The organism is Humiphilus diazotrophicus, from assembly GCF_059726315.1.
Map to the genome: position 1 here is coordinate 576,715 of NZ_AP040871.1, position 230,686 is coordinate 807,400.

Annotated in this window: 140 protein-coding genes and 1 pseudogene (1 of these 141 cut by a window edge); 87 read left to right on the top strand and 54 right to left on the bottom strand. The window is 49.6% G+C overall.

Annotated elements, in window-relative coordinates; all coding sequences use genetic code 11:
- From AC6I7T_RS32305 to AC6I7T_RS32315, 3 genes are all read right to left on the bottom strand, one after another.
- A protein-coding gene (locus AC6I7T_RS32305; RefSeq protein WP_497794780.1) for a CRTAC1 family protein crosses the window boundary here: on the bottom strand, window positions 1–1,222 show its 5' portion. The gene continues 506 nt to the left of window position 1, outside the view; the window shows 1,222 of its 1,728 coding nt (coding positions 1–1,222); it begins with the start codon at window positions 1,220–1,222; the stop codon falls past the left edge of the window.
- A 282-nt stretch (window positions 1,223–1,504) separates the two neighbouring features.
- Window positions 1,505–2,038: a hypothetical protein gene (locus AC6I7T_RS32310; protein WP_497794781.1), complete on the bottom strand. Its 534-nt coding sequence runs from the start codon at window positions 2,036–2,038 to the stop codon at window positions 1,505–1,507.
- 128 nt (window positions 2,039–2,166) lie between these two features.
- A complete protein-coding gene (locus AC6I7T_RS32315; protein WP_497794783.1) occupies window positions 2,167–3,792 on the bottom strand; it encodes a malectin domain-containing carbohydrate-binding protein in 1,626 nt (541 codons plus the stop codon).
- Between the two features lie 794 nt (window positions 3,793–4,586).
- Here AC6I7T_RS32315 and AC6I7T_RS32320 point away from each other — a divergent pair.
- The 6 genes from AC6I7T_RS32320 (at window position 4,587) to AC6I7T_RS32345 (ending at window position 15,300) form a co-directional block, all read left to right on the top strand.
- The gene (locus AC6I7T_RS32320) at window positions 4,587–8,261 is read left to right on the top strand and encodes a carboxypeptidase-like regulatory domain-containing protein (protein ID WP_497794784.1); all 3,675 of its coding nucleotides are present in this window, start codon (window positions 4,587–4,589) and stop codon (window positions 8,259–8,261) included.
- Between the two features lie 79 nt (window positions 8,262–8,340).
- Entirely contained in the window at window positions 8,341–9,492 is a 1,152-nt protein-coding gene (locus AC6I7T_RS32325; RefSeq protein WP_497794786.1) for a tetratricopeptide repeat protein, read from the top strand.
- Window positions 9,489–10,643, top strand: coding sequence for a tetratricopeptide repeat protein (locus AC6I7T_RS32330; protein WP_497794787.1), 1,155 nt, complete (start codon window positions 9,489–9,491; stop codon window positions 10,641–10,643). Before AC6I7T_RS32325 ends, AC6I7T_RS32330 begins: the two co-directional genes overlap by 4 nt.
- A 27-nt stretch (window positions 10,644–10,670) precedes the next feature.
- Complete coding sequence (locus AC6I7T_RS32335; RefSeq protein WP_497794789.1) at window positions 10,671–12,404, top strand: CRTAC1 family protein; 1,734 nt, start codon at window positions 10,671–10,673, stop codon at window positions 12,402–12,404.
- Between the two features lie 18 nt (window positions 12,405–12,422).
- Window positions 12,423–14,174 (top strand): CRTAC1 family protein, encoded by a 1,752-nt coding sequence (locus tag AC6I7T_RS32340; RefSeq protein ID WP_497794790.1) that lies wholly within the window; start codon window positions 12,423–12,425, stop codon window positions 14,172–14,174.
- 25 nt (window positions 14,175–14,199) lie between these two features.
- Complete coding sequence (locus AC6I7T_RS32345) at window positions 14,200–15,300, top strand: tetratricopeptide repeat protein (RefSeq protein WP_497794791.1); 1,101 nt, start codon at window positions 14,200–14,202, stop codon at window positions 15,298–15,300.
- A 121-nt stretch (window positions 15,301–15,421) separates the two neighbouring features.
- Here the strand turns inward: AC6I7T_RS32345 and AC6I7T_RS32350 are convergent, their stop codons facing one another.
- A complete protein-coding gene (locus AC6I7T_RS32350) occupies window positions 15,422–16,876 on the bottom strand; it encodes a glycoside hydrolase family 27 protein (protein WP_497794792.1) in 1,455 nt (484 codons plus the stop codon).
- Window positions 16,877–17,529: 653 nt separating this feature from the next.
- On the opposite strand from AC6I7T_RS32350, the gene AC6I7T_RS32355 reads away from it, so the two are divergent.
- From AC6I7T_RS32355 to AC6I7T_RS32365, 3 genes are all read left to right on the top strand, one after another.
- Complete coding sequence (locus AC6I7T_RS32355; protein ID WP_497794794.1) at window positions 17,530–19,083, top strand: tannase/feruloyl esterase family alpha/beta hydrolase; 1,554 nt, start codon at window positions 17,530–17,532, stop codon at window positions 19,081–19,083.
- 367 nt (window positions 19,084–19,450) lie between these two features.
- Complete coding sequence (locus AC6I7T_RS32360; protein ID WP_497794795.1) at window positions 19,451–21,682, top strand: alpha-L-arabinofuranosidase family protein; 2,232 nt, start codon at window positions 19,451–19,453, stop codon at window positions 21,680–21,682.
- A 150-nt stretch (window positions 21,683–21,832) separates the two neighbouring features.
- Entirely contained in the window at window positions 21,833–22,858 is a 1,026-nt protein-coding gene (locus AC6I7T_RS32365) for an alpha/beta hydrolase (protein ID WP_497795556.1), read from the top strand.
- A 153-nt stretch (window positions 22,859–23,011) separates the two neighbouring features.
- Here the strand turns inward: AC6I7T_RS32365 and AC6I7T_RS32370 are convergent, their stop codons facing one another.
- Together AC6I7T_RS32370 and AC6I7T_RS32375 are read right to left on the bottom strand one after the other, a co-directional pair.
- Window positions 23,012–25,510 (bottom strand): glycoside hydrolase family 31 protein, encoded by a 2,499-nt coding sequence (locus tag AC6I7T_RS32370; protein ID WP_497794796.1) that lies wholly within the window; start codon window positions 25,508–25,510, stop codon window positions 23,012–23,014.
- A 551-nt stretch (window positions 25,511–26,061) separates the two neighbouring features.
- Window positions 26,062–27,030, bottom strand: coding sequence for a helix-turn-helix domain-containing protein (locus tag AC6I7T_RS32375; protein ID WP_497794797.1), 969 nt, complete (start codon window positions 27,028–27,030; stop codon window positions 26,062–26,064).
- 347 nt (window positions 27,031–27,377) lie between these two features.
- On the opposite strand from AC6I7T_RS32375, the gene AC6I7T_RS32380 reads away from it, so the two are divergent.
- The 5 genes from AC6I7T_RS32380 to AC6I7T_RS32400 all read left to right on the top strand — a co-directional run bounded on the left by AC6I7T_RS32380 (window position 27,378) and on the right by AC6I7T_RS32400 (window position 35,233).
- Window positions 27,378–28,280, top strand: coding sequence for an alpha/beta fold hydrolase (locus AC6I7T_RS32380; protein WP_497794799.1), 903 nt, complete (start codon window positions 27,378–27,380; stop codon window positions 28,278–28,280).
- Window positions 28,281–28,330: 50 nt separating this feature from the next.
- Entirely contained in the window at window positions 28,331–28,987 is a 657-nt protein-coding gene (locus AC6I7T_RS32385) for a pyridoxamine 5'-phosphate oxidase family protein (protein WP_497794800.1), read from the top strand.
- Window positions 28,988–29,832: 845 nt separating this feature from the next.
- Window positions 29,833–33,291 (top strand): arabinofuranosidase catalytic domain-containing protein, encoded by a 3,459-nt coding sequence (locus tag AC6I7T_RS32390; RefSeq protein ID WP_497794802.1) that lies wholly within the window; start codon window positions 29,833–29,835, stop codon window positions 33,289–33,291.
- A 304-nt stretch (window positions 33,292–33,595) separates the two neighbouring features.
- The gene (locus tag AC6I7T_RS32395) at window positions 33,596–33,913 is read left to right on the top strand and encodes a hypothetical protein (RefSeq protein WP_497794803.1); all 318 of its coding nucleotides are present in this window, start codon (window positions 33,596–33,598) and stop codon (window positions 33,911–33,913) included.
- A gap of 210 nt (window positions 33,914–34,123) precedes the next feature.
- Window positions 34,124–35,233: a carbohydrate-binding module family 20 domain-containing protein gene (locus AC6I7T_RS32400; RefSeq protein ID WP_497794804.1), complete on the top strand. Its 1,110-nt coding sequence runs from the start codon at window positions 34,124–34,126 to the stop codon at window positions 35,231–35,233.
- A gap of 1,542 nt (window positions 35,234–36,775) precedes the next feature.
- Here AC6I7T_RS32400 and AC6I7T_RS32405 read toward each other — a convergent pair.
- The gene (locus tag AC6I7T_RS32405; RefSeq protein WP_497794805.1) at window positions 36,776–37,759 is read right to left on the bottom strand and encodes a glycoside hydrolase family 43 protein; all 984 of its coding nucleotides are present in this window, start codon (window positions 37,757–37,759) and stop codon (window positions 36,776–36,778) included.
- A gap of 509 nt (window positions 37,760–38,268) precedes the next feature.
- Here AC6I7T_RS32405 and AC6I7T_RS32410 point away from each other — a divergent pair.
- The 3 genes from AC6I7T_RS32410 (at window position 38,269) to fdhA (ending at window position 40,600) form a co-directional block, all read left to right on the top strand.
- Window positions 38,269–38,757, top strand: coding sequence for a YbhB/YbcL family Raf kinase inhibitor-like protein (locus AC6I7T_RS32410; protein WP_497794807.1), 489 nt, complete (start codon window positions 38,269–38,271; stop codon window positions 38,755–38,757).
- 168 nt (window positions 38,758–38,925) lie between these two features.
- Window positions 38,926–39,345 carry a GlcG/HbpS family heme-binding protein gene (locus AC6I7T_RS32415; RefSeq protein ID WP_497794808.1) on the top strand — a complete coding sequence of 140 codons (420 nt, stop codon included), beginning with the start codon at window positions 38,926–38,928 and terminating at the stop codon, window positions 39,343–39,345.
- A 55-nt stretch (window positions 39,346–39,400) separates the two neighbouring features.
- Window positions 39,401–40,600, top strand: coding sequence for a formaldehyde dehydrogenase, glutathione-independent (gene fdhA / locus AC6I7T_RS32420; protein ID WP_497794810.1), 1,200 nt, complete (start codon window positions 39,401–39,403; stop codon window positions 40,598–40,600).
- 160 nt (window positions 40,601–40,760) lie between these two features.
- Here the strand turns inward: fdhA and AC6I7T_RS32425 are convergent, their stop codons facing one another.
- From AC6I7T_RS32425 to AC6I7T_RS32450, 6 genes are read right to left on the bottom strand one after another with little or no spacing between them, the layout of a single operon-like run.
- Complete coding sequence (locus tag AC6I7T_RS32425) at window positions 40,761–41,369, bottom strand: RNA polymerase sigma factor (protein WP_497794811.1); 609 nt, start codon at window positions 41,367–41,369, stop codon at window positions 40,761–40,763.
- Between the two features lie 12 nt (window positions 41,370–41,381).
- Window positions 41,382–42,866, bottom strand: coding sequence for a TolC family protein (locus AC6I7T_RS32430; RefSeq protein ID WP_497794813.1), 1,485 nt, complete (start codon window positions 42,864–42,866; stop codon window positions 41,382–41,384).
- A gap of 31 nt (window positions 42,867–42,897) precedes the next feature.
- Window positions 42,898–44,541, bottom strand: a complete 1,644-nt coding sequence (locus tag AC6I7T_RS32435) for an MFS transporter (protein WP_497794814.1) — start codon at window positions 44,539–44,541, stop codon at window positions 42,898–42,900.
- Entirely contained in the window at window positions 44,538–45,683 is a 1,146-nt protein-coding gene (locus AC6I7T_RS32440) for an HlyD family secretion protein (protein ID WP_497794815.1), read from the bottom strand. The genes AC6I7T_RS32435 and AC6I7T_RS32440 overlap by 4 nt, the downstream gene beginning before the upstream one ends.
- Entirely contained in the window at window positions 45,683–46,117 is a 435-nt protein-coding gene (locus tag AC6I7T_RS32445) for a universal stress protein (protein ID WP_497794816.1), read from the bottom strand. The genes AC6I7T_RS32440 and AC6I7T_RS32445 overlap by 1 nt, the downstream gene beginning before the upstream one ends.
- Window positions 46,118–46,162: 45 nt before the next feature.
- Entirely contained in the window at window positions 46,163–46,570 is a 408-nt protein-coding gene (locus tag AC6I7T_RS32450; protein WP_497794817.1) for a hypothetical protein, read from the bottom strand.
- 177 nt (window positions 46,571–46,747) lie between these two features.
- Here AC6I7T_RS32450 and AC6I7T_RS32455 point away from each other — a divergent pair, with 177 nt between their 5' ends.
- The gene (locus AC6I7T_RS32455; RefSeq protein ID WP_497794818.1) at window positions 46,748–48,562 is read left to right on the top strand and encodes a hypothetical protein; all 1,815 of its coding nucleotides are present in this window, start codon (window positions 46,748–46,750) and stop codon (window positions 48,560–48,562) included.
- Between the two features lie 623 nt (window positions 48,563–49,185).
- A complete protein-coding gene (locus tag AC6I7T_RS32460) occupies window positions 49,186–50,490 on the top strand; it encodes a helix-turn-helix transcriptional regulator (protein ID WP_497794819.1) in 1,305 nt (434 codons plus the stop codon).
- Window positions 50,491–50,746: 256 nt separating this feature from the next.
- On the opposite strand, the gene AC6I7T_RS32465 is transcribed toward AC6I7T_RS32460, so the two are convergent.
- Complete coding sequence (locus AC6I7T_RS32465; protein WP_497794820.1) at window positions 50,747–52,978, bottom strand: DPP IV N-terminal domain-containing protein; 2,232 nt, start codon at window positions 52,976–52,978, stop codon at window positions 50,747–50,749.
- 284 nt (window positions 52,979–53,262) lie between these two features.
- Here AC6I7T_RS32465 and AC6I7T_RS32470 point away from each other — a divergent pair, with 284 nt between their 5' ends.
- From AC6I7T_RS32470 to AC6I7T_RS32490, 5 genes are all read left to right on the top strand, one after another.
- The gene (locus AC6I7T_RS32470; RefSeq protein WP_497794821.1) at window positions 53,263–56,877 is read left to right on the top strand and encodes a carboxypeptidase-like regulatory domain-containing protein; all 3,615 of its coding nucleotides are present in this window, start codon (window positions 53,263–53,265) and stop codon (window positions 56,875–56,877) included.
- An 84-nt stretch (window positions 56,878–56,961) separates the two neighbouring features.
- The gene (locus AC6I7T_RS32475) at window positions 56,962–58,386 is read left to right on the top strand and encodes a glycoside hydrolase family 30 protein (RefSeq protein WP_497794823.1); all 1,425 of its coding nucleotides are present in this window, start codon (window positions 56,962–56,964) and stop codon (window positions 58,384–58,386) included.
- Between the two features lie 131 nt (window positions 58,387–58,517).
- Window positions 58,518–60,926, top strand: a complete 2,409-nt coding sequence (locus tag AC6I7T_RS32480) for a beta-glucosidase (RefSeq protein ID WP_497794824.1) — start codon at window positions 58,518–58,520, stop codon at window positions 60,924–60,926.
- A 450-nt stretch (window positions 60,927–61,376) separates the two neighbouring features.
- The gene (locus AC6I7T_RS32485; protein ID WP_497794825.1) at window positions 61,377–62,186 is read left to right on the top strand and encodes a GAF domain-containing protein; all 810 of its coding nucleotides are present in this window, start codon (window positions 61,377–61,379) and stop codon (window positions 62,184–62,186) included.
- A 501-nt stretch (window positions 62,187–62,687) separates the two neighbouring features.
- Window positions 62,688–65,222 carry an ABC transporter permease gene (locus AC6I7T_RS32490; RefSeq protein WP_497794826.1) on the top strand — a complete coding sequence of 845 codons (2,535 nt, stop codon included), beginning with the start codon at window positions 62,688–62,690 and terminating at the stop codon, window positions 65,220–65,222.
- Between the two features lie 228 nt (window positions 65,223–65,450).
- Here the strand turns inward: AC6I7T_RS32490 and AC6I7T_RS32495 are convergent, their stop codons facing one another.
- Entirely contained in the window at window positions 65,451–66,353 is a 903-nt protein-coding gene (locus AC6I7T_RS32495) for an alpha/beta fold hydrolase (RefSeq protein WP_497794828.1), read from the bottom strand.
- Between the two features lie 192 nt (window positions 66,354–66,545).
- Here AC6I7T_RS32495 and AC6I7T_RS32500 point away from each other — a divergent pair, with 192 nt between their 5' ends.
- On the top strand, window positions 66,546–67,148 hold the full coding sequence (locus AC6I7T_RS32500; RefSeq protein ID WP_497794830.1) for a CGNR zinc finger domain-containing protein: 603 nt from the start codon (window positions 66,546–66,548) through the stop codon (window positions 67,146–67,148).
- 12 nt (window positions 67,149–67,160) lie between these two features.
- Here AC6I7T_RS32500 and AC6I7T_RS32505 read toward each other — a convergent pair whose 3' ends face one another.
- Both AC6I7T_RS32505 and AC6I7T_RS32510 read right to left on the bottom strand, forming a co-directional pair.
- Window positions 67,161–68,732 carry an MFS transporter gene (locus AC6I7T_RS32505; protein WP_497794831.1) on the bottom strand — a complete coding sequence of 524 codons (1,572 nt, stop codon included), beginning with the start codon at window positions 68,730–68,732 and terminating at the stop codon, window positions 67,161–67,163.
- Window positions 68,733–69,225: 493 nt separating this feature from the next.
- On the bottom strand, window positions 69,226–69,813 hold the full coding sequence (locus tag AC6I7T_RS32510; RefSeq protein WP_497794833.1) for a DUF4256 domain-containing protein: 588 nt from the start codon (window positions 69,811–69,813) through the stop codon (window positions 69,226–69,228).
- Window positions 69,814–70,853: 1,040 nt separating this feature from the next.
- On the opposite strand from AC6I7T_RS32510, the gene AC6I7T_RS32515 reads away from it, so the two are divergent.
- The 12 genes and pseudogenes from AC6I7T_RS32515 (at window position 70,854) to AC6I7T_RS32570 (ending at window position 97,735) form a co-directional block, all read left to right on the top strand.
- Window positions 70,854–71,453 carry an RNA polymerase sigma factor gene (locus tag AC6I7T_RS32515; RefSeq protein WP_497794834.1) on the top strand — a complete coding sequence of 200 codons (600 nt, stop codon included), beginning with the start codon at window positions 70,854–70,856 and terminating at the stop codon, window positions 71,451–71,453.
- 4 nt (window positions 71,454–71,457) lie between these two features.
- A pseudogene (locus AC6I7T_RS32520) lies at window positions 71,458–71,577 on the top strand (hypothetical protein); the annotation flags it as partial.
- Between the two features lie 150 nt (window positions 71,578–71,727).
- On the top strand, window positions 71,728–73,230 hold the full coding sequence (locus tag AC6I7T_RS32525; protein ID WP_497795563.1) for a hypothetical protein: 1,503 nt from the start codon (window positions 71,728–71,730) through the stop codon (window positions 73,228–73,230).
- A gap of 239 nt (window positions 73,231–73,469) precedes the next feature.
- Window positions 73,470–77,423, top strand: a complete 3,954-nt coding sequence (locus tag AC6I7T_RS32530; RefSeq protein ID WP_497794836.1) for a hypothetical protein — start codon at window positions 73,470–73,472, stop codon at window positions 77,421–77,423.
- Window positions 77,420–79,576, top strand: coding sequence for a transthyretin-like family protein (locus tag AC6I7T_RS32535; RefSeq protein WP_497794837.1), 2,157 nt, complete (start codon window positions 77,420–77,422; stop codon window positions 79,574–79,576). The genes AC6I7T_RS32530 and AC6I7T_RS32535 overlap by 4 nt, the downstream gene beginning before the upstream one ends.
- 160 nt (window positions 79,577–79,736) lie before the next feature.
- Window positions 79,737–81,608: a hypothetical protein gene (locus AC6I7T_RS32540; RefSeq protein ID WP_497794839.1), complete on the top strand. Its 1,872-nt coding sequence runs from the start codon at window positions 79,737–79,739 to the stop codon at window positions 81,606–81,608.
- Between the two features lie 114 nt (window positions 81,609–81,722).
- Window positions 81,723–85,838 (top strand): carboxypeptidase-like regulatory domain-containing protein, encoded by a 4,116-nt coding sequence (locus AC6I7T_RS32545; protein WP_497794840.1) that lies wholly within the window; start codon window positions 81,723–81,725, stop codon window positions 85,836–85,838.
- A gap of 65 nt (window positions 85,839–85,903) precedes the next feature.
- Window positions 85,904–87,334, top strand: coding sequence for a hypothetical protein (locus tag AC6I7T_RS32550; protein WP_497794841.1), 1,431 nt, complete (start codon window positions 85,904–85,906; stop codon window positions 87,332–87,334).
- 591 nt (window positions 87,335–87,925) lie between these two features.
- Window positions 87,926–91,933 (top strand): chitobiase/beta-hexosaminidase C-terminal domain-containing protein, encoded by a 4,008-nt coding sequence (locus AC6I7T_RS32555; RefSeq protein WP_497794843.1) that lies wholly within the window; start codon window positions 87,926–87,928, stop codon window positions 91,931–91,933.
- 978 nt (window positions 91,934–92,911) lie between these two features.
- Window positions 92,912–94,534, top strand: coding sequence for a hypothetical protein (locus AC6I7T_RS32560; RefSeq protein ID WP_497794844.1), 1,623 nt, complete (start codon window positions 92,912–92,914; stop codon window positions 94,532–94,534).
- Window positions 94,535–94,693: 159 nt separating this feature from the next.
- The gene (locus tag AC6I7T_RS32565) at window positions 94,694–95,716 is read left to right on the top strand and encodes a dienelactone hydrolase family protein (RefSeq protein ID WP_497794846.1); all 1,023 of its coding nucleotides are present in this window, start codon (window positions 94,694–94,696) and stop codon (window positions 95,714–95,716) included.
- 597 nt (window positions 95,717–96,313) lie between these two features.
- Entirely contained in the window at window positions 96,314–97,735 is a 1,422-nt protein-coding gene (locus tag AC6I7T_RS32570; RefSeq protein WP_497794847.1) for a family 43 glycosylhydrolase, read from the top strand.
- Between the two features lie 120 nt (window positions 97,736–97,855).
- On the opposite strand, the gene AC6I7T_RS32575 is transcribed toward AC6I7T_RS32570, so the two are convergent.
- The gene (locus AC6I7T_RS32575; protein WP_497794849.1) at window positions 97,856–98,515 is read right to left on the bottom strand and encodes an alpha/beta hydrolase family protein; all 660 of its coding nucleotides are present in this window, start codon (window positions 98,513–98,515) and stop codon (window positions 97,856–97,858) included.
- Between the two features lie 227 nt (window positions 98,516–98,742).
- Between AC6I7T_RS32575 and AC6I7T_RS32580 the strand changes: the two genes are divergently transcribed.
- The 4 genes from AC6I7T_RS32580 (at window position 98,743) to AC6I7T_RS32595 (ending at window position 103,202) form a co-directional block, all read left to right on the top strand.
- Entirely contained in the window at window positions 98,743–100,098 is a 1,356-nt protein-coding gene (locus AC6I7T_RS32580; protein WP_497794850.1) for a sensor histidine kinase, read from the top strand.
- Complete coding sequence (locus AC6I7T_RS32585) at window positions 100,095–100,745, top strand: response regulator (RefSeq protein ID WP_497794852.1); 651 nt, start codon at window positions 100,095–100,097, stop codon at window positions 100,743–100,745. The genes AC6I7T_RS32580 and AC6I7T_RS32585 overlap by 4 nt, the downstream gene beginning before the upstream one ends.
- Window positions 100,746–100,914: 169 nt before the next feature.
- On the top strand, window positions 100,915–101,724 hold the full coding sequence (otsB, locus tag AC6I7T_RS32590) for a trehalose-phosphatase (RefSeq protein ID WP_497794854.1): 810 nt from the start codon (window positions 100,915–100,917) through the stop codon (window positions 101,722–101,724).
- On the top strand, window positions 101,721–103,202 hold the full coding sequence (locus AC6I7T_RS32595) for an alpha,alpha-trehalose-phosphate synthase (UDP-forming) (RefSeq protein ID WP_497794855.1): 1,482 nt from the start codon (window positions 101,721–101,723) through the stop codon (window positions 103,200–103,202). Before otsB ends, AC6I7T_RS32595 begins: the two co-directional genes overlap by 4 nt.
- A gap of 87 nt (window positions 103,203–103,289) precedes the next feature.
- Here AC6I7T_RS32595 and AC6I7T_RS32600 read toward each other — a convergent pair whose 3' ends face one another.
- Window positions 103,290–106,607: a carboxypeptidase-like regulatory domain-containing protein gene (locus AC6I7T_RS32600; RefSeq protein WP_497794857.1), complete on the bottom strand. Its 3,318-nt coding sequence runs from the start codon at window positions 106,605–106,607 to the stop codon at window positions 103,290–103,292.
- Window positions 106,608–107,070: 463 nt separating this feature from the next.
- Window positions 107,071–107,862, bottom strand: a complete 792-nt coding sequence (locus AC6I7T_RS32605; protein ID WP_497794859.1) for a hypothetical protein — start codon at window positions 107,860–107,862, stop codon at window positions 107,071–107,073.
- A 399-nt stretch (window positions 107,863–108,261) separates the two neighbouring features.
- Between AC6I7T_RS32605 and AC6I7T_RS32610 the strand changes: the two genes are divergently transcribed.
- From AC6I7T_RS32610 to AC6I7T_RS32630, 5 genes are all read left to right on the top strand, one after another.
- Entirely contained in the window at window positions 108,262–109,419 is a 1,158-nt protein-coding gene (locus AC6I7T_RS32610; RefSeq protein WP_497794861.1) for an acyltransferase family protein, read from the top strand.
- Between the two features lie 415 nt (window positions 109,420–109,834).
- Complete coding sequence (locus AC6I7T_RS32615) at window positions 109,835–112,129, top strand: xanthine dehydrogenase family protein molybdopterin-binding subunit (RefSeq protein WP_497794862.1); 2,295 nt, start codon at window positions 109,835–109,837, stop codon at window positions 112,127–112,129.
- Window positions 112,126–112,692 (top strand): (2Fe-2S)-binding protein, encoded by a 567-nt coding sequence (locus AC6I7T_RS32620; RefSeq protein WP_497794864.1) that lies wholly within the window; start codon window positions 112,126–112,128, stop codon window positions 112,690–112,692. The genes AC6I7T_RS32615 and AC6I7T_RS32620 overlap by 4 nt, the downstream gene beginning before the upstream one ends.
- Window positions 112,692–113,687 (top strand): FAD binding domain-containing protein, encoded by a 996-nt coding sequence (locus AC6I7T_RS32625; RefSeq protein WP_497794865.1) that lies wholly within the window; start codon window positions 112,692–112,694, stop codon window positions 113,685–113,687. Before AC6I7T_RS32620 ends, AC6I7T_RS32625 begins: the two co-directional genes overlap by 1 nt.
- Window positions 113,688–113,714: 27 nt before the next feature.
- Window positions 113,715–114,728: an amidohydrolase family protein gene (locus tag AC6I7T_RS32630; RefSeq protein WP_497794866.1), complete on the top strand. Its 1,014-nt coding sequence runs from the start codon at window positions 113,715–113,717 to the stop codon at window positions 114,726–114,728.
- Between the two features lie 75 nt (window positions 114,729–114,803).
- Here AC6I7T_RS32630 and AC6I7T_RS32635 read toward each other — a convergent pair whose 3' ends face one another.
- From AC6I7T_RS32635 to AC6I7T_RS32660, 6 genes are all read right to left on the bottom strand, one after another.
- Window positions 114,804–115,439, bottom strand: coding sequence for a response regulator (locus tag AC6I7T_RS32635; protein WP_497794868.1), 636 nt, complete (start codon window positions 115,437–115,439; stop codon window positions 114,804–114,806).
- A 286-nt stretch (window positions 115,440–115,725) separates the two neighbouring features.
- Window positions 115,726–116,250, bottom strand: a complete 525-nt coding sequence (locus AC6I7T_RS32640) for a Dps family protein (protein ID WP_497794869.1) — start codon at window positions 116,248–116,250, stop codon at window positions 115,726–115,728.
- A gap of 148 nt (window positions 116,251–116,398) precedes the next feature.
- The gene (locus AC6I7T_RS32645) at window positions 116,399–117,229 is read right to left on the bottom strand and encodes an alpha/beta fold hydrolase (RefSeq protein WP_497794870.1); all 831 of its coding nucleotides are present in this window, start codon (window positions 117,227–117,229) and stop codon (window positions 116,399–116,401) included.
- Between the two features lie 114 nt (window positions 117,230–117,343).
- Complete coding sequence (locus AC6I7T_RS32650) at window positions 117,344–118,027, bottom strand: alpha/beta hydrolase (RefSeq protein WP_497794872.1); 684 nt, start codon at window positions 118,025–118,027, stop codon at window positions 117,344–117,346.
- Window positions 118,024–118,980, bottom strand: coding sequence for a ring-cleaving dioxygenase (locus AC6I7T_RS32655; protein ID WP_497794874.1), 957 nt, complete (start codon window positions 118,978–118,980; stop codon window positions 118,024–118,026). Before AC6I7T_RS32655 ends, AC6I7T_RS32650 begins: the two co-directional genes overlap by 4 nt.
- Before the next feature lie 746 nt (window positions 118,981–119,726).
- Window positions 119,727–120,737, bottom strand: coding sequence for a carboxypeptidase-like regulatory domain-containing protein (locus tag AC6I7T_RS32660; RefSeq protein WP_497794875.1), 1,011 nt, complete (start codon window positions 120,735–120,737; stop codon window positions 119,727–119,729).
- Between the two features lie 727 nt (window positions 120,738–121,464).
- Here AC6I7T_RS32660 and AC6I7T_RS32665 point away from each other — a divergent pair.
- Both AC6I7T_RS32665 and AC6I7T_RS32670 read left to right on the top strand, forming a co-directional pair.
- The gene (locus tag AC6I7T_RS32665) at window positions 121,465–122,088 is read left to right on the top strand and encodes a TetR/AcrR family transcriptional regulator (RefSeq protein WP_497794877.1); all 624 of its coding nucleotides are present in this window, start codon (window positions 121,465–121,467) and stop codon (window positions 122,086–122,088) included.
- Window positions 122,089–122,605: 517 nt separating this feature from the next.
- A complete protein-coding gene (locus tag AC6I7T_RS32670; RefSeq protein ID WP_497794879.1) occupies window positions 122,606–122,821 on the top strand; it encodes a hypothetical protein in 216 nt (71 codons plus the stop codon).
- Window positions 122,822–123,796: 975 nt separating this feature from the next.
- Here AC6I7T_RS32670 and AC6I7T_RS32675 read toward each other — a convergent pair.
- From AC6I7T_RS32675 to AC6I7T_RS32690, 4 genes are all read right to left on the bottom strand, one after another.
- Entirely contained in the window at window positions 123,797–127,000 is a 3,204-nt protein-coding gene (locus tag AC6I7T_RS32675; protein ID WP_497794881.1) for a TonB-dependent receptor, read from the bottom strand.
- Between the two features lie 30 nt (window positions 127,001–127,030).
- The gene (locus tag AC6I7T_RS32680) at window positions 127,031–127,957 is read right to left on the bottom strand and encodes an SAM hydrolase/SAM-dependent halogenase family protein (protein WP_497794883.1); all 927 of its coding nucleotides are present in this window, start codon (window positions 127,955–127,957) and stop codon (window positions 127,031–127,033) included.
- 337 nt (window positions 127,958–128,294) lie between these two features.
- Window positions 128,295–128,990: a response regulator transcription factor gene (locus tag AC6I7T_RS32685; RefSeq protein ID WP_497794885.1), complete on the bottom strand. Its 696-nt coding sequence runs from the start codon at window positions 128,988–128,990 to the stop codon at window positions 128,295–128,297.
- Between the two features lie 3 nt (window positions 128,991–128,993).
- On the bottom strand, window positions 128,994–130,439 hold the full coding sequence (locus AC6I7T_RS32690) for a sensor histidine kinase (protein ID WP_497794887.1): 1,446 nt from the start codon (window positions 130,437–130,439) through the stop codon (window positions 128,994–128,996).
- A 171-nt stretch (window positions 130,440–130,610) separates the two neighbouring features.
- Here AC6I7T_RS32690 and AC6I7T_RS32695 point away from each other — a divergent pair, with 171 nt between their 5' ends.
- Complete coding sequence (locus AC6I7T_RS32695) at window positions 130,611–134,096, top strand: carboxypeptidase-like regulatory domain-containing protein (RefSeq protein ID WP_497794889.1); 3,486 nt, start codon at window positions 130,611–130,613, stop codon at window positions 134,094–134,096.
- 150 nt (window positions 134,097–134,246) lie between these two features.
- On the opposite strand, the gene AC6I7T_RS32700 is transcribed toward AC6I7T_RS32695, so the two are convergent.
- Window positions 134,247–135,713 carry an outer membrane beta-barrel protein gene (locus tag AC6I7T_RS32700; protein WP_497794891.1) on the bottom strand — a complete coding sequence of 489 codons (1,467 nt, stop codon included), beginning with the start codon at window positions 135,711–135,713 and terminating at the stop codon, window positions 134,247–134,249.
- Window positions 135,714–136,182: 469 nt separating this feature from the next.
- Here AC6I7T_RS32700 and AC6I7T_RS32705 point away from each other — a divergent pair, with 469 nt between their 5' ends.
- Entirely contained in the window at window positions 136,183–136,593 is a 411-nt protein-coding gene (locus AC6I7T_RS32705; protein WP_497794893.1) for a hypothetical protein, read from the top strand.
- A gap of 133 nt (window positions 136,594–136,726) precedes the next feature.
- On the opposite strand, the gene AC6I7T_RS32710 is transcribed toward AC6I7T_RS32705, so the two are convergent.
- Both AC6I7T_RS32710 and AC6I7T_RS32715 read right to left on the bottom strand, forming a co-directional pair.
- The gene (locus AC6I7T_RS32710; protein ID WP_497794895.1) at window positions 136,727–137,278 is read right to left on the bottom strand and encodes a GNAT family N-acetyltransferase; all 552 of its coding nucleotides are present in this window, start codon (window positions 137,276–137,278) and stop codon (window positions 136,727–136,729) included.
- Window positions 137,279–137,603: 325 nt separating this feature from the next.
- The gene (locus tag AC6I7T_RS32715) at window positions 137,604–137,831 is read right to left on the bottom strand and encodes a hypothetical protein (RefSeq protein WP_497794896.1); all 228 of its coding nucleotides are present in this window, start codon (window positions 137,829–137,831) and stop codon (window positions 137,604–137,606) included.
- 464 nt (window positions 137,832–138,295) lie between these two features.
- Between AC6I7T_RS32715 and AC6I7T_RS32720 the strand changes: the two genes are divergently transcribed.
- The 3 genes from AC6I7T_RS32720 (at window position 138,296) to AC6I7T_RS32730 (ending at window position 145,477) form a co-directional block, all read left to right on the top strand.
- Window positions 138,296–139,918 carry a malectin domain-containing carbohydrate-binding protein gene (locus AC6I7T_RS32720; RefSeq protein WP_497794898.1) on the top strand — a complete coding sequence of 541 codons (1,623 nt, stop codon included), beginning with the start codon at window positions 138,296–138,298 and terminating at the stop codon, window positions 139,916–139,918.
- 631 nt (window positions 139,919–140,549) lie between these two features.
- A complete protein-coding gene (locus tag AC6I7T_RS32725) occupies window positions 140,550–144,104 on the top strand; it encodes a carboxypeptidase-like regulatory domain-containing protein (RefSeq protein ID WP_497794899.1) in 3,555 nt (1,184 codons plus the stop codon).
- A gap of 389 nt (window positions 144,105–144,493) precedes the next feature.
- A complete protein-coding gene (locus AC6I7T_RS32730; protein ID WP_497794900.1) occupies window positions 144,494–145,477 on the top strand; it encodes a DUF362 domain-containing protein in 984 nt (327 codons plus the stop codon).
- Window positions 145,478–145,660: 183 nt separating this feature from the next.
- Here the strand turns inward: AC6I7T_RS32730 and AC6I7T_RS32735 are convergent, their stop codons facing one another.
- The gene (locus AC6I7T_RS32735; RefSeq protein ID WP_497794902.1) at window positions 145,661–146,107 is read right to left on the bottom strand and encodes a DUF6010 family protein; all 447 of its coding nucleotides are present in this window, start codon (window positions 146,105–146,107) and stop codon (window positions 145,661–145,663) included.
- Between the two features lie 204 nt (window positions 146,108–146,311).
- Here AC6I7T_RS32735 and AC6I7T_RS32740 point away from each other — a divergent pair, with 204 nt between their 5' ends.
- The gene (locus AC6I7T_RS32740) at window positions 146,312–147,280 is read left to right on the top strand and encodes a GlxA family transcriptional regulator (protein ID WP_497794904.1); all 969 of its coding nucleotides are present in this window, start codon (window positions 146,312–146,314) and stop codon (window positions 147,278–147,280) included.
- A 65-nt stretch (window positions 147,281–147,345) separates the two neighbouring features.
- Here AC6I7T_RS32740 and AC6I7T_RS32745 read toward each other — a convergent pair whose 3' ends face one another.
- Complete coding sequence (locus tag AC6I7T_RS32745; protein ID WP_497794906.1) at window positions 147,346–148,200, bottom strand: SDR family oxidoreductase; 855 nt, start codon at window positions 148,198–148,200, stop codon at window positions 147,346–147,348.
- A 113-nt stretch (window positions 148,201–148,313) separates the two neighbouring features.
- Here AC6I7T_RS32745 and AC6I7T_RS32750 point away from each other — a divergent pair, with 113 nt between their 5' ends.
- The 4 genes from AC6I7T_RS32750 to AC6I7T_RS32765 all read left to right on the top strand — a co-directional run bounded on the left by AC6I7T_RS32750 (window position 148,314) and on the right by AC6I7T_RS32765 (window position 154,290).
- A complete protein-coding gene (locus tag AC6I7T_RS32750) occupies window positions 148,314–148,715 on the top strand; it encodes a winged helix-turn-helix transcriptional regulator (protein ID WP_497794908.1) in 402 nt (133 codons plus the stop codon).
- A 402-nt stretch (window positions 148,716–149,117) separates the two neighbouring features.
- A complete protein-coding gene (locus tag AC6I7T_RS32755) occupies window positions 149,118–151,109 on the top strand; it encodes an alpha-L-arabinofuranosidase family protein (RefSeq protein WP_497794910.1) in 1,992 nt (663 codons plus the stop codon).
- Between the two features lie 450 nt (window positions 151,110–151,559).
- Window positions 151,560–152,879 (top strand): xylose isomerase, encoded by a 1,320-nt coding sequence (gene xylA, locus AC6I7T_RS32760; protein WP_497794911.1) that lies wholly within the window; start codon window positions 151,560–151,562, stop codon window positions 152,877–152,879.
- Between the two features lie 355 nt (window positions 152,880–153,234).
- Window positions 153,235–154,290 carry a LacI family DNA-binding transcriptional regulator gene (locus AC6I7T_RS32765; protein ID WP_497794912.1) on the top strand — a complete coding sequence of 352 codons (1,056 nt, stop codon included), beginning with the start codon at window positions 153,235–153,237 and terminating at the stop codon, window positions 154,288–154,290.
- A gap of 107 nt (window positions 154,291–154,397) precedes the next feature.
- Here AC6I7T_RS32765 and AC6I7T_RS32770 read toward each other — a convergent pair whose 3' ends face one another.
- The gene (locus AC6I7T_RS32770) at window positions 154,398–156,479 is read right to left on the bottom strand and encodes a family 43 glycosylhydrolase (protein ID WP_497794914.1); all 2,082 of its coding nucleotides are present in this window, start codon (window positions 156,477–156,479) and stop codon (window positions 154,398–154,400) included.
- A 716-nt stretch (window positions 156,480–157,195) separates the two neighbouring features.
- Here AC6I7T_RS32770 and tkt point away from each other — a divergent pair.
- Both tkt and AC6I7T_RS32780 read left to right on the top strand, forming a co-directional pair.
- Window positions 157,196–159,217: a transketolase gene (gene tkt / locus AC6I7T_RS32775; protein ID WP_497794916.1), complete on the top strand. Its 2,022-nt coding sequence runs from the start codon at window positions 157,196–157,198 to the stop codon at window positions 159,215–159,217.
- A 404-nt stretch (window positions 159,218–159,621) separates the two neighbouring features.
- Complete coding sequence (locus AC6I7T_RS32780; RefSeq protein WP_497794918.1) at window positions 159,622–160,719, top strand: aldose epimerase family protein; 1,098 nt, start codon at window positions 159,622–159,624, stop codon at window positions 160,717–160,719.
- A 128-nt stretch (window positions 160,720–160,847) separates the two neighbouring features.
- Here the strand turns inward: AC6I7T_RS32780 and AC6I7T_RS32785 are convergent, their stop codons facing one another.
- Window positions 160,848–162,311 carry an alpha-L-fucosidase gene (locus AC6I7T_RS32785; RefSeq protein ID WP_497794920.1) on the bottom strand — a complete coding sequence of 488 codons (1,464 nt, stop codon included), beginning with the start codon at window positions 162,309–162,311 and terminating at the stop codon, window positions 160,848–160,850.
- Between the two features lie 266 nt (window positions 162,312–162,577).
- Here AC6I7T_RS32785 and AC6I7T_RS32790 point away from each other — a divergent pair, with 266 nt between their 5' ends.
- The 3 genes from AC6I7T_RS32790 to AC6I7T_RS32800 all read left to right on the top strand — a co-directional run bounded on the left by AC6I7T_RS32790 (window position 162,578) and on the right by AC6I7T_RS32800 (window position 166,975).
- Window positions 162,578–162,955: a VOC family protein gene (locus tag AC6I7T_RS32790; protein ID WP_497794922.1), complete on the top strand. Its 378-nt coding sequence runs from the start codon at window positions 162,578–162,580 to the stop codon at window positions 162,953–162,955.
- A 1,324-nt stretch (window positions 162,956–164,279) separates the two neighbouring features.
- The gene (locus AC6I7T_RS32795; RefSeq protein WP_497794923.1) at window positions 164,280–164,444 is read left to right on the top strand and encodes a helix-turn-helix domain-containing protein; all 165 of its coding nucleotides are present in this window, start codon (window positions 164,280–164,282) and stop codon (window positions 164,442–164,444) included.
- Between the two features lie 689 nt (window positions 164,445–165,133).
- Window positions 165,134–166,975, top strand: coding sequence for a flavin monoamine oxidase family protein (locus AC6I7T_RS32800; protein ID WP_497794925.1), 1,842 nt, complete (start codon window positions 165,134–165,136; stop codon window positions 166,973–166,975).
- A gap of 485 nt (window positions 166,976–167,460) precedes the next feature.
- Here AC6I7T_RS32800 and AC6I7T_RS32805 read toward each other — a convergent pair whose 3' ends face one another.
- The 7 genes from AC6I7T_RS32805 to AC6I7T_RS32835 all read right to left on the bottom strand — a co-directional run bounded on the left by AC6I7T_RS32805 (window position 167,461) and on the right by AC6I7T_RS32835 (window position 178,042).
- Complete coding sequence (locus AC6I7T_RS32805; protein WP_497794926.1) at window positions 167,461–169,152, bottom strand: alpha-keto acid decarboxylase family protein; 1,692 nt, start codon at window positions 169,150–169,152, stop codon at window positions 167,461–167,463.
- 172 nt (window positions 169,153–169,324) lie between these two features.
- Window positions 169,325–172,066: a TonB-dependent receptor gene (locus tag AC6I7T_RS32810; protein WP_497794928.1), complete on the bottom strand. Its 2,742-nt coding sequence runs from the start codon at window positions 172,064–172,066 to the stop codon at window positions 169,325–169,327.
- 200 nt (window positions 172,067–172,266) lie between these two features.
- Window positions 172,267–173,484, bottom strand: coding sequence for a PepSY-associated TM helix domain-containing protein (locus AC6I7T_RS32815; RefSeq protein ID WP_497794930.1), 1,218 nt, complete (start codon window positions 173,482–173,484; stop codon window positions 172,267–172,269).
- A 198-nt stretch (window positions 173,485–173,682) separates the two neighbouring features.
- Window positions 173,683–174,363 carry a Fe2+-dependent dioxygenase gene (locus AC6I7T_RS32820; protein ID WP_497794932.1) on the bottom strand — a complete coding sequence of 227 codons (681 nt, stop codon included), beginning with the start codon at window positions 174,361–174,363 and terminating at the stop codon, window positions 173,683–173,685.
- A gap of 107 nt (window positions 174,364–174,470) precedes the next feature.
- Window positions 174,471–176,912: a TonB-dependent siderophore receptor gene (locus AC6I7T_RS32825; protein ID WP_497794934.1), complete on the bottom strand. Its 2,442-nt coding sequence runs from the start codon at window positions 176,910–176,912 to the stop codon at window positions 174,471–174,473.
- Window positions 176,913–177,390: 478 nt separating this feature from the next.
- Complete coding sequence (locus tag AC6I7T_RS32830; RefSeq protein ID WP_497794936.1) at window positions 177,391–177,636, bottom strand: hypothetical protein; 246 nt, start codon at window positions 177,634–177,636, stop codon at window positions 177,391–177,393.
- Window positions 177,637–177,643: 7 nt separating this feature from the next.
- Window positions 177,644–178,042 carry a hypothetical protein gene (locus AC6I7T_RS32835; protein ID WP_497794937.1) on the bottom strand — a complete coding sequence of 133 codons (399 nt, stop codon included), beginning with the start codon at window positions 178,040–178,042 and terminating at the stop codon, window positions 177,644–177,646.
- Window positions 178,043–179,022: 980 nt separating this feature from the next.
- On the opposite strand from AC6I7T_RS32835, the gene AC6I7T_RS32840 reads away from it, so the two are divergent.
- Window positions 179,023–181,476 (top strand): TonB-dependent siderophore receptor, encoded by a 2,454-nt coding sequence (locus AC6I7T_RS32840; protein WP_497794939.1) that lies wholly within the window; start codon window positions 179,023–179,025, stop codon window positions 181,474–181,476.
- 172 nt (window positions 181,477–181,648) lie between these two features.
- Here the strand turns inward: AC6I7T_RS32840 and AC6I7T_RS32845 are convergent, their stop codons facing one another.
- Window positions 181,649–184,093 carry a hypothetical protein gene (locus tag AC6I7T_RS32845; RefSeq protein WP_497794940.1) on the bottom strand — a complete coding sequence of 815 codons (2,445 nt, stop codon included), beginning with the start codon at window positions 184,091–184,093 and terminating at the stop codon, window positions 181,649–181,651.
- A gap of 545 nt (window positions 184,094–184,638) precedes the next feature.
- Here AC6I7T_RS32845 and AC6I7T_RS32850 point away from each other — a divergent pair.
- The 13 genes from AC6I7T_RS32850 to AC6I7T_RS32910 all read left to right on the top strand — a co-directional run bounded on the left by AC6I7T_RS32850 (window position 184,639) and on the right by AC6I7T_RS32910 (window position 206,399).
- Window positions 184,639–186,543, top strand: a complete 1,905-nt coding sequence (locus AC6I7T_RS32850) for a GMC family oxidoreductase (protein WP_497794942.1) — start codon at window positions 184,639–184,641, stop codon at window positions 186,541–186,543.
- Window positions 186,544–186,827: 284 nt separating this feature from the next.
- Window positions 186,828–187,268, top strand: a complete 441-nt coding sequence (locus AC6I7T_RS32855; protein WP_497794944.1) for a hypothetical protein — start codon at window positions 186,828–186,830, stop codon at window positions 187,266–187,268.
- A 15-nt stretch (window positions 187,269–187,283) separates the two neighbouring features.
- Complete coding sequence (locus AC6I7T_RS32860; RefSeq protein ID WP_497794945.1) at window positions 187,284–188,561, top strand: catalase family protein; 1,278 nt, start codon at window positions 187,284–187,286, stop codon at window positions 188,559–188,561.
- Between the two features lie 6 nt (window positions 188,562–188,567).
- A complete protein-coding gene (locus tag AC6I7T_RS32865; RefSeq protein WP_497794947.1) occupies window positions 188,568–189,869 on the top strand; it encodes a hypothetical protein in 1,302 nt (433 codons plus the stop codon).
- The gene (locus AC6I7T_RS32870) at window positions 189,851–191,362 is read left to right on the top strand and encodes a Dyp-type peroxidase (protein ID WP_497794948.1); all 1,512 of its coding nucleotides are present in this window, start codon (window positions 189,851–189,853) and stop codon (window positions 191,360–191,362) included. Before AC6I7T_RS32865 ends, AC6I7T_RS32870 begins: the two co-directional genes overlap by 19 nt.
- Window positions 191,363–191,562: 200 nt before the next feature.
- Window positions 191,563–195,672, top strand: coding sequence for a patatin-like phospholipase family protein (locus AC6I7T_RS32875; RefSeq protein WP_497794950.1), 4,110 nt, complete (start codon window positions 191,563–191,565; stop codon window positions 195,670–195,672).
- A gap of 142 nt (window positions 195,673–195,814) precedes the next feature.
- Complete coding sequence (locus AC6I7T_RS32880; protein WP_497794951.1) at window positions 195,815–197,020, top strand: alkaline phosphatase family protein; 1,206 nt, start codon at window positions 195,815–195,817, stop codon at window positions 197,018–197,020.
- 368 nt (window positions 197,021–197,388) lie between these two features.
- Window positions 197,389–198,774: a hypothetical protein gene (locus tag AC6I7T_RS32885; protein WP_497794953.1), complete on the top strand. Its 1,386-nt coding sequence runs from the start codon at window positions 197,389–197,391 to the stop codon at window positions 198,772–198,774.
- A gap of 225 nt (window positions 198,775–198,999) precedes the next feature.
- Complete coding sequence (locus AC6I7T_RS32890; protein WP_497794954.1) at window positions 199,000–200,100, top strand: LacI family DNA-binding transcriptional regulator; 1,101 nt, start codon at window positions 199,000–199,002, stop codon at window positions 200,098–200,100.
- Window positions 200,101–200,420: 320 nt separating this feature from the next.
- Window positions 200,421–201,410 (top strand): GRP family sugar transporter, encoded by a 990-nt coding sequence (locus tag AC6I7T_RS32895; protein WP_497794956.1) that lies wholly within the window; start codon window positions 200,421–200,423, stop codon window positions 201,408–201,410.
- Window positions 201,411–201,489: 79 nt separating this feature from the next.
- Window positions 201,490–202,437: a ribokinase gene (rbsK, locus tag AC6I7T_RS32900; protein ID WP_497794957.1), complete on the top strand. Its 948-nt coding sequence runs from the start codon at window positions 201,490–201,492 to the stop codon at window positions 202,435–202,437.
- Window positions 202,438–202,762: 325 nt separating this feature from the next.
- Window positions 202,763–204,973, top strand: a complete 2,211-nt coding sequence (locus AC6I7T_RS32905; RefSeq protein WP_497794959.1) for a S9 family peptidase — start codon at window positions 202,763–202,765, stop codon at window positions 204,971–204,973.
- Window positions 204,974–205,841: 868 nt separating this feature from the next.
- Window positions 205,842–206,399, top strand: coding sequence for a UpxY family transcription antiterminator (locus tag AC6I7T_RS32910; RefSeq protein ID WP_497794960.1), 558 nt, complete (start codon window positions 205,842–205,844; stop codon window positions 206,397–206,399).
- A 234-nt stretch (window positions 206,400–206,633) separates the two neighbouring features.
- On the opposite strand, the gene AC6I7T_RS32915 is transcribed toward AC6I7T_RS32910, so the two are convergent.
- Window positions 206,634–208,970: a glycoside hydrolase family 3 N-terminal domain-containing protein gene (locus AC6I7T_RS32915; RefSeq protein WP_497794962.1), complete on the bottom strand. Its 2,337-nt coding sequence runs from the start codon at window positions 208,968–208,970 to the stop codon at window positions 206,634–206,636.
- A gap of 330 nt (window positions 208,971–209,300) precedes the next feature.
- Between AC6I7T_RS32915 and AC6I7T_RS32920 the strand changes: the two genes are divergently transcribed.
- The 4 genes from AC6I7T_RS32920 (at window position 209,301) to AC6I7T_RS32935 (ending at window position 214,386) form a co-directional block, all read left to right on the top strand.
- Window positions 209,301–210,884 carry a glycoside hydrolase family 43 protein gene (locus AC6I7T_RS32920; RefSeq protein WP_497794963.1) on the top strand — a complete coding sequence of 528 codons (1,584 nt, stop codon included), beginning with the start codon at window positions 209,301–209,303 and terminating at the stop codon, window positions 210,882–210,884.
- A gap of 115 nt (window positions 210,885–210,999) precedes the next feature.
- Entirely contained in the window at window positions 211,000–212,361 is a 1,362-nt protein-coding gene (locus AC6I7T_RS32925; RefSeq protein WP_497794965.1) for an MFS transporter, read from the top strand.
- A 25-nt stretch (window positions 212,362–212,386) separates the two neighbouring features.
- Complete coding sequence (locus AC6I7T_RS32930; protein WP_497794966.1) at window positions 212,387–213,505, top strand: endo-1,4-beta-xylanase; 1,119 nt, start codon at window positions 212,387–212,389, stop codon at window positions 213,503–213,505.
- Window positions 213,506–213,939: 434 nt separating this feature from the next.
- Window positions 213,940–214,386 (top strand): hypothetical protein, encoded by a 447-nt coding sequence (locus tag AC6I7T_RS32935; protein WP_497794968.1) that lies wholly within the window; start codon window positions 213,940–213,942, stop codon window positions 214,384–214,386.
- A gap of 250 nt (window positions 214,387–214,636) precedes the next feature.
- Here AC6I7T_RS32935 and AC6I7T_RS32940 read toward each other — a convergent pair whose 3' ends face one another.
- On the bottom strand, window positions 214,637–215,254 hold the full coding sequence (locus AC6I7T_RS32940; protein ID WP_497794969.1) for an RNA polymerase sigma factor: 618 nt from the start codon (window positions 215,252–215,254) through the stop codon (window positions 214,637–214,639).
- 264 nt (window positions 215,255–215,518) lie between these two features.
- Here AC6I7T_RS32940 and AC6I7T_RS32945 point away from each other — a divergent pair, with 264 nt between their 5' ends.
- Together AC6I7T_RS32945 and AC6I7T_RS32950 are read left to right on the top strand one after the other, a co-directional pair.
- On the top strand, window positions 215,519–215,884 hold the full coding sequence (locus tag AC6I7T_RS32945; protein ID WP_497794971.1) for a SnoaL-like domain-containing protein: 366 nt from the start codon (window positions 215,519–215,521) through the stop codon (window positions 215,882–215,884).
- 84 nt (window positions 215,885–215,968) lie between these two features.
- The gene (locus AC6I7T_RS32950) at window positions 215,969–216,649 is read left to right on the top strand and encodes a helix-turn-helix transcriptional regulator (RefSeq protein WP_497794972.1); all 681 of its coding nucleotides are present in this window, start codon (window positions 215,969–215,971) and stop codon (window positions 216,647–216,649) included.
- A gap of 62 nt (window positions 216,650–216,711) precedes the next feature.
- Here the strand turns inward: AC6I7T_RS32950 and AC6I7T_RS32955 are convergent, their stop codons facing one another.
- The 3 genes from AC6I7T_RS32955 to AC6I7T_RS32965 form a co-directional block, all read right to left on the bottom strand.
- Window positions 216,712–217,062 carry a sigma-70 family RNA polymerase sigma factor gene (locus AC6I7T_RS32955; protein WP_497795558.1) on the bottom strand — a complete coding sequence of 117 codons (351 nt, stop codon included), beginning with the start codon at window positions 217,060–217,062 and terminating at the stop codon, window positions 216,712–216,714.
- 266 nt (window positions 217,063–217,328) lie between these two features.
- On the bottom strand, window positions 217,329–218,234 hold the full coding sequence (locus tag AC6I7T_RS32960) for an anti-sigma factor family protein (protein WP_497794974.1): 906 nt from the start codon (window positions 218,232–218,234) through the stop codon (window positions 217,329–217,331).
- Window position 218,235: 1 nt separating this feature from the next.
- Window positions 218,236–218,793, bottom strand: a complete 558-nt coding sequence (locus tag AC6I7T_RS32965) for a sigma-70 family RNA polymerase sigma factor (RefSeq protein ID WP_497794975.1) — start codon at window positions 218,791–218,793, stop codon at window positions 218,236–218,238.
- A gap of 571 nt (window positions 218,794–219,364) precedes the next feature.
- Here AC6I7T_RS32965 and AC6I7T_RS32970 point away from each other — a divergent pair.
- The 4 genes from AC6I7T_RS32970 (at window position 219,365) to AC6I7T_RS32985 (ending at window position 226,902) form a co-directional block, all read left to right on the top strand.
- Window positions 219,365–220,390 carry a S1C family serine protease gene (locus AC6I7T_RS32970; RefSeq protein ID WP_497794977.1) on the top strand — a complete coding sequence of 342 codons (1,026 nt, stop codon included), beginning with the start codon at window positions 219,365–219,367 and terminating at the stop codon, window positions 220,388–220,390.
- Between the two features lie 289 nt (window positions 220,391–220,679).
- Window positions 220,680–221,747, top strand: coding sequence for a LacI family DNA-binding transcriptional regulator (locus AC6I7T_RS32975; RefSeq protein WP_497794978.1), 1,068 nt, complete (start codon window positions 220,680–220,682; stop codon window positions 221,745–221,747).
- Window positions 221,748–222,303: 556 nt separating this feature from the next.
- On the top strand, window positions 222,304–224,472 hold the full coding sequence (locus tag AC6I7T_RS32980; RefSeq protein ID WP_497795559.1) for an alpha-galactosidase: 2,169 nt from the start codon (window positions 222,304–222,306) through the stop codon (window positions 224,470–224,472).
- 81 nt (window positions 224,473–224,553) lie between these two features.
- Window positions 224,554–226,902 (top strand): glycoside hydrolase family 3 N-terminal domain-containing protein, encoded by a 2,349-nt coding sequence (locus AC6I7T_RS32985; RefSeq protein WP_497795560.1) that lies wholly within the window; start codon window positions 224,554–224,556, stop codon window positions 226,900–226,902.
- A 107-nt stretch (window positions 226,903–227,009) separates the two neighbouring features.
- On the opposite strand, the gene rfbD is transcribed toward AC6I7T_RS32985, so the two are convergent.
- Genes rfbD through rfbB form a run of 4 tightly spaced genes read right to left on the bottom strand, consistent with a single transcriptional unit; the run spans window position 227,010 to window position 230,434 of the window.
- The gene (gene rfbD / locus AC6I7T_RS32990) at window positions 227,010–227,915 is read right to left on the bottom strand and encodes a dTDP-4-dehydrorhamnose reductase (RefSeq protein ID WP_497794980.1); all 906 of its coding nucleotides are present in this window, start codon (window positions 227,913–227,915) and stop codon (window positions 227,010–227,012) included.
- Window positions 227,916–228,464, bottom strand: a complete 549-nt coding sequence (gene rfbC / locus AC6I7T_RS32995) for a dTDP-4-dehydrorhamnose 3,5-epimerase (RefSeq protein ID WP_497794981.1) — start codon at window positions 228,462–228,464, stop codon at window positions 227,916–227,918. It lies immediately after the preceding gene.
- Window positions 228,465–228,467: 3 nt separating this feature from the next.
- On the bottom strand, window positions 228,468–229,358 hold the full coding sequence (gene rfbA, locus AC6I7T_RS33000; RefSeq protein ID WP_497794983.1) for a glucose-1-phosphate thymidylyltransferase RfbA: 891 nt from the start codon (window positions 229,356–229,358) through the stop codon (window positions 228,468–228,470).
- Window positions 229,355–230,434 (bottom strand): dTDP-glucose 4,6-dehydratase, encoded by a 1,080-nt coding sequence (rfbB, locus tag AC6I7T_RS33005; protein ID WP_497794984.1) that lies wholly within the window; start codon window positions 230,432–230,434, stop codon window positions 229,355–229,357. The genes rfbA and rfbB overlap by 4 nt, the downstream gene beginning before the upstream one ends.
- Window positions 230,435–230,686 lie beyond the last annotated feature (252 nt).

A 230,686-nucleotide genomic window follows, 5' to 3' on the forward strand; every position in this document is an offset into this window, starting at 1 on the left:
AGGATACATCTCCTCGCGAGACGAAGATGTCTTTCCATCCGTCATTGTCAAAATCGGCAATGTTCGGACTGTATCCGGCCATCGGATTACTTTGTACAGTCATACCGCTTCGCGCTGTGACTTCAGTGAAGAGGCCCTTACCGTCGTTCTGGTAGACAGGGAAAGTTTCGTTTGCCAAGGCAACAACAACGATGTCCGGATGGCCATCATTATTCAAATCTCTGAAATCTACACCCATGCCAGAGATGAGATTTCCATGTTCAGGTAGGGCCGTGCCAGTTTCAAAGGCCACTTCTTCAAATTTGTTATTCCCTACATTATGAAAGAGGAAATTGAACATCTTGTCATTAGCAACAAAGATGTCAGGGCGACCATCGGCGTCGTAATCGGCCACGCCGATTCCCATCCCTTTCCCGGGATGGGCACGGATTCCCGATGTAGCGGAGATGTCCTCGAAAGCTCCATTCCCCTTATTCAGAAACAGTTGGTTAGGAGTTTCTTTGAAGAATTTAGGATGACAGTACTCTGCCTTTTCTCCAATCCTGCAGTCCGGTTCTTTATTACGATCCCACTTCAGATAGTTCACAATGAAGAGATCCAAAAGGCCATCATTGTTTATATCTACCCAGGCCGCGCCTACTGACCAGAGTGGGCCGTATTCCGCATCTATTTTGTCCAGACCGGCCTTTTCTGTAATGTCGGTAAAAGTTCCGTTTCCGTTGTTGTGGTAAAGAGTATTGCGATAAACTCCGGAGACAAAAATATCTTCGTATCCGTCGTTATCGTAATCGGCTACTGCCACGCCGCCATCGTATCCTGTACCTCTTAACCCTGCTTTTTCGGTGACATCGGTGAAGGTTCCATCTCCATTGTTATGGAAAAGACGGTTCCAGTATTTTGGAGAATCTTTTTTCAGGGTAGAGATATTGGCGCCGTTGGGGAAGAAAATGTCGAGATTTCCATCATTGTCATAATCGAAGATTGCTACTCCACCGGCCATTGTTTCCGGAACATGCCGTTGTGGCGTTTCGCAACTGTCCAGAAGAAAGGGAATAGGGTTCGAAATAAAATGAATGGGACTTTGCTGCGTCTGCGCATTAAGAGCAGACCATCTTGGCGTTCCCATTAGGGTAGAGCAAAGCAAAACGTAAATCGCACATTTTGTATAGGAGGGAAGATGGTTTGTGTCCTGGCGCAAAGCAGAAGTCCTATGTGGAAGCACGTGGCTTCAGAATAATGATGATCGATTCTGGAAATACCTGAGTATAAAGTGCAGAGGGTACTTCTGTTAACTGAATCCTGCTATGGATTTTTTGTACCTTCTGCCCATGAGAAAGCGTACGGTTCTCCTCGCCGTGTAGATAAAGATGGTGATGTAGACGACAGCCTTGCGAGAGAGCGAGAGTAGTTGCAGAGGAGACCAGGCCAACCTGGATTGAGGGTTTTCGATATTCCATGAAAGCAGCTCTGAGATGTGGCTATCGCCACGGAGGTTAGATCCTTCCTACGGATTTGTCTCCTTGCGCACTCGGCCGCGAGCATCTACATTGAACCACTGACCTCCCTTGAATACGCCATATTCCCCTACGCGTTCAACTCTGCAGCCGATGCAAACCCGCGGACCATCTTGATCTGTGTTACTTGCACCGTCATACCGAATGGGAACGATCACGCGTCCGTGGAAATCTGCAAAGCCGTACTTCCCACCACGTTCAAGTCGAACGACCCCTCGGTGGAACCAATCTGCTCCGTTGTCCATCATCGAGACGTCGCGGACGACTATCCGTCCCTTGCGATTCACATATACATAGCCGCCAGGGCGCAAGTGGACCCAGGTCAGGCCATACGTATTGAATTCGCAATCCTTCAGATATTTAGGAGAAATGTACTGCTCTCCGTGTGCTTTCGTCAGCGCACATGCCGGGAAGGATAATGGGATATCCTCATTGCTGACCATGCACTGCGGTTTTGATTGTCCCTCGATGCCTTCCGTCCAGACAATTGCCCATATCAGCATGACCGCCGCAATTCTGAACACACGCTACACTGGCTCACCTCACTCCGCATAATTCTATGCGGTCGTCAACCTCCTGGCTAAAGGGATGGAATCTCGTGTCTCGGAGGATGATAGCCATCGGGGAACAATTTCATGTCTGGCAGGCAACGCTAATTCGATTCGTCTAGGACTTCTATAGCCGAGAGAGTTGCGTAGTTTACGACTGGTTCAAATGTAAGATTCAGTTTCCCTTGCGCCGTGGGTTTGAGGTGATGGAAGGTTTTTGTAACCGTATGGAAGCTCCCAGCTTCTTTGAAAATATCGAAATCGTCAAGCAATGTAGTCCCATTACACAGGACTCGAAAAACTCTCTGTCCCGGACCGGAGATGTTAGCCGTTCCAAAATAAAGTTCGGCGAAATGGAGTACTACGGTATATCGATCTCGTGTGTCGACAGGAATTGCATAAGTAAAATGTCCATACCTCTCGGATAGAAGCAAATCAGGGTCAGGTGAAATACTCGGCGAGTTGTGGGCCAGGTGTCGGCCATCCAGATAATGATCGTCAGGATGCCACAGCTGACCCTTGTGGTCGGTGAAAGGGGCTGGTTGGGTAACGATCCGAATTGGAAGCTGTTTGTGTGGCGTTCCTTCCAGAATCTCAATGGCGCTGAGTGCCGGCGTTCCTATTTTGGTACTCAACCAAATATGCAACCTGCCATCGTTTGCTGGTGAGATATCGCGAAAAACGCGTTCGTCTGCAACATTGCGCCCCATTGCATCCGAGGCAATATCGAAGTCAGACAGAACAAGCTGCCCATTAATGGATACGTTAAAGCTGGTCTTATCTTCGGCGTCTTCAATTTGGAGAGCCGTAGAGGTTTTAATGAAGAAAAGATGGAGTTCGTAGGAGCCTGGTTTTAGGGGGATATCGTATTGGCAATCTCCGGATCTCGTATTGCGAAAGATAAAGGGATCACTTGTCCTTGCGACAAAAACCGAGGGTTGCTGAAGAGGCCACCCGCCATGGAAGTATTGATCAGGTTGCCAGATATCTCCTACACTGTCGCGTTGTGGAGGTCCGCTATAGCCGGCGAGTAGCCGGAGAGGCAAGGTTACGGAGGAAAGTTGGTTCCGATTGTCCGTTACGGGCTCCTGAGACCGAACGAAGTTTTGTGAGGTATTACCACCTTGTGCAATGGTTCGATGACGAAGGGTTAAGAAAACGATAAGTACAGCAGCAGCTGCGGCTATTGCGTAAAGCCGGAGTGGGGCTTTTTTAAAGGACCAGTCTTTTCTCTCTACAGGTTTTGACTCCTGTACAAGTTCTTCCGTTTCGCCGGGTACCTCCCATTGGGGAGAGGTAGCTATAGACGTATGTTCGGCTTGTGCACTGTCCGCAGGTATCTCCGGTTGAGCACAGGCGGAAATCTGTGGCGCTAGATGAATGAAGCATGGGACATAGGTTCCTGTGGGGAGGGCTATCTGGACCAAGTGGTCCTTTCCCTCTGTCTCGTAAAAGACCTTTAACCTTTTCCGCAGACGGTGAATCTCTGCTCGTGCAATGGCGTCTTCACTGGAATTGAAAACGGTTTTGCTTCGGCCAAACACCTCGGTCGCGATGTTGAACTCGGTTAGCTCATCGGTCTGTTCCTGGAAGTACTTGTCCGTAAGGTAACGGAGAAGCCGGGCAAGGCGGGGTGAGCGCACAAGAGTAGCCAGGACTACTTCAACTTCAGCACGCTCCGCTTCCTTTCCACTCAGCACTGACCCTTCCAGCACAACTTTTTCACTCATCCAACAACTCACTATTATTAAGGAAGACTCCGACGTGTTGCTACAGTTTTGTATAGCCTCTCGTCTTGGCGACCTATTCCCTTTAGATTCAGCTGCGTACGATTGTACTTGATGTAGATCAACATCTCCGTACAAGTTTAACCTTCACATTTTTTCTCTCCAGAAGTAGCGTGCCTCCGTTGATCAACGTGCAGATTATTCGTTGATTGCGTGCCCGGCAAGCTGGAGTCTGACGCTCGGTAAACTGCCGAATTGTTGGGACGACTTCGGTAGCGGAGCTCGAAAGAGACTGATTCAGGATCTTATGGCAACAGTGGATGGCACCGATATCCGCTTCCGGTCTGAGGGCTTTAGAAGAAGAAGTGAACTTGGTCGGTACGGGCATCGACCAAAGTCCTCGTTTCGGTCGGGATCTCTATTCGGGTATGGCTGTCCTTCCCCGAACTAAATTCACCGCTGGCTGAGACTTGATCCCGGTATTTTCAGGGTTGTCAAGACAACGTTACCTGGAGTCGATAGGCATGTCATTGATCAACAATCTAAATCGATTTAGATCGGAAAGATGTTCTGTTTTTGTCCTTGACAGTGTTGATTTGTGGGAATACCTTTTCTCCGTTCTTCCGGAGCCTTGCATACGTGAATCGAACTCGTTGCAAAGAGTCTCGGGAGAACTGTTGCTCTGATCCGGACGCTGTTGCTTTTAGTCTCGTCCGAGCAACGATGGGCTTGTTATTGACGTTTTAAAGGGCTCCGTAAAGGGGACCCTAACTTTACAGAGGGGGGCTTGTCTTGTAATGAGACGAATGATCTTGCTCTTGGGGCTTTTTGCCCTTGTTATGACAACGGCAATATCTTCCTGGGCTCAATCCACATCTACTCTGTCTGGCACTGTGCATGACGCGAGTGGAGCGGTTATTCCCGGGGTTGTCATTAAGGTTAAAAATCAAACTTCAGGCGATGAGCGCAAGACGCTCACTACGAAAGAAGGCGTGTTCTCGGTTCCTGCCTTACGTGCTGGGACCTACACTGTCACAGCTACTGCAAAAGGGTTTGCCAACTATACTGCTACCGATATTGATTTAACCAGCAACGATGCTAAATCGATCGATATCACATTGCCACTACAGGGTGTTGCTGAAACCGTTGTGGTGTCTGCCGTCACTAGCACAATTGTGATGGAAGACTCTGGAGCGAAAGGCGCGACTCTCTCCAGCGATGAACTTCAGAATATTGTTCTGAGCAGCCGAAACGCAGCTGAAGTAGTTAAGTTGATGAGTGGGGCTACGCTTACTGCTAACAACGGTTTGAATAGGGCGGCCACCAATAACGTCGTCGGTATTAACAGTTGGGCTCCTGGCGGCACTGCAGCCGGCATGGGAGGAACCCTAATCAACGGACAGAAACTTGACATGACTGTGGACGGCGGTCATGCATTTGATCCTGGATCAGCCGGTTCGAACACTGTAGTCAATGCGAATACGGATATGATCTCGGAAGTAAAAGTTCTTTCTTCCAGTTTCTCGGCCGAGAATGACTACGGACCTGTAGTCGTTAACGTCGCAACGAAGGGCGGCGGTGATCATTATCACGGTCAAATACATCTCTATGCCCAGCACGCTTCACTTAACGCCATGGACTGGGATACGAAATACAACAATCAACCCAAATTGAGTGGTGCCTACCAGTATTATCCGGGCGCTCAAATCGGTGGTCCCATTCCTTTGCCCGGTCACTACAACAAGAAGCACGACAAACTCTTCTTCTGGAACGGTTTTGAATCCTATCGTCAATCGATTGATGCCGGAGTAGCACGTGCGAGCGTACCAACAAAGGCAATGCGGAGCGGTGATTTCTCCGCCGCGCAAACGAGTCAAATGAAAAATGTCGGAATGCTGGCCAGCACACCGACATTCGATTCTACCCAGGCCTTTGCTCCGTATCGTGCGGGATGTTCGATCACCAGTGGAGTTTTGTCCTCAGCCTGTATCAACGCGCAAGGTCAGACACTGCTGAATGATCTCTATCCTTTACCGAATACCGATCCTGCAGCGCACGATGGGTATAACTACATTCATTCCACTCTTGCTGGATTGAATTCCTGGCAGAATGTCTCCAGAGTCGACTGGTCGATCAGCGAAAATACCAAACTCTTTGTTCGTTACAGCGCCCAAAGGGAAAACTCAGAGCAGCCAATGGGTGTTTGGTCTTCTATGTCCGGCGACAATGTCGTACCAAATCCAAGTGGAGCAGTCGGAAAAAACACTTCGGATGCTCTGGTTGTCAGTCTGACACATGTTTTTTCTCCGGTTTTAACGAGTGAATCGACCTTTAGCTGGACACATTCGGGAATGCCGAGTTACCCTGTCAATCCGAAGAAGATCAGCCGTACGGAACTCGGATTGCCAAAGAGTATCTTTGGAAGCGACGAGATTCCAAGCTATTCAAACTGGAGCTCTAACTTTCCTGGCATTGGGCCTGGTGGTTCTTTTACCGGCAATCCAATGCAACAGCACGCTTTCAAGGTGATGCCCAGTGCCAAAGAACAGATCACACGTGTCTTCAGATCTCATACCTTCAAAGCTGGCGGCTTCTGGGAGTACATCGAAAATAACCAGGACCCAACCGGTTCGTTTGGCGGTTTCATGTCTATGCCGACCGGGAACTGGGGAAATACCAGCAACAATAACTTCTCAGATATCCTGATGGGAATTGCTGCGACCGGATACTCGGAAGACCAGGCAACTCCTTCGATCGGTATCTACTCGCAACAATACCGCTTCTTTGTGACTGACCACTGGAAGCTCAATCGTCGCTTGACCGTTGATATCGGCATGCGCTTCGATCACTTCGGTCGGCCGGCTACGACCAGCAACCTCGGTATGGCAGTCTTCGACCCGAAGAAGTATGTTAATGATTACAGCCAAGTCGATAGCCATCCTGGTCTCCTATGGCACGGCATCGACAAGAGTGTTCCGCTTTCGGGCGTAGACTCCAGATTCCTCTTCTATTCTCCTCGTTTTGGACTTGCATGGGACGTATTCGGTGATGCCAAGACCGTTGTTCGTGGAGGATATGGGCGGTTCCGTGCTTACGATGGAATCGCCGGAGATAACCCAAGCGGCGCTGCTCGTGTTGGATGGGGTGCTGCATCCATTTCGTGCGGAAATGCCACGGTAGCCAACGGCGGTTGCCCTGTTTACGAGGCTATCAATACCACTCTGGGTGGATACAGTTCGCATACCCTGCCAAGTGGACAACCAGCGGGCAGGTTGGCAGAAACCACGGTGAATCCGAAAAACGACGAGCAACCGATGGTGACTACCTACAACCTCCAGATCGACCGGAAGTTGCCAGCCAATTTCCTTATCGAAGTCTCGTATGTTGGCAACTATGGCGACTATGCCCAATACCAGGCAGATATCAACGCCATTCCTCTCCACACAATCGATCGTAACTACCTGCTAACGTGCACTAATGCGACTGATTCGGCAAAGAAGTGTCCTACGTGGAATGACTCGGTGAGTCCATCGTATCGTCCGATGGTGAATTACAAGTCGTTGTACACCACTGAACTTGCCGGAAAGACGCAGTACGACGGACTTCAGGTGAGTTTGCATCGTAATTCGAGTTGGCTGTATTTGATGGCCAACTACACCTGGTCGAAGTCCTTCGGTAACGCTGTTGTCGGAAATGGCGGGGCATTTTCTTCTTTGCCCGATTGGGGAAGAGGTGAATACTGGGGCGTCTCGAAGGACAATCGTCCTCACACCCTCAATTTCGCTTATACCGTTATTGTTCCTCGTATAAACCTGAGTAATGCCACATTGCGCCAAGCCATCAATGGTTGGCAGATCTCCGGTGTTACTTCTCTGTCGAGTGGTGCAAACCTGACTGCTGCGGGAGGTAACAACCTGCAGTACTCATATGACGACACTACAATTCCTAATCCCAGTTTGGATCCCGCTGTTGTTAAAGCACAGCCATACATATCGACTGTACAGCACAGCGCCACGGCCCTCTTCGGTGCGGATAGTCTTACACTGTTCCCCACCCTTACCTGTAATCCGATGACGAAAAAGTCAGTGTTGATTTCGGATGGTAATGGTGGAACACGAAAGGCTATGCGCTTCCTCAATCCGGGTTGTTTCCAACCAACGACTTCTGGGATGGGGAGCAGCCACCTACCGTATCTTGGTGGGCCAGCATACTTCAATAGCGATCTTGCTCTTGTAAAGAATTTCAGGGTTCGTGATCATCAGAGCCTTGAGTTCAAGTTCCAGGCCTTCAACTTCCTGAATCATCCGCTCTGGTCGTTCCACAATAATGATGCTAACCTAGTTCTTCATTATTACGGGGACAGTGTTAATGGACATAAAGGAGATGGGACGCTTTACTCTCCAAACTTTGGTATAGCCCAGTACAAATTCGGGCACCGAAGTGTACAGCTTGAAGCGCGATATACCTTCTGATCCATTAACAATAATTACAAATCACAACCTGCTGGGGTGGCGGCTATAGGCCTCCACCCCAGCGTGAATATGCTTATTTATGATTTGGGTACTTTTCGCATGCCTGCTTTTGGGTTCGGCAGAGGCATCGGCTTCCGTCGCTTCGAATAGGTTTGCAGAAATCGCCCGCCAAGCAGAGCAAGCCCGCAAGTCCGATCATCTATCCGAAGCTCTTCAGTCCTATCGTCAAGCTCTACAATTACGTCCTACCTGGGGTGAGGGGTGGTGGTCGTTAGGGGGTATTTACTACGACCAGGATCGTTATGCCGAAGCTCAAGAGGCCTTCAGACGATATATTCAGCTGGGAAATAAGGTAGAGCCTGCCTATGCTTTTCTTGGACTTTGCGAATATGAGACGCGGGACTACGAACATGCAACCGAACACCTTCGTTACTGGATAGGTAAGGGGGGTACGGGAAGTAAAGAGCTTGTCGATGTTGCTGTGGTACGTTGGGCCGAGCTATTGACGCGCGAGGGGCGCTTTTTTGAATCACTCTATCTCCTGGATAAAGCGGTAGAAAGGAGAGGACCCGATCCGGTGCTTGTAGAGGCAATGGGACTTGCCTGGATGCACATGAAGAATGTGCCGGAAGATTATCCTCAAGAACGTCGTGAAATGGTGTGGCTGGCCGGTTCGGCGGGAGCTTGGATGTCGGCGCAAAAGCTCGATCGAGCGCATGAATTCCTTGATCAGCTGGCGACCTATTACGGCGAGGAACCAAATGTTCACTTTCTTCGTGGATTTGTTTTTGAGACGGAAAAAAGAGATGACGAAGCGAAGCAGGAATATCGCCAGGAGCTAAAGCTTTCTCCTCGCTATACCGTTGCTATGGCCAAGCTCGCCCTGCTCGATGTGCAGGCTGGAGAGCTGAATGAGGCCGAGGAGATTGCCAGAAAGGCAGTTGCTGTGGAGCCTGAAAATGCACAGGCACATTACGCTCTTGGGCGTGTGTTTCTCGCCCGCAATCAATGGGCAGAGGGAGCACGAGAGTTTGAGCTAGCCAAGCAAATTGCTCCGGCTTCTTCCAAGGTGCGCTTTCACCTGGCTAAGGCTTACCGCAAACTCGGACGAGCTGCTGAAGCTGAGCATGAGAGTGCTGAGTTCGAAACTTTAAAAAATAAGGAAGATGGTCTGGAACAAAAGCAGGGGAAACTGAGGATGGCTGTTGAAGGGAAGGAGCAGGCAAAATGATTGCTACCTCCATCATCCTTTGGTTTTCACTTGCTACTGCGATTCAGCCTAATGTAATGGCAGTTGATACGGTTCACCAGGCAAATCAGTCCAAGGCCACTGTTTCCTCGGCCACCAGCTTTGAAGAAATCTCGAAGGCGGCAATTCGGGCGCGAGACGAAGAGCGAGACGACGATGCGATCCGATTCTTTGAGCAAAGCCTTAAGCTGAAACCCGATTGGGATGATGGCCTCTGGTATCTTGCCACTCTCTTCTATGAGAAGGATCAATTTCGCGAGTCGCGCGATTTGTTGAGACACTACCTGGCCCAGAATCCAAAACAAGGTCCAGGATGGGCTCTGTTGGGAATCTGCGACTACAAGCTCCGAGAATACGAGCGTGCATTGGAACATCTGCAAATGTCTACTTCGCTGGGCCTGGAAGGGCGTAAACAGCTGGCGGACACTGTTTTTTACGATAAAGCCATACTGCTCATTCGAGAAGGCCAATTCGAAGCCGGTATCAAGTTGCTTTATATGATTCGCGGCGATGCAGGTGCTAGCAGGCAAGGACCTCTAGAAGTGCCTGCGGGACTGAGTGCTTTGAATTATCAGCTTCTACCGGACGAGGTTCCGAGCGCGCGGTTGGAATATGTGCGCATGCTGGGCAGGGCAGTTTTTGCCCGCTTGGATCAACAGCGCGAAAAGGCGAAAAGCATACTTGGCGATCTGGAGCGGGAGCACCCCAATGAAAAAGGTGTTCACTATCAATATGGCACATTACTCTTGGAGGAGAATTCACCGCAAGGCGTAGAGGAAATGCAGAAAGTGCTTGCAATTTCCCCTTCGAATACGGAGGCGCGCCTACAACTGGCCGAATACTATCTGGTTCAGTCGCAAGCAGAAAAGGGAAGACCGTACGTCGATGAGGTCCTGAATTTGGAGCCTTCTCACCCGATTGGGCATATGTTGAAAGGTGAGATTTTAGCCGCGACAGGAAATAATTCCGATGCTATTTCCGAACTGGAGCTGGCCTCCAAATTAGCTCCGGAGGATAGCAAGGTTCTCTGGGCCCTGATGCACGCCTATACTGCTGCTGGAAGGCGAGATGATGCCGCTCGCGTGAAGGCCGAAATTGAAAAAATGAATGTCAGGGGCAAAGCTGTTAAGTAATGGATACTTTTACGAAGGGCGGGTACAGTGGTCTTGATATTGCGCCTGACTCGTGAAGCTTCTGGTGGTCTCGACAAACTGCTATATGTTTTGTGCCTGCTGGTAGCCCTCCTTAGTTCCGGTAAATTTCTAGTTGCTGAAGAATTGCAAGGTTCGTCAGCCGTACAAAGTTCCGTCAAAAGACCGCACTTTGTAGATGTCGCTCCAAAGTCAAAGATCGGCTATATCACAAAGAATGATTTTACCGGCCGGAAGTATTTCCCGCAGGTAATGTGTGGTGGCGTTGCAATCTTCGATTTTGACAATGATGGATTGATGGACATCTTCTTTACCAATGGCGCTAGAATGTCCGATCTTAAGAAGGTCGATTCCTCCTTCTACAATCATTTATTGCGTAACAAGGGAGATGGCACCTTCGAAGACGTAACGGAAAAAGCCGGACTTTCCGGTGCCAATCTTGGATTCAGCTTTGGAGTCGCAGTTGGCGACTATGACAATGACGGGAACGAAGATCTCTTTATTGCTAACGCAGGTGCAAATACTCTTTATCACAACAACGGCAATGGTACCTTTGCTGACGTATCGGCCCAAGCCGGGTTTACCAAGCCCGCCGATCTCATCAGTGTGGGAGCTGCATGGTTCGATTATGACAAAGATGGCCTGGAAGATCTGATCGTAACTAACTACACACTCTGGAAACCCCAAACCGATATCGTTTGTAGCAATGGTAGCCGGGAAGTTTATTGCGATCCGTGGCGGTATTCAAGCGTATCGAGTCATCTGTACCGCAACTTGGGTAATGGCAAATTTAGAGACGTGACGGATGAATCAGGTGTCAAAAATGGATTGGGAAAAGGCATGGGGATATCCATTGCGGATTTCAACCAGGATGGTTGGCTGGATGTTTTTGTCTCCGGTGACACAACGCCCAATCTTCTGTTCATTAACAAAGGCAATGGCAAATTCGAAGAGGAAGCTCTTGCCCAAGGTGTGGCCTATGACGACGAGGGATCGCTGAGCTCGTCGATGGGAGCGGATGCCAATGACTTCGACAACGACGGAAAGATCGATATCTTTTACAACAACCTCAGGCGCGAGGTCTGGGCATTGTTCAAGAACAATGGGGAATCGTTCCGCTATGTTTCTCCATCCTCCCAAATTCACAAGCTAAGCTACAGTTATTCTGGATGGAGCGATGGCTTCATTGACTACAATAATGACGGGTGGAAGGACCTCTACTCGGCTAATGGCGATATCGATGATTTGACATCAGATAGTAAGCAGCATGACACCATGTTCGAAAACACGGATGGAAAGTCTTTTGTAGATGTTTCGGAGCAGATGGGGTTGGACTTTCTTCGTTGCGGATTTCAGCGTGGTTCTGCCTTTGGGGATCTAAACAACGACGGTTTTCAAGATATTGTTGTTACATCACTCAATGAGCCGCCTCGAATTTTGCTCAATTCGGCTGATAATGGTGGCCATTGGCTGGGGCTCAATCTTGTTGGTAGCTACAGCGACCGTGATGCCATCGGTGCCACTATCAAGTTGATAACCCAATCTGGCCGGGTTCTTTACAACCATGTCGCAATTAGTGTTGGTCTGATGAGTTCCAGCGATAAACGAGTACACTTCGGACTTGCGCGCGAGGACGTCGTTACATCTATCGAAATTCTCTGGCCTCGTGGAACCAAACAGACTATCAAGAATGTAAAAGCCGATCAGTATCTGACCATTCGGGAGCCCCTACCAGGGAAGTAAAGGTTTTAAGGGAAATACATGAGCTGGACCCGCCGTCATTTTTTGCGATCCTTGGGTACGATGCTTGCTGGCGTTGAAGGCAGCAAGAGAGCCTTCGGATTGATGGCTCCCTTTCAGAGTACGCCGCCTCTCAATTCGCCATCCATAGAATTTGAAGACGTTATTAAACAATCGGGGATTGACTTCGTTTTACGAAACAGCCTTAGCCCGCATCGTTATTCGATTGAAACTATGATCGGCGGTGTCGCTGCTTTCGACTACAACAACGATGGATTGCTAGATCTCTTTTTCCCTAATGGTGCAGCTATTCCGTCGCTAGAGAAAAATGATCCGCGCTATTACAACCGTCTATATCGTAACAATGGGAACGGCACATTCACCGATGTCACTTTGGCGGCTGGAGTTCAAGGCCGAGGGTATTGTATGGGAGTTGCTGCCGGAGATTACGATAATGACGGCTTTGTCGATCTTTACATCTGTGGCGTGAACTACAACCAGCTTTTGCATAACAACGGAGACGGGACATTCACCGATGTGACTGCCAAAGCCGGTATTACGGGCATCCATCACAAGCTGGGGAAGGTCTGGTCAGTTGCAGCTGGCTGGTTGGACTATAACAACGACGGTTTGCTTGATCTATTCATAACCAACTATCTCGATTACAACATTGCGACAGCACATCTTTGCGATCTGCAAGGGCAGCCTGCTTTTTGCGACCCCAAGGGGTTTCGCGGTTTGCCCAATATGCTGTATCGAAACAATGGCGATGGAACATTTACGGACGTGACCGAAGAGTCTGGAATTGGCAAGCATATTGGCAAAGGAATGGGAGCCGCTTTTGCTGACTATAACAATGACGGATGGATTGACATTTTCGTATCGAACGATAGCTTTCGTAATTTCCTTTTCCGTAATAACGGAGATGGCACTTTCTCTGAGGTGGGAATGGAGACCGGTACGGCCTATAACAGCAATGGTGGCGTGATCGCTGGAATGGGAGCGGAATTCCGCGATCTCGATAACGATGGTTTACCCGACCTTTTTCAGACCGCGATGTTTTCCGATACTTTCGTACTTCGTAAGAATACTGGGGATTCCTTCGAGGATATGACCAGTACATCCCATATGGCGATGTTTACTCCTCCTCTAACAGGTTGGGGGTTGGGAGCATTCGATTTCGATAATGATGGCCGTAAGGACCTCTTTACTGCGAATGCGGCCATCCTCGATAACGCGATGGAGCTTCAACATAGGCCTTTCCCGCTTCCCAATTCCGTTTTTCGGAACACCGGAGATATGAAGTTTGCAGATGTCAGCCGTGAGGCCGGCTCCAGTTTCTTGGAGCCAGCCGCCCATCGTGGAGCAGCTTTTGGCGACTTTAATAATGATGGCAAAATTGACATCGCAGTTACCGTACTAAACGGCCCACCACAGCTTTTGATGAATCGAACGAAGAATGCAAATCATTGGCTTGTCATCAAGTTGGTGGGAACACGCGACAATCGCGATGGTTTAGGCGCAAAGATAAAGATCACCACCAGCAAAGGCATCCAGCACAATCAGGCGACAACCGCAGTAGGCTACAACTCGTCCAGCGACAAGAGGGTTCATTTCGGGTTGGGTGAAGACTCGATGGTTCAGAGGATTGACGTACTGTGGCCTTCAGGACATACTCAGACATTGCAAAATGTCAAAGTCGATCAGATCTTGACGATTACACAAGACGAGGACAGAGGTGCTGGAAAGAGTACAAAGGCGAGAAGGCGTTAAGACCAGTTGCGCCAGAACAAGCTTATTGGTTCTGAGTCTCCTTTTAGGCGCCGGGTTACGGAGCTATGCTCAAACGTCCTCTCCCGATGAGCTCTATCGTGAAGCTGTTACGGCAAATGATCATGGCGATTTTGAGCGGGCCATCGGGCTGTATGAACAGCTGCTGAAACTACAGCCGGATTCTGTAGAGCTTCGTACGAACCTTGGGGTTGTCCTATCACACGCCGGGCGTTACAAAGAAGCCGTCGCCCAATATCAGGAGGCGCTCAAACACGCTCCGGATAATTCGGTGATTCAGATTAATTTAGCGCTTGCCTGGTACAAAGCGGCAGATTTCAAAGCCGCTGCGAGCGTTCTGGAAAAGTTACGGCAGGCTCAACCGGACAATAAACAGTCGATTTATCTTCTGAGTGATTGTTATCTGCGATTGGGAAGAAATAGGGAAGTCATTACTCTGTTGGACCCTGTTCATCGCATAGATCCAAGTGACAGGGCTGTAGACTATGTCCTCGGCATGGCTCTAATCGAAGATGGTCAAGTACAGCAAGGCTCTGCTGTTATCGATAGCATTCTGAAAGACGGGACCACTGCGGAGACGGAGATCCTGATTGGCGCGGCCCAGCTTGCCGCCGGTAATTTCAAAGCGGCGACAGAGAGATTGGGTAAGTCTGTCGAACGAAACCCGAATTTGTCGGGAGCATGGTCTTTGTACGGAAGGGCATTGTTGGACAACCAGGAATTTGAAAAGGCCAAAGATGCCTTCCATCGTGCTCTGGAAATAGATCCTAACGACTACGATGCCAATCTCTATCTGGGAGGGATGTTGAGGCACGATGGACAGCTTCAGGAGGCTAGATCTTATCTGGAAAGGGCCCTTCACCTGCGGCCGGATGACGTAAAAGCTTTGTATCAAATGGGAACTCTTAAGGTCGCGATGGGCGAGCCTGAAGATGCGCTAAAGTACCTTGAGCCAGTAGGGCAGCGATGGCCGGATTTCCAGCAAGTACACGTTCAACTTGCCTTGGCATATCAGCGTCTACACCGGGTGGAAGATAGTCAGCGCGAAAAGCAGATCGTTTTCAAACTTGATGAGAAGGAACGTCAGGAGCGAAAAACCAAACCCTAGACCCACATTCGCAGAACTGAGTTAGCGAACTTTGTAATCGAGCCTGTGCCAATCGCTGGCGGTACTTTCGAGAGCCAGCACTCGTGATATAGAGTGTTGGCTCTCTACTCCTAAGAATGTTTCAATGACTCCCCAGTATTAATACAAGGGAGCCATGGGGGACAATTGTGTCTTTAACGGAATCCGCAGATGCTTTAGCTGCTTCTTTCCATGCATTCTGAATTTTGAGTTTCCCTGCCGGCAATCCCAAATCTGAGAATTTCTTCTCAATATTCACTGCGGTGTCCCCTATGTTAAAGATCGCAAGGGCATGTGAGTTTCCGGGAAGATCTGCTGTCCAGGAAATGACATCGCCCTCGTGGGCTGCCTCGCGGCTGGCGATCGCTGTTTGATCGATTTTAAGAATACTGCTGTTGGTGAGCAGCTTGTAAGTCGCATCATCCAGCAGCGTGAGATTTGCACCAAGGATAAGAGGACTGCGGGCAAAGGCCCACAAACTCAGCATTGTTTGCTGTTCAGCTGGAGTGAGCGCAGTATGTCGCGGTCCTGGTCCCACATCTGGATAAGGGCGTAATTCTCCCAGAGGAAGCATGTCTGCATCGGGCCAGTTTCCGGGCTTGGCATATTGGGCCCAAGCAGCGGCCAAGGCAAACTGATTCTTAATGCTGTCGGGAAATGGGGCCTTGGTGTACCAGACATCCCAAATGTCATTGGAGATACGCCACATCTGAGCGAGTGAACCGACTTCTACAGCACGCTCCAGCTTAGTCGGTCCAGGCGAAAGGCTGAGGACTATATCTCGACCACTTCTTTGAATGGCAAGGCGTATTTGTTTGATCTCGCTTTGCTTGTAGGGGTGGTCGGAAATGCAATCGACTTTTAGAAAGTCCACGCCCCAAGTTGCATATTGGTGAAGAAGAGAGTCATACCAGGCTTGGCCTGCTTCATTATCCTTCACGCCCCAATTGGTGGGGTCCCACGGGCAGGCATCTGTCTGATCTGCGGCATCGATGACCTTATAGGAAGATCCTTCGATGGGGAGATCCCTCTTGACACTTTCGCGGGGAATGCCACGCACAATATGGATCCCGAATTTCAACCCTTGAGAATGGATCTGCTCAGCAATCTTTTGAAACCCAATATTCTTTTCTCCGGCCAGAGCGGATGGGAATCGAGACGGAACAGGTATATAGCGCCCGTTGGAGTCTATGGCATATTGGAGCTGCTCCGGATGCGGGCGTTCTTCGGGATTCTGCATGAACCAGCCTTCGTCGATAACCGCATAGGTGTAACCGAAAGGCTTAAGCTTCGAATTAAGAACATCTACATTATCCCGAAACTGTTGTTCGTTAATGCGTAGCCCGTAGGAGTCCCAGCTGTTCCACCCCATCGGAGGTTTGGCTGCAATAACAGAACCGTCCTTTATTGTCTGGGCGCCAGTAGCTTGTGCTATCGCAGTCTTTGACATGTTGCAGAGCATGGTGAGCAGTGCGATTCCAAACGCTCGCCGAAGATGGCCCCAGGCCAGTCCACTAGTGCATATACTTCTAGCACTCATTGTTAAAAAGAATTTCATAGCATGTTCCCATCATTAAAAGGGGTGAAGAGAGGAGCTGTACGAATTTGAGCAGCGAATCGCTCCTTCTTTCCGCATACTCACTCTTTCAGAGGCAATGATTCCAGATCCCAATGGGATCCGATCAAGCTCTTATTTTTGACTCTGCGGCTGTTCTTTATCAGTACTAGATCACCATTATTAAACCGCTTTACACGTAATGGCAATCTGTTAATGCTGGTCTTGCGTGTTTGATCGGTAATTGAAAAAACAGTAGCTCACTGGCTTCTTCCTCAAAACATCATATCTATAGATGAATTCGATAGAAACATATCGATTTCGTCTTCTTGTTTGTTTTTATTCCCAATCTGTATAGTCGAGGTTTCCGGAAGTTGGCTTCGCGGTGGCAGGCAGCCGTGTGTTTTGTTTACCAGGAGTGCCTGATCAAGAAGAAGCCTCGGGCATGGCTGAAGTAATGTCCTAGTACAGGCTGTAGTTGGCTCCTGATGTAGGAACTTCAGGAGCCAGCGTTGATGGCAGTTTTCCTGGAATCATGATTCCGTCCTGGAGAGGTTTATAGCTTTGATAGCAGGAAACAACTGCGTACCAGATCTTTATTTTTGTTGGCATTAAGTCGAAGGCGGTAAAGTGGTGGTTTATTTCGAAAGGCAAAAATGCAATTCAAATCTCTTCTTATCTTGATGGCAGTCTGGTCTTCCTCCGGCGCTCTTCAGGCTCAGGTATCAAGCTCTTGCGCGGCCCTTGAGAACCTCAAAATTCATGATGTTGAAATTACGCGGGCAGCTGCCATTTCGGCTGGTACTACGATTCCTGCGCCGTATCCCGGAGCTCCCAGTTACATCAAGCCTTTGCCGGCGCATTGTCATGTAGAAGGCGTCATTCATCGTCGGAAGGGCATCGGCGGAGAGGACTTTGGGATTCGTTTTGCGTTAGCCCTTCCTGAAAAGTCAACCTGGAATGGCGACTTCATGATGCAGGGTGGGGGCGGTAGCAATGGAGTGGTCTCCTATCCCATGGGAGATTCCTATTCCGGGGAGAAGCCGGCGCTGGTTCGCGGATTCGCGGTAGCCAGTACTGACACGGGACATAAGGCAAAGACACCGGGATTCGATTTTGCTTTTATGAATGATCAGCAGGCATACCTCGATTTCGCCTATCAGGCCAATGCCGAAGTTGCTGGAGTAGCCAAGCAGATCATCGCCAGCTATTACACCCGTCCGGTGGCATACTCCTATTTTGTTGGCTGTTCGACCGGTGGTCGAGAAGGAATGATTCTTTCCCAACGCTATCCCTCTGTTTTCAATGGCATTGTTTCGGGTGATCCTGCTATGCGGACAGGGCTCTCTAATCTGGCCATTGGAAAGTGGATCCCTGTGGCTTATAACCAGGCAGCTCCTAAGGATCAATCCGGCAAGCCACAAATTGAGAAACTATTTACCGATAGTGATCGCAAACTCTTTATGGATACGCTGATGAAGAGCTGCGACGCGAGGGATGGAGTTGCGGACGGGATGATCTTCGATCCAATCGGCTGCGCTTTTGATCCTGCGGTGCTGTCCTGTAAAAGCGGAGAAAGCGAGGGGTGCATTGCTCCCGAAAAGATCGCAGCTATAAAAAGAGCATTTGCCGGTCCTAAAAATGCGTATGGTACGCAGGTCTATCCAGGGTTTTTGTATGATGCAGGTATTGCCGTTCCGGGGCCGATCCCGGGATTGCTTATGCCGCGCGCAAACGGCCTCTTCGGCCCATATCCTACGGCTACCTCGATCGATGTGGATGAGGAAGCACTGCATGCTTCCGACCCACTCGTTGAACCGGCATCGACAAAAATGTCCACGTTTTCAGGTGCCGGGAACAAGCTTATCTTCTTCCACGGCAACAGCGATCCCTGGTTCTCACCGTTGGACACCCTCGAATATTACAAATCGTTGGCAGCAACGAATGGGGGCGCGGAAAAGGTCGCAGAGTGGAGCCGGATATTTCTGGTCCCAGGGATGGGCCATTGTGGTGGTGGCCCTGCTCTCGATCGTTTCGACATGCTGAGCGCAGTAGTGAGCTGGGTTGAAAAGGGTACTGCACCGGATTCGGTAACTGCGACAGGGCAAGCCTTTCCGGGGCGGAGCCGGCCTCTTTGCCCCTATCCGCAGCATGCCCAATTTACCGGGAAGGGCAATGCTGAAGACGCCAAAAATTTCGTTTGTCAGTAAACAGTCAATCCGGCACTTCCAGCATGTTCAGTTGAATATGCTGGAGGTGCCAATCCGGCTTGAACTGAACCTCCAGCCAGCGGAGGTCTACTAACTTGAAACCCGGAAAGAGAACTTTCATGCTATCGCGGAACTGCTGGATTCGAACTGCGACAGAGAAACTATCTAGGAAATCCTGTTCCGAGATTCCGAACCATCGAGAGATTCGAACGAATTAAAGCGATTTATTTCGCTTGTCCGCTACGATATCCGATCTGTATAGTCATGGTGCTTTGAAAAGGTTGGGTAGGCAGCGTTTCTGTCCAGAATCAGAATACGTTTGCTAATACAATCGCGCGTGTTCGTCCTGGCTACCTTCGGAAGAAGGGTGGGCCTGGTAGTTCATCGGTTGCAGTTGGAGTTAACCTCCATGTGCGGAATTGTTACTGTGCGGCCGATTGCCCGCAAAACACCTTTTGTCTTTCGAACGATGCGCGCTTGGATCATAAGGGGAATTGTGACGATGCAATCGGAAAAGAAAACTGTGTCATTGAACCGATGGAGCCCGTTGTTGTTGGTGTTTTTCACGACGTTTATCGCTGCGGCACAGTCGCATCCGGTAAACGTGACGATCAATGCCTCGAAGACGGAAGCGCCAATTTCGAAATATCTCTACGGACAGTTTCTAGAGCACGGTGGCAACATCGTGAATGAAGGCGTTTGGGCTGAGATGCTGGAAGATAGAAAATTCTATCATCCCATAAACTCCAAGCCGCCAGAGGTGAGTCACACTCCTTCATGGAGCCGTCATTCGTCACTACGCCGTTGGACCCCGATTGGTGGTGATGAGTTTGTCGTCATGGACGTCGAGCGTCCGTATACGGGAGACCATACACCACTAGTTAAATTGGACTCCCAAACCCCTCATGGATTTGAACAAGTGGGCTTGGCGGTGCGCAAGGGACGAGCATACACGGGGCGCATTGTGCTTTCCGGCAGCCAAGACGCGGTCGTAAAGGTGTCGCTGGTGTGGGGGAAACAAGAGAGTGACCGGCAGACGGTTACCATTCGTGACTTGGGCTCAGCATATCGAAAGATTCCGCTCCGCTTTGAAGCAAAAGACGACAGCGGAGATGCGCGACTCGAGATCACCGGCACAGGGAAGGGCTCGTTCCATGTCGGAGCCGTTTCATTGATGCCAGCAAACAATGTAGAAGGGTTTCGCGCGGAGGTGATCGCGGCGCTCAAACAACTGCATTCGGGGGTGTATCGGTTCCCGGGAGGCAATTTTGTCTCGTCTCATGAGTGGCGCTATGGCGTTGGGGATATCGATAAACGACCTCCGATCTACGATCCGGTGTGGCATGCCGTACAGCCTAACGACGTGGGAACGGATGAGTTCCTGACGTTGTGCCAGTTACTTGATGTAGATCCCTACATCACGGTCAATGCTGGTTTCGGCGATGCCTGGTCTGCCAGAGAATTGGTTGAATACACCAATGGCGATGAGACCACGCCCATGGGCAAATGGCGTGCAGCCAATGGACATCCCAAACCATACCATGTGAAGCTGTGGGGGATCGGAAATGAGCCCTGGGGCGATTATCAGATGGGCGCTATGTCGGTTGAGCAATTCGAGCTCAAGCATAATCTCTTTGCAAAAGAGATGCGGAAGATCGATCCCACGATCAAGTTCATCGCCGGCGGTGCGATGCCCGATGTGATGACAGGTGCGAATCAATCAAAGCGTATCAGCGGTAAGTTCGTTCCTGATTATCTTTCTACTGCAGACTGGAGCGGTCACATGCTTGCCCATTGTCTCGACAACATTGACATGCTCAGCGAGCACTATTACGCGGCAAGTGACATGCATACGGATCTGAAGCTCGAGAAAAAAGTTAATATCGGGCCTCAGCCGTTGATCGAATGGGAGCGTGCGCCCGCAACTCAGGTGCGGGTTAAATATGAACACTATCAGGAGTATTTAAAGCGCATTCCTTCACTCCAGTCGAAACCTGTTCCCATAGCGATTGACGAGTGGGCCTACATGGGAGGAGCGCCGAATTCCTATAAGGTGGTTCCGGCCTATGCCTGGGCCTTTCATGAGATGTTCCGGCATTCCGATCTGTATCAGCTGGGGGCTTTCACCTTTGCGACCGCTATGATGAGTGAAAACCAGACGGACGCGGTGCTGAATCCAACTGGACTGTTGTTCAAAATGTACCGCGAGCACTTCGGTTCGATTCCTGTTGAGGTTTCAGGAGATTCTCCGCAGCCGAAGCCAATCTATCCGGCTGGCGGCGATCAGCCGGCAGTCAACCCAGGAAGCGATACATATCCTCTAGACGTGAGTGCGGCCTTCAGCGAAGACCACAAGAATCTCACGGTCGCGGTGTTGAATCCGTCTGATTCGGAGCAGAGCATGAAACTCTTAATTCAGGGCGCAAAGCTCGGGAATGAGGGTTACCTGTGGCAGATGGCTCCCGGAACAGTGACTGCGACGATTGTTGTGGGCCAGAAGCCGGAAGTTGAAGTCCAGGAGAAGAAACTCGGTGAGATGCCAGAGATAATTGCTGTTCCACCATTCAGTGTGAATATCTATGTGTATCCCGTGAGATGATCTCCGGCATTAATAGGCGAGGAAAGCAAAACTGTATAAGGTTCAATGCGTTTTGCTTCCTTCTATGTTACGTGACAGCCAGGTTCGAATAGGAGAGCAATGAAAACGAAGAGATTGTTGGGAGTGGTTCTGCTGCAGATATCCGCTATTATGGTGCCGATGTTGGGAGCACAAGTGGAAACGATTGTTCCACCTCCTGTTCCTGGTGCAAAGCCGGTAACCGTCGAGCGCATCAAGGTGCATGGAGCATCTCTCGAAGGCAATTTAGAAGGCGACGCTGTAGATCGTGATGTAATCGTGTTTCTGCCTCCCAGTTATGCGAAGGATACACAGCGGCGGTATCCGGTGGTGTATGCGTTGCATGGATATTCGATTGGAGCAGAACAATGGACACATGAGATTCATGTTCCGGAGACAATCGAAGGAGCCTTTGCACAGGGTGCCAAAGAGATGATCGTGGTTCTTCCCGACTCCAAGACGGCACATAACGGCTCAATGTATTCCAGTTCGCCGACGACGGGCGATTTCGAGCGGTTTATCTCGCATGACCTTGTTGCCTATATCGATGCGCATTACCGGACAATCGCGAAGCGCGAAAGTCGTGGCTTAGTGGGGCATTCGATGGGGGGCTACGGTACAACGCGGATCGGGATGAAACATGCAGATGTCTTCGGCAGCTTATATATTATGAGTCCATGCTGCCTGTCGGCACGGCCAGCCGGGCCAGCGAACCCTGAGCTTGAGAAGACGCTTGAGTCTGTGAAGACTGTCGATGATTCTGCAAAGCTTCCTTTCTTTGCTCGGGCACAGCTTGCGACCGCGGCTGCATGGTCACCTGATCCAAAGAATCCACCGCTGTATTTGGATTTGCCAACGAAAAATGGCGAGCCGCAGCCAGAGGTATTGGCGAAATGGGCCGCGAATGCCCCCCTAGACTTTATCGACCAGTACATCGGCAATCTGCGCCTATACCGGGCTATTTCGATTGATGTAGGCGACCAGGATGGACTTCGAGCCGATACTGCGAAGCTTCATGATGTATTGGATAAGTATGGAATTGTGAACAGCTTCGAGGTATATCGGGGTACGCATACGAGTGCTGTGGCCGATCGCTTTCAGAATCATCTGATGCCATTCCTCAGTAAGAATCTGTGCTCGACGGATGACTGCAAATAGACGTAGGAGCGCTGGCTGAGAGAAAAGTAAGGTAGGCATTATCGCTTGATACAATTGGGGCAATTTGATCTAGGGACAATGGTACAAAGCACTTACGCTGACTTGCTGTAGCCGTTCGATCAACGAACGGCTGCAGTGAAGTGACCTAACCAATCATTTCTCGACTTGTATCGTTACAAGGTTTCCATCGTACAAAACACGATGGGCAGTATCTGAACCTGGTAGCTTGATGTTAAAAGATCGGGATTGCATCATCCCGGGATAACTCCCCTGCCGTTTTCCGATGGAGATCTCCCTTTTTTGCTGGTTCCAGTAGAAGGGAATCGTGCTGTATTCGCCTCTTTCATAACCGTAATTAATCCCTTCATCTTCATAGAGCGTAAACTTGCCATCCGCTCCAGGATAGATAACTATATCCAGGTCGGTTGGCTGCTTCTGTCCTGCGTACTGTTCCTTAGGCCCAATAGGAACAATACTGCCTGCGCGCACCAGGACAGGAATTCTGGTGATAGGTGCATCGAGAACGATATCTCTGCCGGGAGGTACGGCGACTCCTGTCCAGAAGTCATACCATCCTCCTGGCGTATCGGGCGTATACACCTTCCATTTCGTTGCTCCTGGTTCGATTACCGGTGCTACCAAAAAGGAGGGGCCGAACATGTATTCGTACTTTTGATTGAGAGCCCTCTCATCTTTGGGAAAATCGAATACCAATGGACGCATCATTGTTGAACCGTGAAAGGTAACTGTTGCGGCTTGAGAGTAGATATAAGGCAATAGTTGTTCTCTGAGATTGAGGTAACGTCGCATCTCTCCTTCCACCTGATCGCCATACTTCCATGGTTCCGTATCGGTCTGGTATCCGTGAACTCGCAGTAGAGGGCTGAATGTAGAGAATTGGAACCATCTTAAGAACAATTCATGATAAGCCGGATCTGTATACTGGCTTATTCCGGGACGGAAGAAACCCCCGGTGTCAGTTGTCCAATATGGCAGTCCGCTGGCCATGTAACCGAGACCGCCGGTGATCTGCCGTTGTAAGGTTGCCCAATTACTCCCTATATCGCCGGACCAGGTTGCTGAGGCATAACGCTGCTGGCCAAGAAATGCGCTCCGGGTCAACAGGAACACCCGTTTATTCGGCGCGTCATGTCGCAGTCCTTCGTAGACCGTCTTATTTACGAATAGTGGGAAGAGAAGCCGAACCTTTTCCCCCGGACCTGCATAGGTATGCCTTCCGACGAGATCGTCGTTTTCCGGCTCCGTCGCGTCTTGCCACCAGGAGTCGATTCCAAGCGAGACCATCCGCTCGCTGAAGTTCTTCCAGTAGAGCTTAGCCGCAGACGGATTGAAGAAATCGATCCACTGAGTTCCCGGGATGTAGTAATCTTTGGCCGCAAATTCCTTACCGACTTCTGTATTCGGATCGATTTTCGACCAGACGGAGACCATGAATTTTACGTGCATGTTATGCAGATCGTTGATCATCGCGGCCGGATCAGGATAGTACTTTTCATCCCACTTCATCGCATTCCAACCATACTTGCCCCAATACAGCCAATCCTGCACCAGAACATCAAGTGGTAGATTGCGATTCCGGAACTCTTTTGCAGTCTCCAGAATCTCCTGGCTTGAGTGGAAACGTTCTCGACAATGGATATAGCCGTATGCCCAGATGGGCATCAATGGCGCAGCGCCCGTCAGTTGCCGATATTCAGCGATTACATCGTCGGGAGTGGGACCTGCGAAAACAACGTAATCAATGGCATCTGCCACCGAAGAGCGCAGCACCGTCCGGTTTTCAGATAGACGCCAATGCAGAACTGGCTTATCGTTCTGCTCGCCGAGAATGCGAATCGTATGGTGTCCAGCAGCAAGATCCGTGAACCAACTAGTCGTTGGGGGCAGCCACTGGTTGGAAAAGTCGACAACTACGTGGCCATCGATTTCAACATGGTATCGTTTGCCCATTGCTTGTCCGACATCCAGCATCATGGCGTAGTGTCCACTTTGTGGAAGTTCTAGCTCTCCAGCGAATTCTGCTTCTCGTTGGACTACCTGCCGGGAGCCTTCGGTTGTTGTCACATTGATGCTTTTGGCCTGTCCCGTGCCTAATTGCGAAAGTGTGATCTGTTCATCGGCAGGATTCAGATCTGTCAATCCATAGTTATGCCAGAGTATCCCGTATCCCTTGCTTGATAGTAAGAAAGGGATGGCGATCTGAGAATTTACCTGAGTAAGGTGACGAGGAAGATCGCGAACGTCAAGGTATCCGTCCTGGAATTCGCCGCTACCAAATAGGTGTTCGTCAGGGGGTGATACAAATGATTGTTCTGCGAAGAATGTGGGTTCCCCCTGAATCGTTGCGGGTTTTAACTTCCGCGTTCCTGGAGCCTCAGATAAGAATATCTTTCCTGTCATGTCGCTGAATTGCAGACTCCCATTGCGCCGGTCGAAAAGTGCTTTCATCTTTTCGGTTGTGACAGTGATACTCTCTGCATCTTGTTTGACCGTAAAGTGCGGAATAGGCAATTGCTGGGTTAGCACTAAGCTTGGGGTGGCACTCTTCTGGTCCTTCGTGCACCGTATACGGATAGCACCCGGCGTGAGTGGATGCAGAGTCAGTAAGCAGCCAGCGGTGGGTATTTGCACCTCCGATTGTGCCTTGTGGCTAAGCTCACCTGTATTGCTCAGAGGCGCAGAGCGTGAAGCTATAGGAAAAACAAGGCTGTTGCTCAGTACAAGCAGGGAAAAAACAGCTGGTAGACTCCGTCGATCTAAATGAATCAAATTGCCCTCTTTACAATGATCAAGACAAGTTAGGTAATGCCATTTCCATAAACGTGAAAGTTAGTTACCTTTACTGGCTTGATTGGATCAGTATTTGCTCTTTGCGCCTCCTGAAGAGCTATCAACAATCATAGTTGCTCCGCATTCAGTACTTCTGCAGAATATTTCATTGGAACGAGGTGCGGACTATCAGAGAAAAGTCGCATTCCTCAACTGGATATATCGAATATTTCGATGTGTTTCCTTATGGCCGATCGTTCCATATCTGCTTACAGGTATATTCTCCTGGCACATTTTGTCTCATTGAGCAGATTGGAGGGACCGTCCGGAGCAAGCGTGTACAACAATACTCTTGTTGGTATTCCATTTTGCTTGTTTGTATTTACTTGAAATAGTGCGTCAGCAACGATTCTCTATGCGCTCTTTCGCCATATAAGAGGAGTAGCTCCCGTGATCTTGTGGAACATGCGTGCAAACTGGCTTGCGCTGGAAAATCCAGTGTTTGCTGCAACCTCAGCGACCGTATAGCCAGGTATACGAAGAAGACGCTTTGCACGTTGGATCCTCATTCTAAGGATGTATTGGTAAGGGGTTTCACCCATGGAATCTCTGAACGACCTGGCGAAGTGATACCTGCTTAGAGAATTAAGCCGGGCCAGTTCTTCAAGGTGTATATCGCGATGCAGATTCTCCTCAATATATGCGAGGGTTTGCTTGATGTGTAGCCGGGACAATCCGCCCTTGAGGCGGGGAATGTAGCTGGACAGTTCTCCATATTTGCGGACTAGCGCCACAGATAACGCCATGCCCAGGAGATCACCGTACAGGGTACCCATCGACCAACCAGCTTTCATTTCGCGGTTCATTTCCTTGAGTAATAGTTCAAGTTGCTCATCCCGAAAAGACCACTGGAGACGAAAATCACTGAGGCCTTTCACTCCCATATCTCTTGCGGCATCTTGGAGCAACGAGGGTTCTATGGAAGCGATTATCCGCTGAGTCGATCCATGCCAGATGACTCGGTCCCGGGTGCCTGCGGGGAGAAGCATCATGCTTCCTGGGATTGAATGCTCTCGTCCTGTTTTTCCGGAGTAAAACCACTCCATGTCTACCTGCGCATTGGTTTGCAAATGCAGACAAAGGGTTTCGTGATCATGAATGGGAATCTCGCATCCTTGATGGTGATGTTTCTCCAGGATTAGCCCGAGCCAGGGTGATTGGCGGCTATCTAGTACCGGATGCTCTTTGAAAAGGGGGACATGTTGATTCCCGGCTCGGACGAAAAAACGCCTGCTGCCAGTTTGTGTCGGAACATGGGGTGAGGCTCCTGCCCTGCCAGGTTGTTCTTTACTCTCTCTCGATAAGGCATGTTGTCTCGCCATTTTGGCGCGATCTCTCCTTTCTTGTAGCAAGTATGCACGAATTTGCGCAACATTGCGCTATCGCACTTTTGAGGACCTGTCACACTGAAAAAGAGGGAGAAAGATACGTACTGTAAAGCCTGCCGGAATGGTTTTCTTCCTCAAGGGTTGCGCCTGCGATGCTCTAGACTTTTCGAGAATGGTTGATTGCAGTTCTCTGCAAGAACACTGCACGGGCTTCTGCGTGAAAGTTTTCGTGCAGAACTCGGAGTGGAGAACATTGCGCTTCAGTATTACAGATAGAGCACATTTTCATATTTATCAGCAGTAGAGAACAGGCCCACTTACTAATAAAAGGAGACTTGAACATGACAACTGTACTTGAACCCGTCACCAAGGATTATCCCGTTCACTACTCAACCGCAAAAGTCGACAACCTGGATGTCTTCTATCGCGATGCAGGCCCTAAGGATGCTCCGGTTATCCTCCTCTGTCATGGCTTTCCGACTTCATCGAACATGTTCCGTAATCTGATTCCCCGGCTTGTCGAAACGTTTCGTGTTATTGCCCCGGATTATCCTGGCTTTGGGTTAACGAGCATGCCCGATCATAAGGAGTATTCGTACACCTTCGAGAACATGGCCAAGGTGGTGGACGGACTGGTAGAGCAACTCGGCCTGACACGATATTCAATGTATTGCTTTGACTATAGTGCACCGGCGGGATATCGTCTTGCTCTTCTGCACCCGGAACGGGTTCAGGCACTATGCATTCAGAACGGTAATGCATACGAAGAGGGTCTTCGCGAATTTTGGAAACCTATCCAAAAATACTGGAACGATCCGACGCCCGAGAATCGGGAAGGAATTCGATTCCTGGTGGATTTGAAGTCTACAAGGTGGCAGTACGAAAGTGGGGTTAGTGACACAAGTCTTCTGGATCCCACGACTTGGATGCTGGATCAGCTAGGTCTGGATCGACCCGGCAATGCGGAAATTCAACTCGATCTATTTTATGACTACCGCACGAATGTGCCCCTCTATCCAGCCTTTCAGGAATTCTTTCGCGAGTACCAGCCACCCACGCTTATCGTCTGGGGGAAAAATGACTTTATCTTTCCTCCTGAGGGTGCTCATCCGTACAGCCGCGATTTGAAGAATATCGAGACACATATGCTTGATACCGGACATTTTGCATTGGAGACACACTGTAATGAGATTGCGAACCATATACATAGGTTCATGAAGAAAAACGGCATTACACGCGAGTGATTCATCCAATAGGGGGCGGATACTCTGAGGTCCGCCTCCACAGGAGGATTATGGGCAATACCTTTGGCTCTCTTGTCTTTACTCCCGTAGTGAAGGAGTTACAGCAGCGTTATGGAAGCCGGCGCCAATATGAGCGGCTTGCCGCGCGTGGCGTTTTGAATCAGGGACTCGGTCCTGACGAGGAGCAATTCGTAGCCGAACGGGATAGCTTTTACATGGCAAGTCTCGGGAGTACTGACTGGCCATATGTACAGCACCGAGGAGGACCAAAGGGATTCCTGAAGGTTCTCGATAGCCAGACACTGGCATTTGCAGATTACAGCGGGAATAAGCAATACATCAGTACGGGAAATCTTCTGACGAATGATCGTGTTGCGCTGATACTTGTTGACTATCCACGGCAGGCACGCCTGAAGATTTTGGGCCATGCGAAGATCACCGAGAGGGCTGAAGCCAAGGAACTCCTTGAGGCAGTTCGTGATAAAGGGGAAGATTCCTTTATTGAACGCGTCTATGTAATTCATGTAGAGGCATACGATTGGAACTGTCCGCAACATATTGCTCAACGGTTTACTGTGGACGAAATTCGCTCGGTCCTGGCACCCTTTGAGGAGCGTCTCCAAGCCTTGGAAGCGGAGAATGCTCAGCTTCGTACTCAACTCACTGCGCAAAAAGTAACGACAGCTACTTCATCCGGAGCTAAATAGAAATGAATAACAATCAGAATACTTTTGCAGGCGCTCTCTCCCAGTTGCAAGTACCGCTGCCCCAGCATGCTTTTCGCACCCCATCTCTCTTCAGAGGATGCAAGTAGTCCAACCGATGGATCCGTCTCTGGCGCGGCAGGCCAGACTGCACCCCAGCTTTTGACATTTCTAAGATCCGATACGGCGGTCGTGATCATCGATCCGCAGAACGACGTTCTGAGCGAGAAAGGTCTTGCATGGCCGCTGCTTCCGGAGGACAAAATAGCTTGCATTTGTGGCGGACTTTTATCGTCAGATATCCATCTCCGTCAGTTCTAAGCTTGGACCAAGTTCTGCCTACCCGTTCAGCGTCTGCTCCAGCCCCTTAATATCGCGCCGCTTGCCTCCGCGTGCATGATTGCAATAAACCTTCTGATGGTGTGTCGCCCTCGTTGGCGCCTTTACCGTAAACATCGTTCGCTTTGCTCCCCCTGGCTGGCCGGAAGGGAGGAGGGGCTGTCTCTCTTGAGCAGCGCAGGTGTTTCAGATCCCAGAAACAGGAAAAAACTCACGAAGCGGCCGTGAGATGTAGTCGGGTTCGTGCATAGGTTAAAGAAACAGAATCCAAGCCGATTCTGTGCCGAAAAACGGAGGAACAGCCGGGTGAGCGGAATTGATTGGAATACGTTTTCGCCATTTAAAAGCCAAACGCCATCGCTATTCCTTGCGAGAGGTGGAGCAAATTATGGATCAGGTGGTATACGTATTCCGGCAGAAATTTCGAAGAAATCGGGTTTTCAAAACGGAGAGAGGATTCAGCCTTTTCGGAAGACCTAAAGGAATGCTCCACAGAAGACAGGACTGGAATGAATAAGAGAATCGATCTTTCACTCATGCAAGCACTCATGTTTGCTCTGGTCGGCGCCACTTTGGCTATGGCGCAGCAAGCCGGGGCCGGCCCCGGCGTTGCTCCACCCAGACCCCAAGGCCCATGCGACATCTATGCGGCTGCCGGGAACTCCTGCGCCGCCGCTCATAGCACTACACGTGCGTTATATGCCTCATATAACGGTCCTCTCTACCAGGTTTTACGCCAATCGGATGGCAAGACTCTGGACATTGGTGTTGTCCAACCTGTTGCCTCGCCAGTTCCGGATCCAGGCGGATATGCCGACGCGGCTGCACAGGACAGATTCTGCGCTAATACCTACTGCTGGATTACCGCCATCTACGACCAATCTTCCAAGCACAACGATCTTACGCAAGCACCCCGTGGCGGATTCAGCGGCCCAGCCTTGGGTGGGTTCAACAACCTTCCACTCGCCGACATGGCGCCGATTACGATCATGGGGCACAAGGTATATGGTGCCTTTATCGAACCGGGCATGGGACTCCGCCATAACGATGCTAAAGGTACCGCAGTCGACGATCAGGCAGAGGGTCAATATTGGGTCGTGAATGGCAAGCACTTCAACTCCGGTTGCTGCTTCGACTATGGCAACGCCGAGATCGACAGCCGTGATGATGACAACGGCACTATGGAGACTCTCTACTTCGGTAATGCTTCTCCCTGGTATAGCGGGCAAGGGAACGGTCCATGGATCATGACCGATCAAGAGAACAATCTGGTAGGTTGTGTCAACCAGGATGGTTCCAAAGGTTGTTCGAATCTGCCGAGCATTCCTTGGCGATTTGTTACCGCAATTGCCAAGGGTGAACCTCACCATTGGACATCTATGGGTGGCGATGCGCAAAAGGGTGTTCTGTCCGTCATGTTCGATGGACCTCGCGTGAATCCTACCTATGACCCGATGCGTAAACAGGGGGCTATTCTTCTAGGTAACGGTGGCGACAACAGTGATGGCTCACAAGGAACCTTCTATGAAGGAGCGATGACAGCCGCCGGAACATTCCCATCGAACGCCACCGACCAGCTTGTTCAAACCAACATCGTGGCTGCTCGATATAACGTGGCTCCGCTTACCGTAGCTTCTGCGACGGCAGGGCCGCAAACCTTCACTCCGGGATCTTCGCGAGATATCGCCGTAACCTTCACCAACACGACCGGAGCGCCTGTACCGGGCGTTACCTTGAGCCTTGTTGCACCCAGCAAGGGGTGGACCGCCGTTGTCTCCGGTTCCTCCAAAGAGTCAAAGACGTTTGCTCAGCCGGTTGCGCCGGGTGCGAGCGTGAGCGCTACTTTCAAAGTGACCTCCGGGCCTGCAACCTTCAACGGCGATCTGGTCGGCAATGCCTCCTGGACAAACTCGGCCAGTGGCAGTAAGCAAATGGAGATAGCTGCACTTAAGGTGCGGAATACCAGCCCGATCAAGATCAATGAATATCGCGTTCGTTCTGGTGCTCCGGCCAATCCGACAGATTCATTTATCGAACTCTACAATTCGGGTTCGCAAAGCATTGATATCTCCAACTGGACGCTGACTGAGCACCCGGCCCATCAAGCTATTTTCTCGACGGTTAAGATTCCGGACGGGACGAAACTAGCGGCTGGCGGCTTCTATCTCCTGGGTCTCTCCAACTCCGGTCTGGCGGTTCCGGCCCGCGCAGGCGAAAGCACCATTTATGTTAGGAACACGGATGGAATGACGGTAGGCGATACGATCAGTATCGATACTGGCTCCAGCGTGGAAACCCGCAAGATTGCAAGTCTTGGGACGGCTGCCAGCAACCATACAACGCTGTGGCAACCCCTCCCCGAAGGACCGGTAATCACAATTCCTACGGGCGCGACCAATGTACCTGTTGAGAGCGTGGCCGGTTTTGTTGTAGGCCAGAAGATTGCGCTTGGCTACGGCACTACTTACCCGGTTGTTGCAAATACGGTCGAGCAATACGAGACAGCCACTGTAACTGCAGTCGGTAAGCCCGGCATGCAGGCCTATCTGGCGATGGATGCAAATGCTGGTGCGACCAACCTCAAGGTAACATCAGTCTCCGATATTTCTGTTGGTGACAAGATCAGGCTGGATATCGAAAGTGTTGGACATGGAATTGAAACTGTAACAGTGACTAATGTTGGTACGGCAGCAAGTCAGACGAATCTGGCAGCTGGTGCAAAGGCCGGTTCGACCCGGGTCAACGTCCGTCGGGCAGCGGGTTTCGCTGTAGGTGACAAGATTACGGTTGGTACCCCGGCGAGCCAGGAGGTCGTTACCGTTACAGCCGTCGGCAGCAAAGAACCAAACGGTACCACGATTGACTTTACACCAGCCCTTGCTAAATCGCATGTAGCCGATGAGTGGGTGGTATCTCCGGGGACAGGTTTGGATCTGGCTGCTCCACTGCAGTTCAACCATGCCGCCAATCTCCCGTTCAGCAATCGAGGAACAGGGATCAGCTTCCAGCCTGCGACGGACTTTGCCCATTCGAGCAACGAGCCAATCCAGGCACTTGGTACTGGTATAACGCTCGACAGACCGCTGGCTAACGATCATGTGCTCCACGCGGTCGTTCGGGATGACGCTGTCAAGACTGCTGGCTATCAGGGAACACCGGTTCCTAACCAGTGGTTTGGAGGCCCGGAACTGACGACCAGGTCACCTCAATTCGGTCGCATCATAACCGTCGAGGAGGGGAGTATGGTGCTCCGGGATGCTTCGGGAGCCATTGCCGACAGTCTCAATTATGGAGCCCTCGTTGATCCCTGGGCCGCAGAAGGGGATCAAGCCGGTTCAGGAGCACGCCTGAGCGGCTGCTTTGCGCCAGCACCTGGCTCGGCGTTTGAAGACTGGACAACCGTCGTGGCTCCAATTGCCACCAATACGAGCGCAGGACGCTTCCCAGATGGTGTCGATACAGATAGCAACTGTACTGACTTCCTGACTCAGGCCTCTGCCACACTCTCGGCTGCATCGCCCGCGGCTGCAACCAACATCAAAATTGCAAACGTGGAAGGCTTCAGTTCTGGTCAGAAGGTCTTCATTGATTCTGGTGCGAATGTTGAAACCGCTATCATTGCTACTGTTGGCACAGCAGGTGCCACTACCGTGCGCATTGCTACTGGAACAGGCGCAACCGTTCTCCCTGTTGCCAGCGTGACCGGTTTCCGTAAGGGCCAAACGATCACGATTGATAGCGGAGCGGACTCCGAAACAGTCGTAATTTCCTCACTCAGGGGCCGTGGCGCCGCTACCATTACCATCTCTGCTCCACTGGCTCATGCACATGCGGCTGGCGTGCAGATCTCCGGAAGCGGTCTGAGCTTCACTGCTCCCTTGACACTGGCTCATGCCAGTGGAGTGCAGATTTCCAACAGCGTTCCAACCCCTGGAGCTCCGAACCAATATCGGGGAGGGAATCGTTGAGGTCGTAGTACTTGATCATTCGGTTATATGGAGCTCATAACTGAAAAGAATGAATCAGGGGCATACCGTATCACTCGGTATGCCCCGATTCATTTTCTTCGAAATCATTTGATTGCATTCTGGCCGGATTTCACGATACTTTGCACTTCTGCTCCCCGGCTATTCATGTTGCCTGTAACTCTTCGAGAAACATGAAGTTAGCCTTCATGCTGTCGATCTGGTAAAAAATCAGAATTATTTCCTCGTGGAATGGCAAATTTGATGCCTTTGCTGAACATACTTGCATTAGAGTGTGTGGCGTAGTGTGCCACTCGTGTCTCTGAGGATGCCATGGCCCATCGTAAACGGAGCATTTGAAACACTACTTGCAGATCCGAATAACAATACAGCAGGATGGTTCCATGATCTTGGCGACCGCGGCAGCGACACCTCGCGCTTTGGTTACCGCCACAAGGATCTCGGGTCGCTTGCAGACTTCTCTCATGAGAATGGAACTGTGGCTGCTTATCTGGAGAAGGCTGCTCTTTTTTGGAAGTCCAAAGGAGTAGATGGTTTCCGGCATGATGCGACTCTGCACATGAATCCTGCATTCGTGAAAGGGCTCGCTCCGCGATGCGATTGATTCCTCCACTGGAGGGCCAATCACTCACTTCGGTGAGTTCTTCATCGGTCGTCCCGATCCAAAATACGACGAGTACCGAACCTTCCCAAATCGCACCGGTGTTAATGATCTTGATTTTGAATACTTCCGTACTGCCACGAACGCTTTCGGGAACTTCTCTGAAACTATGGCGGATTTTGGTAGAACGACTATAGTTACTCGAACCAGGCGGTGCCGTTCCTTGATAATCACGATGTTACGCGCTTCCGGAACATTCAGCCCAACGACAAACCATATCATGCCGCTCTCGCGACACTCCTGACTTCGCGCGGAATCCCCGCCATTTACTATGGAACCGAGCAATATATAACCGGTGTCGATACTAGTGATACAGGAGGACGCCGCTATTTCCAGACCACAACGACGACCAATGAAAACACAACCGCATTTAAGGTCATCACGGCGCTTTCCGGTTTGCGCCAGCAGAACGATGCAATCGCATTTGGAACGGCCAGCGTGTTATATAGCTCAAATGACGTATTGGTCTTTCAGCGTCAGTTCTATGACAAGCAGGTGATTGTTGCTACGAATCGTCAACCTGATGTGCCATATACAGTTCCTGCAATTAACACCTCTTTCCCTGTTGGAACTTATTCCGATGTGTTGAACGGACTGCTCTCATGTAACTCCGCTACAGTCACAAATGTCGGTGGGCAGAACAAGATTTCATCGTTTTCGCTCTCTGGAGGAGAAACCTGCGTCTGGTCCTATGATCCTTCACTTGGAACCACCACTCCGAGGATCGGCGACATGATGCCGGCGATGGGGCGGGCGGGCAATACTGCCTATATCTATGGACGCGGATTGGCCGGAGGTTCTGTTCTATTCGGCTCAACCGTTGCAACCGTGGTGTCAAGTGTCGATAACAAGATCGTTGTTACGGTTCCGTCTGGCGTTACTGGCCTTACCAACGTTACTGTGGCAAAGGGTGGTGTCACCAGCAATGCATTCACTTACAATGTGCTTTCCGGCGACCAGAACCAGGTCATTTTCCATGCGAGTGTTTCCACAAACTATGGGGAAAACATCTACATCGTTGGAAACATTCCAGAACTGGGGAATTGGGATCCGACGAAAGCAACTGAGGCCATGCTGAATCCAAACTATCCGGCATGGTTCCTGCCCGTGAGCATTCCTGTGAACACAACCTTCCAATTCAAGTTCATCAAGAAGGATGCGAGTGGGAATGTTACATGGGAGAGCGGAAGCAATCGTAGTTTCACCTCTGCGTCCGGCTCCACCGCAACCGTGGATACATCGACGTACTATCCAACCTTCTAGCCGCATTTAGGTCTAGTACGGCCGATCAAAAATCGCGAAGCGTGGCTATTCTTAGCGGAATGGCCACGCAGCTTATAGCTGAAGTCATGTCTTGACAGGAGCTCTATTTGCCCGCGAACTTAGAGTTGAACTCTTCCTGCTCGTTGATGTCTCCCCTTGATAAAAAATAATACGAATGAATATTATCTAGCTGATAACTATTTATATTAAGCGCATGTCATGAGCATGAATATCGTGGGTGTCAATTTTTCGTTACTGGTGTTTCTGCCCCAGAAGCCCTGGAGATCAACCTTTATATCGGTGATTCGTAAGGATCTATCATGGTTCAAAAGGGCCGAGCGTACCCTGGCAATCTATGTAACTGTATGGCTATATCTCTCGTGGATGGTTTCTATTTCCGGTTTCTCCCGTCTGAGGATAAACCGGAGATAGAAGTTCTTGTCTGCACCTATTTGCTTTTTGTGTATGACGAAAAGGTAAATTGCCGAAAAGTTGTATGTAACTGCAGATTGAGGAGTATAGATCCGCTGTGATTGCGCTTTTGCTTAGCAAAGTTCCAATTTGGCAATAGTCGCGGCTTCGAAGTAGCCGCATCGTATTTTTCTGGATATCCACATCGAAGTTTGCGTAGTACATTACTTCTGTATCCGCCCAAGATGGCTCGTGTGGTTCCGTTGAATATTTGTATCTGCAGTCGTCCACCCGAGCTTGTAAAGAATTTGAATATATAGGATCAAAAACTTATTTCCGCTGGGATGGAGAGTAGGGTGCCTAAACAGATGGAAATGCAAACGAATACTGGATGGAACATTCGTGCTTATTTTGAAACGTTTCATTTTTGAGATTATGGATATTAAGCACTTTTAAATGTATTAGTTGGAGGCCGGGCGATCTATACGGTTGTCCCTTGTATATCAGCGGTAAAGAAGAGGAGAGAAGAGGCATGATTTCTGAATGTTTTAATCCATCTTGTAAGAGAAAGCTCGACTATCTTCGTTCGGGGCAGGTGGTCAGGCTCGTCAGGCAAAACAAGCACCTTGTGGAGATAGAGCATTTTTGGCTTTGTGGAGAATGTCATGAAACTCTCGAGATGAGAATTGTTTCCGAACGGTCTGTAGCATTGCGTCGTCGTTTGCACCGACTATCCTATGGCGATGAAAGTGCCATATCTGTAAGAGTACGTGCGGCAGTCTAGAAAGAAGATAAAGGTTATTATCGGATGGGATGTAATATCGCCGTCCGGTATAGCGGGTTCAAAACGCTATCCGTGGTCTCTCCGGAGACTTCCTTGTTGCACTTCTGCAATGTCGGATATGCTTTCACGAATTGAAGGAATTTCTTTATTGGAAATATTGGGAACAGGGAGGGCGCCCTCTGCTGCAGGCGACTGATTGTCTCTGGCCGACCGGAAATTATGATCATATGGGCTTCCTGCTCTCAAAGAAGAGACACTCGCGATCAAGCCGGATGACCTCGTTCCTGTATAGAAAGCGGTGCCCTCCTACTGATTTGCTACTGCGAAATCTCACCTGAAGGTGCCGATTACTGTATATCCAGAGCTAGTGGTACTCCAAAATTTGGGGTACCGTCGTTATTATAAGTAAACTGTTGTGCACGCACGCTACGACCTTCTCCCGTAAAATTGCTGGTGGCTTTCGCTGCATATAAGATCCAGTTCTGAGTGCCATCCGGTGATGTGGTGAAGGTTCCACGCCCTGGGCCAAAGACATTCCCCTTGAGGTTCTGCTGAAAAACTGGACCAGATTTACTCCAGTTGGACGAATCTGTAACAGATCCTTTGCCGGAGTACGTTAATAACCCAAGACAATATGCTGGGCTGGCTGTGTGACTGCCTGAGTAAACGATGAAGATATGACCTCCGTGATAGAGTGCAGTTGGTCCTTCTACGACCGGCCAACTTGTCTGCTCCCATGGCCTGTCAGGATATATGAGTAGATTCGCTTTGCTCGCGAGAGTATGAGGATCGGACAATGGTGCAATCCACACGGCATTATGTCCACCCGTTACACTCACAAACATTAAATATGACTTGCCGTCGACACGAAGCAGTGATGGATCAATGGATGGCATCCCCGTTTCAATGCTTCCTGCAAAAGTGTATGGACCCAGCGGATCGTTATTCAGCGATTTCAATGCAAAAATGCCATGACCGCTATTGTCACCATTTGTCGTCGCCGTGAAATAGATCCACCAGCGATCTTCGAATTGCCAGAGAGTGGGCGACCATATCTGCGTCAACTGTTTTTCGAGAGGGTCGCCAGGTGCCGGGCTCCAGACAATCTTTGGCGAGCGTCGGAGATCTTCCATATGGGTGCTAGCCCACAAGGTGATGTTTCTTCCTGTTGTTGCCAGCAGAATGTAAACGCCGTTATAACGGGTAACAAAGGGGTCAGGGTTGTCGATGATTGGGTTCGTCAATGCTTTTGTTTGCGCACCTAGTGTCGGTGAGAAGAATAAGGCGAACCACGTGCTGACTGTAACGAAAGCTGTAGCCTGTTTCAACATAGAGAATATCCTAGCGACCTATCTATCTGGGATCAATCTTTTCCGCGCGATTATCTATGGTCTACTCCGAGATCGATGATCGCCGCAAGTGCGCAATGCAGTGAGCGAGATTCTATAGTGCAAATGAACTATTGCAAATCGGATAGATTTCATTATTGTGTCGCATTGGCGGTATGCATAAGCTTGCGAGTTATTGTTAAAGGGGGCTCATTTACATAAACCATGATCAATTACTGTTAAACCGCATGCTATTCACAGAATCGATCCCGTCTGTGCTGTGAACAGCAATACCTCCTGTTGCATACGTTTATTCAAGCAGGGGGTCGCAATGGTGGAGACTCGACAAACCTATGGTCGAGGTACCTGAGGCCGATACTAAGTTCATTCTCCCAGATACATGGCCAGATTCAAAAAATGTATTTTTCAGTTGCAATTGAATATAGGAAGACAACGAGATGTGTGGCTACGGAGTCCTACAAACCAGGGGTTTTTGAAGGAGGATAATAGCGGTGAATCTGAAGAGTCCGCATATCGACCCGAGGGGCATTCCACGCCGGTATACATGCGGAGGAGAGAATATCTCTCTTGAATTTTCCTGGACAGCTATTCCTGCAGGAACGAAGGCCTTAGCTTTTCTGCTTCATGCTCCGGATATAAACCAGATCGATGAAGATACTCCAAAGGGAGAGAAGATCCCAGGGTTGGGAATGCAGGGAAAAGACGATAGCGGAGACATCGGTTATCTTGGGGCATGTCCGCCCTCGGGAGTGCATCATTATTTTGCGCGTCTTTTTGCGTTGGATACTGAATTGTCCTTGAGTCCTGGTGCGACTCTCCCGGAAGTAGAACGCGCCATGAAAGGACATTTTCTGAAGCAGACAGCATTAATGGGGATCTATTCCAAAGGCCGTGATTGGGCAGCCTGGTTTAGCAAGTACCCGATTAGGACGCCGGCTATAACTTCTTCCCCAAATGGTCTCAACCTGCTTTTCAAATGAGGAGAAGATCGATCGAGCTATTGCTGATCCTTGCGTTCCAGGGCCCCTTTAGTCATCTCTATGTAACGCAATTTGTTCTGGCTGTTTCTCTAAAGCTGCATCTTACCTTAGGGACGAGATTATCTATCTCGAATAAACAGAATCACGTTTTAGAGAGGGAGTAAGAGAATGGCTGGAAAAGCATTGGGTGTGTCGCTTGAAGAGGCTCGACGTGTCATTCGGGCAGGACAGGAAAAAGCGACTGAGATTGGGGTACCAATGAACATCGCTGTAGTCGATGCGGGCGCAAACCTTGTTGCTTTTGAGCGTCAGGAAGGCGCCTGGATTGGCAGCATCGATATTGCACAAAAGAAGGCATTTACCTCACGCGCTTTTGACATTGAGACCAAGGCCCTGGGCGAGAATTCTCAGAGTGGTGACCAGTTCTTTGGAATTCATGCTTCGAATAATGGCAAAGTCATGATCTTTGCAGGCGGTGTTCCTCTAAAGCGAGGGGGCGAGGTTGTCGGTGCTGTAGGCGTGAGTGGCGGACTTGGCAAGCAGGATCAGGCGGTCGCAGAAGCAGCTGCGAAGGTCTTTGGAGAATAAGTCTCTCTCTATTCCATTACAACGACATTATAGCGACGAGTTGAGGAGTATCAGCATGCCTTCTAATCGTGGAGTCGTTTTCAAGGGACCAGGTAAAGTCGAAATCGAGAATATCGATTACCCGAAATTTCAGGACCCACAGGGAAAACCAATCGAGCATGGCGTAATTCTGCGCGTCGTTTCAACCAATATTTGCGGTTCGGATCAACACATGGTCAGAGGTCGGACAACGGCTTCATCAGGAATGGTCCTTGGGCATGAAATAACTGGCGAGGTAATTGAAAAGGGCAGAGACGTTCTCTTCATTAATATTGGAGATTTGGTCTCTGTTCCATTCAATATTGCTTGTGGTCGCTGTCGTGCCTGTCGTGAGCGGCATACCGGGGTTTGCTTGAACGTGAATCAGAAGCAGCCTGGAGGTGCTTATGGCTACGTTGATATGGGAGGTTGGGTTGGCGGGCAAGCCAATTATGTCATGGTACCCTATGCGGATTTCAATTTGCTGAAGTTCCCGGACAAAGCTCGGGCTATGGAGAAGATTACCGATCTCACCATGTTGTCGGATATCTTTCCTACCGGTTTTCACGGAGCAAAGAGTGCAGGTGTAGAGGTTGGATCTATTGTATACATTGCGGGAGCTGGTCCCGTCGGTCTGGCCGCTGCTGCTTCGGCTTCACTGCTTGGCGCAGCCGTTGTGATTGTCGGTGACCGGAATGAAGACCGACTAAAGCATGCAAGGGAAGTCGGCTTCGAGACGATTAATATCAGCAAACATGACAACCTGAGTGAACAGATCGAACAGCTCGTAGGCGTTCCGGTCGTCGATGCCGCAATTGATGCCGTAGGATTCGAAGCCAGTGCCCATGGCGCAAAGGCGGAAGCGGCACCCGCGGCCGTACTAAATCAACTTATGGATATCACCTTTGTGGCTGGCGGCTTGGGGATTCCTGGTCTCTACGTGGTCGAGGATCCTGGAGCTCCAAATGAAGATGCTAAACACGGTATGTTGAGGATGCGCTTCGGTACAGGATGGTCAAAGTCTCTACATTTTCATACAGGGCAGGCACCAGTTCTACAATACAATCGTCAATTGATGCAGGCGATCTTACATGATCGTGTGCAGATCGCAAAAGTTGTGAATGCTACAGTAATTAACCTCGATGAGGCCCCGGAAGGCTATCAGGAGTTCGATAAAGGTGCTTCGAAGAAATTCGTGATTGATCCGAATGGACTAGTAAGCAAGAAAGCTGCTTGATCGAGTTGTCCAGGAGGTCCTTCTTTTAGTCTCATCGAGGAGGAAGCATGCCACCATCGGTCAAAACCGATTTGGTTGAAAGAATTTCAGCGACCAACTCTGCACTATTCTGTGACCGAGTACAATCAGTTGTTTATATATGAAAGTTCGGTGAGATCCTTTAGGCGCAGATCGAAGCATTTGCTGATTTATTGAGACGTTCTCGAATCGTATTTTTCGCTCTCCCGACTCTGCTTTTGACTGCTCCAACGCTGATCCCTAATTGGGTCGCTGTTTCAGAACCGCTATATTCGTGGATACATCGTAGAATAAAAGCGGACCGTAATGTTCGGGGGAGGCGATTGATTTCCTTTTCTAGATGAACCTCTATTTGGGCTCGAATCCATTGTTGTTCTGGATTTAATCTGAAATCGGCAAAATCCAACATCAATATATCTTCGCCGTCCTCCGAGGGAGGGAGGACAAGAGAGATAGCATCGTTGCGCCTCTTACGCAAGCACATCAAGGCCTGATTCACGGCAATCTGCATTAACCACGTTTTGAACTTCGAATTTCCGCGAAAGCTGGCGAGATACCGATAGGCACGGATAAAAGTTTCTTGCGTCTGATCTTCGGCATCTTCGCGGACTTTAGTGATTCTGAAGATTGTACGGAAGACGGACTGTTTGTGTTGTAGCACGAGTTTTTCAAATGCTGTAACATCCCCACTTGCTGCGCGCTCAACGAGCGGGCGATCCGGGTCATTGTCGAAAATGATTAGCTCAGTCATTTATGATCCTTGTTAGCGTGGCATTTGCCCGATTGTCTGTTTAACTTCGTTCTCTGCTAGAGAGAGCCCCAGCGTAGACTCAAGTAAAGACGCATTTGCCTCGATGGCCATTGCGTGAGCCTTAATTTTCTCCGAGAGCAGGATGGAGTTTTGTTCAAACTGTCGATCTGCCACTCTGGCTGCTTCGGTTCGTAGCTCCATCACCTTGCGGGCGACGCCCAACATGCCTTCGGCCTGCTCTACCTTGTCATATGCAGCATTTACCTGCACCTCCAGTTCGTCGTTCAGCTTACGGAGATTCTCCTCAGCTTCATTCAATAGAATTTGGGAATGGCGGATCTGTTCGTTTCTCTTTCCTCCATCGAAAAGATCGTAGGACAGGGTGACGCCAAAGGTTCCGAAGTTGTGAACAAGCAATGGGACCCCGCTTTGATAGCTGTATCTGGCAATTCCTGTTACGTCAGGAATGTATGCATCCTTGGCAGCGATGACGCCGGCCTTGGCCCTCGCGATTGCTTGCTGTGCAGCAAGAATCTGCAAACTCTGTTTTTTTGCGATGCGCAAGCCATCCTCACGTGACGGAATATCCGTGGAAGGCGATTCTGTACTTGCATCGAGCTTAAAACGTACACCGATCGAGAGTCCAAGCAGATTATCGAGATTGAGTGTCAAATCATCAAGCTGTAGCTTTTGGGTTAGGACCGACTGTTTTGCTTTCAGCCACGCAGCGCGGCTTTCCAAAGCAGCTGTTTCGAGGGCTGCCCCTCGTTGCACATCATTCTGGTTTTCATGGTCATACTGTTCGGCAGCATGCAGCTGTTCTTCTGCTGCTTGTTGTTTCAATTGTGCAATCAGAATTCCGTAATAGAGCTGGCGCACCTTCAAAACAATCTCATCTTGCGCTTGCGTCCGTTTAATTTGTGCAGCTTCGACGTCGGCGGCAGCTGCGCGATTGAATGCATGAATTTTGAAGAACTGAGTAAGCGGCTGTGCCAGCCCAGTCCCACTGGTATAAGTAGTCAACTCGCCTTGATCAATTGTAAGAGTGTGTCTGGGAATTGGTCCTGTTACGGTGGTGTTCCCAAATGCACCTACAGGAATCGCAACTCCGGCAAGTTCTGTAAGGTGCAACGCAGTCGACTCGTTTTTGATCTGAGGGAAATAGGCAGCACGCGCGATCTTCTTGAGGTGTTCTTTATCAGCGACTTCTAGCGTGGCAATCTGCAAATCGCGGTTATTGCTCAATGCCATATCGATGGCCTCCGAGAGTGTCAATAATCCGGGATGTGAGTTCTGCGCCATCAGCGTGGATGAGTTTGCGCACAACGTGAACAAACCGGCCAACAATAACACCTCGAGAGTATTTCCCGCATAGGTATAGACTTGCTGAAAAGCGGCTTGTTTTGACGGAAAGCCGCGTATGCTTCTGCGATTTGGTCTACATCTTTGTAGGAAATACCCTAGGCGTCTTCGGGTACGCCGGATTTCGAACTTCATACCTGATTCCCTTCAATCAAGAATGTCAGCATTACAGCGACTGAGCGGCAGGAGTTTCTGTTACCTGCCTATATTGGGTTTGAACTGAACCCATGAATGCGACAGCTAACATGCACACGACGGCTGCCCCTGCTACCAGTGCAAAGCCGTCACCAATCGCAAGCGTGAATGCCTGCCCCCGCACTTGCAATGCAAGAAGTTCTACAACTCGACCGCTCCCTGTATCTGGATTGCTTGCATGCGGTATTATTCCTGCCTTTAGTGCAAGAATCCTTTGGTCGCTAGCGGTTCGTCCAAGCTGGATAGCAAGACCAAGGATGTTGGAATGAAACTGTTCGCGATAGGACAGAAAATACTGCATCACAGCAGTTCCTAATTCCCCGCCCAGAAGTCGTACGGTCTGGAAGAATCCTGCGAATGTAAGCACATCAATCGGCCGTGCTAGAGCGCCGGTGTTTAGAACTTCCAGAATGAGCGAGCCAACGAGCCCGTTGAAGGCCAGCCCCAAGCCGACTGCCATCATGCATTGCGAAAGCCAGAAGCTATCTCCATACCACCGTGAGTCCACTTGCATATTCACCACACAAGCAAATGCCACCAGGCCAAAGCCCGACGCAAGAACAAGCCGTGCATCTATGAAGCGCAGAGAATAAATAGCAAGCAGTCCGCAAAGACATTGTGGAATTGCCACCCACAACAGGACGGGCCCGGTTTGCAAGGCTCGATATCCCTGGATAGTAGAGAGATAGCTGGGAAGAACAAGAACAGGCGCCAGCATGACGAAGCGAAAGAAAATAAGCACTATCGCGAGCAGAATTGTGTTACGTCGAGCGAGAAATCTGAGATGAATAAGTGGGTTGGCATCTACCAGGCGTCGCCACACAGTAGCCACCAGCAGGAAAGCCCCGGTGATCGTGAGCGCAATAATCGTAGCCGAATTCCACCAATCAAGCCGCTGTCCCTGATCGAGAACGATATAGAGCAGAGAGAATCCAAGGCTTGCATATAGAAAACCTCTCCAGTTGGGGCGCGGTTGTTCGGATGACGGCTTGGGGCGTGGTTGCCATGGTATCCCGTAATAGACAAGAACAACCATCACGGGTGTTAGCAGGGTACTGTTCCAGAATATCCAGCGCCATGACAAATGATCCACATACCACGCTTCAAGAGATGTCGCAACGTATGTCGTGAAGACGATATCCATTGCATAGGCCGCAATGCCCAGAAGAACAAAGCGCATGGGCAGGTTGCGCAATACGAAGGATAGGGTAAGCGGATAGAAGCTGCCCGCAGTAAGTCCCGCTAGTATCAGCAGGAGGAGCATGACCGGCAGCGTCGTAGTGAATGCGAGAAGAGCGCTGATGAGCGAAAACAACATACCGCATATCAGCAGGACTCGGCGTGGGCCCAGCAATCCTCCCAGGTATACGGAAAATGGGCCGATGAACATCACTGCCGTATTAAAGGCGGTGCTAATCCATGAGGCTTCGTCTACGCCAAGATGCAGGACTCCCTTCAGATCTGCGAGGCCAACGCTGATAAGTCTGCCCTGAAAGGTTGCAATCGACGCACCAAGCAGAACACCTATGACTCCAAGGAATGGGCGCGTTGTATTGTTTGAGGAGATGGCCACCTCTGATGGTTGCTGCTCTGGTTTGATTCGCCCTTTCGTCACGATCGGTTATCCTCAGTCTTCGTATTTTGACCAGAGGTATGAATGGTTACTACAGCCGAGAATCCTGCCTTTAGTTGTCCCTGTAGAGCGTGGTTGGGGTCAAGTACTATCTTTACCGGAACCCGCTGAACAATCTTTGTGAAATTTCCTGTTGCGTTATCCGGTGGAAGCAAGGCGAATTGCGAACCGCTAGCAGGCGCGATTTCTGCGACTTTTCCATGCAATGTAATTCCAGGAAATGCATCTACCTTGATATCGGCTCTATCTCCCGGATGGATATTCGTGAGTTGTGTTTCCTTGTAGTTAGCTTCGATCCAGACGTCACCCTTTACTAGTGAGAGAACCTGCATGCCTGCGCCAACAAGCTGGCCCGGCTGCACATGTCGTTCTCCGGCCGCTCCATTTATGGGAGAAAGGATCTTCGTGTATCCCAGATTAACTTCAGCTACGGCAATCGATGCGCGCTTGGCTTCGATGTCTGCGCGATAGATGCTGTCCTTTGTATCCAGAAGTGCGCGCTGGCTTCTTTGCGAGGCGAGCACACTCTTGCTGCTTGCCAGAGCTGCCTTTGCTCGTTCAAGATCAGCTTGTCTAGTTGCTAACATCGCTTGAAATCGCTCGGCATCCGCGATCACTTGTTCAAGTTTTTGATGAGTTGTGGCTCTTTCCGTCCAAAGCGCTTCCTGCCGCCTTCGTTCTGCCTGAGTGCGCTCTACGTCTGGTTTAACCGACGCTATTCCAGCTTCTGCGGTGACGACCGCTGCAGAAGCAGCTGCCAATCCAGCTTCTGCGTTTTGAATCTGGGCATCCTGCGATACCTTTGCCGTCTGATTTGTAGCCAGTTCTGCTTCTGAAGCTGCTAAAGCGGCCTGCGCTTGAGCCAAAATCGCACGGTAGTCGTTGTCGTTGAGCTCTACCAAGAGTTGCCCTTCTTTTACTGCTTGGTAATCGGTGATGTTCACGTTACGAACTGTCCCACTGATACGGGTACTGAGCGGTGTAACGTCGGCACGGAAGTAGGCATCTTCGGTCTTCTGCTCCGATCGATTTCCCTCCCAGGAAGTCCAGCAACCATTAATCGTGAAGATCAAAATAGTGGCCGAGCACAAAATGACGAGAGGAACAATGATTTTCTTTATCATTAGTGAATCCCCAGAATGCTGCAGGGCACATCCTGCGCGAGTGAATATACTGTGCTCCAGATACGGGAGATACGAAATGACCGATGGTGGAGTCCGACAACAAGTAAATCCACCTTCTGGTCACAGACAAAACCCGCGATAGCTTCTACCGTGTCTCCATCGATTAAGCTCGAGACCACCGCTATGTTTTCGTGTAAGGCTAATGCCTTCGCTCTTGCTTGCAGCTTTTCACAAACCTGGATCTTGTCCTGGTGGAGTGAGCACATTCCGGAAGGATCCACGCCGGCGACATAGGCCGTATAGGCAGGAAGCTCTTCCATGATCGTGACCGTGAGTAATTCCGCTTCAAGAGCCTTAGCGAGTTGGATCGCGGATCGAAATGCGCGTTCAGCTTCTGGCGATTCATCATATGCAACTGCTATTTTGCGAAACATTACGCCTCCCGAAGATTTTTGAATAAATCGATCGAGGTACATTCCTCAGATCTCACTTTCGTTCTCATTGGTCTTGAAGTTTTGCAGGGCGCGCGTAACAGCATCTTGAATCTCTTCTTCAGAGAACGGCTCCGTGATCAGGTCGTAAGCTCCCGATTCGAGTACACCTGCCCATAATTGAAACGTTGCCCGTCGTGCATAGACCAGAATCGAGGGTCGGGGGGTAAGCAGGCACAGTTCGCCCCATAGCGCCCACCATTCCGCATCCGGAAGTGCAGCTGGCAGAATTGCAACCTCAAACGACCCTCCGGCATGAATGTAATGAGCAACTTCGTAAGCATGAGTTGCTCCAATGACTTCAACATGTAACGGCATAAGCTGGCGGCTGAGCCTAACGCACATTTCTGATGGAGCCACGGTAAGCACTCGCATTTGGCGTTTCTCGTCTTCCACGCTAAGCCTCTCGTATACTTATCGAGAATGTCATGGTTGTCTCCTGGCGGGAAGTGAGCAACGGTTAGCTGACAGTGATTACAGAAAAAATGTAGGCGTCTCCGTTATGATGGTTGAAAGCTGCTGTTATTCCTGAGCTGATGGTGACGCCTTCATTTTCTGCAAGGGAGTTGGTCCGTGGACGAAAAGCTGATGACTGAAAACATCTCCGAAGCGGAAGTGCACTCGCAGCTCAGCCTCATTCTGCAGAGCGACCTTTTTGCGCAATCGGACCGGTTGGGGCGCTTTCTGCGTTTTACGGTCGAGAGTGCGCTCGTGGGAAATGCACACATACTTAAGGAGTATGTGATTGGTACCGAAGTATATGATCGAAAACCCCCTTACCATCCAAGCCAGGACTCAATAGTTAGAACAGAAGCCAGAAGACTTCGTGCCAAACTAAAGGAGTATTACGAGTCGGGAGGCAAAGAGGATCCTATATTCATCTATCTGCGGCCGGGTACCTACGTGCCGGTTTTTCGCCGGAACGAAAAATCATCTTCCTATAACTCGAAGTTGACGAGTTCAAATGGAGGGCTACTTGCCGAAGGAGAGGGGGTATCTCTGGCCGTATTGCCCTTCGCGGATCTCTCTGGACAGCCATTTTCCGGCATGTGCGCGCAGGGCATTACAGAGGAATTGATCCACGCTTTAGTACGGACTGAAGGCGTTAAGGTTGCCTCAGCTACTTCCGTGGCTAAGTATGCGGCAATTCCTCGTGATATTCCTTCGCTGGCACGTGAATTAGGGGTGCAGTTTGTTATTGAGGGTAGCGTTCGCGGAGAAAATAACCATTTGCGCATTACCTCTCGCGTTTTGAATTCAGATGGTTTTCAGCTTAATTCCCAACGCTTTGAGACAGAAGTAAACTCTGATTCGATTTTCCAAATCCAGGAACTGATTGCTCGAGCATTCGTCGGCCGTGCCCGCCCCGAACAGTCGCATATACGGCATTTGAAAGCTACAGCTGGGGCGCTGATGCTGTCGGTGTATCCGCTTATCATCCAGGCAGAAACGCAACTTGATGAGGGATCTGCTATGGATTTGCAGGCAGCTCTGAGGAAGTTTCAGCAGGCAGCACAACTCGCTCCGGATTTTGCACGGGTTTTCTGTGGCATAGCGCAGTGTCATGTAGAAATGATTCTGCGCGGCATTTATCCCTCTTCTATGGCAGTTGCAGAGGCGAGATCAGCGGCATTGAAGGCTGTTGAGCTCGATTCTCAGATGATTGAGTCTTATTCGTGTCTTGCCTGCGTTCAGGCTCTTGAGTGGAAGTGGCAAGAGGCGGAAGCAAGTTTCAAAGAGGCCCTGCGGCAGGGAGTACACGTTGGGGTGACGCGCCAGTACGCCTTGTTTCTCGCAGGTATGCGGCGCTTCGACGAAGCTTCCTACTATCTTGGAATTGCGCAGCGAAACGATCCGTTCTCATTCCGTCAGAAGATTACGCAAGCTAAATTTCTATTTCTGTCGCATCGTTACGAAGAGGGTGCAAAACTCGCTTCGGATCAGCTCATCTATGGTCCTGTTCCTGTAGAGGCTCAACTATACATCGCTTTCATGAATGTATATCTAGGTAACAAGGACGCGGCAAGACGAATCGCGGAAAACATTCGTCCCAGCTCAGGTGCGCATCTTCCAATGATGGCGGGTATTGCAGAGGCTTTGGCTATGAGTGGGGATGAAGAACTCGCCAACCGCCTTACAAGGGAGTTCAGTCTATTGACCTCTCCTACCCCGATTAGCAGATTTCGCCAGGCCCTTCTTGCCCTGGCGCTCGGAGAGACATCAACGGCTCTTTCCCTATTACAGGCAGCAGCAAAGAACAAAGAACCAGAATTGCTATGGATTGCAGCCGACCCAAGGGTTCAGCCCCTCCGAGCGGAAGCTGTTTTCAAAACTATTTTGGCTGAACTCTTTCCGGATAATGAGCTAATCCTGTCAGATCTAGGCTGACAGGATTGGCAATTGAGATAATGACCTATACTTGCTCATCTCTTTACCTGAACCAAAACCAAGTAGGCCTCTGTACCGAATAGTTCCATATCCGACAGCTTTGCGTTTGTCCGGAATTCGAATGGCGTTGCGGAGCTTTCGCTGCGGATGCTCCTCAGATAATCGCAGTTTTGACTTAATTTATAAATATCAATATAAGGTGAATAGTAGGGCATTGCGGGCTCAGGCTTACTGACGCCGAGAGAATAAGTTTTCCATCCTGGCTTATACGTATTCCTAATTCTAGAATCAGTTCAATTATGTTTTGTGTTTCCCGGCTTATACAGCAAGGGCGTTATCTCCGATCGCGTTGGTCGGGATTTTATGTCCTCTGATTATGTGAACCAAGGCATTGCCATTTTGACAACTAAAGATAGCCGGTTTTTTATGCGGTTTGCTCGCTGATCAATCATCATCGTCAAGGGGTTTTCCATATCCGGATTCTGGGGTACGTTTTGCTCTTCAGGCCGCTCAGCTTTGTTTCTTGCATTTGAACTTCGGTAGCATCTCCTTTTACGAAATTGCGTATTTTCAAAAGAAAATTCTAGGCTCAAATGGGTACTATGCTCATGGGAGCTGAATGGATGGACGACAGAATCCTGGTTTTGCGTATAGCCGCCTGGATAGAAGAACACTTAACTGATTCCGATCCGAATCTGGATTTAGAAAAGGTCTCGGGCTATTCGGAAAACCGCTTGCGGCAAAAGTTTTACAACATTGCGGGTGAAACGCCTTCTGGCTACCTCAGGAAAAGACGTCTTACTGAGGCGGCGCGGGCGCTCATGAAGGGAGAACGTATCGCTGATGTCTCGCTCTCTTACGGATACAGTTCCCAAGATAATTTCACCACAGCATTTAAATCGTGGTTCGGAATAACTCCGGGAGAACTTCGGATCGTTGATCGTAAGTACCGCGATCTGTTTGAAAGGATGAAGGAGCCGCTGAATATCATGGAATTGACCAATCTCAAACAAAGCCCAATAAATACGACTCTCATGAGCAGCATTAAGGGAGCTTCAGAGTTCTTCGATCTGGACTGGTCGATTGCCAAACTCTTCGGCTATAGCACTCATGCTTTTGTTCTCAACATCCATGACGATCTTTGTCCCAGTTCGCCCTATTGTTGGAACAAAGATCGGCTCTTTCTCGCTCTTCGTAACATGGGAATCCGCAGGAGTGGTACGGTCAGCCTAAAACGGAGTAGTACTCTTGCAGAATTGAGCGAAGGTGAAAATAAGATTAAAGCGCATCTCGATGCCGGTAAGGTCTGCATTCTAGATTTTATGGAGCATCAGCTTATCTCTGGATACGATCTAAAGGGATTCCTATTGTTGAAGCCTTGGCCGGGCGCAACCTGCGTGCCGGATGAGGTAAGAGCTACGCTCAGCTTCGGGATGGAAAATGAGGCTCTCGCGAAGGAAGGCTGGGTGGGTTTTACCCTTCTCGAAAAGGAAGAGTATCGGGCAGACGAAGGTTCGCAGCTGGAATCGGCATTGACCATAGCGCTACGCATGAGATCTACGCCCGAGGAGTTTGAGTATCCTGGTTACCTGTTTGGTGATGGAGCTTGGGAGAACTGGATCAGAGGCATCGACAAAGGGCTTGGCAGCACCCATGGACACTGGTGGAGCGGAACGGTCTGGATGGAGTGCCGAAAGATGGCCGCCAAATTCTTCTCTGAGATTGAATCATCAATGAAAACTGCGAAGGCAGCAGCTCTGTGCAGAGAACTGTCCGCGCTTAATTGTGAATGCAGCACCAAACTCGATATCGCACGAAGCAAAGAGGCTGATCCCTCCATCCAGAAGAGCTCGTTAAGCGAAGGGCGTGAGCTTGACAGCAGTTGCGCCAGACTTATGAAGGAATTGCTGGCAGAGAGTATCTTTTGATACTCCCTGCCGTGCTTGGGCGCAGGCTCGCTATAGCACGCTGCGAGCTTGACGGAATCTCCCCGATCGATAGCGGACCATGCAGTCTATTATTTGTTTTGAGGAAGAGTGAGCATCAGAGCCGTTGGGTTTCTGTGTGGTCGAACAAAGAGCCGTTAAGTGTGGGCCATTCCCCGGCAGAATGGCCGTGCAGAACATCCACTCTTGATCTAGTCGAAACCTAAGTGTTCACGTTTCGTTGAATGCAGATGCTGATTCAACGAGATGATTCAACCAGGGTGATGTGGCTTTCGGCATCGTTCTGATCTGTGAGGAGTAGAGCGCTTTCATCGGTGCACAGGCTCAGGCCGGAGTAGACCGGGGGCCTACGGTCTAGCGTAATGATTTTTGAGCTACGTGATGTGGTTAGATTCAGAAGATTAATTGTTGGTTTGTCCTGGGCGAAACTCAAAAAATAAAGACCGGATCTGGATAGGTTCCAATACCCCCAATAACCTACTTTGGGTTGATCGAGGATACGTATTTCCGGACCGCCGCTTGCCGGAATCCTCCAGATGCCGGATACATCGGGTTTTGTGTAGTAGAGCCATTTCCCATCGAAAGATTCGGCGGCGATAAATCCTCCACCGGTGGTGATCTGCTGGGGCGTACCCCCGGAAGTGGAGATCTTCCATATCTGCCAGCTATCGTTACGGTTGGAGCTGAAATAAAGAAAACGTCCGTCGCGTGACCATCGCGGAAGGATATCGTTGTAGTTTCCGCTGGTGATCTGCCGTGGCACTCCTCCTCCAGCGGGTGTCACATAGATATGCGACCGTCCTTCTGGGCGTGAATCGAAGGCGATTTGTTTGCCATCCGGGGACCAGGCCGGGCTGCCACTCAGTGATCGCTCGAAAGAGGTAATTCGTACCAGATTGGAGCCATCCTTGGAACTGACCCAGATTTCCTGGGATCCCGAGCGCCATGATTGAAAGGCGATGTGTGTTCCATCCGGAGAGCAGGCGGGAGCGGAATCTTGTTGTGTGGAAGAGACAACAGCAGTTGCCTTCGGATCGCCTGTAGAGGAACGAAGCTGAAATTTTAGAATGCTCCAAACCGCCGAACTTTGTGTATAGGCTAGCCGCTGGGTTGTGCGGGAGATAGCTGGTTCCGTTGCGTCATCTGTTCCCACTGGAAGACGTTGCGGTTCTCCACCTGTGCTGGGTACCCGCCAGAGGGAATATTTACCGCCTCGGTCCGAGGAAAAGACAATCGAGCGACCGTCGTTGTCCCAGGCGAGGCTCTTGATGTTTCGGTTATCGAAGGTGATGCGCTTGGGTGGTATCTCATGATCGGAAGAAATGACATAGATGTCCCGTACCGCCCCCTCGGTCGCGCGAACAAAAGCAATTTGCTTTCCGTCTGGAGAGAAGGCCGGACTCACGTCTCCTTCCCAATTGGAGGGCGGATGGGTCAGGATACCGATCTGCAGGGTATCGAGTGACAACCTATATATAGAAGATGGATGCTGCGCCGATTTGCCATAGGGGAAGATCAGGCTTTTTCCGTCAGGAGACCAGGATAGAGCTGCCAGATCCCAGACGATGGCCGGGCTTGGGGAGTATATCTTTCGCGGCGTGCCCCCCAGGCTGGAGATCAGATAGATGCCCTGATCGGAATCGGAGGCGCTGAAATATGCGATCTGACTACCGTCAGGAGACCATACCGGGCTGAACTCATAGGCATCATCCGAAGTCAGGCGGTGAAGGGCTTCATTCCCAATCTGCTTAATATAAAGATCGCGTGTATCGTTTCTACGGCCATCCCAGACAAAGACAATCTGATTGCCATCAGGGGAAAAGGCCGGTTGTGACTGTTGCCCTTCGTAGGAGGTAAAAGAAACGGTTCGGAAGGCGACTGCCGTGACCGGGGTCTTCTGGTGAGTAATGGTCCACCAGAGTACTAGACTCAGCACGGCTATTAGACAGACAAGGACCAGAAGCGCCGGAATTAACCAACGCTCTCTCCAGCGGTTCCGGATCTTTGGCCGCGTTTCCTCGGCGGAAGTTTCGGAGGCTTCTTCTTGTTCAGGAGGAGCAATAACCGTGACTACTTCGGAAGATTCACCAGTTTTGAGTGCAGCGACAGCTGTTGCTCTATTTACCTCGCTCTCATGGGTAATAGTCGCCGATTCTAAGGGTTGCGGGTCCACCAGCAGACGATAGCCTGCTTTAGGGATCGTCTGGATGAATTTGGGGTTGTGAGGATCGTCGTCCAGCAAGCGGCGGAGGACTGAGATGCTTCGCGTCAGCACGTCATCACTGACGAAAGTGTCTGGCCATACCGCCTGGATCAATCTCTCTTTGCTCAGAACCTCTTTCGGGTGCAAAGAGAGCTGTACTAGAACCTGCATTACCTTCGGTTCGAGGTGAAGGATCTTTTCGTCCTTCTGCAGGCAATTGATTTCCGGATCAACCTGCCAATCAGCGATTTTGAAACTACCCCTCAAAAAAGAGCCCCTCAGCGTTGTGACAAGATACCTCGAAATTATAACGAGCCGAACAGGTAATCGATTCCCCTTTTATTTTCAATGATTTCTGGACCTCAGAAAAACCTCAAGAAAACTTCAACCCAGCTCCACTACATTCCTTGTTTTCGGAACCTACTGTTTCATCCGCCTGTAGAAATATTTCAGGGTCGGTGACGGTCACAGGCCGCTCGGCACAAATTTAGGAAGCCAGACCTCTTCGAAACGGTATTGGAGGGGAATATGGAGTTTGAAAGGGAGGGCACATGTTACGTCGAATACGGTCGAACATGTCAGAAAAGGAACTTCTGTTAATTAGGTTTAAGCTTCTGCAGAACTCTCGTTATTGCAAGGTGATGCAAGTTTGTCTAGGCCTAGTTCTAGCTTTTGTTCTGTTGCACTCATTCTCAATGGGACAGGTGACCAGTGGAACAATCTCCGGAATTGTGAAGGATTCTTCCGGGGCTGTGATTCCGAAGGCAGCTGTTACTGCAACCAACAACGCTATTGGTTTAACCCGCAATGCAACTGCGACAGAGGAGGGGACATTCTTTCTGACGAACCTGCCGCCGGGCACCTATTCGGTCACAGTTGAATCCCAGGGGTTCAAAAAATTAGAGAAGTCAGGACTGATCCTGAGCGCTGCCGACCGGCTAAATGCCGGAGTTTTCGTCATGACTGTCGGGGGAGTCGATGCCTCAGTGGTTGTGACCGCTGATAACGGACAACTTCAGCTACAGAGCAATTCCGGGGAGCGCTCAGACCTGATTACGAGTAAGCAGCTGAACGACGTCGCACTGAATGGAAGAAATGTCCTCGACTATATGAAACTGGTTCCCGGCGTTTCTGGCCTCTATGATGGCCACGCCTCCAGTACAGGGGGCAATGATTCATTCAACATCAACGGTACCCGTGCAAATCAGCATGAATTTACGATCGATGGCGCGTCGAATGTCGATACGGGCAACAATGGTGGAACTCACATCACCATTAACCCGGATGCTATTGAAGAAGTGAAGGTTCTTACCTCAAACTACCAGGCTGAATACGGAAAGGCAGCTGGCGGACAGATTGCCATCACCACGAAATCGGGTACTAATGAATGGCATGGGAACGGCAGATTCTTCCATCGCCATGAAGGCCTGAATGCTAACGAGTACTTCAACAAACAGAACCAGCTAGCGAACAAGTCTCCGAACACTCCTCCACTCTATCGCTATAACTATTCAGGATATTCGATCGGTGGCCCCATCCTTAAGAATCGGCTCTTTGTCTTCTGGAACCAAGAGTTCTATGAACAGTACGTGCCTCTTGGTGGCGTAGTGCAGTTCTATACGCCGACAGCTCTCGAACGGCAAGGAGACTTTTCTCAGTCTGTCGACGGTAATGGCAACAAGGTTGTTATTGCCGGACCTGGCATTACGAACAACAAGATCAATTCGTCGCAGCTTCCTGCAGCGCAGCAGACAGTTTTTGCTAATATGCAGAAGCTTTTAAACTTGTATCCGCAAGCGAATGTTCCCGGTTTCGGGACCAATGGACTGAACTACAATTTCTCGGCTGCACCGTCCTCCTCCAATCCGCGTCGTGAAGACATTCTGCGGGTCGATTATCAGATCAATAATTCAAACCGTATCTACGGGCGTTGGGTTCACAATTCCGAAACCCAAAATGCTCCGGCGACTCCCTTCCCTGGACCGTTTGGAACCTATGCCTGCTCCACCCCCATGTATGTTGGTGGCTGCACTCAGAAGCACCCCGGATGGAACTTCTCTCTTAATCTTGTTAGCACAATAACCCCAACCATACTCAATGAAGTTTCCGTGGGCCCAAGCCACTCACTAAGCTTGGATGAAAGCTCTACTGGAAACTTTTCGCTCTCGAAGCTGGGTATCAAGATGCCCTTACTGTATCCGTCGGATACGGTTCCGGATCTCGATTTTGGTTCGAGTCTGGCAAACACGAACTTTTCCGGCTCGTACCTCGGCGCAACTCCATGGAAACAGGCAAACACCACTATTAATGCTAACGACAATCTGACTTGGTCCCGTGGCCCCCATATTTTCAAGGGTGGCGTTTTCTATCAAAGAAATCGAAAAGACCAGATCGCCTGGGGAAACATGAATGGCGAGTTGCACTTTGACATCGGTGCAACGGCAGGTGGTTCATGCAACGGCATTTCCAGCTGCGTTCTCGGCGATCCGATTGCCAGTGCGCTGCTTGGAAGTTTCAAGAGCTTCGATCAATCGACGGCTCGCCCAACTGGAAAATTCCGTTACAACCAAGTGGAGTTTTATGTACAAGATACTTGGAAGGCAACGCAGAAGCTGACTCTTGATTACGGAGTACGCTTTGCGTGGATTCCTCCGCAAATTGACGACAGCAATCAGCTTGCACTTTTCGATCCTGCGTCGTACGCCCCTGCTCAGGCGGTTTCGATCACGACAAGTGGCACTGTGGTTCCTAACAGTGGCAATACCTTGAATGGGATGCTGTTTTCGGCCACCGGTCAGCTACCGAAGGGAGGCTGGAGTAGCAGTGGAATTATGCCGGAGCCTCGTATCGGGTTCGCTTGGGACCCCTACAATAGCCACAAGACGATTGTGCGTGGTGGCGCAGGCATGATGCATGATCGCACGCAAGGCAATCTGCTCTTCAATACTGTATTCAATAACCCGGCCATAGTGCAGAAGGCATTGGTATCGGCTGGAAATATCTCCAGCTTAAGCTCCTCCCAATCTTCGTTTGGCGACGCAGTTTTGGGAGGTATCGTTGGCGCGGATCTGAACGGGAAAGTGCCAACAGTCTACAGCTATAGTGTTGGTATTCAGCAGGAGATTAGCTCTGGGACCACTCTTGATCTGGCTTATGTCGGGACCATATCCCGTCATCTGGTTACGTCTCGAGATATTAATGCTATTCCCTATGGATACGCATTTAGCGCTGAGGCGCAAGATCCTACGCTGTTTCCTGGCGGTGTCGTTCCAGCCGTCGAACCAAACCTGCCGGCGATCTACGCGAATGCCGGATATAAGTTCAGTGGCATTTATGCAAAAGGAAGAAATAGCTACACCAATGCGCCGCTGGTACCCTTTAAAGGCTACGATCAGATTTCATATCTGAAGTGGGATGGCACGTCGAACTATAGCTCTCTACAGGTTTCTCTGCAGCGCCGCTTTAGTAAGGGGTTGACCTTCGGAGCGGTCTATACTTGGTCGAAGTCGATGACTACATCGACCTCCGATCAGGATACACAGAATCCTGTCAATGCAAAGATCGACTATCGTGCGGCTTCGTGGGATCGCACCCACGTCTTTGCCGCCAACTATGTCTACGATCTTCCGAGTCCGGTCAAGAGTTTCGGTGGACCGCACTGGTTATCGTACATCACCGACAACTATCAATTGAGCGGTGTTACCAATGCGATGACCGGTACTCCTGTCGATATGGGCAATAACTTTTCCTTCGAATCGGGTGCACTGGATGGCTCGAATATGTGGGGAGCTATTCAGTATTACTACGCATTGGATCAGAATAAGAACCCTGTTCTTCCTTCTGTAGGGATGCCGATCCGTGGATCGCGCGATACCTTGCGTCAAGGTGGAATACAGAACTGGGATATGTCGTTGTTTAAGAAAATTCCAGTTTCCAAGAGCGAGCGGTATTTTGTCCAGCTTCGTCTAGAGGCGTTCAATGTCTTCAATCATCCCAACTTCAAAACCAAAAACTATCCCATCAGTGTGAATGGACCCTGGCAATGGCAACCTGGTACCCCATTGTCCGTTACCAAGGCTGTCAATTGGGGAACTAACGCGAGCACGTATAACACTGGTCCCGGCGGTTTCCGTGTTGTTCAGCTCGGAGCTAAGTTCAACTTCTAGCTTTCCACAGAAGGGAGGGGTGGCTCAGGCCTTCCCCTCCCTTTCTAAGCACACCTTCAAAGAATTCGAAAACAGGAAATGCAGATGTTGAAAGTGAAGTTTGGTTTCTTAACCTTAGGGCCAGTTCTGTGTTTTGCAGCCTTATCTGTTGCACAGAATGTCTCAATAGTTCGCACCTTGCCCGATCTGAGTGAGACGCTCAAGCAGCAGCCTGCACAGAAGTTCGTTCGTGGAAACTCGAATGGTTTGACAATTCAGGTGGATGAGACGAAGAAGTATCAGGAAATTGAAGGCTTTGGCGCGTCGTTTACAGAAAGTTCCGCCTGGTTGTTGGAAACCAAGCTAACCCCACAAAAACGAAAGGAGGTCCTGCGCGATCTGCTTGATCCGGAGAAGGGAATCGGCCTCAATTTTTTACGGCAGCCTTTAGGTGCTTCTGATTTTGCGCGCTCACATTATAGCTATGACGATATGCCAACAGGGCAAAGAGATCCCGAATTAAAGCATTTCTCAACAGAGCATGATGCTGAAACGATTATCCCTCTTCTGAAAGAAGCTGTAGCGATTCGCCCCGGCGTCAAGATCATGGTAACGCCGTGGAGCCCTCCTGGATGGATGAAGACAAAACAATCCATGATTGGTGGACAGTTATTAGATCCCGAGCAGAAAAACTTTGCTGGATACTTAGTCAAATCACTTCAAGCCTATCAGGCAGCGGGTATTCCTGTTCATTATCTCTCGATTCAAAATGAGCCGCTGTATGAAACCAGAGATTATCCCGGCATGCTTATGCCCGCCAGTCAACAGCTTGCAGTAATTCGGGATCATCTCGGCCCAGCGTTAGCAAAGTCAGGATTGAAGACAAAGATTCTTGTCTACGATCATAACTGGGACCATCCGGAATATCCGATGGAGATTCTCTCCGATCCTAAGGCATCTTCCTACGTCGCCGGAACGGCCTTTCATTGCTATGGTGGTGATGCCGCAGCCCAATCAACCGTACAAGAACGCTTCCCTAATTTTGGCATTTGGGAGACAGAGTGCTCAGGAGGAAGCTGGCAGGAAGAGAACTTTTTACAAGTAACAGCGCAGCTGGTAATTCGTTCGACACGAAACTGGGCTCGCTCGGTCGTTCTATGGAACATGGCGCTTGATCAGAAGAATGGTCCGAATGCCGGAGGCTGTAGCACCTGCCGTGGCGTGCTAACCATCGATTACTCGACAAATCCAACCAAGGTTACGCCTACGGCTGATTACTACGCACTGGCACATGCGAGTAAGTTTGCATCTCCCGGTGCCCACCGGATCGACTCGACGGATTTAGGACGGAACAATTTGGAGAACGTCGCCTTTCAAAATGAAAACGGAGATATCTCTTTGCTTGTCCTCAATAATGCCGTTACTGCTTCTACGTTCTATGTACGCTGGCACGAACGCGTATTTCCTTACACTCTGCCTTCAAAAGCGCTAGTGACCTTTCACTGGAGTGCAGTTACCGCAAAGCGCTGAGATGTCGACTCGTAACCGCGTGTGAGATAAGTTCCATGAAAAGAATTTTTGGAAGTGTTCCATTTTTATTTATGCAAACTTTACTTTGCTGCTTTCTTCCTTCAACCTGTTCATCACAGGTCCCTTCAGATGTGGAAGCTCGCGTTGATCGCCTGGTAAAGGAGATGACTCTGCAGGAAAAGCTCGCCTATATTGGCGGTATCGATGCGTTCTATATTCGTGATATTCCTCGTCTCGGCATTCCTCGTTTGAAGATGTCAGATGGTCCTCTCGGTGTCAGGACCTATGGTCCAGCGCCTGCCTATCCAGCCGGAATCGCGATGGCCTCTACCTGGAATGTCGAATTACAAAGGGCCGTTGGCACTTCGATGGGAAAGGATGCCCGCGCTCGTGGAGTCCATTTTTTGCTTGCTCCTGCAATGAATATTTATAGGGCGCCGATGTGTGGCAGAAATTTCGAGTACTTTGGCGAAGATCCTTATCTGGCCTCGCGAATGGCAGTCGCCAGTATTCAGGGCATTCAGAGCCAGGGAGTTATTGCAACGGCCAAACACTTCATGGGAAACAATCAGGAGTGGGACCGGCATCACGTCAGCTCCGATATTGACGAGCGCACTATGAGGGAGATTTATCTTCCTGCTTTCGAAGCATCAGTGAAGGAAGCACATGTTGGAGCCATCATGGATTCCTACAATCTGGTGAACGGGGTCCACATGACGCAGAATGGTAAGCTCAATGGCGATTTGTTGAAGAAGGAGTGGGGTTTCCCGGGCATTGTGATGTCCGATTGGGATGCAACCTACGACGGTGTTGCTGCGGCGAATGGTGCAATGGATCTGGAGATGCCTTCCGGCAAGTTCATGAGCCCGGCTACGCTCTCCGCTGCGCTGAATGATGGACGTGTCTCCCCTGCGGTTATAGATGATAAGGTGCGCCGTATTCTCCGAACGGCGATCCAGTTTGGGTTCTTGGATCGGGAGCAGAAGGATGCGACGATTCCGGTCGATAATCCGGAGGCGTCCAAAGTTTCTTTACAGGCGGCGCAAGAGAGCATGGTCCTGCTCAAGAACTCCGGTCTTCTTCCCATCGATAAATCGAAAGTTCGTACCATCGCCGTCTTGGGGCCAAATGCTGATTCCGCAGTCGTGGGTGGTGGCGGGAGTTCAATTGTGCAGCCGTTTCACTCTGTTAGTGTGTTGGACGGAATCCGTCAACTGACAAAAGGATCCGTTTCTATTACGTATAGTCCTGGTATGCTGCAGCCAGTCAAAAGCTTTCGGACTACAGAGTTTACTACCGAAGAAGCAGGTGGGCAAAAGGGACTCAGAGCGGAGTTCTTTAATAATACGGAATTGAAAGGCAATCCCTCTCTGACCCGTGTAGATGAGCACTTGGCCTTCGATTGGGGAGAGGGAAGCTATGCAGAAGGACAGCCGGTCAATAACTTCTCTGCCCGATGGTCGGGATACTTTACACCAAGATCCAACAGCACTTTTACTTTCCATATCTCCGGCGACGATGGATTCAGAGTTTTTGTCGATGACAAGCTCTTTGTTGAGCAATGGCAATATCAGGGTGAGGCAATCATTGACAAAAAGCTGGAGTTGCAGGCGGGGCATCACTACAAGATACGGGTGGAATATTTCGAAGGCACAGGACAGGCAAAGATCGGATTCGGCATTACGGCGATTTCGGATACGGAGCTAAAGGAATCCGTAGCATTGGCCAGGAAGGCAGATGTTGTAATTCTGTGTTTGGGCTTTGATTCTTCAAAAGAAGGGGAGGGATCAGATCGTCCTTTCAATCTTCCTGAAGAACAGATTCGCCTCTTCCAGTCGACGGTGGAAGTTAACCCAAACGTTGTTGTTGTCATTCATGCCGGCGGTAACGTGAATATGGTTCCGTGGCTCGATTCAGCGAAGGCACTACTCTATGCCTGGTATCCAGGACAGGAGGGTGGGACTGCCGTTTCACAGATCTTGTTCGGAGAGGTGAATCCTTCAGGGAAACTGCCCATATCCATGGAACGCAAACTGGAAGATGGAGCCGCATTCCACAGTTACTACGACAAGGATGGAGATAAGCATGTTCCCTATACGGAGGGATTATTTGTCGGATACCGGCATTTCGATCGCTTCACGGGAAAACCACTCTTCCCCTTTGGCTATGGACTTTCGTATACCAGCTTCCAATACAGCGATCTTGCCATTCTGCCTCTAGAGAAAGGCGATAAGAACATTGTAAAGGTATCTTTCCGGATTACAAATACCGGTAAGAGAGCCGGTGCGGAGATCGCGCAGATATACGTCTCCGACCTGCATTCCAAACTTCCTCATCCGGTAAAGGAGCTGAAGGGCTTTTCCAAGATAAACCTTCAACCGGGAGAAAGCTCTCCGGTGGAAGTATTCCTAGATCGCCGCGCCTTCTCGCATTGGGATTCCGATGCATCTGCCTGGACGATGGAGCCGGGAGCTTTCAGTATCCTTGTTGGAAGTTCTTCAATACAGATAAATCTGCAGGAGACCGTCAAGTTGAACTAGATGTTGTAGATGAGGCGTGCTCGTTTTTCTAGGGAGAACACGCCTTATTAACGGTAGCACGCAACTCAGTGTGCGTTATTGGTAGCATAATGTTTGCTGATTTCACGGCGATACGCCGAAAGTGTTCCTGGATGGGATTATGCCTTTCCCTCGGATCTAGGTTCTTGCCGCTGCAGCGTGTATCCATATCGTACGATCCGATAAGGCACATTTATCGAAGCGAGCGGTTTGGATGAGCGGAATGCATTGTTGAGTTGTATGCAAAATAGATAGAAGCGTTTTTACAAATTGGGATTATGCCTAAGCGCCTGAAGACGATTCTGTTTTGCCCCACAATGAGCAATATTTCAGTTCTCGCTATCCACCACAGTATTTCTGAGGGTACACTCTTTTCATCTATAGGTAGTTTCTTCCCTTATGCTGCAAAAGCGATTAGAGTCCGATTCTGGCATGTGTCTGTGGGATTTATTGACAGATGCGAAGTTTGCCCTGCGCAAAAGAAAGGCTCACGAATCTAATCGCGAGTCTGTAGCTATTCGCCGTTTATCCAGGATGCTTGCAGAGGATAGTGGCTTCGTATTGCAGGAACTGGTTCACACAGCTGTTGAATTCTGTGGGGCAGACAGTGCAGGAATTTCTCTTGAGGAACCTGAGACGAATTCCTTTCGCTGGGTGGCGGTTGCAGGAAGTTTCTCTCGTTATCTTGATGGAAAGACTCCTAGAAACTTCAGTCCTTGCGGCACGTGTCTGGATTCTGGGCGCGCACAACTCTATCGGGTGACACAGCCATACTATGATTTTCTCGGTATCCTGGCAGAGCCAATTCATGATGGCATACTAATCCCTTGGACGAATGAATTTGTGAGAGGCACTCTTTGGGCTGTCTCCCATGCTTCAGAAGAAGCCTTCGACTTTGACGACTATTCTCTTTTGAGAAGCCTTGCAGATCTTGCTTCCATAATTCTTCGGCATCAGCATCATCAATATTTAATGCGCGAAGGGGATAAAATCCGCGCCGCCGCAGAGATGGCGGATACTTTAGCGCACCACATCAATAATCCTCTGCAAAGTCTGACGAACACCATCTTTCTGGCCCGCAGCGATAAAGAGAATTGTGAAGTATATCTAGCTCAGGCTGAATCCGAGTTGAGAAGACTTGCGGATCAGGTTTCTTCAATATTGACTCAGAGTTTCAATCCCAAAATTTCTACGCAGAGGGAGGAATCGTCTCCGAAACGTCCTTTCCTCTGTAGAGAATAATGCCCATCGGGAAATTACTTCTTTTCTCAAACCAACCTTCCTTTTGAACAATGGAATTCCTGACATAGCTGCACTTAAGGACTTGACAGCTTCATTGCCCTTGTGCAGACTCGTATCGTATTCCGGTATAAGTGGCTAGTCCGAACAGAAGGATTACATCTTTCAGAGCATGCTGGACATGTTCATTCCCAGACTCTGGCGGGAAGTGAAGTATATCGAGAGCAGAGATTATGAAATTGATAAGCGTCTTCCATATGACATATGCACCGAGGCGCTGCGGAGCAAGCCTATTGTCGTAGTGATAGCTAGAGCTCCGAGAGCAGACGTGAACACAGGCGTTGAAGCCAACCTATAGGCGTCAACCGTTCTCGTTATCGGTCAGTATTGAAGGCCACCAGAGTGTCTTGCTGTGAAGTTGTCGGATTTTGTTGTGGAACCTGCTTCAGAAAGATGAGATCGATAGGGACTTCGTAACAGTGTTGCGGGTATGGGTGGATGACTATGGACGAAAAGACAGCGGCCGGGGCACAGGAGTCCAAAGGTTACAGGCAAGATCCAGCCGAGCCTGGTGGCATGGAGCAGATGAAACAAGAGGTTCGCTTTAGGCGATCCGGAACTGGCATCGAGGTGTTCTGGCAAGACCTGCGATTTGGTCTTCGTCAGCTTCGCAAAAGCCCCATTTTTTCCGTAGTAGCCATCCTCACACTTGGCATCGGTATTGGTGCCAATACTGCTATCTTTAGCTTCGTCAATTCTGTACTCCTTCGACCGTTACCCTATCCGCATCCGGACCGACTGACGGTAATCTGGTCGGCGCTGGGGAACTCCAATCGTGCTCCAGCTTCGATGTTCGAGCTCTACGAGCTGAGGCAACGAACTCGAGAGTTTGAGCAAATCGGTGGAATCTGGGTGACGAATCGCGCTCTGCCGGGAAGAGGCGATGCAGAACAGGGCAAGGCTGGTGTTGTCACGTCGAACTTTCTCCCGCTCTTCTGTACGAGGCCAGCTCTCGGCCGCTTTTTTGGGCCGGAAGACGATCTTGAGAATGCTCCGGCAGTACTCATGCTTTCTCATGAGCTTTGGGTGCGGAGATTCGGTAGTGATCCCAACATCATTGGCAAATCAGTTCCATCCGGTCGCGGGTCCTCCCTTGTAATTGGCGTGCTGCCTAAGGGCTTTAAGCTGATGCTTCCCGAGGATGCCAGTGTTCCTTTGACCGTTGATTATTTTGAGCCGATTTCAATTGGTCCGTGGGAGCCACATGGTCCAGCCTTTCTTCACCTTATTGGCAGGTTGAGAGACCCCAGGCGTTTCGCGGCGGCGCAAACGGAGCTCTCCTCTATCGCCAGTCAGATTAATGAGTTAGGCAGTCGGGTAAAAGTAGCAAATTACCGTTTATATGCCATTCCCCTGCAGGACGACGATGTTAGGGAAATTCGTCATATACTTTTGATTCTATTTGGTGCGGTAGCTTTCGTATTGCTTATCGGTTGCGCCAATATTGGAAACCTGCTCATGGTCCGCATGCGGCAGCGGCTTCAGGAGACTACGATACGGGCAGCATTGGGCGCGACGCATCGCCGGCTGCTCCGCCAGTCCGCTACAGAGACTTTGTTGTTAGTGTCTCTAGGAGGAGTTGCGGCTTTGCTGCTGGGATGGGCCGCATTAAAGATCATCGTCGCAGTCGAACCGCCTTCCTTCGCAAGTCTCGGTGACGTAGGGCTGGATTTGCGTGTTCTTGGATTTACATTCGCAATGGCTGTCCTTACAGGCGCAGTCTTTGGCCTTGCGCCGCTATCCACGATGCGTCGCCTCAATCTGGCCGCCGACCTGAAACGTGCAGGACGCTCAGCGACGAAAAGGCAGGGGACTCCTGCCGCACTTCTCGTTGCCGGAGAAGTTGCGCTCGCCTTTGTTCTGCTGATCGGTACTGGACTGCTTATTCATACTTTTACCAACATCCTGCAGGTGAACCCTGGGTTTCGAGCTGACGGTGTCTTTACCTTTCGCGTAAATATTCCTGACTACGAGACGCTCCGCGAAGTTGAGCGCACTTTGATTAGTCTTCCCGGCATACAATCCGTTTCTACGATTTCGCATCTTCCGCTCGACAATAGAGGGAATTGGTATGACTACTACTGGAAGGAAGGAACGCCTGTCGATCAACAAAACACGGTGATGGCTGACCTCCGATCAATCTCGCCCGGCTATTTCAACACCGTGGGCGCTCAGATTATTACAGGACGTGATTTCACTGATGCCGATGATGTAAACCATCAGCATGTTGCAGTAATCGACGACGTTCTTGCCCATAACTTGTGGCCGGGAGAAGACGCAATCGGTAAACGGCTCAATGTTTCCGACTCCCCTAAAGGGCCATATCAATTCGAGAGAGATTGGGTCGTTATTGTAGGCGTTGTGCGTCACATACAATGCCATACTTTGACCGCGATGGTGCGGCCTCAGATTTATTTGCCTTATCCTCTGGCGCCTCGTCCCGCGATGACGATTGTTATGCGCAGCACCGGTGCCACGTCCACCTTACCGACATCTGTACGCAGGCAGGTTGCTGCTCTCAATCGAAATGTTCCAATTACGCCCCTTGAACCGCTATCGGCAGTTGTTGAAAAGGCGCGGGCGGAAAGTCGCTTCGTATCTGTTCTAGCTGCACTTCTCTCCGTGGTTGCTTTGCAACTTGCACTGGGTGGAATATTTGGAGTTCTTTCGTATTCGGTCGTCGTGCGAACAGCGGAAATTGGCATTCGTATGGCTCTCGGTGCTAGGCGTGTTCAGATTATGTTTTTGATATTCCGGGAAGGATTTCTGTCTGTAATTACAGGTACCGTGGCGGGCGTAATTCTATCGATCTTCTCGATGCCGATTTTGGAACATCTGCTGTTCGAGATTAAACCCGGTAACTTACAGAACTACGGAATAATTATGCCTGCCATTCTTGCCTTGAGTGCAATCGCTATGACGATTCCTGCTTTACGGGCTACCAGGATAGAACCAGCAACCGCACTGGTGACTGATTAATTCCTCAAAAGTAAATTGCTGCCTGATACTGCCGGAACATATGCCCTCCTATCGTGACGGTGCAATAAATAGGGAATATCAAGATTATGGAGCCGCTGTTCTGCATCCAGAGGCTCCATTCAGTCCAGACTGCTTTCTTCTACCGTGTACATCTCTGTCCAGGATTCGCCTCTGTCTGTTTACCTGATCTGCATCGGTCAGATATATAACCATTCCCGCCAGCGATTGTCAGCTTTGAACGCGACGCAGAAACTGATCAATCTCATCTGCAATTTCTTCTACATGTGTTTCCAAAGCGAAATGACCGGTGTCTAGTAGTTTGACTATGGCATTAGGATTGTCTCGGCGATACGCTGCCGCTCCTGCGGGTAGAAAAAATGGATCGTTCTTGCCCCAGATGGCCAGTAATGGTGGCGCGGATTCTCGAAAATATTTTTGGAAAACAGGATAAAGAGCGACATTCGAAGCGTAGTTGAGAAAGATATCGAGTTGGATTTCCTTGATATTTACCCGCTCCAGCAAAGCAGCATCAAGCGTATAGGACTCGGGCGCAATTGCGGACGGATCTGCTACCCCTTGGACATACTGCCACTTGGTTCCCTCGAAAGTGAGCAGTTGCCGAATGGCATCGCGATTCTCCTGTGTAGGTTCCTTCCAGTACTTCTGAATCGGATTCCAGGCGTCGCTGAGCCCTTCTTCATATGCATTGCCGTTTTGCGAGATGATGGCGGTGACGCGTTCTGGATGTGCAACGGCGAGACGATAGCCGGTTGGTGCGCCGTAGTCGAATACATAGATTGCATATTTGCTTAATTTCAACTTCTCGACAAAGGCTTCAACGGTCTCTGCAAAGGAATCGAAGGTATAAGAATAGTTTCGATTTTCTGGCACCTCCGTAAACCCAAAGCTGGGAAGATCGGGAGCAATCACCCTATATCTCTGAGCCAGGATCGGCATCAGCTCTCGAAACATATGAGAGGAGGATGGATAGCCATGTAGGAGGAGGATGACTGGAGCGTCCTGCGCACCAGCTTCGCGGTAGAAAATTTTGAGACCATCGGCCTCCACTGTTTTGCGCTGGACACGCGCGTTCCGGTTTTCAGACGCTATGGAAAATGTGAAGTCTAGCATATCTGGCTCCTTTTGGTGTTGCGTTCGCTTTACTCCTGGTCAGAGTGAGGCAAACGCGTGGGCTGAAGTGATGAAACGTCAATCTTCTTCGGGATCTTTATGTAACCATGAAAAATGAAGTTTTATGGTTACATGGGTTGAGATTCATGTAACCTGTATATGGATTCAATAATAGTTACGGGAGAGTGGATCGTGGACCAGCAAGCGTCATTGAGTATTGATAGCGAAGACTCGCCTCTGGACTTTGTGGGAGATCACCCGGCGCTGAATTTCGTGAATACTCTTCGCATGCAAGGTACGGAATTGGTAGACATCTGGCAGACGGATGCAGATGTTACGGCTTGGATGATGAGGACAGGCCTACGGAAGAGGGAGCCATCTGGAACCTGGAAAGATGCTGAGCTTCTTCGTAAGGCTCGCCAATTGCGACAGATTGGGCGAAAGACTATTGAGACGAAAAAAGCCGGTAGATCTCTATCTCTGCGGGATTTGCAATCATTTCTTGATCATTCAGTGAGTCATTGTGCCTTAAGTAACTCCCGGAAAGGTAGCCTGAGCTACGAGAGGGTCTATCGTGACAAGACACCGGAAGAGTATTTAGCTCCTGCTGCTGAACAGATCGCAGAACTTCTTGTTTATGGGGATTTCGATTTGATCCGGCATTGTGAAGGTAAACACTGCGTGCTTTGGTTTTACGATCGAACCAAGGCTCACCGGCGACGCTGGTGTAGCTCTCAGTTCTGTGGCAATCGCGCCAAGGTTACAGCCTTTCGCGCGCGCAACCGTCATTCATAGCTTGCTACTGTGCTACGACCGGACTGGTCGATCATTAACATCTGGAACCGTGATCCATGCTATCGTGGCACTAATCAGCGACAGCCCGGCACAGATTAGCATTATCACTCGGAACCCGAATATAAATCCCCTTTGGGCCGAATCTATGACTTCTGCCTTTGTCGAAGGGGCGAGATATGCGGGCGGTTGTAGCGCAGCGAGTCTCGATTCCTGAGCGTGGATCTCCTGGAGGCTCTCTGCAGATAGCGACAGAGGCTCCAGTGTCTGTTCCAGCCGAAAACGAAAGGCGCATATCATTGCAATGCCAAGGACTGCGATTCCGAAAACACCAGCAACACGCGCAACTGCATTATTGATACCCGATGCTGTACCTACACGATCCTGTGTGACTGAGTTCATCACATTGGTCGTAAGAGGTGCCACTGTAATCGCCATGCCGAATCCCAAGATAATCAAAGCCGGGAAGAATGTCTTCCAGTAATTCGCTCCAACCGTAGGGATGGCAAACAGAATGAAACCTAAAACAGCAACGAGTGGACCAAGAATTAATGGCTTTTGGGGTCCAAGACTTACAATAAGTCCACCTGACCATCGCGAAAGGAGAGACATAACGAGGATCAGCGGGAGGATAGCTGCACCAGCGGCAGTTGCTGAATATTGCTGGACCTGTATGAGGTTCATTGGAAGTAAGAAGAAGAAAATACCGAGAGCCGCATAGAGAAATAAGGTCAGCAGATTGGTTCCGGTAAAGGTCCGGTTTTTAAAGAGCTCAAATGGGATTATCGGGAACGGTGTGCGGTTTTCTAGCGCTACGAATCCTATCAGAAACGTACACGCAGCAAGGACACTGCCGAAGACCAAAGGGTTTCTCCATCCAAGGCTGGTCGATTCAATGAAACCGAAGACCATGCTACCTAATCCCAAAGTTGCCAAGATGGTTCCCGCCCAATCCAGTCGAGATTTGGCCACACTATGGCTTTCCGGGATTCGCCAAATCGAGATAGCTATTATCGCTACTGCAAGAGGGAGGTTGATGAAAAATACCCAGCGCCAGGAGGCATGTTCAACCAGCCATCCGCCCAGCACAGGACCAACAGCAGTAGTGATCGCGGTAAATCCGGACCACGTGCCAATGGCCTGTCCCCGGCTCTTTTGGTCAAAAGAGGAGCTGATGATTGCGAGACTGCCAGGTACCAAGAGCGCAGCACCCATGCCCTGGATACTTCTGGCAAAGATCAAGATTTGAATATTCGCTGCAACTCCGCAAGCGATAGAGGCGACAGCGAACAAAACTGTACCTGCCTGGAAGACCATGCGTTGTCCCAACAAGTCACCAAGAGAACCACCGGCTAAGATCAACGCTCCTAGAAACAGCCCATACGATTCCACCACCCATTGCACCTCGATCAACGTGGCATGAAAACCCTTCTGCAAGGCTGGCAGAGCGACATTGATTGCAGTGCTGTCGATAAACGCCATGCTGGAAGCAAGAATGGTTGCAGCAAGGATCCAGGGTTTAGCTTCATTCTTACACTGCACCTCGGCTGCCGGTGATAGGCTTATGGTGTCACAGGGAGTTCTCATCTAAATTGCTTTATCTGCTGGATTTATGCACCAAGAACACTACAAGCTTGTTGACTCAGTTTGGCTGCGTTTTGGTGAACAGCATGAATACCGTCGGGCCTTCGGTAGGAAGTTTGGCAAGGCATCAGATTTAATTCCTTCCCACACCTTTACCTGCATCATGATCGAACCTTCCATTTGCTACCTATCACTACGATCTTCATGGATTTGCCCACATCATTCTTTGATTGATGTTTTCACCTGTGCCGGTTGTACCTCTCCAGGGCCGAACAGCCAAGAATTTTGCGCCAAGATGCTGAATCGTTGTTGATTGATTGGGGATGTACTAAGCACAGTCAAGAGAATGCGTTCCGAGAACGGCAGGAGAAAACAGTGGCAGGCTATAGAGCACTGGGTCGACGAACGATAGCTTGTTCTTCCCATCGTGCCCGATTGTCCTTTTCAGGATCGAGTTTGGTCCTTGATGGAGAAATATGAAGACTGAGAAATACGACTAGACCTTTAGCAATCCGCGGAACCCTCTAGCAGCATAATAAGATTCTGCACCGTTGTGATACACGAAAATGGTATTGTAGCGGCGATCGCAAAAGAGGGCACCGCCGAGTTCCCTGATTTCAGCGGGCGTTTTTATCCAGCTCGATGTCTTCATATCGAAATTTCCTAACCTTTGCAATTCCCGGTACTGTTCTTCTGTTAAGAGTTCGATGCCCATCGCAGCTGCCACATCGACTACATTGTTCTCAGGTTTATGCTCTTTCCTGGAGTCCAGTGCTTCGCGGTCGTAGCAAAGACTTCTGCGGCTTTTAGGACTCTCCACCGAACAGTCACAAAAGATATATTCGCCCGTCTCTTTATTCTGGCTAATAACATCGGGTTCACCGCCGCTTTTTTCCATTTCATTGAGTGTCCATAGTTTCTCGGCATTAGCTTTCAGCTTTGCTGATATTGGGGGCCATTCAAGATCTTTATGGCGGTTCATGTTCTTTTCAAAGCGGGCTTTTAACACTTGGAGTAATTTCCCCTGTTGTTCTAATGACAGCTCCTTTCTTGTTTCAACGCCAGTCATTGGGTTCTTTTCCATTGGCTCTCGCAGGTCGCTCCCTCTTTTAGACATGGTCTGAGATCCCCCACACAGGGATGGGCAATTTTATCAACTTCCTCTCGACAATGAGTTGGCTTGACGCGGCAGTGCTTGTCGGGATTTTGCGTTTCAGTTCAGGAGACTTCAATCTACCAGTACCCCGCGTAACGGATAATCTGGAAGAACTGTGTCATGAAAGCATCCTCCTGTTTCGGAAACCGACCAAGGATGCGAGTCCAAAAAATTAACCTGGCATTTATATCGATGTAGCTACTGTCATGTATAGATATCACTTAACCCTGCGAATTGTATCTTTTCTCTAGATTCTCCTTTCATGCGCCACGCCGCGGAAAAAATAAAAAAAGTTTAAAAGGTAGTTGGGAAATCGTGGCCGTCTCCGTTATGTAAAGGGATAGTTTTTCCTGTGTCGAAGTTTGTATTCGAGGATAGATTCTCCAATAAAAATACGAAGGGATAGTTGGGAAAAACCGGGTGAGTTCGTTATGTAAAAAGGAATGGTCGATATCAGTCATGATTGCTTTGGTAACGGTTCGCTTTCGAAATTAGATTTGGACAATATCGAATTTAGAGCGCTGAGTGCACGGTCAGTAGCTTTTGTTAGCCTCACGGTTGTTTAATGAAAGGTGATCAGATGTTAGCCATGTAAGTCTGATGCAGTATGCCTTCGACTTTATGTCTTGATACTCAGATACAAGCTGAGAATGGAGAAGGTGTGCCTTCTGCAGGCCTGTAGTAGTGTCCTTGATTATCTAATGTGATGTTGAGCCGGAGGATGTAAAAGAAAGTTACGACGTAATCTGACCATATTAAACAGATGTTAATCAAAAAGACCGCTCCAAATAACAAAGGTTTCTTAATTGCGGGGTATTGTTTGAGCCACTTCAGGAATTCGCAGTTCAATGAGCGCTGGTTTATTCCGCAGAAGGCTTTGCTGTTGGGTGGGGAATAGCAGATGTCAACTTCTGCCAGGAAAGTGGGACATGCGTTCGATTGTTTGCGGATTGGGAGGGGGCTCCTTGGTGGCCATTTCTAGAGGTATTGAATGGACTGCAAATGATAAACGCGGTCGGGAAGAGCTGGGCGCTATTCGGGCACCAGGACTTTTCACCCTTACAGATCCAGATAGCTCGGTTTGGCAGGAACGCATTTTGAAATTGTACGAGCAGTTCAGTCCTTCGATTTACAGGTATCTGAAGAGTCTGGGCATACTCGCAGATGAGGCCGAAGATCTAGTTCAGGAGACATTCCTTCGTTTAGCGGCACATCTGAGAGAAGCTGGCGACAATACTAACTTGCGTTCATGGCTTTTTCGGGTAGCACACAACTTATCGATGGATATTCATCGAGCACGTCGAAGGGGACAGTCGATTGCAGATCTCGATGCCGAGAATGATTTGGTGGATCTGGGTACAAATCCAGAGTCGAGATATCTCAAGGAAGAACAGCTGAGAAGGTTAGATGAGGCAATGTCAACCCTGACTTCTCAACAGCGGAATAGCATTTTATTGCGCGCCGAAGGATTGCGTTATTGGGAGATAGCTTCTGTTTTGGGAGTGAGCGAACAACGAGCAGTCAACTTGGTAAAGCGTGGCCTGCTGAGGTTGGCGAAAGGTGTATGAAATTGTGATTTTGCCAATTCGAGAGTGTATCCGAGGGCATGTTCGAGATAAGGCACTTCTGTTGCTAATCGATAATGAGCTGTCGCTCTCGGAAACTAGAAAAATCGAGCGTCATGTTGCTGGCTGTTCTAGATGTTCAGGTCGTCTGGACACGTTAAGACATGCCACGCAGCAGGTGATTCAGTATGGAAATCACCGCGTGGGAAGGGATGCATTTTCCAGAATATCCGGTAAACGGGAGTTATTACGCACGAAGCTGGATCTGCTCTCTTGTATGCAAGAGCAAAGCACGGCACAACCCGGCTCGAAGGCTGGATACTCTCGATTTGGATTCACAGGTATGGAGCTGGCGCTTACACCTATTGTTCTTACCGCGATTGTGCTAATAGGCCTACACCTCTCAACAATGAAGACTACGAGATCCCATATCGCGTCTAGCGCTCTTCTGTCGCGTGCAGAAGCATGGGATTCTCCACAGGGTAAGGCCGTTGGGTCTGGGGTTATTTGCCAAACTGTCAAGATTCAGTCCGGCAAGCAAACCCTTGAGCGAGAGATTTATCACGATGCTCAGGGTGTCAGAAAAACCAAACTTCACAGGTTGAAACCTCAGGAGGAGTCAATCAAGCAAAGGCTCGTTACTGCTGGCATTTCCTGGGATGCACCACTTTCAGCTCGAACCTACCAGGACTGGCGGGACCAACAATCGGTGTGGAAGGAACAGATTAAAGAAATAGACAAGAATTTGCTTGTACTAACTACTACGACCTCCAGCGGTACAGTTGCTTCACAATCGTTAACTGTGCGCGATGAAGATTTTCATCCGGTTGCTCGGACCGTGGTCTTTCGCAATAAAGAGACGATCGAAATTGCAGAGCTGGACTATCGTGTCCTGCCCTGGTCTACGGTTGGCTCCGACCTCTTTGAACCGATGAATGTGGCGATGGGGAAAGGAGTGTCTTCTTCAAGAGAAGGAAGTGTCCCGGTTATTTCTGTGGGCTTTACTGATTCCCAGCTGGATGAGATCGAGCTTGGAGTGCGGCTGGTTCTGAATCAGCTTCATGCCGATTCCGGAGAACAGATTCAGATTGTTCGAGAACCGTCGGGCATTGTTATTCAGGGCATAGTGGAAACGGATGAAAGGCGAAGGGAACTTGCTGAGCATTTGCGGTTGGTGCCTCATGCAAAGACTTCAATTATGAGCATTGCCGAGGCACTGCGTAAGTCTTCCGCAAATGACTCTGGCATTTCGGAATCCCAAGCCCTCTCAGTAGTTACTCAGCGGTCGCCGTTGGAAGCCTATTTTATCGAGCATGGCAGAAGCTCGGCAGATCTCCGCCAGCTTTCGCAACAGCTACTCCAGAGTGCATTGAGGGCAAGCCAGGAGAGCAGAGCTATATCCGATTTGTTGATGAGATTTGCTGGCAAAGCAAAGATGACAGATCTGGGAAGTGCCACCCTTGTGGATCTTTTCTATACGCATAGGAATACTCTTTTGCAGAGCTTGAATGAAGAACGTGGACTTCTAAAACATGTACTGCCGTCTCTGCCTCCGGAAAGTTCTCTAGAGATAACCGATGCTGATCCCGATGAGCTTGGAGAGATCGCGGAGCGGAATCTAAATTTGTGTGAAGAGTTGGCTCTGGGAAGTAGGAAGCAATCCAGAAGCGCAGAAACTATTCTTCCTGAATTGGCCAATGAATTAATCAAATTGCAGAGTACGGCTCACCAGGCACGAATGAGCAATAACCCGGGCATGGCTACAAATAGAAAGAAATAGAAATCTCGGAAACTCGAATGAGTTTAGTTTAGTTCTCGAAATTGAGAACACTGGTTTGTCTTGGCATTAGTAAATACTCAGATGGTTCCAATTGTCATATCTCCAGGGAAGTAATAAAGAACGTAAACGCGGCTGTCCAAAAAATGAATAGAAAAAAGATCGTGTGCTATGGAGGCTTTGGAGTTGTGGAGAATCCTGTTTCCCTCAGATGTGTGAAGAGACAAAAAGTACGTTGTTTCTTGAAAGGTTCTGTTGGTAAGGTCGGACAAATATCGTCGGCGGGACTCTTTTCTCTGGCGCTGGTCCTATTGATTTCAGTCGGTGTGTCAGCAGTTGGTTGCAGCAGTAATTCCACTATCAAGGCGGGTTCTATTTCCATCACAGATCCGAACGGCAGCTCAACGCAGCAGCTTGCCTCGTTAGTGATAGGATCGAAGGCCTCTGTCCGCATGGCCCCAGCTAGTGATTCTACAAATGCTGGAGTAGATTGGTCGGTAACCTGTGGAGGAGATCCAAATACCGGGAGTGTTACGAATGGAGCGTGCGGAAGCTTTGCACCAGTTCATACAACTGGTGGAGCTATGTCTATCTATACTGCACCGGCAAGCATTCCGGTTGGAACGAATGTCACCATTACCGCAACAGTTACTGGAAGCCCTTCGGCAAGCAAAAATGTGACTTTACCTGTGATCCTTCCAGGAATTGTTGTTTCTTTCTACTCGATGACTCCGGTGACTTCGCTGGTGGTAAATAAGACAACAACCTTCAGCGCGCAAGCTCAAAACGATATTCAGGGCAAAGGGATCAGCTGGACTGTAACGTGCAGCTCCGCTGATTGTGGAACATTTAGTTCTTCTACCACGGCGAGTCAGAGCTCCACAACCTACAAGGCTCCTGCTACAGTCCCGGCAGGCGGCACTGTTACGGTTACTGCTACCTCCGTTAGTGATCCAACTAAGTCTGCCAGTGCTGTAGTAACGATCCTGCCAGTCGCAATCAATCTGGACACAACATCACTACAGGTTGGCGTGTCTAGCACCGCATCTCTAGTCGCAACCGTTACCAATGACTCTTCTAGTAGCGGCGCAGATTGGAAATTAAGCTGCGGAGGTGCCTCCTCTATTGCCTGTGGGACAATAACTAGTCACACGGCTAGTGGAGCCGTCGCTATATATAAAGGACCACCCACAGTTCCCCCTGTAAATCCAGTTACAATAACTGCGTCATCGTCCGCCGTACCTTCTGTGGTAGTGACGGCCAATGCCATGGTGGTGCCGACATCTGGCATTTCAGTAGCAGTCAGTTCGCCATCGCCTTCTGTGTCTTTGAATGGCACAGCAACCTTTACGGCACAGGTTTCGAACGACGCTTCTCTCCAAGGTGTTACCTGGACAGTCAAATGTAGTTCTGGCAGCGGATGCGGGAGTGTGGTTAGTAGCGGAACAAATTCCGGTTCGACAATCTACACCGCCATCTACACCGCCCCGGCATCGGTTCCTCCAGGTGCTCAAGTCGTTGTAGTTGCCACTCCCGTTTCTACTGATCCCGGCAATTCCGGAATGGCAAGCATCAAAATCACCCAGACTCCTCCTACCGTGACTATCCAACAACAGCCACCTTCCTCTTTGAGCGCAAATGGAAAGGCTCCGGTGAGCGCTGTAGTTGCGAATGATCCATCTTCGGGAGGGGTGACCTGGTCCGTGAAGTGTAATAGCACTGTTGGAGGTGGCTGCGGTTACGTCTCCCCCTATCGGACAGCAAGTGGGGCAACCGCGACTTATATTGCACCTCCAATTTCTCCCTCCGGGCAGGTGTCGATCGTTGCAACCTCGGCGTCGAATTCCAGTGTCAGCGTAACTTCGACACCTGTCACTGTTGTTGCGGACACTGCCCTTTCCGTTAATTTCGTTCCAGTACCACCGACTCAGCTTCAGGTGGATACCTCTGTAAATCTGAATGCTTATGTAACAAATGACATTACGAATGCAGGTATTGATTGGCAGGTCTGTTCGAGTGGTTGTGGCTTCTTCACCATCACTCCCGCTATTCCCGCAATCCCGGCAACAGCAAAGACCCCCTATGTGCCGGAAGTTCCGGCAGTGACTGCAACTTCGGTAAAGGGGTGGCCGAATAGTCTTCCTATCTCGTATACCGCCCCGTCGACTCCTCCTCCGGGCGGAGCTGTGGCAATTGTCGCTACTGCTCATGTAGATGGAAAGACCGGAACCGCAGCATCTGTCACGATCAGTTCGAGTAACAATGGGCCGACATTAACGGGAGTGGTTCAGTCAGGACTTGAGCCACTGGTGGGTGCTGCCGTATCGCTGTATGCGGCAGGAAATTCTGGATATGGATCAGCCTCTTCATTGATCTATGCTTCCAACCAACCTTCCTATGCCACGACTGATAGTTCCGGTCGCTTTATGATTCCAGGCGGTTATAGCTGTCCACAACCAGGAAGCCAGATGTATCTGCTGGCGATAGGGGGGCACGTGGGTTCGAGTGCGCCTAATCCCAATCTCGTCTTTATGACTGTACTGGGCCCATGCAATGCTTTGAGCTCTTCTCCAGTCGTGGTGAATGAGATCACCAGCGTTGCCGTTTCCTGGGCAGTCGCTCACTTTGCTCCCGAACCGATAGATACGGGGACGACCACGTATCTCAATATTGGATCGAGTAGGAACAATACGACCGGTCTGGCAAATGCATTTGCTGCGGCTCAGAGCCTGGTCGATATCTCCACCGGACGTGCCCGTTCCACGGTTCCTGCGGGTAACGCGGCGGTGCCCTACGCAGAGATAAATACTCTAGCTGATGCTCTCAATGCTTGCGCCGTTACAGCGGGCGGGACGGCGGGGGATGGCAGTGCCTGCGGCACATTGTTTGCAGCGGCAACTTCCAATGCCGCCACGGTTGGAAATTTCCATGCCGTTCCCGGTGATACTTTGCAGGCGGTGATGCAAGTTGCTCAGCATCCGTTTAGAGGTCTCGGCTATCAGACGGATGTCGCTAGCATTTACAGCCTCGTTTCTGCTGATTCGCCCTTTCAGCCGATTCTGACAACGGCTCCGCATGATTTCTCCTTGGCTTTAAATTTTGTGAATGGCGGGGGACTTACAAGCAACAGCACTACAAACTATCTGGCATTGGATGCTGCGGGAAATCTCTGGATGACCGATAGCGCTGGAAATAAGGTAATCGAGTGGAACAACCTGGGAGCACCAATCACTTCCTCGTCAGGTTTCACTACGAACAGTATGAACTCGCCAGGTGCTCTTGCGGTGGATTCATCCGGAAATGTTTGGGTCTGTGGCAGCGGCACTCTTACGAAGCTGACTAGCTTAGGAACAGAAGCACTCGGCAGCCCTTTTTACGGGGGAGGATTGTCGGGTACCTGCCAGGGGATGGCGATCGATGCTTCCGGAAGTATTTGGGCACTTAATAGCAACAGCGTTACGAAATTCGACAGCCTCGGTGAACCACTTTCTCCTGCTACCGGATTTACGATTCCTGTCTCTCCGACAGACAGCACTACCGTGTCACTGCTCCCACCAATCTCTATAGACAGCTCCAATAATGTGTGGGTAGGGGTTGTGAATCCGAAGATATCGGCTCTCGGGCAGTTTCTGTCTCTGGCGCAATTAAATAATGCAAGTGGGGCTCCTTATAATTTGAGCCCGGCAATCAACGACAATGCTACACCTTCAAACTTCGTTAATATCTCCGAAGCTTTGGATCAAACGCAGATTGCTACGGATGGCTCGGGCAATGTCTGGGTACCCGATTCCGGTGTAACGGGAAACCTTATTAAGATTCCCAGCTATAGTGGGTCTGGGATCGACACTCCAACTCAGTTTTATTCTTATAGCGCTTCATCCTTCACACCTTTAGGGAACGCACGTGGAGTGGCTCTCGATGGTGCTGGCCGGATCTGGGTGGGAAGTCAGGCAGACTCTTCTCAGAATAAATTGCCTAATCTTAGCGAGTTTAACCCGGCGAGCGGCGCGGTTTACGGGGCATATCTTTCCTCTAGTTTTACCAGCCGTCCGCTGAGCGTCTCTGTCGATAATGCCGGAAATGTTTGGGTTCTTCTCAGCAACAACACGATCACGGAGTTTGTGGGAATTGCTACCCCCGCCGTTACTCCTCTTGCCACTGCGGTCAAGAACGCGAAGCTGGGAGCAAGGCCATGAAGATTGATATTCAGAGCCAGTATGTATTCATGAAGAGAGAGGGGCGGGAAGAAGGAACAATGAATTCGCCAATAGGTGTCTACAAGAGTGAGGATTTGCGTTTGCCGTCATCCGAAGGCATACATGTGTATGATGCCGAAGCAGACCGTGGTGGGGGGACGCAGCCATCCTTTTGTTCTTCCTCAAAGTTCCCAGAGATTACTTTCGCTACGTTGGCTGTAGTGATAGCTGTTTTTCTCTTCGGTTGTTCCTCCTCAAGTTCTATTAAGCCACAGGTCGGGGCCATCGTTTTCAGCGATGCCAAAGGCGTGCAGCAGACAACGGCTCCTACGTCTCTGACGGCCAATGGCGGAACATATCTTTATACGACTCTCACGGACGACAAACAGTACCTGGGAGTGGATTGGACGGTATCTTGTGGGAGCGAACTTCCTTCCGGAACACCGCTTCCTCCCGGGCAGACGGTTGATACTTCGTGTGGTACTTTCAGCCCAGTCCATACGGCGAGTGGACCAGTGCCCAATTATGCAAGTAGTGGCACCGGAATCGTTACCTACTACACGGCTCCCTCTGCGGTGCCCAAGAATGGAATCGTAACCCTGTATGCCAGTGCGACCGCCGACCATTCCAGATATTCAAAAACAACTCTGACGATTACCGGCGTGCCTATCGACATTGCTTTTGTATCGACTCCTCCAGCTACTCTTGCTGTAAAAGGTAATGTTTCTCTGAATGCTGTTGTGAGCAACGATGGTGCGTCCGGAGGAGTGAACTGGTCAGTGGTTTGCGGTTCCAGCGATTGTGGTTCGTTTAGCTCCACGAAAACCGCCAGCGCGGTTGCGACCACATATACGGCACCAGCTGCCGTACCTGTGGGGCAGACAGTAACGGTGATAGCGAGCTCGGCTACCGATTCTAGTAAATCGGTGCATGCGACGATTACTATTCAGCCATTGGCATCTTCTAGTACTGCGAGTGGCAAGGTGCTCGCCGGTTCAGAGCCGGTTCGCGATGCGTCGGTATTTCTCTACGCCGCCGGTGAAACCGGCTACGGAACTGCTTCTATTCTGCTGAATTCCTCTTCGCCCATTACTACCGATGAAAATGGGAATTTCACACTTGCCGGGCACAATGCATGTTCCGCTCCTGAAAGCCAAGTGTATTTAGTTGCCAGAGGTGGCAACAAAGGCGAGGGTGGCAATCCCAATCTTACTTTTATGACGGCTTTGGGTCGCTGCGACAGTATTGAGAAGCTCGGCCCGGTGACAGTTAATGAGGTAACAACAGTAGCAGCAGCTTATGCGATGGCTGGGTTTATGACTGATGCGGCGCATGTGAGCACTGCCAGTGACAATATCATCGGGCTCGAAAATGCCTTCGCTGCAGCAAATAACCTGGTTAACATCTCGACAGGTGCAGCACGTGCTGTTACTCCCTCCGGGAATGGCTCTGTTCCGCAGGCCAAGATTAATACTATCGCCGATGCTTTGAATCGCTGTGCTGCGACCACTGGTGGTCTCGCGGGTGACGGAAGCATCTGTGGCAGCCTCTTTGCAGGTGCCGGAGGAGTCGCTACAACAGATACTCTTCAGGTTGCTCACTATCTAGCTCTTCATTCGACAGGGGACAGTGACTCTTCTCAGGCCTTGTATAACCTGGCCAGTCCTGATGGGCCATTCCAGCCTCTTCTCGAAACAGCACCGGTGGACTGGAGCCTTACTCTGCGGTTTGAGGGGAGATCGCTAAAGCAACCGGAGGCGATTACTACGGATGCCCAGGGCAATGCCTGGATTTCCAGTGCTGTAGGAATTACGGGATTGTTCAGTAGCGGAGCTGAAATGGCTGGAAGCCCCTTTGCTTATGGAACAGATGTTGCGAGTGAACATAAGCTTGCTTCTGCTCAGTCCTCTGTCATGGATGGTTCCGGACGGGTGTGGAGTGTCAGGCCTGACACTCGGGACGGCGTGCTGGTCTCGGTGGGCTCAGCGAACATAGCTGCAAGCTTCACCTCAAGCTCTGCGGTGCTGACGATCGATATCTCCGGCAACCTCTGGGTGACTACAAGCGGGGAGAACTCCATCTTTGAGGTTATTGGAGCGGCGCCTCCGTCATCCACGGCTCGCAAGAACATTACTCCCGAGCAGAAGCCGTGAGAGTAGAAATCCATGGCTCTCTTGCAATTTCGATGACAAGAAAAGAGTGCCGGACTGAAAGGTCATTGCCAGAGGCAAGCCTCTGATATCAACCAGATTGCGGGAAATGCTGCGCGTTGAAGTTAAGGGATGCATTTCCGAGGAGAACCTTTAGATGATCATGATCGGAAAGAGAATTGCCGTTCTGCTTCTTATGTTCGGTGTCGTAGGACTGCAAGTAGAAGATACAGCTGCGCAGCAGAGCAGGACCAAGCCTGTTCGCTCTAAACCGAAGACCCAGGAGCAGTTGTTACTGCAGCAATTGAATGAGAAGTTTCAGGTGCTGGAGCAGATAAATGAAAAGTATCAAGGGCTGGAACAAAAGGTTGAAGAGTTGAAGAATCAGCTGCAGGGGGCAAAGATTGCAGCTGCGAATGCTGAGAAGGCTGCCAGCGAGGCCCGGCAGGAACTGGAGAATACGCGCAATAACAATGGTCAAAATACAAAGACCGTAGAGACGCTGCAAAGCTCTGTTGCGGATCTCAAGGCATCGAATGCTTCGCTTGCCGATACGCTCCAGACCGACCAAAAGTCTATCCGCGCACTCGAGACCCCTCAGGTGATTCACTTTATGGGTGTAGACCTCAAACCCGGTGGCTTCCTGGCTGGCGAGACGGTATCACGTCAGCGTGGAACAGGAAGCGATGTGAATACATCGTTTTCAACCATACCGTTCTCACACCAAACCGCAGGTGTCCTTTCCGAGTTTAATGCCAGTGGCCGTCAGTCTCGCATCTCCCTGCTGAGCGAGGGAAAACTGACTCACTCTGTTTTGCGCGGTTACTATGAGGCTGATTTCCTTTCTGCAGGAACGACTTCAAATGATAATCAGAGCAATAGCTATACCCTCCGGCAACGCCAGGCATGGGCGCAGGCAGAGTTGGAACGCGGATGGACTCTCACTGCCGGACAGATGTGGTCTCTTGCTACAGAGTACAAGTCCGGCCTGACGAACCGGCAAGAGGCGATACCGCTCACCATCGATGCTCAATACAATGTTGGGTTCACCTGGGAACGTCAGTATGGTTTCCGTGTAGTAAAGCGTCTTGGCAGTAAATTCTGGTTGGGTACGGCTGTTGAAGAGGCACAGACGCTAAACATCGGTGGCCGTAACCTGCCGACAATTGCTTACCAGCAGGCTGGAAATGGTGGCGGTCTGTATAACTCAACCGCCAACTACAGCTTTAACTATGCTCCGGACCTCATTGCTAAGGCTGTCTATCAGCCTAGTTTTGGACACTTCGAAATCTTTGGCATTGGGAGATTTTTCCGGGATCGTGTCTTCCCGAATGGTCCCGCGCCTGCGCAAGCTTCTCAGCCGGCTACACCTTCGGCGCTTGGTGCGTTCACTTCCAAGACGGAGGGTGGAGGTGCCGGCGCCAATGCGCGTGTATCACTCTTGAGCAAAAGACTCGATGTTGGAGCCCACATCCTCGCCGGGAATGGTGTTGGAAGGTACAGCAGTTCGACGCTGCCGGATGCGACGGCGCATCCCGACGGATCGCTTGAGTTGCTTGTTGGGGGATCTGCCTTGGGTTCGCTGGAGTGGCATGCAACTCCACGTCTTGATGTCTACGCCTACTATGGCGGCGAGTATGTAAAGCGCGCGTTCTATAACACTGGATATACCGTGGTAACTCCAGGACCGACGCAAGGACAACCGATTCTGGGTGGATACGGTGCCCCGAATAATCTCGTTTCCGGATGTTATACCGAAGTCCTTCCTACAAGTTCTACCAACGGCGGAGGCAGCGTTCCGGGAACGGCCAGCAACTGCCAGGCAGACAACCGCAACATTCAGGAAGGCACCTTTGGCTACTGGTTCCGTTTCTACAGAGGCTCTCGTGGAACCTTTCAGCAGGGTATCCAGTATTCCTACGCCGTGCGGCATACCTGGCAGGGAATTGGCGATCCTCTAACCGGTCTTGGTGGTTCTCCCAAGGCAATCGAAAACATGTGGTTCACCTCCTTCCGGTATTACTTGCCGCAGTAGGGAAGGGCAATTCTTAGCTATTAGCCATAAGCTTTTAGCTAAGAGTTGCTGATATCAGGCCAAGACTAGAAGCGAAGAGATAAGCGCTAGAAGTTAGAAGAGGAGTGCCGGGAAATGTTTCGAGTATTTCGTCGAGTGTCGTATGCAGTGTTCTTGCTAGTACTGCTAGGCGGCGCCTCTGCTTTTGCCCAGACTGGTCGAATTTCAGGACAGGTTACCGATCAACAGGGCCTGGCAATTCCCGGTGCAACGGTGCAGGTGCTTAGTCAGGACAGTACGATTAAGCGGGATACCAAGACCGATGAGAGTGGCATGTATGCTGTTCCTCTGCTGCCAACTGGCACCTATCGTGTTCTCATTCAGGCTCAAGGCTTTGGTAGCGCTGCTAGCGACTTAATATCACTGCCTGTAGAGCGAGCCTTTATCTTCAATGCCCGGCTTTCGGTTGTTGCCGAGAAGTCTGAAGTGGAAGTCTCTGCCGGTGGAATTTCAACTACCGTGGAACTGGGATCGGCGACTATTTCCACGACCTTGTCCAGACGTGAGATGACTGGTTATGGCCTCAACGGCAGGAACTTCTCCCAGCTGATTACTCTGGCTCCGGGTGTCAGTAATCAGACTGGACAAGACGAAGCTAAGGTTGGTGTTGCCGGAAGCGCGAAATACAGCGTCAATGGCGGTCGCGTAGAGTACAACACCTTCGAGGTGGATGGCAGCGATGTACTCAACACCAGTATCAACACCAGCCGAGGTCAGGGGCAGCCGCTGATGGTCTATCCCAGCATTGACTCGATTCAGGATATGACGGTCCTGACTTCGAACTACAACGCGATGTATGGCAAGAGTGCTTCGGGAAGTGTCATCGTAAGCACGAAGTCGGGGACGGATAAGTTTCACGGAAATGCCTACGCCTTTATTCGCAATGAGATGTTTAATGCTCGTAACTACTTCGATCAGCCCGGGCGTACGCCTCTCTATCGCCGTCAGGACTATGGAGGTACATTAGGCGGGCCTTTCTTTATTCCTCATCTTTACGACAAGGCTAAGTCTAAAACCTTTTTCTTCTACTCCGAAGAGTTGCGCCTGGAAAAGACTCCTGTGGACTATAACCAGGCTGTGCCCACGGCAAAGCAACGGAAGGGGGATTTCAGTGATGTATGTCCAGTTGCACCTGTAGGAGAGAGTGGTTATTTTAATCCTTCACGTTATCCTGATTGCCCTTATGTGTATGATGGCACCGGCTATGCGCCGCAACGGGCGGTTACGGCTAATTATGACAGTCAAGCGATTCTGAATACCGGGATCATCCCGCAGGCAAATTCAACCTACGGCTGCAATACTACGAACTCTACAGGGTTGGCCCGCTGTTATGTCACCGCAATTTCTCCGCCGACCTATTGGCGGGAGGAACTATTTCGTATCGATCATAATCTGACTCCTTCCCAACGTTTATCTTTTCGGTATATCCACGACTCCTGGAATACTACGACACTGACGCCGCAGTGGGGTGTCGTGCAGAACAGCTTTCCTACAGTTGAGAATCGTCTCGATGGCCCAGGGCTGAACATGGTGGCCAGCATCGCGCAAACATTGCCGCGCGGGTTCCTTAATCGCATTGCCGTTAGTTACTCCGTGGAGCATATTTCTCTGGAACCTAAAGCGGGTCCCGGGCTCACCTCACTCTCGCGTCTGGCTATTCTGGATAATCCCGGCGCTGTCCAGGGATGGAAGCAGCTTCCCAATAACTCCTATTGCGGTACCATCTCCGGGCCGCCCGACTCTTTCAACAACATTCAAACGATTACCGGCTGTTCCATGGGCTACATTTTCCAGAATGGATATGGCGGTAACAAAATGCCGGGTCTGCTCTTTCAAGGAAACAACGGTGCTTATGGTGGACATGGTTTCGCCGCCGACACCGGCTATGCTCCTTGGAGCCAGTCAAATCCGACCTATACCATTCGTGACGATGCCAGCAAGATTGTCGGTAAACACAACCTGCAGTTTGGAATTGAAGCCAGCTATGTGCGGCAACTGGAACTTAGCGCCGTTACCGGTGCGAATTCCGGTGACTTGCAGGGAATATTGACCTTCAGCAATCAGCAATCCAGATATACCTCCGGGAACGCCTTTGCAGATTTTTTGGCAGGCAAGGGCTTGGATCCGTTGTCAGTCAATTCTTCCGGAGTTGCTACTAGAGTTGCAGGATATTCCAGAACGGGTATCAAGAGCTATACGCAGGATAGTGGTCAGTCGCAGTATGACAACCGTTATAAAGAAGTCGATCTCTACCTGCAGGACGATTGGCATCTTCATCCCCGATTGACTTTGACTGCGGGGCTGCGCGCCAACTTCTTTGGCAGTTGGTACAACCCTAATGGTACCGCCTACAACTGGAGCCCGGAAGCATATGACCGCTCGCTCGGTGGTTCTATCTACGTCGATTCCGACAACGGATATCTCGTCCGTATGACGGGAGGCAACGCCGGGAACCTCGTTCCTTTGAGTCGTACCGGTCCTTATAGCATGAATACCCTCGATCCGGTGATTACGAATGGGCTTGTTCGTTGTGGCGATAAAGGCACGTCGTCGAGTTGCATGAAGGGAGATCTCTTTCATCCGGCTCCCAGGGTTGGTTTCTCCTGGGATCCGTATGGAAATGGCAAAACAGCCATTCGCGGCGGCTATGGATTCTTCTGGGAGCATGGCACGGGCTATGAAGCCAACTCCGGTTCTCTTATCGGTAGTGCTCCCTTGGTCTTAAGTGAGACTCAATCCAATATCCCGATGGGCGGAGGAGCAGGGGCATATGGCATGATCGGCTACTCTTGCCAGGGTGGTACCGCCCAATGCGGTAATGTGAGTGGGGTATCGAATGGAGCGACTTTTCCCCTGAATGTAACGTCCATTCCGAAAAAGGCAATCTATTCTTATATCCAGCAATGGAGTCTCTCCGTACAGAGAGAATTACGCAAGGACACCGTGTTTCAGCTTGCTTATGTCGGGACGAAGGGTACTCACCTTACCGCTGTCCGCGATCTTAACCAGTTGACGCCACTCAACTCCGGGGCCAACCCCTTTACTGCGGGGCAACCAATCACGGCCGATGTGTGCCGCACGGGAAGTATTTACAAATATTTCTCTACTTCAGGAATACTTAGCAATTCGGGGATTACCACTTCGCCAGGAATAGGGCCTACAAATCCTGGATACGTCAATATGCTGCTTGCCTGCACCGGGAATGTTGGATCCTTCAATACCGGAATCTCCGCAGACTCAGTGCGTCCCTATCCCGGATTTTCCAATATTATCTCGGTTGCCAATGTTGCTGATTCCAACTATCACGCTTTGCAGTCTACTCTTCGTGAGACCACCGGGCCTCTGACTCTGGGAATCGCCTATACCTACAGCCATTCCCGGGACGACTCCTCTGATCGTTCGTCAGCCAACTTTGCGGATTCATCTAGTATCAGGTCCAGCTACGCCAGTTCCGATTTCGACCAGAGACATCTGCTCAATATCAGTTATCTCTATGATCTTCCCTTGGTGAAACTGTTCGAGGGTTTTACGGGGCTGCTTGGTTCCGCTTCGGATGAAGATGATGCTGCTGGTGTTCCCGCCAGCACCGATCTTTCCCGGCGCTGGAAGCAATTTATCAATGGCTGGCAGATTAGTGGACTTACGACCTTTCAATCTGGAACACCTTTCAGTGTGATCAACGGCGGTTCTCCCAATGGTACGGGCAGTGCGGATAATGCTGGAGTTGGCAATGGTTTGGGTATCGGCTCCTTTGTAGATAAAATCGGTAGCCCACGGGGTCAGAAGCCGATTGTTGCTACCGGATCGAATATCGGCCCGTTGTTGCTCAATCCCAATGCTTTTGCCGCTCCCCGGGGCCTCACTTTCGGAAGTTCCGGTCGCAATTCCTTGAATAATCCCTCACGTACGAACTTCAATATTTCACTGATGAAGCATTTCAAAGCTTTTTCCGAGCGCATGGATGTTGAGTTTCGTGCCGAAGCCTATAACGTCTTCAATCACACACAATTCCGAATCTACGATCCCTCGCATCCGGGGAATACCGGCAACAATATAGCCAACTGCTATGGAGATATCTCAACGAATTATTCGGCCGGAGCCTCCGGTTGCCTGGTTGGTAATTCTTTCCTGCATCCGGTGGATGCACATGATCCTCGTATTCTGCAGTTCGCATTGAGAGGGAGCTTTTGAGAATCAGCCACTGGATCTTAGCCGCTAGCTTGAGGCGAATAACTGACATGGATTGGGGAAGGATTATGAAGAGCACTACACTTGGGCATAAGAGAAGTATGGCTGCGCTACTGCTGGCGGGAACCGTAGCTCTGGCTGGATGCGGAGACAAATCGACAAAGTCAACGACGTCTTCAGGCTCCACCTCTCAGCAATCCCCACAAACATATATGTCCGGCGTTGTTCTCAGTGATACAAATCAGACCTCGGATATTTTGACTACCTTTCAGATCGACGATGCAGCAAAGACTTTTGCTCAGACCTCTTTCGCCGGCAGTAAAGGTTCGCAGCTGAATGCCAGTGGTACCTTCGAGGGACTGTCACGAGGGCTCCTTAGCCTGAAAACCTTCTATGCTACAGATTTGTTACAAGGTACGGTAACAAGCTACAACCCTGCTCAAACTGGAAGTTGGGCATTGGAACTGGCCAATCAGGGTGGGGGCTTGGTCCAACTCAAAGGCCAAGCCGTTACTCCGCTGGCCGCGGCCCAAAGTTGTCCAAACTATTCTTCAGCACAGAGCTTCCTCTTTGTAACTATCCCTGCACCTCTAGCAAGCGGAGGTGGGCAAGAGCTTGCCAGCACCTGGAATCCTGCGTATGACGCTGCTTATGGCAGTGTTGATGTCACCAGCAACGGTGAAACGGTCAACTTCAAGAATATCCAGCAGTACACGGTAACAGGTTCGAAACTGAGTACCTATCCTACTCTTCTAAATACTCCAGCCGCGATCTCTGCTCAGTCGGGAACCTGCTCTCATACCTATTATGGCAATACCGTTAGTGTGCCCACCGATGCAACTCTTACCATTGGTTCCGGCGGTAACAGCACTACCTCAACACCAGCAGCGATCGTTGGCATCGGCCCTTCTGGCCTAATGGTGGAAAGCAATGGTAATGGCGGTGATAGTGGTAATGTTCCTATATATCAGCCCTTTCTCGGAGCCGGAACCGGAGCCTTGGGGCTGCCTAAGCCTTCGAGTGCCATAAGTCTGAGCGCATTGACCGGTGCCCAATATCTTGGTTTCTTCTATGGTAGTGGCGCCTATAGTCTTACGAGCGGTAGCGGCTGGTCTTCACAGGTAGCTTCTTTCGGCTTTTCTTCCTTGCCATCGAGTTGCCAGTCTGTGACGGCGCAGACCGGTACCCTGATCTACGGAGGCGACTTCGCGAACAACGATCCCGGTGCTACAGCTGTGCAAGCAAGCGGCGGTTACGGCAACTGCAATATGGCAATCGATCTCGGGACACAGGACCCGGCGAATAACGGTCTCTTCCCCTCGGCAAAGGTATGGGTAGGAACAGGTTTCTCCGGAAACGCTGTCAACAAAACCTATTCATTTCCAGCAGTGGCCATTGCCGGTCAGGTGGGAGGGAAGTACGCAATATTCCTAATTAGTGTGGATAGCACCCGCTTACCCAATCAGGCATTGGGGATTTATCTAATGCAGTCAAACTGAGCTGAATGATGGAGTGAGGTTCTATCTCAGAGACCGACTTGCGTCTGCTTTGCAGGTGAAGAGAGAATCCCGATTGACCGTTGTTTTTAACCTGATTCTAACGAGCGCAAGCTAGATTGGTCGTGTACTAGCTTCTTCCGTATATTCTGCGGCCATATAGATAACTCTTGGATCCTTTCTAGCCGCTTTCAAAGAATTTTTTTCGTTAGGTAGTTGGGAAACCACGGGTATTTCCGTTTTGCTACCAGGAGTCAGTGTGTTCCTGACGCCGACGTCAATAGTTGCCTCTCTCTCTCTAAGACGTCGGCGAATTTTGACATTTGTCCCCGTTTGCGGTGTGAGATTCAGTGCCATGCAGGACAGCTTGGCCAGGTAACGGAATAGAGAAGCAGTACACGGTCGTGAGGGATTGTTTGTTATGAACAGCAATCTATCAAGGTTCTAAATAAATAGTCTGTTTCTTTCCCTAAAGAGGTAGATCTACCGGAAAGAAACTATCTCTTAGGATTTGCGCCTCGCCGCGAACGAAGGAATTTGAAGGCTGTGAAAGGACAGGAAATCGTGAATTCATCTGTACGTTGTGGAGGCTTTGTGCTGCGAGTTCTAGCGGGGATGAAGAATATCCGTCTTGTAATGTGTGCCGCGTTATTGGTCCTTGCTGCCTTTATCGCGGGTTGTAGTGGTTCGTCGCTCCTGGTGACAGCGACGCCTGTTTTCACACCTGAGGGCGGGACCTTCACAACATCGCAAGCTGTAACGATAGCCGATGCGACGCCGGGAGCCGTACTCTATTGCACTACCGATGGCAGTTCTCCGACCTCCTCCTCTCCGCAGTGCAGCGAACCGATGATCGTTTCGAAAACCGAGACTGTCAAGGCGATTGCTATTGCTCCCGGGAATAAGCCAAGCGGAGTGGCAACAGCCTCCTTCACGATCACCGAACCTGCAGCAGCAACTCCTGTAATAGCCCCGGGCGGCGGCAAATATACCACAGCGCAAACGGTAGCAATTACCGATATAACACCGGGAGCCGCAATCTATTACACTACCGACGGCAGCACGCCTACCACCGCCTCGAATCGCTATTCCACGCCACTTACGATCTCAACTACCCAGACGGTTAAAGCGATAGCTGTGGCTACCGGTTATGGAACAAGCGAGGTTGCAGCAGCTACGTTTACATTTGTCACTTACCTGACCAAGACCATTAGTGCGATTGCGATTGCTCCTGGATATGGCGTTAGCGAGGTAGCGACGGCCACATTTGCATTCGATCTCTCCGGGAATGCCTCCGTAGTAGCCATCGGAGGAGCTGATTCCGCCACATTCGTTGGCACGAGTTTCGCGACCGGAAACGCCAGTGCTGCTACGGCGACTCCTGTAATCACCCCTGCAGGTGGTAACTTCACTTCTGCTCAGACTGTGACCATAACCGTCGCAACTCCCGGAGCTGCGATTTACTACACCACGGACGGTAGTATTCCGACGGCCTCATCAACGGCATACACAGGGCCGTTTACGGCCTCTCCTGTAACGGCGACGACCCCCGCCATTACTCCTGCGGGCGGAACTTTCTCCTCAGCGCAAACTATAACCATAACGGATACTACCTCTGGAGCGGTGATCTACTACACGACAGATGGCACTGTTCCGACCACCTCATCCACGCGTTATAGCGGAGCGATATCGGTTTCCCAATCGGAGACGGTGAATGCGATTGCGGTTGCACCCGGATATGAGAGCAGCGCAGTGGCGAGTGCTACCTTCACAATCAATGTGCCTACTGTGCCCAATGCGGCGACTCCTGTCATTACTCCTGCAGGTGGAACGTTCCCTTACCCCACAACCGTGACCATCAGCGATACAACCCCGGGAGCAACCATCTATTACACGACAGACGGCACTACGCCAACTGCTTCTTCAACGGAGTACAAGGTTGGGTTCACGCTTGCTCAGAGTAAGACCATCAAAGCAATCGCAATAGCGAGTGGCTACAACAATAGTGCAGTGGCGACGGCGGCCTTTACCATCAATCTGCAGTCTATTCCTGTACCGGACTTTTCACTTTGGCCAGGTACGTACACAACCGTGCAGACACTGACATTGACCGATACCGACCCGAATGCGGTTATTTATTATACGGAGGATGGAAGCGTTCCCAGCAGTTCTTCCACTCGATATATCGGGCCAATCAGGCTGACGCATACGGTGAACATCAGCGCCATTGCCGTCGATCCTGCTCTTGGTCTGGAGAGTACCCCAAGCGGTATTCGTACCTATACAATCAGCTTGCCATCCGCACCGACTCCAGTGATTTCGCCCACGGGTGGAGCCTTCAATGCCCCTCAGAAGGTGACTATTACAGATACTGATACGACGGCGCAAATTTACTACACCATCGATGGAACTGTTCCATCGCCCTCCTCTTCGACTTCGACCCTTTATGCGGGATCGCCGATTACGATATCGTCGAGTTCGACGGTGAAGGCTATAGCCATCGATATCGACAACAATCTCTCCGCAAGTTCGGTTGCATCGAATCAGTACTTTATTCTGAGTGGTGCAACTATTATCAAGGGGAAAGTTTTTGGTGGTACGACACCAATCAAAGGCGCCAGCGTGCAGTTATTTGCTGCCGGAACGACGGGATACGGGTCGCAGCCGCAGGCCCTGAGTGGCGCCTCTGCTACAACAGACGAAAATGGCGCTTTCAGCCTCGGCTCCAGCTGCCAACTTTCGCCAAATGACCAATGGTACCTGGTTGCCAGTGGTGGCGATACGGGGAAGGGCAACAATCCGAACAGAGTCATGATGGTAGGGCTGGGTTCGTGCGCCGGCCTTGGCTCCACCTACACGGTGACGATGAACGAGGTGACCACGATTGCCTCGGCCTATGCCTTATCGGCCTTTGCGAATCTGGATGCGAAAGGCGGCATCGATATCGGTGCTCCTGCTCCGGGTACTGCACGGAATAGCTACTCGTGTACTTCCAGCGGAGCGGCAACCTGTAACTATATCGGTTTGGTCAATGCCTTTAACACGGTCAAGAACCTGGTGGATCTCAGCACCGGTGCGGCGCTCAGCATGACGCCATACTATTCTTCGCATACTCCGGTCGATTACCTGAATTCGAGTACCGTGCCTCAGGCTCGTATCAACACCTTAGCGAATATTCTGGCCTCCTGTGTTCAGACAGGTGGAAACTGCTCTACTCTCTTCGATTTGACCAAATCCGCTGCTGGGAAGGCCTCTTTAGATGTCTTGCAAGCTGCACTAAGCATTGCCCAGAAGCCAGGGGGGAGCAATATCGGCAACCTCTTCAATCTGGCGAAGGGAGCGAATGGTCCGTTCCAGCCTGTGCTTGCATCTGCACCCACCGATTTCACTTTGGCTCTTACCTTCTCAGGTGGTGGCTTGGGTGGCGATCCCCAGGATAATTATCAAGTCAATTCCTCCAGTATAGCTATCGATGCCACAGGAAATATCCTGGCTGTGAGCTCGAAAGTAACGGGTGAGTCGCTAATCTCAAGGTTCAACTGCCAGGGCGAGCCAGACCCCCTGACCCCGTCTGCCAGCAAGGGCTCGACTTATAACTATGGCGGTAATCTCCTTACTACCGTTAGTCCCAATGCCGGAACTAAAACCAAACAAGTTACTATTGATACTTCTGGGAACATATGGATAATGAGCTCTGTTCAACCCTATTTGAGTGAACTGACATCGAGTTTTGGTGCGACAGCGCAAACTGAACAAAATACAACTGGAAGTTCCGGGTATGGAGGGAGTCCCGGGCTTTTTCCCAATCCTCTCGCTTTCGACAGTACCGGAAACTTGTGGATGGGTCTGGGAGGGAATTACCAGAAATACCAGCCGGGGCTTCCTGGTCTTGATCCAAGTGTTCCTTACATCCTATGGTCACCTGATGGAAACCTAGATGATGAACTGGGTGGGTTGGTCTTCGATTCAGGGGGAAATCTATGGATGGTTGATGGCGCACATGGTGCCATATACCAGGGAATTACTAATCCCCCAGATCCTGCGAATTATTCCGGACCCTTTGCCCTTAAGTCTTTCTCCGTTACTCTTGGCGGTACCAATATCTACGATACATTAGCCTCCGATGCTTCCGGAAATGTTTATGGCTGCCACAATACTGCCTCCATCGGCGTATATAGCGCCACTTCAGGCGAGATCATTCCATCTACTCAGTCCGGCAGATGCGGACAGGCTCTTACTGTGGATGGAGATGGACATCTCTGGTCCGCTGGTGTTAGCTCATCTCCTGGTGCCGGTACCCTGGATGAGTTCAGTTACAATAACAAGAACTTCACGCTTCTCTCTCCTTCCAATGGTTATACGGGGACTAGCAGCGCCGAGCCGAATACAATCATCTCCGGAAGATGCGACCCTGGGACTTGCACGCTGAGTAGTATGGCGGTAGATGGTTCGGGAAATGTATGGGTGCTCAACAGCAATTCCGGTTCTACACTTACCGGCGGCATTACCGGGAATGTGCTGGTTGAGTATGTCGGAATTGCTGCTCCTGTAGCGACACCCGCATCGGTGGCCGTAAACGGGTTAGTGGGAGTACGGCCATAATATTCATGGCTGACCTCATTTTGAAATGATAATGAGTTGCGCAGCTTTCTATCGAAGAAAGCTGCGTTTGTTCGTTTTCGTCATGTTCCACCTCTGAACTAGGGGGATCTATGAATTCTTTCCTCAATGGTTTTGAAAATACATAAGTAGCACGGTATCAGTATCCGAAGGGAATTGACCTGCAAGAAACGTGGGGTTACCCCATATTTACGAGCGAAGTGATTCGGGGTAGGACACGGAAAGGCTTCAAGATCCGTAGCTGGACAGTTTTAAATTCAAAGGTATTGCATGATTATCGAAATGAAAGCTTCCGTTTGAACTCACCTTAATAGACTTCGTGACGAAGACGGGCCGCCCGCGTTTCTTCTCTATCCAGGTTAGAGAAGTTTCCCAAAGAGACAGGCCTTGGCCAAAGGTTTAGGAATCTTTACACCAGTACTAGGTTCCCCCAATATAGGGATTCCATGATTGATCGGGAAGATGAGAGATGACAACGTTGATACCTGGATACAGGATCAATGAGTGGAGAAGAGCAATTCTATTGCCAGACAAAGAGCGTATCTTCCTCTTTCCTACTCCATAAGTATTACTTCTGCTTTTATCTTCTGAGATTTCAAACAATGACGTAGAGTTCAAAGAACTTCTTCTTCACGTGTCTGTGTGAAAACCGGACGCAATGGCTTTTCAGTATTACGGAAGTATATTCGATGTATTTATAACAAATGTTATCTTGACAAGCTCGCAGCAAATATGCGTGAAGGTCTTATATTAACCACGAGTTATCTTTCGATGAATTCCCTCCAGAGATAGTTTAGATTTTGGTCATTCCTCCGTTCTGTAGACAGAAATAACTAAGTAAGGATTCCTGGTGGCTGTGACGGGAGTTCTTCTTAAGCGTCGGCTGCTAGTATGTCAGATCTGCTGGCGGCTATTGCACATGATCCTTTACCCCCAATGAAGTACATCAGGAGCATGAATATGAAAATCGCGAAAATGCTGCTGGGCGGAGCTATTCTCTTCCTCGCGGCGGCGGGCAGCATGAAGGCACAAATCGTTCGCGTCAATGGAATCGGTTCCTCGGCGCTATTTCTCTCTCTTGGTCAGGCGGCCTCCGGTGCCAGTACAGCAGGTGGAGTGGGCGCTACCTGCATCTGGAGTACAAGTACAAGCAATGTTGTGGTAGCCACGGATCCGACAACTTCCTCGCTCCTTACTCCCAGTAAGGAATCTGGTAACGCGTGGATTGCCTGGACTCCAGCAAGCGGAAGCTGCACTACAGTCAATGCCGCAACTCAGGTCTACGCATATCTGCAGACCGACTCCGTTGTAGGCGACCGCTGCCTGTTCAATGGTTGCACTATCGGAGGCGGTACAGCTGGCGATCCCACATCTGTTTCAACTTCCGGAATTATCCTTGGTGCAGCGAATGAGCAAGCCACCGTTCCCACTGCGGTGTGGAACAAACTCCTTAATTTAGCAGTTAATGTTGCTGGAACCGATATCCGTCCCGAGGATGCCCAGTTTGCAATTAATCGCGCACTGGCGGGCTGCGGCACTGCTGTTTCGTCCAGCAATACGAATTACCTGGGCCTTGGTTATAAAAATGGTGATGCCATCAGAAGCGCAGTTAGCGGCAGCACCTTCCGCGTTATTCGTTTCGATTCTACTTCACAAGCCTATACAGTCAGTGCTGTAGGTGCGGCACCCGTTGTCGTAGCTGTAAAGGGATCGGGTTTTAGCGGTAGCTCCAATGTCAGCAGCAGCGATCTGGCCGCTTACCTGGCTGGAACCTATTCCGGTTCTGTAGCTCCTGCGGCGACAGTTTTGATTCGTGAGCCACTCTCTGGAACCTATAACACCATGGAGTACAACATTCCCAATACAACCACCCGCTATCTCTCCCAGGATGTGGGTTTGAATCAACCAACCGCACAGCGGAACTGCAACGGATCGGTTCCGGCTGGTACTCCTACTGCGATAGATAGCTCGAACTCCGCTTACACCATGAGTATTGCAACTACAGGCGGTGGTCTCCGTAAGCGTGCCATTGGAACCGGTCAGGAACTTTCTACTCTCTTTGCCTCAGCTTCGGATGCGCTGGGATATGGCTTCTGGAGTACGGCGAACTTTGCCGGAGCTACCAGCGGCTCGAAATATCTGACCGTTGACGGTGTCGATCCTCTTCGTGACTCCTATGTCGATGGTACGATTCCAACCAGCTCAAATGGTTTGCTTAGTAACGTTACATTAGGTCACGTTGCCAACGGAACTTATGGCATCTGGTCAAACATCCGCTTGGTAAATCTTGGTGCCAGTCCCTCGACTTATGTTACAAAGCTCGTGACTGCGGCACAGAACTTTGTTCCCTCTAACCCACTGCCGGATTTTGTCAAGGCAGTGAATCTCACAGCAGTTCACTCGCACTTCAACCCACCGGGACTTTCGGTTACTCCTTCCAATGGCAGCAATGCTATCGGTGCAACAGCTTGCTCTGCTACGGAAGCTGGCGGCGATGTGGGTGGCTTCATCTACACTGCCTCTCAGGAACAAACCACCTGCCAGGCTGGAACTACAACAGGAACAACCGGAGTTCGTAAGTAACTTGATTTGAAAGTTACATTACCGCCGTTAGCTTTTTACTTTGCAGCATTGGGGCAGGTTCATCGAAACTGGTGGCCTGCCCTGCGGCGGTTTAGAGACAGCATCACATTGTAAAAGTTTGTCTAGAGTTTGGACTCTCTGGAATATTGGGGGACATTTATGTATCACAAAATTGTTTTCCTGCTTTTATCTTGTGCTATTCAGTTAGCATCCGCTCATGCACAGATGCCGATGGTTGCCGGGATAGCAAAATCGATAGAGACAAATGGAAGTCCCGTTTCCGCCGAAGAGCTTCGCAGGGAGAATTGGGCGGTACTTCCACTGGACAAGAGCGGGATCGACGTAGATCGGATGGGGTGGATGTTGCTCGGGAAGTATGAGCAACCGGAGTACACTCGCGAATTGTACCGGGTGGAATGGAGGCAAGGAGATCCTATTGACCTCTATGTGATCATGCCTCACGGAGTCGAGAATCCTTCCGTCGTCCTTTATCTTTATGATTACCTCTGGGATACGGACCGCTTTCGCAATGATCGCTGGTGCAAACAGGCTACACAGGGCGGTGTAGCGGCGGTAGGGTTCGTTTCCGCATTGAGTGGGCAACGCTTCCATGCTCCAAGGCCGATGAAGCAGTGGTTTGTGAGCGAACTGCAAGAGGCTTTGAGCACATCGACACACGATGTGCAGATGGTTCTCAATTTCTTGACCTCGCACACCGATCTCGATACCTCCCATGTTGGCATGTTCGGCGAGGGTTCTGGTGGGGCCGTTGCTGTCCTTGCTGCGTCTGTAGATTCTCGTATAACAACTCTAGACCTACTGAATCCCTGGGGGGATTGGCCGGATTGGTTGAAAGACTCGAAGCAGATTCCGGAAGAGGAGCGTGCAGCCTATCTGAAGCCTGAGTTTTTGAAGAAAGTTTCGACAATGGATCCCATTACCTATCTGCCTGCGTTGAAGAACCGCCCTGTCCGTGTCCTTCAGGTAATGAGCGATCTGGTTACACCCTCCTCAGCTCGGGACAAGATTGCGGGTGAGATCTCCGATCCTGAACGACTGGTTCGTTTCTCTGATACTAATTCGTTTTTTGAGGCAGCCAGGAAAGGCAGTTTGTCCTCATGGATTCCGGATCATCTCCATTCTTCGCGACAACAAGGATCGAATGAATCGCGACCTCAATAGAGTAGTTCCTGCAAAGGGGTCGACCCAGCCATAAAGGTTTACGCAACCCTCCCCGGTAACGCCTGTAAAGCAGGTGTGGGGATTTAGCTATTCTCTCACCTCATCTGCCCGACATTGGCTCTTCGCTAAGTTCTGGTGCTCTCCTTCGTGTCTTGCTACGACACTCAATTCCCACGACCAAGGCTCTCGGTTGAGCGATTTTCCGCATAGGTACCGATCTGCAGCGATGTGTGAATGCACGAGACAGAATAATCTCTCGTCTCTCTTCTTCGTAGATTACGACAATGGTAGTATGTGGCTGGAATAAATACACTTATGTCCCAGGATTCTGGAAAGAACAGCTGTTTTCTTTTGGTAGCAAGCTTGCTCGGGTTCGAAAGTGATTTGGAGCACCGGCCTTGATAGCGTTATGGAGATCGAAGACGCATGCGTTTTCCGGGTTTGTTGGATCGAATTGAGCAAGTGAAATTGGGGCTGTAAACTTGCCCTATCGTTCCGAAGGTGGCTGCAGGTGCGCTTAATTGGTATACAGCACTGGAACGTGGGTTCTGTCCCTCTTTTTAGATAGAGACAATGCTGGAGAAATGGAGCAGCAGATTGATCAGCGTCAAGGTAAGAAGAATCTTTATCCCAATTGTTCTTGGTGTTATTGCGTTGTGCTCGAGTACGAATTTGTGTGCCGCTGCTGAATTACCTCAAGGACGGCAGGTTCCGTGGGATAGTGCACACAATGGGAATCCGTTTATTCCTGGCTACTACGCGGATGCGTCGGTTCTACAGGTAGGTGGTGAAGTCTTCATTTATGCAACCGAAGATCCCTGGGGTACCAGAGAATTGGGCTGCTGGCATTCAAAGAACTTTGAGCATTGGCAATCCTGCAAGCTTAACTGGCCAACGAAAGAGGATGCCACGAGTTCTACTTCCAAAGACAGTATGGTTTGGGCCCCATCCGTGGTGCGCGGAAGAGATGGCCACTTCTATATGTATGTTTCTGTCGGGAGCGAGGTCTGGGTGGGAACGGCAGAGCACCCGGATGGTCCTTGGCGGAATGCACTCGGTAATCGGCCACTAATCCCTTCGAATTTCAAACCTGCCTACCACATGATCGATGCGGAGGTCTTTCTCGATGCGGATGGGCAAGCATACCTGTACTGGGGTTCCGGGTTGAACTGGGTGAATGGTCACTGCTTCGTGGTCAGATTGAAGCCTGACATGATTTCTTTCGATGGTGAGCCGCAGGATGTTACGCCTCCTCATTATTTTGAGGGTCCATTTATGTACAAACGGAATGGACGCTACTATCTGATGTATTCAGAGGGGAAGACTACCGACAGTAGTTACAACGTGCGCTACTCGGTAGGCGATTCACCATTTGGTCCCTTTCGGGAAGGAGTCAATAGCCCCGTTCTGCAGAGTGATTCCGCCAACAGCATCCTTGGTCCCGGACATCATGCAGTATTCGACAGAGACAATAAAACCTACATCGTTTATCACCGTCACAGTCTTCCTTTCGATGGAACTGAGGTAAAACGTCAGCTTTGTATCGATGAGCTTACTTTTGGACCGAATGGAGAGATGCAAAGAGTGGTTCCCACGCATCTTGGTCCAGAGCTATTGCGCCAGGAGGGCCGAGATAAGGGTTCTGTGCCTTCTGAAGCTACAGCTTCTACTTCGCTAGATTCGTTACATGCTCCGGGACGCGTTGTAGATGATAATTACGCTACTCGTTGGGCTCCGGTACCGCAAGACAATGCGCCATGGTTACAATTGGATTTTGGTAAGACAAGAAAACTGTCACACACTGAGATCCGTTTTGAGTATCCATGGCAGGTTTATCGTTTTGTCCTAATGGCCTCGATAGATGGCAAGCAATGGACTACTGTGGCCAATCAGGAACAGTCCGGTATCTCTGGATCTCCGGTTCGGTTCGATCATCTTCCTCGTGCACGGTATCTGCGTCTATCGTTTCCTACAGAGGAAGGGAAGCATGTGTCCGTTTTTGAATGGACTACTTATTGAGATTTCTCGTATTGAAGATTTGCATCGTTACGCATTTCGCACAGACAGTAAAAATGTCAGAAGATGCTTTGCTATTTGTTATTTGAAAATCTATGAATTCGTAGCAGGTATCCGGCAGGATCAGTTTGTAAAGATCCGAAAGTTTTGTGTTACCGATTGCAGAAGAGTATCGCGATTTTTGCTTTTGAGTAATTCATGGCCGGCACCTGTAATCTGAAGTAGTTCCGTAGGTGCAGGAATGCGCTTTAGTGCCTCCTGCATCTCTGAAATGGAGCCGAAGCCATCGCAGGTTCCGTGAGCAAAGAACGCGGGAGTTTGAAGGTTTGGGAAGTGGCCTGTCCTCAATTCTTCTGGGCGCTTCGGGGGGTGAAGTGGATAGGAAAGTAGTAGAAGGTCTTCTACAAGGCCGGGTTCAGACGCTGCCAGCATGGAGGCCACCTTTCCTCCGTAGGAGTGGCCTCCCAAAAACACTCGACCTGAAACGAGGTTACGCATTGAGGCCACAGCTGCTTTAAGCCCTTGTTGATCTCGCTCTGCACTTCCACGGGAGGGCGGCCCCTGTGGACGGAGCTGACGAAAAGGAAGATCGCAACGAAGGACAGTCCATCCGAATGCGCAGAATGCCTCTGCCAGCGCAATAAGAAGCGGGGAATTACAGTTGGCTCCTGCTCCATGCGTTAGGATTAGTCCTGTGTCTTCCGATCTTGCGGGCGTGTGCAGATAGCCCTGAACCGTGCAGTCCTTTGTGGAAGTATCGAGAAATTCCTGATAGTTATCCATTCTGCTTCACCCGGGTAGAATTCCTCCTACTTCAGCGGTTATATCATTTCATTTCCCTGTGTGCCAAAAGTGCGGTTGCGAGACAGGCATAATAAATGCCAGAGCAATTCAAGCGTGGCTGTATCCATGAACTGGAAAGACAGATTCCGCGTTCTGCAAGGAAAGCGGCTCTTCACCAAACTGGGGCCTGGTAACGCAGGAATTGTTTTAGAGAGAGAAGAATCCGGATGTGGAATCGCAATACGATTTTGTCTCGTTCTTCCTTTGTTCTTGCAGTCGGTTTTGGCAGCTTGGTCGTACTCATCGCTATTCTCGGTTTTGGTGCGATAGGAAGGGCTAGGGCGCTTTATAACGAAATGGAGAAAACTCAGGGCGATTATCTGCAGGCGGAAGCTTTTCGCCGCGATATCGTTACCGATATGTATCTTGCAGACATACTTGTTCGTGATTATCTGCTTGATCCTTCTCCGCAAAATGCTCCGGCTCATCGGCAGCAGCTTCTTGATATTCGTGCCTCGCTTCAAAGCCGCCTGGATCTGCTGGCACAGCGTACACGCGGGACTGAAGGTCCGACACTGGTACGCTTGCAGGATGAAGTTCAGGGATATTGGGATTCGTTGGATCCGATCTTTGAATGGACCGTACAAGAGCGAGCAGATAGAAGCTGGCTATTTTTGAGACGAATGGTATTTCCGCGGCGTCAGGCAGTGGTGAGTCTGGCGAAAGAAATGACCAGAATCGAGCAGGAGAACCTTCAAAGGGAGAAGGAGCGGATCAAAGACAGTCAGCATGTATTTCGCAGATTTCTGGCGCGGATGATGGGGTTTTCTTTATTGCTTGGAATTCTGGTCGCAGTGGCAACAACCTATCGCGTGACCGCCTTGGAGCGCGGGCAGGAGAAACAACGCGAGCGAATTCAAAAGACAGAGAATGATTTGCGCAGGCTCTCTCGGCGTCTCGTGCAGGCTCAGGAACTTGAGCGAAAGTCACTTTCCAGGGAGCTTCATGACCAGGTCGGTCAAACTCTTACTGCCTTGGGCATAGAAATTGCAAACCTGAACAATCTACGCCAAGTTGAGCCGGAGACCTTCCGCTCGCGCGTTGAGGAAGTCAAGAGCTTGAATGCACAAGCGATAGGCACACTTCGGGATTTGGCGATGGGACTTCGTCCTTCAATGCTGGACGATCTCGGTCTGGAGCCTGCGCTGCAATGGCAAGGGCGGGAATTCTCGCGCCATACCGGCGTTCCGGCACGGGTACAGGTGGACGGCCCTTTGGAAGATCTTTCGGATGCTCAAAGAACCTGCATTTACAGGGTAGTTCAAGAAGCGCTTACGAATTGTGCCCGTCATGCTTCAGCGAGAAATTTATTGGTTTCCCTACAGGCAAGGGGCGAGCGCGTTATTGTTGTGATTCAGGATAATGGCGTAGGCTTTGACCTTACATCACGCGCTCAAGGCGGTCTTGGTCTCCTCGGTATGCAGGAACGAGTGGAGGCACTCAATGGTGAGTTGCAGATTGTATCGGCACCGGAGAAGGGAACTACAATCAGAGTAGAGCTTCCAATTGGAGTTACCGCATGAGCAAGGTTCGCATTCTCATCGCCGATGATCACGGAATTGTGCGAAAGGGTTTACGGCTGCAGTTAGAGCAGCATGAAGATTTCGAAGTCGTGGGAGAAGCGGCCGACGGTCGTGAGGCGGTCAAGCTTGCAGAGGAACTTTCGCCCGATGTTGTCCTTATGGATATTGCAATGCCCAATCTCAGTGGTATTCAGGCCACAGCTCAGTTGATGAAGCACAATCCGAAGCTTGGCGTCATCATTCTGAGTATGCATTCTGATGAGAGCTACTTGCTGCGGACGCTTACGGCTGGTGCGAGGGGTTATCTCCTTAAGGACACAGCTGATTTGGATCTGTATCGGGCGGTGCAGGTCGTTTCACAAGGTAAGCCTTTTTTCAGTCCCTCGATCGCAAAAACTCTTCTTGAAGATTACGTGCGCCAACTTCAGCAGCGAGGATTGCAGGACTCGTATGATCTCTTGACGGATCGGGAGAAGGAAATTCTGCAACTGCTTGCCGAAGGTAAATCCAATAAAGAAGTAGCCGCGCAATTGAGCCTTTCTCCAAGTACAGTGGAGACTCACCGGACCCGGATCATGCAAAAGCTTGATTTGCATAGTTCAGCGGATATTGTGCTCTATGCGGTCCGCAAAAAGATTATTTCCTGACAGCTGCTATACCCTGTTTTTCCTCCCCAAATACAGTCTTTCCTGTATTCCTTCGGTCCCACTCGAAAGCGCAAACTTCATATCACAATCTGTGGTGGCTGCGGTTGTCATGCCACCATCGAGGATAAGAGCAAGGTTCAGCTCACTACTGATGTTTGCTGGAGATTCGATGGGCACGGTTATAGAAAAGCTGTTTGAAACTGACTTCTTTTTTCAGCAACTGGCGGAGGCAGACAGTCGTCTCCTGCTGATTGATTACGACGGGACAATTGCACCGTTTCAGACGAACCGCAAGCAGGCGATTCCATATCCGGGGGTTCCTGAGTTGCTCGATTACATAATGAGCAATTGTCGAACCCGAGTAGTGGTAATAAGCGCACGCTCGGCTCGGGAAGTTGCTTCCTTACTGAGTTATCGTTTGCAACCTGAGATCTATGGTTCTTACGGTCTTGAGCGGATCTCGATTGATGGAAGCTACGAGATCGGATATATCGGTAGCCGTACTGCTGAAGTTCTTGCAGAAGCCGCCACCCGGCTCGAAAACGTAGGTTTAGTGGAGTGTCTTGAGCAGAAGGCAGGTGCCGTAGCCCTCCATTGGCGAGGGATGGAACAGAAATGGGTCGAAGAAATTCGAACCAATGGGTACAGATGCCTCGCTCCACTTGCGTGTTTAGGGGACCTTTTGCTAACTGAATTTGATGGAGGTATGGAACTGAAGACGTACGGCTCCAATAAGCGAGGAGCTGTATCCCAAATACTATCCGAAACCGGGGAGAATCCTGCTATTGCATATCTAGGCGATGACTATTCCGATGAGGATGCCTTCCGGTTTGTCAACGAGTGCGAGAACGATCAAGGCTTAAGTGTACTCGTGCGGCCCGAATATCGGAAAACTGCGGCCCAGGTATGGCTTAAGCCGCCACAGGAACTGCTTCGCTTCTTAACCAGCTGGATTCGCGTTTGCAGAGGTGATCGATGAGTCTTTCAGGTCGTTTGCTTGTGGTTTCAAATCGTTTGCCGTTTTCGGTTGTTGAAGATGAAAAGGGCCTGCACATTGAGCGGAGCTCAGGAGGATTGGTATCCGCATTGATCCCGCTTTTTCGGGAGATGAAGGGCGGCTGTTGGATTGGCTGGCCGGGAACAGATCAAAGCAAGGAGGTTGTAAAAGCGATACAAGAGCAGCCTGCCGGCGATTATTCAATACAACCGGTATATCTTACGCAAGAAGAAAAAACTTGTTTTTATCATGGATGCGCCAACGAAATTATCTGGCCTCTTTTCCATGACCTGCAGTCAAAATGTAACTTTAATCCATCGTATTGGGTAGCTTACCGGCGGGCGAACGAAAAGTTTGCCATTTCTGTCGCGAACGTTGCTCGTCGGGACGATTTTATCTGGGTGCATGATTATCATTTGATGTTATTAGGGAAGGCGCTTCGTGCTCGTGGATATCAAAATGAAATCGCATATTTTCACCATATCCCTTTTCCGCCTCCTGATATTTTCGAGAAGCTTCCTTGGCGAATGGAGATCCTTCAGGCATTGTTGCAATTCGATAATGTCGGCCTTCAGACTGATCGGGATCGCAGAAACTTCCTGGCTTCAGTGCGTAGGCTTCTGCCGGGAACGCATATCCGGAAAACACCCTATGGAAATGTCATCGAAGCTGATGGGATTCGCACTCGTGTGGGCACCTTTGCTATAGGAATCGATTTTCATGAGTTTTCCCAGCCACCCGATCAGAGGCAAGTGGAACTCAAGATGCGAGAAGTCAAGAGTGGAATGTTGGGTAGGCAACTCATTCTTGGTGTTGACCGGTTGGATTATACCAAAGGAATTCTGGAGCGATTGATTGCCCTACGTTCCTTGTTCAGGTCGCATCCTGAATTGTTAGGACGTGTAACCATGCTTCAGGTTGCCGTCCCCAGTCGTGAGGAAATTCCTGACTATCATGCACTGAGAGAACGGCTGGAGAATCTTATACGGGAAATCAATGAGGAGTTTAGCCTGCCAGGTTGGACTCCTGTTATCTATCGATACGAGAGCATTTCCCGGACCGAGTTGCTGGCTTTGTATCGAACTGCGGATGTGGCACTGATTACCCCACTTAAGGATGGCATGAATCTGGTGGCGAAGGAGTTTTGTGCTGCACGGACTGACAATTGTGGGGTTCTCGTACTGAGTGAATTCGCTGGTGCTGCGGAAGAGTTAGGGATAGGAGCGGTTTTGGTAAACCCTTACGACAGCGAAGGAGTGGCTTTCGCGTTATGTCAGTCACTACGGATGAGTAAGGGAGAGCAAATCGAGCGGATGCAACCGATGAGAAGTTTGATCGCAAAGAATGATGTATTCAATTGGTGTCGGGCTATTTGCTTTGCGAATATGCTTGTGTTTAGCCCTGCACCCCAATTTGATAACTATCGGGCTTTCAATCTGGGCGAACAGCAAATTGCCTGAGCTGGATAGAGATTTGTTCAGGCCAGCTACCTGGGTCCTCCTAGAGAAGGTTCTCTTTCGAAGGACCCAGATAGCCCGGCAAGTCTACTACCAGAGCAATTTCAGAGCTAGTTGCAGCTGTCTTGAAGGTCCTGCAGTGGTAATTCGGCCGAAATTGGTATCGGTCATTGTACTGTCAGGATTCAGGAATTGTGCATGATTTAACGCGTTAAATGCCTCTGCACGAAATTCGAGATTCAGCTTCTCTTGCAGTGGAATCTGCTTGCCGATACCAAAATCCCAATTATTAATTCCAGGTCCAGTGATTATATTGGTGCCAGAATTGCCAAAGTATCCAGCTGCCGGCATAGCAAAACAGGAAGTATCGATCCAATAGTGTCCGTTTCTGCGTACATCTTGATGGGTGAGGTTATTGCGACCATTGCAGAGACGGTTTGGACGAAAGTTTGTCAGAGGGTCCATGGCCGTGCTGCTGGCTGCCAACACGGTGAAAGGATTGCCTTGCGAAAAGGTAGCTATGGTATTGAGTGCCCATCCACCGAGAAGAGAATTGAGAACAGGAGGCGCATCGGTTAAGAACTTCTGTCCGCGACCAAGTGGCAAATTCCAGACACCGCTTACTACCAGACGATGTGGAACGTTAAAGCCTGTCAGTCCTTTATCGCACCGCAGGCAGACTCCTCTTTGATTAATGCCTACGGGTGCTCCGCCCTGCATGGTGTTGCTGAGTGCTTTTGACCATGTGTAATTTGTGGCAAAACCCAAACCACTTGCGAACTGCCGTTGCAATTTAGCAACTATAGCGTTGTAGCTCGCAGTTCCTTCATTTGCGGCAGCATAGATGTATGTGAATTGAGGAAATGGCTTCGCTGCTGCATTGCATACCAGTGAATTGGGTACGGAGCAATCATCGGCGTTCCATCGAATGGGAAGCTTGCGTGATTGCGATCCGATATAGTCTACTTCTGCGATCGTATTCCGGCCTAGAGCATATTGGATTCCAATGCTCCACTGCTGTATATAGGATGTCCGAAGCTTCTCGTCTAGAGAGAATACAGTTCCGCTGACTTTGTCTGCGTACTCGCGCGTGATCGTCCGTTGTGTCATAGGTGGAAATACATTTTGTCCCAAGACATAACTGGGAGAGGCTTGTGCGGGGTTATTGGTAATGGATTGAACAATTGCAACACCAGGGGCGGTAATGGCAAAGAGTTCATATAGAGCGTTTTCTGCCGGATAGTATATGCCGGCTCCAGCACGAATTATCGTTCCAGGGAGAGAGTGTGGCTGCCAAGCGAGTCCGACACGAGGAGCAAAGTTATTGAGGTCGATTTTGTATACTTGCGAACTTGTATCTCCCAGAGCTGCATATTTGACCTGCCCTGTTTTGAGATTGACTGCGTGTGGATACAACTTATCGCTTCCTACCGCATTGGGTGGGGTACTGATATTCCAGCCTAGGCCGAGATTGAAGGTAAGGCTCGGCCGTATTTTCCACGTGTCTTGGAAGTAGGGGGTAAAAGCCGTCCAACGGAAATGTGTGCGCGGCATGGATGTGACACTGCCATTTTTAGGCATGCCAAGTAGAAAGTCAGCAAATGCGTTGCCCGTGCCATTTACCTGGGTCGTGGCTCCTGCTGCGTTTTTCGATAATTGGGCCGTGTAGATGGCGCTGAACCATACACCCCCACGGGAATAGAAGTTAGAACTTTCCTGGACAGTGCGGACATAATTCAGATCCACACCGAAGCTCATCTCATGCTTCCCCTTCAGGTAGTGCATGCCCTCATGTATCTGATATTGATTGTCGATGTTTCCAATCAATCCTTGATTGCGTCCGAAGGAGGGGGTGGTGGTGCTCCCCGAGGTGTTGAATCCATCCAGGAAAATTCCGGGTACTCCATCCACGTCTGCAGTTCCGGTGAAGCCTAACTCTTTCTGAATCCCTGCTTGGGAGGCTCCTGCTGAAAATACAGATGGACGCAGCCATCCAACTCTGAACTCATTAACGAGATGCGGCTTTAGAGTACTCGTTAGCTGCATCATGACGAAGTTCGTATCCAACGGGAATCCGTATCCGGCAAGAGGGAACAGACTGGCGTCCACAGTCGGCGAATTCTCTTTGACATATTGCCCAAACAGAGTATGTTTAGTGCTCAAATTTATGTCAACACGCCCGCCATACTGATCATAGTTGTCAGTGGTCTTTGGATTTCCAACAAGGTTTTCTGGCTTGTAGCTTGTAGCAGAACGGTAGTATTTCAGCAGCTTTGAGGCCATGCTATTGATTCGCGTTGCGGGAACGATGTTTCCGGCGAAAGGAGCTCTCAGGCCTGTGCTGGCATCATAGGTATCGGGATCATAAAGCTGAATCGGCTTAGCTAGTGCAAGCAGTTCCGAGAAATCTCCATTAAACATCTTTTCCGATGGTACCGTGGCCTTTACTGTGCTGGAGAGCACCTGCCTCCGTCCTTCGTAATGTCCAAAGAAGAAAACGCGATTCCGCAAGATTGGCCCACCAATTGCTCCGCCAAATTGGTTACGACGGAAAGGTGCCGGATGTGCTCCTACAGGATCGAAAAAGTTTCGTGCATCGAAGCTGCTATTGCGAACGAACTCGAAAAGCTCTCCGTGTAACTGATTGGTTCCGCCTTTCGACACAACACTGACAGCTCCAGCGCTTGTTGGTCCTTCAGCTGGCAAAAAGAAACCTTCGTGGATCTTGAATTGATCAATTGCGGCTACGGACAAGTTAAGCGAGGCCTGCCCGAGTCGACTTCCGGAGGTAGACATCCCATCGATGAAAAATCCAGTCATATCCTGTTCGTTGCCGTCGATCACGATCGTACGATCAGGATGGCCTACCTGAAGAGTGGTGAAGTCAGAAACCGTTGTGCCAGATGTTTGTGCTGCACCAGATAACAGCCCTAGTTGCAGGAAGTCGCGACCATTGAGAGGCAATTTGCGAACGCTTTCCTGTTCGACCAAAGTTCCCAGTTCACTTGAGGTCGGTTCTGAGAGGGAGGCCATGCCAGATGCATCGACAGTTACACTTGTCGAAGCTGCGCCAAGCTCCAGGACCACATTTTGTGTGGTGCGCTGAGAAGCCGTTATTCTCAGATTGGTCAATTCGTAGGGCTTGAAGCCTTCTTTGGAAATCTCCAAAGAGTACAGGGCTGGCTGCACTGAGGGGAAGACGTAAACCCCGTCTTCATTGGTCTGTGTTACTAACTTTCCTCCGGTTTCCTTGTTTATAAGAGCAACGCTACAGTTTTGGATTACGGCTCTAGTGGCATCTTGAACCATGCCCTCAACAACCGATGCGTTTGACTGTCCAAATAGTTCTTGCGAAAACTGGCCAAGTGCGAAAACCACAAAAAGTACTGCAATTCCTATACCTCGCATGTCTACCTTTCTGCTGCGAAACATTGGTAAGGATGACGGATACTGAGTTGTTCGTTACCCTTGCTTCGGTCTCTCGAAGATTTCGATCCTGGCAAGCGTCACTTCAACCCTGCATTGCAAGAAGCCGTTTCTCGAGAATATGTTAGGAAAATCAAGAAAGAAGGGTACGCTGAATGTACTGTGAACGCATCAGCCAGCAGATGCATCTATATGTCCACCTTTGGGACTAGATCGTATGGTGATTCGCATCACTAAATGACGGCGCTAGACGGTGCCTTAGAACACTAATCGTTGTTCTCTTGGTGACTATCTGATATCGACAGAGCTGACGATTAGCGGCTCAGTTCCCTTGAGAATGCCGACGGGCAATTTATCTTGATTCGGAGATATCGCTGGATTGTTGTATTGTGTGCGACTGTCCTACTACCTAAATGTACGGATATCGACGACACATGAGACAATTTCACTCTTCTCTCATTAGTAGGAGAGCTGTGCTTCCTTCTTCAATCTCCACGGAATAGTGCCGAGCTTCTAGACGAAATGTTCCTCTAGTGGTGCTCCCATTTTCGACGATGTAGGTCTGAGGATCGAAGCCGTAGAGGCCGCAGGCACTTGCAGAGAAAATGCCAACGGATTGCTCTCTGGGAATAGCCGCGCAAGGGAAACTGCCATATCGGCTTACATATTCGCTTGAGACAAGTTGTGCAAAGACTCCTTGTCGGCGGTTATACCCAACGATATCGCCGTCTGTATTGAATACTTCCTTCTCCATCGGAGAAAAGTGATCTCCTCCAATTTGAGCGAGTGTAGTCGATGTTTCCCAGTTCTCCGATTGAGGTGTTTCAGCCATGCGCGAGGAGAAAGCGCTGGCCAGTGCCCGTAGAGACACCTTGATGGGAGTCCTCTTTCTGCCTTCCTCAATACGATCGAATTGAATAGAAAGAAAAGAGGGCTTCTGCGTCGCATATGGAGTGGGATCGACGGTGAAAGCCTGGATGTCGATTACGTGGCCTATTACCCTTGAGCCTTTGGGGATAGTCTGGCCATTGGGCAAAGAGACCTCTTGCATAGTTTTGGCGAAAACGACATCGTTGGTGTGAGCCTTCGCCGAATCAACGGCGTGTGTGAATTGCACGGGGATGGCCGTGGAGGAAGAGCCATCTTCTGCGGCGAGTGCATGCGGGGTGAACCCGATGCAAAGAAAACTGAGGAGGAAGGGAAATGCTGCTATTCGAAGAAGAATCTTGTTTTTCATGCGCCGTCGATCTCCGGTGAAGATTCTGATCCAAAATAGAAGCTAAGTACCGTTTGGTACATCCACCCGTGGGTGGATTTTTGAATGTCTTCTCAATCCTCGGGTTTGAGGGCGCAGCAATCATGAGATTGATGTCGTGTTTGCGGAGTTTCCTCTGGGTTTAACACCGGATTCAGGATCGGGGCGGTGCGAAATGGCCAAAGTGAGAGCTTAGCGAACCGAGCAGTGGATTGGCTGCAGGATGAAGAACGCATCAAAACGACCATGGACGAATGGCTGCCGATTCATGACGGTGCCGTGTAGGTAATTGAATATAAGGAAGATAAAACAGTTGTAGCCGCTTCGTCATGCGGTAAACTGGTTTTGTTTCTCTATCGTATATATGTTGGTCGGTGCCCATTGACAGAGAGTTCTAGCCTTCTTCAACCCAAGAGTCATTACCAGATCCTTGATGGTTTGCGTGGCGTTGCTGCAGTGATTGTCGTGATCTTCCACCTGTTCGAAACCTATTCGGGTGGAGATCACACCAAACAGATTTTGAATCACGGGTACTTGGCCGTCGACTTCTTCTTTCTCCTTTCGGGATTTGTGATTGCCTATGCATACGATGATCGTTGGGGAAAAATGGGCAGTTGGGATTTTTTCAAGCGACGACTGGTCAGATTGCATCCGATGGTGATTGCGGGCAGCATTATTGGAGCAGCTCTCTTTTATTTCCAGACGGGACCAGCCTTTCCTACGATTGCAGCAACCCCTGTATGGCAGGTGATCCTGGTCATGTTGGTGGGCTGTACGCTGATACCTCTGCTTCCATCAATGGATATTCGCGGGTGGCAGGAGATGCATCCGCTCGATGGGCCAGCGTGGTCGCTCTTCTTTGAATATGTTGGGAACATTCTCTACGCCTTTGTGATTCGAAGACTATCGAACAAAGCTCTTGGCGTTGTGGTATTACTCGCCGCAGCATTCCTTATCCATCTGGGTGTAACGAGTCCAAATGGAGATGTCATTGGCGGTTGGAGCATCACCCGAGCTCAGCTTCACGTCGGCTTTGCGCGTCTGCTTTTCCCTTTCCTGTCCGGTATTCTCTTGATGCGCCTCGGTAAACGCATTCATGTTCGCGGAGGATTTCTACTCTGCAGTCTGCTTATCGCTGCCGTTCTTTGTATCCCTAGAGTTGGCGGTACACATCATCTTTGGTGGAATGGAATCTATGATTCGCTTTCCATTATTCTTCTTTTCCCCATCATTGTCGCGATGGGAGCCGGCAGCCGCATTGAAGGGAGACTACAGAACAAGATCTGTAAGCTCCTAGGAGATATTTCGTATCCCCTGTACATTACGCATTACCCACTGATCTACATCTATACCGCATGGGTTACAAAGGCAAAGGTTCCTCCGGTCCCTGGTGCCTTTGCAGGTGCATTGCTATTCGTAACCGCCATTGCCATGGCTTATCTCTGTTTGAAGCTGTATGACGAGCCCGTCAGGAAATGGCTAGCCCGGAGATTCCTGACGAAGGAAAAACTGTCAGAGCCTCAAGAGGTTCGCGCTTAGGCTGTTGACAAACTTGCGGGACTACTCTGGGCCCGAAGTGTCATTAAGTGAGTATTGTGCAGAGCTGTATCGCTTGAGAAACAGCTCTGCCGCCGTCAGCTGAATCCCAAGGCCCGCTGTCTTTTAAATTGCGCAAAGGAAGAATCTCTGCACGACCTTAAAAGGTCGTGGGGGGGGCGTGCGCCTAGAGACCATACCCTAAAACAGATTAGCTTACTAAGGTAAGTTGTAAATATCTTAGTGACCGCGGCAGCCAAATTGCTCATCCTGGCCTCGTATCCCTTTGCCGCACGTGTTTTTCCCCGCCGAGCTGCTCTGAAATCCACCCGAAAGTGTTATTTGAATCTGACCCTTCAGAGGGCAGCGCCAATTAAGAAAAGGCCATAGGATCTTAGGGCAGAAGGAGTCCTAGCTCATGACCGCAATTGGGAAGGAAGTCAGCCGCGTCGAGGGAGCGGAGAAGGTGCGTGGCCGAGCGCGTTATGCGGCGGATTTTTCCCTCGAAGGGCTAACTTATGCGGCCTTGGTACAGTCAGAGGTACCGCATGGGGAAGTAGATCGGGATGTACTCGAACATAGTACGAAGCGAGTGCTTGCTCTTCCGGGAGTACTGCGGGTTATTACGCCACTAAATTGCCCGCGACTGAATACATTGCCTCGCGACCTTACCTGGGATCTCCCGCTCGAACGTCGGCCGCCGTTATCCGATCTTTCGGTGCAACATGTCGGTCAGCATGTCGCAATAATCGTCGCAGAAACCCCAGAACAAGCAGCTTTGGCAGTTTCTCTTTTCGAGCTGGAATACAGCACATCTCCTGCTTTCTTAAGCATGAAAGCTGCGCTTGAGTTTTCCGAGGTTCCCGAGAAGGAGGGCGGCCAGATTCGTTATGGCAGTTATTATCCAGATCATTTTGTGAAGCTTGTAGAGGAAAAGCTTCAGGATCAACGAGGAGACGAAGCTGAGCCGAAAGCGGATGTGCTTGTTGCCTCCCGGTATACTACAGCTCTCAACGCGCACTATCCCATTGAACTTTCATCAACCATCGCGTTTTGGCAAGATGGAGCACTTACCGTACATGACAGTACACGATGGATAACAGGCGAACGAAAGACTCTTGCCGCATATCTGGAACTCCCAGAGGACAGTGTTCGCATACTTTCCCCATTGGTGGGTGGGGCCTTCGGGTCGAAGAGCTTTCTCTGGATGCATGTGGTACTGGCTGCTGTTGCTGCTCGAGAGGTCCAGAGGCCAGTGAAGCTGGTGCTTACTCGCGAACAGATGTTTTCTTCGACAGGACATCGTCCCCGTACGGAGCAGGAGATCAGAATTGCCTCTACCGCAAGCGGGCTTATTCAGAGCACTGAACACCACACTCTGACCGAGACATCTACAGTAGCTCACTTTTGTGAGCCGGCAGGTCTTTCGACTCGCTTCCTCTATCACTCTCCTCGCATGGTCGTTTCTCATCGTGTGGCACGCATCCATGCTCCCACACCATGTTTCATGCGTGGTCCCGGGGAAGCCCCCGGTCTATTTGCTTTAGAAGTGGCGATGGACGAGCTGGCATACGCTACGGGAGTTGATCCTGTGGAATTGCGGATTCGTAATTATGCCGCCAATGATCAGGCAAGTGGAAAATGCTGGTCGAGCAGCCATCTGCTGGATTGCTATTCACAGGCAGCAGAGCGTTTCGGCTGGAGCCGTCGTTCGTTCACTCCCCGTTCCATGCAGCGCAACGGAGTACAGGTGGGATGGGGCGTGGCAACTGCCACCTATCCTGGAAGGCGCATGCCGGCAGGTTGTCGTGTTACCACATATCTAGATGGGACCGTGGAATTTGCTTCGGCGACTCATGAGGTCGGAAACGGTGTGCGCACTGTGATGACACAGGTCGCTGCCGACGCAGCGGGCCTCGATCCCAATCAAATTGTCTTTCTCTCAGGAGATTCTGAATTTCCTGGAGCTCCTTACAGTGGCGCCTCCCAGACAACTGCCACCGTAGGATCGGCTGTTTTTCTGGCTGCTCAGGAATGGAAGACTCGTCTCATGCGGCTTGCCGCAGAGGTGGAAGGATCTCCATTCTATCGTGTTGATCGAGAATCTTTGGATTTGCGAGAAGGTGCTCTCCATAGGAGAGGAGCTCCAAAGTCATTTCCTATTCGTGATTTTCTTGCGAGCTTGAATGAACGGCACGTAAGTGAAACGCTCAGTTTCACTGTGCAGAGCGAGGTAGGAGATCAGGGGCAATTTACATCGCAGTCGTTTGGTGCGCAGTTTTGTGAGGTCGAGGTCGACGAGGCAATTGGCAGAGCAACCGTTACTCGTTGGGTGGGGATCTTTGATTGTGGCCGCGTGCTAAATCCAAAGCTTGCGCGTAACCAAATTATGGGTGGCATTCTCTTCGGGTTGGGAATGGCCTTGCTCGAGCAGGTTCCCCATGACAGTAGAACCGGACAGTTGATCGGAGAATATTATCTTCCCACTCACGCCGATAGGCCGAAATTTGATATCGGATTCATCGATACGCCTGATTATTCGTTGGATTCTCTTGGTGTTCGAGGTATTGGCGAAATCGGTGTCTGCGGTGTTTCTCCCGCCATTGCGAATGCGATATTCCATGCCACAGGGAAGCGGCTCCGAGACTTGCCCATTACGCTCGAATACCTGATGAAACCGTTTGAACCCTTGGCTGAGGAGAAGAAACAATGAGCGATCAGAAAGATGTGAGCACATCGTATCCAGAAAAATTGTCGATTCATCTTCAGATTAACGGCGATCCCTATGCACTGTCTATTGATCCTCGCACCACTTTAGTGGATCTATTGAGAGAGTATTTGCACCTGACTGGGACCAAGAAGGGCTGTGATCATGGTCTGTGTGGTGCCTGCACTGTCTCGATTGACGGAGAGCGGGCCTTGAGCTGCCTAACACTTGCAGCGTCAATTGATGGTGCCCGGGTGCTTACCATCGAAGGTATCGGAGATCAGGGGCAGTTGAGTGAGCTACAGCAATCTTTTCTGGATCATGATGGCTTTCAGTGCGGGTATTGTACCCCCGGGCAGATCTCCTCTGCTCATGCCCTGTTGTGTGAACATGCACGTGGCGATTTGAGCATGGTCTCCTTTGAAGGCACTCGGCAGGAAGTCGTAAGCGGGCAAATCGAATTGACCGAACATGAAATTCAAGAGCGCATGGCAGGTAACATCTGTCGCTGCGGAGCGTACGCCAATATTATTGCCGCCGTACAAGCTGTAGAGAAAGCGGGCGCCTAGTGAAGTCTTTCCAGTTTCAGCATGCAGGAACTATCGAACATGCGATCGATAGTGTGGTTGCTACCGGAGGAAGATATCTTGCTGGCGGAACGAATCTTGTCGACTTGATGAAAAACAATGTCGAACAGCCTCTAGCTCTCGTCGATCTGCGACGGCTTGATCTCAAAAAGATTCTTCCTACTGCATCCGGCGGAGTATTGATCGAATCCGGCGTAAGCAACAGCGCTCTGGCAAACCATCCCTTGATTCGTACACAATACCCCGTGTTGTCTCAGGCCATTTTGAGTGGCGCTACTACGCAACTTCGCAATATGGCAACAGCGGGTGGAAACCTGTTGCAGCGAACGCGCTGTCCGTATTTCATGCAGACTTCGTTCAAGGCCTGTAACAAACGTGTGCCCCATAGCGGTTGTGCCGCAAGAGATGGGTTCAATCGCGAGCATGCGATCTTTGGTGCCAGCGATAGTTGTGTGGCTATTCATCCCTCGGATATGGCTATTGCATTGGAGATTTTGGATGCGACTGTTCATGTGCAAGGGCCGGAAGGGAAGCGCGCCGTACCTTTGAATGAATTTTTTCGCCTCCCAGGAGAGACACCGCAGTTTGATAACACTCTGAAACCTGCAGAACTTATTCTGGCCATCGAGTTGCCTCCATCCGGTTTTGGTTGCCATTCCTGGTATCTGAAGGTGCGTGACAGGCACAGTTACGCGTTTGCACTGGTATCTGTAGCTGCCGGGCTTGAGTTGAGGGATGGTGTGATTTGTCGGGCCGGTATTGCCTTGGGCGGGGTGGCGCCTAAGCCATGGCGTGTGCGTGAGGCGGAAGCAAGCTTGATCGGAAAGCTACCATCAACGCAGGCATTTCATATCGCTGCTGAGAGTGCCCTCACGGGGGCGGTACCTCTTTCACAGAATGCATTCAAAGTCGATTTGTGCAAGCACAGTGTAGTACGCACGTTGACTTTGGCTAGCAGCGGTCCACAGACTCGTTAACGGTTCTCGCAAAGAGAGGAATTAGAAATGGCAATTCATCATCAGCCTGCTTCCGGTATTGGAGAACCTATTGTTTATCGCACCATTGCCTTGGAAGAACACTTTACTACCGCTGAGTTTCTGCGAGCTACGCGACCTTTTTTGGATCCTTTGGCTTCTTCCTCCAGTCTGGAGGAAAAGTTGCTTGACATAGATTCTGGGCGTCTAGCGGCTATGAATGCAGGTGGTGTGGATATACAGGTCCTTTCTCTGGCTGCTACCGGTCAAGACAAATTGGCTCCTTCTGATGCGACCCTCCTGGTTCACGATGCCAACGATGTTGCACATGATGCCACGCGGAGACATCCGGAACGGTTTCGTATGTTTGCAAGTCTAGCGCTTGGCGATCCGATCGTTGCAGCCAAGGAGCTTGAGCGAGGAGTGAGAAAGCTTGGCTGTGTCGGCGGGTTTCTGAATGGCACGGAAGGGGGCAGCTTTCTCGACGATCCGCGATATCTGCCGGTATTCGAAGCAGCCGAGGCTCTGAATGTTCCCTTATACCTACATCCCACACCTCCACCACCTTCCGTACAGGACGCTTATTTTAGTTGTTTACCGCAGGCAAGCGCGTACTTTCTTTCCACTGCAGGATGGGGCTGGCACGCCGAATTAGGTATGCATTGCTTACGGCTAATTCTTGGAGGTGTGTTCGACCGATTCCCCCGGTTGCAAATCATTATCGGTCATATGGGAGAAAATCTTCCTTTTTCTCTTTTGCGTGCTCAGGATGGGCTGCCTTCCTCTGTTACAGGTTTAAAAAGAAGTGTGTCGGAGTATTTTCTTCAACATTTTTGTATTACAACTAGCGGATATTTCACTCACCCCCCATTTCATTGTGCTGTCGAGGTATTAGGTGTGGATCGAGTGCTTTATTCAATTGACTATCCTTATCGCACGAACACAGCTGGAGCTCGTTTTCTGGAGAGTTTGGACATTACGCCCGATGATCTGAGGAAGATTGCATCGGGAAACGCAGAACGTGTTTTGAAACTATCTGATTAGGACCAGAATGGACTCACAAAACATATCGCAATAGCCGTTCTTGAAAATTGCAGGGAGTTATAGGGCTTCGGACTTTTATCCCCATCCCTCAAGGAATCCGCGTCTCATTGCAATCAGTACGGCATGCGTGCGGTCGTTTGCTCCCAGCTTTGCCATGATGTTTTTCATGTGTCCCTTCACTGTATCTTCCGATATCGAAAGATGATCTGCGACGATTTTGTTAGAACGTCCGGCAGCTACGGCGCGCAAAACTTCAACTTCCCGTTTAGAGAGATCGTCTACGGGGTAGCGCTGTGCCAATATTGCTGCGACCTCGGGTGAAATGCGCAAACGTCCCACGTGGACATCGCGGATAGTACTTATCAACTCGGTTCTCAGCATGCTTTTCAGAAGGTAACCGGCAGCACCAGCTTTGAGAGCTCGCGATGCCTGGACATCTCCTGAGTAGGTGGTTAGTACTACTATTTTCGCTTTTGGGAACGTCTGACGAATTACCTCCATAGCGCTTATGCCATTTATTCCCGGCATTTGTAAATCCATTAATGTCACATCTGGGCGTAAACGATGGAACTCGATAATTGCTTCTTCTCCGTTTGAGGCTTCCCCTACTAGCTCCATATCATTTTGAAGTTGTAATACCAGGGAGATTCCATCGCGAACGAGGGGATGATCATCCACGCAAAGTACACGAATCTTGCAGGTGCAAGACATGAGTTTTGACCTCCTACTCCACAAAATTCAAAGATTGCTACAGACGACTAGAGCGGAATTGGGATAGCTGTGTATCTGCAAGCCGGCAGAGAATGGCGCCGCTTCCCGTGAAGAAAAGCTGCATTTAACTTTGCTGGCTCAGGCACAGTAACCCTGATTCTGTCCTGATATGACCACTGAATTAGTTTTCTAGAAGCGATTTTGTCAGAACCGAGATTTTGGAGATAGATTAGCGAAGACCTGCGTTCACAATGACGAACGCAGGTCTTCAATCATAATCAGAAGGCTAGTCCAGCTGTTTGCGTGTGGACTCAAAGAGAAACCAGGCGCGACGCTGCGACTGATCGATGTAGTTCTCCAGAATGCTGGCCGTGGCTACGTCTCCTGCGTCATCACATAAGGCATGAGCTGCTCTCATGCTTAGGACGAGAGATTTTTCATCCTCATGCAACTCGCTTAGCATATCGGCAGGTGTCACATAATCGGCGTCATTGTCCGCAATCCGCTGCAGACGCACAATGTGGCCTATTGAGCGGATTGTTGTGCCCCCAATCTTGCGAACACGTTCTGCGAGTTCATCGGTCATAGCGAAGAGCTGGTCGCCATGTTCGTCAAGAAGAAGATGGTAGTCGCGGAAGTGGGGACCGCTCATATGCCAGTGGAAGTTCTTGGTTTTGAGGTAGATGCTGAATACATCTGCCAAAAGTGCGTTTAATGCACCGGTAATCTGGCTGGCAGCTTCAGGATCGATGTCTGAAGGTGTAAGCAGAGGTTGTTTCTGACGATTGATGAGATCAGATTTTGTAGACATCGGATTTCCTTTCATTAAGTACATGAGACAAAGATATTTAGGAGAAGATTTGCCGCGCTGCTAAATAGAAACAGATCCTATGCAGCGTGAAGTGGTACAAAGAGCCATTTCATTGAAATAGACTCTTTGCCCGTTATTCTGCTTGCAGTTATGCCTTGATGAAGGCAAGAAGATCCGCATTGATAACATCAGCGTGCGTAGTTGCCATGCCATGCGGAAATCCTTTGTAGATCTTCAGTGTTCCATTTTTGACAAGCTTGGATGATAACAGAGCTGAATCTGCAATTGGTACGATCTGGTCATCATCGCCGTGCATGATTAAGACGGGAACTTCAATTTTCTTCAAGTCTTCGGTGAAGTCGGTTTCCGAGAATGCCTTGATGCAATCGTAATGGGCCTTGGTGCCGCCCATCATGCCTTGACGCCACCAATTGTCAATGGTGCCCTGGTATATCGTAGCGTTCGGGCGATTGAAGCCATAAAAAGGGCCTGCTGCAACATCGCGGTAGAACTGAGCGCGATTCGCCACCAGTGCTGTGCGGAAACCATCAAAGACTTCGAGCGGCAGTCCACCCGGATTCTTCTCGGATTTAACCATAATTGGTGGTACGGCACCGATCAGCACTGCCTTCGCTACACGACCGGCTTCGGCGCGGGCTACATAATGTGCAACTTCACCGCCACCCGTGGAATGGCCTACATGGATGGCATTTTTCAAGTCCAGTGCAGAAGCGAGTGCAGCTACATCTGCTGCATAGGTATCCATTTCATTGCCGGTATCTGTCTGAGTGGATCGTCCGTGACCGCGGCGATCATGGGCAATAACGCGATATCCATGCAAGAGGAAGAACATCATTTGATTGTCCCAGTCATCTGCGCTTAACGGCCAGCCGTGATGAAATACAATTGGCTGTGCATCTTTGGACCCCCAGTCCTTATAAAAGATCGTGGTACCGTCCTTGACTGTAATCGTGTTCACGTCGTTCTCCTTTTGATTCTGCTGTTATGTGAAGGGAAGGTTCTATTCATTGCTGTTCGGCAACTGAGAGACTAGGTATTAGTAATGTCTGTCGGTAATTCTTGATCGCAATATCTACTGCGAACTTGTCTTTATATCGCTCTTCTGTTGTGAAAGAAGCGGCTGAAGCCATTCATGGGCAGCTTGTATTTCTTTAGGCAGCACCATGTGCGGCCTTCCCGGATGCCTCAGCGTGTGAACGGAAGCTCCCATTTGAGTGAATTGATCAGCGGTCTCCTGAACTCGAGTCCAAGGAACGTGCGGATCTGGGTCTCCGGAACTGAGAAGAATTGGAGTTCGAGAAAGCCTCCCCGGGTGATGGAGGTCGGAACCTTGCGGTCCTAATAAGCCTCCGGTAAAGGCCACTAGAGCACCATAGCGGCGTGGGTAGCATGCTATATATTCGGAAGCAAGGCAGGCTCCCTGAGAGAAGCCCACGATAGCAACACGCTCAGTAGGGATCTTTGCTTCTTCACATCGATTCACTAGGCTATGGATCAATTCCATGGCCGATGTCAGCCAAGGCTCATTGCTGGGAATCGGTGCGAGGAAAGAATTCGGATACCAGGTATTTCCTGCAGCTTGAGGAGCTAGCAGACTGACATCCTCTAGATCTAGCTCACTTCCCAGTGCAAGGATGTCTTCGGCCGATCCACCTCGGCCATGCAACAAGATGATTGCCGCTGCGGCATTCCGGAGTGCAATTCCACTTTCAAAAACCGCAGCATCGCGATGTGGTGAATGAGTATTTGCGCTCATTGGTTTTGCCTCTGGAGGGGAAGCGTAATGGCTGGGAGCACACCTTCGATGATGTTGCGTTTGGGTTCAAGCCAAGGTGGCAACTTCAAGGCCTCGCCTAAAGATTCAATGGATTCGTCATATGTGAATCCTGGTGGATCGGTGGCAATTTCGAATAAAACGCCCCCTGGTTCACGAAAATAGATGGAATGGAAATATGATCGATCTAGCACTGGGGTGACATTAAGTTGGAGTTTCTTTAGTTCCTCTCGCCAAGCTTGCTGTTCGCCATCATTGGCGGCGCGAAAGGCAATGTGATGAACGCTTCCGGCGCCCATCTGTCCGTAGACAAGTTGAGGCTGAACCAGTATATCCACATGGGATCCAAGTGCACCGTTGGGTGCAGAAAATCGGTAGCGATTACCTTCTTGAGCGATTTGGTGGAATCCCATTCTCTCCAAAACAGCTGCAGTGTGCTCAAAACCGGCTTCGCAGAGGGTGACTCCGAAGAATCCTCGTATGCTATGCTCTGCAGAAATATCACTGGTGCGGGCCACATGTGTGGGCACTTCGATTTCATGTCCTACTAATTCGAGCCTCATCCCGTCCGGATCTGCAAAGAGGAGGACAGAATCCCCAAAGCGCAAGTATCCACGTTCAACCGGAATTCCGGCGTCGAGCAGACGTTTCTCCCAGAAAACTAACGATGTAGCCGGCACGCTAAATGATGTAGCCGAAGTCTCTCCGACTCCTATGCTTCCTTTGTTCGCATGGGGCCAGGGGAAAAAGGTCAGAATTGTTCCCGGAGTACCGGCATCGTCGCCGAAATAAAAGTGATAGGTCCCCGGATCATCAAAATTGACGGTTCTTTTTACCAGCCGTAATCCCAGCAGTTCGGTGTAGAAATCAAGGTTGCGTTGTGGGTCTGATGCAATAGCTGTCACATGATGAAGCCCGGCGATAGGGTCTGGCATGTTTTGACGCTCCTAAGTCGAAGGCGCAGAGATTCGTCGACCAATCTTCTTTGCCGCTTTCCATTCAATCGCAAATGACGGCGTCTGCCGATACCCATCCAAGTGTTTTTATACTCACTCTTTCGGGTAATACTGGATTCAGAAGAGGAGAATGAATTTAGCGCATTTGGAGGATTGAAAGTGGCACTTTAGGCCTGTATTTGATGTTCCTTCGCTGGGATATTGATTCTATTGCCTGGTCAATAGGGTCTGGGCTGTTTGGCGTGCGGCTTTCCCTTCAATGCCATTCAAGAAGAAATTACCATAGAGGTCTTGTCCCGCCCTCAATTTCTCTGGTTTCTCCTCTCCTCGTACGACGCGTGTAAGCTGACGGAAGTATTCGAACCGCTCCACACCCGGAGTAATGATGATCGATACTTCTGCATTACTGCTTCGTTCTACTTGAGATTAGGTACACCAACCATGGTGTGCATTCTTTGTGCATCTTCTTCTTGAGATGTAAGAAGAAAGCAAAGAGTCCTAGAGCATTGAGATTCCGCAGAGGTCAGCCTCATCTTCCGGTGATTTTGCGATGGAGTTGCTAGAGCAGGCTACGTTGCTAGGGCTAGATCTTCAGGAGGAATATCCTAGGAACAACAAAAGAGAAGTAAGCTTAATAATAGAAGATGCTCTCGACTGAAAGTAGTTATGAGGGATTATCTGAAAGTTTGTGAATCGGACGCCTTCTCCGATTCACAAAGCAGAGACTAAAAATCCTGATGCCGTTTCCCGGGACGGGATGTGAGACGGGAAAGAATAAACTCCTGAGCAACGCTGCTGATCATACGCTCGGCCGTGTTGATGGCAAAGGTACCGAAAACCAAGCCTGGTCCACGATTGGATTCCGGATAATAGGTATTCGATAAGGCACTGGATATTAGGTCGCCACCAATTGTTGAATAATTTGGTTGAGGACGACCATCATCGCCTCTACAGACAAAAGGGCTGGAAAGTGCGTGGCGAAGGCGTGATTTTGTTGTGCCCGTTCCCTGATAAAAATATCGTGGATCCTGATGGAGCAGAGATGGCAGAATCGCGCCACCTATCAAAATATTGCCAAAACCATCTGCAGCTACGGTTCCAACACGCTGTCCATACCCCTTAGCCCCTTGAGGATAATCCGGAGTATTAGCGACCTGATTTACTCCGGCTAAAAATGTTACACCAGCAGCTGTCACCGGATTGGTAGCCGTCTTCAGTGCAAGCCTGAATTTTAATTTAGCAGTGAGGGGTACAACGTTTGTTGAGTCGTAGACGACATAAAAGTTTGGAATAAAACCCAGAACCTTCTGCTGCTCTTCAACTCGAACCTGTTCGGTGGCAATTTGTTCCGAAGAGGCATATACAGTCACGGACGTAACAGCATCTGTGATCTGAAGTCTGATGCCTGTTAATTGAAGCGTTGGATCATCCGTCTTTAGGGTCACAGCTGGAGATGTCCAACTTGTGAATCCCTTTGCCTGAATCGTTACGCGATACGGCGATCCCAATCGAAGACCGTGAAACTCAAATGATCCGTTGTCATTTGCAGTGGTCGTCTGGTGCTCGCTGGAGCTAAGCCCTTCGAGGATAGCTATTGCAGCAGGAACGACATTATCGTTTACATCAACAACAATGCCATTGATAGTCCCAGACTGTGGGCTGACGGCCGTGCTCTGTTGTGCTCCCGCCGGTATTGCTAGAGCCAAACAAAGCATAAAGAGGCAAGTCCTCAACATTAACAATTCCTCTCGGAGGCTGAAAAATAAAGAGCATGAAGGCTCCCGATGGCCCTCCTCGCTGTCTCCGACACTTATTACCTGTCAACTGTAAAATTTCGACAGTGCCGATGGCAGTTGCAGGCAATCAGTAATAGCTCCGTTGATTGTTTGATTAACCAACTCGCAAAATGGATCTAAAAAAATGTTGCCCATCCAAAAATTTTTGTGCAGGATGCGTCAAGAAAGTGCGCTCGATCACACTGGTCTAGCTTGAGGGGAGATATATAACCGCGCAGATCTTTGACCATACTCTAAATGTTGTAGAGGCCTTCTTGGCTTGATCGCACCTGCCGATACACCGGGCGCAATCTGGAATTCGCCGCAGTTTCGCGCGCTCTACGATCGCCGTTCCTTCATTGCGTAATATTCCAGATGCGCTGATTGTTTACCGGAATTGACAATATTTTATGTATTCACCACGTGGTTAATATCCGTCAGATGAGATATCGGCAGTTTCCCGGAGGAAAGCTCCGATCCCCCCTAAAACCGTTCGATTCACAATCTGCAGCTTGCGAGCTCCTCCTTATCCGCTCCGCATCGTAGACGCAAATGGGAATCTCCTATATATTCAACGCTGGTTGAATAATCTTTGATGCTCCGCCCGATAATGAACAAGGCCCCTAAGCAGATCAAGAAACGTGGTCCTGGGAGACCTGCAAAGCAGGAGCCAGATCGTGCACCTTTCTTGCTCCAGGCAGCACGACGCTCATTTGCTTCTTTCGGATTTGAAGCTGCTACTTTACGTGGAATAGCTGCGAAAGCTGGCGTTGACCATACTTTGGTCAGCCATCGTTTTGGCTCGAAGGAAGCTCTGTGGGAAGCAGTGGTGGATCAGCAGGTTGCGTATATGGTGCCCTTTGTCAAAAGGCTCAAAGAACTCCAGACGCAATCTGATATTCCTATCAGAATCCGTCTTGAAACAGCCATCGGCCACTTGATCTCTGCGGCTTTTGGTGAGCCCGACTGCGGTTTGATCCTCTCGAGAATTAGCTCTGAACAAGGGAAACAGCTCGATATTCTAATGAAGAAGTTGTTCCGTCCTGTTTATGACGCTCTTTATCCCCTACTTCAGGAAGCTGCAAAGGCGAAGATTATTGAGAAGCAAAATCTAACTTTGCTTCATTTCATGATCCTCAATGCGATTGTGATGTCAGTCTCATACCGGCATCTCCTCGGTTACTTCGGAGGAGATTTTGAGAATACAGAAAAGCTTAAAAAAGACATGCGCCGGTCTTTAATTCTGAACTTTCTCGCTGTTTCCCCTGCCCATTCCGATCGTTTTTCATCAGTGAAATCAAAGAAACGTTAATGCATTATGACTTTCGGTGTGGGTCATCATAGGCTGTCCGGCATTCTCTGAGCCCCAGAAAGGGTAGTACTTTTTGTTTCAGAGCAATCCTCATTGCTTCTTGCCCATAACCGATTACCGCATCGATGAATTTGTGGCAGCGTGCATAAAAATCTACCAGTCAAGAGGATCAGGCAATAAGTCGAGAGGATCGGGATACCTCTTTGGTCTGATTACGCTATAAGCTTTGAATGGGGAAAAATAGTAGTTCGCGAAGCTGGTGATAAAGGCTGCATACGAAAATGCCAGTGAAATGCTGAAACGAGCGATCGGAAGGGGAACGCCCTGCAGTAGCTCTATAGTTCTTTTGTAGAAAGGCTAGGACGGAATTATGTTTGGGACAAAGGCTGAATCATTTCGTGACGACATCTGCAAGTGTCACTTGAGGAATTTACAACGTTGGGTATCTGGCTTGTCTGAAGTTGTTGCGACGCCTGAGAAACGAAAATCTGCTTCTTTATCAGAGAATGTGGCTGGTATGGAACGAGCACTGGCATCTTTTTACGCGGCAGTTGCTGAACAGTATGGACAAGAAGAGGCCGTAAGAGCTGCTCAGAATTGGATTGAGGAGTTTGAGGTTTTAGAGGCACAAGAACTCGCCGATTGGCGTTCCGTTACTGTTTTAGCATCGCGTCGTCTCGCCTCCCGTGTCGGGGCATCTGCACATATTGAGGGTGTTTCTGCCAGTATCTAGTTCGCGTTGTAAAACAGTGGAGTTATTTGCTTCGCAATTGATCGGTTCTAGCCTCGATCTGACGCTTGTCTGATCTTCTATATGCATAGTTTTCTATTCTTTGCCCTATTCTCACGATGGTCTGTGGCATTTTCTTAGCCGATACATAATCGGCTAAGAAAATGCTGTGAGTTGGTTCTGGTTGGCATAGCGGATCTGATGGCTAGAGCAAAACCAGCGTAAGTGTATCCCGAATCACAACTCCCTACGTAGGTGTTTCGTCAAGAAAACCTGCACATCGCCGAATTTGGATAGGACATAGTAACGCTAGTTTTGCTCTGGAGCTCTCCCACAAGATACAGATTCCGGCTACAAGTGCCCTCACTCTCCCAGGCCCAAAAGATTGGCAGGCATGATTCTGAGGTGTAACTTCAGTAAGTGCTGTTCAGCTTGAAGAGCATACGAAGATCATCCATTCGTAAAAGATTCGCCATCCGGATTACAGCATGACATTTTTGAAACCTTGCTTCTCCTGATGTTTGTTGTCATTGTGTTTTTACATCTGGCATGGCGTCTTTCTCTACCTTATCCAGCCATACTTGCGGGGGGGGGGAATCCTTGCTTTTATCCCTGGGGACCCCGATGATTGAGATCCAGTTGGAGACTTGTCTAGCACTCTTCATTGTGCTTGTGCTACTAGACGCCGCCTATGACTTCCCGCCCGGTGCGGCGCGGCGGTTTTAGAGGATTTTCCGAAATACTGTGAACTTTCCAAGTAAGGGGAAGAGCGGCTTTCTTTGGCGGAAAGCCGCGCCAACTCCTATTTGCTTCGGTCTACATCTTTTCGGGAAATGCTCTAGCGCCCCTGACTGAATACGCGGTGCTGGCAGTGCTTTTGACAACGTGCATTGTGCATGGGGCGCGAATGTTCTGATTGGGCTTGAGTATTACAGAATGCCCCTTGCTCAAGAGGCATTCTGTAACCCGGAATACTATCTAGAATTGGATGCGAGTTCCGAATTGAATTACGCGTGGACCACCACCACCAAGACCTGGATTGCCTTGAGCTACGTCTGGAGTTTGAGAGATAACTCCCATCGCCAATGGCTGGCCTTCTGCATTGCTACCGAATGAAAGTGATCCGTTAGGCAGCGCGAAATTTGGATGATTGAACAAGTTGAAGATCTCTGCACGAAGTTGCAACTCGATCTTCTCTCGTATTTGTGTGGACTTGGCCAATGAGAAATCTGTATTCCAAAAGCCCGGTCCATAGATCTGATTCCTACCCAAGTTCCCGAAGGTACCTGCGTCCGGTTGCATAAAAGCTGCCGGGTTGAGATAGCCCGTTGTAGGCGACCAGTGTTTGAGGATGGGATTGACGCCGGCGACGACATTTGGACGTTGACGGTAATTCGACCGTCCACTGGTGTCGTTTGAGGTCACGATTGGAATTGGCCTTCCACTCTGGATCGTGTCAATAGTATTTAATTGCCAGCCTTTGCTCAGCCATGAAGGCCCGAACGAAAGACTTGGCACCATATAGTTGAGCGCGATGGTAAAGCGTTGTCTGGTATCGAAGGTGGAGTTGCCATGTTCTGCGCGCAGGTTAAATGAGTCCTGAGGCATTGCCGCTCCAGCAGCAAAGTCGATGCCGTCGCTGGCATCGTCAATAGAGTGCGACCAGGTATGGCTTGCGAATCCAGAAAGCCCGTGCCAATTACGGAGGCGTAACGTTGCTTGTAGAGCGTGATAGTTCGAGGCGGCCTGTGTTGCCAGGACAGCGATCTGTGCATAGTTTGCATTGGGACGATTACCATTTGCGTCTGATTGATTTGCATCATATAGACGAGTCAAACGGGTTCCTTTAGAACCGACATAACCAATCTCATACGAAGCTGCTTGTCCTAGCTCTTGCTGCACATTCAGATTCCAGCTTTGTGTGTATGGCACACTAAAGCTGCTATTTGTGGCAAATATGCTGTTGGCTCCCGAATATGCGGTATATGCAGGTCCACTTCCTGTAGCCCAGGCATTACTGTCGAAATTGAGCGGTACTACGGGTTTGGTTCCGATGGGATTGGTCGTAATGCCTGCTGCATTCGTGTAGTTAGCGATCAGAAGATTTTGCGGAATGTAGTCGTAATACAAGCCATATCCGGCACGGACGACAGTCTTCTCCGTTGCGCGATATGCAAAGCCTAGACGCGGAGAGAAGTTCGTGAGTGTGTGTTTGTAGCTACGGCCTTGCACGAGCTGACCGGTACGGAAATCGAAGTTCGAGATCAGTCCATCTTGCTCTCCGAGGGGGCCGAAGTACTCCCAGCGCAGGCCTCCATTGAGGGTCAGGCGATCTGTCAATCGATAGTCATCCTGAAGAAATGCGCCAAGGTTATTGTTTGTTGTTATACGTTTTGTATTTCCAGTATTGATGCTGGTATAGATATCGCCAAGATAGTAGCTGGTGAGGATATTGACAACAGAATCTGACGAATAGAGATTATTGCCTGTAGAATCTGTCTCGAAGTTTACGCTTAGTAGACCGCGTTCCAGATTGTCGTTATAGGAGTCGACAAGGGCACGACGGTATTCAGCTCCAAATTTAATCGCGTGCTTCTGCTTGTTGATCGAGAAGTTATCGAGTATCTGCAGAGTTTGACTGGTGCGGCCGCGAGGAATGCTATAGGCCGAAGCACCCAGATTCTCTACAATTCCATTGAAGTCAATCTCTGGCAGTCCCTTTTTCCCATTACCCAACAGTAGACCAATTGAACTTGGGTCGAAATTAGCATCTGCTCCTGCGAAAGAGCTGTGATAGCGGGAATATCCGAAGCGCAACTCGTTCAGTCTGTTTCCACTCAATACGGAAAGCAAACCAGCCGATACGAGATGTACGTCTGTTGGAGAGGCCTGTGCGAACTGTGCAATGCGTGAGCCAGCACCGTACCCCAGTCCGCCGAGCGGGAAGCGTTGATCGCTTGAACTATAGGCATAGTTAGCAAATATGCTTTCGCTTGAGTTGAACTGATGATCAATTTTTGCAATTACGCTATTGAGATCATTCTTATCGTTGACGACACCGTTCAATTGGCCAGTGGTTGAAGAAGGGAAGAAACCAAGGACTTTATCGAGGGCGGGATTAAGAGAGGCGCCCAACTGCTGTTGTGCGATCGTCTTTGCGGAAGCGATTTGAGTGCTGGTAGGAACAAAGAGAGTGAAGTCACTGGCTACTCGTTCCCGTTGGCCTTCATAAGCTGCAAAGAAGAAGGTACGGTTCTTCACCAGTGGTCCTCCCAGTGAACCACCAAATTGATTGTTCTTGAAGGGGCTTTGCGGGTTTACCGTGCCGTTTTGATTGGTTCGAGTGTTGAAATAATTGCGCGCATCGAATGCTGCATTGCGCACGTATTCAAATACGGTTCCGTGAAATTGGTTGGTGCCCGACTTGGTAAGAATATTGACGGTAGCGCCGCTATTGCGTCCATATTCTGCCGGAGCTTGTGTTTGCAAATTGAATTCCTGAATAGCGTCGATTGGCAGCAAGGAGGCGGGCGCGCCTGTGATACCTACCTGATTCAGTGCTGAATTGTTGAAGAATGGATCATTGTCGTCTGTGCCATCCAGCAGGTAGTTGTTTGACCGGTCTCGGTTGCCATTAATGTTAAATTGCCCAAAACCTTTTTCTGTTCCGGCGACTCCTGAGCCCTCTACTGTGACACCCGGAGTGAGCGCCACCAACTTGCCGAAATCCCGGCCATTTAGAGGAAAATCTACGACCAGCCGGTTATCCACGACTTGCGAGAGAGTATCGCGGGTGGGATCGGTTAGCGGGGCGACCGCATCAACGCGTACTTGCTGTTCAAGCTGCGCGATATGGCCAAGTTCGAAATCGATGTTTGTGTCGAGACCGACGTTGACCGCCACTCTTTTCTTTACAGGTTGCAGTCCCGCACTCTCGGCAGAGACTTCATAGTCTCCTGATGGTAGTTCGCGAAGCACGAAACTGCCGTCGTTGTTGACTTGTACGGTGCGTGTTGCCCCTGTTGCAAGGCTGCGGGCGATCACCTTGGCTTGCGTAAGCACAGCCCCGGAGTTGTCGCGCACTTGTCCTGTAATTCCTCCGCGAAATGACTGTGCTCCGGCCGCTGTAATGAATAGAGCTAGGAGCAACGGCCATAGCACAATTTGAATTTTCTTGTTCATTCAAAGTCCTTTGATCTGTTCTATTGCTGCTTATTTCGTAGCTGCTATCGCGGGAATTACGAATGTGGCGGGCGGTTGGACAGCAAATCGTTGGGCAAAGCTTCCCTGATTGACTGCGAGTCCGAGTCGTCCACGAGAATCGATGTAGAACAAGGGGGAGCCGACTGGCACGTCGCTGAACGTCTTTACAAAAGGAAATTCATAATTTTTGCCACCTATGGTGACGGGAACCTTGGCGCCCAGTGCATATCCAAGCTTGGCGAATTGATCACGGGAAACGTTGGTTACCAGGTTGCCAAACGGTCCATCGGTGCCGATGATGCTTGCTGAGAGGCCCTTTGTGTCTATAGTGGCTTTGGCAACATTCAAACGAACAAGTGATGCGATATCGAGTGCCGGCCCTACTTGTGTCCAGTCCTCCCCATGCGCAATATGTGCTCCCACGGGAGAGAAGATGTCGCGACCATGAAATGTAGACGAAAGCTGTGCCCCTATCATCCACTTCGGATTGGTGATTTCGCGCGCCGCTTCGATGCCGTCTTGATCGGCAACAAGCGTAATGAGGCCATTGTCGGGCAACACGAAATACTGTCCGCGCTTTGTGAGCGCCACGATGGGCTTGCGCGTACTTCCTACTCCAGGATCAACCACGGCTACAAAAACAGTATTTGACGAATAGTACGGAGCCGTACCCGATAGGAATCTAGCCCCCTCAAGAATATTGAACGGGGTCACATCGTGTGTGAGGTCCACCAGCCGCAGATCTGGCTCAATTCCGTACATCACACCCTTACATATTGGGATTGCATCGTCCACATGACCGAAATCCGTCATAAAAACAACAGTCGGATGTGCTGTGGTCTTTGGTTGTGCCTGCATGGCAACGACTGAGAAGCACAATGTAAAGAGAATAAAAAGTGTCCATATGCGAAGAGAGGTATTCACTCGCTGGTACATTCAATGTCCTTTCTCCCCTGATGGGATCTGGCCTAAAATGACAACGCCCACGGACCATTCAGGCGCGTGGGCAAACTCAAAACGAAGAATTAAGTGTGATCGGAGGCTGTCTCACGCGCAAGACTTGAAATAAGCGCAACATGCGCCCTGCATTCGACAAGTCATATGCTGAGAGTTCACTAAATCTTCCTGGTGACTAGATTAGTAGCTACCGATTCTTCTATTAAACCATACTCCCATGCCATTGGGGTATAGCGTAGCTTCGGGAGGGTCTGAATTACCGCATCAACCTCCATTTTGGGTTTATTCCCCTAAAACGATGCAGAGGCAGAAGTGACTAGATCTCCCGAAATCGGTAACCAATGTAACTGTCCGTCAACAGATAATGCGGGTGTGTGGGATCTTCTTCCAACTTTTTTCTCAGTTGACTGACCACGACACGCAAATATTCTCTCTCATTCCCATATTCAGGGCCCCAGAGCGCGGCCAGAATTCTGGTATAAGCCATCGGTCGGCCAGCATTCTCCATTAGAAAGCGGAGTACATCGAATTCTTTCGGAGTCAGATGCACTTGAGCCCCATCTTTTTCAACACGATGACGTATGCGGTCAAGCCTTATCGCACCTATAGTGATTGGGAGCTCCGAAGCCGGAGGCGGAACTCGATAGCGACGAACGGAGGAGCGCAGACGCGCGGCAAGTTCTCGAATATGAAACGGTTTTGTTATATAGTCATCAGCTCCTGCGTCCAGCGCTTCCACCTTATCGTCTTCATTATCTCTAACAGTCAGCATGAGAATAGGAAGAACAGGATAGTTGTGGCGAATCCTCCTGCAGGTCTCAATCCCTCCAATTCCTGGCATGTTGATGTCGAGCAATACCGTTTCACACTCAGTAGAACGAAGTAATAAGAGAGCTTCCTCTCCGGTGCTGGCTTCTGTGATTTTGAATCCCATTTCCGTCAGCGTCGTACGCAGGCTGTGTCTTAAGGCAAAATCATCTTCGACGATCATGATTTGGGGAAGACGTTCCACTCACTAAACCTCCTTTGCGATCTGCGGCAATGCCAGAAAAAATGCAGTGCCATACTTAGGATCACTATCCACCCAGAGTCGTCCTTGGTGGGCGGATACGATTCGTTTGACTATAGATAACCCGATTCCTGTACCTGAAGCACGGTGTTCTGTTCCTGGACTTCGATAGAAGCGGTTGAAGATGCGGTTTCTTTCTTCCGGTGCGATATAGGTTCCTTGATTGTGAACGCCGATGATGTTCTCAACCTCTTCCTCTGTGATCCTTATCGTGATTCCAGATTGAGGGGGAGCATATTTAACTGCATTATCCAAAAGTTGCTCGACAGCCATCCTCAGCAGATGCGGATCGGCATAGGTTAGTATTCGGGATTTGGTTGCGTCTACCTGTATCGAATGATCGTGGACACCCTGTTTGTATTGTCGGGTAATATCACTAACCAGTTCAAAAAGATTAACGGAGCATCTGCTCAGTCTCAGACTGTTCCTGTCCAGTTCTGCCGTACCCAGAAGCTGATTGGTCAGATTGTTCAGGTGTTCAGCTTCATTATCGATCAGGGTTATGAGTTCTTTCTGGAATACCGTTAATGAACCGACGGTGAGCAAACCCGAGCTTGAACTTTTGATAGTGGCTAACGGAGTCTTGTATGCATGGGCTAGTGCATCGAGTACCGTAGAACGGAGCTGCTCACTTTGCTTTGCCGCCTCAGCATTGCTTTCTGCAGAGAAAGAACGTGCTCGTTCAATGGCAATCGCGGCCAGTGAAGCGGCTGCATTTATCGATGAGGTATCGAGGGTTTGCCCGCAAAAGATCAAAGATCCTGTAGCTCGAGTTCCGATACGTAATACTCGCTTATAGATTCCGCGTGAAGGATCATCTTCATCTTTTTCGGAGAAATAGACGGAACGGACTTCCTGCTCCTCCAGAGTGCAGTTTCCGCTTACGTAGAGGTGTATCTCATATGCGTCCCATAGAGCAACGCCTTCAACATCGAGTTTCGTACGAATCAAACCCACAATCTGAGGCTCTGTAGGTTGATGTCTATCCAGAAGGAGAATGCTCTGGCTGAGGTCATACAGTTTCTGCATCCTCATACGTTGAGTTTCCGCGTCGGATGAGTGTGCTTTTATCTGGATGGAAATGCGGCTGACAAGCAGGGCAACGGATTCAAAGATAGCCAGGGCTAGCCACTCTTGTCGGTCGGCAATGTAGAAGACAAATAAAGGCTGTGTGAAGAAATAGTCGAGGAAGGCAACAGAAAGGAAAGAAGTGATGCTTGCCTCTAGAAAGCCCCATCGTAACGCCACAAGAATTACAAGAAGAAGATCCAGCGACGTGGCGGAGGAGAGATTGAAGTGAAGATGAAATCCTGTCCAGGCCGCAATCAGGACCATGCTGATTCCAGCGGAAATTCCGGTGACGTGAGTGTATATCGCTTTGCTTGAAAGCATGCCGGAGTCCAGATGCGCAATTTCATATTAATCAAGGAGGCATAAAGAAACCGTAAAGACAGCATATGTTTTCGCTTCGAAAAAGATAGCCAGGATTTATGCGCTGCTTATGCCTTTCACGGTTCACTTGAGTTGCACCGGTATGTGATCCGGTTTTACGAGGTGATTCCGATGAAGTGTTTGAGAGGCCTAAAGCAAGCTGATCCACGATCTTGGACCTATGTTAAGGCGGTTAAGGATCTGGCCGCTGCCGAAGACGAGTGGCAGGACTGTGGCTGGAAGTGGAGCAACTTCCCTAAGAAATGTCGTACCATCCGTCATTTACCGCTGATCGTACTTTTCTTAAGTGTTCTTTTATTGCTACCCGCTGGCTTTGCCCAGTCAACCTTCGGCACAATTCGGGGAACGGTGCAGGATGTTAGTAATGCAGCGATTCCGGGGACGAGGATAACCGTTCATTCTCTTGATGAAAATGCCGATCATGTCGTTGAAGCGGATGAATCGGGCAACTTCCTCTTGGAGAATCTCAAGCAAGGCAGCTATTCTGTACGGGCGCACCGTGATGGTTTTGCCGATGCGGTTGTGAATACCGTTAGTCTCGGTGCAAGGCAAGATCTTAGATTGAATCTCACTCTTCCGGTTGCAAGTCAGGCAACTACTGTAGAGGTCAGCACTGTTCCGGAACTGATCAATACAGAGAATGCAATTCTGACGGATTCAAAAGACAACACGCTCATGACCGAGTTACCTCTGAACAACCGGGCGACTACAACCAGTCCGCTTGGAAGTTTGGCTCTTTCCTCAAATGTGCAGCAGGATAGCTCCGGGAATATTGCTCTGGGCGGAGCAAGTTCCTCTATGGTGAATTTTTCCGTCGATGGCATTTCAACGGCGAATATACGCCAGAATGGTGCCCTCCAAGATGCTTATCCCTCTCAGGAAGGAATTTCGGCGGTAAAGGTCACCGCGTTCAATAATAGTGCAGAGTTCTCGCAAGTTGGTGACGTGACGTTTACGACCAAGAGCGGCACCAATAATTACCATGGAAGTCTCTTTGAATATCTGCAGAATGATGCATTGGATGCCAGCCCATACGGATTCAGCGGTAAAGCACCGAAGCGCTTCAATACCTTCGGAGGCTCGTTGGGAGGCCCAGTAAGCCTTCCCAAAATCTATAGCGGAAGAGACAAAACTTTCTTCTTTTTCGACTATGAGGGGAATCGTCGTAGAACTGCGATTGCTCAGCAGTTATTAGTTCCAACGTCAGCGGAACGCAATGGGGATTTGTCTTCCTTAGGCTCTACAACAATTATTCAGCAGAGCAACATCAGTCCAACGGCAAAGGCGTTATTGAAATACTATCCGCTCCCGAATATATCCGGCCAATCGAACTACAATTATGAGAATTTCCAGTCCACCCCGGCGCGAACCGATGGGGTGGATCTGCGCATTGATCAGACAATTAGCAGCAAGCAGTCAATCTATGCACGTTTTAGTAGAAAGAACGTTGCGGCCGAATACGCAAATCCCTTGCTGCCCAATGATATTGATAGTATTCATAATCGTAGTTTGTTGGTTTCTTATACTAACTCCATTACATCTCGTCTTCTGAATGAATTTCGTTATGGGTTTACAAACGTTACCACTGGAGTCGGATTTCCCATCCGGGGTTCCGATGCGTTAGCAGAGCTTAACCTGTCTGGTGTAGACATCAGACAGCATCCCACTACACATGCTTTCCCGACGTTTAACTTCAACGCAGGTACGGGGCTGACTCCAATTGGGCGAGACAAAACCGGTATTACCCAATCGAAGACTACGCAATTCACTGACAACCTGACCTACATTTTCGGGAAACACACCTTGAAGGGAGGTGTAGACATCCGACGCGTCAGATACTTCGATGTTGAATTATTTCTCCCCTCCGATGATTTTGGCATGTTTACTTTTCAGCCTACTTTTACCGGAAATTCCTTCGGCGATTTTCTAATTGGCGCACCGACGACGCTTTTCTTTGCAGTATCAAGTCCGGATGTGGGCGGAACAGCCACTCAGTACAGCCTGTTTCTCCAAGACGAGTACCAAATACATAGTAAGCTGACTTTCAGTTACGGTCTACGTTGGCAGGCTCTTCCCAGCTTCCATGAGGATGGAGGCAATCTGGCGAACTTCGATCAGCGGAACAACTCGATTGTGGTTCCTGATGAGTTGTCTTCCTATCTGAGTAAACTGAATCTGCAGAGTTCAAATCTGGCATTTCAAGAGTCCTTTAATGCCTGTAATCTGAATTATGCGGGCTTGCCATGTACAAAGTATGTAACGGCAGGCAAGGATCATCTTCCTCAAGGTCTGCGCAAAACCTACATGGGGAATTATCAGCCTCGTCTCTCATTGGCATATCGTCCATTTAGTGACGGCAAGACGGTTATCCGCGCAGGTTTCGGTATTTATACAATGACCAATCTGGGGCCGCTCTCGTTTAACAACAGTGGAAACCCAACTTCCAACCTGCATACCTATACGAATAGTAACGTGACCGACTCGGCCGGGACTCATCCTCTAATCCGGTTTCCCAATACGGCACCTCCAACCGTGGGAGTGCAGTATGGTGGTGGGGGGCTGGATCAAGCGGTAGATCCAAACTATCGGGATCCACAGTCAAATCAGTGGAACTTCACTGTAGAACGGCAAATAGGCGATAACAGCAGTATCCGCATTAGCTATGTTGGCATGCATACATATCGCCTTAGTGTGACAGAAGACCTCAATCAGGTTCCGGCGAGTACGACACCCTATCAGACAACAATGGCAAGCCCCTATGTCGATCCACGAGCTCCGTATCACAACTGGTTTACGCTTTACAGTACCTTTAATGCAGGAAAGGCCAACTATCATGCGTTGGAACTGGAGGCAACTCATCGGATATCGCATGGCGTGTACTTTGATGTGAACTACACTTTTGCAAAAAACATGGCAGACAATCAGGGCGATACCCCGGGTGGATTTGCTGGCGAGGTAAATTATGGCATTCCTGTAGCGGATCGTTTTCATGTTCCCGGAAACTATGGGAACGTGCAGGGAACAAGGCGAAATCGATTCCTGTTGACCAGTGCCTATCAATTGCCATTGGGCCATGGACATAGCTTGTTTAAAGGCGATGGCTGGATGAATACGTTGCTAGGTGGATGGGAGCTGAACAATATCACTCTTTTACAGAGTGGTCCATGGCTAACACCGAGTATCAGTGCATCCTACGATCAATCCAACACAAATGTTGTCAATCGCGGCGCTTATCTTCGCCCCGATGTGGTATCCAGAAAATACTACATCGGTCAGTCTAGTAGCCATTATTTTAATCTCTCGGCATTTTCTCCGACACCGAATGGAGCGGGCCGTTTCGGTAATGCGGGAGTAGGCATCCTGGAAGGACCAGGAACAGCTACGATGAGTCTTGGACTTGCCAAGGTAATTAAACTTACTGAAGGCGCAAAGCTGCGTTTTGAATCTACCTTTACCAATATTTTGAATCACACCAACTTTGCACCTCCTGCGACCCAGGTGGACAACACTTCAACCTTTGGCGTGCTGAGTGCACCCCAAACCGCCGAAAACGCAGGCAACCGCACGGGGCAAATGGCGTTGCGTTTAGATTTCTAAATATAAGTCTCTTCCTGTGTGCAGGTTTTCTCAACGGAAAGCCTGCATACATCCTCCTTGGGGCATCCTGTCAAACGGTAGAATGGCGCCGTCTTCGCGTGGAAGCCGGCGCCAAATATAACTTCAGGATTGAAGATCTACGAGAAGAATCTAGAATTTTACGAGGATTGCTGCTGTAATCCTATTCTCACTATTGCGAAGGTCAGGAGTCCATCCAGGAACTAACGTTCCGGGGGTTCCGGTGTTTCCACCCGGCGGTGTGACGCCTCCGGGCCCGGAGAAATAGGGAACATTAGCAGCGCGATGGTTGTATTCAAAACGCCAGGTAATGTACTGGCTGGGCATATAGTCAAAAGTTGCTGACGCATCCCATGCCTTGAATTTGTCGCCAGGGTTTTCGGTGAAATAGGGAGTCCCGGTTGTTGCGGTTGCTCCGTTAATGGGAGGTAGAAGCACTAGATAACGTCCAGGATTATTGATTTTCCCGCCACCTATTGTGATAGCGTACTTGTCCCTATCGAACCAAAGACGGTTGTACAGCATAAATCCAAGAAAGCTTTGTTTGGGGCCTTTCTTAGATGTTCCGGCACAGCTTACGCCTCCACCGTGCTCGCAGCCTGCATCTGCGGTCAATGAGAATGCTGCTTTATCGAGGAGTCTTTTAGGGTTGTCATAATATTTGTACTGTACGCTGTCATCCGTATGGTAACGGATTCTTCCCGGCGTATTCAAAGCATCTTCGCCTAAGGCATATTGATTTCCTAGGATTGATAGTTTCCCGTTGGGCCTCCAAAGAATCTGCCCTCCAATTCCCGGTCTATGGTTAAATCTGCCATAAGACTGCCATCCGTTTACAAACCAAGGTTCAATCTTAAGCTTGTCTGTGGGAAAGAATTGCGCCCGGACGCCGGTAAAAAACCATGGTGTGTTCGAAGAAACGTAAGAGGGTTGGTATGCCCAATTATCAAAGTTGTAGTAGCTGAATAGTCCAACATAGGACATAAAGATACCTGCGTCGACATTGATTCCGTGCATGGCATTGAAGTGATAACCGCCATATGCTTCCGAAAGATAACGGTAGGCATCGGCTAGATTCCATTGGCCACGCGAGTAGCTGGAATCGTTGCGAGGGGTCGTTTCGGAATACATACCAAACTGTGTCATGAACCGGGCTCTCACATTGTCATAATGGAAATCTCCACCAATTCCCAACTGCGTAAGCTGAACCTCGTTGGAGCGGAAGATCTCGCTTGATCCTCCAATTGTGTCATCTTGGGGATGGCGAAAATCGTAGGTATAGTCAATATCGGCACGGATTTCTGGAGTAAAGAACTTGGTATCCATGGGGATATCCTTTGTACGAGGATTCCCGTTTAGCCAGGTAAAATCAGCGAAGGCGAAAGGTTCGCTTTTCGACGAGGGCCTAGATTCCGTTGGTGGTGCGACAACATAAGGTTGCGGTGGAGGGAATGCTTCTTTGTGCAGCGTGTTTGCAGCCGCCGCGAGATTAGATGCTGCAGCTTTATCGTCTATAACAGCAGGAGAAGCATCTCCCTTTATGCTTCCACTTCGGGTGGACCGCAGCTGGTTTTCCAGTTCCTCAATTCTGTGTCGCATATTATCGAGTTCTTTCAGAAGGGTGGACGTTGAACCAGTATCTGAGCTCTCTGCCGTGGCTTGCCTAGCCTCCATGGAGGTATTGCCCTTACTTGTTTCCAGTTGCCCGAAGCTGAGGGGCGGAATCATGGAAAGAAGTGCAATCATAGGAAGCACACGAAACCATGTGCTCTCACGCTGGTGGATGCAAGTTTTCTTGCATAGTATCTTTTCGGGTATCACACTAAACCTCTCATTTGCTTGTACGATTGCCGAAAGCGTTCATCGGCTGTATTGAGCAAACAGGTTGAGCCTATTCCCGAAGTCATTATTAAGGACTAAAGAACCCATAAGTAAGTCATAAGTGTTAAAGATTCACTTTCTTTGCAGCTGGTGATTACGTTCTTCTTGTTAGACAGGAAGATGCTTTTGTTCTTTATGCCTTCTTGATCTCTTGTGATCAAGAATCAGCCTGGAGGAGGGAACTATCATGTCGAAAAATTTTATGATCGTTTGCTGTATGGCGGCGGGGATATGTCTTGTTGATAATGGTTTCTGCATTCAGATGCATGCGGAAGCGCAAAAGCATCTGAGCCGGAAAGAATTACACAAACAAGTTAGGGAGGCACATACGACGGAACAGTATCGTGCCTTGGCAGAATACTTTCGAGCGGAACAGTCCAGGTTCGAGTCAATGGCAAAGATGGAAGAGAGTGAACTGGCTCGCTTGCGAGAGAACCCTGCGGCTGTACCCGGTAAGTATCCAACCCGCATTGATTCGGCAAATCACTTCTATCAATACTACATGTTGAAAGCGGATGAGATGGGACGCCGTGTTGCTGAATTTGAAGAGAAGATTGCGCTCAGCAATAGAAATACTACGGCAATTGATCGAAGGTGAGTTCAACTGGATGGGTTGATTGGTACTCGGGACGAGAAGAAGTATTATCCCCTGGCATGAGTTCAACAGTGAGGTCGGAACCCATGCCAGTGGCTTTGGGATATCATTGCCGTGGGAAGGCTGATCAGTTCTTTTAGGTGTGCAACTGCACTAACCCTTGGCTGGAGGAGATCGTCCTCAGAAATGCGATGTGTTTCAGTTCTCCTCGGATCATTGCTGTCTCATCACAGAAACGCCGACGTGAACATGAATGACAATCTTTATAGTACTTTTCCCGCAAAGTATCGTGTGAAACTGTATGGAAGTCATATTGAAGGAAAAACGCTGATATCCGGGTAAACAAGCACAGGCATTCTATCTTGTGCTCATCTGCTTTTTGCAGTATCGCTGCCATTAACAGTTTACCTATACCTCGTCCTCTCGATCCCGGAAGTACGGCGAGGGAGCGCACTTCTGCGAGATTGGGTCCATAGCAATACAGACCAACGCAACCAAGAAGGTGTCCAGTTTTGGATTCGGCAACTATGAAAGTATCAATGGCGGAGTCGACATCGCCATGAGTACGGTGCAACAGTGTTCCGTCATGAGCGAGACTATTGATGAAACATACGATATTATCAACATCATCTATTCTTGCTTTGCGAATTACAACGGATCTGACTACGGTGCTATGTTTGAAATTCATAAGGAGCTCGGTTTCTAATTCGTGAAATAGCGCTATCCCTGGGTGACGCTGCTTGTAGAAGAATGTCCTTGACGATGTACCATCATGCCGCAAATGAAAACTTGCGCCACGGTCTACGGAGTCGAAACTCTATTGCCGGTGTTGTACCTTTTGCTGTGGGAGCTTCGAGTGCTCCTCAATAAGGCAAGGAAGAGAGATGTGGCGAGAAGAGTCGGAAAACAGAGTACGAGAAAAGTATCCATTTTAGTTCCTCTGTACGATTAGCTTTGGTATCGAAACACCAGTGCGTTCCGGGAACAGTCTGTCAGCGCTATGAGCTTGCTCTTTAGCAACCGTAGTGCCTTCCTTCTGCGGATCGCTGCCACGAGATTCGGACAAATGTTCTTTGGAAGAAAGTATCGTCAACGATGTAACATTCGTTGTTTTCGCCATGAATAATCCAATCTCCTGGATTGACCTGCCGTTCTCCGGTGTCTGTCAGAATGGTTGCTGCCGTGACGCATTGCGTCGCTTCCACTAGTAAGGGTCTACAGGTGCGAAATGTTTTCGTCATTTTGGTACTCCTCTCTCGACCATTCCTATTGAAACTTCGAGTGCATAAGAAGTGCGTAAAAAAGTTATAGAAAATATGTAAGAGTTATAAGGTTAGATAAAGGAACAAGTTGCCGGATATTCCTGAGTAGCTTTTGCTGTCGCTTCAAGATCTCTGCGGCGCGAATGAGATCCTTCGGGCCAGTCTAGATACGCTGGGAAAGCTCAATCCGCTATTTATCTGAAGATTCCAAATTGGGCATGAAAGCAATTTGGGAAGGAATCAATCTTTATAACATCTGGAAAATTCCTGACACACAAGGAATACTTCAAAATACGATAATATTCATCTATTTGCTGCTCCAGATGCTCTTCTTCGTGAAATGACGCTCAGGAATTCTTCTCCGGGCAGAATGATTGCGGAGCAGGGAGCACCTTTGTATGATGAGATCTTTGGAAGGCCTTTTGTCCCTCCTGAGTTAGCCGATGTCGCAGAATTTCTTGATTACAACCCCTGAGGCGGAACGCGCAGAACTAGAGAGCGTTATAGAAGCTTTGGCACGGTGGCCACGGCTGGCATCCCTGATGCGGTATATGGGAGAGAAGTATTTTTCGGGCGAAGTTGAACAACTTCACGAATACGCCATTGCGACAGAGGTACTTGGCCGTTCAAAGATGGTGTTCGATCCGGGGGAAGATGCGATCGTTCGGGTTGAGACACACCGCTTGCGGAAGCGTCTGCGAGAATTTTATGAAACAGAGGGAAGAGACCATCTCCTTCAAGTCACACTTCCTTCTGGTAGATATGTTCCTCATTTCGTGCCCCGATCCAGTGCCAGCTCTCTTTCTGTTGTTCCGAGCGAAGCGGAAGTCGGCTGTGCGATACCTCCTCCGGCGGAATTGGTAGAGATCTCCGTACCTACATCAGCTGCATCTTCGGAGGAGAAAATTCCCCAGAAATCTGGGACCAGCTCTATAGGAAGGCCTAAATCTGGCATTTTTAAGATTGCTAGGGAAAGAACAGTCTTTTTGTCTTTTGGGGTGCTGCTGATACTGGTAGCTCTGGTCTGCTATTTGTTTTTTCGTTCTGGGGCGTTTTCGAAGCCTATACAAGCTACCGCAAGCAATCCGCAGGGAAATACTCCTGTTGCTCCGGGTGGGGTCTCTCCCTTTGTGCCCCTTCGTATCCTTGCCGGTTACAACGGTAATCCCCGCATCGATAGTGCCGGGGTGACGTGGAATCCCGATCAGTACTACATCGGTGGGGGGAGTTGGCGTCGCAATTCTGCACCCATTGCTAGAACTAGCGACCCCCTTATCTTCGATCAATGGAGAAATGGAGATTTCGTCTATAGGATTCCGCTTAAGCCGGGAATCTATGAGTTGCATCTTTTCTTTGTGACTGCTTTGCGATCGTCAGATGCTATCTCCACCTTCAGCGTATCAGTCAATGGAGAACCCGTCCTGCGAGGATTCGATATAAATTGGGACGCATTGGGGGATGGGATCGCTGACGAACGGATCTTTCGAGATGTGTCTCCTAGCAAAGACGGATTTCTCACCATTGGTTTTACTGGAGAGCAGGGGCCCCCATCTTTAAACGCTATTGAGATTTTGCCGGGTTTGCCCCACCGTCAGAATCCCATTCGATTAATTACCCAAACCTCTCCCTTTACCGACCGACGCGGTCAGGTGTGGCATCCAGACAACTATTTTATGAATGGCCGCCTTTCCGGCCAGACCCGGGTGCTAGATGGAGCCTCTGATCCTGAACTTTTCGCAGAAGAGCGGTATGGACATTTCACCTATGCCCTGCCGGTGGATACTCGAGACAAGTACACCTTAATTCTTCATTTTGCGGAGTTCTACTTCGGTCCGGGGGCATCAGGATCGGGCGGTCCTGGTAGCAGGCTCTTCCGGGTCATGTGCAATGGGCAAATTTTGCTGGACAACTTTGATATCTATAAGGAAGCTGGGAGTTTTCGTGAGGTCGCCAAGACCTTTCATCACATAAAGCCAAATGCCCAGGGTAAGCTGAATCTGACCTTTGAACCCATTATCAATAATGCAACTATCTCCGGTATTGAGGTCTTGGATGAAGGACCATGAGTCTTCCCTAAAGCCGGTCTTTCGGAAACCAATTCCCTGATTGTTTGCAGGCTGCTTCAGCTATTTGGTGCCAAGACATAGATATTGATGTAGAGCCATCGCCTCCCATATTCCCAGATGCAACTGACTTTTCTCGTGAACATACTCAAGACCTGGATTGCCCCTGGCCAGGTTGGAAACCTATGGTCACCTAGCTGTAGCTCTCGCTTCCTGAAAGCAGAATCCCTGGCATGCATCGGTATCAGGCAACCACCTCGAGGCGCGTCAGAGTAGATCCTTGCTCCGTGTAACAGGCAGTCGATCTGTGTGTACGTTATTTGTTTTCAATAATGTACGTGTCTTGGGAAATGTAACCTGTGGATAACAAGATTGAACTTCCCTGTTCTCACCCCGTCTGTGGAGGATTCCTTCCGGCGCCTAGATCTGCGCGAAACTCGACCTCCGAAGAAGCGGCAAACGGTTAATGCATTTCGTAACTGTTTCCAAGTCTTTCAGGAAAGAGATGCTTGGTGGAAAAGAAAGTTAAAAGAACCACTTTTGCCTCCCTCCTGAGTTGAGCGTTCCGCAGCAAGCCGCAAAAAAATCCCAAATTAACTCCTTGCGGCCAGTTGCAAGGAGGTCGGGGGCAGATATGTTTAGGACACTTGTAAAGGTGGTGCTGATGGCAGTAGCTTTCGTAGCCTTATCAGCATCGCTTATTGCCCAGCAAACGGGCAGTCTAGTAGGCACAGTGGCGGATAAGACCGGAGCAGTCATTCCAAATGCAAAGGTCACTCTCAGCAATCTTTCGACCAAAGATGTTCGCTATACCACCACTAATGGCGAAGGTTTCTTCGCTTTCAACGGGGTAGTAACGGGAGATTACTCCATAAAAATTGCAGCACAGGGATTTCGAGAGTCGGAACAATCTGGAATCCATTTAAGTCCGGGAGATCGTCGCAGTTTGAGTGCCGCGCTCGATGTAAGGACGGGTAGCGAACAAGTGGTTGTAGAAGCACAAACTTCGCAGATTCAGATTGTCGATTCCGGAGAGCGCAGCAGTGTGCTCAGCGCGAAGGACATCAAGAATCTGGCATTGGAAGGCCGGGATGTCACCGAACTGATCAAAGTGCTGCCTGGTTTCAACAATACAACTGGAGGCGGGGGACTCGGTAACTACAGTGGTTATGACCCAACCGTTACCGGTATTGGATCAGCTGTCGGCAATGGATATTCTGCAAGCGGTTCGCCCAATCGTACTGGTACCGCTCTTACGTCAGATGGAGCAAACGTAATCGATGTCGGTTGCAACTGCAATTCGACCCAGACGATTAACGCGGATATGGTGCAGGAAGTTAAGGTTTCGACTTCGGCATTTGGTGCTGATAGCGCGAAAGGCCCGGTAGTGATCCAGGCTGTCGGGAAATCGGGTTCATCGGAGTATCACGGTGGTGCTTATCTTCATTTCCGTGACAGCAGCATGAATTCGATTGATTGGGATACAAACTACAACAAAGTGGCAAAGCCGAAGGATCGTTACTGGTATCCAGGCGGAAACTTCGGTGGTCCTGTTCCTTTTACAAAGGCAAAGGTTGTCTTCTGGAGTGGTTACGAGAATTATCGCCAGACCTTTCCGGATACCGTGAGCCACGGTGTCGTTAAGGCTACCGTGCCGACCATGAGCATGCGCTCCGGAAATTTCGATCCTGCAGCCTCCGACAACAGTAAGCTCTGCAGCATCGGAGGATGGCTGCCACAGTGTGGAGGGATTACCTCCATCACTCCGCATGGAAAGGGGGCCTCAGTATCCGTCGCAAATAATAATATTGCTTCCTATATCGATCCGGGCGGCGCTGCAATTATGAAGGAGGTTGTTCAGCCAAATTTCACCCCAGACTCCAGTCACACCTATAACTTTGTCAAAGGTGTGATGCAATCGGAAAACGGCTACATGTGGCACAGTCGTGTCGACTACAACATAAGCGACACGATGAAGCTCTACGTCTCCTATAACCAGCAGCACGACGAAAATGGAATTCCTGTCATGCTGTGGTGGATGCCTCCAAACGAGCAGACCTTTCCAGGCGGGTTTGTTGCCGGCGGAGATTCAAAGACTATTTCCGGAAATCTCGTAAATATCTTCGGCTCAAAACTGACCAATGAATTTACCTCAACCTTTGCCTTCCTGAACAATACCAAAAGCTATTCCAATCCAAATGGTGTGAGCCGGTCGGCACTGGGATACCCCTACAAAGGCATCTACGGTGCGTCAAAGTACATGCCCGCACTCTCCACTGGCTGGTGGATTCCAGGATATCCAATGATCATGCAGTCCGATGCCGATGGATATTTCGCTAAGAAGCTCCTGCCCACGGTAGGTGACAACCTGACACGAGTTTTCGGTACACACACGGTTAAGGTTGGCTTCAATTGGGAAGGTGTTGGTAATAAAGAAGTCAATATCAATGAACAGAATGGGCAATATCAGTTCGCTACTTATGGAGCGTCGGGAAATCCGGTAGCAAACATTTTGCTCGCCGTACCTACCTATTATGAAGAATCCAGTCCCAATAGCGTTAGCAATGTAGGGTACAAGGCTTTCGGATTCTTCGTTCAAGATGACTGGAAAGCGACCAAAAGATTGACGCTTAATTTAGGTATGCGTTTCAGTCATGACCCGTCCTGGACGGATAATAGCGGGAAATTCGGTCTCGCTACCTGGACGAAAGGGGACTATACCAGTGATATTAGTGCGGGCATTACCTCATTGCCTGGTATGCGCTGGCATGCAAAGAACGGGAATTCAATCACTGGTCGTAGCAATCAGCCGCTCTTTGTCTCTCCTCGCTTTGGTATGGCCTACGATGTGTTTGGAAATAGCAAGACCATCTTCCGCGGAGGGTGGGGAACTTACTACTACCATGACTCGGTCGACGGTTATTCGGGAGCGCTTTCTACCGCTATGGGCGGCAAAAAATGTGCCGTATACACTTCTACCTGGCTGGGTGACATTGATAATGGTGTGAACGTCAATTGCAACGCAGTTCAAGGCTCCTACGCGTTAGATCCAACAGATGATAAGCAAGCGGCGACCTATACCTACAATTTCACCGTATCTCAGCAGATGCCTGGTGGTTCTTTGTTTGAGATCGCATACTCTGGAAACCAGACCTCAAACATGATCAATCCACTGCAGAATAGGAATGTGATTCCTTTGGGCGCTTTCTTTGGAAAGAATCCTGTTACCGGTCAAGTGGAAACCATTCACGATATAGAGAAGGGGAAGAGAGTCGATGCCAGCGGGAATACGATAGCGACGATTACGAAGGACCAGTATCGTCCGATGCAACAATACGGTTCTATCTATGTTGTTAACCATGGATCTTGGGCGAATTACAATGCGCTTCAGCTCTCCTGGAATAAACCCCGCGGAACCTTTACTTACGGAATCAACTATACCTGGTCAAAGACGATGGGCATCAATGGTCAGAATAATGCTCAACCTGATCCTGTAAATATTCACAACGACTATGGAATTGTTGGGCAGGATCGCTCACATGTACTCAATGCCACCTATTCTTATGAAGTTAGTACTCGCTTGAGAGGAATTGCAGGTGGTGCAATTAATGGTTGGATGATATCGGGAATAACCGGTATTCAAAGCGGTGGACCTTTGGCCCAGAGCTGGAAGGTCAACTATGGTTTGGCAGGCACAAGTGGAGATACATATAACAACTTTTACCTGGATTCAACATCGCTTCTTGGTTCGTCTGACTACACGCTCATGCCAACGTTGACTTGCGCTGGCTTGGCTGCTGGTTCGAAAGGCGCTTACTTCAATACGAGTTGCCTGGGGATTCCCTCCAGAGGTAGCAATGGATCATATCAATTGCCCTATGTTCATGGTCCAGGGTATTGGAATTCCGATCTTCGTACACAGAAGACGTTTCGAATTGCAGAACGTCAAAACGTGCAATTCAGTGTTGCAGCCTTTAATTTCCTCAACCATCCGCTTTGGTCGTTTGATCCCGGCGACCAAACGAATCTTACTTTGCTGTATAAGCCATCTAATACCGGATTGTCAGATTACAGCAACTATAATGGTCCCTACACACTTCAGCCGCCTAGTGGTAATACCGTGCTTGGAAAACCGAGCATCAAGTTTGGCCACAGGGTTCTGGAGCTTAGCTTGAAATATAACTTTTAACGTATTGCTATCATAAGGAATCGGGGATGGCATGATGCCATCCCCGATTCCTTTATGCGGCTAGATAGACCAGAGAGCAAGAAGATTGCTCGGTAGTATTCCTCTGAAATGCCAGACTGAACTGCATAGGCGTTGGCAATATGAATACACAGATTACCTTGGATTTAGGCGTCTTGTGCCTAAAATGCTGAGATATGGAGGATCGGGCAATAAATCGGCAGGATTGGGAAATTATTTGAATACGTCCTTGATTATGCTTAAGATGTAGAGCTTTAAAGCAGTTAGCGTTTGCAGATGTCTTATAAGCAGCAAGCCGAGTTGGGAAGGTTTTTGGAACAGCGAATTGTTGAAAGGCAAACTATGAACGGTAAAATCTTGCGTCGTACTTTTTGAAGAACAGCGCTATTGCCCTGGGTGCTGTTGCTGCAAGCGATCTTCGGGCATTGGGGAGTGCCGTTGAGCTGCAGAATAATAAATCTCGCGTGTTTTTCACGAGAGATATTAGTGCTAACGGATTGATGAAGATTTATTCCAAGGTCAATGAGAATATGACCGGGAAAGTTGCCATCAAGCTGCACACCGGGGAGCCGCATGGTCCCAATCTGTTGCCTATAGAAATGATTAAGGGATTACAACCTCATATTCCTAATAGCACTATTGTGGAATGTAATGTTCTCTATCCCAGTCCACGACAGAAGACAGCAACACATTTGGAGACCATAAAGACAAATGGTTTCGATTTCTGCCCCATCGACATAATGGATGCGGAAGGTGATGCTGTACTTCCCATTCCCGGGATGCGCGAGTTTCTCGACTCTGCGGGTCCATTCCCCTCAAGTCCTCCGTTTACCCCGGGGTGGCATCTCACAGAGATTTCCGTTGGCAAAAATCTTCTTAACTATGATTCACTCCTTGTTTATACCCATTTCAAAGGTCATACGATGGGTGGTTTTGGAGGTTCGCTTAAGAACATTGCCATTGGTTGTGCATCGGGTCAAGTGGGGAAGAGACAGATTCATGGAGATGGGTGGCCTAAGGGGAAGCTTTTTCTGGAACGGATGGTGGAGGCCGGTAAGGGGGTAACCTCTCATTTTGGGGTTCATATCACCTACATCAATGTTTTGAAGAATATCTCGGTTGACTGTGACTGTGATGCTCACGGTGTGAAACCGACCTGTAATGATATTGGCATAGTAGGCTCGCGAGATATCTTGGCCATCGACAAAGCTTCGGTCGATTTGGTGTATGCACAAGCGGAAAGCCAACGTCACGATATGGTGGAGCGTATTGAATCCAGGAGTGGACTTCGTCAACTGGAGTATATGAAAGCGCTAAATATGGGTAATGATCAGTATGAGTTGCTAACAGTTTAGATCAAAAGTGAAGCGATCAGGGTATCCGCGAGGATTCCCTGATCGGCTAAATCTTCTTTTGCTGAACGTAAGTGTCAGGATATCAACTCCGACTGTTCTTAAGGGAATGGCGAAACACCGTTCATCCCTTGTCTTTTCCTTTTAAGCGATAAGCAGGCATGCACTGAAAATCTCGACAACTTGTCAAGCAGTGGTGGTTTCATTTTGTTTTGAAATCGATGTCGCACGTTCGCGAATAAGAGAAGGGGCACCTGCCAGAAACCATATAGCGATGATGGAATCAAGAATCATGCAGCCCAGGGAGGAGGTTGGCATGAAAGGCCAGATTGGGTGTCCGGCAAGGTGGTGCGGCAGATCCCATGCCGCGTGTATTAGCCAAGCAATACCTATGCATCGATAGGACCTGAGTCCCAAGTACGCGAAGGGGGTTGCGATTATTGGATAGAGCAGCTCCCAACGGCCAAATCCTCCTGCTATATAGACGCCCACTGCTCCTGCAGCAAAGATAGCGTTGAAAGTACGTCGCGTGGGGTGGGGCAACAAAGACATGATGGAAACGAATAAACCGGCCCCAAGAACTGGCCCGATGTAGTCCATGGGAACTAGGGCTGGCGTGCTGGTTGCAAGCATCTTAGTTACTCTCCTAGGAGCGGAATCAGGGTTACTGTGTCCGATCCGGCAAGGGCTAAGAGCAGCTTTTCTTGACGGTAAAGCTGCGCGATCCTCCGTGGCTTGCGGATACATCTACCCTGATTCCGCTCTAGCCCGAATGCTAGGAGATAGTTCATAATTCTTCCAGTGGCCAGAAAGACAATATTCGCAGGAATTAAGCCAGTGACTGAGACTCGTATCGTCCATCGTGTCGCCGTGCTGGCATTCGATGGGGTGGTCCTTGGTGATCTCTCCATCCCTCTGGAGATCTTTGGGCGCGTTAGGGATGAGGGCGGAAACGCTCGCTACGAGGTTCGCGTCTGCAGTATTAATCCCGAAGTAAAGTCAGAGTACATGCAATTGCAGGTTCCCTGGCGAATGGCTTCTGTGCTTAATGCCGACACCATCATTGTTCCAGGTATTGATAGTCTCGAGAGACCAGTTCCACCAGCTATTTCCCGGGTGCTTCAGCGCGCTCTGGAGCGCGGCACCCGTATCGCCTCTATCTGCACTGGAGCTTTTCTGCTGGCTCATGCGGGCTTACTCGATGGTCTTCGTGTTACAACTCACTGGATGGCAGCACCAGAGTTGGCGCGGCGTTATCCCTGCGTCAAAGTTGATGCGGATGTGCTCTACGTCGATAACGGCAAGGTCCTCACATCTGCAGGCGCTGCGGCCGGTATGGATTTATGTCTGCACATGGTGCGGAGCGATTGCGGTGGGGTGATGGCGGCATGGGCTGCACGAGCCGCTGTAATGCCGCTGGAGCGTTCCGGAGGCCAAGCTCAATTCATTGTTCATGAGCAGCCCGAGGCGATCGAATCTATGGCGCCATTATTAGTTTGGCTGGAAGGTAATCTCAAGAGGAGACTTTCGCTGTCTGCAATGGCGCGGCACGCGGGAATGAGTACGCGGACACTAAGCCGGCGGTTTCGCGAACAGGTGGGGACGACTCCTGCTTCCTGGATAACGAGGGCCAGGATTCGTCGTGCACAGAATCTGCTGGAAACCACCCGGCTTTCAATTGAACGTATTGCTGTCGAAGCCGGATTTCGCTCGGCTTCGGTACTTCGGGAGCATTTCGGTGCTACGTTGGGAGTGTCACCTCTTGCGTATCGTCAGTCATTTGGGCATTCGGATAATTCCAAGTAGCCGAATGGGCCTATATTGAATCGGCAGTATTATAGGCCCAAAAATCTTCCTTAATGTGGAAAGGCCTATAGTTTGAGCGCCAACGCCACACTTTCAGTGAATGGCATTGTTGATTTGCCGATAAGTGCACTTAGGTCATGTGAGGTGCTGTCCAACTCGCCTTTAGCGGCTCCGAGATCAGAATCTGCAAGAATGTGAGCGAAGGGAGCGGGGAATCCAAAACCAATCAGTGCTTTTTCATAATCCTCCCCTGAAAGGTTTTTGTATGCTACTTGTTTCCCCGATTGTTTTCCCACTTCCTCGGTAAATTCAGATAATGAATAGGCAGTATCTCCGGCCAATTCGTAGATCTTGTTGTCGTGACCGCCCCCCGATAATACTGCCGCCGCTGCTGCGGCATAGTCTGCTCTAGTCGCGGTAGCAAATCGGCCGTTTCCTGCAGCCCCTAGCATTGCTCCATGCTGCAGGATTGAGCTGATCTGCTCTGTGTGATTTTCGGTGTACCATCCGTTACGCAATAGGACAAATGGCAGGCCTGAAGCCTGAATCATTTTCTCGGTCTCCAGATGCTCTGCCGCCAACGCAAGAGTAGAGCGATCTGCCCGCAAAATGCTTGTGTAGCCCAGAAGCCTGGGTCTGGCCAACTTGGCAGCTTCGATGGCCGCTTTATGTTGGGAGACACGTTGTCCAACTTCACTTGAAGAAACTAGCAGTATCTTTTCAGCCCCGGCGAAAGCAGAAACCAGAGTTTCCGGTTTGGAATAGTCGGCGTAGCGGACTTCCACTCCAAGAGCTTTTAAATCTGCAGCTTTTTCGGGTGTTCTGACTGCGGCAACAATCTCTGCCGCTGGAATTGTTTTGAGCAAGTCCAAAATGACCAGACGTCCGAGCTTGCCTGTTGCACCTGTGATAACGATCATGACATCTCCGTGCTTCCTGAAGTAGCCCACGAGTAGGGCCTGCAAATCCACACTATCCTAGATGCTTACTTTTGGTAAGTACGTACCTTAAAGTAAGGTGCTAACCTATATGAATGGTTACCGCTACCCGTACTACCAAAGAGCGTAGAGGCGACGTTTATCGAGCCGATTGTCCGTCGAGGAAAATTCTTGACCACGTCACTTCACGATGGGGTGTTTTGGCACTTGTAATGTTGCTTGAAAGGCCACATCGATTCAGTGAGCTAAGGCGTCGCATTGGGGGCGTAAGCGAAAAGATGCTGGCCCAGTCTCTGCGTGTACTGGAAGCCGACGGATTTGTTCTTCGCACCGTTTATCCAACTGTGCCACCCAAGGTTGAATATAGCCTCACAGCGCTTGGATGTGGGGTGGCTTCACACATTGCAGGATTAACAGAATGGGTGGAGGCGAATCTTCCAACCATAGTGGTGCAACAACGGCGAAGCTCACAAGAGAGTAAGCAGGGGCTTTCGTAAGAGGTCTGAAGCTACGAGGCTTTTGGGACATTTAAACCAAAGCGTAGATTGAGAAATCGACAGCAAACGTATTCTCATCTGTATCTCGAAATGGTTGTACTTTCTCGCACTTTTGCTTTCTCCTGAGAGGCATATTGGAGTGCTTCTTGAAGAGTCTGACAGGGAACCCTCGCTCTGTAATCGCGTTCGAGAAAAATCTCTGGAAAACATTTGCTCGCACGTGATACTATGCCCGCCGATGAAGATTGAACTTCTTTCGAAGGGCTGAAAGATTGTTTTGGCATAAAGCGGAGCAATTCTTGCTTCGTTCATACCCGGAACTTTCTATCCGAAGGCACCTTCTTGCCAAGTAGTTCAGGTTGTAGCCGAGCACACAAAATAGAAATGGGAGAAGTAGCTGTGATGGCCAAAAATCTAACGTCGGCAGATTCGGGCAGATGCTGCGTTTTTTCCGATTTATCGGAGAGAACCTACAGGAAGCGAGGATTTCTTGCTTTCCTTGCTTTAGCCGCTAGTCTTTGCACTTCAAATCTTAATGCTCAAGCTGTTCAAGAACCGGCTCATTTATCTATCGATACCAAGACGATTGCGACTCCGGTTAGCCCCATCCTTTATGGGTTGATGACGGAGGAGATCAATCATTCTTATGAGGGCGGCCTGTATGCCGAACTTATAAGCAATCGGACGTTTCGCGATGCGTGGGATGGAATCGAGAATTGGAGCCTGGTCTGTCATGGCAAATCACAAGGTTCGGTGACGGTGGACAAGTCGGATGGGCCGAGTCAGGCACTTCCTCGAAGCTTGAAGATTACAGTAGCGAGTGCCTCCCACGAGAACCTTGTTGGGATGCAGAATTCTGGATTCTGGGGAATTCTCATCAAGCCGAACACCATCTATAGCGGATCGTTCTATGCGAAGGCGGAAGGTGGAATTGAATCTGTAACGGTTCGGGTAGTTAACAATCGTACTGCTGCAGTTCTCCTATCGAAAGAAGTACCCTTGCATGGCAATTCCTGGTCGAAATATGACTACACGGTGAAATCGGGAGAATTAAAGTCTTCTTCCGAAAATCATTTGGAATTGGCCATATCTCATCCGGGAACACTGCATCTTCAGCTCGTATCCCTGATGCCTCCGACCTTTCATGATCGCCCGAATGGTAACAGGATAGATCTTATGGAGCGCATGGCCGATCTCCATCCCCATTTCTTGCGGCTCCCGGGAGGGAATTATCTCGAGGGAACGCGTCTGGAAGATTGGTTTAATTGGAAGAAGACGATTGGACCACTTGTAGACCGTCCCGGGCATCAAGCTCCATGGAGCTATTGGTCTACGGATGGATTCGGTCTACTTGAATTCCTCGAATGGTGCGAAGATCTTCGCATCGAACCTGTGCTTGCGGTTTACGCCGGGTATGCGCTCAATGGTGACCACATTACCCCAGGGAAGGATCTGGAGCCATTTGTACAAGCCGCGCTCGACGAAATTGAATATGTAACGGGCGATACAAACACGAAGTGGGGTGCTGAGCGCGCGAAAAACGGACACCCCGCTCCATTTCCGCTTCGCTATATCGAAATCGGCAACGAAGACTTTTTTGATAAGTCAGGAAGCTACGATGCTCGTTTCGCCCAGATTGCGCAGGCTATCCGTAAGCAGTATCCGCAATACAAATTGATTGCAACCACCCCGGTCAAAGAAACAGCGGCGGATGCACAACCAGATCTAATCGACGATCATTACTACAAGAGCCCTGCCGATATGATGGACTTTGTTCATCACTACGATAATGCTCCCCGTAATGGGCCAAAGATCTTTGTCGGAGAGTGGGCTACACGTTCCGGGACTCCAACACCCAATTGGGCGGATGCGCTCGGCGATGCCGCCTGGATGACCGCGATGGAACGCAATAGCGATCTGATTGAAATGGCGAGCTATGCTCCTCTATTTGTGAATGTCAGTCCTGGTGCGATGCAATGGAGTACAGACCTGATTGGCTACAATGCAGAGACCACATATGCTTCACCTAGCTATTATGCTCAGAGCCTCTTTGCCGGGCATATTGGCGATGGCACGCCGAAGTCCTCAATTGCCGGGGGAGGGGATCGCTTCTTTTACTCGGCCACCATCGGGAAATCCGATCATGTCCTCCATCTGAAGCTGGTAAATGCTACCGATGTGGACCAACCCCTGTCTGTAGAGCTAGCCGGACTATCGGGAGAGCGGAAGGCAAAGAAGTTTTCTCTTCACGGGAAGACTTTCCATGCAACAAACTCAATTCAGGATCCAGAGTTTATTCATACGATAGAATCAACCGAAACCGTTACCGGGGGATCCTGGAAACATACTGTACCCGGATTGACAATTGAAGTCATAGACATTCCGCTGCAGTAAAAAGCAATAGTTTCATCGGAGCTTGCCAGTATGCGTAAAACCATGAGGGCAAGCTCCTGCCGTACCTTCCCGCTTAGCCTACCTTAACCTTCTGTCCCTGCCATCCCCCAAGCCAAGATTGGGAAATCGTGTTTCTGTTCGTGTTGTCAAATGCCCACGATTGCGAGAAATGTATCCCAGCCTAAGATCTCAAACTGGGATAGTTCTTATCGCGGAGTGGCTTTCTTCCTCGGTGTAGAGCGCGGCCTGCACTCGCGCTTCCTATTATTCAATAGGTTAAGGTTAGGGGGTAATTGGTTGCTGGGAGTGTAATTTTACTAAAGTGCTTTAGAAAACGCGTTGACAGCGTTTTCAGCCTGAGAGTAGAGTTGTCCGGGAAGTGAGTTCTTGCCTCAATTCCAAAATACACAGGCCTTTCATTTATGCCTGTAATTCCGAAAAGGGTCCTGCATGACACACACCATCTTTAGCGACTTTCCCATAGCGAAATTTGAGGGGCCAGATACCACCAATCCACTGGCCTACCGGTACTATGATGCACAAAAGATTGTTCTTGGCAGGCCGCTGAAGGACCATCTTCGTTTTGCTGTCGCCTACTGGCATTCACTGGCGATGACAGGCAGCGATCCTTTTGGATCGGCAACGATTAACCGGCCTTGGATGGCAGAAGGTGATGGTATTGCAAAGGCAAAGGAGAAAGCCGATGCAGCATTTGATCTGTTCCGAGTCCTGGATTTTCCCTTCTTCTGCTTCCATGACCGCGACATTGTTCCGGAGGGAGCGAGCCTTAAAGAGACCCTCCATAATTTACATACCGTAGCCGATTATCTCCAAAAGAGAATGGAGAGCTCTTCGACTAAACTGCTCTGGGGCACGGCAAATCTGTTCTCCCATCCTCGTTTTATGGCAGGAGCCGCCACCAATCCAGATCCAGAGGTATTTGCCTGGGCGGCGACCACGATCAAGCACTGTATGGATGTTACCCAGCAATTGGGTGGATCCAACTACGTTCTGTGGGGCGGTCGTGAAGGATATGAGACCCTGCTAAATACAAATATGAAGCAGGAGCTTGAGCAGATGGCGCGTATGCTCAAGCTCGTTGTCGATTACAAACATAAGATCGGATTCAAAGGGCAGATTCTTGTCGAGCCGAAGCCAAAGGAACCAACTGTCCATCAGTATGATTTCGATACCGCAACGGTCTATAGCTTCCTGAAACAACATGGTTTGGAAAATGAGGTAAGAGTAAACCTCGAGGCAAACCATGCTCTGCTCGCTGGTCATACTTTTGAGCACGAGATAGCAACCGCGGTAGATCTGGGAGTTTTGGGTTCACTAGATGTCAATCGTGGCGATCCTTTATTAGGCTGGGATACGGACCAGTTCCCGAATGAGCTTTATTCCATGACCTTATCCATGTATCACGTTATCCGTGGCGGTGGATTAGGGGTTGGAGGCATGAACTTCGATGCCAAGGTCCGACGCCAGAGCTTTGAACCTGAGGACCTGATTGCTGCGCACATTGGCGGTGCCGATCTGTGTGCCCATGCTTTCCTCATCGCAGCGCGTCTGTACGAAGAAAAGGTTCTGCAGGCTGTTCTGGATGACCGGTATGCGGGCTGGAAAGAGCCAGCGGCAAAAGCCATGCTCAACGGGGAAGTCGGTCTTGACGAAATAGCGGCTCGTTCCGAGGCAGCCAATATCAATCCCCAGCCACGATCAGGCAAGCAAGAGCGACTTGAGAATCTATTGGTCCGTTATCTCAAATAATCTTTGCTGCCTGTCGGCAGCGACGGAAGGCCCGCGCCCCGCGGCCTTCCGTTTTTTTGCGCAATTAGTTTAAAAATTCAAGGGTCGTCTAGCTGTTTCCTTCGAGAAAATAGCTGGGAGGCCTTCGCAGCCGGATTTGCAGCGAATTTTGCCCAATATGCAGGTCGGGAATTCCATCCGGGTTCCGACGCCTAAAGGTGATCGATACCGAGACAAAAGCAATCAAGTTAAGGTTTACTAATAGTGCTAATCCTAGCTTTGATTCCGGATTGCGGGAAATCTCCGATCTTTGGATCGAATCTCCCATCCTCACCTTGTATACTCAAGCCGATGAAACTAGCCTTGAGGGATGCGATTGAGCTCAGCTAAGAATTTTCGAAATAAGGTTCCAGCAAAGAAGACACGGACAAACCTGAAGGACTTGGCTGAATATCTAGGACTCTCTCAGACTACAGTGTCTTTTGTCATCAATAATGCTCCTCAGGCCAAGGGATTGGCAGAGGAGACGAGACAACGGGTTCGCGAGGCCGCTAGAAAATTCAACTATCGTCCGAGTGTCTTGGCCCTCAACTTAATTAAGGGAAGTAGTCAATCGATTGGAGTCATAGCTCCTGAACACAGTGAGGGTTATTTTACTGGTGTGATGGGAGGGGTCGATCAATATCTACTACAGAAAAAGTTCCTTTACTTTACAGCATGCCATTATTGGAAGCCTGATTTACTAAAGGAATATCCTCACTTGTTGATGAATCGCGGAGCAGAGGGGTTACTTCTTCTCAACACTGATCCGGACTTCGATACAGTTCTTCCGGTTGTGGCTGTCTCAGCTCGTTCAAAAAGAGATGGTGTTACAAATGTCGGGATCGACCATCTGGAAGCGGCTAGGCTAGCCATTAAGCATCTGTATGATGCCGGACATCGAAAAATTGCCTTTATGAAGGGGCACCGGCATATTCTCGACACGGAGTCACGGTGGGAAGCGATGATGCAGATCGCCAAAGAGTATGGAGTTGCGCCTACCTCTGAGCGCATTGTAGAGATGCGTACAAGTAGCTGGTCCCCAGAAGTCGGCTACGATCCAACGAAGCAGCTCCTATCTGCAACGCGTGATTTTACCGCTGTTGTTTGTTTTAACGACACTACTGCATTGGGCGCCATTCGCGCACTCCATGATTCTGGCTTGATGGTTCCCCGAGATGTGTCCGTTGTGGGTTTCGACGACATTGCTGCTGCCCGGTTTAACGTTCCGAGTCTTACCACCATCCAACAACCGCTTGAATTGATGGGTAAGCGGGCAGCACAGATTCTGCTCAGCCGTATATCCTCCGAAGATAAAAATTACTCCAGAGTTGTGTCCCTTAAGCCAACTCTTGTTGTCCGTGAGAGCACCGCTCAACGCCGCCGTCGCTAAAGGAATATGTTTCGGTGTACAGTGCTTATTCGTCATGACCGCTCGGAATTCGGTCATGACGAATGGCTCAATTGACTAGACAGCCAGAAGCGATACTCTCTGATAGCTCATTTCGCCAGTGACCAATCGAAGCGTACCTGTTCCTTCTCCTCGATGGGTTCTGGTCCCGGGTTGTCGGCCATGATCGAATGATTGGCGCTGTCGATGCACAAGTAGCGATTGGTTTGTAATGACAGCAGGGTGAGTTCTCCCGTGAAGGTTTCGATCCATTGAAAAGTCTCACTATTACCTGCGGGGCCTTGTGCGAGAGATACCGCGCCATCTTTAGCTACCGAAATGAATCTACCGTTACTGGACAATGCAACTCTTCCCAGCCCTCTATCGACCAAAGACCAGTTAGTAGCGTTCTGGTCTGTCGTTTGTAATGAGCCATGGTTGTCGGTGAGTGAGAGGGAAGAGGCTTGACCATGCGTGCTTAGCACGATCTGTTTTCCATAGGGAATCGGACGTGTAAGTCCATGCGGTACAGGTTCTGTAATTTGAATTTGATCGAAATCGGCAAATCCAGCTTCCGTTCCATTGCGGTTGAAGTTGAACAGCGAATAACGCACGCCCTGGAAAGTAAAGCCAATTCCTACCATTACGAATGGATCGCCGATACCATGGAAATCTACTCCGTTTGTGCTGTAGCTGAACCGGGCAATCTGAGAGGCGAAGTCACAATCAGCACGTAGCCAAACCTTGGCTATAGCAACTGGCACATGCTGTTCTTTCTGTGTCTGCCCATCGAATTGCACGATGCCGAAGCCATTGGCCTCTTTTTGTACCCCAATCCAGGCTTCAGGCTGATTGAAGAGTGCCAACCCGGCGATGTCGCCCGGCTTCAAACCTGCGGCATCGAGAAGAACTGTAGGCGTGGATTTTGGGCCAACGGCACGTTGTGTCAAAGTATTACGTGCGTCCCAGAGATCTTTTGCCGGCAAGGCATGCAACCGGAGAAATCCTGGACGCTCGGTTAACGACCATTTGCTATCGACGGGTACATGGTTCCATTGCCAGATTGCCTGAAGTAGCGGTTTTGAGAAATCGTCATTTCGCACATATGGTGCGTGAGGAGGAGCTGTTGTTCCTGTGTTGGGTTTCACCCAGGTGCGTGGGGACCGGCCCAAATTTCCAGGCAGGCCAAAGTAGGGCCAACCGTCCTTCCATGTTATCGGAGAAAGTGTTGTCACACGACCGATAGCATTGGCCTCTCCCATCGAAAACCCCCACCACTCACCTGTGGGAGTATCGATAAGCCCTCCCTGGTGTATTGCCATTCTCCCGATCGAATGGGGATCGGGTGGCAATTCCGCATAAGGAGCCATATGTAACGGCGGACGGAAGTTGTCGAGGCGATATCCCAGCACCTGCCCAAATTGTTCTCCTCGACTGATGTTCTGATTTACTTCCCAAGGACCTTCTAGCCGGTCGGCACGTGCAACCGGCATACGCATGACGTCCATATACCAGGCACTTGTTAAGAAGTACTTTCCTTTGATTTTGTAGAGATGCAGACCCTCTCCCATCCCCTCTTCTTTGTGGATAAGGATTCGTTCTGTTCCCTCGACGGCGTCAGTTAAATCGGAATTCAACTGCGCGATTCGAATATCCCGATATCCCCAGACGATGTAAGCCTTGCCGTCGTCGTCGAATAACACGGAAAGGTCATGAAAACTCCTCTTCATAGCTGTTCTTGTCCACGGGCCACGAGGATTGGTCGAATGGAAGAGCTGTGTCGTGCGCCCATTTACATTGCTGAAGATATAGAAGTTTCCATTGTGGTAACGAAAACAGGGGGCCCAGATGCCCTGACCGTAAATGTTTTTTCCATCTTCCAGCCGATAATCTGGACCAAGATCCAGGCGATCCAGAGTGTATGCTTCAAACTCCCAGTTCACGAGATCTCGTGAATGGAGAATCGGAACTCCCGGCATGGTATGCATTGTGGTGCCGGTCAAGTAGAAGTCGGAGCCTACACGAATCATATCCGGATCTGAGAATTCATCGAAAAAGAGGGGATTCGAAAAAGTTCCATTTCCGTTATCCGCCGTCCAAGTCTGTGCTGGGGCTATACGCCCGGCGATCAAAAATGCCAACAGGAGGAATGAAATATGGATGGTTGATCTCGCGGGCCGAACAGCTAACATCAAGGGTATCTCCGATCCAGGGCGTTATAGGCAATAAGCACAGCGAGCGCCAGCTTTCGCCGTCGAAATCATCGGCAGATTTCTATAGGCACTGAAAGCGACAAAAATCCCAATTGACCATAGCAACGACCTTCAATCGTGCCAGACACGCTTAAGCTGTGCCTTTGATTGGGGCTCTGAAACTGCAACATTGCCAATCGGTCACACAATATTTGTGTAGCAGACCTTTGTCAACAAATTAAAGCGCTTTACTATTATTGGTAATCCGAATTCCTGCCATGGAGGGTTTCCGTATTGCTGTCTTCGGGGAATGGCGAAAAGCGGTCCAAGTTCGCAAAAGTGCGTAGTATTGCAAACGTTTGCCAGTCCTCTCCCAGGGAAAGAAATTCGTGAACCTGGAGAATGATGTGCAAGATTACCAGGAGATCTTTGTCCGTCGTCGATTGGGAATTTTTGATCGAATCGCCCTTGTTTTACCAATGCGAAATATACATTTGACAGACGCCCCTTCTATCCGGTACCGTTGCGACCAATCTCAAGATTGCATCGTCAGACGTACTGCGAATTATGGTTCTGTTGCCGATTTCCGGATGTGTGATGAGCAAACGTTTTTCTAATGAACCTGAGAAACAGATTCTTGAGAAAAGAGTTGTGACTGACTTTAGCGACATACCACTTGAGTGGTCATTTAGAGATTTATGCAGAAGGTGATGAAAATGTACGATCTGGATCAGTTATCGATCAATACTTTGCGGCTTTTGTCCGTAGATACCGTGGAAAAGGCCAAGAGTGGTCATCCGGGGGCTCCGTTGGGATGTGCTCCCATGACTTACCTTCTGTTTCATAAATACATGCAGCACAATCCGGCAAATCCGAAGTGGGTGAATCGTGACCGCTTCATCTTGTCGAATGGACACGCTTCTGCATTGCTTTATTCTGTGCTTCACCTTTCCGGCTATGACGTGAGCATGGAGGACTTACAGCAATTCAGGCAGTGGGATTCGCGGACTCCAGGACATCCTGAGTTAGGAGAAACCTGTGGTGTGGAGGCGACAACAGGGCCTCTGGGGCAGGGTTTCGCAATGGGTGTCGGCATGGCACTTGCGGAGAAGCATCTGGCCGCTCGGTATAACAAGCCGGGATTCGATATTGTCGATCATTACACCTATGCCATCGTTTCGGATGGAGACTTGATGGAAGGGGTCTCCCATGAGACAGCTTCTCTCGCTGGAACACTCGGCCTTGGCAAACTTATTTACCTGTACGATGACAATCTCATCTCCCTGGATGGGCCAACCAGCTTGAGCTATACGGAAGATGCGCTGGAACGTTTTACGGCTTATCACTGGCACGTGCAGTATGTAGACGACGGTAATGACCTAAGTAAGATGTCGCAGGCGATTGAAGCGGCCAAAGAGGTCAAAGACAAGCCATCGATTATTGCGATCCGCACTATTATCGGGTACGGAAGTCCGAAGGCTGGCAGTAACAAATCTCATGGTGAACCTTTGGGTGCGGATGCAGTAAAGGCGACCAAGAAGGAACTCGGCTTTCCGGAAGAAGAGCAATTTTATATCCCCGAAGAAGCGCGTAAGAACTGGCGCTGTACTCTGACGCGAGGGGCAAAGAGTGAGGCTGATTGGCGTAAGCTCTTTGCAAAATACAAAGAGTGCTATCCCGAACTGGCAGCAGAATTCGAGCGTGTCCAGTCGCAGAAACTGCTAGAGGGATGGGAGAAGAGTCTGCCTAGCTTCTCAGCAGACAGCAAACCCATTGCGACGCGCGTAGCTGGGGGAAAGATCATGGAGGCTATCGCCAAATCTGTTCCCGAGTTGATTGGCGGAGCTGCTGACCTGACTGCTTCAACAAAGACTATTTTCGCCGAGGGTGGTAAGTTCCATCTTGATCCGGCCAGCCGCAATATTTTCTTTGGGGTCCGCGAATTCGGTATGTGTGCAATGTCCAATGGAATGGCTGCACATGGCGGCCTGATTCCCTTTGGATCCACCTTCTTTGTCTTCTCCGACTATTGCAAGCCAGCCTTGCGCTTAGCGGCATTGATGAAGGTGCAGTCCATATTTGTCTTTACGCATGACTCCATTGGACTCGGTGAGGATGGCCCAACTCACCAGCCAATTGAGCATCTGATGGCCTTGAGGACTGTTCCCGATCTGACAGATTTTCGCCCTGCCGATGCGAACGAAACAGCAGCAGCCTGGCGCTTGGCGCTGGAACGGAAGAGTGCCTGCTTTATGGCTCTGTCCCGCCAAGACTTGCCGATTCTCGATACGGATTGTTTGGACATTTATGAGGGAGTTAAGCATGGAGCTTATATCGTAGAGAAAGCCGGTGATTCCCCTGATCTGCTTTTGGTGGCAACCGGATCGGAGCTATGGCCGGTATTGAGTGCTGCCAAGGAATTAGCCGCAAAGGGAGTGCATGCTCGTGTAGTATCGATGCCCAGTTGGAAGATATTCCTTGAGCAAGACAAGAGCTATCAGCAGGAAATCTTTCCTTCCCGCCTGCCTAAATTAGCTGTAGAGGCTGGTTCTCCTCTCGGCTGGTGGAGGTTTGTCGGTTCCAATGGAGATGTTATTGGAATGGAGAGCTTCGGCGCTTCCGCTCCGGGGAAGCGTGTTCTCGAAGAGAGGGGCTATTCCGTGAAAAGCATCGTTGAAAGAGCCGAACGGCTGTTGGAGCGTGTGCGAAAGGAAGAAGCCGTTTTAACGGCTAAGTAGGAATTGGCATCGGCAGACCGTGTCGAATTTCTTCTGGAGAAGAGATCGGCAATTGGGTGGGGGCTTAGACTTGAAGCCTCTACCCCGGCAGCATGATTTCACGATGTCGGGTTTGCTGAGGGAGGCGTGTTCCAAAAGGAATTTGAGCTATCGAGGGACATATTATGAAGCTGTGGTAAGCCAGATCACCAGATTGTCGTGTGAGCGAAAGCGATGGATGCGAGTTGGTGAGTAATATGAAACAGGACGCTCAAAAGGGTGCAGCGCAGAAAAATGGTGAAGAGGTGTGTCCTCGGCTCAGGGATTTGAGAGTCGTTCTAGTTGTACTCGGTCTGATTTTTGGAGTTCGCGAGATCTACGGATTTTAGAATTTGAATGTATCAGAAGCAAAGAGGAAACAAATCATGACAAAGCAAATAGCGGGAGCGATTCTGCTGGCAGGATCCCTGGCGCAAGCCTCTGTGACTGTGGATGATTGGGGTACCACTTCTAAAGGTGCTCACGCTGAACTATATACACTCAGTAACGCTGACCTCACCGTAAAGTTGACAAGTTATGGCGCGCGCATTGTAAGCATCGAAGCCCCCGATGGACATGGCAAAAAGGCAGACATTGTTCTTGGCTATAAAGATGTGGGTTCCTATGAGACGGACAAGGCTTATCTAGGTGCCGTGGTAGGAAGATATGGAAATCGCATTGGCAAGGGAAAATTCAGCCTCAATGGCCATGCCTACCAGCTTTCTATCAACGATAACGACAACAGTCTTCATGGCGGCGTTGATGGATTCGACCGGAAAGTTTGGAAGGGCAAGAAGATTCCGAATGGAGTCGAGTTTTCGCTGGTGAGCCCTGACGGAGATATGGGATATCCGGGAACTTTGAATGTTCACGTCCGCTACACTCTTGTCGGCAAGAGCCTGCGAATTGACTACACGGCAACAACCGATAAGCCAACCGTCGTGAACCTTACAAATCACGCCTATTTCAATCTGGCGGGTGAAAATAGCGGAACGATCCTAGAGCATAAGGTTACGCTCAATTCCAGTAAGTACACGCCGGCAGGTGCGGGACTCATTCCGACCGGGGATTTGACTCCCGTCGAAGGCACCCCGTTTGATTTCCGGAAGGCTAGGGTCATTGGCGAATCCATCGATTCAGATGATCCCCAGTTAAAGTTGGCTGGCGGCTATGATCATAATTTTCTCGTTGACGGAGAAGGGATGCGCAAAGCAGCCGAAGTTAGCGATCCTCATACCGGGCGCACCTTAACAGTAGAGACAACAGAACCGGGTATTCAGTTCTATGCAGGTAATTTCCTGGATGGTTCTCATACCGGTGTTGGTGGTGCCAAATATGCAAAGCGCACCGGATTCTGTCTTGAGACCCAGCATTATCCGGATTCACCCAACCATCCTTCTTTCCCGTCTACAACCCTGGAGCCCGGAAAAGAAATGCATTCCACTACGATCTTTACCTTCGGAGTAAGCAGCCAGGGCAAATAAACGCTTTTTAAGCGAAGACCTGTACGTTACATTGTTGAGAGCCCGCTTTCGTAAGCTGAAATGCGGGCTCTTTTCTTTGCTCAAAATGCTTGTACCTGCCAAATCGACGAACCGTTTCGCGAGCGATCTTAAGATGGTTCGTTGTATACGCCGATATCCGCGATGTGGGGGGCATCCGGCCCCATTTCCAGGAGCAGGCGGACCTTCCTTGCCGACACGCGCGGGATTTTGCGAATCGTGGTTGGGGTCGGAGATTCTCCCTTCGCTACTACTTTCCAGCTGGATCCAGTCCAAATCTGGAATTGATAGTTCAGGATGCGGCTTTGCTGGTAATCCTTCCACCTTCCGACCGGTTCAACCAGCGAAACAACGTTAAAACTTTGTTCCTTTCCCAAATCCACTTCCAGCCAGGCAGATTTTGATCCATCCTCCGGATACCAGGCGGATTGAAAATTCCCATCATTGGCGAGATCAGGTCCGACCGTATCTGGACTTGAACTTGCATGAATTGGTTTAAGAGCCGCAAGGTTGGGCGTTGTAATAACAGTGTGTTCCACCAGCCGTTCCGGCATATTGGATTGCTTCCATGCTTTCCCTATCTCTTCTAGACGGTTAACCACATTTGGCGAGAGGCGTCCTTCGCGGGTTGGCGGCGCATTCAGGATAAGGTTGCAATGTCTGCGATTGAGAGGAGTAAGCCACTCGTTGACGACCGTCGCTGTATCTTTTAGCGGGCCGTTTACATCGCTTTGCTTCCAAAACCAGCCGTCGGTCAGCGTGACGCAGGAGAGAGCTGGAAGATCGCTTTGTTGTGGGACTCGCTGTCCGGCATTTTGCTCAAAAGCTTTGATATCGGAATAGAAGAGTCCTCCAGTAGGAAATTGGCTGGCATTCAGGTCGCAGATAAGGCATTTGGGCTGGAGGGATTTGATGTGTTCGTAGATGTCACGGAAAGAGACTTCTTCGTAAGTAATACGGCTCCAGGGCGCATTCCAGCCATCAGTAATAAGAATGTCAATTTCGCCGTAATTGGTGAATAGCTCCGTGAGCTGATCTTTGATGAGCTGGATTTTCTCTGCGGTGATATTGAAATGGCGAATGTCGTCACGCAACGAGAGAATGGAATAATACAGACCGACACGGAGGCCGGCTTTGCGGAAGGAGTCTACGTATGCGCGAACCACATCTGTTTGATGAGTGGTCTGGCGAACACTTGCTGCACGAGTTTTCGTGGGCCAAATGCAAAAGCCGTCATGATGACGAGTTGTAAGGCATCCCCATGTCATTTGAGCTGACTTGGCAGCTGCAGCCCACTGATTTGTGTCGAGGGCCGTGGGATGGAACAAATCTGGTGCCGAGGAAGGATCCCCCCATTCACGATCCTGGAATGTTGCCATATTGAAGTGCAGGAACATGCCAAACCGCAGGTCGACGAAGCGTTGTTGCAGATCGAGCACCGGTTGTGCAGTTGACGACATCGTTGTCATCACTGGACGAATCCCACCTTGTTCAGCAGCTATTGCATGATTGGCAATTGCGGCCAAGGCCGCAGTTTCGCCTGCCAACCGCAGGAATTCTCTCCTCGTTCTCATTCTCGGAATCTGGCTCCTCTTTGGGGGGGTATTCGAAAATCTGTGCCGCATTCATCACCACTGCATTGATACCTACCATATACCGGAAACATGATGGCGAGGGAATCTTTCAGCATCTGGATCGGACACTTGACACTCCAGCGAAAACCAATATAGATATTTCATACTGTCTTCTCCTTTCAGCAGGATAAAGCTGCACCGGGTCTGTTATATGCCTTTCCTTTTGCATAGCGGAAAACTTTTGAACCATAAGTGAGGAACCTAACGTGGCACTTCAAGACTGCAATATCATGGCTTTTATTGCGACAACCCAGCCGGAAAGGGCTCGCGCCTTCTACTGTGACATACTTGGCTTGCGCTGTGAGGAAGATACTCCTTTTGCTTTGGTGGTAAGGACGGCAAATGCATTCCTGCGCATTCAAAAGGTTCAGTCCTTCGCACCATTGCCTTTTACCTCATTAGGTTGGGAGGTCGAAGACATAGAAGCCGCGGTGAAACAGCTTCAGAGCAAGGGGATCAGTTTTGAGCGCTTTGAAGGAATGGGGCAGAACGATCTGGGGATTTGGAAAGCTCCAGGCGGAGATCAGATCTGCTGGTTCAAAGATCCTGATGGGAATCTTCTCTCCCTGACCCAGTTCAATTGAATTGGATCGTTAATTTGGGAAAATACTAAACCTGTGAGGCACTAGGTCCCCGCTGTATATGTTGTTGAGTTAGTGGAGACGCATCTGACTCGTCTCCACTGTTCCAGTAAGTTAACTTTACTTTAGAGGGTGGTCTCGGCTAATAGTTTCGACCACCTCTTGTAAATATTTTTTCCAAAGCATGCGCTGGACCAGTAGCGCGCTCCAGCCTTTGGGGCCCAGCGCTCTTTCTGTTAAACAGTTCTGGTGGTCTCCCTCGACTCAATAATGAATGCAGATACTATGGCGTTACTGTTACTGTGATGCTGTTGGATCGTACGCTCGTTTCTGTTCCACGATCAAGATGCTCAACCTGAAGATGGTAGACACCAGGCGAACCCATATTTACAAACTCGTTGACAAGGAGGCTTTCTTTCCTGCTGTTGCCGGGTGCAAGACACAGGACTCCCGTGCCCCTGCTCAGCATTTTCCTATCAAAAGGCTTTGATATCCGAGGAAGAGCTCTTCCTTCGGCTCCTTGACCTCAAAATTGTATTCATTCAATTCGGCATTGCCGGTTTCAAGCATATGATGTTCGCAATATTTGTATTCGGATATATTTCTCACGATAATGTCAAGAACAATAGGGCTCGCAACCTTAATCGTATTCTGTTTAGTCGTAATGCTGATGGATATTCTGTCTTTCTCTTTTTCAGTTGATCTGGACGATGACGATTGAGACTGGGAGAGGGTGCTGACCAGTAGCATACAAGTCATGCTTAACAATACATGCGATAGCTTCATCAAATTGCCCTTCCTGTCACTTTTGAAACACTGTTCGGAGATTAAGCACCGATTATTGAACTACCTATATCGACATTGTAAATTTTATCGCGATCACATTTGTCCGATCCCGTTACTTGCACGTATTCGAAGACACCACTGCCCAAGTTGGATATCCATAATTCGGTTGATTTGCACTGCTTGGAATAAATTCCATAGCTGGCGAAGTGCAAGGGGAACATTCATTGAGGGCAAATGTTGTATCGTTGATGAGCGGGCTGTTATTGTTCATAACGTTTTGAATCTGTAACGTATTTATTGCATCAGCTCCAAATGTCCATGTGATTGTCCCCAGCGGTGCTGGCGTTGGAAACATTGGATATGGATATTCCCTGTCAAGAGCAGGCTCGCCAACCGGTCCATTGCACGGTATAACTCCGGAATGTAGTAGATCTTGGGTATTATCGTAGTTTGTACAGTTCCATGACATCCTTTACAGTTTGTCTCCGGACATCCTTTACACTCCAGCGCAGGAGTCAGGTTGGCTGGAGTGTAAGGAAACATGGGTTGGAAGAGGATAGATGTACGGCAACAACGGGTGGAGTCTGTTGTAGCAGCGACCCGAGCAGAGAAGCCATTTAGCCAGCTATGTGAAGAATTTGGAGTGTCTCGTCCGACAGGTTACTTATGGCTAAAGCGCTATCGGGCAACAGGTCTGGAAGGATAGCTACCGCTGGGAAGATAACAATCTCCGACCGCATGAGTCCTTAGGAATGAAGACTCCAGCAAAAGTATGGAAACCGAGTCCACGAAATTATCGGCCAAACCCACCAAGCTGGGAATATCCAGAAGGGTCTATCTTACGCAAGGTAGACTCGGATGGCAAAATCCAGGTGGCGGGAAAGCAATGGCACTTTAGCCGTGCTCTAAGTTGTCAATGGGTCCAAATCGTACCGCTGGAGCATCGCGTTCTGGTCTACTACTGCACCTCCCTTATCCGAGAACTCGACCCTTCAAGCCATCGATCGACGATCGTTGATCAATGGCTTGAAGATTAGTTTTGTAACTGAAAACTATAAAGGATGTCTGGAGACAAACTGTAAAGTATGTCTCGGCACTTTACATCTCAAAAGACCGCGAATCGTATGGGGCACACAGAGAGTGTTTCCCCAATATTAATCTTCCGAACATTTCAAACAGGCAACTGCCCGAGAAGATTTCGCGTCAAAAGTTGCCGCTTTATCGCGCAACGCCTCTTAGTCATATATCCAGCAAGAGAATATCTTCCCTTTGCTCCCAGGATAAATACAAATAACAGAACTTAGCGGGATGCAACTATCTTCCTAAGCGAAATTACTTGACGTTAGTAATTATCTAACATATTCTGCAATCTCACTTTTGTCGATAGGAGCCCAAATGCCAGAAAGTCGTCGTGAGTATCTCGCCCACCATCGATCAGCGCGTGCCTGGGCTGCGCTTGATCGCGCCACTAACGAACGGATGAAGGTTGCCTATGAGCCGCGTATGGTCACTCGAGGCAGCCTGGAGGGAAGAAAGGTTGTGATCGTCGGTGCCGGAATCGGCGGGCTAACCACCGCATATGAGTTACTTGCCAATAACAGCAGAGCCCAGGTAACTATTCTTGAAGCGAGCAACCGCATAGGCGGACGCTGTTTGACCTTGCGTACCGGCGATGTCCTTAGAGAAGACAGAAATAGCGATCTCTGGGATAGCCCTCCCGGCATTCCTCAAGAGGTGCAATTCGAAGAGCTGATCGGCGACGAGCGACCTTACCTTAACGCGGGCCCCGGACGTATCCCCTCAAGCCATAAACTCCTGCTCGACTACCTGCGGAAATTCAAAGTTCCGCTTGAGGTTTACGTCATGGCCAGCGAATCGAACATGTCGCAAATGAAGGGCGGACCCGAGGGGGACAAGCCCATGGTCAACCGCCAACTCACTCACAACACTCGCGGCTGGATCGCTCAGATGGTGTACCAAAACGCAGAGCAACTGCTCGGAGGCGCCGCGATAGATCCGAATCGCGTCGAACAATTGCGCTCGTTGATGATAACCTTCGGAGATTTGACTCCGGAGGGGCATTATGTTGTCGGCACCAGTGACCCCGGACAAGACGAAAACGAGGACGCCTCGGATCGCGCCGGTTTCACCGTATTACCCGGAGTCGGACCCGGCATAATCGCCCCGGCGATTGATCTGGACCGCCTGCTCGCCTCCGAATATTGGGAGAAGACGCGCTTCTATCAACCTCTCGATTTCGTGTGGCAACCGACCTTATTCCAGCCAATTGGTGGCATGGATAAAGTCGCGGAAGCCTTCGCAACCCGCATCGTCGAACTCGGGGGAGAGATACGCTTGAATGAGCCGGTATTACGTATCGGCTTCTCGGAAAGCACCGGCCAGTACCATATAGTCACTCATCGCGAGCGATATGACGTCGATTACTGCTTCTGCAATCTCGCGATCCCCTTTCTGCAACGAATTGTCGATGCGGGGCTGCAAACCCCGGGTCAATCCGGTGGATTCTCGGATGAGTTCAAGGAGGCGCTCAGTGCCGTGTATGCGGCGCAGGCCAATGCAGAAGAGACGCACCGTTTCCTGGCATTTACAACGAAGGTCGGTTGGCAGGCCGACCGCACGCTGTGGCAAGGCAAGCCGCTCAGTATTAACTTCGATGCTGAAGGCTCATTGGTGAGGACCATCGATGACTCCGAGCTCGGCGTTGTCCCGATCTTCGGCGGAATCTCCTGGACCGACAACCCAATCACGCAGATCTGGTATCCCTCCAATAGCTATCACAGCAGGAAAGGGATATTGACCGGCGCTTATAACTTTTCAGAAAATGCCGCTCACTATGGCAGCATACCGCTCACAGAGCGTCTGAATGAGGCACGGGCCGGTGCAGCACTATTTGGCACAAAGTTTGCTGACGGCCTCGAAAACGGGGTCTCAATCGCGTGGCAGAACATGCCTTACATCAAGGGCGGTTGGGCGCAGTGGAACTACGTCGAAGATAGCGTCCGACATTACAATCACATCATTCAGGGCACTGGGATTAACGGGGCAAGCAATCCCAGCTTCTTCATTATCGGCGACCAAGTATCGTCCTTGCCCGGATGGCAGGAAGGTGCGGTTGTCTCGGCGCTAAATGCCCTCCACCGCATAGCACGTCCAGACCTGATGTTGCCATTCCTGAGCGTGCTGCCTGACACCAAGCTCATGGTCGAAGGACTGTAGCGCATGCCAACCACTGGGTGACCCACACGATCCGGTTGTTGTTGACCGGATCGTGTGGGGTGCATAGATGCTTCAATAGAACGCTCCTGAACCCGAAATTTCAGGGCGTCCCATTCGATTCGCACTTTTTGAGAATCTTTGAGTTTCTACATTTTTTGGCGGAGATATGGCAGAAGAAATGGGGAAACCCACATTAGCTCAAAGAAAAATCGGCATAGGGAGAGCGGTTTCCCTCTCTCCCCTGCCACACCACCCTGCATGCGGGTCCGAAGCAAAAGTAGAACACCCTAAAATCAGGTTTCCAGCTATCAACTGCTCTAGATCGATCTGAAACAACTCCCGCTGTGGCTGCTTCGATTCCTATTTGGGCCGCATCATTTTCCCCAGAAAGTGCTTCGATTCGAACGCCTTCTGGGAAGTTTTAGACCACCTATTCCCTCTTTTCATCTCGTTTTATGCGGCTTTTATAGGTTTTTCAGCGACGACTAACTTATGCGCGGGCCAAAATTGAATTCGGCAACACGTGGCCCCATCCGTTTAAGACCTGCCGGTGCGTCGAACTTATCCATCATGAGTTCTATCAAGGTAAAGCGCTCGCAAGTCTTTGTTTGTTGTAAGGCGTTGTCTAGTTCTCCGAGTGTATGCACCGTAAAGGACTGGGCTGTGGAGTCGGAAGAGAAGACTCCTGGAAGCGCACCATAGTTCCAGTTATGGATGTCGTTGTAGATGGCTTCGGGACCATGGATCATACGCTCAATCGTGTATCCTGCATTGTTAATCACGAATACGATTGGCTTGAGCTTTTGCCGAAACATCGTTGAGATCTCTTGTGCCGTCATTTGGAGTGACCCATCTCCAATGAAGAGGATGTGTCTGCGTGCCGGTTGGGCGAGCATGGATCCAAGCATTGCCGGAAGCGTATATCCGATGGAGGCCCAAAGCGTCTGGCTAATAAAGGTCGAGTTAGCAGGCAAGCGGATTCCACCGATTCCAGCAGAGGCAGTGCCGCTCTCTGCCAGAACTACGTCTCCAGGGCAAAGAAACTGCTCGATATGTGGCCAGAAATTTGCGTGGCTCAGAGGTGTTTCAGGGGCAGCGCGTTCCGTCTGTGTGCGGTTTATTGCTGAACTAGACGAGTGGGCAATCTGCTTTGCGTTGCTGCCACTGAACTGTTTGACAAGCTGTTGCAATGCATCGGTTGCGAGAACACCCTCGAAGGTTTGTCCCTCAATGGAGACTGAAAAGGGATCAATTGCCACCATGTTAGCTTCGAGAATGTTATGCGACTGAATGCAGGTAGTAATGTCGAAGAAGCGCACACCAATGGCCAATAGGCAGTCGGATTGCTCAATCGTTTCTCTTGCCTCAGGAGCGGAGGCCTGTCCTGCGTAGATGCCGCGGTAGAGCGGGTGTTGCTCATCGAAGATGGTTCGTCCGCTGGCCAGAGCGGCAAAGGGAATTCCCAGAGATTGTCCAAGTTTGCAGACAAAAGGACGTAGCCCAAATCGATGGGCATCGCCATCTACCAGGATTGCCGGTCGCTTAGCCTCTTCGAGTTTCTTGGCGATTCGGTCGACAACTCTTTCCAGTTGTATCTTGTCGGAGCTTAGTGTGGTCCAAGAGATCGGGGCTGTTGGAGCATCGACCTCAAGATTGACGATGTCACATGGAATTTGTAGATACACTGGACGCTTTTCCCGTAAAGCTGTGCACAGGAGGCGATCTATCTCTGCCGCAGCGTTTGCCGGAGTAATACGTGCTTGTGCAGCCGTGAATTGAGACATGCAATTCATTACGTCTTCGAGATTTCCAGTGCCGGACGTGTGGTGCAGAATCATGCGCTGCCGTATGGCATATAGCGGCGGGAGTCCGCTGATGCAAATTACCGGAACGTGTTCACCAAACGAACCCGCAATTCCGTTTAGGGCACTCAGGTCTCCAACTCCATAGGTGAGTACAAGAGCTGAGGCGCCCTTCATGCGGGCGTAGCCATCCGCCGCGTAAGCAGCGTTCAGTTCATTGCAATTACCCACCCAGCGGAGGCTATCGCCCTTCGTCAATTGCTCAAGCAGCCCCAGGTTGAAATCTCCTGGTACACCAAAAAGGGTGTCGATGCCACACTCTTGCAGCCGACTGAGAAGATAGTCGCCAATTGTAGTCCGAGTTGTTGAGATCATACCTATACGATAAGACGAATTTGGCTGCAATGGATTGCAAAGATTGCATTTGCCCCCTAAATCTAAGCAATAAATGTTTGCTTTCAGCGTCGAAGGCGAAAGATCATTTCATCTTGGGGGTGACCCCAAAACCGACGAAGGATGTTGTGCCTGCAAGGTTGTAGTGAGTCGGCTAGAACAAAATGCGTGTTCCGAATTGAAACTGGCGTGCTGGGTCACTATTTGAGATTCCTGCTGACGGGAGCATGAAGCTGCTGCTTGGCGTGGATCCATTGCCATAGGTGGTTGTCAATTTCACATAATTGCAGTGATTGAATAGGTTCGATATCTCGGCACGGCTTTCCAGCCTCACGCGCTCCCAGAAGCGAAATGTCTTGGTGACGGCGAAGTCTGTCTGTGCCTGTTTGGGGCCACGGAAGGAGTTCCGCGAAAATCCGAAGGCTCGATCGGAAAGAATGCCATCACCATCGTTGTCCACTCCACTTAAAGGATTCACTGGAAGTCCACTCGCGGCTACTGTTGTGCCAGCAACTCGGAATCCTGCCGGCAAGTTCAAGATGCCTGTTGCTACAAAGCGATGTCGTTGGAAGTAATCGGAAGGACCATTCTCTCCGCTCTTAACATTCCATACGCTTGGAGTTCCCGTTGAGTTGCCCCCGGTGAAAAAGACATTTGTGATGTTAGAGCTGTACAGATATGCACCCTGGAACTGAAAAGTTTTGCCAAAGTGACGCGATAGCTGTATCTCGCCCGAGGTGTTGCGTGAATTTCCAACATTATCGACCTGCTCAACATTTGCTACGGCGATCCGGGTTCCATCATTTCGCGTATAGGACAGCGAAGGCCTGGTGGCGTTTGCAGCTATTGCCGATCGTGTCTGTCCAGGCGCAGTTCGTAGGAAAGGGGTTGGTGCATTCAGGTTATCGAGCAGCAGTTGATGTCTGGAAGCCATAAAGACTGCATCGATTTGCAGTGCCCAACCCATCGGGAGCTTTTGCTCAATGCCTATTGAAGTTTCCATTGTGTAGGGATTTTTGAGATGGGGATTCAGCAGCATAATATCGCGACGGTCAGCTGCTCCTCCTACTACCGGTGGAACCGGGTACGATGGATTTGAAACGGTATAACTTGCTACAGCTGAGTTGGGGCCAAGATTCAAACTGTTGCGTTGTAATTGCCCATAGATTTGATCATAGAAGAGACCTGCTCCTACACGGACAATGGTATTGCCTTTTCCAAAAATGTCCCAGGTAAGGCCCAGTCGTGGCTGTAGATTTGCGATACCGGAGCTGTTGGATTGGTAATCGTAACGGATCCCAATGTTCGCTTTGAGCCGATCCGTTGCTTTCAATTCATCTTCGGCGAATGCCGAGACAAGATCCTGCTTGTACTTGAGTATCTGTGATCCAATGGTTTGTGTATATCTTAGTGGTCGCTGATTTGGCGTTGGAGGCCCGGCTGCAAAGGTGTAGGTACCGAAAGGTGTGCTAATGAAATTGTGGGCAGTGTATTGATGAATGTAGTCTCCACCGAAGGTCAGAGAATGAGGTCCGAAGACCTTTGAGATTGTTTCAGCTACCTGCCAAGTCTGTGCCCTCAGATGCTCGGTTGCTGATCCCCCGGAAGTAGAGTAACTTGGGCGGACTATCTGGATGCTTGGGGCAAAGGGCGTATACCAGAGTGGAAGAGAATTCGAGTAGGAGAGCCGGACGTCGTTTAGCCAACTTCCGAACATTGATCTTTGCGTGATCTGTCCGGCAACGCTTTGTTGAATTTCCGTCCGGCCTGCGCTTGTTTGAACGAATCCTCCTACAACATCGTTCAAATTGTTGCTTTTCAAAAAATCGCCGTTCAACCGTAGTGTTGTGAACTCTTTCTCATTCCATTTCCTATCCAGGCGTAACAGCCCCATGTAGAAATTCTGAACTCCGGTAAAGAATCCCGGTGTTGGCGACTGGATGAAAGCTCCCCGTTCCTGATGTTGTTCCTCATAAGATGCGAGGTAGTATGTTTTGCCGCGTTGGATTGGGCCTCCAACTGTGGAGCCCCATTGCTCTTTGGCGTTCGGAACACGGAAGGAGGAAACCGGTGGTGCTGCCTGGATTCCCGAGGGCCTGACAAATCCGAAAACCTCTCCATGAATCTGATCGGTGCCAGATTTCGTGGAAAGAAGGATGACACCCCCGCTTGACCGCCCATATTGAGCCAGGTACTGATTGCTCAGCAGCTTGAATTCTCCTACTGCGGAGATAGAGATATTTTGTTGCGGACCGTTCGAAAGGATGAAGTCTGAATCGGTGCTGCCATCCAATTCATATTGAGTGAAACGGAATGATTGATTGTTGATGGTCAGACGCGTTGAGCTTCTGCCGTCCGAGCCGGAACCGACCGTGTTTCTAGCGCGAGGATCGACCATAGCAAATTGCGCAAGATTGCGATTCGTGCTGGGCAGTCGGCTCAGTGCTGTCGGATCCAAAGTTCGTGCTATTACCGGCGTGGTATCCAGATCGGGGGAGTTAGCAAATACGGTAATGGTCTGTTGCAGCGGGTCAACTTGCATCGTTATAACCAGCAGCTGTTCTCCAGAGACGATATTTCCCTGCGTTACTTGATTCATGCCAAGAGCTGTTGCGCGCAACTTGTAAGGGGTTCCTGCCGTTATTCCATGAAAGGTAAAAGACCCGTCGTTCTGGCTGGTGGTTTCGGCGCTCTTTCCTGTCTGATCGATGAGTACCACCTTCCCTCCAGTAATTAGAGCCCCGGAGGCATCTTGCAGAAGACCGCGAATCTCCGAAAAATCCTGGCTCCGAGCGGCTATCTTTTGTTTTTGTGCCGACGCCGCAGGGAATGCGATGAGTAGGCTAAGTCCAGCAGTGCATGCAGAGGTAAGGGCAAAAGACCTCAATGAAAACATAGATTACCTTTCTATTTGCTTACCCGGGCTTTGCCGGGTTTAAGTACCATCGGGATGTTTGGGCGATAGCCCGCATATTTGGCACTGCAGTTGTGATGAATTGCTTCCAGCCCTTCGAAATGTCGAAAGAAGGGAAACGCACACGCAGCAGTTTTGCCTGGGGTAACTACATAGAAGCGACTACTCAATGCCCCGAGGTGTTAAGAGCCTGATATCAGCTCTACCGCAAGTTGTTTTTCGGCTCTCACCGCCCGCTTTCTCCAGGCGAGCATCCTGCGGATGACCAAAGAGAATCCACTCCAAACGAGGACCAGAGTTGCAATTGTCGCGATCATAGCGACCAACTGTCCTGGAATACCGAATACCTCGCCTGTATGCAGATAGCGAGCATACAGGCGCCACTGCCGTCCTCGCGGCTGGTTCTCAAAAGGCTCCCAGCGTACTAACTTCGTATCTTTTAGACTGAGAACTAATTGAGCTCTTTGCTGGGGCCTTCCTCCGAATCCTTCGTCGATCGTAAAAGATGCATTCTTATCCTTTTCTCCTGGCAGTCTCAATTGAAGACTGTACCAGCGTGGATCCTGGGACTTTGCTCTCATGATTGGTGGATCGAGAACGGCTAGATTTTGAATTGTGCCTCGTATGCTTGGCCGTTCTTGCGTCTTGGGTACTGGAGTCCCTGCCAGGTGATAAAGCAGATCATTCGCCCATCGGTAAGCCATAATAGAACCGGTCGTTGAAATGATAAGCAAGGGGACTGCCAGCCAGAAGCCGGTAATGTTGTGGAGATTCCACTCTCTAGCCCGACCTCGAAGATTTCTGCGAAAGATCAGTGCAGATTTAATATTTGCTGCACGATACTGACGAGGAATCCAGAGCACGATCCCGCTGAGCAGCAAGAAACAAAAGCCGAGATTGGTAACATTCTTTGCGGCCCGCAAACCCTCGTGTTGACCGCGGCTTAAGGCCACCCATCGATGCAGATCGCGCACCGAATTGAAGAATACTTGCAGGCGGCTTGCTCCTTTGCCCAGCAGCTTTCCCGTGCATGAGTCAAGGAGAAAGATCGTGTTGCTTTGTGTCGTTATTCTTGCTGGTATGTGAGGATCGGAGAAGAGCTGGACTTCAAGAATGTTCTCCCCGCTTTGTTGTCGAACTGCTTCGAGTAATGCGGATGGAACGACACAACTCGATCCACTTATGGGTACGTTTGGTTGTATTCGGTTTTCCGCAAGACGAATGATCTGAGACTGGAATGCAATGATACAGCCGGTAGCGGCCATAAAGGCGACACCTAGGCCGAATACAAGCCCCACAAATAGATGTGTCCAAAATAAAAGGCGGCGTACGCCCATGCTCTTGTCTCCAGTAGACGGAGACCACGGTGAGATTCCGGAAGGGAACTCTCCAGTCGTCATCGTCGATCTCTAAAATCACTAAGGCGCTTCGCCAAAAGATCTCCCTAGCGATCCGGTACTACAAACCCAGACTAATTTGGTCGGGTATTAAAATCAAGTGCAGATTTATGTGCAAAGACGAATTTATTGAGGCTTTACACCTGAACTTGAGTCTGAATCCATCGGGAAATCTAAAACAAAAGAGAATGACCTTATGTTTTATAACTCTGCCCACATACGCAGTAGATTGTGATATATCCCAGTCAATTGAATTGCCGATGGGTGCATAGGAGCTTCTGCGCTGATACGTTGCGTTGCTGCGTCCAGATCGAAAAGAAGCGTGCGTTTGCCGTCATCGCGGATCATGCTTTGCATCCAAAAGAAGGAACAGACTCTGGAACCTTTGGTCACAGGTTTTACATGATGGAGACTTGTCGAGGGATATAAGACCATGTGTCCCGGTGGGAGTTTCACGGAATGTACTCCATAAGTATCCTCTATGACTAGTTCGCCTCCTTCGTATTCTTCCGGAGCGCTGAAGAAGAGTGTTGCCGATAAATCGGTTCGAATACGATGCGGTGTTCCGGATACCTGTCGAATGGCATTATCGACGTGTGTACCGAATGATTGGCCTCCCTGGTATTGGTTGAATAATGGAGGAAAGACTTTCAGGGGCAGTGCTGCTGAAACGAATAGCGGGTTCTGCCCAAGAGCAGTCAGAATCATTTCTCCCAATTCATGCGCTACGGGATGATTTTCGGGAATCTGTTGATTATCCTTATTGCGGGCAGACTGATGCCCCGCTGTTGCTTTGCCATCGATCCATTCGGCATTACTGAGTTTTCTTTTGGCTTCACTAATTTGTTCAGCCGTCAGTACATCTGGGATTGTCAAAAGCATGCGTTCAATCCTTGAGGTGCTCACAAGATGCAGTTTTATGAATAAAGAAAAGCTATGGTAATTCGGCTCAGAAGACTTACTGCTGTCCGGTGCGAAATATGTCAAATCTAAAAGGTAAATTTCATTCCCATTAATGCCGAAGCTCCAGGTCCTGGGACCAAGTGATTCGGGTGTGGCTGATCGATATAGAAGCGATTTGTCAGGTTATAGGCATTTGCCTGTAGCGATATTTTTTCTGTCACCTTATAGCCGAGCATGGCATTGAAGACCCAGTATCCCGAGATATGTTTATTTAGTACAGAAGGATCGGTTGTATAGGTTGTTGTTGCGTAGCGAGTATCCGCGAAGTTTGTTCCGGCCCCAAACTCGAAACCTCTCGGAAGACGATATTCGGTCCAAAAATTAAAAAGATTTGCGGGAACATTTGCTAGGGAATGTCCAATCGCTAAAGGATAGGCAAGGGAATTTGCCACTTCACTCTTAAGATGGGTGAAGCTTGAAAGAACCTCCCAGGCTGGTGTGATATGTCCTTGGATGAGAAGTTCTCCGCCTGTAACCCTTTGCTTACCGGCGTTGACAGTCAGAGTGGAATCGATTGTCGAGGTTTCTCTAGCGTTGTTTTTTGTCGTGCGGTAGATTGAGCCACGTAAAGTCAATTTGCCATTATTCAGGTTCCACTTACTGCCGATTTCATAGCTTTCATTTTCCTCAGGAGGAGTACTAGATTGACTTGCACTCAAGGAGAGAGCTTCGGCAGAAGGATTAAATGAAGTTCCGTAGTCAAAATAGATACTTCCATAACCTGCGGGTTTGAAGACAAGAGCTGCTCGATAAGTCGGTTTCGAAATATCTTGCTTTACTGCAATGGTTGTGCCCGTGGAGGATGTGTACTGGTGGGAGCTTGCATCGAAGTGATCCCAGCGAATTCCGCCCGTCACCTCCCACATTCGATTTAACTCAATAGAGTCAAGTCCGTGGACAGCTGCGCTAAAGGAGGTGACGTGTGTAACGGTGTTTATTCTGCCAGTGCCGCTGAAGGGTAGATTTTCATCTGGATTCAGCAGGTTCGCTAAAGGCACACCTGTAAAGCTATAGCGGGTCGGATTCGATGTCTCACGTCCTCCTTCTGCTCCGGCATCAATGGTGTGCTTCATCCCCAGGATACTTTCACGAACGATGAAGTCCATCTGATCCCATAATAGACCCTCGTTACTCTTGACACCGATTTGGTTGCGATACACCTTTACTGCTGCCAAAGGGGTAGTGGGAGTTATTATTCCGGCATTGGCGTTGTTGGTTTGAGGCTCGGTAATCTGTGCATCTCGATAGTTGTTGGCATAGCGGACTTGGTTTCGCAACAGCATGGCTGTGCCCCAGTCATGCTCCGCAGTCACCGTGCCCATGTTAATGCTGGTTTTGAGAGAATTACCGTCACGAAATCCGTAGTAGTTGTGGCGAGCTACCGGCGCCGGTCCGCTAAAATACCAAGGCAAACCATAGTCGGGGATGTCATTTTCACCAAAATAAAAGTAGCTTGCGGTGAGCCGGGTGGCGGTATTCATCCCAATCGATAGACTTGGAGCAAATCCGTCTCGCTTGTTATTGACGACATCACGCTCTGCCACATCGGAATTGTGAGCCATAATGTTCAGCCGCAAAGCAGAACCGCTCAAGAAATCAGGCAGGGGTTGATTGATATCCGCGGTAAAACGACGGGTGAGATCTGTTCCGAAGTCACCCTTGAGTTCGATGTGCGGCGAGGGCCGAGGCTGTTTGGATTCCTGGTTAATGACACCACCAGTCGAGCCGCGGCCAAAATTGATCCCAGCGGGACCTTCCAGAACGTCCACTTGCTCATAGTTGAAGGAGTCGCGATAGTAGCTGCCGAAGTCGCGAATGCCATCCAGAAAAATATCGTTTCGCGCCGTAAATCCTCGGATTGTCAGGTTATCGCCTTGAGAACCACCTTCTCCCGCTGCCAAGCTAATTCCGGGAGCGTTCCTCAGCGTGTCCCGGAGAGTGGTCACGCCCTGTTCTGCGAGAATCTCTTTGGGCAGAGTTGTAATAGATAACGGAGTGTCGAGCAATGGAGTAGGCAGGGATGAAAGACCGAGATTAGCTGTATATTCGTGGACTTCGACAATCTGAGAATTTGCGATTTGAATCACGACCTCTGAGCCGCGGACTTGGGCTGAGAGTCCGGTACCGTCCAGGATCTGTTGTAGGGCTTGCTTCTCTGTCAATAGCCCTGAAGCCCCTTTGCTGCGAAATCCCGGCAGCGTACTAGAGGGAATTGTGTAGCGAATTGTTGATGCGGTGATCTGTGCAAAGCGCTCTAGTGTATCGACAAGAGGCGCTTCTGGGAAATCGTATCGGCGTAAAGAAAGCTGTTGGTGACCTTGGCCTTCATTTTTCGCCCGGGACTCGGCTGGTGTTTGTTGAGCATACAGATGGCCAGACTCGCCGGTGGTAATTGCGGCATAAGCCGCTATTGTACTGATTGCTAACCAAGCCCTTCGTCTTCTTGTGTTCTTATGCTTCTTGCTCATTGTTGTCCTCGGGGATCAGGCGCAGCATGTCACGTGCTGCTGAATATTGAAACGCTGTTCTCTTTCTGGAAGAGGTGTTACAAAATACGATCTCTCCAAGATGCAATTCAGTTGCAAATAAAAGACGATATTAGATATGAATCGGAATGCTTTCCACTGGCACTCAACTACAGCTATTCAAACGAAGGCTCAAATACGATCACAATGATCGTATATTGAAAGTTTGATTTGGAGTCAATCCTGAAGAAAAAAAGTGTTGCATCAAGTTGCAATTAGGTTGCAAGAAGAAATTTTTAGTACCCGTTCCAAGTGTAAAAAGACCGTCGCTCACTAAGCTGTCGAGTTTCTGTCTACAAATAGCTGCCAGTTGCAATATTGATCGCGAGCATCCAGTCAGGACTGAATTACCCCAACGGATCAGCAAAAATACGTTGGGGTAGAAGCCGATCAAACTAATCTTTCAGCATTTCGCTAGATGTCAATTGGTGAACCTGCTCGAATTCCGATTCAAAGGATCGAATAATCCGTCAATTGCTTTGTCTTTGGTCATGAGAACCGTTAATTGTTCAACGGCATCGCGCAGCATGGTAGCTGTCTGTATAAAGGCTTCAGGCGCAAGATTGATGGTGATTGGGCCGATGTTGAGATGAACTGAATTGCATTCGCAAAGTCGAACTTTTCCAAGCCCGGGGCGATCCGCCAATATCATGTTTGTTTCAGACATAAATTCCTCAGAAGTGCTCGTTGTAAGTATGGAAGAGTCCTGTGGGTATGGAGGATTCCCTCTCCGACGTTGTGGCGGATGCATTAAGAAATATCCTCGCCCAATCGCCATGTTGAGAACCAGGTTCCACGTCTTGCGTAATACTCAGAGATTTGTGACTTGTTGAATTCGAAAGTAACGTGTTCCGAGCCGGCAGCTGCTCTTTACACAGATCATAATGAAATAGCAATTTTTGCTTTTCATATAGTTGTGCACCGAACTCAGAAATTCGATGCTTCCGTAGTTTTCTCTGTTGGCCAGGAGGATAGTTTCTTTTCTGAAGCGCTCCAGAATTGCCTGGTTCAGGCAATTCCCGTGAACGCTGGATCTTAAACTTCGTTCGTCCGCTCATACAGACTCCTTGCATAGGAAGACTGTTGAGGTGCCGTGATGCACTTCTCAGCCTTCTACGCCGATCTCAGAGATTGCCGTGACGCTTCGCCAAAAGACTTCACTGCAATCAGGTCGCAATAGTGCTTTGAAAAATATACCACCGTGTTGATTTCAAATGCAACTCGATTGCATATAGAATTGATCTTGAGATTGCCCCTGCAAACGGGGATTGTAGAAAGCACCCGCTGAAGTACGATTTGCCTTGAATGTCTTTCAATATCCGAAGCTTGTGAGAGGTGAAAATTAAATTTCGAGATTAGTTGCTATAGGGCTTCGGAGAATTAAAAACCCCTGCGGCAGTCTTTTTTGGCGAAGCGCCGCAAGGGTCTTGAGATCGACAACCCTAAGGCTGACGACTATCACTCAGTATAGAAGAGATTCGTCAACGGCGGAAACTAGAAAAGCTGGCTGGAATGAACAGTCCAAGTTCCTTGTGGGTAGAAGTGGCTTTTTGTCTCGTTCATTCTGGTCTCCCATATATCTCGAAGCAAATCGTTCATCTCCCAGAACGTGGCAGGCTGAAGTTTAGGATCCATTATTTGTACTTTAGCTATGGGGCATATGTTTATGAGCTATACTTTCGAGGCTTGCCAGTCTTTCACAGGCAACAAGCCGCTTGTGGTAGGCTGTGCCTTCACGTTATATTGAATTTTGATCAAGGATCGGCAAGGTCCCTGATCTGGTTCAGACAATGCGGAGTCTTTTGGCGAAGCACCGCACGTTCTGAAGAGATCGACTCGAGGAAATTCGACACATTCCAAATGTGACGATTCCTCATACTTGAGGGAGATGGACGATGATTTCAACTTAGCTTCCTTCATATCTTTGCTACCGTAACTGTTCCTTCTAGGAATACGCGCCTACCTGCGCTTTTCCTGATCCCGCTAAAGGAGCAGTTCCTACCGCGTATATGCCAGATGATCACTGGATCTAGATGATATGGAAGGAAAATCTATGTACTTACGCCGACTTACGGCGAATTTTGCCGGAAGCACTTTTTGTATTGGTTTATTTTCCGCATTTCTCCTCGCTGTGACAAACTGCTACGGCTGGACAGGGAACAAAGAGCCTGCTCTTGCAAGTGAGGAATCAGCGAAAGTTGATGATTCACCGGCTTCCTGCAGCAGTACACCCAAAGAGCCGCTACGAAAGCTTGTTGGAGTTGTAACCGATCAGGCTGGTGCACGCATCGCACGTGCACAACTGACCCTCACCTGCGGAGACTTTTACGTTGCGGCAACTTCTGATACCGATGGAGCTTATTCTTTTGCGGTACCTGCCGGGTCTTATCGACTTCATGTTGAGGCGCCAGACTTCGCAAGCATTAGTCAAAATATAACTGTAGAGAATTTGGATTCCGGGACTGAGCTAAATCCGATACTCTCTGTCGGGCAGCTCAGGAGTACCATCACTGTCACATCTGGCAATGCGTATGCTGTAACGGAGAGTACTGGTGGTACAAAGACCGAACTCCCTATGTCTGAAGTGCCGCAGGCGATATCAGTTGTCAATCGGCAGCTGCTGGATTCTCAAGATGCGGTGAAGCTGGACGATGCGTTGAAGAACGTCGCTGGTGTTGTGCCAGGCGGTTATTATGACGGCTGGGATTATTACCGCATCCGTGGCTTTGACGCTTCATTTAATACCTATATTGACGGATTACGTGGCGGTAACGGCCTGATGGAGGAGACGTGGGGGCTGGAGTCGGTCGAGGTCCTGAAAGGGCCCTCTTCGGCGCTTTATGGACAGAGTGTTCTCGGCGGACTGGTTAACATAGTTACCCGCAAGCCAGTGCCGGATGCTTTTACCAAACTGCAGGTGACAACAGGTTCTTTTTCTTTCATCGATCCTTCAATCGATATTGGGGGATCTCTGAATTCCTCCCGTACTGTATATGGACGCCTTGCCGCACTTTATCATTCAGCGGATTCGTACGTAGATTACGTATACCGGCACCGTTACTACCTCGCTCCATCACTTACGTTACGTCCCAGCCCCTCAACTTCGCTTACTTTGATTGGTCGGATACAGCGCGATAACGGGCGGCAGGGAATGCCACTTCCGGCAATGGGTACTGTGCTTCCAAACATCAATGGCCCAATTCCGATTCACACCTTCAATGGCGAGCTCGAGGCAAATGCCAATAAGCTTAGTCAGGCCAACCAGCAGTTTGGTTTTCAATTTCAGCAGAAAATCAATGACTATGTCTCGTTGCGGCAGAATGCCCGCTTTGCGTGGTATCAGCAGGATTGGAGCCGCATATACTATCCTTCATTTCTTTCCAGCGATCAACGTACACTCTATCGCTATCCTCTAGACTGGCATGGCCCATGGGAGACACATGAAGTAGATACGAGTATCGATGGGAAGGGAAGATTTTGGAACATGGAACATCATGTTTTACTTGGCGTAGACTTCTTTCGCAATCCCTCCACTTCACGCGGCTACTCGATTGACTTTTCTGATATGGCTCAATATGAGCCATTGGATCTATACGCTCCGGTGTATGGTGCAAATCCCGTTCGCCCACTATCGCTTTACACCAGTAGTAATACGGTGACCCAGTACACTGGTATCTATCTGCAGGATCATATTCGCTTGCCTCGACATTTCACTGTAACGGCAGGCGGACGAGTGGACTTTTCGAAAAACGAGAGCAGAGGATTGCCAAATCAGAATGCAACGGGCCTGCCCCCCCGTATCGGTGTTACCTGGCAAGCCAGTCAGTCGGCATCACTCTATGGGAGTTTTAGCAAATCCTTTATGCCGCAATCGGGGCAAGTCTTCGATGGTTCGACAACTGGTACCTATCTTTCTCCGGAGCGCGGGCAACAGTGGGAAATCGGCGCGAAGAGTGCTGTTTGGGAAGGGCGCATTTCGACGACGCTTGCTCTTTTCCAACTTAATCGTAAGAATGTGGCCACGACTGACCCTGCGCATCCGAACTTTTACCTGATGACGGGAGAACAGCGTAGCCGGGGAATTGAGTTCGAAGCAACATTGCATCCGTTAGCCGGATGGAATCTGACAACAGCGTATTCCTATATAGACGCCAAGGTTACACGCGATGCTGCACTGGCTAGCGGTACTCCGACTCTCAATGCGCCAAAACATATTTTTAATATGTGGACGACATACGAGATTCCACGTGGATTTGCACATGGATTTGGAATAGGGATAGGAGGACGGCACTATAGCGACCAGTCAGGTGATCTGGCAGACACGTTCCAACTTCCTGGCTACGGGATTGTTGATGCTTCGGCCTCTTATCGTCGTGGTCCGGCACGTTGGCAGATCAATGTGAGCAATCTAGCCGATAAGCGTTATTTTGGCGGCTCCTATAATAATCTGTATGTCAAACCAGGAGAACCGCGTGTTGTTCGCGGTACTGTCTCCTGGTCTTTCTAGTTTTATACAGTTGCATCTTTCTATGGGCCTTGTGCCGTTTGCCAGGCACAAGGCCCTACTATTTGTTGATTTCCACCACTCAATACCTTCCGGAGTACGTTCTTCTACGGAATTCACACGCGGGATGTTCAGAGATTAAAGGATCAGCATCTGTATCCATCGCGACAAAAGCTCAAAATGTTTTTAAATATTCAATCAATGCCTGTTTATCGCTATCACTTAGTCCTGGTTCGCCAGCGACAAAACCTGTGCCAAAATAGTGCCCTCTATTTACGATGTAGTCAGGGCATTTGCTTAAGGCAAGCAGGTCTGGAACCAGGTTTGCAAACTTTTTCTTAGCCTCTTCGTCATTTGCGTTTGCTGGCAGTGTTGCAAGGTCATACTTCATCTTTATTAAGAGCTTAAGCACTCTATCCTGATGTTTGAGCTTGTCTGTCCCACTCAGTCCTTCTCCCAGTAGGTCGAGGTTTGCTAACAGTCCGACCGGAGTGCCTTTAGGAATTGGACCGAGCATTACCTCCCCATCACCAAAAAACGCAGGGAACCACCGTTGGCCTTTGCTCAGCAGCGGCCGGAGATAATCGGGAAGAAAACCTATCGGAACCCGTAGATAGCTCGTTTGTGTCGTTCTGTCGATCATCCCGGGGACTTTGTTCCCTAGTACAGGATCTTTATCGCGCTTCTCTGGCCATAGCATCTTTTCGATGGAGTCCTCAAACGAACCCATGCGTGCGTCGACAGAGGGGCTCGGATCGAATTTCCCAACACTGTTATTAAGTAGGAAAGGTGCGGTAGACCAGAGGCTGATAAGAGAAGGTGGACGTGTGTAGCCTCGGCCGCCGGCAGGCATAACGTAACTGCGAGGATCTCCACTAAAGGGATCGTAAACAGTAATCTCTCCCACGGAGGGAAGGTTTTTATAGCTCTCGGAGGAGAAGTTGTCCCAGATATTTCCAGCAATTGCATTCGTTGCAAGCGGGCTGCAGGCGTTAGTCTGCAAAAGGGTCACCGGTACACGCTGATCTGTAGAGAGATAGTTGTTCTCTAGAAAATCCTTTTGATGGACAATAGCCCGCATTTGGGATTTGAAATCTTCTGTCTTGGTCCACTCCCAATACTTGTTCCAACAGCTCATGTAGTCTTTCCCTGCGCAGCCATTGGGATCGAGCCCCGGAGCAGGAACTGGAATTTTGCTGGAGTGGCATCTTGCGCAAGTCTCCGCAAAAACAGTTTTGCCTCTCTCCAGCTTTGTCTGATCTTTTGTAAGATATCTTTCGCCTCCAGGGGCGTCCTTTAATAAATGCGGGGCAGTGCTCTTCAGGAAGAAGAGTGCCATATCTGGTGTTTGCTGTTCGGTAGCCTCCCAATATGCCGAGTTCTTATTTGCAACAGCGATCTCTATGGGAGTGATTGTTTTTCCACCTAGCAAGGGGCGGAAGTGCAGTAACCATTCCTCGCTGAACAGGCCGATATTCAAGTAGACACGGTTGAGCGCTCCAAGAACACCGACGGAATCAGATCCATCCTTTAATACACGTGGAGTTAACACGGTATTGGGTGGTTGGAAAAACTGGGTCAGAGGTCCGGCATGAATATAATCGTTGAGCTGCTTGTTGTTCAGCTCGCCTCCGCCAAGTGTTTCTTTGCCCCAGCGTAGTGCTGTTTGCATACGTGCCGGCAATGAGTAAACCGCGTTCATGGATCGCGGATTATTGATGTTGTCAGAGGATATTAGAGAAGTATCGAGGGTGCCGGGCCTTGATGTATGGAAAAGCTGGAGGGGAAAGCTGCTCATGTCTGGCTTCCAGGCCAAAATCCGATCAACCCAGAAATACTGTGCACCAACATTTGAGCTAAGATTCTCCCACTTTGGGTTTTCCGGATCGGCAGGCGGTTTCACTGGATTGGGACCCACATGGCAGAAACCGCATGACATTCCAACTCGATAAGGCCGAATCAGCTTTTTGTCGTTGTAATAGGAAGGATCAGTGTAATAGCGCTTAGGATCCCATTTCTTCGCGGCTGCTTCGTCAAAATCAGGATTGGGGAAAAGACGCAGCCCAACGATTCCGCTGGCGTATCCATAGTAGGATCCAGCTGGGATATTTTTGCCACGGGCTCCTACATGTACACCTGGATATTTGCTCTCGTTTTCGAAGGGATCGGACGAGCATGATGGATCCCGTGCGTCAAGCCAAAGGCCATATCTGTCAGGATTGGGCCCGGTAGCCTGCCGGAAGCAGGGTTCATTCACCAGACCTAGGTAGTTCCAACGATTCGAACGAGAACCAGGCATTCCAGGGTAGGAAGAAATTGTCTTTAGTAGATCAAGTGTTCCCACGCTAGTTACAGTCAAGGTATCCCACATTTTGTCGTTGCCGCCGGTCCATACGATCCACATGTTGCGGCCTTTAATCTCATCCGAACTTAGTGGGATCGCGCTGTCCATGTCGTGAAAATAGTCTTCATCGGCGGCTGGAAAGCTGGAAGCAGCTCTGCCCACAAGACGGGCCTCGTCCTGCACTTCGCCTGGTTGAGGGCTGCGGTGACAACTAGTTGTCACCATGATTAAGATCAAGCCGAAGAATACAATGCACCTGCGGCGAAGACCTGTCATGGGCGTCTGCTCCCGATTGGTTTTGACTTGCTACTGTCGTGCCCGAACCTGATACATGAAGCCGGAATATCGATACTTCTAGAATGATTGACTTCCCCTGACGGCATTGGAGTGGCGGGGAAGGAGAACACGAATTTCCTGGCGTAGACCCATCCACGCCGATTTGAACCGTGCCATTCTGTCACAAGATATACAAAATGCGTAACAGAATTTTTCTTGCCGCATTTTTGTTCTCCCTTTTAGGCTCGTGATCGATGCGGCGATCTAGTGCTGGGAGATGTTGCAAAAGCAGCTTCATACTGACTAGCGTCGTCCCGGTCCATTTGATCTCATCGATATTTTGCTTGGCTGGACTTACCCTGCATCAACTTTGCATGTAGATTCGGAGAGAATATTGCTTTTGTCATAGATGCTGCGGAGGATACGCGGTGCACCGAGTGCTTTAGTTTATTCGAAGATCTCGCTATTAGTTGTAGCCTTAATCTCCGTAGCCCTTCGTGGGGTGGTCAATCTATCGAATGAGTTGTTTAGGAGATCCTGTTTTCATGCCCACTTCCAGATTGAATCAGAAAGAATATGAGTATATTGTTGTCGGCTCGGGTGCTGGAGGAGGGACGGTTGCTGCTCGATTAGCCGAAGCAGGGCATAAAGTGCTATTGCTCGAAGCTGGAGGTGATCCTAAACGACTCTCTGGCGACGATCCGTGCCAGCCTGAAATAAACCGGCTGCCTGCTGACTATGATGTTCCCTGTTTCCATCCCTTTGCCTCCGAGAATGAAGCCCTGAAATGGGATTTTTTTGTTCGCCATTACGGTTGTGATCGTCTTCAACAGAATGATCCTAAATATCGCAAGGAATGGAACGGATGGACGGTGGACGGGGTTTTCTATCCTCGCGCTGGAACTCTCGGTGGCTGTACCGCACATAATGCCATGATCTTGATTTACCCCCACGATGCAGATTGGGATGAAATTGCGCATCTCGTAGGGGACCGGAGCTGGAATTCCGGCAACATGCGCAGATATTTTCAGCGCCTGGAGAATTGCCATCATCGTCCCGTACATCGTTGGCTGTCCAAGCTTGGAATCAATCCTACGCGACATGGTTTCAGTGGTTGGCTAGATACTGAAAAAGCGATTCCTATGATTTCGCTCGGCAATGTCGATCTCTTAACAACGATTCTCAAGTCTACCGTCGCGGCTATCGGTGATATCGGACATATTGAAGAACGAGCACGTTGGCTGGCTGAAGGAATGCTTGATCCTAATGATTGGAGAACCGTTCGGGAGAATTCCTTTGGAATACGCTACCTGCCTATGACTACACGCAATCACGCTCGTGTCGGTTCCAGAGAACGCCTCTTGGATATCGCAAACAGATATCCGGACCGATTACAAATCGAGCTGGATGCTTTGGCCTCACGCGTCTTACTGGATGAGGACAATCGTGCCATAGGGGTACAGTACCTGAAGGGGGAGAGGTTATATCGAGCGCATTTCCGGCCTAGCGGGCATTCGGGGCAACTTCGAGAGGCCTTTGCCTCACGCGAGGTGATATTGGCAGGCGGGGCATTTAATACGCCTCAATTGTTGATGCTTTCCGGGATCGGCGGGCGGAGCAAGCTCGAGGCCCATGGAATCGAAGTTAAGGTGGACCTTCCAGGCGTCGGTATGAATCTTCAAGATCGCTACGAGGTCGGAGTTGTTAATCGCATGAACTTTGATCAGTGGCATATCTTTAGGGACGCGAAATTCAGTGTCAATGATCCCCAATTTCGGGACTGGGCTAAGGATAAAAAGGGACCATATATTACGAACGGAGCAGTCCTTTCAATGTTCAAGCGGTCTGCACCTGAAAGGGCTTTACCTGATCTGTTCTGCGTTGCCTTTCTCGGTCGCTTTGAAGGCTATTTCCCTGGATACTCGGCTCTCTTCGCCAGAAATTTGAATTACCTTACGTGGGCCGTTCTCAAGGCACATACAAACAACCGTGCCGGTGAGGTTACTCTACGTTCAAGGGATCCTCGAGATATGCCGCAGATAAACTTCCACTACTTTGAGGAAGGTACGGAAGATGCGAATGAGGATCTTGATTCGGTTGTAGATGGAATTCAATTTGTTCGTAAACTGACGCAACCCCTTATTCAAGAAGGCTTGATTGCCGAAGAGGAGCTGCCAGGGAAAAGCGTACAAAGCCGGGAGGAATTGAGGGAGTTTGTTCGTGCAAATGCCTGGGGACATCATGCATCCTGCAGTTGCGCCATCGGTCCTCGAGAGCAGAATGGAGTCCTGGACAGCAATTTCCGTGTATATGGGACGAAAGGTCTCCGGGTTGTGGATGCTTCCGTTTTTCCACGAATTCCGGGATTCTTTATCGCCAGTTCTGTTTACATGATCGGAGAGAAGGCTGCAGAAGTAATTCTTCGTGATACAAAAAGAAATTCTCTCTAGATGAAAATTCGACGGTCTTTTTGTCTTATGGATGGGATAACTGATCAGGAAAAGACGCCTATCTTTTTGTTGACAAACTTTTATTACGTGGTCATATTGGCTACGTTCGTAAGGGGCGCAACGACAGTAAGCTAGCGCGTTTTCTGCATGCGTAGGCTTGCCCACGATAGAAAACTGCAACTTTCTTTTGCAGTGAGCTGGGTAAGCGTTTGTGGCATGGCTCCTACCCTTGCTGGAAATGCTTCGGCCCACAAAGCACATTACATATCGAGGATTCCCCTGAAATGGCATACACGTCAGCGCAACTCCTCTCGATGTCTCAGAAAGAACTAGACGATCTCTTCGCTAGCAGCCCCGCCGGAGAAGTCCCCAATGGCGAGGCTCATGGAACTGCAATCCTTGCTCCCGGCACAAAATACAGTCAGGAAATTGCTTCGCTGGTTAATATCTTTGCCTGGCAGGGGAAGACCTTTGATGCCGCGCATGGAACGCTTACAAACCGCATATCAGCTTTCGGCGTGAATGCAATCGTCGCGCAGGTTTATAAAGGGCCAAGCTGGTTTGACGACAAGGAATGCATCGTTCTTGACTATTCCAAAACCTCCTTGCTGGCGAAACACATTCGTGACGAAATTCGTCTGGTGAGTCCAGGAGTGTACTTGGGGCTTGTGTATTGGGATAAGAACAGAACTATACATTTCTCCCTTGAGTTTTCAACTACTTAGCATAGTGGGTGAGCCATGCTTCCACAATTTCAGGCATCACCGGCAATAGCGAAAAAAACGACAGATTCTTACGCGAACCCTGACAGGCCAATTCCTAAGGCTAATACTGGTTCGGCAATTCTGAATGCAATAGCAAATTGTTCGACGACATTAGTCCATCTAGAGCGAAGATTCGATCCCTGGATCCGCCCTATCTTTGACTCGACTTTACGGGACCCGATTGCAGCTTTTGTGACTGCCTTGATCAATGCGCGTCGTACGGACGATCATTTGAAGCTTGCAGAAGAAAAAGTACGTCCGAACGAAGAGGCTGATCTAGACTCCATTATTTCGAGCTTTCAGCAGCAAATGCGTGGGCTGTGGAAGGCACCCCGTTTCGAACGAGGAGGCAATACCAAGACTCACGGTATGGTAAGGGGAGAGTTCATCGTTCACGACGGATTACCCGCAAGTCTTCGCCACGGTATATATGCGACGCCGAAGACATATCGCGCATGGGTACGATTTTCTGGTCCTGGACCCTATATTACGCCAGATATTGACGATGTCGGCTTCATGAGTATCAGCATCAAGCTGATGGGTGTGCCCGGTCCCAAGCTGATGGATGATGAGAAATTTACATTGGACATGTTCGGAGTTTCAACGCCAACCTTTGTTACTCCGGATACAGAGGCCAATGCTCAGTTACAGATCGAGAGTCTTAAGAACACGCAGATTTTTTATTTTCTCAACCTTCATCGCTCCCATCTTCTTGATCTGATAATGCAAGCGCTCTGGATAAAGACTCAGAGCAGTCCGTTTGAAGCCCCGTATTTCAGCTGTGTTCCGTATCTGCTGGGTGAAGGACGGGCAATGCAATATTCGGTATGGCCAAAGAGAAAACAGAGGACACCCATTCCCCGGCTTCCGTTGCGACCTCCGGATGATTATCTGAGAAATGCGATGGTTGCGGCCTTAGCTGAAGAAGACGTTGAGTTCGATATTCGTCTTCAGCTACAAACCGATTCCTTTCGGATGCCGATCGAGAATAATGCCGTGCTCTGGCCTGAGAAGCTTTCTCCTCGAGTTCCGGTCGCAACTTTGCGGATTCCTAAGCAGAAGTTCAATTCACCTTCTCAGCTGGATTTTGCGCGACGCCTCTCTTACAACCCCTGGCATACCATCGCTGAGCATCGTCCACTCGGAAACCAAAGTCGCGCTAGGCGAAGAATGTATGCCACGCTGTCGCGACTGCGTCATTCCATGAATAACGAACCTCATTATGAACCTACGGGTGACGAGACTTTTGAGTGACCAGCTATGATGCCTCAATCCAATTTTATGATCGTGGCTGCGATCAATCCAATGCGCGAACGAGAACTGCGCATTTTGTTATCCAGCATGAATCGCGAGCCAGGCATGGCAGATCCTCTCAATCCGATCGTTCCTTTTGGTCAGTTGGAAGTTCTTCATTTTGCCCGGTTTGTCATTCTTGAAGATCGTACTCTGGACGATATCAGTCAATACGGCATACCACCGCTACAGTACCCTCTCTATCTTGTGTTCCTGGGAGATATTGATGGCGAAACTGAGGACTTTCTGGCTCAGATGGTGAATCGCGCAGGTCAAGGGCTGCACGGCATCTTTGCTTGTTGTGAGGGTTTCTCCCCGGGGGTGGATCTCTTGGCTTGGATCAAAGCCCGCTTGATCAAACCAGCTACCAGCTATGTCAATTGGATCGGACGTACAGTAAAACAGGTCAAGGAGGAGTGCAGGCTACGGCAGGCGCTTGAAGACTACATTCAGGACCACTTTTCAGTTCTCCGGTTAATGGAAGCCGGAGAGGCACACCGCGCCTTGAGGAAGTTTGTTGTCGACGAAGAGAAGGCCGGTCGTATAACCCTAACGGCTATAGAACCCACACCGTTAGGCTGGATGATGCGCAATTGGTTGCATCTGGTCGGCGTACCTGTTGTTCTATTGCTGGCTTCTCCTTTACTGCTGGGCTATCTTCCTATCTTTCTCATTCAGTTGCGACGGCGCGAAAAATCAGATCCAGAGGTTGTTCCTCCTGTAGATCCAGCTCATGCAGATCGGCTCGCTGTTCTTGAAGATCACGATGTTACCAACCAATTCAGTGCCGTAGGGAGCCTTAAGCCTGGAAAATTCCGTCTTTACACTATTCGCTTTTTGCTCTGGATCATCAATTACACTGCCAGGCACATCTACAACCGTGGTCATTTAGCACGCGTGTCCACAATCCATTTTGCGCGTTGGGTTTTTCTTGATGAGAAAAAACGGTTGTTGTTTGCTAGTAATTACGACGGAAGTCTCGAAAGCTATATGGAAGATTTCATCAATAAGGTTGGCTTCGGTCTGAATGTGGTTTTTAGCAATGGTATCGGTTACCCAAAGACGAACTGGCTCTTTCTGGACGGAGCTAAAGACGAACAGCAGTTTAAGAAGTTCTTACGGCGTCATCAGCTGCCAACGGAAGTTTGGTATAGTGCGCATCCTGGAATCAGTGCCGTCGATAAATGGCGAAACAGCATGATTCGCGAAGGACTCGAACGGACAATAATGACGGAATCGGAGGCGCGGGAATGGCTGACACTCTTCTGAAATCATCGGACGTAGACTTCAGTGATATCCAGGGAATTGTTCGCTTCGGCTATGGTGCTCTAACATCGGCGGCCTTTGTTCTGCTAAAGATTTGCGATGCGAAGGCGGCACGTTCTTGGTTAGCAGCCGCTCCCGTTTCTAGTGCTACGAAACTTCCGGTTACTCCCAGAAGCGCATTTCAACTAGCCTTCACCAGCGAGGGTCTCAAAGCACTTGGTTTGCCAGCCCATATACTAGCGGGGTTTTCGCCTGAGTTCCTTTCCGGTATGACCGGGGATCCGAGCCGTTCGCGGAGGCTTGGAGATATTGGATCAAACGCCCCCGAGTATTGGGGCTGGGGCGTAAAGGAGAAAGTTCCCCATGTTTTGGCTATGTTCTATGCGAAACCAGGAGAGCTGCAGCCGTGGATGGATTCAATACGCACCGATCTATGGCATAAGGCCTTTGAGGTTCTAGACTGTTTGTCCACCTCCGATCTAGAAGGTGTCGAGCCATTTGGATTTGCTGATGGAATTAGTCAGCCGACGATTGATTGGGACCGTCGCAGGTCTCCGAAAGGCGATCAGTTGGAATATGAAAACCTCATTAGTCTGGGAGAATTTCTTCTGGGCTATCCAAATGAGTATGGCAAATATACAGATCGCCCTCTGATAGACGCGAACGAACCGGGAAGCTCCTGTCTCTCATTTGGGGAGAATAGTTCAGAGAGGCGGGATCTGGGACGGAATGGCAGTTATTTGGTGTTCCGGCAATTACAGCAGGATGTTCGGGGATTTTGGCGTTTTCTCGATATGCAGGCATCTTCCGATCCACACGCCCGGCAGGTGCTGGCAGAGAAGTTTGTAGGCCGGCGGATGAATGGAGATCCTCTCGTCCCCTTAACAGAAAGGCCTATTGTAGGTATTGATTCCAGTTCTGCCAATCAAAACCGATTCAGCTACGATGCGGATCGTCAAGGCACGAGGTGCCCTTTTGGAGCACACGTACGGAGAGCTAATCCTCGTAATGCCGATATGCCCGCCCGGACAGAAAGAGGACTCTCCTGGCTGTTTCATACTTTAGGACTGATTCGCTGGCGGTTTCGCGACGATGTGAAAGCCTCCACACGTTTTCACCGGCTGCTTCGGCGCGGCAGAGAATATGGCAACGGTCTGTCTCCGGAAGAAGCTATCGCCGATACACTGGACAGCAGTGAGCATGGCCTCCATTTCATATGTATTGCTGCAAATATCTCAAGGCAGTTTGAATTTGTGCAAAATGCCTGGTTAATGAGTACAAAGTTTGACGCTGTTACAGAAGAGAGTGATCCGCTTCTAGGGAATCGCCAGGCAATTCCCGGCTGTTCTTATACCAATACCTTTTCGATTCCAGAGAAGAATGGCTTGCGGACACGAATCATGGGGCTCCCTCAGTTTGTAACGGTACGAGGCGGGGCATACTTCTTTTTGCCTAGCTTGAGTGCTCTTCGCTACTTTGCATCGCTTAATCAGTAGCACTCTAGAGCTTCTAGTTTTTGGGTAGACCAAGAGTTGATATAGGTGTGGCATTCCATTGAAGGCCGGAGAGCTGCTTCCTCTGCTATTAACAACGGATGCAGACAACTGCCAAGCTCTTTCGAGGGAATAGCCCGAGATTTAAATAGCTAAATTCCAAAACGCTCCGATCACCTTTATCTCAGAGATGGATGTGTAACATGGCCGATGGTATTGGAAGGGCTCAGCTTCTAACTCTCTTTAGGGAGAGAGAAAAAGCTGCTCAGCTGACTATCCAGGAATTAGCGGAGATGGCCGAGACCGATCGGCGCCAAAAACTGCGGGCTCATGCGGAAGCTGGTTTCTCGATTACTAGAGATCGAGACGCAATAGAATTGCGCAAGCGCGTCGATTCCGCATTTGAGATGCTAACCTTTTTTGAGATTGGTCGCGAGATTGGAGTTTTGGAAGATGCGGATCAAAAGCTCCTACAGGGATTCTCCAAGCTGAATATCCTGGTTGATTCAGAGGCGCTGTTAAGGTATGCCAATGCATACTTGTATTTTGGAATTCGATTCCTTGCAGGCAGGTTGTTTCCTCCCGATTGGATGGTCGACATTTCTACATGTCAGCCCACGGAGCGAATTTCTAATAAACAGATTTTTGCTCTGATGTTTCCTCCGACGATTAAGGACGGAGCGGTTGGGGAACTAGCACTCGAAAGCTTCTTACAACTGCAAAATTCTTCTCAAACGGAAGTGGCGCTCAGCTTCCTTGACGATTTTGTTTCGGACGCAGAGGAACCAGAATGGCTTGAACTGTGGCTACGGGGACTGTGGCCCGAAGCGGATTTAGCTATTGCCAAAAGGTTTGAGCAAATATCTCGTGGACTTGCCGATTGGGCTCTTGCTCGTTGCGAGTTCTATCTGGGACTACAATCTCAGTCTCAGGAAATGTCGGCACGGCCCTCGGGAGGATGGGCGGTAACAGATCCAATTGCCTGTCGTTTCGGACTGGCGGATCTCTACTGGCTCGCCCGCATCTTTCGAGCGGATGTATCGTCGTCTGGTGCGGTTACCTATAAGCGGATCTCATGGCTTCATTTGCTCAGATCATGGGCCGGATACCGAGGCGATGCCACCCTCTCGAGTCAGTTGTATAGAGCTGAGGAAGTTCTTCGCAGTGTTTTTGATATCACTTGCGATCTGATTCAAAACAGCATTGAACTTACAGCGGACAGAGAACGTCACTGTTATGAGCGCGAACTGTTTTGTCAGCTTCCTGAAGAAACCGTGCGGTGGAGACAGGCCTTTGATGAGGAGCTTCGTGAAATCGAACGTCAACGCGCATTTCGTAAATTTCGCGATATCGATATGGAACAAGGCCGTGCTGCCCGGAACGATGCCTGGGACGGTTGGAGTCAGAGAGTCAAAACAGGTAAACAGCCGAGAAACCTGATGGGCCTCGCCTTCTCGGGAGGCGGCATACGAAGTGCAACCTTTAATTTGGGAGTACTGCAAGGTCTGCAAGAATTCGACCTGCTGCGGTACGTCGATTATCTCTCTACGGTATCGGGAGGCGGTTTTATCGGCTCCTGGTTAGTGGCGAACGTTTGTCGTACGACACATTGGTTGGGTAGATTAACGGACTGGAGGGAATCCGTTGCTCATTTGAGACGATACTCCAATTACCTTGCTCCTAGTACCGGAGCCTTAAGTGCCGACACTTGGACTATGTGGGGGAATTGGCTCAGAAATGCATTCTTAATTCAACTTACCGGAGCAACTTGGCTTTCGGTACTTATACTGATGGTTCTTGCCGGGCAGAGTGCTTTCTTGAAACTGGGCAACTGGCATCTGAAATCATTCCCAGGTATTTCAATTACAGCAGTACTTGCTGGAACGATGGCGCTCTTGGTAGTTTGGACACTCCTCGTTAATCTCGCAGGCAAGAATGCATTGAAAGGCAAGCAAGGCTTCCTGGCAAACAGAGTTCGATGGTTGGCCGTTGTGCCATCGTGGATAGGTTCTTTCCTGATCGCATCTTTGCTTTGGGGCGAAGTTACTGGCAATTCTTTCGGAGTGAAGTCTTTAGCACAACTTTGTTCGTATTCTGCAATTCTATCGCTAGGTATAGGGCCTTGGAAATATCTGTTGTTATCGACGTACGTGGCATTACTGGTAATCGCGGTTGCGACTCTCACTCACCACCACTGGCATTCTTTGTGGATTGGGGCGGTATCTACGGGGGCACTCTATTTGCAACTCACGGCAATTGTATGGTTATTCTGCAAATGGGCAACCAATCGGGACCATTTCAGCTGGTACGCTTTTGTCTTTGGCCCAACGCTGGTCCTTATTATCAATGCTTTAAGTGTCATCCTTTTTATTGGTTTCTGCGGACGCAATTCCAGTGAGCGTATTCGCGAATGGTGGACACGATTTGGAGCGTGGCTGGGGATTTACGGAGCAGTTTATCTGGCCATTTCTGTAGGCGCTGTTTTTGGTCCGCTATGGATTTTTCACTTATTCAATCTAGGGCACCAAGGTATTAAGTGGGGAACCGTCCTGAGTTGGATGGGAACCGTCATCGCTGGCCTGCTTGCTGGTAATAGCACTCGAACAGATGGCAGTGGTACCCCAAATAAGTCAGGTGTGCTGGAATTATTGGCCAAGCTTGGGAGTCTGCTCTTTATTGTCGGGGGGATACTCTTGATTGCAACGGTTGTTTTTGTCTTACTCGCCAAGATCTCAACGAACTATAGCATGGGAGTATCAACCTACTGGCCGGCATTGCTGGCGGTTCCTCTTAAGACAATACTCTTGGCATTGAGCGTAACGCTTGTATTGGGTTCCATATTTTCATGGTTCTTCGAAATCAATATTTTTGGACTGAATCAGTTTTATAGAAACAGACTGGTCCGTTGCTATCTCGGGGCGACGCGTTGGGTTGCCGGGTTAAGGAAGCCGCAGCCATTTACAGGTTTTGATCGCGACGATGATCTCCCCCTCGCGTCGATGAAGGGGAACTTTCGTGGTCCTTTCCTGATTCTAAATTGCGCACTCAATCTAGGGGGGAGCTCGGACCTCTCACTCCATACCCGACACAGTGCCTCCTTCTCCCTTACTCCTTTACGTTGCGGATCGGACAGGCCAAAGGTGGGATATGCGCCGACGCAAGAGAACGGATTGTCATTTGCTGGAGGAGTGGAGTTGGGGCAGGCAGTGGCAATTTCCGGAGCAGCCGCCAGTCCGAACATGGGATACAACACCTCGCCCTTGGTCTCTTTTCTTCTCACTATGTTTAACGTTCGTCTGGGATGGTGGTTCCCGAATCCTGGACGCGAGCGGTGGCACCTTCGAGGGCTCCGCTTCAGCCTCTATTATCTTTTGAAGGAGTTGCTCGGGCTGGCGGATGAAACCAATCTTTTTGTGAATGTCTCCGATGGTGGACATTTTGAAAATCTTGGTATTTACGAGCTTATTCGCAGACGCTGCAAAGTGATTATTGCTGCTGATGGGGAGTGTGACGGATCGCTTCAGTTTGGGAGCCTGGGTAATCTTGTCAGAGTCTGTGAAACCGACTTCGACGCTAAGATTGAAATCGATGTGAGTTCCATTCGTGAGCAGACCAATGGATACAGCCGTTCTCATTGCACTGTGGGAAAGATCAACTACAGCAATGGAAGTGTCGGATATCTGATTTATCTTAAGGCTTCGGTGACCGGAGATGAAGACGTCGGTGTAGCACAGTACAGATCTATTCATCCCTCTTTCCCACACGAAAGTACAGCTGACCAGTTCTTTAGTGAGAGTCAGTTTGAGAGCTATCGTCGGCTTGGATATCACGTAGTTCGTAATGCCTTAAGAAGTATTCGGCCTGCTACTCATCCGGTGGATATGGCTGAGAAGCTTTACGACATCTGGGTGCCAGCTGGTTGTGGCAGTGAGGTTGTTTCAACACACACGAAAGCACTGGATGAAATCTGGGAGCGTTTCCGTTCTTCGCCGAACTTGAGCCGCCTTATCAAGGAACTGAAGGGGAATATAGCTGCAGTTGCTGATATCGATACAACAGCTACTCCTCAGGAGATCTGTGCCTGTCTTGAACTGATGCAGTTGATGGAAAATGTCTTCCTGGATTTGAGACTCGACGATTTCTGGGAGAAGCCCGACAACCGGGGCTGGGCCATGCTCTTTATGTCCTGGGGCCGCAGTCCTCTCTTTCGTAAAGTTTGGAGCGAGATGCATCATGCATTTGGCATTCGTTTTGAATATTTTTGCGAAGAGCGATTGGGTCTCCCCTGTGATCGTCCGATAGCGCGCGTCTAGGTTGTATCGCGAAGATCCTTCCTTAGTGTGATTTTGATCAAGCGATAACGCTATGTGAATTGTAGAGAAGGATCGGAGAATGGTTTCTGTTAGGATTCTCATTCTCTTTCATTGGAATATGTGAAACGAGAGGTTCTTAGAGATGTCTGCAGGACTAGATGCCCTCAAGCATATCGTTGTTCTTATGATGGAAAATCGATCTTTTGACCATATGTTGGGTTCGTTGAAAGCGATTAATCCATTGATAGACGGTGTCGATGGTACACAGGCAAATCCCGATACGCAGGGACAACAAGTCCATGCGCAACCTGATGCCGAGTTTCAGGGACAACTCGACCCCGATCCCGATCACCATTTCCCCGCGGTAGATCTACAGATTTTCAATGGAGATCAAGGCAATTCTCGTGTTCCCAACATGCAGGGTTTTATAAAGAGCTATTTTCAGCAACGGCAAGATATAGCTCACTCGCATAAAATCATGTACTACTTCCCAAAGGAAAAATTGCCAGTGCTTACCGCCTTGGCATCAAACTTCGCTATCTTCAATCGCTGGTTTTCATCCATACCTGGACCAACAGTTTGCAATAGGGCCTTTGCTCACTATGGCACTTCCTTTGGACAAGTGGGGATGAATATTTTCTATCCGAAGCGGCAGAGCATTTATGAGCGGCTAGAGAATTCCGGGCGTACAGCTAAGCTCTACTACTATGATCAGGCAAGTTCAACTATAGAGGTGGTGAATCTATTGCAACATCAACCACACCTCTTCGGAACATATGATCAGTTCTTGTCCGATTGTAAAGCGGGAAAGTTACCTGACTACAGTTTTGTCGAACCAAACTACACCGATCACGATGGCGATAACGGGGAGGAGGTAGCCTCAGATCAACATCCGGACCACAATGTTCAGGCAGGCGAAGTGTATATAGCTTCGATATATAACGCAATTCGTCAAAATCCGGCTCTTTGGGCAAGTACTTTGTTATTGATTGTCTATGACGAACACGGAGGCATTTACGATCACGTTCCTCCGCCTGCTTGTATTCCCGACGGGTATTCTGCAGGACCTGCAGATACAGGTTTGAGCTTTGGTTTCCACTTTGATCGTCTTGGAGTGCGTGTTCCCGCGGTGCTGATCTCTCCCTGGATACCTAAGGGAACAGTTATCAATGAGATTTATGAGCATGCCTCGATTCCTGCAACTGCTACAAGGCATTTTGTCCCCAACTACGATCAAACGGCTTCTGTCGATAAGCAACGTACGCCACGCGAAAAGGCAGCGACTACTTTCCTTGACCTGCTTTCTCTCGACACAATGCGGACTGACAATCTGATATTCAACTTCTAGTGCAATGAAGGAGAAATCGATGAGCAACGATACTCCCAAGAAGAAAAAGATTCCAACTCATTCTCGTAAAGAGCCCGAGGCCCCACTCCCTTCTGGCGAAGTAATTGTGATCCAGGTTCCCAGCGTTCCTCATACTGCCATCAATAAGGAGAGACCCATTTCCTCTTTGATAAGAACGCAGCTGGAACACCTTCAACATGCCCAAAACGGTCGACTCCCTAAGCACAAAAGACTCTCTGTCAAGATTGAAGAGATTCGCACAGAAGCTGAGGCCTCTAGATATATACAGGAAATAACAAGGCTGCTTCATCCCAAAAGCAAGAAAAGAACGAGGGCGCAAAAATAGAGATAGCACGTCAGGAGGTCATGTGTTCAAGCGGTGTTTTATTGTGGTACTGGTCTGCTCAGTGTTTACAGCTTCTGCTCAGGAGAGTAGATTACACGCCGATTTTCGTGGAGAAGCAACTCGCTTTCATCAAAGCTGTGGGGCATTATCCGGTAAGACAATTCCCGGCTGTGCAGAAGTGCTCTTTACAGATCATCCTATCCATATTGCGGTCGGTAGTATTGCTCCGCAGAACGGATTCGGAGCGGGCGCCGCCTTGGTTGGACACTGGACTCCTAATGAAAGATGGCGTAATAGCTGGAACCTAGATGCCTTGGTGTCGAGTAATGCGTCATGGCGTGCGGGTGGTTATCTGAAGTTTGTTCATACCCCGGCAAGAAATATCTCGATAAGTACTGCTCCGGGCAATCCTCCAAACTCCAATTTGCGCGTGCGGCCATATCCCGTATTTAGTCTCTACGCTCAGTCCATATCTTTAAATACTCTGGATTTCTATGGCCTCGGCCCGAACTCTGTCAAAGCTAATCGTTCCGTCTTCGGGATGCGGGAGACCATTGTTGGAGCGAATGCAGTTGTACCCGTGCTGAGTGCCCTTAATCTCTCTCTGTTGGCAGAATTGAATGGACGGTTCATCGAATTGCGTGGCGAGCATAACCAATCGAGTCCATCTATAGAGCGGCAATTCACTGAGGCGGGAGCGCCAGGGCTGATGAAGCAGCCAGCATTCATTCAAACTGGGGAGGGAATACGTCTAGAACCGCATCTTGTGAACGACCATCTGCAGATAGACTACCTTTTGCGTTTTCAGCAATACGTTGCACCAGCCGACTCACACTATTCGTTTCGCCGATTTACCACAGATCTTAACCATACCTTCCCTCTCTATCGGAATTCTGGATCCTATAAGGCAAAGAACTTTAACGGACCTGACGAGTGTTCTGCTACCGTAGGAGGCCGATGCCCGGCTATTGCGAGAAATCGCGAGGGATCAATATCGATTCGACTAGCTATTAGCGAGTCGATAGCATCTGCGGGAAGCGTCGTTCCGTTCTATCTCCAGCCAACTTTAGGCGGATCGGATATCAATGGCAATCTCTGGCTAGGGAGCTATAACGACTATCGATTCCGAGCCCCCAGTAATCTTCTACTCCGTGAGGGGATTGAGCATTCAATATGGGGCCCGATCGGCGTTACCTTTTTTGCCGATCAGGGCAAGGTTGCCCTTCGGCGTGATGATATCGCCTTTCAGCATCTCTCCCATAGCTTTTCTGGCGGGTTGACGTTGCGTGCCGGTGGACTGCCTGCTCTTAGCCTATTTTTCAGTTGGGGTGGTCCAGAGGGAGTTCATTCCTCCGCTACCATCAATACGTCTCTACTCGGGGGCGCTGCTCGTCCATCTCTTTACTGATTCGAGTCGGATGAGGGCTTGCCCTCCGACTCTCTTCTCGGTCCGTAGTCTTCTTTTCTCACGCCCGATTGCCTATTGCCGATTTCCTGATTCGGCGAAATCATGACCCTGTATCTTCTTCCCATTTGATCTAGGAATGAGCACGATCAGGACTATGATCACTCATACTGAAAGTATTTTGCTATGGCAGAATAACTGCGGTATTTTCCTTGTCGGGGGGGAGAAGTGGTTCTGAAAAAGTCCGGACACGTAACTTTGCAGGAGGTGGCCCGCGCTTCCGGGTTTTCTGTCTCTACGGTTTCGATTGTGCTGAGCGAAGCGCCCCTTTCACGCTTTGTTGCGGCCTCCACTCGGGAACATGTTCGGACTGTTGCCCAGCAACTTGGTTATCATCCTGATGCTTATGCTAGTTCGTTACGCCGTCGGCGGCGCCAGACGATTGGCGTTCTTGCCTATGATCTTTCCGATCCCTTCTGCATTCCGATTGTCCGCGGAATTCAATCAGCTTTGCGGCCATCTGGTTTCCTTCCTTTAGTAATGGATGCTCAAGCAGAACGTGAATTGTTTGATGGATATTTGAAAATGGTCCTGGAACGCCGTTCGGAAGGTGTAATTGTCGTTGCCAGTTGGATCTTCGAGGAAGCAAATCTGCTGGCGGATATCAAGAAGAATCACGTGCCGATCGTTATTGTGGGGCGCGATCTCACGGCGCGAAAAATCAACTCAATTCTCGTTGATAACGAAGCTGGAGGTGCTCTGGCATTACGTCATCTTCATGAGTTGGGACATCGTGATATTGCCGTAATTCGAGGTCCGGAAGAGCTTTTTGACAGTGAGCCTCGCTGGAAAGGCATGCAACGATATGCCGCCAAACACAGTATTCACCTGGATCCCAGACTAGTTTTTCAACTGGACAGCCAGATGGATCCGATATCGAGCTTTGAAGGTGGCATCCACTTCTCGAAACAGATGCTATCCAGCGGACGTCCTTTTACCGCAGTTCTCGCTTTTGACGACATGACAGCGCTTGGCGTTGTTCGTGGATTGGCTGAAGCTGGATTACGCGTTCCTGAGGACTGTTCTGTACTTGGCTTTGACGATGTGTTACCAGCAACGGTTGCTACTCCGCCAATTACCACAATCCGTCAACCTCTGAAGGAGATGGGGATTCAGGCTGCTGAGTGGGTACTCGAAGCAGTGCAAGGACGAGAGCAGGGCTGTGACGATGTTCTGAAGCTGTACAAGGCCGAACCTGAACTAGTCGTCAGAAAATCTTCAGCCCGACTCTTACACACAGAGGGCGAGGTAGAAGCTCCAGAGCGCTGAGACCTGTGAGCGAGTAATCGATGCTGTTCCTTAATCAAAGAGAAATAACTCTTCTGTGGTGGCGATTGTTACCTTTGAGTCTAGGCATGTATTTTTAGATGTCTTGACTTTTCGTGTTTCACACAATATGCTTTGCTGCTTGAAACCTTTCAATTACCAGACGAACTGTATACGTGTGTTTGTACGAATTGTGACGAAGTGTATTCTTGCTGGATTGATAGGGTTGGAGCGTTTTTTGCAAAGATGTAGACCATGTCTTCAGCGAATCTAGATCTATGCGAAAGATGCTCTAGTTGGTGTGTAAGGGGGGAAAGAATCCCATGTATCAGCCGGAAGCCTATGGCGTTGTTCTCTCATTCATGCTCGTGAGCATGTTTTGTTGGGGGTCTTGGGCCAATACGCTAAAACTCTGCCCAAAGTTTCGATTCCAGCTCTTTTACTGGGATTATGTGATTGGCCTGATTGTCGGTGCTCTGCTTTGGGGTGCTACGCTTGGTTCCTTCGGAAGTGCTGGAAAGCCATTCCTGGTTGACATTGCTGATGTGACGCTTCGCAATGCGATCCTGGCAATTGTCGGTGGAGTGGTCTTCAATGTTGCCAACTTGCTTCTAGTTGCCGCGATCGATATTGCTGGACTTGCAGTTGCCTTTCCTATTGGCATCGGATTGGCATTAGTCATTGGAGCCATCAGCAATTACATCATTCTGCCCAAAGGGCATCCTCTCTTGCTGTTTGGCGGGATTGCTCTTGTGGCTGCAGCAATCATTTTCGATGCTACTGCCTACAGAATGCGTGAGTCCACAAAATCAGCCACGAGCCGGAAGGGGATTCTCATTAGCCTTATTGCCGGCGTTTTGATGGGATGCTTCTATCCTTTTGTGTCAACGGCAATGACAGGGGAGGGAGCGGTTGGACCGTATGCTGCTGTTCTCTTTTTTGCAATCGGTGTTGCACTCTGTGCGATTCCGTTTAACGCCTTGCTTATGCGTTGGCCTTTGGACGGCAGTTCTTCGACTTCGATGCGTGAATATAGGGCGGCTGGTGCAAGCTCACATCTTTGGGGTGTGGTAGGTGGCATCATCTGGTGTACAGGTGCGCTTTTGAATTTTGTCGCTTCTCAGGCTCATACTGTTGGTCCTGCCGTTTCTTATTCGATCGGGCAGGGTGCCACGATGATTTCGGCTGCATGGGGAGTATTCGTCTGGCGAGAGTTTGCTTCGGCCCCTTCAATTGCAAAGAGATTCATCGGATGGATGTTCCTGTTGTTTATCTCGGGGCTGACCTGTGTTGCCCTGGCACCTCTGTTTTAGCAGTAATGGAAGTTATTAACCGTGGCTGGAACCTTACATTGTTAAGGTGACATTCCCCTAGAAATATAAGAGAAGTGAGATGAGTGATAAGAAGCCCATTGTTGTCGTTGGCAGTATCAACCTGGATTTGGTTGCAGTATCCGAAAAGATTCCTAGTGTTGGGGAGACTGTTATCGGAACTGATTTCCAGACACATCCAGGAGGGAAGGGAGCCAATCAAGCCGTAGCTGTTGCCCGACTGGGATATCCGGTGCGGATGATTGGCAGCTTGGGAGACGATGCTTTTGGCGTTCAGTTGCGAACTCATCTTGAAACAGCCGGGGTCGATACGACGGCGGTTTCCATAAGCGAAGGTCCCTCGGGCGTTGCTGTGATTCTTGTCTCCGGCAAAGGAGAGAACAGCATTGTTGTTGCATCGGGTGCAAATGCAAAGGTACGGCCCGACGACATCGCCAAAAATCTGAACATGATTAAGGAAGCGGGTATGGTTCTTACGCAACTGGAGATCCCACTCGAGACCATTGAGTATCTATCCGATATTTGCGCGCGTCATCATGTTCCACTCATTCTCGATCCCGCTCCTGCCAGGGAACTCCCTCTGCAGGTGCTACGTCAAGCAGCTTGGTTTACACCAAATGACTCGGAGGCAGCTTTCTATGGAAGAAGTCAGCGCGAGTGTTCTAATGACTTGATGCCGGGCCAATTGGCAGACACCCTTCTTTCACTGGGATGCCCTGGAGTGATTCTGAAGATGGGAGCTAATGGCGTGTTTCTTGCTTCAGATCGGGGCTTGAGAGAATCGATATCTGCGTTCCCAGTTACAGCTATTGATACTACCGCTGCAGGAGATGCTTTCAATGGGGCATTCGCAGTGGGACTCATGCTCGGAAAATCCGTCCGGGAAAGTGGAATTTTCGCTGCGGCAGTGGCTGGCATTTCTGTCACTCGAGTGGGAGCCCAGCCTTCAATGCCAGTGATGGCCGAGGTCGAGGCCTTCTTGAGCGGGGCTGTTGCTGTTCATTCCTGATTTACTATCCTGAATTTTAATGCCGCTCTGGTGTTCTATTTAGCAATACTTTTGGTACCACGGTATCGAGGTATCGCGGTACCATGTAGATTATAGCCTGGTACCTCGATACCGTGGTACCAGATTTGCTGCGCTTTGCCTCTGTGCAGCTGCCGTGCATTATCCTGAATCATTGTTCCTGGGATGAAGGAGAGGATTCCTTTATTGATTAGCGGATGTTGGGATTCACTATACTTCGAGAAACGCTGTAGTTCAGCACCTCCGGCTGTAGTCTGTCGGTGATCGAAACCCATATTCTGCTCATGTTCAAGGAGTCATCATCTGCATGTTCGGCAAGAAGTCTCTCTCACTGTTTGTTCTTTGGATTTGTCTTTTCTCCTTGGGAGTTGAAGTTCAAGCTCAAACACCGGTTGTAACAACAAACTGGATTTCTACTCAGGGACTACACCTCGCGGATGTACCTCCAACTGTCTGGTTAAAAGACGGCACGGCCATATTCGATGATGTCCGCACCCCGACTGCGCAGCGAACCTTCGTGAGACTAGACCCGGCGACCGGAAAGCGTAGTTCTGCTCTCGACATGAAACATGCTGTCGCCTCCCTAAAGAGGCTGGAGCCCAGCAGTTCTGTTGAGAATATACTTCCGTGGCCAGAGGCCTTTAATGCTGCTGGCACCCAGGCTCTATACCTCTTTGACGGAGATGTATTCCTTCTTGATTTGCCGTCGTCCAACTTTGCCCGCCTTACTACCAGCGCGTCGGCAGAGAAGGACGTACAGTTCTCTCCCGATGGCCGTCTGATTTCGTTTGTACGGGACAATGACATCTATGTCCTGGATCTGAACGAAAGAAAAGAATCACGACTCACGCATGATGGAACCCAAACACTTCTGAATGGCACACTTTCCTGGGTCTACTGGGAAGAGATCTTTGGGCGCAAGGACATTGGCTACTGGTGGGCTCCGGATTCTTCAGCTATCGCGTATCTGCAAACTGACAATTCTGGAGTTCCAGTTAGCACCTTTGTTGATTTTTCACCCGTCGATCAGCGCTTGATTCATCAGCCATACCCCAAAGCAGGCGAGCACAATCCTTCGGTTCGTGTTGGAGTCATTCCCTTAGGTGCGGGTTCAACTCGATGGATTGCCATGAACGACCAGCCCTATGAATGGGTCCTTCGCGTGAAGTGGTTGCCAGATTCAAAGCACGTCAGTCTGGAGACGATGAATCGCAGCCAGAAAGAGCTGAATTTGTACTTTGCCGATTCCGGTACTGGCAATGCAAAACGCATCCTTACGGAAACAGATCCCGCCTGGGTAAATATCCATGATGATTTGTACTTCTTGCGCGATGGACAGTTTCTATGGGCCTCTGAACGCGATGGCTATATGCATCTTTATCGCTATGCAATGGATGGGACTTTGATGAATCAGGTCACAGTCGGTAATTGGTCCATGATTTCTTCTGGTGGAGGTGCCTTTTGGGTGCGTCAGGCGGTGGTGGGCATTGATGAGAAAAAGCAATGGGTATATTTCACTACTCTGAAAGATAGCTCAGTGGAGCGTCAGCTGTATCGTGTCAAGATAGACGGAAGCGGTCTGGCCAGGATTTCAGTCGAGCATGGTACGCATAGCATTTCGATGTCTCCTGATGCGGCTTATTATTTCGATACCTACTCGGACATTCAGACTCTTCCCGCTCTGCGTCTCCATACAGTGGATGGACAAGTGAAGGCCACGATAACAACGCCACAAGCGGCATCGCTACCGGCGAATTTGCGGTATCCGCAATTGACTTCGATTCCCGCATCGGATGGTTTTGCCATGCCTGCGCAGATTCTGAAGCCTGGAAACTTCAATCCGGAGCATCGTTATCCTGTAATCCTTCATATTTATGGTGGTCCCTCTGCTCCGACAGTCAGCAATTCCTGGCAGAATCAGACGTATTTCGACAATCTGATGGCGGAGAAGGGATTCATTATGGTGGCAATTGACAATCGTGCTGCCACGGCCATCAGCAAAAAGCTTGAAAACACATTGGCGGGATCGCCAGGGGTAGGGGAGACTGCTGATTTGGTCGCAGGTATCCACTGGATGAAATCACAGTCTTGGGTAGATCCTAACCGCATTGGAGTTTGGGGATGGAGTGGAGGTGGGACAAATACTCTCAATCTCATGACTCGTTCAAATGAATTCAAGGCCGGTATCTCCGGGGCTCCAGTTACGGACTGGAAATTCTACGATTCAAAATGGACCGAGGCTTTGCTTGGATTACCGGAAGCGCATCCCCAGGCTTATCGAGATGCTTCGCTTCTTCCTCGAGCACGAAATCTGCATGGGACGCTTTTATTAATCTATGGTACTTACGATGACAATGTTCATCCTCAGAATGAAGAAGCGTTTATTAATGAGTTGATCGAGGCAGGAAAACCGTACCAAGTCGTGCTCTTCCCTATGCGTAAACATGGTTTCGCCGATGATGCCGCGATTATTGCACGATATAACGCGATGATTGATTTCTGGGAAAAGAATCTGTAGATCACCCGATGCAGAATTAAACTATGCATCAGCTCCCGCGAGATACGCAAGAGCTGAGCTACACCTTGATCTCGGAATCTGATAGCTGGAAAGCCCCATTTGGGTTTTCCAGCTTTGGGCTATACGGACTATACGTTCGTGTGTTCGATCTGCTGTTTCCATAATCAGGTGTTCCTTATATGTTCAGGCTCTATTCCACTATGCGATTTGTCTGGAATCATATTTTACAACTGGTATTAGATAAGTAAGATAATGTTCCTGCTGCATAGTTCTGCCGGCGACTATTTACCCACAGCCTTGAAGTGTGAATGGCAACCTAATCATCGGCTATAGCATCCAAATCGTCTTAATGAATGTATTTAAGAATCTCGATTTGTCTCAACAGGAGATACTATTGTTATTGACTGAAGCGCCATGCGCTTTGTCTATACAAGTACTAGTTTCGGATGCTGCTGATGCTTATGAGCAAAAATCGATTACCTCTCTATCGTGATTTATGCTGTGCTCAAGTTTCCAGAATAGAGTTCGTAACAGTAGTGTTGTGCTATAGAAATGGGATCAAATGGAGAGTGCTTCGAATCCGATCAATGCTGCTAGATGTTATGGTATGCCGTTATTTCCCGTTCGTCAGTACTGGAGCTCCGGATATAGGTCGATACATCCACCCACTCGAGTTTATGGCTTAGTAGTAACTAACTACCTGTAGCGGAAAAAGGTTGGAGGACTGACCTTCACTGATCCTGCACTTGTAAACTTCGTAGCACGCCTATCTGGGCTAAGCGAATCTGGCGGAGGTCTCGTACTGAACATTGCCCAATCATAAGTTAACTTCGATTGCTGGTTTTAAAGAGGTCGCATAGCTAATATCGTGAGTTACTCTAGTTCCCAGTGGTACGCAATTTATACGATGCCAAAACACGAGAAGTCTGTAGAGCGTCATTTCGAGTCCCAACGCATCGTCCATTTTTTGCCGACGTATGAAAGGTTGACAGTCTGGAAAAACCGTCAGCTGGTACGAACAAAGATGCCATTGTTCTCGAGGTATGTCTTCGCAAAGTTTACCGGTCAAGAGTGCGCGCATATATTAAAGATCCCAGGAGTCCTACGTATTGCAGGTACTGAAGCGGGCCCCCTACCGATACCCGATGCGCAGATAGAATTTTTAAGTACCTCAGTAATTCAGGAAAGGGTGACACCATGCACCGAACTTGCTGTTGGAGAGAGATTCCACATCAAGAAAGGTCCTATGGCTGGTATTGAGGGGATATTGGTTCGTGGAGAAAATGATGATCGCTTTATCTTGACTCTTCCGTTAATTCAACGGAGTGTCTCAATCGAGATGAAGCTCGAAGATCTGGAACCATCTGAAATGAGTCCGGAGCTTCCTAGAAAACCGTCTGCAGGCTTTTTGTGGATGCGGGCATGAAATCAACAATGCTATTTCATGTGGATGCCAGCATCGGCCAATGGGTATACTTCCCCTTCTAGTTGAGCTTAGGCTCATTTCGTGTGTAAGTAAGCCCAGTCTGTAGGTAGTCCCCTAGCCTTTCGATAAATTGCCTTGCGCTGGAGCTGATTTGTCGGCTATCGAAAAAAGGGGAGACACGTATTGAAATTGAAAATACATGCCTCCCTGGGAGTGGACAGTGTTCCGTTTATGCTATTTTTTTACGGCCAATTTCACTTTCTTTAGGTCGGTGTCGCGAGATGAAGTTCCTACCATGATTTCGAATTCACCAGGTTCTACAACATAATTCATATTGATGTCGTAGAACGAGAGTGAGTCCGGTGTAATGCTCAACTTGATCTTCTGTGTTTCTCCGGGCTGCAGGAATACCTTTTGAAAACCCTTGAGTTCCTTAACCGGACGTGTCACTGAGCTGACGCAATCTCGAATATACATTTGTACTACCTCTGTTCCCGGGCGTTTACCGGTATTTGTTACCTCAACAGAGATGGCGGTACTTTCTTTACATTCGATCGTTTGTTTTTCAAGTTGCGGCTCGCCGATTTCAAACGTGGTATAGCTCAGTCCGTAGCCGAACGCATAAAGAGGTGAAGCATCATCGAAGAGATATCCTCTACGCGCTGATGGTTTGTAGTTGTAGAAGGCGGGCAGATGGCCCACAGAACGGGGAACTGTGATGGGCAGTTTCCCTCCGGGATTGATCTCACCGAAGAGCATTTCCGCTACTGCCGTACCTGTTTCCTGTCCGAGATACCAACATTCGCAAATGGCAGGGACACTTTGGTCGAGATAGATGCTGGATATTGGACGCCCATTGAAAAGAAGCGCAACGACAGGTTTACCTGTGTCGAGCATGGCCTTGACCAATTCCTTTTGTCTTCCGTATAGATCGAGATCCGTAGTGTCTCCCATGTGCTGCAATGACCAGGCTTCACGGGAGATCTGCTCATTGGCTCCGATCGCCAGAATTATGACATCTGCTTGAGCAGCAACTTTAGAAGCCTCGGCAATCTGTTTACGGTCTTCTTCCGGATCACTCGGAACTACTTCATCCTGGTTCCACGATCCTCCGATGGTAATCTTGCATCCCTCACTGTAAAGAACCTTGACTCGGTCTCCAACGCGGGCCTTGATGCCATCCAACACAGTCACTTGTTCTTTCGGAATGCCGCTATAGCCACCGAGCAGACTACGATCAGCATTGGGTCCGATGACTGCGATTGTTTTGAGCTTTCTGTCGTCCAAGGGGAGGAGGTTGCCCTCGTTCTTCAGGAGCGTTATGGTTTCGCGAGCTGTCTGCAAAGCCAGTGCCTTGTGTGCTTCACATCCTGCAATGCGCTCCGCTTCCTTGGGATCGACAAATGGATCATCGAAGAGCCCCATTTTAAACTTCCAAAAGAGCATGGGGGCGACGAGATCGTCGAGCTCTGATTCCTGTAGAACACCCTTGCGTACCAGCTCAACCAGCTCCAGATAGCAGTCCCGGTCGGGGAATTCTATATTCACCCCGGCCTTTACCGCTAGTGCACAAGCTTCAGCTTTATTGCTTGCGACGAAATGTCCATGGGTATCGGGCCGATAGCTCAGCTCCCAGATTGCGTAATAGTCGGAAACAACAAAGCCTTTAAATCCCCATTCATTTCTCAACAAATCGCGTAATAGCCAGGTGTTGGCGTGAGAGGGAACACCATCGATTTCATTGTAGGATGCCATTACACTTATGGCGCCACCTTCGTGCAGCGCCTTTTTGAAGGGAAATAGAAAGGTTTCGTACAGCTGCCGCTTTGAAACCTCAGACGGTGCGCAATTCATGCCTGCTTCAGGCTGACCGTGTGCGGCGAAGTGCTTAAGGGTTGCGATGACATGCTTCTTATCTTTAAACGTTGCATCGCCCTGAAATCCGCGGACTGCAGCTACTCCTAGACGCGAGACTAGGTATGGATCCTCTCCGTAGGTTTCTTCCACACGACCCCAACGTGGATCTCGTGCAATATCCACTACCGGCGTTAATGCTTGATGCGCGCCTCGTGCTCTGGCTTCTGCCGCAATCGCCGTGAATACCGATTCTACGAGCTCAGGATTGAAGGTAGCCGCCAATCCGATCGGTTGCGGAACGCTTGTGCTATCCGGGGCAGCCAGTCCATGCAGGCACTCCTCGTGAAACATAACGGGGATACCCAGGCGGCTATTCTCCAGAAAGAATTTCTGGATGGCATTGGTCACTTCTGCCATCTCCCGAGCCTTTTTACCTCCTCCGCTATCGCTAGGACGTCCTACTTGTCCCAATCCATGGCCGTCTGCAAACGAGGTTTTTGCTTTGGCCAAATCCATATTCCCTTGGCTATCGAGAAGAGTGTCAGCCTTTGTCAGCCAGACACATAGCATCTGTGCAGCCTTTTCCTCTAGCGTCATACGGGAGAGAAGGTCTTGCACTCTTTCGTCTACCGGAAGAGCCGGATTCTTATATGGGAATGTTTGATTAGTCGTCACCTGATCTTGTATGGCGGTCTGCTGCTCACTGTTTTTCATCGCTTCGTTGTCTCCCTCCCAGGCGTGTTGTCATCCTGCTCCGCAGGCATAAGTGTTGTATCTGGATGCGGATATGGAACCAGTGGGATTCGCCGCCTAACTGCTGGTATTGCCATCGAAGCAGATTCGAGTGAAGGTCCCTGGCTTTTGCTGGATGCCAAAATCATGTTGACCATAAACTTTGGAACATGCTATAGGTCTAAATCGCTTTAGTCAATCAGTTATTCCGGTAGCGAAATTTGCGAAGTGAGGGAAATTGAAGAGCGTGAACGATCATTCCGGAGGAGAAAACTTGGGCTTGGTGTGTACTGTCAGGAATATGGAGAGGTAATGAAGTTGTTGAAGATAGCTGCCTTGCTGTTAGCATTTGCTGTTTCGTCTGGCTTTACTCATGCACAGCGCCCTGGGGAGTTTCGCAATCCCATCCTTTCCGGTTTCCATCCCGATCCCAGCATCTGTCGCGTTGGCGATGATTATTACCTGGTTAACAGTTCCTTCGAGTATTTTCCCGGAGTTCCGGTCTTTCATAGCAAGGATTTAGTGCACTGGCGCCAGATAGGAAATGTCCTCTCCCGGAAGAGCCAATTGCAGCTGGATCATGCCAAAGCCTCGGCAGGAATTTACGCGCCTACCCTCCGTTATCACAATGGGCTGTTCTATATGGTGACCACCTTAATTGGTAAAGGGAACTTCTACGTAACGGCCAAAAATCCTGCTGGTCCCTGGTCCGATCCTGTCTGGTTGGATAAGGGAGGGATCGATCCTTCGTTGCTATTTGACGATGATGGCAGTATCTACTACACGCGGCACGAAGGCAGTGGAGATGGTTATATCGGCCAGCAGAAGCTCGATTTGAATTCGGGATTGCAGGGGGAGCTGAAGCAAATCTGGAAGGGAACCGGTGGTATCTGGCCAGAAGGTCCCCACCTCTATAAGATTAGCGGCAAGTATTACCTGATGATTGCCGAAGGTGGTACGAGCTATGAGCACATGATCACCATCGCACGGGGCAATTCGCCCTGGGGACCATTTACCTCTAATCCTCATAATCCAATCCTTACCCATCACGGTTTGAACGATCAGCCTTTCCAGGCTTTAGGGCATGGCGATCTGGTGGAAACGCCTGCTGGCTGGTGGACCGTCTTTCTTGGAATTCGACCGCAAGGGGGGAACTTCCATCATCTGGGACGTGAGACATTTCTGGCACCGGTTACGTGGACAGAAGATGGTTGGCCAGTGATCAACAATGGCAATCCAATCGGCGCGACAATGGCTGCTCCCAAACTGGCGCAGCATCCATGGAAAGAAGATCCTCCCAGAGACGATTTCAAGGAAACGCAACTTGGACCGCAATGGAATTATGTTCGCAATCCTTATGAAAAGGACTACTCTCTTTCAGCGCGGCCTGGATACTTGCGATTGAGAGGTTCAGCTGTAACGCTGAGCGACATGGATTCTCCTGCTTTTGTTGGGCGCAGGCAGTCTGATCTAGACTGTAAAGTCTCTACGCGGCTCGATTTCAATCCTCAGTCCGAAAATGAGGAAGCAGGGTTGGCACTGCGCGGGAATGATCAAAATCATTTTGAGATTGGGATTACGCGTCACGATGGAAAAAGACAGGTCTTTTTGAAAAAGGTCAGGGCTGGGAAACTGGCTGAAGAAGTTCGCTACGAACCGGTAGGAACAGGGGAAATCGTTCTGACCATAAAGGGAACCCCTTCTGCGTATGAGTTTTTTTATCAGGCGGCAGATGGCGCGAGCAGACGTTTGGGCACAGCATTAACGAGGGACCTCTCATCCGAAACGATCGGAGGTTTCACCGGAGTCTATGTAGGTGCTTACGCAACAGGCAACGGCAAGGAGAGTACTGCTGCCGCAGATTTCGATTGGTTTGACTATATTCCAAAAAGCTAGTCCTTTGCTCTGCTCCTACTGATTGGGGGCGTTTAGTGCAACCAGGATTTGCTACAGTTATTGGCTTGTGAAAAATATCAAGTCCCGTCATGACACAGAAAGGATCGAAGTAGTTATGACAGAGAAGCTTTCGATTTCAGAGAAGATCGGCTACAGCCTTGGAGATATGGCTGCGAACTTCATCTTTCAGGCGATGTTGGCATTGCAGCTTAGCTTTTATGTCGATACTTTCGGCCTTACTCCAGCTCAAGCCGGGACGCTTTTCTTGGTGGTCGGGCTCGGATCGGCGGCCCTTAATCCCGTGATGGGATTGATTGCGGATCGTACCAGTACCAGATGGGGGAAGTTTCGCCCCTGGCTGCTGTGGACAGCTGTGCCATTCGGCATTATTGGAGTGCTGACATTCACGACTCCCAATCTGAGCCCTTCGGCAAAGATTGTTTATGCCTGGACAACCTACATCCTTCTCCGTGTGATCTATACGGTGAACAATGTTCCTTATGCTTCGATCACCGCTGTGATTACATCGGATCCCGATGAGCGGACCAGTATCTCCTCTTATCGCCAGGTATTCGCAAATTCAGCGGGATTTATTGTTCAAAGTTTAGCCATTCCTATGGTTGCATTTTTCGGACGGGGGAACGATGCCCGGGGCTATCAGTTGACCATGGGATTGTTGTCTGTTCTTAGTGTGATTTTCTTTGTAATAACTTTTGCAACAACGAAGGAACGCATACATCCTGATCCGCAGCAAAAGAGCTCTCTCGGTCAGGATCTTTCGGATCTGGTTAAAAACGGACCCTGGGTAGTGCTGTTCTTAATAACGCTGTTCTATTTCGCAGCTATTTCAATTCGTAGCAGTGTCATGTTGCCATTCTTTAAGTATTGTGCCGGCAACGAGCATCTCTTCAGCTGGTTTAATGGTTTCGGACTTTTATCGCTGATCTTCGGCGTGACTCTATCTACGTCTATTTCGGTTCGGATTGGTAAGCGCAGACTGTTTGTATTGAGCATGGTCTTAACCGGAATCTTTAATACTCTATTGCTATTTCTGCCTCCCACCGCAACCGTGGCGATCTTTGTCTCGGAAGTTTTGCGTCAATGCGCTTATGGCCTTTCCGGTCCTCTGCTTTGGGCGATGATGGCCGATGTGGCCGACTATGGAGAATGGAAGACTGGCAGGCGGGCAAGCGCAACTGTAACTGCTGGAGTTGTCTTTGCACTTTGGGGCGGTTTGGCGCTGGGCGGAGCCATAGCTGGTTGGATGTTCTCTCTGTATGGATATGTACCCAATGCGATACAGTCAGCGCACTCTCTATTAGGCATCAGGCTGACGGCCAGTGTTTATTCCGGAATAGCCTTTTTTGCTGCTGCGATATGTCTCCTCTTCTATCCCATTACTAAGGAAGTTAATCAGAAAATCGCAGACGAACTTTCCCGGAGGCGCAAGTCTTTTGCCTCGGAGACCGCTAACTAGTTAGGAAGCTGGAGAATTATTGATAATGCTGCGATCTGTCGGAATATTCGCTCTTTTGGGCGCGAGCCTCTGTTCTCTGCTTCAGGCTCAATCGTCTCTCAAGGATGTATGCCAAGGGGGACCTGTCATAGGTGTTGCTATCAACAAAGCTCAAATTATTGGGAGTGATACTCGCGCCGATGGCATCATTGAGTCGCAGTTCAACTCCATCTCGCCAGAAAACGCTCTTAAGTGGGAGGAGATTCATCCTCAACATGGTGTCTATGTTTTTGATATCCCTGACAAGTACGTGGCATTCGGGGAGAAGAATCATATGTTCATTGTCGGCCATGCGCTGGTATGGCATAACCAGGTCCCCGGATGGGTATTCCGCGATGACAAGGGTAACTGGGTTGACAGAGAAACTCTCCTCAAACGCATGCGGGATCACATCTATACGGTTGTAGGCCGGTATAAAGGGCGCATACAGAGCTGGGATGTGGTTAATGAAGCTCTGAACGAAGACGGTACGTTACGGCAGTCTCCCTGGATGAAGATTATTGGGGAGGACTACATCGCCAAAGCCTTTCAGTACGCACATGAAGCGGATCCGAATGCCCAATTAACTTATAACGATTATTCTCTGGAGAATGAGGCAAAACGAAATGGTGCGATTGCTCTGATCAGGAAGCTGAAGGAACAGGGTGTTCCCATTACTTCGGTTGGTCTGCAAGGGCATAATACTCTGACTTGGCCTTCACTCGCGGATCAGGATGCCACCATTTCGGCTTTTCAGAAACTAGGAGTGAAAGTCGTTATTTCAGAGCTTGATATCGATGTTTTGCCGCGTGCTACCCATCAACAAACAGCTGAAGTCAGCTTGAATGTTAAACAGGATCCGAAACTGAATCCTTATGCAAATGGCTTGCCCGACTCGGTACAGCAGGAATTGGCGAAACGTTTTTCTGATTTATTCCGGATTTACCTAAAGTACAGCGATACCGTAACGCGTGTGACACTTTGGGGTGTCACCGATAGAGATTCGTGGTTGAATAATTGGCCAGTAAGAGGGCGGACTAGCTATCCATTGCTCTTTGACAGAAATGGTGAGCCAAAACCTGCATTCACAGCAGTGCTTCGGGTTGCAGCAGAGAGAGGGAAGTAGGTAAATTAATCAGGAGCTTCCCTTGGTGATGTGTTAAAGAAATGAGGCTTCCTCCATTTCTTAATCTGCATCAATATTTCTCAAAATTACGGGGAGTGGCTATTATCAGACGAGGGTGGCCGCTCCTTTTGTTTTCTCCAGCCCAAACAATATTGGCGTTTCTTTGGGCGTCGTTGAGCCTGTTGTCTCGCCCAAACGGTACTTCTTTCTGCCGTATCCTTGCCTGACCATCATCCCTGTTAGTTCATAGGCCCTAGCGTGTAGCTCGACAAAGTAGAAGTCGAATTCCACCCCTTATTGGGATCGGGAGTGAATCACCGCATACAAATGTGTGAGGAGGGCTTAAAATCTTAGGTTCCCGGCAGACAGAATGAATTGGGATCTAAAACGAGTGCAGTTTTGAAATTGCAAAGAGACTACAGAAGGGAGACTCTATGAAAAAGCTGTTTCTTTTGTTGTTGCTTTCTCTTGCCACTTCTCCGCTATTTGCTCAGGGCGCTCCGCCGCAGGGTTCAGCTGATCGTCCTTATACGGTCGAGTATTACTACAAGGTCCAATGGGGACATCAACAAGAGTTCCTAGATCTATTTCTGAAGAATCATTACCCGCTGCTTCAGCGGATCGTGAAATCGGGCCGTATGCTCTCGATAAAGATCGAGACTCCAGCCAATCATATGACCGAAGACGCGCGATGGGACTACAGGGTGACAATTACCTTTCAGAATTCAACCCTGGCAACAACGGCAAATCCGGATGAAGAGAAGCTGATACATGAACTTTGGCCTGATCAAGCAACGTATAAACGTGAGGAGCAGCGCCGGTTTGAGATCCTGCTTGCCCATTGGGATCTTCCCGTAACGAATATCACTCCTTCCAGGTGAACTTGATTCGAGCCACATAAATCGGTTGGCATTGAGTTTTTTCTGGAAGAGGGCCTCTTCGCTGGCCATAGGCTGCATGCCTTACACGTGTGTGCAGCCAAAGGTCTTTAGTGCTTGCTGCTTAATGTCCAGGCCTATCAAGTACAGTTTGTGGCCGACGGAGTTTTGTTGATTCGTTCTGCAGTTTTTCTTGTTTTCCAATCTCCTTCTTCTCTGCAACACCTGGTTTCTTGTGTAAAGCCCACAATGTTCAGTGACAGTACTTGTTCAGCAATACTGCTTTCTGTTCACTTCTATAGTTGGAAATCTCAATGTTTCCCAAGCTCGAAGGTGCCAGCGCGAGATCTATTCGTCCCTGTTTATTCTCTTTAATCTTGGCAAGGAATTGCTTAAGTCCTCGCTGAACCAGCTTCTCGACAAGTGTTTTGGAGATTCCTAATAAGCTTGCGATATCCTCCTTGCTGTAGGTCTCGAAGACTCGCAAAATTAGTACTGATCTCCTGAGTGGGTTTAGTTCCCAGAGAGCTGGTAGGAGTGCATCCACGAGGTGGTTGGGCGTCGCCCGGATTGCCTCGTTTTGAATTAGCTCTTCATGTGCATCCGGAATGTATTCACGGATTTCTAGAGTCGTGAGATATTCGATGTCCTCGGCCAACTCTGCAATGGCAGCTTGGACGATGCACCTTCGCGCGAATCGATACGAATAGTGCTCGTCTGTTGGAAGGGAACAGGAGGCTAGGTCGACGGCACTTAATAAGCACGCCTCTGCACGTTCTATGGAGGCTGTCAAGGCGTAGGCCGGCAAGAACAATGAATCGACATGTGCATGAAACAGCTCACAGATTTCGGTGAATGATTGTTCTGGCATATCCATACCCCAGTTTAGGGGCGGTCTCCTGACACCGTTATGTCAGGAGACTGCAATTCTTTGAAGCTTGTTTTCTCCTGACATAACGGTGTCAGGAGGTGTTATTTACTCTGAGCTTCTGGGAAAACGAGTCAGAAGGTTTGGATGTTCGACAACCGGTGGATATAGTGTCGTGAATCTTCCACAAGACCATCCTGGAAATGAGACACTTGTGCGAGTCCAAACATTGACTTGTTTGTCAGAAAATCAAAACAGGAGCTTAGGATGACTACCAAAGATGTGGCCGATAAGCTGGTTGAACTGTGCAAAGAGGGCAAGTTTGAGGAAGCCTCAGAGGCACTCTATTCTCCCAATATTGTTAGCGTAGAGGCTGCAGCGCCTCCAGGAGGTTCTCGCGAAACCAAAGGTTTCGATGCTCTGAAGGAAAGAACCAAATGGTGGGTTGACAATCATGAAGTTCACTCTTGTGTGGTGGAAGGACCACTGGTTGCCGGGTCGCATTTTGCTGTGACTTTTAAATTGGATGTTACCTTCAAGCCTGAGAAGAAGCGGATCAGCATGGAAGAAGTGGCCATCTACAAAGTTGCTGATGGCAAAGTGGTTTACGAGGAATTCTTTTACAACGTTTAGTGATTGAAAAGACATCGGCACGAATATGCATAGGTATGCTGCCGGGGAAGACCAAACCGGTATGCATATGATGAAATAGCTCTTATGCGCCGGGCCGACCGTCTTTTCCAAATCGTTCAACACCTGAGAGCGCGGCGGCTTACCACTGCCGCGCAATTAGCCGAATCGCTTGAGGTCTCCGAGCGAACCATATACCGCGACGTTCGCGATCTTGTGCTGTCCGGTATTCCTGTCGAGGGGGAAGCGGGGGTTGGCTACCGCATTCATCCCAGTTTTGAACTGACACCTCTCATGTTCACTACGCACGAAATCGAGGCAGTAGTTACGGGGCTTCGAATGGTAGATGTCTTTACCAGTCCGGAGCTTCGCAAGGCAGCGGAGTCCGCTTTAAACAAAATTTCCTTGGCTCTACCTGACGAGCGGAAAAAGGATCTTGAGCGTTCGCGCCTGTTTGCTCCCAATGTCATACGAGACGATAAGCAGGGTGAGAGGTTTGATCAGATTCGTTATGCGATCGATGAACACCGGAAACTCCAAATTGTGTATCAAGATGGAGAAGCGGTTACGTCAGAAAGAATCGTGCGACCTCTCGGGTTGAACTTTTGGGGCCGCTGTTGGACGTTAGCCTCATGGTGTGATCTGCGCTCCGACTTTCGCAATTTCCGGTTGGATCGCATTCAATCTATCGAGGTTCTCAACTTGATCTTTTGTGACGAGCCGGGAAAAACACTCTCCGACTTTTTGCGCAAGGTGGAAGCCAGATAAGGTCACAATGTAGTAGTTGTTCATCTGGTATAGCTCGTTGGGTGTGGAATCTCCCGCTACTCTCAGGAGAGTAGCTCCCGAAGCTTGGATCGTGCTCTGTTTAGGCGTGACATAACTGTTCCAATGGGGCATTCCAGAATACCGGAGATCTCTTGATGTGAGAGGTGCTCGTATTCACGAAGCACAATGATCTCACGCAGGTCGATTGAGAGGCATAGAACTGCGCTTTGTATTTGCTCTGCCTCCAGTTTGTTTACATAAAAGATATGTGGATCGCTTAGCGCTTTAGTGTCCGCATCTATCAGTTCTTCATTGTTGTCAATGCCGATTCCGCACGACGGATAGGTTTTTGCGTCATCGCTGCCCGGCCATAGGGTGCTCTTGAGGTGAAGGAACCATTTTCCTTTAACAATAGAGCCGCATCAACTGTGCGGATTCAAGTGGTGCTGCAGGTCCTTAAAACTGCTTCATTGGTCACGATAATTCATTTTAAGTGGAAGGAGTTATCGTGACCATGCAGTGCGAAATGGAGGAGATTGAGAATTAAGAATATAAGTAGACGGGTACTCCTGCTTACGTTATATGCCCATCAGACGATAGGCACATAATTGAAGTGTGGCCTAGCTGGTTACACCATCCGCATAAGCTTACTCTGGCAGTTGTAGATCAGGTGTGCAACTCAATTCAAAACAGTAATTGATCTGGAATGAATTAACCGGCTCAGGTATATGGGTGATGAACTTTCGCTACCTGGATTGTTCATTGCGGATTTCGATGCGTGGCACGAAGAACATTTATGTACATCGCCCATCGACTTTTCAGATGTTAAGACATAATTCAGCCCCTGATTTTCCCAAGTAACAACATGTAGGGAATCTCGATCTTGGCTATACATTTTTATTCCATCCGACTCTGCCATTTTGCCTCGATGATGAGTGATTAAGTTTCCCGGTCCAACAAGCATGGTTACGGTCTGTCCTGAGAATCTGAAATCTAGCAGTGCAGCCTGTAGGTTGCCAACCGCAACAAGCCTGCCGCCGACTAGTTTGTACATTGCCCTCTGATCGGAGGCAATGCCATCATTTGCCATCCGAAAAGGAAAGGAAACTCTTTTCGCAAACCATTTAGTGACTTCTTCCGGTGAATCAGAGGTGATATCGAGGGGAAGAGAATTTTGTTCAACCATATGGTGCATGAGTATTGCCGATTCAATTATTGGATTGGGTTTGTTTGGTTCATATTGGAAGAGAGCTAATACTCCAATGAGGAGAACTGCGGCAACGGCAACTGTTCCGAAAACCCATGTACGCTTTCGGGGCTGAGAAGTGGAGACCAGGACGGGTCCGGAGGCTACTTGCTGGGAAGCCTGTATCCTCCTTAATACATTTGCTCGCAAGTGTTCAGGAGCCTTAATATCAGGGCGGCTATTGCGAATGCGCGCAGAGTAGGCTTTCAGCTCTTCAAATGCCTGCTGACATGCAATACAGGTCTTGAGGTGAGCAAGCATACTTTCAGCTTCTTCCTGGGTGAGTTCTCCATCCACGTAAAGCTGAATTCTCAAAAGATTGTCATCACAATTATGCATACTATTGCGGTTTCCCGTTCTGCGATGGTCTACTCTGCGTCAATAAAACTCGCAATCTGGATCGTGCACGGCCTAAGCGTGACATTACTGTACCTGCTGGACATTCGAGGACAGTGGCGATCTCCTGATAAGACAGTTCCTCAAATTCACGCAATATCAGGATTTCCCGAAAATCCGGTGGCAGCCTGTCAATCGCCTCTCTTACCTGTTTAGCATTCTCCTCATTCTCTAAAATTTCATATGCATTAGGCATATTGCCAATCAAGCTGTCTACAGGATGATTTTCATTCTCCCTGTCCGCCTCAATCAGTTGAGGTCCATTGCGTTGCCTTCTCAGCTCGTTAAGCCAAAGATTACGAAGTATGGTGAAGAGCCATGCCCGTACATTGCTGTCCTCCTTCAATCGTTCAAATGCTTCGATTGCTCGGACGTAGGTCTCCTGTACCAGGTCTTCAGCTTCAATCGGGTTGCGAGTAAGGGCCATGGCGTAGCGGTACAAACTGTCGATGTGTTCCAGCCCGAAGGCTGATTGGGATGCTATTGTCTCGGGAGTTAACATCTCCCTTTTATTTTCTATCCTAAAGAGAGAATTGTAAAAGCTAGAGGATACTCTAATTTACGCGCCATATGCAGTAAACGTCATGTCTCGCTGCGAAATTTGTCATACCTTAATTTTGACGAAGGATATCGCGCTGATTACTAGTGTGCTAATAGTGCTATCGGGCGACCGGAAGAAGAATTTTGTGTTGCTCATTAGCATTTTCAACTCCTCGATCATTGTCCAATTCTGGAGCGTATCGAGTATTTCCTGCTTAGGCATGCTCTCATCAATGGAGGTAAAGCGCAGCGTTTCCGACCAAACCGCCAAATTTTGTGCTTCTCGTATACACATAAACACAAAAGGGGCGGGAATATTCCCAACACAAGAAAGCGAAATCTCAAAAATTTCTCTAAATTGCGGCCGTTGATTTTGCAATGTCTGATTCTGTAGTCCTATGCGAATAGCTTTCGAGGGCTTGCTGTAGCTTCGCAAGTCTTTCATAGGAAAGAAGATGTCGCTGGATCGCGACCCCTCCGAATCTTTTCTCGATTGGGATGCATCTATTAGCACCACGGTGGGTACTTAGGTTATGCAGCAGAATATTTTGAATCTCAGTGATGAAACAAAGGGTGTCACCCCCAATGGAAGCCAGCTGTTAGATGCGGTTGTGGGCAGAGAGCTTCGGGATGATCAGCTACTGGATGCCTATTCGCATGCGGTGACTACGGCGGTAGAGAAGGTCAGTACTTCTGTTGTAAAGATTGATGTCCGCAACGAGAGCTCGGGCGGTGGTTCAGGATCGGGTTTTGTCTTTACTCCCGATGGGTTGATTCTGACCAATAGCCATGTTGTTCAGGGTGCAAAAGAGATAGCCCTTACTTTTCTTGATGGAAATAAGGTTATGGCCGCTTTGGTCGGTAGAGATCAACATACGGACATTGCGGTCTTGCGAGCAGACCTTCCACATGCCTCTTCCGTAGAGCTTGGTAGCTCCAAAAATTTGCGAGTTGGGCAGATTGCGATTGCTGTCGGCAATCCCTTCGGCTTTCAATTCTCCGTCACCGCAGGTGTAGTAAGTGCCTTAGGCCGTAGCATGCGCGCTGCTTCGGGACGGATGATGGAAGAGATCCTTCAGACTGATGCTGCACTGAATCCAGGGAATTCCGGGGGACCACTTGTTGATTCCCAGGGGCGAGTTATTGGCGTGAATACTGCCACCATTCTAGGTGCACAGGGTCTGTGTTTTGCTGTGGGAATCGATACTGCAAAGTACGTGGCTAGTCAGATTCTTCAATATGGAAGGGTACTCAGAAGTTGGATAGGAATTGCAGCACAGAACGTTCCTATTCTTCGTAAATTGGTCTATGCCTATCATCTGCCTGCATCTTCGGGTGTGATGGCTACCAGCGTCGATCCAAATGGACCGGCAGCCAAGGCGGGTTTGCGCGCCGGCGATATTATCCTGAGTTTTGCAGGGGAAGTGGTGAGTGGGATAGATGAACTGCATCGGCTTCTTTCCTCCGAACGGGTAGCGAGATCGGCAAGCCTATTGGTCCTGCGCGGTTCTTCTCTGCAAGATTTGACCATCACACCGGAAGCGGCACCCGCCGAATAGCTATTTTCGGATAGCGATCCACTCTTGTTTGCGGGTCCTATCCGAAATAGTTCTCCCAAATCCTCATCATTCGATGAAGGCCTCGTTTTGTCTCGTAGCTGTTTGAGACCCCAAGTTGCGAACGCTTTTGCTTGTTGGCGGCTATCTCTTAAGGAGACGCACGCGAGAGAGGCCGTTATTTCTTGACACCTTCTTTCCCGCTTTGTGACTTGATTTTGAACAAACTTGATGGAACTCAAAGAGCGTTCTAAGCTTCTCAGCAGGGAAGAATGGGGTCATCACTGATCAAATGAGGAAGAAAAGGGTACAGGCTGCCGCTAAAAGAGTCATAACGATGCGGGATGTTGCAAGACACGCTGGGGTTTCTGTTGCTACGGTCTCCCGAGCGCTGGATGGTTCTTCTCTTGTTACCGAAGAGACAACCCAGATGGTGCAGCGAATTGCCGAAGAGCTGGGGTTTGTACCTAATATTTCGGCACGCACACTCAAGTATGGACAGAGCCACGCTATCGGTGTGATTGTTTCCGATCTAGGGAATCCGTTTTTTTCTGAATTCTTAAGAGATTTTGAGGCTCTTTCGTCTACTAACGGTCAAGTCGTCCTACTGGCAAATGCCGAACCTATAAGCGGTGGGGCGCAGCATTCGGTTCGCCAGATGCTTATGCGACGTGTAGATGGGGTGCTGGTGATGCCGTCGATCGATGAGCTGGAACCGTATCAGTTACTAACCATCCGCAAGGTGCCTGCAGTTGCGATCGATAGCCGGAGAGTAGGACCCTGTTTCAGTGACGTGAGCATGATGCACGAGGATGGAATGTTGCAAGCCGTCGCCTACCTGAAAGAACTAGGACACAAGCGGATAGGATTTATTGCCGGCTCAGAGGGGCTTTTTATTTCGAATCTTCGTTTGGAGGCCTTTCGGAATGCGCTCAGGACACATCTGATTTCGGTGCGGGAAGAGTATGTCCATCCCGGCAACTACCGTGTAGACGGTGGTGATCGTGCCATGCGTTCTCTTATGGCTCTTAAGGAACCTCCGACCGCCGTGATTGCGATTAATGATCTCACAGCGTTTGGAGCACTACGGGCAACTCGAGCTCTTTCCATCTCCGTTCCGGGAGAGGTTTCCGTAATCGGATTCGACGGCATTGAATTCGACGAGGTTATTGGTCCATCGTTGACCACCATCAGCATTCCGAGAAAGGTTCTTGCTAAAACCTGCTACACAGCTCTCACGGAGCTCAGGTGTTCAACCTCCAAAGGTGGAAAGCAATTTTGGGTACCAGTTGAATTGACCCAGAGAGATTCATCTGGTCCTGTTCGTGCCCGCCAGCGCAAAGGATTGCGTAATACATAAATGAACTGTTTATCTGCGAATTGTGCCAACCCCCAAAAGTCAGGTTCTGCAGATATCCATTGAATTAAGCGTTGACAACCTTCAATCCCCAGGTTTAACGTTGTGCGGTCGAATGTAATCCGATTCATTTTGTTTTGAATTGATAGAGATCGTGTTCTCATGGCGAGAGCTGTAGTCGTGGCATTCAAAAATGTAACCGGATTCATTTGGAGATGAAGAGATATAACAACCTTTTCTCCAAAAGCTCCAGAGCATGATATCCGCGAGCCTTAGGCGAGCAATGTCGAACAGCGTATCTGTAGCATTTGGGACGAGTGCTATTGGCCGGCTTCTTTCTGAATTTGAAGGGCGCATTATGTTTTAAGCAAGTGTTGGATGTTAGTGAAAGAATCCTATCCACATAAACACCATATGGAGAAATCTGAACCATAACAGTCGTCAGGAGATTACCGTTTTGAAGGAAAATCTACAAAAGCCGAGTATTTTGTTCATCGCTGCTCAGCTCGTGAACTTTCGTATTCTAATCGTAGTTTTGCTAGTAGTGGGCGCCGGTAGTTTGCTTGGCCACACCCAGACACCTAGCACTGCGATTCAGTTTGATCCTGCAACGAAGGTATTCCGGATCGACGCTGCTGAAACGACATATGTTTTCGGTATCAATGAAAGTGGTCAGATGCAGACGCTTTATTGGGGCAGGCACTTGTCGCCAAGAGACCACTTTGCAACGGCAAAAGCTATGCCCGGCGCCGCATCATTCGATGCTCCTGTTACGACCACACCTCAGGAATTTGTGGCTTGGGGTGGCGGGTTGTTTGTCGAACCAGATCTCAAGATCACTTTCCCTGATGGAAATAGAGATGTGGTATTGAAGTATGTGTCCCATGAAATTAGCGATGGAACACTTGCAATAACGATGAAGGATATATCTCTCAATGTCTATGTCAAGTTGTTGTATCGAAGTGATCCGGAAACAGGGATCTTAAGTCGCTCTGCTGTGATAGAGAATAAGACTGGATCTCCTTTCACAATTGAGCAAGTGGCTTCAGGAACATGGAACCTGCCAAGAGGAACCAATTATCGCTTGCGTTATTTGTCCGGTCGCTGGGCAGGAGAGTGGAATCTTCAGGAACAGCCGGTGAAACCTGGGAAGACTTTGCTTGAAAGCAGACGTGGCACGACCGGAGCACAGAATAACCCGTGGTTTGCAATTGATAACAACATCAGCCAAGACCAGGATGAAGGAGACGTATGGTTTGGAGCCCTGGGATGGAGCGGGTCATGGCAGATAGCTATAGAGCAGGACATGCTCCAGCATGTACGGGTAACTGGCGGACCGAATGCCTTTGATTTTGGATATCTGCTGAAAAGTGGCGAGACATTCACGACTCCCCCGTTCTATGGCGGTTATTCTGTGCATGGAATCGGCGGAGCATCTCGTCTTATGCATCGATTCGAACTAGATTCTTTATTGCCCAATCACCCTACGTCGAAGTTGCGGCCTGTGCTCTATAACTCGTGGGAAGCAACTGGTTTCGATGTAAATGAAGCAGGGCAAATGGCGTTGGCAGAGAAAGCCGCTAGGATTGGCGTCGAGCGTTTTGTGATGGACGATGGGTGGTTTGGACAAAGGAAGAATGATCACGCGGGTCTCGGCGACTGGTATGTCAATCCAGAAAAGTTCCCACATGGGCTAAAACCTCTGATTGATAGAGTTCATGAACTCGGAATGGACTTCGGCTTATGGGTCGAACCAGAGATGGTAAATCCTGACAGCGATCTCTACCGTCGGCATCCTGACTGGGTGCTTAACTTTCTGAATCGTCCCAGGACAGAGGCGCGTAATCAATTGGTTTTGAATCTGGCCCGACCGGATGTTCGTGCCTATGTGTTTGGGTTCCTGGACAAACTCTTATCTGAAAATCAAATCGCATTTCTCAAATGGGATTACAACCGGAATTGGTCCGAACCTGGATGGTCTGGTGTTCCCACAGAGGAGGAGAAGAAAGTTTACGTGGACTTCATCCGTTCGTTCTACTCGATATTATCTGAGCTGCGTCAGAAGCATCCCAACGTCGAAATCGAGTCTTGTTCCGGAGGGGGAAGTCGAGTAGATCTGGGTGTATTACAGTATGCTGACGAGGTCTGGCCTTCGGACAATACCGATGGATATGACCGTCTCCTCATTCAAAATGGCTTCAGCTATGCTTACACTCCAGGAATCATGATGGCGTGGGTTACGGATTCTCCGACGTGGGTAAACCATCGTACGCTTTCTCTTGAATATCGTTTCCTTTCATCAATGCAAGGTTCGCTTGGTATAGGTGCCAATTTGAACAATTGGAGCCTTGAAGATTTTTCCAAAGCGAAGGATATGGTATCGCGCTACAAAACAATTCGAGAAACTGTGCAACGGGGAGAGTTGTATCGCTTGATAACACCCGAGCAAAATAGGGAGCAGTCGGTAACCGAATCTGTAGCTCGTGATGGGAAACAGGCAGTCACCTTTGCTTTCCTTCATTCGAGTCAGGAGAATTATCCTTTTCCACGTATATTCCTTCGTGGCTTGAACGAAAATGCAATGTATCGTGCGAGTGCTCTCTGTGGCAAGCTCGCGCCGGAGACACCCACCGAAGCGAGTGGTTCGTTCTGGATGCACCACGGTGTCGATGTGGATCTTATTGGGGATTTTCAAGCCATGGCGTTTACACTTACGAAAACTGAGTAATCGGAAATTTCGATAATGTAGAAGATGAGATTCTTGCATTAGTGGCTCACAATCCGGAGACCTGGGGGATATAAGAAAGTGATGAAGGAAGATTGTTCTGCTTCTGTGATGGGCCGGATTAAGTTGATCGGAGTTCGCGGTTGTGCAACGAGATTAGCGATATTAGCTGTGTCTTGCGGTGTGCTTCATTGGGAAATGCCGGTATTGGGGCAACGTGTTGTTCCCCACAGAGACTCTCAGCCCATTGCTCTATATAAGCGTGCCAATGCTCCAATAGAGCTTCGGATCAAAGATCTGCTCAAGCGTATGACCTTGGAGGAAAAGGTTCGTCAGCTGGATATGTATAGTGGAGCCACGAGCCTGGTTGATCGTAATACGGACGATACTCATGCGGCGAAAGACGCAAAATTTGTACCTTCCACCGCTGAGACATTGTGGGGCAATCTGGGTGTCGGTTCCGTGCACGATCTAAATCCCACTCCAGAACAGTCGAATGCAATCCAAAGCTGGGTAATGTCACACTCCAGACTGGGGATCCCCACGTTATTCATTGAAGAAGGATTGCATGGCTTCGACAACGGAACAGTTTTTCCTGCTCCTCTAAATTTGGCTGCTACCTGGGATCTTTCACTTGCAGAGAAGACGGGTGCGGCGATTGCCGCAGAAGCTCGTGCCACTGGCGTCGACTTTATCCTTGCTCCGGTACTGGATCTCGCACGCGAGCCGCGATGGGGACGTGTGGAGGAGAACTTTGGCGAGGACCCCTATCTGAGCGGCCAGATGGGGCTCTCCTTTGTGCGCGGAGCCCAGGGAAATAGCCTGAATACCGACCACACCGTAGTTACAGAACCGAAGCACTTTGCAGCTCATGGCTCTCCAGAGAGCGGGACCAATACCTCTCCTGTACATATTGGAGAGCGGGAACTGCGGAGTATCATGTTGAAATCATTTGAGCCTGCATTCCTGGAAGGGCACGCCATGGGCACGATGGCGGCATACCACGAAATTGATGGGGTTCCGATGACTGCCAACGCATATCTGTTGAAAAGCATTTTGCGGAAGGAGTGGGGATTTAAGGGGATAGTACTTTCCGATCTTGGTGCCATTCGTCGTCTGTACGGGCTACATCGGGTGGCTGGATCGCCTGAAGCCGCTTCCTGCCTTGCTATTCGGTCTGGAGTGGATATGCAGTTTTATGATTTTCCTCACGACGTTTTTCAAAAGGCTCTTATCGATTGCAGCCGGAATGGAAGTTTGCCACAAGCAGATCTGGATCGAGCCGTCAGCAGTGTATTGCGTGTGAAGTTTGCGCTTGGTCTTTTTGATCACCCGCTAGTCGATCCTTCTCTGGTTCGTACAGTTTATCGTTCACAAGAGCACCTCGATGTATCACTGCAGTCGGCAAGAGAATCCATGACGTTACTGAAAAACGAAGATGGAATTCTTCCACTTTCAAAATCCGTGCAGCACATCGCGGTGATCGGGCCGAATGCAAACATGGCGCGCTATGGAGACTATGAAAACGAAAAAAATGGAAACCACCTTAGTATTCTCGACGGAATCAAGGAGGTTGTTCCACATGCTCAACTAGATTTCAATACTGGCATGGATATCGATGGCGCGGTACGTATAGCGAAGACAGCAGATATCGTCGTTCTCGGAATGGGAGAATGGCAAGGCATCTCTGGAGAAGCTTTCGATAGAACCTCCCTGGATTTACCCGGAAATCAAGAGCAATTGCTAGAGGCTGTAGTCGCTACAGGGAAGCCTGTGGTGCTGGTGTTAGAGAATGGCCGACCTTTAACAATTGGATGGGCCAGTCAGCATGTCAAAGCTATTCTTGAGGCTTGGTATCCAGGAGAATTCGGTGGCCGTGCCATTGCCGAGACGCTATTCGGTGATAATAATCCCGCAGGCCGCCTAACAGTAACATTTCCGAAGAGTATCGGGCAGTTGCCGGTGTTTTACAATACAGATCCTTCCAAGGTTTACGATTCGGAGCTGACGAAGCTTAAGTCTTATGTCGATAATGACGGGAAGCCGCTTTTCCCCTTTGGCTTTGGCTTGAGCTATACGACATTTGAGTATAGCGGGCTGAGGGTGAACTCCCCTGCTGCCGGAACAAAAGAGGATGTTCTTGTTACCTTTGTTGTAAAGAATACTGGGAAGTACGAGGGAGATGAAGTCTCACAGGTCTATCTCCGTCAAGATGTTAGTAGTGTCGAAACTCCGGTTAGGTCACTCAAGGCGTTCACGCGTATCCATCTCAAATCGGGTGAAAATAGAACCGTTAGTTTACACGTTCCTCAAAGTAGATTGGCCATCTGGGGCTTGGATAGGAAGTGGATAGTGGAATCTGGGAAATACACCGTTTGGGTAGGAGGGTCTTCGGCAGCTTCAGTTACTACAAGTTTTGATTTGAAAGACTAATTATCGATCTCTCTCGTCCTCCTTGGCTTCATAGTCATTTTTTGTGGACTGTGAAGCCGAGGAGCTTTTCTAGATCGTTGTGAACTTGCGCATAGAATGAACTTTTCTCAGTTATTCCGCTTTTCTAGTTCTTGATTTACAGAGCAAAGTGCTTCTTCCCAGGTGGGAAGTTGAACCCCGAACATGCGAAAAAGTTTGGCATTGCTCAATATAGAGTTCTTGGGGCGACTAGGACCTGCAGTGTAATTTTCTGAGCTGATAGCTTCTATCTCCGCCAGAGTTTTGCCTGTACTTTTCTTGTAGGACTCCAGTATGGCTTTTGTAAAGCCATACCAAGTCGTTGTTCCAGAACATGTCATGTGATAAAGACCAGCCCAAGTTGAAGCTGGGCCAAGGTCTCCTGAACAAACTTTATCCAAGATGGATCGTGTTGCTTTGGCCAATGCCTCAGCCGAGGTGGGCGCGCCATACTGGTCATTGACAACGGTAAGTCTATCTCGCTCTTCTGCGAGCTTCCGCATGGTCAGCAAGAAGTTGTTACCGTGGGGACTGAAGACCCAGCTGGTCCGAAAAATGAGATATTTATTCCCTTCGTTTGCGACCGCACGTTCTCCCGCAAGCTTAGTCTTTCCATAGACATTCAGAGGCGCTGGTTCATCTGTTTCAACCCAGGGTCCAGATTTCGAGCCGTCGAAGACATAGTCTGTTGAATAGTGAACAAATAGGGCATCCAGCTTCTTGGCTTCTTCTGCAAGGATCCGGGGAGCGGTTCCGTTGATGGCCATGGCCAGATCTGGCTCTTTTTCCGCCTGATTGACAGCTGTGTATGCTGCCGCATTCAGTATGATTTTAGGCTGCACCTGTCGAACGAGCTGACGAATCGAGTCTTCGCTGGTGAAGTCAACGCGATCGCGGTCATAGGCCTCCAGATCGGGGCAATCCCCAAAGGAGCGCTGAAATTCGGTGCCAAGCTGTCCGCCACTGCCGAGAATGAGGATCTTTCCAAAGTCCATTTATGCAAACACCTCAGCTTCGTGCAGCCGTTTCCCTTCGGTATCTTTGGGAGAAACAATAGCTTCTTCTGGAGTTACCGGCCATTGAATTGCCAGATCAGGATCGCTCCAGAGAATTGTTCGTTCTCCTTTGGGCGAATAATAATCGGTAACTTTGTAAGTGAATCCCGCTTCTTCCGTCAATGCAACAAAGCCGTGCCCAAAGCCAGCAGGAATCCATAACATTCTGGCATTGTCTTTCGACAGTTCTACACTGATATGTTTGCCAAAAGTAGAGGAGCTTTTTCTAAGGTCGACAGCAACATCCAAAACTTTTCCATGAACGACCCGAATGAGCTTTCCTTGAGGTTGAGTAATCTGATAATGAATCCCCCGAACCACATTTTTCTTAGAGATGGAAAAATTATCCTGGCACCAGCGGGTGGGTAGGCCCATTTGTTCCATCTCTCGCTCATTGTAAGTTTCCATAAATGCACCGCGATCATCTTTATAGAGCGTTGGCTCAATGATGAGCACTTCTGTTAGCTCAGTAGGAATTACCTTCATCATCAACTAAACGTCTTTCTCTGTAGATAGTGGTTCGGATAGGAGCGTCAGCAAGTATTGGCCATATCCACTCTTGCAAACTGGCTGTGCAAGCTGCTCCAAGTGCTCGCGAGTGATATATCCCAAGCGATACACAATTTCTTCCGGACACGCGATTTTCAAACCTTGACGTCGTTCAATGGTTTGAATGAAAAGCCCTGCTTCTATAAGAGAATCGTGCGTGCCGGTATCTAGCCAAGCCATACCGCGGCCCATAAGCTCGACTTCCAAGGCTCCGCGCTGCAGATAGCATCGATTGACATCTGTGATTTCCAGCTCTCCGCGGGGTGAAGGCTTGAGCGACTCAGCTATAGCTATAACATCGTTGTCGTAGTAATAGAGTCCAGTGACAGCATATCGAGACTTGGGCTTCTGCGGTTTCTCTTCAAGACTTATGGCCCGCCCTTTGTCATCGAACGCAACGATCCCATAGCGTTCTGGATCCTGTACCGGATAAGCAAAAACCGTAGCTCCGGATGCTTTGGATGCGGCTCGCTGAAGGCGACGCGATAGATTCTGTCCGTAGAAGATGTTGTCGCCTAATACGAGAGCACATGAATCTGAACCAATAAACTCCTTCCCAATCCGAAAGGCTTGGGCTAGTCCATCTGGGCTTGGTTGTACAGCGTATTGGAAATTTACTCCCCACTGATGGCCATCGCCTAATAGTTGAGCGAATCTTGGTGTATCTTGAGGGGTCGAGATTATTAGAATGTCCCGAATTCCGGAGAGCAAAAGAGTGCTCAACGGATAATAAATCATCGGCTTGTCATAAATTGGCAATAACTGCTTAGAAATAACATTTGTTGCCGGATAGAGACGGGTGCCGGAGCCACCTGCGAGGATGATCCCTTTCATTTGGCCAACCTTTCCGCATAGTTCTGTTCAATCCACTGCTGATAAGCTCCAGAGCGGACATTTTCAACCCAAGCGAGGTTGTTCAGATACCATTCCACCGTTTTGCGGATTCCGCTTTCAAACTTCTCTTTTGGCTGCCAATGCAGTTCTGTACGGAGCTTTGTCGCGTCGATGGCATAACGACGGTCATGTCCCGGTCGATCTTTAACAAAGGTAATTAGATTACGACGCGGACCACTGGAAAGCTCTGGCTGGAGTTCATCAAGGATGTCACAGACTGTAGTTACCACATCTATATTCTTGCGCTCACTTGAGCCCCCAACATTGTACGTTTCGCCCGGTCTCCCTGACTCGAGCACCGTACAGATGGCGTCACAGTGATCTCCTACATACAGCCAATCACGGACATTTTGTCCATCTCCGTATACAGGAAGCGGTTTGCCTTCAAGTGCATTCAGAATGATCAGAGGAATGAGCTTTTCAGGAAACTGATACGGTCCATAGTTGTTGGAACAGTTGGTTGTCAACACTTTCATACCATAGGTATGAAAGTAGGCTCTTACCAAGTGATCCGAAGCCGCCTTAGAAGCTGCATATGGGCTATTGGGCGCATATGGGGTGGTTTCGCAAAAAGCCGGATCTTCCGGTTTCAGTGATCCATAGACTTCGTCTGTCGAAACATGGAGAAAACGAAAATTCTCACGATCAGAAGGCGAGAGTTCCGCCCAGTAAAGTCTTGTTTGTTCCAGAAGATTGAAGGTGCCAACGATATTTGTCTCAACGAAGGCCGCTGGTCCGGTAATTGATCGATCAACGTGACTTTCAGCTGCGAAGTGGAGCACCGCCCTCGGCTCTACTTCGCGAAGTAACGAAGCGATAGCTGAAGGATCGCAGATATCGGTACGGACAAATACATGAAGGGAGTTGCCCTCGAGGCTTGCCAGATTTGCGCGATTTCCGGCATAGGTAAGCTTATCTACAGTGACAACTTGCGTATCGCGTTTGGCCATCCAGTTCAAGACGAAGTTGGAGCCAATGAATCCAGCTCCTCCGGTTACTATGATCTTGTTTTGCATTCCTACAAGTTGCTCCATTTAATTCATTAGGCCTACCACGCAGGCGTGAACAGCTTGAAAATTCTTAAGCTGCTTAAGCTTCCAAAGCTTATCTGCTTCTAGCCAGCTAGAACGAATCCAGAAGGGTAAGCAGGAATTTACCTGCGATTAGAGGCCTCAAGGAAACGAACATTATCACTCTATCGAATTCTATACAACCTGTTCCGGATCCCAGCTCCATGCGATAAACTTTCGAGTTTTATTGAGACACTC

Excerpts from the sequence above, each read along its gene's own strand:
- AC6I7T_RS32585 (WP_497794852.1), top strand. The coding sequence starts at position 100,095 with ATGAGCAAGGTTCGCATTCTCATCGCCGATGATCACGGAATTGTGCGA.
- AC6I7T_RS32510 (WP_497794833.1), bottom strand. The coding sequence starts at position 69,813 with ATGGAAAAGAACCCAATGACTGGCGTTGAAACAAGAAAGGAGCTGTCA.
- AC6I7T_RS32660 (WP_497794875.1), bottom strand. The coding sequence starts at position 120,737 with ATGTTGAGGACTTGCCTCTTTATGCTTTGTTTGGCTCTAGCAATACCG.
- AC6I7T_RS32735 (WP_497794902.1), bottom strand. The coding sequence starts at position 146,107 with ATGCTTGCAACCAGCACGCCAGCCCTAGTTCCCATGGACTACATCGGG.
- AC6I7T_RS32895 (WP_497794956.1), top strand. The coding sequence starts at position 200,421 with ATGTATCAGCCGGAAGCCTATGGCGTTGTTCTCTCATTCATGCTCGTG.
- AC6I7T_RS32425 (WP_497794811.1), bottom strand. The coding sequence starts at position 41,369 with ATGACTGAGCTAATCATTTTCGACAATGACCCGGATCGCCCGCTCGTT.
- AC6I7T_RS32785 (WP_497794920.1), bottom strand. The coding sequence starts at position 162,311 with ATGAGAACGAGGAGAGAATTCCTGCGGTTGGCAGGCGAAACTGCGGCC.
- AC6I7T_RS32820 (WP_497794932.1), bottom strand. The coding sequence starts at position 174,363 with ATGCTTTTGACAATCCCAGATGTACTGACGGCTGAACAAATTAGTGAA.
- AC6I7T_RS32745 (WP_497794906.1), bottom strand. The coding sequence starts at position 148,200 with ATGATCGTTATCACAGGTGCAACAGGCAAGCTCGGACGTCTGGTCATT.
- AC6I7T_RS32440 (WP_497794815.1), bottom strand. The coding sequence starts at position 45,683 with ATGATAAAGAAAATCATTGTTCCTCTCGTCATTTTGTGCTCGGCCACT.
- AC6I7T_RS32675 (WP_497794881.1), bottom strand. The coding sequence starts at position 127,000 with ATGAACAAGAAAATTCAAATTGTGCTATGGCCGTTGCTCCTAGCTCTA.
- AC6I7T_RS32960 (WP_497794974.1), bottom strand. The coding sequence starts at position 218,234 with ATGCATAATTGTGATGACAATCTTTTGAGAATTCAGCTTTACGTGGAT.
- AC6I7T_RS32815 (WP_497794930.1), bottom strand. The coding sequence starts at position 173,484 with ATGACGACTGGAGAGTTCCCTTCCGGAATCTCACCGTGGTCTCCGTCT.
- otsB (WP_497794854.1), top strand. The coding sequence starts at position 100,915 with ATGGGCACGGTTATAGAAAAGCTGTTTGAAACTGACTTCTTTTTTCAG.
- AC6I7T_RS32710 (WP_497794895.1), bottom strand. The coding sequence starts at position 137,278 with ATGAATTTCAAACATAGCACCGTAGTCAGATCCGTTGTAATTCGCAAA.
- AC6I7T_RS32720 (WP_497794898.1), top strand. The coding sequence starts at position 138,296 with ATGTCGCAGAATTTCTTGATTACAACCCCTGAGGCGGAACGCGCAGAA.
- tkt (WP_497794916.1), top strand. The coding sequence starts at position 157,196 with ATGTACGATCTGGATCAGTTATCGATCAATACTTTGCGGCTTTTGTCC.
- AC6I7T_RS32940 (WP_497794969.1), bottom strand. The coding sequence starts at position 215,254 with ATGCCAGAACAATCATTCACCGAAATCTGTGAGCTGTTTCATGCACAT.
- AC6I7T_RS32705 (WP_497794893.1), top strand. The coding sequence starts at position 136,183 with ATGTCGAAAAATTTTATGATCGTTTGCTGTATGGCGGCGGGGATATGT.
- AC6I7T_RS32850 (WP_497794942.1), top strand. The coding sequence starts at position 184,639 with ATGCCCACTTCCAGATTGAATCAGAAAGAATATGAGTATATTGTTGTC.
- AC6I7T_RS32600 (WP_497794857.1), bottom strand. The coding sequence starts at position 106,607 with ATGCGAGGTATAGGAATTGCAGTACTTTTTGTGGTTTTCGCACTTGGC.
- AC6I7T_RS32620 (WP_497794864.1), top strand. The coding sequence starts at position 112,126 with ATGAGCGATCAGAAAGATGTGAGCACATCGTATCCAGAAAAATTGTCG.
- AC6I7T_RS32470 (WP_497794821.1), top strand. The coding sequence starts at position 53,263 with ATGTTACGTCGAATACGGTCGAACATGTCAGAAAAGGAACTTCTGTTA.
- AC6I7T_RS32655 (WP_497794874.1), bottom strand. The coding sequence starts at position 118,980 with ATGCCAGACCCTATCGCCGGGCTTCATCATGTGACAGCTATTGCATCA.
- AC6I7T_RS32535 (WP_497794837.1), top strand. The coding sequence starts at position 77,420 with ATGAAGATTGATATTCAGAGCCAGTATGTATTCATGAAGAGAGAGGGG.
- AC6I7T_RS32475 (WP_497794823.1), top strand. The coding sequence starts at position 56,962 with ATGTTGAAAGTGAAGTTTGGTTTCTTAACCTTAGGGCCAGTTCTGTGT.
- AC6I7T_RS32355 (WP_497794794.1), top strand. The coding sequence starts at position 17,530 with ATGCAATTCAAATCTCTTCTTATCTTGATGGCAGTCTGGTCTTCCTCC.
- AC6I7T_RS32380 (WP_497794799.1), top strand. The coding sequence starts at position 27,378 with ATGACAACTGTACTTGAACCCGTCACCAAGGATTATCCCGTTCACTAC.
- AC6I7T_RS32865 (WP_497794947.1), top strand. The coding sequence starts at position 188,568 with ATGATGCCTCAATCCAATTTTATGATCGTGGCTGCGATCAATCCAATG.
- AC6I7T_RS32365 (WP_497795556.1), top strand. The coding sequence starts at position 21,833 with ATGGTGCCGATGTTGGGAGCACAAGTGGAAACGATTGTTCCACCTCCT.
- AC6I7T_RS32545 (WP_497794840.1), top strand. The coding sequence starts at position 81,723 with ATGTTTCGAGTATTTCGTCGAGTGTCGTATGCAGTGTTCTTGCTAGTA.
- AC6I7T_RS32945 (WP_497794971.1), top strand. The coding sequence starts at position 215,519 with ATGACTACCAAAGATGTGGCCGATAAGCTGGTTGAACTGTGCAAAGAG.
- AC6I7T_RS32405 (WP_497794805.1), bottom strand. The coding sequence starts at position 37,759 with ATGTTGAAACAGGCTACAGCTTTCGTTACAGTCAGCACGTGGTTCGCC.
- AC6I7T_RS32490 (WP_497794826.1), top strand. The coding sequence starts at position 62,688 with ATGGACGAAAAGACAGCGGCCGGGGCACAGGAGTCCAAAGGTTACAGG.
- AC6I7T_RS32870 (WP_497794948.1), top strand. The coding sequence starts at position 189,851 with ATGGCTGACACTCTTCTGAAATCATCGGACGTAGACTTCAGTGATATC.
- AC6I7T_RS32825 (WP_497794934.1), bottom strand. The coding sequence starts at position 176,912 with ATGAGCAAGAAGCATAAGAACACAAGAAGACGAAGGGCTTGGTTAGCA.
- AC6I7T_RS32860 (WP_497794945.1), top strand. The coding sequence starts at position 187,284 with ATGCTTCCACAATTTCAGGCATCACCGGCAATAGCGAAAAAAACGACA.
- AC6I7T_RS32635 (WP_497794868.1), bottom strand. The coding sequence starts at position 115,439 with ATGTCTTGCACCTGCAAGATTCGTGTACTTTGCGTGGATGATCATCCC.
- AC6I7T_RS32605 (WP_497794859.1), bottom strand. The coding sequence starts at position 107,862 with ATGAAAAACAAGATTCTTCTTCGAATAGCAGCATTTCCCTTCCTCCTC.
- AC6I7T_RS32715 (WP_497794896.1), bottom strand. The coding sequence starts at position 137,831 with ATGACGAAAACATTTCGCACCTGTAGACCCTTACTAGTGGAAGCGACG.
- AC6I7T_RS32485 (WP_497794825.1), top strand. The coding sequence starts at position 61,377 with ATGTGTCTGTGGGATTTATTGACAGATGCGAAGTTTGCCCTGCGCAAA.
- AC6I7T_RS32415 (WP_497794808.1), top strand. The coding sequence starts at position 38,926 with ATGGCTGGAAAAGCATTGGGTGTGTCGCTTGAAGAGGCTCGACGTGTC.
- AC6I7T_RS32845 (WP_497794940.1), bottom strand. The coding sequence starts at position 184,093 with ATGACAGGTCTTCGCCGCAGGTGCATTGTATTCTTCGGCTTGATCTTA.
- AC6I7T_RS32315 (WP_497794783.1), bottom strand. The coding sequence starts at position 3,792 with ATGAGTGAAAAAGTTGTGCTGGAAGGGTCAGTGCTGAGTGGAAAGGAA.
- AC6I7T_RS32630 (WP_497794866.1), top strand. The coding sequence starts at position 113,715 with ATGGCAATTCATCATCAGCCTGCTTCCGGTATTGGAGAACCTATTGTT.
- AC6I7T_RS32460 (WP_497794819.1), top strand. The coding sequence starts at position 49,186 with ATGGACGACAGAATCCTGGTTTTGCGTATAGCCGCCTGGATAGAAGAA.
- AC6I7T_RS32525 (WP_497795563.1), top strand. The coding sequence starts at position 71,728 with ATGCAAGAGCAAAGCACGGCACAACCCGGCTCGAAGGCTGGATACTCT.
- AC6I7T_RS32965 (WP_497794975.1), bottom strand. The coding sequence starts at position 218,793 with ATGTTAACTCCCGAGACAATAGCATCCCAATCAGCCTTCGGGCTGGAA.
- AC6I7T_RS32975 (WP_497794978.1), top strand. The coding sequence starts at position 220,680 with ATGAGGAAGAAAAGGGTACAGGCTGCCGCTAAAAGAGTCATAACGATG.
- AC6I7T_RS32905 (WP_497794959.1), top strand. The coding sequence starts at position 202,763 with ATGTTCGGCAAGAAGTCTCTCTCACTGTTTGTTCTTTGGATTTGTCTT.
- AC6I7T_RS32915 (WP_497794962.1), bottom strand. The coding sequence starts at position 208,970 with ATGAAAAACAGTGAGCAGCAGACCGCCATACAAGATCAGGTGACGACT.
- AC6I7T_RS32700 (WP_497794891.1), bottom strand. The coding sequence starts at position 135,713 with ATGCGACACAGAATTGAGGAACTGGAAAACCAGCTGCGGTCCACCCGA.
- AC6I7T_RS32615 (WP_497794862.1), top strand. The coding sequence starts at position 109,835 with ATGACCGCAATTGGGAAGGAAGTCAGCCGCGTCGAGGGAGCGGAGAAG.
- AC6I7T_RS32755 (WP_497794910.1), top strand. The coding sequence starts at position 149,118 with ATGGCCAAAAATCTAACGTCGGCAGATTCGGGCAGATGCTGCGTTTTT.
- AC6I7T_RS32880 (WP_497794951.1), top strand. The coding sequence starts at position 195,815 with ATGTCTGCAGGACTAGATGCCCTCAAGCATATCGTTGTTCTTATGATG.
- AC6I7T_RS32780 (WP_497794918.1), top strand. The coding sequence starts at position 159,622 with ATGACAAAGCAAATAGCGGGAGCGATTCTGCTGGCAGGATCCCTGGCG.
- AC6I7T_RS32795 (WP_497794923.1), top strand. The coding sequence starts at position 164,280 with ATGGGTTGGAAGAGGATAGATGTACGGCAACAACGGGTGGAGTCTGTT.
- AC6I7T_RS32855 (WP_497794944.1), top strand. The coding sequence starts at position 186,828 with ATGGCATACACGTCAGCGCAACTCCTCTCGATGTCTCAGAAAGAACTA.
- rfbB (WP_497794984.1), bottom strand. The coding sequence starts at position 230,434 with ATGCAAAACAAGATCATAGTAACCGGAGGAGCTGGATTCATTGGCTCC.
- rfbC (WP_497794981.1), bottom strand. The coding sequence starts at position 228,464 with ATGATGAAGGTAATTCCTACTGAGCTAACAGAAGTGCTCATCATTGAG.
- AC6I7T_RS32920 (WP_497794963.1), top strand. The coding sequence starts at position 209,301 with ATGAAGTTGTTGAAGATAGCTGCCTTGCTGTTAGCATTTGCTGTTTCG.
- rfbD (WP_497794980.1), bottom strand. The coding sequence starts at position 227,915 with ATGGACTTTGGAAAGATCCTCATTCTCGGCAGTGGCGGACAGCTTGGC.
- AC6I7T_RS32680 (WP_497794883.1), bottom strand. The coding sequence starts at position 127,957 with ATGTACCAGCGAGTGAATACCTCTCTTCGCATATGGACACTTTTTATT.
- AC6I7T_RS32800 (WP_497794925.1), top strand. The coding sequence starts at position 165,134 with ATGCCAGAAAGTCGTCGTGAGTATCTCGCCCACCATCGATCAGCGCGT.
- AC6I7T_RS32840 (WP_497794939.1), top strand. The coding sequence starts at position 179,023 with ATGTACTTACGCCGACTTACGGCGAATTTTGCCGGAAGCACTTTTTGT.
- AC6I7T_RS32505 (WP_497794831.1), bottom strand. The coding sequence starts at position 68,732 with ATGAGAACTCCCTGTGACACCATAAGCCTATCACCGGCAGCCGAGGTG.
- AC6I7T_RS32550 (WP_497794841.1), top strand. The coding sequence starts at position 85,904 with ATGAAGAGCACTACACTTGGGCATAAGAGAAGTATGGCTGCGCTACTG.
- AC6I7T_RS32875 (WP_497794950.1), top strand. The coding sequence starts at position 191,563 with ATGGCCGATGGTATTGGAAGGGCTCAGCTTCTAACTCTCTTTAGGGAG.
- AC6I7T_RS32385 (WP_497794800.1), top strand. The coding sequence starts at position 28,331 with ATGGGCAATACCTTTGGCTCTCTTGTCTTTACTCCCGTAGTGAAGGAG.
- AC6I7T_RS32930 (WP_497794966.1), top strand. The coding sequence starts at position 212,387 with ATGCTGCGATCTGTCGGAATATTCGCTCTTTTGGGCGCGAGCCTCTGT.
- AC6I7T_RS32805 (WP_497794926.1), bottom strand. The coding sequence starts at position 169,152 with ATGATCTCAACAACTCGGACTACAATTGGCGACTATCTTCTCAGTCGG.
- AC6I7T_RS32540 (WP_497794839.1), top strand. The coding sequence starts at position 79,737 with ATGATCGGAAAGAGAATTGCCGTTCTGCTTCTTATGTTCGGTGTCGTA.
- AC6I7T_RS32835 (WP_497794937.1), bottom strand. The coding sequence starts at position 178,042 with ATGCAAGGAGTCTGTATGAGCGGACGAACGAAGTTTAAGATCCAGCGT.
- AC6I7T_RS32325 (WP_497794786.1), top strand. The coding sequence starts at position 8,341 with ATGATTTGGGTACTTTTCGCATGCCTGCTTTTGGGTTCGGCAGAGGCA.
- AC6I7T_RS32690 (WP_497794887.1), bottom strand. The coding sequence starts at position 130,439 with ATGCTTTCAAGCAAAGCGATATACACTCACGTCACCGGAATTTCCGCT.
- AC6I7T_RS32565 (WP_497794846.1), top strand. The coding sequence starts at position 94,694 with ATGTATCACAAAATTGTTTTCCTGCTTTTATCTTGTGCTATTCAGTTA.
- AC6I7T_RS32950 (WP_497794972.1), top strand. The coding sequence starts at position 215,969 with ATGCGCCGGGCCGACCGTCTTTTCCAAATCGTTCAACACCTGAGAGCG.
- AC6I7T_RS32390 (WP_497794802.1), top strand. The coding sequence starts at position 29,833 with ATGAATAAGAGAATCGATCTTTCACTCATGCAAGCACTCATGTTTGCT.
- AC6I7T_RS32810 (WP_497794928.1), bottom strand. The coding sequence starts at position 172,066 with ATGTTTTCATTGAGGTCTTTTGCCCTTACCTCTGCATGCACTGCTGGA.
- AC6I7T_RS32445 (WP_497794816.1), bottom strand. The coding sequence starts at position 46,117 with ATGTTTCGCAAAATAGCAGTTGCATATGATGAATCGCCAGAAGCTGAA.
- AC6I7T_RS32495 (WP_497794828.1), bottom strand. The coding sequence starts at position 66,353 with ATGCTAGACTTCACATTTTCCATAGCGTCTGAAAACCGGAACGCGCGT.
- AC6I7T_RS32350 (WP_497794792.1), bottom strand. The coding sequence starts at position 16,876 with ATGAAATTCTTTTTAACAATGAGTGCTAGAAGTATATGCACTAGTGGA.
- AC6I7T_RS32330 (WP_497794787.1), top strand. The coding sequence starts at position 9,489 with ATGATTGCTACCTCCATCATCCTTTGGTTTTCACTTGCTACTGCGATT.
- AC6I7T_RS32580 (WP_497794850.1), top strand. The coding sequence starts at position 98,743 with ATGTGGAATCGCAATACGATTTTGTCTCGTTCTTCCTTTGTTCTTGCA.
- AC6I7T_RS32750 (WP_497794908.1), top strand. The coding sequence starts at position 148,314 with ATGGTTACCGCTACCCGTACTACCAAAGAGCGTAGAGGCGACGTTTAT.
- AC6I7T_RS32725 (WP_497794899.1), top strand. The coding sequence starts at position 140,550 with ATGTTTAGGACACTTGTAAAGGTGGTGCTGATGGCAGTAGCTTTCGTA.
- AC6I7T_RS32640 (WP_497794869.1), bottom strand. The coding sequence starts at position 116,250 with ATGTCTACAAAATCTGATCTCATCAATCGTCAGAAACAACCTCTGCTT.
- AC6I7T_RS32340 (WP_497794790.1), top strand. The coding sequence starts at position 12,423 with ATGAGCTGGACCCGCCGTCATTTTTTGCGATCCTTGGGTACGATGCTT.
- AC6I7T_RS32430 (WP_497794813.1), bottom strand. The coding sequence starts at position 42,866 with ATGAAGTTCGAAATCCGGCGTACCCGAAGACGCCTAGGGTATTTCCTA.
- AC6I7T_RS32770 (WP_497794914.1), bottom strand. The coding sequence starts at position 156,479 with ATGTTAGCTGTTCGGCCCGCGAGATCAACCATCCATATTTCATTCCTC.
- AC6I7T_RS32830 (WP_497794936.1), bottom strand. The coding sequence starts at position 177,636 with ATGTCTGAAACAAACATGATATTGGCGGATCGCCCCGGGCTTGGAAAA.
- AC6I7T_RS32925 (WP_497794965.1), top strand. The coding sequence starts at position 211,000 with ATGACAGAGAAGCTTTCGATTTCAGAGAAGATCGGCTACAGCCTTGGA.
- AC6I7T_RS32650 (WP_497794872.1), bottom strand. The coding sequence starts at position 118,027 with ATGAGCGCAAATACTCATTCACCACATCGCGATGCTGCGGTTTTTGAA.
- AC6I7T_RS32670 (WP_497794879.1), top strand. The coding sequence starts at position 122,606 with ATGGAACGAGCACTGGCATCTTTTTACGCGGCAGTTGCTGAACAGTAT.
- AC6I7T_RS32935 (WP_497794968.1), top strand. The coding sequence starts at position 213,940 with ATGAAAAAGCTGTTTCTTTTGTTGTTGCTTTCTCTTGCCACTTCTCCG.
- AC6I7T_RS32320 (WP_497794784.1), top strand. The coding sequence starts at position 4,587 with ATGAGACGAATGATCTTGCTCTTGGGGCTTTTTGCCCTTGTTATGACA.
- xylA (WP_497794911.1), top strand. The coding sequence starts at position 151,560 with ATGACACACACCATCTTTAGCGACTTTCCCATAGCGAAATTTGAGGGG.
- AC6I7T_RS32595 (WP_497794855.1), top strand. The coding sequence starts at position 101,721 with ATGAGTCTTTCAGGTCGTTTGCTTGTGGTTTCAAATCGTTTGCCGTTT.
- AC6I7T_RS32970 (WP_497794977.1), top strand. The coding sequence starts at position 219,365 with ATGCAGCAGAATATTTTGAATCTCAGTGATGAAACAAAGGGTGTCACC.
- AC6I7T_RS32375 (WP_497794797.1), bottom strand. The coding sequence starts at position 27,030 with ATGGCGAGACAACATGCCTTATCGAGAGAGAGTAAAGAACAACCTGGC.
- AC6I7T_RS32560 (WP_497794844.1), top strand. The coding sequence starts at position 92,912 with ATGAAAATCGCGAAAATGCTGCTGGGCGGAGCTATTCTCTTCCTCGCG.
- AC6I7T_RS32985 (WP_497795560.1), top strand. The coding sequence starts at position 224,554 with ATGAAGGAAGATTGTTCTGCTTCTGTGATGGGCCGGATTAAGTTGATC.
- rbsK (WP_497794957.1), top strand. The coding sequence starts at position 201,490 with ATGAGTGATAAGAAGCCCATTGTTGTCGTTGGCAGTATCAACCTGGAT.
- AC6I7T_RS32575 (WP_497794849.1), bottom strand. The coding sequence starts at position 98,515 with ATGGATAACTATCAGGAATTTCTCGATACTTCCACAAAGGACTGCACG.
- fdhA (WP_497794810.1), top strand. The coding sequence starts at position 39,401 with ATGCCTTCTAATCGTGGAGTCGTTTTCAAGGGACCAGGTAAAGTCGAA.
- rfbA (WP_497794983.1), bottom strand. The coding sequence starts at position 229,358 with ATGAAAGGGATCATCCTCGCAGGTGGCTCCGGCACCCGTCTCTATCCG.
- AC6I7T_RS32695 (WP_497794889.1), top strand. The coding sequence starts at position 130,611 with ATGAAGTGTTTGAGAGGCCTAAAGCAAGCTGATCCACGATCTTGGACC.